This is a genomic window from Bacteroides nordii, assembly GCF_019930665.1.
In the GTDB taxonomy this organism is placed as follows: domain Bacteria; phylum Bacteroidota; class Bacteroidia; order Bacteroidales; family Bacteroidaceae; genus Bacteroides; species Bacteroides nordii.
In genome coordinates this window covers 4,383,030-4,613,715 of sequence record NZ_CP082886.1, presented here as the reverse complement: position 1 = coordinate 4,613,715, position 230,686 = coordinate 4,383,030, and the positions used below count along the sequence as shown (strand labels likewise).

Sequence of the window (230,686 nt, the reverse complement as noted above, 5' to 3'; positions counted from 1 at the left end):
TGATCATCTGTTAGATGCCAATGAAATACATTCATTTTGAGCAAGGCCATTTCGTCAAGCAGTTTTTTTACTTCATTCTTTCCCTGAAAGTTACGGGCTTCATCCAGTAGAAAACCTCTCCAGCCAAAGGCTGGTGAATCGGTTATTTCAACATAAGGACACTGCAGGTTTTTCCCGTCTTTTTTAATGAGTTGCCTCAATGTCTGAATAGCATAAAATACTCCTGTAGTAGTTGCTGCCTCAATGTGGATGCCCTGAGCATTTATCAGAATTGAATATCCTTCTCGGGGCAGGTCTTCTTTTATATCTATTTTCAGATTGGCTTTTTCCTTATTAGTGAATTTACAAAGCAGGTCTGATTCCTTTTTCAGAACCGGTATAATTCTCTTTATTTCACTACTAAACAGGTCATTCGAATAGATGTATAACTGTTTTCCGATGTCGAATGTACCCTCTTTCCAACAGATATGATTGGGATAAGGCAGTATGGCAGTTACTTCATTAGCTAATGCAGGTACACCTGTCAATAATGACATAAAGATAATCAGGTATATTTTATATAATCTCTTCATGGAATTACTTTTTAAATTTGAATGTTGAAATCATAGCTGCATGATCTGACGGAAAGCGTACCGGGTGTTGATCGATCATCTTTGATTCAGTGACCTTCACGTTCTTACCCATATAGTAAATGAAGTCTATCCGATACTGAATATCCAGTTTTGACATGGGTGACCAGGTTAAGCAAGGGTATTTTACCGGATCGGGATATAACTCTCTATAAGAATCTTTAAATCCTTTTTCAAGCATAAGAATGCTGGTCGGCCATTTCACAGCATATCCCTCAAAGAGATGTTTGGCTTTTTCTGTCCAGTCAAGATGAGACCCACTGTTGAAGTCACCTGAAACGAATAAGGGAACATCTTTCTGGTCAAAGAAAGGTTGCATGTCTTTCAAAATTGTTGTCAGTTCTTTATATCGTGTAGGTAATTCTTCTGCTTCGACCTCAGAGGCAGGAATCCGGGCCTTTACCTGATCATCGGTAATAGGGCGATAATCCAGCCATAGATTAACGTAATTGATGGTTTGTGTTTTACTGATTCGTATTGTAGCTGCACATGTGTTGAATGGCTGAAACATGTCCCAGGTTTGTTCGATGGGATATTTGCTCATAATGGATAGATTAGAGCTTCTCAGATAAAAGTGATACCCCAGTGCATCGGCAATTTCCGGTCCTGCACCATATGTCTCGATCATGCCTATGATGTCTGCTCCGGATGCTTTGATAACATCTACGACCCGGTTTACTCCTACCTGTTCGCCAAGTTCATGACCTCCGTGAAAGATATTGAATCCCATAAGATTAATATTCGGAGTAAATTCCGGTAATATCTCTTCTTGCCGGATACCTGTATACCTGAAATATTCCTCTGCTATCTCTGCATCACTTTTTATACGGTCTGCGAATGAAAAATTATCCAGCATTCCATTAAAACTGTGCCATTGTTCGTCTGCTTTATTGCCTAAAAGTAACGGATTGGAAGTGGCCAGATTTACATTACCGTTCGTGCAATAAGTAGCTACATTTTTACCGTCATAGTACATTTTCATTTCCTGTTTTTCTGCAAAGTGGGTAATAGCCAGGAAATGCCATTTCGCATCGTTGATCGGTTGACGTTTTACGGTCGGTTTATAATCCCATTGCCAGTTTTTGCCATCGGTGAAGTATGCTGCCCATGAGCCATTTTCTTGAGTAGCAATCATAAATCCCGGATCTTTCATTTCAAGGGATTTTTTGTTGGTGACCAGTGGTTTCAATCCATTGTATGTATCGGCTGATTTCACCCATATCCCAATAGAGAATGAACCTGACATGTCGATAGAATCTATCTGATTTATAGGTAGAGGTGCACGATAATAGGCAGCTGTACTAATGTCCAATGCTTTGCCTTCTATCCCGTTGGAAAATAGATATCCTTCGTAGAAATTTGCCGGATCATTGAAGTCAATGATGACTTCTTTGGCACTTAGTTTTAAGGTAATAATTACGGATAAAACAATTAAAAGATATTTCATTTTAAGCGGCTTTTAGGGGTAATACTCCCCCTTTGCATGCTATTTAATGGCATGCAAAAAGAGAATGTTTACCTGATTATTAGTTATTTATCCCAGAAAATAGTTTGGCGTAAATTGGGGTTATATGTAAATTGGGTCTTTGGAATCGGATAATAGTAATATTGGGGTTCAATGAATTTCTTCGGGTTCGTAATATCATTGGTCAATATGATATAACCATGATCTCCTTCCGAAAGTGAAATACTGGTTTTCTCCCCCTGTTCTTCCAGGTAATAAAGAACTTTCTTTTTATAGATTGGTTTTACAGATTCTTTATTCAGGAAGACACCTACATCGGTTACTCCATCCCCTGTTACATCAAATACGGTATTCAATTCGGCAATGTATACTCCCTGTGGCATTTCGAGCAATTTCCCGACTTTCCAACGGAGTATGTCATCTTTACGGAAACCTTCGCAAGCCAGCTCTACGCGCCTTTCTCTCCTGATTTCGAGGATGGCGTTCTTGAGGTTGCCGTTTACATTCGGATACTGTTGTTCCAGAGTCGGGTCAATGGTTAACTCGGACAATACCATATGTGGCATACCTACACGGTCACGAAGCTGATTGATACTTTTATCTAAGTCTGCTTGTGTCAGTGTGCCTAATTCGGCCTTTGCTTCTGCATAGATAAGTAGTATTTCGCCTAGTCTCATTAATGGCAGGTCGTTGTAAGAACATCCCCATTGGTTTTGCTGAGGGTCTTGCGGTACAAATTTGATTTGCGTATATCCCCCCAGATTCAGGTTTGGTATAAATGGTTTTGCATCACCCGGACGGATATATCCCGGATACATAAATGTCTGGCGGTAACGAGGATCTCTGTCTTCAAATGTCTCCATGAATGTTTTGGTTTTATAGTTGTCTATCGATGAGAATGGTACTGCTTTTCCATCTTTCTTGATCAGATAACTTTCCATTAGAGAACGGCTCAAATCGGTGTTGTAGGAAAATACATTCATGGCTACATCATGCTTAATATTGAGGTCATAACTGAAATCTTTAAATAAAAGTATCTCTTTGCATTTGCTCAGATTATTGCTGATGAACATATTGCCATATGCATCAATGCCTCCATCGGTATAAATCCCGAAATCGGTGGTATTTGCCATAATCTTTTCACAGGCATTTACTGCTTTTTCGAGGAATTGATCGGCAGAACTCTGTAGTTCCAGTTCATCATGATATTTTCTGAATGTACCTTCGTGTAAGGCAATTCGGGCAAGTAGACCATATGCATACCATTTGTTATAGACTGTTCTGTCTTTTATATCTGGCAGTATGTTTTGAACACCGAATTCCAAATCTTCCATTATTTTGTCTACTATGAATGTCCGGGGATCCTGTGTTTTCATCAACAACTCTGTATCGGTATCCTTTAGTACATGCTCATACCAGGGGCCATCGCTATAGCGCTTTACTATTCTCTCATAATACTCCAATCCGCGTAGCATGCGTACGATACCGATATAGTGGTTAATCAGTTCCTGGCTCCCTTGGGCTTTGTCGGCATTATCAAGGAAATAATTTAGTTCACGTATTTGTCCCCAATACCATCCTCCGACTGTTTCTGGTGTGATGTTACCTCGAATAAGGTCTAATATTTCATCTTTCTCGGATGCAACTACATTATCTGTTCCCGGGTCCCAGTATTTAGGAGATTCACTTAGGTAGAGCTTATTGACGAATAATGCCAGATCTGAAGGGGATCTGAAGAAATTTTCTGTAACTAGTGACGTTTCAGGCAATCTGTCCAGAAAAGAATCATTGCAACTACTCAGACTTATCAATGCTAAAGCTATATATAATATTTTCTTTTTCATACTTATTCGATTTTTAGAAATTCAGGTTTAAACCAAATGAGAATACCCGTTGCATAGGATGTACAAGGTTTTCTCCTCCGTTTCCAAGAGCTTCCGGGTCAACATTCTTTGTCAGTTTGGTGAATTCGGCAATATTTTCTCCGCTGAAATAGAATCGTACCTGATCAATTTTTAATTTGCGGGTGAGGCTTTGAGGAAGTGTATATCCAAATGTAATATTCTTAATTCGCATATAAGCTGCATTCTGCAGGTATTTGGTTTGCGGAGTACTAAGATCTCCGGCTCCTTCTGCCGTATACGATTTCAGGCGTGGGAAATATCCGTTCGGGTTTTCCGGTGTCCAGTGGTCAAGGTTATTGACATATACATCCGACCAGGGAGCACGGTAAATTCCGAAGAAGGTGAATACATTGGGATACCAGTCTTGTTTGCCTACTCCTTGCAATAATATGCGTAAATCAAATCCGTTCCAGGCTGCATTAATGTCAGCACCGTAGCAGTATCTGGGTGTTGAGTTACCGATTACGGAAAAGTCTCCGGGATTATCTTTTGTCCAATCGCCTTTGTTAACATAGCCATCCTCGTTTAAGTCTTTGAATTTCAAATCACCGGGTGCTAAAGGACGATCGCCTGGATAGGACGTTACCGCCCATTGATCAGCGTGATTTTTAATATCTTCTTCACTTAAGAAGAATCCTTCTGTGGTTAATCCCCAGATCTCACCAAGGCGTTGTCCGACATAGTAGTCATCTAATTGTTTCTTTTTATTGTCGAATTTTGTGATTTCGGCGCGTGAGTCAGATAAATTGAATTTTACCGAATAGCGGAAAGGCTTCGAAGCCAGACTGAAATTATCCTGCCATCCGATAGAGAACTCCCAGCCTTCTGTTTTCAGGTCGGCAGCGTTCTGACGCGGAGGATCAACTCCGAAGACGCCTGGTAATGTTTTGCCTTTTGTCAACATGTCTTTGGTGTTTCGGCGATAAATATCTCCGGAAATTGTTAAACGGTTTTTAAAGAATGCAAGGTCAAGACCCAGATTCATTGTATTTACTTTCTCCCAGGTAAGGTCATCTGAAATCGGACTGGGAGAACCTACACCTGTAGTTTTTTTACCTTCCAACAAGTAAGTACACTCATAGAATGACATGTTGGAAATATACTCGTAATAACCCACATTTTGATTACCGAGCCATCCGTACGAAGCACGAAATTTGGCTATGTTCATGACCTCTTTGACGGGTTGATAAAATTTCTCATTTGATATCACCCATGCACCGGAGAAAGACGGAAAGAAGCCGAATCGATGCTTCTTGGTAAAACGGGAGGTCCCGTCATAACGTCCGTTGGCCTCAAAAATATATTTATCATCGAACATGTAATTTACCCGGTAGAATCCGCTTCGGGTGGCCCAGGTATGACGTCCGTCGTATAAACTCTTTTCACCGGTGGCTATTTGGATGCTTGGAGCAGAATCGCTGAGCATTCCGTTTCTTTCGCCTATAAAGTATTGGGCAGATTCCACTTGTTGTTCGAAACCAATGGTAGTACCTACTTCGTGCTTGCCAAATTTCTTATTGAAATTGGTATAGATATTGAATAATGAGTATCTTGAGTTATCATGTTCACTTTTTGCAAAGTCTTGCCATCCTAATTCTTTAGGGGTACTGTCAGGGCCATCCTTGTATTCAAATGACTGATCGGATTCCCAATAGTTTTTATGTTTATTCCAGAATTTGACAGCAAAGTCTCCTTTTACCGACCATATGTTTTTGATAAGTTGCAGATCGAAAGAGATTTGAGTTTGTGCCAATAATTCAGTATAATCGCTATTGCCACCTTGCTCGGTTCCGGCAATATATTTGGCTCCGGCTTCTGTCCAGCTCCCATCGGGATTTTTGGGAATTTCCAAGGCATTAGCATTATGAATTCGTTTATAAAGCCAGCCGTTATCCAGAGATGCGGGTGCTGTATACGTATAATACGTCATGGAAGTATTATTTGAGATATTCAACCAATCGGTAACCTGATAGCTGACATTACTTCTCAGATTATATCGGTTGTACATATCCGTATTATACTTGACCATACCTTTTTCACTGAAATATTCGCCGCCCAGATAGTATGAAGTCTTTTTCGTTGCTCCGGACATACTGATACTATGTGAATGTGCAGTACCTGTGTTGTTATAGATTTCATGGAACCAGTCTGTTGCCCCCAGATAAGTGTAGCGGTTCGGGTCTCTCGGATTGATCATAGCAGCCGGAAGTGACGGATCGAGTGAGCGTTGTTTAGCATATTCCAGTTCCTCTTCTGAGTAAAGGTCATACCAGGGGGCTCCCATGATTTTTTTATATGAGGCCTGTATATAAGGGTCTTTTACTATCTCAGGTATGCGCCCCAGAGTCCGGATGCTCATTGTATTGTTGAATGTAAAATTGATCTTTTCACTTTTTCCTTTCTTAGTTGTTACCAGAATCACTCCAAATGCAGCACGAGCTCCGTAGATGGCTGCTGAAGAGGCATCTTTCAAGATAGATATATTTTCTATGTCGTTGCTGTTCATACGTGAAAATTCGGCTTCTTCCATCGGAACTCCATCCACGAGAATTAGAGGTGCCCCCCCTCCGTTAATGGAAGTTGCACCACGAATATTGAAACCTGGTGTTTGACTGATCTGACCACCGTTGGTACTGATGTTCAGGTTAGGTACAAGTCCTTGAAGCATAGTTCCTACATTGTTGGCTGTACGGTTTTTCAATGTTTCGCCGGCAAGAGCTTCTACTGCGCCACTCAGGTTTATCTTTTTTTGTGTACCGTAACCCACTACTACCACTTCATCCAGTTGTTCGGAGTCATCATACAGCGTAATATCAAATTTATTTTTATTTCCGATTGTGATTTCCTGGCCCTGCATGCCGATATAGGTGATTGAGAGTATGGTTTTGTCGGTATAGTCGCCCTGGAGACGAAAATAACCATTGACATCGGTTACTGTCCCTTGTGAAGCTCCTTTTACGAGGATACTGGCACCTATCAATGGCTCCCCATTGTTATCTCTGACATAACCGGTCAGTACCCGTTTGGTTTCCTGTTCTGTTTTTTGTGTTTCCTGGGAAAGTACAATATGGTTTCCACGCATTTTATACCGGATATTTTCCCCTTTGAACATATTGTCCAATACAGTAAATACAGGTTCGGATTTGGCATTTATAGAATACTTTTTCTTCGTATCGACTTTAGAATTAATGACAATGAATAGATAGTCAGTTTGTGACTCTATATCATTTAGAATGATCTGTAAAGGTTCGTTGGAATAACGTATGCTTACACGTGCATTTTGAGAATGCGTATTGATTGCGTAAACATTTAATATTCCCACAATGAGCAGGAAGAGTGTGATTTTCATAAATCTAAATAATATTGTTGAATTAGAAGCGTAATTATCCTCTAACATCAATTTCTTTTTCATATATTTGCTATGTTTTAAGATTAATACAAAATACTGTGTTAATTTTTCCAAGGGGATATCGATATGTTTGGCGACGGCTCGATATTCCCTTTCCTTTTAATAATTACTATGCCTTTCTCATACGCTGATTTTCTTTTTTAGTTAATATAAATGATATGTTTCTCAAAATCTCTTTGATAAGTGAACGGTATATCCACTTGCAATACTTTTAATGCATATTCCAGTCCGTCAATTCTACGGAATTTACCCAGACATAAGTTGTTCTTGATAGCACTATTATTAATCACAATCTCAATTCCATATACCTTCTCGAACTCTTTCATCAGAGCTTCAAAAGTGATATTGTTGAAATTAATAATTCCACTGGTCCAGCTATAATAACTATCATCTTCTATTTTGCTTCTTATAAGTTTGCCGTCCGACAATGTGGCTCTTTCGTTTGGTTTCAGTATTATTTGCTGGTTGTTTGCACTTACTTTTACAGTTCCTTCCAATAGAGAAGTTATGAATTTATTTCTGTTCTTATAAGCTTCCACATTAAACTTTGTACCTAAGACTTCTACTGTTCCTTTAAATGTACGGACAATAAATGGTGCATCATTTTTTTTATGAGTTATCTGAAAGAATGCTTCTCCATCTATTTCTACCGTACGATAATCATCGGTAAATTTGGTAGGATACTTTAGTGTGGTACCTGAATTGAGGTACACATTACTGCCATCTGCTAATGTCATACTCATATATTGTCCCAGTGGTACGGTGATTTGTTGTATAGGTAGCGTTTCGTCTTTCAGGTTTGCTATAAACCACGATAACAGTATGGCTCCGATAAAAACGGCTGCATAACGATAAAACTGGGTGATTTTTATTTTCTTGTATCTTGTTTTCTGATTTATGAAGGATTCCTTTTTTCCGACTAAAACGATAGCTGTATAAAGTTTTCTCTCCCTAAGTAATTCTTTCATATTCTCCGGGGAAGCATCTGCCCAATTCCGTATCTGAATTCTTTCCGCTTCGGAAGCAGTGCCGTTAAAAAAACGATATAGTGATTCTTTATCCATAAATTTTATCCTTTACGTCTATATAACTAATAAGGGTAAAGATACCCTAACAAAAAATTGAATTAATTTAGAAAAAGATAGAAAAAAGCAGGTAAATAGTCTTTTAGAGCAATACGCATTACTTTTAATGCTTTGGTGATGTGAAATTCGACGGCTTTAATTGATACTCCCAGACGTTCTGAGATCTCACGGTTTGTCAGGTATTCCATCCGGCTTAACAGAAAAACTTCTTTTGTCTTTGTCGGCAAAGACTCGATCGCTTTATTCACAAGTTGCTGTACTTCTTCAGAGAAAATTTCTTGTGGATTACAGGCCTCCAGCGAGCTAATCTGGAAATCCAGTTCCCATTCTTGTTGACTTCTTAGATGATCAACAATTTCTTGCTCCTTGCGAAGTCGGTTCAGGTAAGTTAAGCATTCATTTTTAAGAGAAACAAGAATATAAGCGGGTATATTAGCTCCTTCTGGAAGTTTGTGCCGGTTCTCCCAATATGAGACAAAAGAATCAGTTACAAAATCTTCTGCGATACTTTCCTCTTTCACATAAGAAATTGCTAATCTTAAAAAGCGTTCTTTGTAAGTTTGATAAAGTTCGCCAAAGGTTAATAGATTCTGATTGTTTTCCATAGTGTGTGTATATTAGATATAATTAATGATCGGATATGGAAAAAACGAATGTAACTTATCTCTTATGCGGTGCCGCATATTCTTTTGCCGTTACACTACTGATAGGGATCTCCCATATTTTTACATTTCTTACAGCCGGGTCTGAATAAACAAATTCTCGGCTGCTATAATGTTTCATGATGATATTCAGTGCTTCGCGTTTGCTGTCCATATCTTCAATGAAGCCTACTTTTCCACGGCAGATCACACTTTTGGCTTTCATCCGGTAACTGCAGGCTACTTTGGGATGCTGAAATACCAGCTCATGGTCTGTGCTGAAAGTGATGCATACGTTATTGTTACGTTCCAGCATATCAATGCTGCTTCCTGTTGGTCCGGAATGCAGATAAATCACCCCTTCCTGATAACCAAAGTTCATGGGTATTACATATGGATTTCCCTCCTGATCGGTGATACCGACAAAGCAGATATCACAGCGGGAGATAATTTCTTCTACCCGCTGTTGGTCTTCTATGATGACTGTTTTCATACGTATAAAGTTATAATGTGATAGGGCTATAAGGTGGTAAAGTTATCACTTTACCGCCTCCTTTATTACATTAATGCAAAGTCAAGTTGTTTTTTCTCCAGATTGGCACGGGCTACTTTAATGGTGATTGCATCACCCAAGCTGAATGTCTTATTCTTACGTCGTCCGCGCAGACAGTAGTTCTTTTCGTCGAACTCATAGTAGTCATCGTCCAAATCACGCATAGGTATCATACCTTCACACTTATTTTCGTTAAGCTCCACATAAAGTCCCCATTCTGTGACACCGGAAATTACTCCATCATATGTTTGTCCCAACCGTTCGCTCATAAATTCTACTTGCTTGTACTTGACAGAAGCACGTTCGGCATTTGCTGCAATCTGCTCCATGTTAGAACTATGATCGCAGAGATCTTCATATTTGCTTTCCGAAACACTTCTTCCTCCGTCCAGATATTTGGTCACGAGGCGATGTACCATCATATCCGGGAAACGACGAATGGGGGATGTGAAGTGCGTATAGTAATCGAACGCCAATCCATAATGTCCGATGTTGTGTGTTGAATAACGCGCTTTTTGCATGGCACGGATAGAAACTGTTTCAATCAGATTTTCTTCTTTCTTTCCCTGAATATCGTCCAACAGGTGGTTGATGGACTTTGATATGTCTGTCTTTGTGCCACTGGTACGCAACTTATATCCGAAACGGGCAATGAATTGTGAAAGATTATCCAGCTTCTCCGGATCGGGTAGATCATGGATACGATAAGGCAATACTTTGGCTTTCTTTCCTTTGGGTACGCGTCCTATCTTCTCGGCTACGGTTCTGTTGGCAAGTAGCATAAACTCTTCTACGAGTTTGTTGGCATCTTTGGATTCTTTGAAATAAACACTGACCGGTTTTCCTTTCTCGTCTATCTCGAATTTCACTTCGTAACGGTCAAAGTTAATAGCTCCGGCAGCAAAACGTCTTTCGCGTAACGCTTTGGCAATTGTATCCATCATCAAAACCTCCTCTTTGAAATCTCCCTCCCGGGTTTCGATAATTTGCTGTGCTTCTTCGTAAGTGAAGCGGCGGTCGGAATAGATGATTGTATGTACGATACGTGAGTTCTTTACCTCTCCTTTCTCGGTGATGTCAAAAATAACAGAGAAAGCGAGCTTTTCTTCGTGAGGGCGTAGTGAACAAAGGAAATTACACAGACGCTCGGGCAGCATCGGGATAGTACGATCTACCAGATAGACAGAGGTAGCACGTTTCTCGGCTTCTTTATCAATGATACTTCCTTCTTTTACATAGTGCGTTACGTCTGCTATATGTACTCCTACTTCCCATAAATTGTCTTTTAGTTTACGGATAGAGAGTGCATCGTCAAAGTCTTTGGCATCCTTTGGGTCGATGGTGAAAGTAGTGACCTTACGGAAATCTTCCCGTTTGGCTATCTCTTCTTCAGAGATTTCAGCCGGAATCTTATCAGCAGCCTTTTCTACTGCCTGAGGATAGACATAGGGTAAACCAAATTCTGCCAGAATAGCGTGCATCTCAGTGGTATTGTCTCCGGCTTTACCCAGAATATCAAGTACCTGTCCGATTGGATTTTTAGCTTTGTCCGGCCATTCGATTACTTTCACAACAGCCTTGTCTCCGGTTTTTCCACCTTTCAGTTTATCTCTTGGGATGAAGATATCATTTGCCAGCGTCCGGTTTTCTGTTACCAGGAAAGCATAAGATTTTTCTACTTGTAGCGTACCCACAAATGTGTCGTTGGCACGTTCCAGTATTTCAATAACTTCCCCTTCAGCGTCATGGTTCTTGCGTTTGGCAAAGAATGCTATTTTTACTTTGTCATTGTTCATTGCATGGGCAGAGTTACGTTCGGCCACGAATATCGGGTCGCCTCCACCTTCGGGGATGAATGAGTTCTTTCCGTTGCTTTTACGCTGGAAGGTTCCTGTCATCTCGATGCCGTGGTTGTTGAGTTTGTATTTATTCTTATCAACTTCCGTTATGTAGTCGTCAGTCAGCATATCCGCGAGAATATCCATGCACAGCATTTTCAGGGGATGTGTGGTGAGGTGTAGTTCCGCGAAAAGATATTTAAGGCTGATAACTTCTTCCTGTCTGGTGTGGAAGAAATCCATTAATGTGGTTGCCAGTTCTTTTTTCTTCATTCGTTTACCGGCTTTTTTTTCTTTCTTTTTCGCCATGATGTTTTTATTATTATAAGTTACGAGCTAATAAGTTACGGATTTTGAAGCGAATACAGGTGAGACCTGTTACTTAGAGACGTAACTTATTTCTATTGTTATTAACTACAAAGTAAATGATTAAATATCAATAATTCAAGAATTTCATGTACATTTGCCCAATAGTTGATTTATATTATAACAAAATGGAATCCAAAACTCCTTCCCGGGAAAAAGAAATTTATAAAGTGACTGTTGTGGGAAGTGTGGTAAACTTCTTACTTCTTGTCTTTAAGTTCTTCGCCGGAATAGCAGGACATAGTGCTGCTATGCTGGCTGATGCGGTTCATTCTTTATCCGATTTTGTTACTGATATTATTGTGATTATCTTTGTGCGTATCTCTAACAAGCCAGAAGATAAAGATCATGACTACGGACATGGAAAATATGAAACGCTGGCTACAGCTATTATCGGGATATTACTTTTGTGTGTCGGCTTTGGTATCCTTTGGAACGGTGCTTCCTCTATCTATGATTTTTTTCATGGAGAACAGCTTGGGGAGCCGGGAATGCTGGCATTGATAGCGGCGTTGGTTTCGATTGTACTAAAGGAAATATTGTATCAATATACCGTTATAAAAGGACGAAAACTGAATTCACAGGCGGTGATAGCTAATGCATGGCATCATCGGAGTGATGCCCTTTCTTCTATCGGAACGGCTGTTGGTATTGGCGGGGCCATTTTACTTGGTGACAAATGGAGAGTACTTGACCCGATAGCTGCTGTAGTAGTCAGTATTTTTATAATGAAAGTAGCTATTCAGTTGTTGATACCTTGTGTAGATGAGCTTTTGGAAAAGTCATTGCCTGATGAGGTAGAACGTGAAATAGAGCAGGCTGCGCTTTCATTTCCCGGAGTAAGTCAGCCACATCATTTAAGAACCCGTAGGATAGGGAATCAGTACGCCATTGAGTTGCATGTACGTATGGATGGAAAAATCTCATTGGAAGAAGCTCATCGTACTGCTACGGGAATTGAGCGAAAATTGAAGGAAATGTTTGGAGAAGGAACGCATGTGGGTATACATGTAGAACCGATTAAATAATGTGCTAATGTGTTAATATGCCAATTAAAAGAATGTACTAATATACCAATTGGTTTTCGGCATGTTTTTATAGCGCAGCACATTGGCATATTAACACATTAGCACATTATTTATTGGTACATTGAATAATTATTAATTATGGCAAGTATTTTAGTTACAGGAGCGAGTGGGTTTATTGGCAGTTTCATCGTCGAGGAGGCTTTGAAACGCAAATTTGCTGTGTGGGCAGGAATTCGTTCTACCAGTAGCAGGAAGTATTTATCTGACCGGAAAATTCATTTTCTGGAACTTGATTTTGCCCATCCCAATGAGTTGAAAGCGCAGTTATCCGGTCATAAAGGTACATATAATAAGTTTGACTATATTGTTCATTGTGCCGGATTGACTAAATGTGTAGATAAAAAGGAGTTCGACCGTGTCAATTATTTGCAAACCAAATATTTTGTTGATACATTGATACAACTTAATATGGTGCCCAAACAGTTTATTTATATCAGTACGCTGAGTGTTTTTGGTCCGATACACGAAGAGGATTACAATCCGATACACGAAAATGATCTGCCGGCTCCGAACACTGCTTATGGACTGAGTAAACTTAAAGCGGAGTTGTATATACAAAGTATTCCTGGGTTTCCTTATGTGTTTTATCGTCCTACAGGGGTATATGGCCCTCGTGAGATGGACTATTTTCTTATGGCTAAGTCGATACTCAATCATATGGACTTTTCTGTTGGTTTCAAACGTCAGGATCTTACATTTGTATATGTAAAAGATATTGTTCAGGCTGTTTTCCTTGGAATTGAGAAGCAGGTATCCCGGAGAGCCTATTTTCTGGCTGATGGGAAGGTCTATAAAAGTCGTACTTTTTCGGATCTGATACAAAAAGAATTGGGAAATCCATTCGTTATTCGATTGAAATGCCCGTTAATTCTCCTTAAAGTCGTATCTTTGCTCGCTGAATTCATAGCTACCCGCTCAGGAAAGAGTAGTACGCTGAATTCAGATAAATATAAGATAATGAAACAAAGAAACTGGCAATGTGATATTACTCCGGCCATGAAAGAACTGGGATATGTTCCTGAATATGACTTGGAAAAAGGAGTGAAAGAGGCCATTGCCTGGTATAAGAATGAAGGATGGCTCTAGATTTATTTAAACGTGTAGAGACCCGCAAGGGACTGTTCGCTGTTGAGAAGGTAACACTGATATACAACTTGTTGACTTCTATATTGATTCTGTTCCTTTTTCAGCGGATGGATCATCCCTGGCACATGTTGCTGGACAGGGCTATGATTGCCGGAATGACATTCTTATTAATGTATCTCTACAGGTTGGCACCTTGTAAGTTTTCTGCTTTTGTGCGGATTGCCATTCAAATGAGTCTGCTTTCTTATTGGTATCCGGATACGTATGAGTTCAACCGCTTTTTCCCCAACCTGGATCATATCTTTGCTTCTGCCGAACAGTGGATGTTTGGTTGCCAGCCTGCATTGCATTTTTGCTATTTGCTGCCGCATCAATGGATAAGTGAGGCTTTTAATATGGGCTATTTTGCCTATTATCCGATGATTCTGGTGGTGACTTTGTACTATTTCATCTATAGATTTGAGTTGTTTGAGAAACTCTCCTTTGTACTGGTTACTTCCTTTTTTATTTATTATCTGATCTATATATTTATCCCGGTTGCCGGTCCGCAATATTATTTCCCGGCCATCGGATTAGAGAATGCAGAACATGGTACATTCTATGCTGTCGGTGATTATTTCAATCATCATCAGGAATTGCTGCCCGGTCCGGGATATGAACATGGCTTTTTTTATAATCTTGTGGAGGGTTCACAGCAAGTTGGAGAACGTCCTACGGCAGCCTTTCCCAGTTCGCATGTAGGTATTTCTACAATTCTTATGATTATGGCATGGCGTGGGAGCAAATGGCTGTTTGCTGTTTTGATGCCGTTCTATATCTTACTCTGTTGTGCCACTGTTTACATTCAAGCTCATTATCTTATTGATGCCATTGTAGGATTTTTCTCTGCATTTGTGATGTATGTACTTGTAACGAAGATGTTTAAGAAGTGGTTTGCGGTACCAATGTTTAAATGAGTTCGTATTATTGGCCCGAAAAGAATTAAACTCACCACAGAGTTGCACGGAGTTTCACAGAGTTTTAAATCTTTGATGAAACGCAGGACGCAGATTAAAAGACTGTAGCTCTTTATCATACATTTGTTTTCTTTTGCGAAAATCTGCGTTCATCTGCGTTTTAATGAACCATCGCCTGGCGTACCTCCCCGTGCGGGAAGCACTTTTAGCGGGAGGGCTTATTTATTATAATAGATAGTATTCCTAAATAGAGTAAACAGGGACATAATAAAGCCAATCCGGCAGTTACTCCCCAATAATCGGATGTTATTCCGATAAGAGGAGTAATTAAGGCGCCACCCGATACTCCTATTATCATTAATGCCGAAACTTCGTTACTCTGGTCCGGTTTATGTTGCAAAGCGTAGGAGAACAGAATCGAAAAAATGCAGGAGCAACCTAAGCCTACGATGCAGATTAATGCAAACATTTCCCAAGGTACACGAACCAATAATAAAGAGATAAATGCTATAATGGCAATCAATATACAGCTTTGCAAATAAATATGAGGTTTTATACGCGCTAATAATAAAGTACCTAAAAATGTACCCGCCATACGAGATATGAAATACAGGCTATTTCCCAAGCCGCTTACACTTAACGGCATATTGGCTTGTGCCGTTAAGAAATTGGGAATGGTTGTATTTAAACCGACATCGACTCCGACAATGAATAATATTCCTAAGAAAATCAGGAAGATTTTTCTATCTTTAAGTAGTGACAGCGTAGACAATAAATTAGAATGTGTATCCTCTTCTTGCTGGTTATCGGGGATGCTGCGATACATCCAAATAGTGGAAAACAATGAAATTACCGCATATAGACCAAATGTTATTTTCCAGTCTCCCCATAATATGGCAGTACCTCCTGCGACAATAGGTCCTAAAAATGAAGATATTGCTTTGACGAATTGGCCGAGAGTTAACGTACTGGCTATTTTATTGGCAGAAACAACATTTGCAATCATCGGGTTTAATGATACTTGCAGTATAGTATTGCTGATACCTAATATTGTAAAAGCGAGTAACATACTTGCGAAAGTATAGGAAATAAAGGGGACTATCATTGCTACTGTTGTAGTAGCTAAAGCCATTATGACAGTCAGTTTTTTCCCTATTTTTCCCATTAGAATGCCGGTAGGAATGGAAAAGATTGCAAACCAGGCAAATACCATCATTGGGAGCAGGTTTGCGTATGTGTCGGAGAGTTCAAAATCTTTTTTCACATAGTTTGTTGCAATGCCTACGATATCTACGAATCCCATTACGAAGAAACCGAATAGAATCGGATAGAATGTTTTGGCTTTAAATTGTGTATTCATGGTGCGATTATTGGTTGTCTAATTGATTAAGGGCATAAGTATAGGCACCTAATGAAATGGAACGGCTGGTGCCTTGATGGGTAACGGCTATTCCTGTCCGTTTATATAAATCGTAAGATATAAAGCGAGTGGTATCGGGAACCTTTATCTGTTTGGGCTGATAACCGGCAAATGATGCAAATTCTGTCTCATCTTCCAGATTGAATACTTTCATTTGTAAGCGGTTGAAGATACTTCCATCCATCATACGTATAGTACCGTTTAGCTCTTTTATCATTGCAGGTAGTATGTATTTAGAAGCTCCTGCTAATCCGCCGCCTATAACTACTAATCCGTCTACTAATGTTAAGGCGCAAGATAATGCTTCTGCAGCCACTTCACCCAGTTCGGCAAAGGAGGCCCTGGCTGCCTCCTGTTCTCCTTGAAGGTTACCTTCCGCAATCTCATAGATATCTTTAGGGGTTAAATCTTCTTTGCAACCGGAACGTTCTGCGTACATACGTTTTATAGCCCGGATGCTGACACTTTCTTCTACAATAAATTGCGGATGATTTTTGTTACGTAGACACCATAAATCACCACCGGCAGCATTGTCTCCCAACAAGAGTTGACCATTTGTTACTACTCCGGCTCCAAAACCTGTACCTAACGTTATACCAATGATATTTTGGTAACGTTTGGTACTACCGGCTTCTTTTAACCGGTTGTTTATTTCCGGCAAAATGCCGGTCATTGCTTCTCCGTATGCGAACAGATTACCATCGTTGTTAATAAAAACAGGTAATCCGAATTGATCTTGTAAATAGGGGCCTAAAGCAACTCCGCCTCGAAAGGCCGGAAAGTTGGGTAAATCGCCAATAATTCCTGCCTCATAATCGGCCGGCCCCGGAAATGCAAAACTTATTGCTACCGGAGTTTCCGGTAATAATTTTAGTATATGGTGGAACCCGGTCACTATATTTTTCAGACAATGGTCGATATGAGTTGGAACAGAAGGTAAAACAAAAGGTTCTACAATCTCTTTTCCTCCGGCTATTGCCGAAAATACAAAATTGGTTCCACCCGCATCCAAAGTCATTATGATGCGTTGTTCTTCTTTATAATTCATAATTTATTATTGTTTAAATCGAACATAAGCTTTGATTGTACCACATCGCTTCTCTTTTGATGCTGCACCTGGAGATATGGTATATTGGTTGATTGAAGCCGGGATAATAAATGTCTCTGCATAATGAACAGTAAACGGTTCGAATGCTCCGTCGGGGCTTTCCACTATTAATTCGTCTCCTTCAATTACATTTAAAACATTAACGCTATTCCCGGTATGGTGCAAAACCTTGCCGGTGAACCAGTGGCGGCGTGTCTCTATAAATTCATTTTCGTGTAATCCGGTACGTTCTTCATACCAACCTTCTCCTTCTGCAATCTTTTCCACGTGATTAACCAGATACCGGCGTGTATAATCAGTCTGTCGTTCCCATTGAATTACATTAGCACCATGTCGGATGTTTATGGGACGAGGACGACCGTCTAACCCTAAACGTCCCCAATCCCAAAGTTTAAATGTGAAGATACTTGGCGTTGCGCTAATTTCGAGCACCATTGCACCCGCTCCGGAACAATGGATTGTTCCGGCCGGAATCAGGAAATGATCATGTTTTTTTGCCGGCCATTGGTTTACATACTTTTCTGTATCGAACTTCTTCCCTGTCTTTTGCGATTCGTGCAGGGCTGCAATCATTTCTTCGGGATCTATGCCTGTCTTTATTCCTAAAAAGACAGTTGCACCCTTTTGTGCATCTAGCAGATAATAGCTTTCATCCTGTGTATAGGCCATGCCGAATGTATCCCGGATATATTGGGTTGTAGGATGTACCTGCAGGCTGAGATTGCCTCCTCCCATCGTATCCAGAAAATCAAAACGAATCGGAAAGTTTTCTCCGAAACGGGCTTCTACCGGTTCTCCCAAAACTTCACGAGGTTGATAGAAAATGAGATTATTGGATGGCATTTCAAAGAGTGTTCCGGAAATATTCAAATATAAGCTGTTTTCTTCGGGGACACAGTCAAAGCACCAACCGAAATTGGCTTGCGTCTTGTCTAAATCGCAGACTTCTTTCATCCATTGGCCACCCCATGGAGCCGGGTCGAAAAACGGGACTACACGAAAAGGAGAAGAAGCTGTTTTTTTAAGACCGGCTTTCCAGGTCTCTCCTTCGATCATTTTAGGGAGATCACTGATATGGGTATCCAGCCAATAATCAACTTTATTTAATAGCCTCTTTTTAAGGTTATCGCATACTATCCAATCTATAAAATAACCTCGTTTGTAGTGAAGGGAGGGGGCAACCTCTTTGTCTCTAACTCCTAATCCGTTCACTTCTTTTCTCCGGAAGCGTTGCTGTATTTCCCAACGTGCCATATCAATGTACATAAGTAGGTCCGGGTGAGGATAAACCTCTGCTGCTCCATGTCCGCATAAAACAATGAGTCCGTTCGTATGTGTTATTTGTTCACGGCAGGCTGCCACCTTTTCCGTATCCAGGAAGTTTTTGTAAGAAAAGTGTGAAGTATACCCGAATAAGCTGTCTTCCGTCATATAGGGTGCTGTCATACGCTCAATATCTTCTGGTGACTTAAACAAGTTTTCCGTATCAATCAATAGTGTCGGAGATAGTTCTTTAAAATAAGAAAGAAGTTCTTGTTTATTTACTCCCTGATAACACTCTACTACAAAAACCTTTCGGAAATCACCAGTTACTCCTGTTTTCTTTAATTTATTCAGGATTTCACTCCATCCTATCCATATCTTTCCTTCTATACGAGTTGAAGGGGTCTTGTCATAATTACTTTTTCTCATTTTGCCGAATTGTTTTTCTGCAAATATACTTTACTTATTGCTTTTTTTGAGGTATATTTGTTCTGATCTTCTTATACAATCTTATGATTTTGTACTATGGTAAGAATAAAGGAAGGGTTTAAAGGAGAGCGATTTGTATCCCTGCCCGAAAATTTGTTAAGAGAATATAGTAAAGATCCTCTGATAGAGAATCTCTATGTACGTAAAATCGGTTTTTTCCCGAAGGTGAAATATCATTATGTGCAAAAAGAATCGGGTACAGATTATGCAATGCTGATATATTGTGTCGACGGAAAAGGTAAGTATCATATTAATGGGAAGACGTATCAGATACGGCAGAAGCAGTATATATTTATCCCTCCCCATGTCCCTTATTCGTTTGAGGCCGATATAGATGAGCCGTGGACCATCTACTGGCTTCATTTTAGCGGTAAATTAGTGCATTCGATTTTTACTGTTCATATATCTCCGGGGATTATTCTTTCGGATGAACACTCGCGTCAGCAAGTTCGTATTGAGCTGTTTGAAGAAATCTATAATAGCTTTTCCATGGGATATATCAAAGAATATTTTGCTTATTCAGCGATGTACCTGTACTCTTTCTTATCTACGTTCATTTTTCAAGAGCAATTTCGGGATATCGGTGTTCCCAGACATAAGCCGCTTTCATTTTCTATGCGGGTGATTTACTATCTGCAGGAAAACATAGATCGTAATTTGACATTACAGGACTTGGCCGGATATTTTAAATATTCGGAGTCTCATTTTTCGGCACTGTTTTTGAAAGAGACCGGTACTTCTCCTATCAACTATTTTATTCGACTGAAAATTCAGAAGGCTTGTCAATATATTGAGCTTACCGATATGAAATTGAATGAGATAGCTCTACGGCTTGGATTTGAAGAACAGGCTTATTTCTCCCGGGTCTTTACCAAAGTTATGGGAGTATCGCCTACTGCTTACCGAAAAAAAGAGATCAGTGAATAAACAAAGTGCCCCGCGAAAGTTGGACAAAGAACTTTTCCGGGGCACTTTATTACTTTTTACATACCTTCAACAGACAGACTTCCTCTGACCCTTTGAACAGAACGTTATATCATTATTTTACGGGTGCGGAATTGCTTAGCCAGAGTTCTAAGATTCCTCCTTTTGCGTATTCTTTGTGCGGGAGCAGGCATTCTGACAGTTCTTTACCATTGAGGGCTATTCTCTCAATGTAGCAATTCTCTTTGCTGTTGTTATGGCATTTAATGATAAACTTATCTCCATTGGGGTAATACTTTTTATCCAACCGGATGGTGATTTCATCAAATACGGGAGACGTAATATCATAAACGGGTTGGATGGAACAAGTTCCGTCTACACTGAACATTCCTATTGACATGAGGGCACTTACTCCTCCCATTTGACCCTGATCTTCGTCGTGTCCGCCGTAACCTTTATCAGGGGTAGTTGCTCCGTATGCTTGTTCGTTGACACGTCTTACCCAGTATTGTGCCAGGTCTGGTCGGCCTGCTCTGTTGAATACATGGGCATTCGAACACCCTGGTTGATTGGCGTAACTCACATATCCATCGCGATACCCATATACGAAATCATCTTCTTTGGATCGCTCGAAAGCCTCATTCAGTTTGGTACACAGAGCATCTTTTCCTCCCATTAATTCTGCCAGTCTACTTAATCCATGAGATATTCCCCATGTAGCCTGCCAGGCATTGGCTTCTATCCAACCCTCTCCGCTTAAAGGATCTTGATGTAACCATTCTCCTTTATTGCTTTTGGGCATCAACAGGTTGATTTTATCGCAGAAAAGGTTTTCCCAGCCTTGGGACCGTTTCAGGTAGAATGCCGCATCCTTCTTTTTCCGGAGTTTTCCAGCCATTTGAGATAGTGCCCAATCCTGAAAGGCAGCTTCTATCGTCCATCCGGCATTACCCGGAAAATAACCGTTCTGTTCATAGAAGTCAATTTGCTCTTTAGAACCTAACATTCCTCCGCCTTTATGGTTGTTGACCATTGCTTTATAAGCAGCTGTCGGAGTTGTTTTGGTTAGCATGTCTTTTTGATAAGCAGCGGTCAGTAAGTTGGTAGCCGGGCAAGATGACATGATGTACGAATATCCACCAAGGTTGGGTCCCCGAGGCAACAGTCCGCCGTTTTCGGCATATTGCACCAGACAGGCGGAAAAGTCATCTAAAACTTCTGGCCATGCCAATCCCCAGAGTACATTCAAATTCCATTGTGAGAGCCAAAATGCATCTGAATTATACATATGGAATTTTACTTTTCCATTTGCGTCCTTAGGTAAGGTTCTTTTTTTGAACACGGCATTTACTGTATGTTTACCTTGTTGTTCTCCTTGTGTATAATCCGGATAGTCACCGGAATAATCGTCTATTTTATGACGTCCCAGCAACACATGCCAGAGATCCGTATAAAATTTGATTTGTTGGTCTTTTGTACCACCTTTCACTGCTATTTTTCCCAGATAATCATTCCATTCTTTTTGTGATTGCTGATGCACTGCATCAAAGTCCCAATGATTACAATCCATTTCCATATTGAGCCGTGCATTGGCTATGCTGGTATAGGAAATAGCCACCTTTACACAGATTTGTTCACCTGTTTTAGCTGTAAAGCGTGCTTTGATACCTGAAGAAGGTGCATCCCAATACGTCATGCCGGTGGCATTGCGCCGTGTCGGTTTTTCATGGCTTGTCAGAGATTCTATGTTCCGGTATTCTGTTTGGTTATCCCAACCATCTATGGCTTTCATTGGTTTGCTAAATTGCATAACGTAATATACTTTTACATTGTCGGGACCTCCCCATAGTCTTCCCATGGTATTGACGGAGCCTTCTATTTGCTGATCGCTGACCTTTTGGATATTTGCTTCGGTCATGGTTATTGTACCTACATATCCTCCCAGATTGAGCAGTATATCTGCAAGGGGAGCATCGTTGCAATAGGTAAAGCGATAAAAACTTACCCTGTCTGTGGCGGTTTGCTCTACCCATAGGTTATATCTGTCTAAAAATAGTTTGTGATAACCCGGGCGTACTGTTTCTCCTTCATGTGAGAAGGATGATTTCCATCCCTCTTCTCCCTGCTTGGTGGACACTTCGCCTGTGGTAGGCATCAGTACAATGCCGCCATTCATCCAATCGTGCAGCTGCGGAAACCCTAATATTTCTTTAGAATTATAATTGTATCCGCCGCCGTACTGGTTTTTGTTTCGTGTCATAGGAGCTGCGCTAATCATGCCAAAGGGCAGGCTTCCCGTAACAAAGAAGAAATATCTTCCTCGTGCAGTCTCGATATAAGGGTCTACCTTTTCTACAAAATCATGATATCCCTCGATGGATGGGTAGACTTCCACTTCGGAGAGCCCTACATTGGTGCCCATTGCGTCCGTACTTTCAATACGAATAAAAGAGCTGAGTTTCGTAGGGAAATCAATCACCTTTGGAGCACCGTCGTTGGGAATTGAATTTACGTAGATTTTAGAATGATCGCTGAAGTGGATAGTAACTCCCGCTATCTGACTCTGGGGATTGGGGCGGTCGTACAAAATAATTCTTTCTATCGGCTGTGCTTCGTCCCATTTTAATTCTATCCATGGATAATCAATATACCCCCAAAATGTCTCTTTACTCTGAGAACGCCATTCTCCCTGATCGTACAGGCGGATTGCTCCGTCGATAATCTTTTCCGGTTCGAATCCGGGCATGAAAGAAGAGGCTTTTACCTGTGCGCGAGTTGCAATATTATAAGGGGTAGCATATGCGCTGACAAGTGGGAGTAACCATACAAAAACAAGTAGAGTTATCCGGCATGATTTGCAATGGATAAAGAGTGGCTTTTCTTTCTTTTTCATTTTTAGATTCTGTTAGTTATTAATAGGCAGCGTTGTTTTCGACAACTGTTTGCAAAAATAGTGTGTATTCAGTCTATTTCAAAGTCTATTTGTTCTGAATCTCTTATACTATCTTATGATTTCCGGTTGCTTGTCATTCTAATGCCTTTTTATCTCCTGTTCTGTTGTGGTACTGTCTATATTCAGGTTCATTATTCAATTGGTGTCTTTGTGGAATTTGTTTCAGCATTTGTTTGGTATCTACTTGTGGCAAAGATGTTTAAGAAGTAGTTTGCAGTGTCTGTATTTAGTGAATAAAGAAGAAAAACACCTAATTCGTCCGAAAAAAGTGTGCTGATTTACATTATTTCGTCCGAAAAAGTGTAAGTTTACTCATTATTTCGTCCGAAAAAGTGTAGTATATGGAAAGGAAAGCAATTAAGCAATTAGAAGATTGGAAGCGTAGGGAAGATCGTAAGCCTTTAATCATAACAGGAGCAAGGCAAGTGGGGAAGACTTGGCTGATGAAAGAATTTGGTGCAGCGAACTATAAACAAGTTGCATATGTGAATTTTGAAAGTAATCAGCAGATGCGTTCTTTATTTGAAGCTGATTTCTCTATTGACCGTATTTTGCTTGCGATAGAAGCAGTAACGGGCGTGAAACCTCAGGCCGAGGATACGCTGATTATTTTTGATGAAATACAAGAAGCGCCCAAAGGGCTTACTGTATTGAAGTACTTCTGTGAGAATGCTCCCCAATATCATTTGATGGCAGCCGGCTCATTGTTAGGTATTGCTCTTCATCAAGGAACCTCTTTTCCTGTTGGTAAAGTCGATTTTGTAGATATGTATCCCATGACTTTCCGGGAATTTCTGCAGGCATTGAACGAAGAGAAGCTTCTAAAGTTGTTGGATAATAAAGACTGGCAACTGATCAGTATGTTTAAGGCACAATTGATCAATTTGCTCCGCCAATATTATTATGTGGGAGGGATGCCGGAAGTGGTACTTTCTTATATAAATACACATGATTTGAATCGTGTACGTGTCTTGCAAAAGGCGATCTTGAATGCTTATGAACAGGATTTCTCAAAGCATGCTCCTGCGTCTGAAGTGCCGCGTATCCGTATGGTGTGGAATTCCATTCCGTCACAATTGGCTAAAGAGAATAAGAAGTTTATATACGGTTTGATGAAAGAAGGAGCTCGTGCCCGTGAGTTTGAACAGGCTATAAGCTGGCTGGTAGACTGTGGATTGGTATATAAAATACATCGTATTAAGAAGGCGGCGATGCCCTTGAAGATATATGAAGACTTATCGGTGTTCAAACTTTACATGTTAGATTGTGGTCTGTTAGGTGCATTGGTTGAAGCTCCTGCTGCTGATATGTTGGTAGAGAATAGTATTTTTTCAGAATTTAAGGGGATGTTTACAGAACAGTATGTATTACAGCAATTGATTGTTTGTCCGGAAGTGTCTGTTTATTATTGGAGTAGTGAACGTTCGGATGGGGAGTTGGACTTTGTGTGTCAGCTGCCTGACAAAATATCGCCAATAGAAGTAAAGGCAGAGGAAAACCTGCATGCAAAAAGTTTGCGTTCATTTATTTCCCGATATCCGGATCTTAAGGGAATACGTTTCTCTATGTCTGATTATCGGGAGGAAAGTTGGATGACAAATGTGCCGTTATATGCTTTGCCTTAAAAAAGAACTCCCCCAACATCATCCATTTAGGATCGTGTCGGGGGAGCCTCACCTTATGTTTGAGAGAATATAAAAAGGAGTTTTACTTTCTTACCGTTCGTGCTTTTGGGGCAGATTGGGGTTCGGGCAATGGGTTATCATCCGGACCGGGAGTAGTAGTCAGCGTTGTAAAGCTACTGTAACCACTACTGTATGAGATACCATTCTTGTTTTTTGCATAAGCTCTTACATAATAATAGGTTGCTGCTTTTAATCCGGAAATCTTAGTAGAGAAGTTAGTAGCTACCTGTGCTTTTGCATAGTTCTTTTTCGCTTCATCTATTACCGGTTCCGAACTGTTTTCACTCCAGCAGAAACCTACTTCAGTGACACCGGCTCCTCCGTCATTCGAAATGTTAGCTGACATATCAGCTGTATTTGCAGTGATGTTCTCTGCCGAAGGATATCCTACGGCAGGGGTATAGGTAGCAATTGTAACGAAACGGACGGGAATACTGTAAGTGATCCCTTTTTCATTCTCTGCATATGCGCAAATATAATAAGGAGTAGCCATGGTAAGATTTACTATTTGAGTCTCAAAACGCCCGCCAGCATCAGAACCGGTACCCAATTCTTTCTTATCAAGACAGTTTTCCAGAGTTGGAGTAGCATTACTGGAATCCGACCATACAAAACCTTTTTTAAGGATACTCAATCCTCCGGTATTGGTGATGGTAGCCTGCACAGTAACATTATCATCATTAATAATACTCATTGTCAGGTCTTCCACTTCCGGTGCACTGTTTAGTTGAGTGGTAAACTCTGTCACGGGACTATATGCCACTCCGTTTACGTTTTTGGCATAGGCTCGTACGTAGTACTTGATACCTTTATTCAGATTAGAGATCTGCTTGGTGTAGGTGGTCAGTTTGCCAACTTCAGTGATGTGATCGTTATCGTTTATGTTAGGTGCAGATACTTCGCTACTCCAACAAAAGCCGATTTCCTCTATATCTCTGCCTCCATCGGTAGTGACTTCTACTTTCACGGTGGCTACTGTTTCACCAATATTATTTATAACCGGTACAGCGAGAGTAGGAACGTGGGTTTGTACGGTATGGAATGATGTTGGATTACTGTAGAAATAGCCGTCGACTGTTCGGGCATAGGCAGTTACATAATAATTGGTACCTTCTTGTAATCCGTTTATGGCTATGTGGATGTTATTTCCGCTACTCGTATCTTTTTTAGGCCCACCTTCCATATCTACACCCGGCTTGGTGGAGAAGATGTCATAACAAATCCCTTTTTCCAGAATCTCCGTACCTTCGGGCACGGTAATAACGGCGGTTACTTCAGCTGATGATACAGTGATATTACTGATCTGTGGTACTGTTTCAAAACCCACTACCTGCAGATTTTGTGTGGTAAACTCTACCACCGGACTGTATCCTATGCCTTTATCATTTTCTGCATAAGCCCGGAGATAATATTTCGTACCGGTATTCAAACCTTCCAGTAGTTTAGAAAAGTCGGCTGCTCCTAAAGCAACTTCTTCTTTCAGATTGTCTATGGTAGGAACCTGATTCTCGGCACTCCAACAGAAGCCACGTTTCAGTATCGGATAGGCTGCATCCGGCGTTACAGCGCGAGCAGTAGCCAGTGCTGTATAGGCTGAAATATCACCAACCGGATTGCAGGTAACTGTTGGTACTTTCAATGCATCTGTAGTAATTTCGATACTTTCGGCACTGTATCCGGTTTTACCCGTTTTGTTTTTAGCATAAGACCGTATCAGATAAGTGGTATTTGCCTTTAGATTGGTTAGTTCTACAGTGAAGGCTTCGGATGTAAAGCCTGATGACGCGTTCTTTACGATATCATATTCAGTGGGATCCACATTGTCCTCTTCTGTTTTTACCTTGTAAACTACTCCAAAATCTGTCAAGTCGCTACCACCATCATCGGTTACACCACTGGTCAGGATAGCTCCCGTTTCGCTTTTGCTTTCGGCTACAGGTACATTGAGAGTAGGTGCTTCACTGGCGAGTGTACTAAAGCTTATCACATTTCCTTTCACTTTGCTGTATCCGGTACTGGCATAAATGCAGTAGTAATAAGTTTTTCCGATAGACAGGCCTTCCAGTGTTACAGTGTACTGGTTTTTGTCTTCGGCCTGGGCTTCTACCTCCTTTGCATTGTTCATCGAACTCGATTCGGCATAGAGAAATCCTATCTTGCATTTTCCCACGCTCTTTGGGTTTTCAATGGCCGAACCTGTCAGTACCGCATCATATCGCGTCAGTCCGGTAGCATTGTTTGTCACCAGTGTAGGCGCATATATCATCGGTTCCTCGTCCTTATCACATCCTGCCGGTAAAAGCAGGATGAGGGTAAGGAGCAGGTACCTGATTATTTGTATCTGATGTTTTTGAATCATGTTGATACTTCGTTATTTTTTTACCATTACTTTTTGTCCTTCAAGGAAGTAGATGCCCTCTGCCAGTCCGTTCACTTCGTTGCGGCCTTCCTGAGCTTCGATCACTCGTATGGTACGTCCGCTGGCATCATAAATAGGAATGGTGCGGACAGCATTACTTTCGATATAGAGAATGCCGTTTGTGCTGTATGTCCGGGTGGCTTGGTCCGGGGTCAGGATCATGCTTCCGATACCGGTGATGCTGCCTCCATCGCCACCAATGCTGTATAGCCGTGGAGCGGATGCAGGAGCGGCTTTGGTCTGTACATAGGCCTGGAAGGGGGCTACGTCGGCATAATTACGGATAAATACACTACCGGCGGGATAGTCTTTGTTACCATCAAAGTATGAACTTGTTTCATTTAAAGAATATACCTGTTCGCTTTTTTCAACTGTAGCATAAGTTGGTACAAGACTGTAGTTGGCACCCTCTGACGATTGTAGGGCACTTTCGGTAGGAGCAAGTAGAACACCTGCGCCATTTTCTGCAGAGAAACGAACATTACCGGTAATATTATTGGCTTCCGGATAGGCCCGGTTGTTAGGCATACAAATGAGGTAAGGTTTATTGGCCTGTATTGAAGTGGCTGAGACATATCCGGTTGGAGTAAGTTCGTATAACCAGAATGGCAGGGCTGTGTCATCCGTTTCTAAAAGGGTATTGCCGAAAGGTGCCAGTGGGGTTCCGGTAGCGTCGGGTTCGGTAGAGTACCGCGTATACGTAAATTGATCAACATCAAACGGTAATACGATGGTTTTCCAGCCAGCTGGTGAATTGTACCCACTCTCTGTATTGAAGTTTTTGTAGTAATACACTTTCTTTGCTTTTAACTCTTTGGCAATGCTGAATTGGTTTCCATCTGTTTTGATCTCCATTTGGTCGGTAACACCTCCCCGGAAGATGTAGGTGAAATTGTATTCTGCATTGGATGCTACACTTCCATTTTCAGGAATGTAGAGGTAGGTCGCTGCAGAGAATACATTATAAGGAACTTCCCAACTGGGGTTCCATACTACGGTATTTAAGTAGGATTTGTAGGATCCTTCAGATGAATTATAACACCGGAAAGCTCTTTCTCCAATCTCTGTTACGGTAGCCGGTATTTCAATATTATTGATAGAGGTACTTTCAAAAGCTCGTTCTCCTATCTTTTCCAGATGAGGAGGAAGAGTAATACTTTTCAGTTGAGTACATCCGTTAAAGGCCCAGTATTCTATTACTTTTAAGTTCTGTGGGAGTTGCATTGCATTGATTCCACTGTCACGAAATGCATGGCTCCCTATTTTTTCCAATTTAGATGGTAATTGAATTGTTTTTAGTTTGGAACAGCTCCAAAACATGCTATTTGGTAATTCGGTCATATTGGTAGGGAGAGTAACTTTGGTAAGTTCGTTACAGTTATTAAAGCAACGATCTTCTATGGTAGTTACTGTTTCGGGGATTGTGATTTCCTGAATACTACTGTATTGAAAAGCTCCCTCTTTTATGGTTGTTACACTTGCAGGGATATTAAAAGTGGCAATTTTACATCCATAAAATGCATTTTCCGCAATTTCTGTAGGTTCTGCACCTTCTGCAAAATGAATGTTAGTGATATTACTGTTTCCAAGTCCACTGATACGTGTAATGGTTTTAGGAAATGTAATACTGGTGAGGGGGGTATTTTCAAAAGCATTTTCCCCAATTTCTCGTATACCATTGTTAATTGTTACTTCTGTGAGTCCAGAATTGGCGAATACGGAACTGTAAAATGAAGTAATGGTTCCGGGAATCGTTATTTTAGTGAGTTGTGTACATCCTTTAAAAGCTTGATGTCCAAGTTCTGTAAGTGCTCCCGGGAGAGTGACTTCTTTTAATGATGTACAATTACTAAAGGCATCTTGAGGGATAGAGGTTAAAGAAGTAGGCAGATTGATGTTTTCCAGAGCAGAACAACCTGTAAATACAAAATTTTCCATTTGGAAAGCAGTGTTATTTTTAGGGAGAGTTACATGTGTCAGTTGTGTACAGTATGCGAAAGCATAACGTCCTAACTTTTTAACAGATTCCGGTAAATGAATTTCAGTAATAGAGGACCCTTGAAAAGCTTCCTCTTTAATTTCTTCAAGTTTTGATGAGGCGGAGATATTGACTGTTTTTAACGAGTTACATCCGATGAAATTTCGTCTATCAATTCCAATTACATTATCCGGTATAGTAATACTTTTTAGGTTGCTACAGCCATTGAAGTCGGGCAACCATCCTGTTAATCCAGAGGGGAGTGTAATTGATTCCAATTGTGTACAGCTCCCCAAAGAACCTACTTCAGTTACACTTTCGGGGATAACCAATGATTTCAATGAGCTACAACCGTACATATTTCCTAATTGAGTTAATCCATTTGGAAGTTCTAATTCTAAAAGACCACTACATCCATTGAAAGCGCTGTTTATTACTTTTAGTGTAGTGGGCAATGTAATATGCTTAATAGAAGTTGCACCGGAAAACATATATGAATACAATAAGGTAAGACCTTCCGGCAAGATGACTTCTTCCAGATTAGTACAGTCAGCAAAGTTGCTACCACTATTATATTGACTGGCGAAAGTACATCCATCATAGGTGAAACTATCTGTTAGTGTACTTGGTAAGGAGGCTTTTTTTAATGATTGACAGCCCTTGAAAGTATATTGCCCCATTATTTTGACTCCTTCCGGAATAATGATTTCTTTCAAACGACTGCATGCATCGAATGAGTATTCTCCGATCCATAGCAATGTACTTGGAAGTGTAACGGTTTCCAATGACGGACAGTTGGATACGCTATATCCGCTCCATGTAGAATAAGATCCGTCTTTAGTATAACTTCCTAACCCTACAACGTTCTTAGGAAATTTTAAATCTATCAGATTGACCATTCCCCGAAACATATAGCTGCCAACTATATTATTCTGAGTCATATAATCCTGTCCATTATATGAGGTATATGGAGTACCTCCTTCTACAATGGTTGCATTGGTCAGATCGAGTCTTTCCAGATTTCCTGCGGTAGTACGTATTAATGCAATGTCTGTACCGTTCAGTGGGCCGCTGATAATAAGTTCTGTAACGGTTTGTGTCTCTTCAGAAGACAGATACGATGAGAGCGTTCCTGCTGTTGTTACTGTTATTGTTTTGGCTTGTACGCCTATGCTGAGGCTGAATGCAGCTACAAGCATGATAAAATAGATACTGATTCGTTTCATATCTGGATATTTTTATTTGTTATCAATTGGTTCCGGTGTGGGATTATCTCCTTCTCCGGGTTCTACTTTGTCTCCCGGTTCGGTAGTCAGCCAGGCTGTGTTACTATATCCTGTACCTACATCGTTGGTGGCATAGGAGCGTATATAGTAAGTAGTGCCCGGTGTCAGTCCGGTGAGAACAGTTTTCAGTTCTCCTCCTGGAGTGATGGATACATTGGTACATCCTGCTTTCCCTATTTCAGGATTTTGTTCGGTAGCACTCCAAATAAAGCCTTGGGCTGTAACTGCTGCACTCCCTTTGTCACTAATACCGGAAGTAATAACTAATTTTGTAGGGAATGTTCCCGAATTATACACACCGTTCATTGATGGTTTTTTACCAAGAATTGGATCATCTGGTGTAGGGTTATCGCCCGGTTGGGGAGGTAATGCAGTAGTCGTTATATCACCAAAGGGAATATAACTAACTCCATTCCGGTCTTTATTCTTGGCATACGCAGCTACGCTGTAAGAGGTACTATGTGTAAGTCCTGTAGCTGTTGCGGTGAAGGTATTTCCTGTCATTATCCCTTTAACATGATTCCCTTTAATGTTCGGAGTTTCACCGGCAGGTGCCCAGCAGATACCATAATCGGTAACGGTAGCTCCTCCGTCATTGGCAATAACAGCACTAATGGTGATCCGATCGAATTTGACTAATTCTCTTTTTCCTTCTGTCAAAGTAGGTGCATAGGTTTGTCCTGTCATAAAGTTGATGGGCTGACTATATCCGGCTTCCTGCACTTTATTGTTTTTGGCATATGCACGTACTATATAGGAGGTGCTGGGATTCAGTTCGTTTAATAATGCTTCAAAACTATCTGCACTTCCTGATGCGACGGCTTTACCTGTATTGTTTTCCAGGGTAGGTGTTATTCCATTATTACTCCATACAAACCCTCGCTCGGTAATGGTTAAACCGCTTCCTCCCGCATCGGAAACGAATGCTTTGGCTTTGGCATTATCGTCCTGAATGTTCATTACTGTCAAACTACTCACTTTGGGTGCCGTATTTGCTGCAGTCAGTAGAGTGGCAGGTGCGCTGCAATATCCGATTCCTTTACTGTTACGCGCAAAGGCTTTCACATAATATCTCTGCCCGCCGGTCAGTCCGGTAAGATTAACCGTTATTTTACCAAGATCTGCACTCTCGGATAAAGCCGTTTGTACATTTGCCCCTCCTTGTTCCGGGTTTTGATTGGTCAGACTATAGTAGATTCCCCGTTCCTGCACTTCACTTCCCCCATTAGAAATGATAACGGCAGTGATGGTTGCCGAAGTTTCCGTGACATTCTTGAAGACAGGATTACCAATCTCGGGCACAAGTAATGCACTGGTAGTGAATTCTACTTCATTACTGTAGAATGTGTCATCGCGTGTAGTGGCATAAGCACGGGCATAGTAAGTGACGCCTTCTTCCAATGCGGTAAGTCTGGTTTGCATTTGGTTACTTTCTCCGTTGAAAGGTTGCGGATTATCTGCCTTGGTAGGGTTATGTTCCTTACTATAGCAGAATCCTTTTTCTCTGATTTCTGCACCTATTCCCGTTGCTACCAGAGCCGAGAGTACCGCCGATTCGGAAGTAATATCCGATACAATCATTTTCGTCAGTGAAGCAGTCTGCTCTTCGACAGTGGTAAATTCTATCGGAGAACTGTAACCGGTTCCTTTTTCATTGGTAGCATAGGCGCGGAGGTAGTATTTCGTTTTGGAATTCAATCCGGTCACTACCTTGGTAAAGGTACTGGTTGCATCAGCTGTTACCTGATTTTGCCCGTTTTCAATCACTACAGGCAGACGATTTTCCGCACTCCAGCAAAAGCCGCGTTCTTGAACCGGATACCCCCGTTCGTCAGTGACGGTTCCTGTTACCTCCAGTGTATAGGAAGTCAGTTTATCCGGATTGGGCGAAGCGATTGTAACAATAGGGGTCATTAGTTCATCCGTTTTCAATGTAATGACCTGACTATATCCGGTTCCGGTTTTATTGGTGGCATATGCCCGTATGGCATAGGTTGTATTGGATTGCAGATTGATAGCAGTACCAGTGAAAGGATCCTCTTTTCCACGTGTTGCCGTGAGGGAACCCAATACTACGTTATCGCTCTTGGTCGGGTCGGGGTCGCCTTCAATATATATTTTATAAGCAAACCCACGAATGGTCGGAGTATCGTCACCGTCATCGGTCACCTGGCTACTAAGTGTCAGGGTAGTCTCATCTTTACTGATAACGGTTGGTACGCTTACAATAGGAGCAATGCTTTCTTCTGTAGTGAATGACTGTACCGGGCCTTTTACCAGTGTATTGCCGCTTTTAGCATAAATACAAAAGTAATACTGGGTACCCGGTTTTAATCCTGTAGCTGTTGCCCGGTATTGATTACTGCCGTCAGATTCTTCTGTGCCAACAAAGGATTCTGCATCGGCCATGTTGTCTGAGGTGGCAACCATAAAGCCGATATCGCATTTCACGATGCTGGACGGATGGGGGATGGCTGCTCCTGAAAGAACGGCTTGCACCCTTGTCATTTCCGTCACGCTACCACTGGCAAGCGTAGGCGGATATGCCAACGGCTCGTTGTCTTCTTCGCAGCCTGACAAGAGTAGCACCCCACACATTATTATATATAGGAATTTCTTCATCTCATTTTACGTTTTGGGGTTAGAATATCATACCGATACCGGCACTTATTTCGTGATATTTGGCATTTACTGTGTGATACCCCGCAGAGATCAGGAATTTGTTGAAACGCAGAATACCACCTAACTCGAAGGCTACTCCGGTGGGAGATTTACTTGTATCCTTTACCTGTATCCCCTCAAGGCTTTTTCCACTTTCATCCTCAGCCCGTTCATCCAGTTCATAAGATAGAGTACGGCTGCCGTATCCGGCTCCTGCATAAAGGTAGATCGTCTTGTTGAGGCGACGGAAATATCCGGCGGTAACTGACATACGCGATTGGTGGGTGACTCCTTCTTTATAGAACGGAGGTATACTTCCGTCACCTATTGTGCCATTTTCGTTGCATTCCAAGTCGCTCCCTGCCGAACTAAAGTCGCTACGGAAACCGATGTAGAAGCCGTTCTTGTTTTTACCAAATCCTAACATAGCGCCAAAGGTAGTAGAGTTCGGGTTGTATCCGGCCTGCAGCAAGACAAGTGTATTCATTGGGATTTTTGGCTTGATAGTAGATATCATCCGGAAAGTGGGACGTACCGTTTCGCCCGCAGCTACAGTCAGTACAGTGTCTATAGGGAAATAAGTTTCCTTTTCGATGCGTACTTTATACTCTTTGATAGCCATGCGATCACTGCGGTAAGGGGTTGTACCTACGAGAACTGTGTCTATGTAAACTTTGGCATCCTGTTCGGGCAGGGAGAATATCTCCATATAGCCGAACTTGGGTTTCAGCACTACACTTTTGGTTACCGGGCTGCTCCCTAAGGAAATAACACCTGCTTCGGGTTGGTACATCGGAGCTTCTACACGATACGTATGATCTCCTTTGGGCATGGTAGCGTTGAACAGACCATTCTCAACCGGCACCTGTTCATCGTCAATATAAATATTGGCGGTAGCAGGTTCGGGGCGTACTACGATGAGCTGCATGTTGTTTTCAACTACAGGCTTATCTTCCCGATCACCGGTGTTGAGCACCATTTCGTATACGGTGGCTTTTTCGATGATGTCCGGATAGAAGTAGTTTCGCATAATACCGAGTTCGTCATGTAAAATGGAGATACGGCGGGCACCTCGTGGGACGTACAACCAGATTTCTCCTGTTTTGTTTTCACGTGCCGTGATTCCCAGGGCGTCCGGTTCAAACATAAGGTCTTTTACATTGGTCACGATACGGATAAGTGCACAGACTTCACCGTTTTGGTCCCGTTTGGGAGCTGTGACGCGGGCAGTAATGTCGCTTTCCATACGTTGGAAAGATGCTACGTTGATTTTTCCTTGTTGCGCAAGCACAGGGATGGCCGGGCAAATAAATAGAAGAATGGTAAATAGTAGCAACAGACGTTTAGTAGTGCTATTTGACATGTTTGTTTCTGTAATTTAGGATTAATGTATTTTTCGAACAAATATAATTAATGTTTATAAATGAACCTCTTTTTATCAAATAAAATGATCGGATAAGTTTGATTTTTAACTTATATGTAGTCGTTTTGTAACGGTTTTCCGTGACAAAACTTTTCTAGTGCGATGGCTATCGGTGAAATTGATTTCTTGCTGTACGGTTTTGAATGTATTTCACCACAGAGGACACAGAGGGCACAGAGTTTTAAATCTTTTAAAATCAATTAGACAATTACTCTGTGCCCTCTATGTCCTCTGTGGTGAAAATCAGAAGTGACTTAAATCTATCAGCCCGAAATCCGGATCTTTCTCCGGTTGCCAGGTACGTACATGAATAACAGGTTCTTTGGGGTTATTGAGGTCCACCATTAGAAAGAGATAACCTGTATCGCCATAACTGGACGAGAAGTAGTCCTGCTTGATCTGAATGCCATAGATTTCGCCTCCTACTCCCGATTTGCGTACCTGATTGTCAGCAAAGCGAAGATTGATATATTCGTTTCCGGCAAAGATGTGTTTCAGTCTTTTCATGAATTCACTCTTTGTCTGACGGGTATATTTTACAGCCTCTTTGCTCATCGGTTGCCCCTCATTTACTACTTTGTGTTTCAGCACCGAACCGGTGATAATCAGAGCATCATCCGAGAATATACTGTTGATGTAGTCATAGCGTTTTAATGCATAGGCTGTTTTATAACTTTCAAGGAAGTTGATCAATACTTTACGTACATCGTCTCCCCAGGAAGTCTGATTCATAATATCATCAACAGCCGGTTTGTTCAGTCCGAAGGAGATAGCGTCTATTTTACCTTCTTGGGTCATGGTAAATACGATATCTTCAACGAATGTGCGGCGATTACCATTGAAGCTGAAGCTCATAGGGAGACTACGGCAGGTTATCTCACCATTGCATTCCAGATATTTTAGATCCGGTTCCTTCACTATTTTGGCATTGCCGTATTTAATCAGTTGGTTGAACATAGTGAAACCTTCCGGGGTACAAATAGATTGTATATTGGCGTAGTTTTTGGAGCGGATGGCGTTTTCTACCTCTTTCATTGTGCTCTGATAGACAGTAACTTCTTCGTTAGCCAGATAATGCATGGCGGATTCTGTTTGTTTGGCGCTATCGCCGGAAGCTGCCAGCAATGTTGTTGCTGCCGGAGTTTCTCCTGGTTTAGGCTCCTCACCTGTTAGTTTCAGATAGCAGTTGCGCATGGGGATCGGATTGACTGACTGCATGACTTCGGCCAGTTCATTGTCGATATTAGACTCGCCTTCAAACATATACTCCGTTTTTATCTGCATTCCTTTGGCATTGGCAACGGCAGGCATTTCGATAATTCCCAGTCCGTCTTTTGCTGAGAAGATATTCGACCAGTCTCGTCCGTCAAAGTAGGTATAATCGTAGTTGCGGGCAGGTTGACCTTTGTAGAGCACTTTCAGATCGATTGTTTTCAGGTCACCATCGATGTGGACGTCGTTTATGGAAACCTCCAGATGAGAGAAGATAGCATTCATCTGTTTGGGAATCCAATTACACAATAGCTGATCTTTCCCTTCTTCGTCTTTCATTGTGAGAAAATTCCCGTCAGGATAGCTTTGCAGTAGGGTCAGTGCCCAGTAATAATAGCGTAAGGCATCAGCTACCTGTGCTTTTTTCTCAGCTTTTATCGCTTCTTGAGTAAAGTCGAGCAATTTTGTTTTACGCCCCTCGAAGATACGTTGTATCTCGCTGACTTTAATGTAGCGCATTACCGCAGCTTCCGGTTCGTTCTGTATTACGATACGCCGGGTATTGTTCAGTGTTGCACGTGAATAGGTGTTGATGACCGATTTGAATGTTTCGTCTACGGTTGCTTTGTCTCCGTCTGTACCTCCTTCCGTCAGTTGGCTGAACTGGCTGGATACATTGGTAGATATCTGGCTTATTAATGCCGCCAACGCTTCGTTATCGGCTTTTTTGAGCGTAGAGGCATTGCCGGTTCCCCAAATATATTCCTTGCTATTCTGTATTTCTTCTACAGATTGCGCACGGAGCAACGGAGAGGTGAACAGTAATAAAATAAAAAAGAGTAGCGGTTTTCTCATATTGTTTGTTACTTTATAAATAGAATCTATATTTCCGCAAAAGTAATAACTTTTTTATGATAAATCCACTAAAGCCAATCTCTTTTTTATTCACCGTCCGGTTTTATTTTGTCGAATATTCGGAATAATTCTTCTACCGACTCTGTTCTTAGCATAGCAATGCGGGTTTCCCGGAAATTAGGAATACCTTTGAACAGGGGAGTTGCAGCCAGGTGACGGCGTATGTGAATGATTCCCCGGCGTTCGTCCAGGCGGGCTACGCTGTTGAGCACTTCTTCGCGAAGCACATTCAGATACCATTCAAAGGTTTCGGGAGGAAGTTCGGTTCCTGTTTCCAGATAGTGTTTCACCTCGCGGAAGATCCAGGGGCGCCCGATACTGCCCCGGCCAATCATGATGGCATCTACTCCGTAACGGTCGAAACATGCTTTGGCAGTTGCTGCCGAGGTTACGTCTCCGTTACCGATGATCGGAATATGCATGCGGGGATTGTTTTTCACTTCGCCAATAAGAGTCCAGTCTGCCTCACCGGTATACATTTGTGCCCGGGTACGTCCGTGAATGGCGAGTGCGGCAATACCACAGTCCTGTAGTTGTTCTGCCAGATCTACAATGATTTTGTGGTCGGCATCCCAACCCAGGCGGGTTTTTACTGTAACAGGTATCTTTACGGCATCTACTACGGCGCGGGTGATCTCCAGCATCTTTGGGATATTCTGCAACATTCCTGCTCCGGCGCCCTTACCGGCCACCTTTTTTACGGGACACCCGAAATTGATATCCAGTATATCAGGTTGTGCCTCTTCTACAATCCGTGCTGCTCCTACCATAGCTTCGGTATCTTTTCCGTATATCTGTATGGCAACAGGACGCTCTTCGTCGCAGATAGAAAGTTTCTGCGTAGTCTTGTTGACGGAGCGTATCAGTGCATCGCTCGAAACAAACTCCGTATACACCATATCGGCTCCGAACTTTTTACACATCAAACGGAAGGCAGGATCTGTCACATCCTCCATCGGGGCAAGGAATACAGGGCGTTCGCCCAAATCTATGTGGCCTATTTTCATTTACGGTTTACTTAATTTTACGATTTGTGATTGAAGTAACTTTCATTATCGCTACAAAAATACGGAAAAAAGCCTACCTTTGTACTTCTTGATTTATTTAACTGATTGAATTATGAGAAAAAACTCGGGGAAGACCGGGGAGATAATAAGCTTTCTATATAATAAAAAGTGTATGAGTTTTAGTTTGAATGATTTCGAGATAATGGCTCCTGTTGGTTCCCGTGAATCACTTGCAGCAGCCATTCAGGGAGGTGCCGACTCTATTTATTTTGGTATTGCAAATTTGAATATGCGTGCCCGTTCGGCCAATACGTTTACCATTGACGATCTGCGCGAAATAGCCCGGACCTGTGATGAACATGGGATGAAGAGTTATCTGACGGTAAATACAATTATTTATGATAACGATCTGGAGTTGATGCGCACTATCGTTGACGCGGCGAAAGAAGCCGGTATTTCGGCTGTGATCGCTGCCGATGTGGCGGTGATGAGTTATGCCCGCCGGATCGGGCAGGAGGTACATCTTTCTACCCAGCTGAATATATCCAATATAGAGGCTTTGAGATTCTATGCCCAGTTTGCCGATGTGGTAGTGCTTGCCCGCGAATTGAATTTGGAGCAGGTGGCGGAGATCTATCGTCATATCGTAGAAGAGAATATATGTGGCCCTTCGGGCGAACAGATTCGTATTGAAATGTTCTGTCACGGTGCTTTGTGCATGGCTGTCTCCGGTAAGTGTTATCTTTCGTTGCATGAGATGAACAGTTCTGCCAATCGTGGTGCCTGTATGCAGGTGTGTCGCCGTTCTTATACGGTGCGGGATAAAGAGACGGATGTGGAGCTGGACGTCGACAATCAGTATATAATGTCACCCAAAGACCTGAAGACGATTCATTTTATGAATAAGATGATGGATGCCGGTGTACGGGTGTTCAAGATAGAAGGCCGTGCCCGCGGTCCTGAGTATGTGCGTACCGTGGTGGAGTGTTATAAAGAGGCTATCAAGGCTTATCTGGACGATACTTTCACTGACGAGAAAGTGGCTGCCTGGGACGAACGCCTGAAGAGTGTGTTCAATCGTGGCTTCTGGGATGGATACTATTTGGGACAGCGTTTGGGAGAGTGGACTAAGAACTATGGTTCGGCAGCTACAGAACGTAAGATCTACGTAGGCAAAGGAGTCCGTTATTTTAGTAATATCGGTGTTGCCGAGTTTCTTGTAGAAGCAGCCGAATTGAATGTGGGCGATAAGTTATTGGTAACCGGACCGACTACCGGAGCTTTGTTTGCTACCCTCGAAGAGGCACGTGTTGATCTTGAACCGGTACAAAACGTAAAGAAGGGAGAACGTTTCTCCATGAAACTCGATAAGATACGTCCGAGTGACAAGCTCTACAAACTGGTTTCTGTGGATGAACTGAAAAAGTTTAAAGGCGGGTTGTAAGGAGAGTTATCACTTTACAACCCTATCACTTTATAACATTACAACCATGAATTATATTTACGAGCTGGAGATGAAGGTACGCGATTATGAATGCGACCTGCAGGGCATTGTCAACAATGCCAATTATCAACACTATCTGGAGCATACGCGTCATGAGTTCCTTTCTTCTGTGGGTGTCAGCTTTGCTGCATTGCATGAGCAGGGAGTTGATCCGGTTGTTGCCCGTATCAATATGGCTTTTAAAACTCCATTGAAGAGTGGAGATGAATTTGTTTCCAAACTCTATATGAAAAAAGAAGGTATCAAGTATGTGTTCTATCAGGATATCTTCCGGAAGAGTGATGGCAAAGTGGTAGTGAAGTCAACCGTTGAAACCGTATGTGTCGTTAACGGGCGTTTGAGTGATAGTGAACTGTTTGACAGCGTCTTTGCGCCCTATTTGCAATGAGTAGTCGCGAAGAGTGCATTTGTAGCATTGCCCTGACGCAGGTTCCGGGCATTGGACATATCTGGGCAAAGAAGTTGGTGGATGGCATTGGAAGTGCTGCTGATGTTTTTCGTTTCCGGCAGGAACTTCCCGAACGTCTGCCGGGAGTGAACAACCGTGTGGTGGAGGCATTGGATTGCCCACAAGCATTGGTACGTGCCGGAGAAGAGTATGAATTTGCGGAGAAGAACCATATTCAATGTCTTACTTTGGCCGATGAACGTTACCCTTCCCGTCTTCGCGAATGTGATGATGCCCCTATTGTTCTTTTTTTCAAAGGAAATGCCGATTTGAATGCGCTTCGCATTATTAATATGGTAGGTACCCGCAACGCTACTGAGTATGGTAAACAGCTTTGTGCTTCTTTTCTCCGCGATTTGAAAATCCTCTGTCCGGAGGTACTTGTTGTAAGTGGGCTGGCTTATGGTATTGATATTCATGCACACCGTGCGGCCCTTGCCAACAGCCTTCCTACCATTGGCGTATTGGCGCATGGGCTTGATCGTATTTATCCTTCCGTCCATCGGAAAACTGCTGTTGACATGTTGCAGCAAGGTGGTTTACTGACCGAATTTCTCACCGGGACCAATCCCGATAAACATAACTTTATAAGCCGTAACCGTATTGTAGCAGGTATGGCAGATGCTACGATCGTCGTGGAGTCTGCTGCTAAAGGCGGTTCACTGATCACTGCCGATATTGCCGAAAGTTATCATCGCGACTGTTTTGCTTTTCCCGGACGTACGATGGATGCTTCTTCTATCGGCTGTAATCAACTGATTCGTGACAATAAAGCAGCTCTTCTTTTGTCTGCCGAAGATTTTGTGAAAGCCATGTGCTGGGATGCTTCTTCACAGTCCCGGAAAGCGGAGAATGTTCAGCGGAATCTCTTCCCGGAATTATCAGAAGAAGAGCAGCGGATTGTCTCTCTTCTGCAAGCACAGGGGGCTTTACAGATCAATACATTGGTAGTTGAAGCCGATATTGCTGTACATAAAATGAATGCTATCTTGTTTGAACTTGAAATGAAAGGGGTGATACGGATATTGGCAGGCGGAATGTATCAGTTACTTTAATGATAGGCATAAAAAAAGGAGCAACGCCTTGCTCCAACCTTTGTTAACCTTAAATCTAATACTATGAAAAAAATCACAGTACAAATGTAAGGCTTCCACTCTATTCCTCCAAATATTTCTTTCAATATTGGTTCTCTTTTAAATTCTTTCACGGTTTTTCACTGTTATCGTACACAACCCTATTTAAAAGGGGGTGTCAGAGATCGTCCGGTATATAAAATTGTACGATTCTGATATAACATCCGGTATACTTTTTCGCGCAGGAAGTGCTTAGGAGTAGCCTCGTTACTATTCCCCGGTATGGCTCGTTGTTTGAGTCAGGAAGCAACAAGCCGTTGGTCAGTATGCAACTGTGTTTTACATGTACATGTAAAGCAGTACGACATGCACATGTGGAGCAGTACGACATGTGCATGTCGAGCAGTGAAACATGTACATGTAAAACAACGTTGCATACCGGAGAACCATACGTTACTCTACGAGATAAGGTTTTATCCATACCGGGGAAGGCAGAGGCAGTAATGACAAATGCTGTTATCATCAGATGAAACACGGGCTTATGCGGATTTTCGCAGAATGGACGACGATTGTTGCTGCCATCCCTCTGCCTGCTGTGAAAATGAGTGCTGACCTGCATTGCAATAATCAGCATCGCCTGTCATATCTCCCCGTGTGGGAAGTACTCCGGAGTTGCAAATATCTGTCAATCATTTCACTGTATGAGACATTCTTTCTCAGATTTAGTATTGATTCTGCTTTATTCTGGAATCTCTTTTCTATATTTGCTACCTGTTTAATGTGTTGTTATGAAAAGCCGTATCTGCATCATATCTATTTTAGGATTACTTCTTATGATACCCGGGGCAAACTATGCTCAGGGCACTCGTCCTATTGTAAAGAAGGATACGGTAAGAAGTAGTTATATTTATTTCTCTTTCAATCAAGATGAGATAGATCCGGATTATCTGGATAATAGTGAAACGATTGCTACCCTTGATGCTCTTTTGGCTGATTCTTTGGAAACGGCACATCCCGATTCTTTGATAATAACTTCATTGATAGTGCCGGAAGGCAGTCTGAAATTCAATGCCTGGTTGGCTGCACGGCGTGCCGAGGCAGTGAGAGATTATATAAACGAACGTTATCCCCGTCTGCATACTAAGTTTGTACTCTGTCGTAAAGAGACAGATTGGATGGATTGGCGTACTTTGATAGCGTCCGATCCGGGAGTTCCTGATCAGGAAGATGTGTTGCGTCTGATAGATTATCATCATTATGATCCGGCAAAGTGTGAAAAGCTTTTGCAATATCTTAACGGCCAGAAACCCTATACGTATATTCAGGAATCGCTTTTACCTCGCTTACACCGGACGGAGATACAGGTGAGCTGGAATTATGCCGATTTGGTAGCTCCGTTGAACGGGGTAGAACCTGTATCCGGCTTTGCATCGACTGTCGGACAACAGTCTCCGGCTCTTCTGACAGAATCTATAGAACCGGAGGACGCCGGATCGGTTTTAATTACTCCGAAGCGGCGAAAGACGATTCTCGCATTCAAAAACAATCTGCTTTATGACATTGCTTTAGCCCCGAATCTTGAGTTGGAGATACCCTTGGGACGTCGTTGGTCAGTGAATGCCGAATACAAATGCCCTTGGTGGTTGAATAATGAGCGTAATTTCTGCTATCAGTTAGTATCCGGTGGCATTGAAGGACGTTGTTGGTTAGGCAATCGTCGCACGCGTGATCCCTTGATCGGCCATTTCTTCGGATTGTACGCCGAAGGCGGTAATTATGACTTTCAGTTTGGCGAAACAACAGGTTATCGGGGAAAGTATTATGCTGCCGGTGGTCTTAGTTATGGATATACCCGGCGCATAGGCCGCCATTTTTCGTTGGAGTTCAGCTTGGGGGTAGGCTGTCTGACTACTGACTTTCACACCTACCTTTCGGACCAGGGAGAACTAACTTGGAAAGACACGCGCCGTATTGTTTACATCGGACCTACAAAAGTAAAATGTTCTTTAGTGTGGCTTATTAGTGTAAAACGATAGAAGTCTCGCGAATAGAGAACCCCCAAACTTGCAAAAAACTTCCAATCGTTTCACGAACCCTTCCAGTGCCCTAAAATAGTTATCTAAGTATTGTTTTAGTTTATTTTCATCTTCTATATTTGTTGCATCAAAAGAAACAGAAGATGGAAAAAGTAAGAAAATCTTCTTCATGGAAAGTGCTGTGTTTTGTACTGTGTGAAGGAATAATCCTGTTGCTTTCATCTTGTTCTTTTCGTCCTATTGAGGATGACGTTGAGAGAGTACCCGATGGTACGGTTCATGTCAAAGTCAATTGGGGGAAATATAGTAAGCCGGAAGGAGAATGGTTGGTGTTTTATCCGGAAAGTCGTTCTTTGAAACCTTTTTCAAGAGAAGTTGGCGATGATGTTTATATCAATGATTTGTTGTCTGGTAAATATAAACTGCTGTTGCTTAGTATGGACAAAGCAGATCCCAATGTGAAGTTCAGTAATATGGATGTGGCGGAAGATGCAGCGATAGAGTTATTAGAGCCGGGAGTGAACGGTGATGTAATGCATCCGGAAATGATGTTTTCTTCTGTGGCAGAATTTAATGTCACCGAGACGAACGGGCCGTTAGTAGTGCTCTCACCTCATCCTTTGGTATTGAAAGCCTGTTTTGAGATGCCAACAAGTAAGAAAGTGAAACAGGCTGAGGCACATCTTATCGGGATGATCAATTCGTTGAAGTTGTTCACTATGGAAACTGCTGCTTACTCTACTTCCGAGTACTACCATGATTTGATACCGGTATACAAGGAAGACAGAGTCTGTTTTGAAGGAAAAATGTTATTGCCTCTCCTGCATGAAATCAGTACTACAAGAGCTGGTGTAGAAGGAAAGACTATCTTGGAAATGAGTTTTACATATGAGAATGAAGAAAAAGAAACAATAACGACAGATATCACTCAGGTTATAAAAGAAGTACAAACCGAAGCACCTGCAGAGGTGACATTCAACTTATTGAAAATAGGTATGACTGCTACAGTAATTAGCTGGGTGATAGAAACAGGAAATGGAAGTGTGATATAAGAAACAAATAAAACAATAATATAAACTTTTAAAGACAAAAAGTATGAAGACATTTATCTTTTCAGCATTGGCATTAGGAATGATGGCAAGTTGTTCAAACACAGAAGTAGAGGGCATAGATGCAGTTGATAATGGGGAACCGGTAGCGATTCAATTGAGCGCAGGAGTGGAAACAACAACTGGGGTAACGCGGGCTGCTATAGAAGATGGTAACAAATTTAAAGCTATTGTATTAGGCTGGGAAAGTAATACTGAAATGACTGAATTCGCAACAGAACCCTCATGGAATGCAACGTCCAGTGATATAAACACTTCTGGTAATACACCTTCTATAACTGTACCAGGAAAGTACTATAGTACAGAAGATGGCTATAAAACTTATATGAAAGCTTTCTATGTAGATGGAGCAACTGCTACTCAAGAAGCTCAAACTTCTACTTATGCTTTAGATAAAAAAGATGGTTCAGTCGATATTTTGATGACTACTGCTGCCGTATATGGTGATAAAACGACACCTGCTGGTGCTTTGACCTTTGCCCATCCATTAACGAAATTGATTTTTAAAGTAAAGGCCGGAGTTGGATTAGCAAATGATGTAAAATTGACCTCTATTCATTTATTGGGTATGAGTGTTCCGGAAAAGATAAATCTTGGTACTAATGAAGTTCTTTTTGGGACAGCACAAGAGGTGGAGGTACCTATTATTTTCACCGATGCTATTACTACTACTGAAGAAACAGCTAGTACTGCTGTAATGGTAAAACCTATTAGTGGAAAATTTAATATTAAGGTGGTAACAAATAAGAAAACATATTCCAGTGTTGAGGTAACTCTATCTTCAGTAGCGGAACATGCTGATGGTAAAGGCGTTGCATATACTGTAACTCTTACATTTAGAGATGAGATTTCTACTAGTGCTTCTGTTACTGAATGGGCTACCGGTTCTGGTTCTGGTACTGTTGGATAATTATCGAATGATTAAGACCCCCTTCTTAATATCCATCATAGCACTATTAGCAAGCTGTACAATCATAGATACAGAGACTGATAGTGCTATGTCTCATTCCTACCCTAAAGAAATTCATCTTAGCGCAGAAGTGCAAAGAACGATAACCCAGTCACGTGCAGCAATTGGTGAGAACGCCCCCTTTTCTGCAACTATTTTAGGTTGGGAAACTACTTCAGATGCTACCACCTATAGCGATGCCTCTCCTTCCTGGTCTACCGATACCAAGGAATCTATCATTGCTTCTCCGACAAAAGGTTCCGCTGTTGTTCTCAAAAACGAACAGTATTACCTTGCCGATGGTGGTAAAACCTTTATGAAGGCATTCTCTCCCATTGGAAAAGTAACCGGACAGCTTTATACCTTTGGTAAGATTGAGGCAGACGGAAGTACAGATGTACTGGTTTCTAACGAAATTTTCGGTACCAAAAGTAGTGCTGCTCCTTCGCTGGCATTCAGCCATGCACTTACGCAGCTTACTTTTTATATACAAAAAGGCGAAAGCATACCCGAAGATGATATGGATGATGTCCGTGTGATTCAATTGAACGGTATTCAACTACCTGTAGGATTCGATTTGAAGAGTAGAACATTAACAGTAAGCGAAACTCAGAATCTTTATGCTTTAAATGCAACTGCCGGGAATGGAGTACCCATCCCTAAGGATAAGGCGGTAAGGGCAGGAGGGTCTGTAATGATTGCTCCAATTACAGGTGATGCTGAATTAAGCCTTACAGTTGTCACTAATCATGGAGAGTTGAATGTATCTAAAGTAACTTCAACCACTGGTAATGAATTTCGGGCAGGCATATCTTATGATATTACATTGACTTTCATGCGGAAAGAAATTTCTTCCAGTGCCACAGTCACCAACTGGATAAAAGGTGAAGGTGGTGCTACCGTAGAATAGTCAGATTCCAATAAGTGTATAGCTTAAAAATTCATCAAAAACTTCTGCAAGTCTTCCGTTTGGGAGATTTGCAGTTTTTTACGTAGGCGGTTGCGTGCAGACTCTACACTTCGTACCTCTTTGAAAGTAATATCGGCAATTTCCTTTGTAGACAAGCCTAATCGTAGCAAGGCACACAAGCGCATTTCTTTCATTGTAATAGTAGGATATTCTTCGTTTAAGTTCTCATAGAAATGATGATGAATACTTTCAAATGAATCCCGGAAATCTTGCAATATATTGTTACTGTCAATCTGGTTTAGTTGCGAAATAATATCACGTATCTGTTTTTTTACTTGTGTTTCTTTAGGATTCATGTCCAATAACAATTGCTTCAGGCGATCGGTTAGTTGTGCGATGAACTCTTTGTTCTTAGTGTCTTGTAATGAGTAGGACATCTGTTTGCGTTCATTTTGTTCCAATTCTAACTTCAGCTGTTCCAGGTTATTCAGCAAAGAGATTATTTTTCCCTCTTGCCGTTCCATCTGATCGCGTTTCTGCCGGGCGTAATCACACAATGCTCTTCTCGTCTTTTTCTTCTGCTTTTTGAGCCAATAAATCGTACATACGGCTATAACAACCAAAAGTATTACTCCGGAAAACACCATTATATATACCTTCTGCATCACAACTGCGTGGTTGTTCTCTATCCGAATCAACTTTTCCTGTAGCATGCGTTCCTCATCATAAGCACCCGATAAGTTTCTCGTTCTTTCTTCCTCTTCCGAGTTATATAGGGAGTCTTTTAATGCCATAGACTGTTTTAACATTTCAAAAGCCGTTCGATGTTGTCCTATATTTGCATAATACTTAGAAAGTTCGGCAAGCAATACCTTTTTATCATATACATTATTATATTCATCAGACAGGGCGAGCGCTTTCTTCAAATAGCTACCAACCATCTCTTTTTGTTCCAATAAATTATATACATTGGTCATTATCAGATAAGTTCCTGTCAAATAGTATTCCTGATGATGCTTCAACTGATAATCCTCTACCTGCTTCAACAACTGCAATGCCATCCGGGGCTCTTTCTGTTTCAAATAGATAGAGCCAATGTTTCGTTGCATCAGTATGATCATATCGGAATCTCTGGCAGCATCCAGCTGATGTACAGCTAAGAAAGCATATTCAAGTGCTTTATTATAATCTTTTTTATGGGCATAGTTCACAGAGAGGTTATTGTAATTAACAAACAGTCTTTGAGGAACTTTTAGTTCTTCGTTGATAATAATAGCTCTTTTGAATAAAGAATCCGATTCGTCATATTTCTTTTGAGTCTGAAATATAGAAGCAATATTATTACAAAGTATTGCCTCCTCTTCATTCAGGTTATTTTTTTGGGCGATGTCCAATGCTTTCGTGTAGTAGTTCATTGCCAGATCGGTCAATCTCATATAATTATAAGAAAGTCCTGTCTGATTCATAATATGGATGTAAGTAGGAAGTGAATTACGGGGTATCTCAGGAAATACGTCTTTTATCACCGATAAACAATAGCTCAGATACTTTACAGCTTCTTCTTTGCGGTTTATATTGCACAATGACAATCCTACCTGAAATACCGTTTTAAAAGTTTCCTCTCCCGAGTATGTACTATGCATTAAAGAATCGATTCTTTTTACCAGTATCGTATCGGTGAAATAAGGCTGTGAAACATACTCTCTCGATTGGTTTAATATATTCTCAATTCCTTTAGCAGGAATAGGTGATTGTGAAAAAACCTTTTCAACGATACATAGTATGGATAAAGCGATTATAAGAATCTTATGCATTATGCTAATTGATTTTATATCCATTACAAAGATAATAATATGCTATATATTAACCAATTTTGACGTGCTCTTTTTAAAGTTATAGTTGCTTTTTCTCACAAAAAGCAAAAAAAGAAGGTTTTACAAAGGAAATGCAAGAGTCTGTTTATCAATTAAATAATAGAGTATGCAGTAGTACATTATTTTTGATTTGAAATAGTAAAGTAGTCAATGCAGGGAATTATATTATGATAATAAATCAAAAATCTTCTTTTTTGTTATCGTGAAAGTTAGATGGCGCTCCTGTGTGTCAAATAACAATTATTAATCTCCAAATACAATTCAAATGAAAAAAGTATTACTATTTGTGCATCTCCTTTTGATTGTTGTCGCCACGACGTACGCACAATCGTTGAACGAGGATTTTGAGGGTGATCAATTTCCACCGAAAGGTTGGGAAACACGTTGTATTGAATATTCCCTGCTCAGCTACCCTAAATGGGAACAGGTGAATAACAAGGACATTAATACCTTTGTGACCGGTTATAAAGGTGGAAAAGCTGCTCAGTCTACAAGTTCAGGTGCAGGTCTCTCTGCATTATGGACAAGCAATTGGCTAATTACACCGCAAATCACAGTAGGAAACAATGAATACTTGAGTTTCATGTTGGGAGCCAACGGTGCGTATAACGGCCTTAAAGACGTTAACCCCTACGAACTAAAGGTACTGGTCTCCACCGCCGGTAATGATTCGGTCAGTTTCAAAGAGACCGTTTTCAGCATTATTCCTAAAGGAGTTTTGCCATGGGGCAATTATACGATTGATATGAGTAAATATGCAGGCCAGAAAGTATATATTGCATTTTGGGATTTCGGACATGCTCTGAATGCGACAGGTAGTTTCTTAGCCAACAAGCTTTATCTGGATAATATTAAGATGACTCAAACTCCATCTCCTGATGTAGCTCTCTCTTCTATTGATGGAATCGAGAATGGCTGCAGGCTGGAACAAGCATTGAAGGTGACGGTAAAAAATACGGGAGCAGCTTCACCTGCTTATAAACTATGCTATCAAGTTGATAAGAATCCGATTGTCATACAAAATATAAATGAAGCATTGAGCAGTGGTGAAGAAAAGCAATGCTCATTCACAGAAAAGATAAAATTTACAGAGCCACGTCAAAATATAGACAGTGTTTATACTATTAAAACGTGGGTAGAAGCTTCTAACGATGCCAATCTATTTAATGATACATTGTCTGCTACTGTTGTTATTACTACCTCTATGGAGTATCCATATAAGATGACAATAGAAAATGCACAGGAAAATCTCCGCAGTTCAGCAACCGAAGGTAGACGGAACGCTTATTGGAAATGGCTTGGGGCTGATGAGGAAAATGTACAAAACTGCTGGTTATACTCTCCATACATGGGGCAATCTGCTATTTTGGCAAGTAATTGTATTACGTTACCCCAAGGAAAGGTACGTATCAATTTTGAATACCAGTGTGGGGAAAGTTTCACGGTAACTGCTTCTCTTGGTAATTTCGATTACAGTAAGTATGAACCGACAGGTACATCAGCGCGACTGCTGGCTTCGCCGTATGAATGGGCAAAAGGAGGTTTTACGATTGATGTAAATGAACTGGGTAAATATTCTCTTGGACTCACAGCAAGCGTTGCCGGTTCACAACTATTGATGCGCAATATAGAAATCTGTGATCCCTATAATGATGTAGTTGCGCAGAAAATCGTTTCTCCTTATGCCAATGCCATGATGAAAAACAATTCGGTTACCGTTACGGCTACGTTTATGAACATCGGTAAAGATGATTTGCAAAATATTCCTGTTCATTACCGGTTGAATGATGGGGTGGTAATAGACGGCGTGATTGCGGCACTATCCGTAGGTCAGAAAATAGATTATACCTTTGAAACGAAAGCTGACTTTAGTCAACTGGGAGCTAATGAACTAAAAGTATGGAGTGCACTGGCAGAAGACGGTGACAAGGGTAATGACGAAACAGCTGCCACAGTACAAGTGTATGAAGCAGCAGGATTCCCGTACAAAATGGGCTTTGAACCGGAAGAAAATTGGAAAAACTGGATCTGTTACAATCCCGAAAAGGATAATGTGTATTGGGAGGTAACACAGGTTACCAGCGGAGGAGCTACTTTTGCCAAAGAAGGACAGTATGCAGCATATATCAACTCTTTCAGTGGAATCACTCATAACGATTGGTTGATTTCACCAGCCGTCACGATGCCTAAAGGTAAAGTACGCCTCTCTTTCTATTATGCTACATTATATGCCAGCGGTGTTTCCAATCTGAAAGTATACTTAGGTAAGACCGATTCTTATAGCGACTTCAAGGAAGGAGCGCCTTTGGCTACACTTCCTATTGATAATGTTAAATACTATAAGCAAGGATATGTGTTGCTCGATATAGAGGAAGCTGGTAATTATTATCTGGCATTTTATAACGATGGTAGCGGACGTGATATTATCCTGGATGATGTACGCTTGGATCAAGACAACGATATGGCCATCAACGCGGTTGGTTCTTCTGCGAAAGACGGGTTCTATCTGACAAATGCTGACATCATTGTGTCGTTTATGAATCATGGTGCCAAAGCAATATCGAATGTTCCTTTAAGTTATGTTGTCTATAAAGACGGAAGCGAGGCGGATAAAGCTGTTCAGACAGTTTCCGAAACCTACACAGGAACCATAGAACCGGGAGCTACGATAGAATATACTTTCCAGAAAAAAGCCGATATTTCGACTCCGGGTACTTACTTCTTCTTGGGAGAAGTAAAGGAAACATCTGATTGTGATGCCTTTAACAACAAAATGTTCTCCTCAAACAGTGTAATCCATTATGAGGCGGCAACCATTCCTTATGTTGGGGATTTGGAAACAGACTTGGAACGTTCTCAATGGATATTCAATGGTGGTTGGGCAACAGGCAACAACTTTACAGCAGCCAATTCGGCCTATTCCGGAACAGGAGGAATCCGCCATGCCGGTACTGCATCCGGTGATGGCGACTGGGTATTCTCCGGCTGTATCGAAATTCCTGCCGGAACGTATGACTTCGGGTTCTTCTATCGTACTTACTTAAACATTAGCGGAACATCTACTCCTGAAAAGAACGGACAAGATTTTGAAGTATTTTTAGGTGAAGCTCCTACAACAGAAGCTATGACAATGTCCATATACAAAGCCGAAAAGGCATTAGTCCAGGGAAGAGAGTATCAAAAAGTAGTGAAGCAAATCACTATTCCTGCCAATGGGCATTACTATATCGGGGTGAAATGTACATCAACTGCTACATTAAGCAGCTCTCTCTTTATGGATTACTTCACAATCAAAAATCCTGTTACTACCGGATTAAGCATAGAAACAGAGCCGTATATTGCAGATTTTGCCAACAAGGAAAGTGAATGGTATCATTATTATCCTTCAGTGAGCCATTTTGAACAATGGACAGTTGCAAAGGTAAATAATGAAACATTTATGAAAACCCAGGTCACCAGAGATGATGCTCATACTGGTTTGACATATAAACCATGTCCGGGTGCTTATGTTGCTCCGGTAATAAGCCTGAAGAAAGGTGACATTGTCAAAGCTACTTTTGATTATAGTATTATCATTAAATCAACTGCTCCTGAAAGCACGGAACAGTATGTAAGACTTTATATGGCTGATAAAGACATGCCGGATGCTTTCACCACATTAGTAGCAAGCGGTGATGACAATTCCGGTGACAGGGCCACAGCAAGCGGTAGTATAACTGTTCCGGCCGATGGGCTTTATTATTTCGGTTATATGGTTGAATCTCCCGTTAGTACACAAGCTTTCAACCTCTACTCTACAAAGATTGAGAAGACAGGAAACGATCCGAACGTAGGTGTACAAAACGTAGAGACAGAGGACAACGGATATTACATAAGTGGCCGTACTCTTTGTCTGATTGGAGACTACCAAATTATTCGTATCTATAACGGAAACGGGCAATTAATACTCAACACCGGGAATACAAGTAAAATAGAACTGGATTCCTATGAAAAAGGTATATATATTCTCTCTCTAACTTCCAGGTTGGCTACGAAGACCAGTAAATTTCTGGTTAAATAACTAATGTTATGTTTCTACAAAAAGGGATGTGTTTACATCAAATACATCCCTTTTTTAAATTTCCACTAAAGAAAAAGTTATTATATGAGTAAAAAATCATTGTTGCTGTTTTATTTATGTATGTTTTTGGCATGTACAGAATGGATACAGGCACAAAACACTGATGTGAGTGGAATTGTCGTCTATGCAGAAGATGGTGAGCCTGTCATAGGAGCTAATGTACAGGTAAAGGGTACCCAACAAGGCACTATCACAGATATTGACGGGAAATTCCTGTTGAAAGGAATATCGTTGTCTGCCAAACTTCACATTACCTACGTCGGGTTAAAGCCCCAAGAAGTGAAAGCAAAGCCCAATCTGAGAATTGCAATGGAATCGGACGCTCAAATGCTTGAAGGAGTAGTAGTAACCGGTATGTCAAAAGTAGATAAACGTTTGTTTACCGGAGCTGCCGATAAGGTGGATGCATCCAAAGCCCGTATAGACGGTATGCCGGATATAAGCCGTTCGTTGGAAGGACGCTCGGCAGGGGTATCTGTACAGAATGTTTCAGGAACTTTTGGTACGGCTCCCAAAATTCGGGTACGTGGTGCAACTTCCATATATGGTAATTCCAAACCATTGTGGGTAGTAGACGGAGTAATCATGGAGGATGCGGTTGATGTCAGCACTGACGACCTTTCATCGGGAGATGCAGTGACATTAATCAGTTCGGCCATATCGGGTCTGAGTGCAGACGACATAGAGAGTTTCCAAATTCTTAAAGACGGCTCGGCAACTTCCATATATGGTGCCAGAGCAATGGCCGGTGTAGTGGTTATCACAACCAAACGCGGACAGGCAGGTCTTAGCAGTATTAATTACACCGGAGAACTCACGTATCGTATGGTTCCACATTATTCAGAGTTCAATATCATGAATTCTCAGGAACAAATGGATGTATACAAAGAGATGGAAGATAAAGGCTGGCTACTGTTTTCAGAGACAGCACGTGCTGCTAATAGCGGCGTTTACGGTAAGATGTATCAGATGATAAATACATATGATCCCAATACGGATTCTTATCAGCTGGACAATACACTCGAAGCGCGTTATGCATATCTGGAAAAAGCTGAAATGCGGAATACAGATTGGTTTAATATTCTTTTCAATCAGAATATTGTCCAAACACATTCCGTCAGTATCTCAACGGGGTCGGAGAAAGCGCGTATGTATGCTTCATTAAGCCTTTACAATGATCCCGGTTGGACGAAAGCCAGTTCTGTAAACCGGTATACAGCCAATATGAATGCCTCTTTTAATCTTTCAGACAAATTGAGTGCTCTGATTTTAGGAAGTGGTTCGTATCGTAAGCAAGTTGCCCCCGGTACATTAAGCCAACAACTGGATGTGGTAAACGGACAAGTAAAACGCGACTTTGATATAAACCCGTACAGCTATGCGCTGAACACCTCACGTACTTTGCAATGTACAGATGAAAATGGCAAAGAGGTGTACTACACCCGTAACTATGCCGATTTCAATATACTGCATGAATTGGATAATAACTATATCGATTTGAATGTAGCAGATCTTAAATTTCAGGGAGAACTCAAATGGAGACCTGTCAAGGGATTGGAATTAAGCGGATTGGCTGCTATTAAGTATTCTACTACCGGACAGGAACATAATATCAAAGACCATTCCAATCAGGCGGAATCATATCGTGCTATGGGAGATGCCACTATCCGAGATAGTAATCCGTTATTGTACACTGATCCCGATCTGATAAACTCTTTGCCCATTACTATTCTCCCGGAAGGTGGTATCTACACTCGTACTGATTATAGTATGAGGGGAATCGATATCCGTGCAACGGCTACTTACAATACGAGTATTAATAACACACATATTCTGAACTTTTTCGGTGGTTTTGAAAACAGTTCTATTGACCGTACCCGGAGCTGGTTCCGGGGTTGGGGTTATCAGTATGATAAAGGCGGTACGCCTTTCTATGATTACAATGTTTTCAAACAGGGTAAAGAAGAAAATACCAATTATTATACTAATGAGGCTGCCAATACTCGCAGTGTAGCTTTCTTCGTTATGGGTACCTACTCTTATGAAGGTAAATACACATTAACCGGAACCGGACGTTACGAAGGTACCAATCGTTTAGGTAAATCACGTTCGGCACGTTGGTTACCGACATGGAATATTGCCGGTGCGTGGAACGTACACGAAGAAAAATTCTATTCTAATTTCTCACATCCGGTTCTGTCGCATGCAACACTTAAAGCGTCTTATAGTTTGACAGCCGACCGTGGTCCTGCTTTCGTGACTAATTCGCAAACGATCCTTAACAGTTATTCGCCTTGGCGTCCTTCAGCCAGTGTCACAGAGTCGGGAATGCGCATTACGGAACTTGAGAACAGTGAACTGACCTACGAAAAGAAACACGAATTCAACGTGGGCGTCGATTTAGGCTTCCTTCATAATCGTATCAATCTTGCGGCAGATTATTACCGGCGTAATAATTTTGACTTGATTGGAGTAATCAATACCCAGGGAGCCGGTGGAACAATTGCCAAATATGCCAATATAGCTTCCATGAGATCGTCCGGTATAGAACTGACTCTCTCCACTCAGAATATAAAGAAGAAAGGTTTCAGTTGGAATACCGATTTTATTTTCTCCAAGACAAAGAATGAAATAACGGATCTGAAATCACATGCGAACGTACTCGATCTAATCTCAGGAAATGGATTCGGACGGGAAGGTTATCCTGTAAGGGCGCTTTTCTCCATACCTTTTGCCGGATTGACAGAAGACGGTCTTCCTACTTTTATCAATCAGGATGGTCAAAGAACAATTTCCACTCTGAATTTTCAAGAGTATGAGAAGTTGGGTTTCTTAAAATATGAAGGTCCTACTGATCCCACTATTACCGGAAGTTTTGGTAATATCCTTACTTATAAAAACTTTAAACTGAATGTATTTCTTACCTACTCTTTTGGAAATGTAATCCGTTTGGATCCGGTTTTCAGCAGTGCTTATTCTGATCTTGATGCCATGCCTAAAGAGTTTAAGAATCGTTGGATGAAAGCCGGTGATGAAAATACCACTAATATACCTACTATTGTAAGTTACCGCATGAACCAGCAGTATGCTTATTTAAATATGGCCTATAATGCTTACAACTATTCGGATGTACGCATTGCTGATGGCGGTTTTATCCGGTTAAAGGAAATTTCTTTGTCCTATGATCTCCCGGCCAAGGTTTTGAACTTTTTCCGATTGAACAAATTACAGTTCAAAATACAGGCAACCAATCTCTTCCTGCTATATGCCGATTCAAAGCTAAACGGGCAAGATCCTGAATTTTTCCGTTCCGGTGGTGTATCTACTCCTGTTCCCAGGCAATTCACATTTACTATCAGATTAGGATTATAAAAACAAGATTAAAAATAGAATATGAAACTAAGACATATCATCAATGTATTTATCGGATTAATCTTTGTATGGATAAGTACTTCATGCGAAAGCTATCTTGATAAATTACCCGACAACAGGGCCAATCTGAATTCGGAAGATAATATTACCGATTTATTGGTATCGGCTTATCCTACTGTTGCTATCTGTATGTTAGGAGAAGCCTCGTCGGATAATATTAAAGACAATGGAATAAACTACGGTACTTTGAACCAAGTAGTGGAAGAGTATTACAGGTGGCAACCTTCTACACAGAAAAATGCGGATTCTCCGACGCATTTATGGGAAGGATATTACGGAGCGATTGCTGTTGCCAACCAGGCGCTGGAGGCAATTGATCTATCGGATAATCCCGATGAACTGAATGCGCAACGTGGAGAAGCTCTTCTTTGCCGGGCATACAGCCATTTCATGCTGGTTAACGTTTTCTGTCAGGCTTATAATGAACAAACAAGTGATAAAGATTTAGGAATACCTTACGTAAAAGAAAGAGAGACAATTGTTAGCAAGAATTACGACCGGGGGACGGTAAAATTAGTTTATGAGGATATTGCACAAGATATTGAAGAAGGTATAGGACTCATTAACGATGAACTTTATTCCATTCCAAAATATCATTTCAACATCAAAGCCGCCAATGCCTTTGCCGCCCGTTTTTATCTCTATTACAGAAAGTATGACAAAGTAATAGAATATGCAAGTAAGGTATTGGGGAATTCTCCGGCAAATATGCTACGGGATTACTCTCCATATCCTTCGCTTTCATCTTACTTTGAAATAGGGAATCAATATATTAAGGCAGAAGAGAACAGTAACCTGCTTTTGCAAACGGCTGTATCGGCTTATGCTCGTATGACAGGGGTTTATAAGACGTATCGACGTTATGGGCATCCTATTGCAAAAATGCTGGAAACCTTACTTAGTGCAGGTATCTGGGGAAATGAGCGTTCGCTTAAATATTTCGACAAACTGTTCGGTACGCAAGAATATGGATTGGTATTTCCCAAACAGATTGAATTCTTTGAATATACTGATAAGGTGGCGGGTATCGGACAAGCGCATATCGTAACTACGGCTTTTACGACGGATGAGTTATTGCTCTGCCGTGCCGAAGCTTATGTGTATCAAAAAGAATATACCCAGGCTGTAGCTGATATACAGGCTTGGTTTGACACACATGCCTCCGGAGTAACGGTTTCACGTTCGGCTGTCAATCAATATTATGGTAGTCAAGCTACAGAAAGAACAAAGAAGGAACTACATCCGAAGTTCACTATCGAAAATGGCGAACAACTCAACTTTGTGAACTGTATCCTCCATTTGCGTCGGATAGAAACCATTCATGAAGGTCTACGCTGGTTTGACATCAAACGCTATGGTATTGAAGTTACTCACAATATAAGTGGCAGTAGTGATGATATATTGACTGTAGATGATCCGAGAAGAGCGATTCAGATACCAACAGATGTGATTGGCGCGGGACTAACTCCAAATCCCAGATAAAAACAGCTATAATACATGATAAAAAGAAATAAAAATATGATGCGAAGTTTTAAATATATAATTCTATATTCATTCTTGTTTTTCATCAGTATATCTACTTTCACTTCTTGTGGAGAAGATGATTTGGATGAAAGCACATTCGGTAAGATAAAGGTCGAACGGAATGAATTTGATAGCTGGTTGTTGGATAACTATATAAAGCCATACAATATTGACTTGAAGTACCGGTTTGAAGACATTGAAAGCGATATGAGTTACAATCTGGTTCCTGCAGAACTGGAGAAATCCAAAGAAATGGCTAAACTCATCAAACATCTTTGGTTGGGGGCTTATGACGAGGTATGCGGAGAAATATTTATGAAACAATATGGTCCGCGTATCATCAATTTGATTGGATCGTCGGCCGTTAATCCGGATTCTAAGACAGAAGTGCTGGGCACTGCCGATAAAGGAATAAAAGTTACTCTCTATAAAATTAATTCTCTCGATAAAACCAATATCGAGCTATTAAATTTATACTACTTTCGAACGATGCACCACGAGTTTGCACACATTCTGCATCAGACAAAAAATTATCCGACTGAATTTAATGAAATATCTGTTAATAACTATTCTCCTACGGGCTGGATGAATCGCACAAACGAACAGGCTCACCGTATGGGCTTTGTAAGCAATTATGCCAGTAGTGAAGCCCGGGAGGACTTTGTAGAAGTTATTGCCAATTTTTTAACCCGTACGGATGCAGCTTGGAACGAAATTCTTCGGCAAGCCACATTCACAGATGAAGAGGCCAAAGAAGAATTGCCGGACAAACAAGCAACCGGTACCGGCAATGGAAAAACAATTATTCTCTCTAAACTGAAAATAGCTCGTGAATGGTTGAAAAGTGCCTGGAATATCGATATAGATAAATTGAGAACAGTGATTGCAAAACGTTCTGCAGAAATTGATTCACTTTGAAAATCATACCGAATATGAAAAAGATATTATTTATTTTGATTAGTATACCTTTTCTCTTTTTAGTTGCATGTACAGGAGAGGAAAAGGAGATCTATAGTGGAAATTCAAATGAACGCCTTACGGAGGAGGAAGAAGCATGCCGTAAAGATCTCCAGGGAGCAGAAAATGGATGGATAATGGAATATTTTCCGAATACCTCTTTATATGGAGGATATCAGTTGATTGTGTCGTTTGACGAGGACGGCATGGCCACGTTTTCAGCAGAGAAAGCAGTAAGTGGAGATAATACCCGGAAAGAATCCGGCATGTATACGTTAAAACACGAAAACGGGATATTATTGGCATTTGACACATATAATAAGATATTCCATAAATTCTCCGATCCGCAATTGGATGGAGTCGGATTCGGAGGTGATTATGAATTTTATATCATGGAGCATAATTCCAACCAGATCATGCTTAAAGGTAAGAAAACAAATCAAAGGATAGAGATGCGCAAACTGTCGTCGGACATTTCCTGGAGCGAATATTTGTCAGGCATAGATAAAATGGCATCGTTGGTGGATACCAAGTATCTGGACATGTTACTCAATGGAGAGTCGATAAGCATGTTAGCCAAAAGTTCATCTGCGCGCTGTTTTAATCTGTCTTATACGGTAAATGACAAGGTTGAAACGAAGCTGATGTCATTTATTCTCACAGCGGATGGAGCGAAGTGTGCCAATCCTGTAACTATTGGAGGTACAACCATAGAAAGTCTCAAATGGGATGATGCAGAGAGAAAACTTGTTTTCAAAGATGATAAAAATACAATTGAGATAGGCACTTTGCCTATCAATCGTATTTTTAATCAGACAACGGATACATGGTATTTTGCAAATAAGCGTAGTAGTACCCGCTTCCGTCAGTTGTGGAATAGTATGGTTTATATCATGAATAATGACTTTGCAACTACCTTTAATGACTTCTATCTTGGTTTATATACCAATCCATTTGAGCCGGAAACAAGTCTTCAGGCTATTCTGGCTGTTTGTAAGGAGAACATAGGAAGCGTGTATACTACTCAATATGAAGTAGTAGAAGGGACTGATGATCGAATTCGTATTCTTTGGAAGGGTTATGCCATGAGCGCGCAGTATTATTATAAATCATATGAACCGATAATAAGTTTCTTAACTAAAGAGAGTGAAAATGAGTTCATTATTGAGGCTGATAATAATATTTATCCTCAGGAAATAAAATTCACGAAGGTGTCTAATCCCAATCATTGGTTTATTATTTCAACGAAACAAGAAGCACATTAGCTATTATTCCGGTCACAAGTATGTGAAAGGATATCGGAAAGAGATTCAAAATAGACAAACTGACCTGTATCCGATGGCATATAATGATTAATAAAATCCTCAAGTGAAACTTTTACTGCTTTCCTTGGGGATTTTTCTTGTAGGATGCTTTGTCTATTAAAATATTCTTGTACATTTGCGGGAAACATAAACAAATAATATATACTACTATGTCCGGTACCCCCACTTGTGGAGTAACGATGAACTGTTTGGAATGTCCTAAGGCAGTGAACAATGCTATTATTCATGCTTCTCATCCGAGAGGGTTTCATAAGCCTGCTCAGAAGTGTGAGGAGAATCTCATCATTTTTTTACTCAAAGGTGAAATACTTGTTAATAGTCAGGAGTACGCCGGTACGATGATACATGCTGGTGAGTTTATTCTTCAGGCCATTGGTTCAAAACTGGAAATACTTGTCATGGCAGATGCCGAATGTGTGTGTTATAGTTTTAATAAACCTGAACTATTTTGTGAAGAACGATATAACCATGTCATGCATAAGGTAACTCCGCCTCTGATTTTCTCCCCATTAAAGATCGTACCCGAGTTGCTGCATTTTCTTGAGGGGTCTGCTACTTATTTGTCTAAAGAAAAAATTTGTCGTGAGCTATTGTCATTAAAGCGAAAAGAACTGGCCTTTATTCTTAGTTCTTATTATTCCGATTATGAGTTATCTACATTGGTACATCCGTTGTCTAAGTATACTACCAGTTTTCAATATTTTGTTCTCGAAAACCATGCTAAAGTAAAAACAGTGGAAGACTTCGCTCAGTTAGGAGGATATACTGTAACCACTTTCCGACGTATTTTTAATTCTGTATTTCATGAACCCGTCTATGAGTGGATGATGAAGCGTCGTAAAGAGGGAATCATCTATGATCTTCGTTATACGCAGGCTACTATATCTGAAATATGTTACCAATATGGTTTTGAGTCTCTACCTCATTTTTCCAATTTTTGCAAGAAGAACTTTGGTGCATCTCCCCGTAGCATACGTTCCGGACAAGAATGATAGCATTTCCTTATAGGGAATATACCCAAAAAGGGCATCGCTTCACAGCGACGCCCTGCCTAAATAGATGCCTGACAGTTTGCACACACGCTCGTGTGCTTTTCATAAAGATTTATCAGCTGCCGGCATCCTCTCTTACATAAGGGATGATAAAATTCTATTAACTATTAAATCAGAGTTATTTTTTGTGGCAATGGGCTTTATATTAATAGCTTTCATGCCTGTATTTTGTTTTCTTGTAACTGTTCACTGTTCCTCTTCTTGTGTACATTAATTCTTTTTAATACTCTCTATAATAACAATGGATGCAAATATTTCGGAAGGCGCTTGTTTTGTAAAACGAGAGCGTGTGACCGAAACATTATTCTAGACTGCGGTCCGACCAAGAACCTTCCTTCGAATAATGAGTCAGCCCACGCTCCCTTTATTTGTATATATACGAAAAAATCTATTTGCGCATAAAAAGCACAAATATAACATATATATGCAATAAAGGTTGCGGGACTTTCTCTGTGCCGAAGTTTGAGATGAAAATTGGTCGGTTTCAGTCTGGCACAAATATTTGTTCGCGCAACTAAAAAGATGCACTGTAATTTAGCTGTTTATGCATTGAATACGTGATACATCTTCTTTTCTTTTTGCAAATATAATGTATTAATAATTATTAAGCTTGTGATATTCTATTTATTTTCTTAATTCCTAAGAAAATTGGTTAAGTTTTTGTCTGAAACAGCCTCTAATAGGTGAAATGAAATGTTTTTTCGTTTTCTATTTCTTTGTAGAAAGAGGCGTTTCTTTGTGATTGTATTTTGCAGAAATTCTTCTATTATGTAATAACGAAAGTATATTACTTCTATTCTCAGTTCAAATTCTTTTAGATTATCAATCTTTTCGGATTAAGAAATAAAAATCCCCCACCTATTATTGGTGAGGGATTCTTCTGCTATTAATCAAATACTAAGTATTTAGTCTTTCAGTTTTGCAAGGATGAAATCACGATTCAGACGAGCAATGTTACTGATAGAGATGTTTTTCGGACATTCAGCCTCACAAGCACGAGTGTTTGTACAGTTACCGAATCCGAGCTCATCCATCTTAGACAACATAGCCTTCGCACGGCGTGCAGCCTCTACCTTACCTTGTGGAAGCAGATTCAACTGGCTAACCTTTGCTGAAACGAACAACATAGCCGAACCATTCTTACAAGCAGCTACACAAGCACCACAACCGATACATGCAGCAGCATCCATAGCTTCGTCAGCGATGTCCTTAGAGATAAGGATAGCGTTGGCATCCTGAGGAGCACCTGTGTTTATGCTTACGTAACCACCGGCCTGCATGATCTTGTCATAAGCGGAACGGTCTACCATAAGGTCGCGGATTACCGGGAAACCGGCAGAACGCCATGGTTCAACAGTGATTGTGTCACCGTCTTTGAAACGACGCATGTACATCTGGCAGGTAGTAGCACCTGTTGCAGGTCCGTGTGGGTGTCCATTAATGTACAGAGAGCACATACCACAGATACCTTCGCGGCAGTCATGGTCGAATACGATTGGTTCGCCACCGTCGTTAATAATTTGTTCGTTCAGAATATCCAGCATTTCGAGGAACGATGTGTCACCCGGGATATCTTTCATTTGGTATGTTTCAAAAGCACCTTTAGCTTTAGGGCTTTTCTGACGCCATACTTTTAGCGTGAATGATATATTTTTATCCATTTTTTGTTTTCCTTTAATTGATTAACCGAATTATGACTTGTAGTTACGAGTCTGAACTTTCACAAACTGATAGTTCAAATCTTCTTTGATCAATTCCGGTTCCGAATCTTCACCGGTGTATTTCCAGCAGGATACGTAAGAGAAGTTCTTATCGTCACGCAGTGCTTCGCCTTCCGGAGTCTGGTATTCTGTACGGAAGTGGCCACCGCAAGATTCTTCACGGTTCAAAGCGTCACGGGCCATTAACATACCTACTTCGATAAAGTCAATCAGACGAAGTGCTTTTTCAAGTTCTACGTTCAGTTCGTTTACATCACCCGGGATACGTACATTTGTCCAAAAGTCTTTCTTCACTTCCTGGATACCATTCAATGCTTTTTGCAGTGATTCTTTGGTACGAGCCATACCTACAAAATCCCACATAATGTGACCCAGTTTTTTGTGGATAGAGTCAACGGAGTGTTTACCGTTAACGGCTTTAATCTTTTGGATCTTCTCCTTAATAGCTTTCTCTGCTGCTGCAAACTCAGGCAGATCTGTAGAGAAGCGTGGAACCTGAATCTGATCGGCCAGGTAATTCTGGATTGTGTAAGGCAGTACGAAGTATCCGTCAGCCAGACCCTGCATCAAAGCAGATGCTCCCAGACGGTTGGCTCCGTGATCAGAGAAGTTAGCTTCGCCGATAGCAAACAGACCCGGGATAGAGGTCATCAATTCATAATCAACCCAGATACCACCCATTGTATAGTGAATAGCGGGGAATATCATCATCGGAGTTTTGTATGGGTTCTCGTCGGTGATTTCTTCGTACATGTCGAAGAGGTTACCATAACGGGCGCGAACCACATCTTCACCTAGACGGTCGATAGCATATTTGAAATCAAGGAATACAGCCAGACCGGTATTGTTTACACCGAAGCCGGCATCGCAACGTTCTTTGGCAGCACGTGATGCTACGTCACGAGGTACGAGGTTACCAAATGCAGGGTAACGACGTTCCAGGTAGAAGTCACGGTCTTCGTCAGGAATATCAGTTGGTTTCTTTGTTCCGGCTTGCAATGCTTTGGCATCTTCAATTTTCTTCGGAACCCAGATACGTCCGTCGTTACGGAGAGACTCAGACATCAGCGTCAGTTTAGACTGCTTGTCACCGTGTACGGGGATACAAGTCGGGTGAATCTGTGCGAAACATGGGTTAGCAAAATAAGCGCCTTTCTTGTAGCATTGGATAGCTACAGAGCCGTTGGAACCCATAGCGTTGGTAGAAAGGAAAAAAGCATTTCCGTAACCACCAGTACCGATTACTACGGCATGAGCTGCGAAGCGTTCGATTTCACCGGTTACAAGGTTACGGGCAATGATACCACGTGCACGTCCGTCGATGATGACGAGGTCAAGCATTTCATAACGAGTAAACAACTTGACAGTACCTTTTTGTACCTGACGGCTCAATGCTGAATAAGCACCTAACAACAACTGCTGTCCGGTCTGACCGCGGGCATAGAATGTACGTGATACCTGTGCACCACCGAATGAACGGTTGTCAAGTGTGCCACCGTAATCGCGGGCGAAAGGAACGCCTTGGGCTACACACTGGTCGATGATGGCATTAGACACTTCTGCCAGACGATAAACGTTGGCTTCGCGTGCACGATAGTCACCACCTTTGATTGTATCGTAGAAAAGACGGTATACGGAGTCACCGTCATTTTGATAGTTCTTAGCTGCATTGATACCACCCTGTGCAGCAATAGAGTGAGCACGACGGGGAGAATCCTGGATACAGAAGTTGAATACTCTGAATCCCATTTCGCCCAGAGAAGCGGCTGCAGATGCGCCGGCAAGTCCGGTACCTACAACGATAATGTCAAGACGACGTTTGTTGGCAGGATTTACAAGTTTTTGGTGAGCTTTATAGTTACTCCATTTTTCGGCTAACTGGCCTTCAGGAATTTTAGAATCTATTTGAGTCATAATGCTATTTACGATTTAATCAGTTACAATTATAAAATTTAGCAAGCGCCGCATGCCAACGATTTAACGAAGAATACGACTACTACCAGGGCAAAGCAGATGACAACGATAGTTGAATAAATGTTGGAGATACATTTCCAGCGATTGATCCATACTTTGTTGTTCCAGCCCAGTGACTGCATAGAACTCCAGAATCCGTGAGTAAGGTGGAACCAGAGAGCAGCAAGCCAAATGAGGTAAAGCACTACGTATACAGGATTAGAGAAGGTGTTGATAATGTGATAAACACCGTCAGCAGCATAAGTAGTGTCTACTACTGACCCCATGTTGTGCATCAATTCGGGGAGCTGCATCTTAGCCCAGAAGTTAAACAGATGAAGACCCAATCCAAGGATTACGATAAAGCCCAACACAAGCATGTTTTGTGAAGCCCATTCTACAGTTTTGGGTTTGTCTACTACGGCATAACGTTCATTACCGCGTGCTGCACGATTCTGCATTGTCAGCCAGAAAGCATAGATAATGTGAATCACGAAGAGGGCAGCCAGTCCTAAAGTCGCCACTAACGCGTACCAGTTTGCTCCCAGGAACTCACAAACCATGTTGTAACCCTCAGCCGAGATGATCGCAACAAGGTTCATCGCCATGTGAAACGTTAGAAACAGGACAAGGGCGATACCTGTAACGCTCATCACCACTTTCCTTCCTACAGATGAATTACTTAACCACATAAATGATTGATTTTAAATTATTTAATTGTTAGAACTATGATTTTTATTTTACGTGTCTACGTCTCTTCGTGCAAAAGTACAGGAAATACATTGATTAACCAAAGAATTAAAGAAATAATTCTTTAATGTATCCACGTGTCAATGTACTGGTTAGCTTGTGTTGTTATGGTGAAATTAACCGATATGTCAACTATTCTTTCTTGCTGATCTTCTCGCCTTGGGCGGCACGTGATCGAAGAGCACGGGGAGAATCACCAAAAGAGGCTTTACAGAAGTGAGCAAAATGTGATAAAGAATCGAAGCCATAACGAGTGCTGATGTCGGTGATTCGTTCTTTGGTGTGTTGCAGATCGTCAAGAATCCCTTCACGTTTTTTATCGAGTATCCATTCGTATACCGGTACACCATACAGGTTTCTGAAAAGGCGGCGAAAAGTTGTGACAGTATATCCACCCAGATGGGCAAACTCTTCTACATTTTTGACTTTCCCATAGTTTTGCATAACGAAATATTGGAAACTTTCAGTATAGGTACTGATAGGATAGAAGAAACTGGCGAGTTGTGGCTGGGGATAATAACAAGTGAGAAGGAATACGAGTTCCTGGCACTTCAAATCAATAAAAGGACCACAGGAGATACCTTCCGTCAGGTATTCACTAAGGCTGGTTATAAGGTCGTTAAGGCGGGAATTCATCATTAAAGGAGTATAAGTCAACGGAGCTTCGGCGCCATTCAGAATTTCGCGATAATGGTCTTCGCATATTTGTGGAAGTTCGTTGAACCAATAAACAATGTATTCCACCTCTGTCAATGCTAATATTTCAATTTTAGAACCAATGGCCTGAAGAATAAATTGTCCGGAGTGCAAGCTGGTACCGGGATATTCCTGGCTATTTACGAGTAGTTCGCCTTTTATCATGAATATCATACAGTTCTGTGTACATTTATCGGCAGGGAAGTGTTGTCCTCTGGGAAAACTCCGGTAGACAAGTGTACTTTCAGCTGCTTTGGGACACTGTGCACAGTTGGTGAATCTTTTACAAGAACTGTTTTTTATCATGAATTAAATAAGGACATGTTATTGGTTAAGGGAACAAAGATATTATTTTTTTTATGAATACTCAATGTTTTTGCTATATCTTTGTCCAATCTAATAAGTAAGAATACGATGAGAAAATTTGTGATTATCTGTGTTTCGATGTTCTGTATAATAGGCGCTCAGGCACAAAATTGGGATATAAACACGTTGCATAAAATAAACAGTATGGATGGGAAGTTTGTGCGAAATTATAGCAAGGTATTTTCTCGTTCGGCACCTTATATTTCGGTAGGTGTACCTGTGGCTATGGCTATTTATGCAGGTATAGGAAAGGATAAAGAACTATTGAAAGATGCTGTATATATTGGGACAAGTGTTGCTGAAGCAGTAGTATTAACCTATGGTATAAAACATTTGGTGGGGCGTGAACGGCCTTATGACCGTTACCCGGGACGGGTACATCCGTACAGTACGGAGAGTAGTCCTTCTTTTCCGTCCAGTCATACGTCGGCAGCTTTTTCATTGGCTACATCGTTGAGTATCAAGTATCCTAAATGGTATGTGATTGCTCCATCGGCCCTTTGGGCTTGTTCGGTGGGATTTTCACGAATGAATGAGGGTGTGCATTATCCTTCGGATGTAATAGCAGGTGCGGTGATCGGTACTGGTTGTGCGGTGGTCAATGTATATGTAAATCGTTGGCTGAACACCTGGTTGTTTGGTGAGAAGAAGAAAACTCCCGGATTGGTATATTAAAAAAAACTGCTAATTTATTGATAATCAGTGTTTATAAGAGTGTGCGTTTTTGATATGCAAGAGTGTACACCTTTATATAATAAGAATGTACACTCTTGTTTTATAAAAGTGTACATTCTTGCAAACGTCTCTTCACGTTCTTATTTATTTCAGCATTTGCTCGTATTCCTTCGATTTCAATATTTCCAGTGCCCGTTCTACACTTTTGTTTGTTTTATTCATCACTTGGAAATATTCATTCATATCCCATAAATCACGGGCTATCAATGCTTTTAATTGTGTTTTGATCAACGGCAGAGCTTTGTTATATTGTTCTTCATTGAACTCAATCTTCTCCTGTTCTGCCATGTCACGCATCATTTTCAACAATTCATCATCTACCTCAAACTTTTCATTGAAGGTTTCAAATTTCTTGTATTGGTTTGTGAGCTCTTTGCGATACTTCTCGATATACTTCATGGTTAATTTAATGATAACTCCTTTGGCTACAAGATTACGATGGTAATCTGTATAAAGAGTGGTGTCAATCGGAACAAAGTAATCGGGCATGATACCACCACCACCGTAAACGGTACGTCCCAGTTTCTTGGTCTGGCATTTTAGTGAATCGGGGAAGTGGATGCTGTCTGCATTCATTAATTCGCCGCGGTTGAAGCGGTCTATTAAATCCTGATTGTACCGTTTTTGGTTACTTTCATCGCTGTTATTTCTGCCTGAGAGTTTAGTATCTACTGTACTTTCATAGGGTTTTTGAATGCAACGACCGGCGGGTGTATAATATCGGGCGATAGTCAGACGGATCATAGAACCGTCCGGTAGGTCGATGGGGCGTTGCACCAGTCCTTTACCGAAAGAACGACGGCCTACAACTACTCCTCTGTCCCAGTCCTGAATAGCTCCGGTCACGATTTCACTGGCCGATGCAGAATATTCATCTACTAATACCACCAAGCGTCCTTTGCGGAAATTTCCTGTACCCTTAGCAAAGAATTCACTACGCTGTGCAGTACGTCCCTCTGTATATACAATCAGTTCCTTCTCTCCCAGGAATTCATTTGCCAAGTCAATGGCTGCATTCAGATAACCGCCTCCGTTGCCTTGCAGGTCGAGGATAAGGTCTTTCATTCCTTTCTTTTGCAGTTCCTTCATTGCCGTAAGGAACTCCTCGGCTGTGGTAGCTCCAAAACGGTTGATACGGATGTAACCTGTTTTGGGTTCAATCATATAAGCAGCATCCAGACTGAGAATAGGGATTTTATCCCGCTTTACGGTGAAAAGTAATGGGTCTTTCACACCCCGGCGGATGATGGTCAGGTTTACTTCTGAATCTTTTGGCCCACGGAGGCGGGCCATGATATCTTCCGTACTCATTTTTACACCTGCAATCGCTGTGTCGTTCACAGCTACAATACGGTCACCGGCAAGAATGCCTACTTTCTCAGAAGGACCATTGCTGACGGGTTGTACAACCAGCAATGTGTCTTCAATCATCTGGAATTGGACCCCGATACCTTCAAAATTACCTTGTAGAGGCTCGTTCATTTTCTTCACCTCTTCGGCATCCGAGTAGGTGGAGTGAGGATCGAGTTGTGCGAGCATCTTAACGATGGCTTCTTCTACGAGCTTATCTTCGTCTACTTTGTCTACATAAAGGTTGGCGATAGCAAATTCGGCCATTTGAAGCTTGCGCATGGCAGGCGTACCAAAGTTTTGTGCCTGTGCTGTAATAGCCCACAGGCAGGCTAAAAGGATATATAGTTTCTTCATCATCTTAATTTACTTAATCACTCATCATTAATCAATTTCCATTCCTTCAGGAATGAACATGCTGATGTCTTTATTATAGCTAAGAAGTTCGCGTACAATTGTAGAACTGATACAGGTAAGTTCCGGTTCGGTGAAAAGCAAAATAGTTTCTATGCCTGCTAACTTTCGGTTGATGTCCGCGATGGTCTCTTCGTATTCAAAGTCTTTTACCGTACGTATGCCACGGACTATAAACTGAGCGTCTACTTGCTGCGCAAAGTCAATGGTCAGGCAATCATAAGACATCACTTTAATTCGCGGCTCGTTCTTGTAAAGCTTCTGAATCATCTCTACACGTTTCTCAATCGGGAAATAAGTGTTTTTATTTTCATTGATACCTATTCCTATAGTTACTTCGTCCATAAAAGTCAATGCACGTGTAACTATCGAATAATGTCCGATAGTAAACGGGTCGAACGTGCCCGGAAAAATAGCTCTTCTCATGTGTTGTTTTATGCTATATCTTCTTCTATAACCAGATTGTCTATAATAAAGTTTTGTCGTTCCATTGTATTTTTACCCATGTAGAACTCAAGCAGTTCTTTTACCAAGTCGGTCTTACGCAGTGAAACCTGCTCCAGGCGCATGTCTTTGCCAATGAAGTGTTTGAATTCATCCGGAGAGATTTCTCCTAAACCTTTGAATCGGGTGATTTCCGGATTAGGATTCAACTCTTTGATGGCTCTTTGGCGTTCCTCATCACTGTAGCAATACAACGTTTTTTTCTTGTTGCGTACACGGAACAGAGGTGTTTGCAAGATGTAAACATGTCCTTTCTTTATCAGATCCGGGAAGAACTGAAGGAAAAAAGTGATAAGCAACAAGCGGATGTGCATACCGTCCACATCGGCATCTGTAGCTACAATTACTTTGTTGTAGCGTAATCCCTCTATGCCATCCTCAATGTTGAGGGCAGCTTGCAATAGGTTGAACTCTTCGTTTTCGTATACCACTTTCTTGGTTAACCCGAATGAATTAAGAGGTTTACCACGAAGACTAAATACGGCTTGTGTATTCACGTCACGGCTTTTAGTGATAGAGCCACTTGCCGAATCTCCCTCGGTAATGAAGATACAAGAGTCTTCTTCCAGGCCTTTGCCTTTCGGATCATTTAGGTGGATGCGGCAGTCACGTAATTTACGATTGTGTAAGTTTGCTTTTTTAGCACGTTCGCGAGCCAGTTTGGTTACACCGGCTATGGCTTTACGCTCTTTTTCAGAGTCCTGTATTTTTTGAAGCATGATTTCTGCCACATCTCCGTGTTTATGCAGAAAGTTGTCTACTTCTTGTTTAACGAAGTCACCAACAAACTTATTTACTGTTACGCCACCAGGTGACATATTGGTAGAACCCAGTTTGATTTTAGTCTGACTCTCGAACATCGGTTCTTCAACGTTGACCGCGATAGCAGCTACCAGCCCATTGCGTATATCCGTATAGTCCTGATTTTTATTGTAAAATTCTTTAATGGTTCGTGCTATATGTTCCTTAAAAGCACTTTGGTGCGTACCACCTTGTGTGGTATGCTGGCCGTTGACGAATGAATAATACTCTTCACCGTACTGGCCTGTATGTGTAAAGGCTATTTCAATGTCTTCTCCTTTGAGGTGTATAATCGGGTAAAGTCCGTTGGCAGTCATATTATCGTTCAGAAGATCTACAAGACCATTTCGTGACACGATGCGCTGTCCGTTATAGATAATTGCAAGTCCGGTGTTGAGGTAGGTATAGTTGCGCAACATCGTTTCGATGAATTCGGGGCGGAAACTATAGCCTAAGAATAGGGTAGCATCCGGTTCGAAGAAAATATAAGTTCCATTTTCCTCTTCCGTATCCTGTGTTTCGTCTGTCAGCAGATCACCTTTGGAGAAAGTGGCAATACGCACTTTTCCTTCTCGATAACTGCGTACTTCAAAACGTGAGCTTAGTGCATTGACTGCTTTTACACCGACACCGTTCAGTCCGACACTCTTTTTGAAAGCCTTACTGTCATATTTTCCACCGGTATTCAGCATACTGACTGCTTCAATCAGCTTTCCTTGTGGAATACCTCGTCCATAGTCGCGTACGCTAACACGGAGATTCTCTTCGACAATAATTTCTATCTTTTTGCCGGCTTGCATCTTGAACTCGTCGATACTGTTGTCTAACACTTCTTTCAAAAGGACATAGATTCCGTCCTCGGCATGTGCGCCGTCGCCCAACTTCCCGATGTACATACCGGGACGCGTGCGGACATGCTCCATGTCGCTCAGATGACGGATGTTGTCGTCTGTGTATTCTACTGGATTGTTGTCTACAGGTATCAGCTCGTTCTCTTCCATAAATAATAATTTTTTAATATGCTATTATATCAATGTACCATTGACATAGTAGTACATTGACACATTATTCTATCTTTTTTGTAAACGCGCGACGACGTTTATGTTGTTCCGTTTTGAAGTATTCCCACTGAGCTTGTACTTTCCCGTTCATCTCCAACTCAGGGTTGCTTTCTGCAAAGATAAAACCTAATTTTTGATAAACCGGAATTAAATCGGAAAATAACAATGCGTTAACACCTTTATTTTGATACTCCGGTTTCACGGCTACAAGCAACAAATCAAGCATTTTTGCCCGGCGTTTCATAAACAAGGCCTTTAATAAATAGTACCAGCCAAAGGGTAACAAACGGCCATGAGATTTTTGCAAAGCCTCTGAAAGTGAGGGCATTGAAATACCTACCGCAATTAACTGATCATCGGCATCTGTGATAAGCGTTACCATACGCAAGTCAACAATCGGGAGATACATCTTCACATATTGGTCTATCTGACGTTGTGATAAAGGTGAGTAACCGTACAACGGACTATAAGCTTCGTTCATTAATTCAAAAATGGCTTGTCCGTACTCGGCAGCGATTTTTTTGGATGAACTGTATTTTTTTATTTTGAGATTATATTTTCTTTGGATAAGTTCAGAGATACGTTTGTGTTTGTCCGGTATGGCATCCGGAATGTAGATTTTATATTCCACCCAATCGGCATCTTTCTCATATCCCAGTTTTTCCATGTGTTGCGGATAGTAGGGATAGTTGTAAATAGTTGCCATCGTACTGAGCTGGTCATATCCTTCTATGAGCATCCCTTCTGCATCGAAGTCAGTAAATCCTAAAGGTCCCTGGATATGCGTCATGCCTTTGGCTTTTCCCCACTCTTCTACCGTTTTCAGTAGAGCAGAAGAAACCTCAGGATCGTCAATAAAGTCAATCCAACCAAAGCGCACGTCTTTCTTATTCCATTTCTCGTTGGCTTTGTGGTTGATGATAGCGGCAACACGTCCTACCAGTTTATTATCTTTGTAGGCCAGAAAATATTCAGCTTCACAAAATTCAAATGCCGCGTTTTTCTTTTTATTGAATGTGTTGAGCATATCGTCGAAAAGATCGGGAACAGAATAAGGATTGCCCTTGTACATTTCATAATTGAAACGAATAAACTTTTTTAGCTCTTTCTTTCCGGATACTCTTTTAATTGTAATAGCCATAATTTGTATTTATTTGAGTTGCAAAGATACGTGATAATCTTTAAATTACAACGTGTGAGCTGCAAACTCTTTCTCTGTCAGTATTACTTTTTTGAGTGCTTTCCACCCGGGGAGGTACGTAAGGTGATGGTTCTATCGAACTGATGTTGTATTTAGCGGTATTGTGTTGATTTGTAGACATGGTGTCCTGGTTTGTGACTTGTCTCCAATAGTGCAAAAAGTGTCTCCAATAATGCGTCTGTTATCAGAGGACATTTTTGGCATAGGATGGAGCTTGGGTGTCTGCAACTTGCTTTATATTTGTGACGGTTAAAACTAAAAAATGTGCTATGAAAGACAATTCCAGTTAGCTTCCGGATGCTATCATATTATTATTTTTTTGAGTTCTTATTTTATATAAATAACTCGTGTGAATAATATTAACACCTTACAATATAACTTTAAATTTATGGATATCAAATTAAAATTGAAGCATCTGCTTCTTATGTTGTTTCTATTGAACATGGGAATATTGAATGCACAACAGAAAATCAAGGTGACAGGTCAGATTGTCGACAATAATCAAGAGGCGATTATTGGTGCAAATGTTCTTATTAAAGGGACTACCATTGGTACTATTACTGACTTTAATGGTAATTTCACACTGGATGCCAATATCGGTTCCGTATTAAATGTAACTTATTTGGGATATGTTCCGCAAGAGGTCACTGTCACTGCACAGCAGCCTATGGTTATTACTCTGAAAGAAAATGCCCAGGAGTTGAATGAAGTTGTTGTGGTAGGTTATGGTACGCAGAAAAAGATCTCTACGATTGGGGCACAGTCGGGTATTAAAGTTGTGTCCGAATTGAAACAGCCCGTAGCCAATCTTTCTACTGTTTTGGCTGGCCGTGTTTCAGGTATTGTAGGATTACAACAGACCGGTGAACCGGGAAATGATGCTGCGAATATTTGGGTACGTGGTATTGCTACTTTAGGAGGTACGTCTCCTTTGATTCTGGTAGACGGTGTAGAGCGTTCCATGGATGACTTGAATCCGGAAGATATCGAATCCTTCTCTATTTTGAAAGATGCTTCTGCTACGGCTGTATATGGTGTACGTGGTGCAAACGGTGTTATCATTATTACAACGAAAAATGGTGAAATCGGTAAACCTCGTATTCGTGCGGAATATACTTATGGTTTCACCCGTTTTACTAAGTTACCGGAATTGGCCGATGGTATTACTTATATGCAATGCGCCAATGAAGCTGCTACAACCCGTGGTAAAGATCCTCTGTTTTCTGCAGAAAAGATCGGAATGACTGCTTCTGGTCTGGATCCTTATTTATATCCGAATGTAGATTGGTATGATCAGATTTTTAATGATTGGGGGCATAACCAACGTGTTTCTGTCAATGTAAATGGCGGTTCTGAAAATGTTCAGTACTATGTATCTCTGTCTTATTATGACGAAGCAGGTTTGTTTAAGGTAGACAATATGCAGGATTATAAGTCGGAGATAAAATACTCCCGTTATAACTTTAACTCCAGTTTGAATATGAAGGTGACCCCTACTACAAACCTCAAACTTAACATTAAAGGAAATATGGCGGATAAGAACTCACCTTATGTGAAGTCTGACGATATCTTTTCTGCTGTATTCCGGATTCCGGCTATTCAGATGCCTGTAATTTATCCGGGTGATAGAGTTCCGTTTCTTTCTACCGGTGGTGGTTTGATGAATCCACTTGCTGAATTGACTAAGAAAGGATATAGAAGTACGACTCACAGTAAGGTAATGGCTGATTTGAGTCTGGAACAAAAATTGGATTTCATCACAAAAGGATTATCTTTCAAGGGTATGTTTGCTTATGATATTGAGAACAAAACATACCTGAACAGAACGCGTAGTTATAATACATACTGGGCTGATTCTCGTGATGAGAATGGGGAATTAATTATTGTACAGCAAGGTAACTCTGTTGATGAGTATTTAAAGCTGGAACGGGGTACGGATAAAAACCAGCGTAAATATTATATGGAAGCGGCTCTGAATTATAATAGAACCTTTGCTGATGCCCACACTGTTACCGGTATGCTTCTTTTCAATAGAAGTGATCGTTCGGATTTGAACTCGAATTCTTTGACTTACTCACTGCCTTATCGTTCACAGGGTTTGGCCGGGCGTGCTACTTATTCGTTCAAAGATCGCTATATGGCAGAAGTGAACTTTGGTTATAATGGTTCTGAGAACTTTACTCCGGGTAAACGTTATGGTTTCTTTCCTTCATTTGGTGCCGGTTGGGTTGCTTCCAATGAGCCTTGGTTTGAACCGGTTTCAGATGTTATCAGTTTGTTGAAAATACGTGCTTCTTATGGTCAGGTAGGTAGTGACCAGATTAAAATAGGTGATACCACTTATCGTTTTGGTTTTTTGTCCGAAATGAGTTCTTCCAGTAATGTATATCAGTTTGGACTTCCTAATAATACGTATGGTGTGACGGGAGGAAAAGATGTTTCCAAGTATGCCGTAAATGTGGGATGGGAAGTTTCTACAAAAGCCAACCTCGGATTGGACTTGGAGTTGTTCCGGGGGGATCTTACTTTAAACTTTGATGTGTTTAAAGAAAGACGTGAAGATATCTTTATACAGCGTCAGTCTATACCTGCAACAGCCGGAATTAATGTAGTTGTTACCGGTAATCTGGGTATTGTAGAGAATAAAGGTTTTGAGGTGAATGCCGATTTTAATAAGAGATTCGGTGACTTTATCTGGGGAGTAAAAGGAAATCTGAGTTATAACAAGAATAAGATCATTGAAGACGATACTCCTTCCAAACCTTATCCATGGATGGAGAGTCGTGGAACTTCTGTTGGTCAGCGTTTAGGATATATCTGTGATGGCTTCTATACAGACGATGATATCAATAATCCGGATGTAGCGAAAACGGTAGAACCTGTAATGGCTGGTGATTTGAAATATCGTGATTTGAATGGCGATAATGTTATTGATGATTATGACAAAACTTATATTGGCAAAGGTACCGTTCCGAATATCGTATATGGTTTTGGTACTACTGCCGAATGGAAAGGATTCTCTTTAGGTGCGTTCTTCCAGGGTGTAGGTAGCTGTGATATTTTTATGAATGGTACAGACTTTGTTCCTTTTGAGAATGCTACCGCCAGAGGTAATCTTTTCTCTAACATCACTGACCGTTGGACGGAAAATAATCCAAGACAAGATGCCCTTTATCCCCGTTTGGCGATAAGCGGAACAAATCAGAACTATGCAACAAGCGATCACTGGATTAAAAATGGTGCATTCCTTCGTTTGAAAACATTAGACTTCGGCTATACGATTCCTAAAACAATAACCAGTAAGTGGCATATTTCTAATTTACGTTTTTATGTACTCGCTACCAATGTTTTCACTATCTCTGGCTTTGATATGTGGGATCCGGAACTTGGTAACGGTACCGGTACTAAATATCCTAATATCAGTACCTATAGTTTAGGTTTGTCATTCCAATTTTAAATAAAACAAAAGATATGAAGATGAAAAGATATATTATAGCTTGTTTATTAGCAGGTTCAGGGGCATTGATGACTTCTTGTGGCGATTACCTGGATATTGTGCCCGATAATGTGATATCTCTGGAAGAAATATTCAAAACACGTAAAGGAGCAGAAGAGTTTCTAAATACAGCCTATGCCACTCTTCCACGGGAGTGGGACCCAACCGACGGTTGTGCTGCTATTTGTGATGAGATGGATTTTCCCTGGGCTGAATATGAGGAGAACTCTATCAATGAGGGAGGTATGAGTCCTTCAAAAGGATGGAGACAGAAATGGGGTGGTTATTATAAGGCCATTCGTACGGCTGCTACTTTTATCTCTCATATAGATATGTGTCAGGATGTTAACATTACCGACAAACTGAAAGCACAATATAAGGCAGAAGCCCGTTTCTTGCGTGCTTACTATTACTTTTGCATTTTCCGTTGGTATGGCCCGTTTGTAATTATGCCTGAAGTAGAGGTAGACGTAGATGGTTCTATTGATGAAATGAGTATTCCGCGTAGTAGTGTGGATGAGTGTGTACAGTATATTTATAATGAACTGGAGAAAGCATGTAATGAAGGTTTGCCTGATTGGTATGAAGAATCTACAGACTATGGTCGTGCTACTATAACTGCGGCACGGGCTATTCAGTCTCGTCTGTTGCTTTATGCTGCCAGCCCTCTGTATAATGGTAACACTGATTATGCTAATTTCAAAGATCAGGATGGCAACCAGTTGGTAAATCAGACGTATAGTGATAAAAAATGGCAAGATGCAGCTAAAGCGTCGAAAGCCTTTATTGACCGTTATACAGATCGTTTTGCTCTGTATACGGAAAATAAAGAAGACGGTAGTATTGACCCATATGCCTCGTATCAACAGCTTTTCCTGACAGGATGGAATAATGAGATAATCTGGGCACGTAACAACTGTTCTTTCTGGTCTTTTGAGGCAAATGCTCCCCGGTTCTGTAACGGATGGTCTGGCTGGGACCCTACCCAGAATATTGTGGATGACTATTTTACGTCTAAAGGCTTGCCTATCTCAGATGAACCTTATGCAGACAAGGATCCTGACTACACTACTGAAGGAACTTGTGCCACAACAATAGGTTATGCTCCTAAAGGAACTTCCAATATGTATGTGAATCGTGAATCGCGTTTTTATGTATCTATCTGTTTTGACAACAGTAAATGGGTAGCTACAAAGAATGCAGCAACCTGCGAACTTTATTTTGGAGGAAATACAGGACATACAGGTAAAACTCGTAACTATTCTACAACCGGATATATTCTTCGAAAATACAGTAATCCTTCGGTAGACTGGAAAAATAGTCAGAATGTGTCCAATCGGCAACAGGCTCTTTTCCGTTTGGCAGAGATTTATCTGAATTATGCCGAAGCTCTCAATGAATGTGAAGCGAGAGATGTGGATGAGGTTTTGAAGTATGTGAATAAAGTTCGTGAACGTGCGGGCCTTCCGGGGTATGGTGATGGTCCTGAATTTATCATGCTGAAATCAAAAGAGAAAGAAGCCATCAGAGAGTTGATTCGTCGGGAACGTCGCATCGAATTGGCTTTTGAAAATCATCGCTTCTATGATGTACGTCGCTGGAAGATAATGGAAGAAACGGACAAATGTATTTATGGGCTGAATATTTCCGCCACCCGTCCTTTGTTCTATCAGGTGATAAAGACAGAAGATCGTCCTCATGATTTCAAATACTATTTATGGCCTATTCCACAGAGCGAGATTTATAAGAATAAGCGTCTGGTACAAAATCCGGGATGGCAGGCTATTGACTAATAAATTCCAAAGAGTACAGTTATGAAAAATATATTTAGTTTTAAAAATTTAGGATTGTTCTTGTGCAGCTGTCTGGCTGTGAGTTGTTCGGAGGATGAAACAACACCTGTTACTATTGGCGATTTTCAGGTATTAACTCCTGATTTGGAAGTTACTATTTCTTACACGGATACTGATCCGGGAGAATATGTAGATTTGTCTTGGGATCGCGCAAAAGCTTCGGATGGTACAACGGTCTTTTATGAAGTACAATTTGCCGGCAAGGATAAGAATTTTGATACTCCTTCAATGACTATAACGCCGGATAAACTGGGTTATGCCAATGTTGTTCAGCTGTCGCAACAACAAATGAATATAGTTGCAGAGCGGACAGGGATACGTCCTTTACAAACTGGTGAGATCTATTGGCGTGTACGTGCCATCACCGGATTGGTGGAACATGTCAATTCTACAGTACGTACAATAAAAGTAACCCGTCAGGGAGGATTTGCCGAAACTCCCAAAGCGATATTTGTATATGGTGAAGCTACAGGGCAGAGCGATATTGCCGGTGCAATTCCTCTGAAACAGACTACAGATAGTGAGTACGAAGGTTTTATGAAACTGGGCAATGGTACATATTCTTTTGTAAATGCCAAAGAGGGAGATATACGTAGCTTCAGAGCTGATGGCACTGACCTGGTAGAAGATGATAATGGAACGATTGAAGGTAACAATAAGATTTACCATGTTGTACTGAACTTTACCAAAGCAACCTGTACTATAAATGAGGTTAAGTCTTTCAACCTTTGGTGGGTAGACAATACTTTGGTACCGCTTACATTTGTTGGTAACTCTACCTGGGAATTGACAAACTACGAATTGCAATGGGTAAAATTCGGTAGAGGGAAAAGTCAGATGTACAAATTCCAGATGATAGAAACGGATAAAGATGGAAACGAAATAGTTGTGCCATTCGGTAGTTATAATAAAACTCCGCCGGCAGAAAACCCTACAGAAACTACAGCGCTGGATTACTGGACGATGGACATGGTAGATCCGACAGCTACTATCGGAGAATATACCTTTAAGTTCAATCTCTCTTATGAGGCTCAGTTGGTTGATATCCGGGTAATGCTTCAACCCGAATCGGAGTCTTATTTCCACTCTGTAAAACTGAGTGTAACTGAATAAATAAAGAAGTAACGGAGCCTCTTTCCTGTAAGGAGGAGGCTCTTTATATATTGACTTATAAAATTTGCTATTATGAAGAAAAACTATCTTGATTTTTGGAGGAAAGGATTAACATTAGGCAGTATGCTGATGTTTACAGCTTTTAGTACATTTGCTTACGAAGTGAAAGTAGAAGCAGAAGATGCATTTGATTTTTATCATTCGGGAACGGCTGTTAAAGTTGATACTCCGGCGGAAGAGACAACGGCTTCAGGTGGTTCTATTGTGGCTAATATGGCAAGTAATAACGCTATTGCTTTTGAGTTGACTGATGTACCGGCTGATGGTACTTATGACCTGTCAATTGTTTATTTTGGTACGGATACGAATAGAAAATGCTATATTAAAGTAAACAAACAGAAAAAGAGTATTGTCCAGTTCTCTGAAAAATCTGAAGATACAAGTTGGAACGGAACAAAAGGGAATCCGGCAACTATTGTTACCCAGGTTTATCTGAAGGCAGGTACCAACCGTATCGAAGTCGGAGCTTATGGTGGTTATGCTGCTAATTTGGATTATTTTACAGCCACTGAGTCAGAGTTATCTATTCCCGAACCTAAAGATGAAACGTTCTGTTTGGAGTGGGACTATACCGATGAGGCTGCAGTAACAATTGATGGTGTTTCTAAAGAAGAAGTTTATAAAGCAATTGACAATAATGAAAATACTTCATTAAAGGTAAATGCTGATGATTTGGAGATGATTATAAAGATTGTTGATACCGCTTCTCCCAATATTGCTGTTACGGGTGCTTTAGTGACTCCCGGTGATGAAAATACAGGTGATGTGACAAGCTGGAGTGTACAGGCTTCTTATGACGACGGAGCTACCTGGGAGTCTACAGGCATTGGTTTTGTCGCTGCAGAGAATGGAAGTGTTTATCGTGCAACTTTGAATGCCTTAGCTGCTACCGGAACTAATCTCTTTAAATTAGTAGCCAGTGGAGAAGGGGTTATTGACATTAAGGAGTTTCAACTTTTTGGTGTACCTACCGGTAAAGATACTGATACGGCAAAAAGCTCGGGATATCCGAAGGATTATACCGAAGCTGTTCCGGAAGAGGGTGCATTGATTTGGACAAGCTCAGTAAACGGTATTAAAAATGAGGAAGTTAAGAATCTGTTTGATGATAACTGGGCAACAAAATTCTGTCAGACAGGTACCAAGACAATGTCTTTGGAATTTACTACAGCAGAATCATATTCAGAACCTTTGGATATTAAGTCATTTACAATGACTACCGGTTATGGAAACTTTGAACGTATCCCGACAGAATTTACCTTGTATGGTCGTCAATATGATGACAATGGTAACCCGTTGGCTTGGGAACAAATTAATAAATATTCATTTGCTCCGCTTCCAAGTGCCCGCTATACTTGTTATCGTTTTTATGTTGATATTGCTGAAGGTAAACAATATTGGGATTTCAAGTTAGATATTACTGCCATTAACGGTGGAGGTGATATTCAGTTTGTGCAGTTACAGTTCTTAAACTCAGAGCAGACACCTGAAAGATTCCCGAATTCCGGTCCTGGTGTTGGAATCACAACTCCTGTTGCCAACGAGAATAATACAGTAGTGTCTGCTCAGGATGGAGCTATTACTATCTCTGCCCAGGAAACTACGGTATATAAAGTCTATACAACTACCGGTACAATGGTAGCTCAGGGCACTGTTGCCACTTCTGGCAATGTTCCTGTACAAGCTGGTTTATATGTTGTTGTAACTACTAATGACAGTGGAAGTCAGACAAACAAAGTCTTGATCAGAAAATAATGCGGAAAGCTTAGAGCCTGTTTAAATTTTCCTCAGCATTCTTTTGAGAGGAAAATTTAAACAAGCTCTTATTTTCTCAGACTCTAAAAAGTAAAGTACCGTTCCACAGCCATTAAGTGAGGACTTTTCTGTGATTATAACCGCAGAAACCATTCTTTGGTTGTGGAACGATATTTTTATTTTTAAATCTATTTATAACAACATCTATATGTATATAAAATCGATTATTACACGAACGGTATGCGGTCTTGCCTGCTGTGTGTTTCCTTGCTTGAACTTACAGGCACAGGAAGTGGTTGCCTATAATGACCTGACAGATTTGAATCTGAATATAACGGTCAATTATGGAGATCAGAACCTGATAAGCCATCTGATTGATAATTCACTGACTACGGTTTATACACTTGATAAGTTTGACGGAGCCTGGTCTATTGATTTTTATTCTCCGGTTCCTTTGGTTGTTACGGGAGTTAATCTTGTGAATGCTAATACAGGGAGAGAAAATGACCCGAAGTCCTGGAACTTAAAATGTTCGGAGGACGGACAAAATTGGGGGAGGGCGGTACAAGGAGTGAATGCTGAGACTTTTGCAGATGCTTATACCGCTAAATACTTTTCTGTTGGAAGAGAACTTGCCCGCCAGTGGTGGCGTATCAGTATAACTGAAGTGAATGGCGGAGAGTCTTTAGCACTATCGGAACTACAGCTTTTGGGTTTTCAGGTTAGTAATGATCAGCTGGTAGATCTCAGCGAAGCTACTATTAGTTCTTCATATTCGCCGTCAGAAGGAAAACTGGAAAATCTGGTTTCGGATGATATGAATCAGGGAGTTGTTTTTCGTTCTGTCAATGGTGGGTATATTCAGTATGAATTACCGTCTGCTATCCAGTTAAAGAGTTATCGTATCTGTACGGGAACCAATGGAAATGCTCCGCGTAGCTGGGTCTTGAAAGCTTCTAACGATGGTGAGCAGTGGGATGTTTTAGACAGGCAGACTAACCGGAACTTCTTTAATGTTCCACATTCCTCAATGGAGTTTTCATTGACCGATCTTAATCGAAAAGTACTTGACTGGTATGACCTTGCTAAATTGTCTCATGAGGCTTTGAATACCCGTTACTGGGATAACACCAAACAATATTATTTGCAAAAGAATAGTATTCCGCCTCATACCGGGTTTAATTACTGGTGGATGGCCCATGCTCTGGATGCCTTGGTAGATGGTTATCAACGTAGGGTGGAAGTTGGCGGTTCACGTGGTGAATTACAAGCTTATCAGTTGAAGATGAATCAACTCTATATTGGTGTTCCTCGAAATAATACTTCAAAAAAAGATGCCTGGTGGAATAGTTTCTACGATGATATGGAATGGATGGCCATTGCTGCATTAAGAGCTTATCAGACTACGAAGGAACAGAAGTGGATGGATGTAACGACCGAACTTTATGACTACATAAAAGGGGGATGGACCGATGTGCATGGTGGAGGTGTGATGTGGGAGAAAAATAGCCCGAATTCTAAGAATGCCTGCTCCAATGGCCCTGCTATGATTCTGGCTGCTCGTCTTTACAGAGAAACCGGTAAACAGGAATATCTGGACTTCGCTACAAAAATTTATGATTGGATGTCAGTATCGCTGGTCAACGAATATGGGGGTGTTTGGGATGGTTATGGTAACTATAACGAGGGAATGCTCCTGACTTATAATCAAGGTACTTGGTTAGGAGGCTGTTTGGAATTGTATAACATTACTCAGGATAAAAAGTACTATTATTCTGCACTGACTACCGCTAAATATGTAGTAAATGATCGGAAACGCTTCTCTGCTTTTGGTGTTTTGAAAGGAGAAAACTCTGGTGACGGTGGGTTATTCAAAGGTATCTTTATGCGTTATCTGGCTCAGATGATTACAGACAATGTACTGGATGAAGAGACAGAAGAAGAGTTTACCAGCTTCTTTCTTGAAAATGGTCTGTCTTGTTATCACGCTGCTATGTTGAAAGGAGATAATTTAACTTTCGGACATAATTGGGCCGAACTTCCGGAGAATACTATCACCGACTCATCCATCCATCTTAGTGGTATTATGCTTTATGAAATGATAAGCAATCTGGAACGTAGCGGGAAGCTGGCAAAGCTTTTTGATAAGTATGCCGCAAACCGGATGAAATCCTACAAATACTTCCGCCTGGAAGAATTGGGACGCCGGGATAATTATAATCTGGAGCTATCTAAATTCCAGTTACTTTCGGATACTTCGGTTGGCTTGGAAAATGTACTTTCCGATCTGAAGCCATATTCTGTAACCATAGAAGATAAAAGATTAAAAGTTGTAGTGAAAAATGGGAGTGGCGGGAGTATTTGTATCTATGATTCCGTAGGAAGATCAGTATGGAAAGATCAATATTTTAGTGGAGTTTATGAGAAGCAACTTTCTTTGTCGGGATTGCATGTGATACACATACAGACAGATAATGATTTTTATTCAGCGAAATTACTTTTTTGATCGGAAATGAGCAAAACTCACCACAGAGTAGCACAGAGTTCCACAGAGTACTATTTATCTGATAAAACGCGAATTAACACAAATGAACGCAGATTAAAAGACTGTAGTTCTATATCATACATTTGTTTCCCTTTGCGAAAATCTGCGATCATCTGCGTTTCAATAAAGATTTAAACTCTGTGGAACTCCGTGTTACTCTGTGGTGAAATACATTCAAAACCGATCAGTGACGAAGCTTATGGCCCAATCTTTTCGGTAGCGGAAGTATCCATAGACGGTATCGATCCCCTTGTTCGGTGTTGTACTTTGTTTTTCTTAGAAAGGAACGTCCCTTTCCCCGGTGAGTAGTCTTGTTTTAGATGTACATGTAAAGCAGCATGAGATGCACATGTCGTGCTGTCCCACATGCACATGTCGTACTGCTTTACATGTACATCTAAAACAATGTTACCCACCGAGGCTTCCTATGTTACTCTACGGGATAGAGCTTTATCAATACCGGAGAAAGAGACTGATGGCAATGACAAACGCCATTAAGCTCAAAACCGTACAGATATGAACTCACCACAGAGTAACACAAAGTTTCACAGAGTACTATTTATCTGATCAGCTACTGATTCTTATGAGTAATAGCTCTCTAAAGATATCATTTCATACTCTTTTCTTTTTGTCAATCCCTGCTTTTTTGTTTTCTTTGTAATGTAAAAGAGCCTTTTGTATAGGTGATAAAGTATTAATGTATATTAGATGATTACTGCTTGAAGAAAATTGTGTTTTACTATGAATTGAATTTAACCTTATGTAGGATAATATGGAAACAAGAATCAGGAGTTTTTTGATAGGAATATTCTCTTTAGTTGCACTCTTTTCCTATTCTCATAATCTTAAACAGATAACCAATCGGGATGGTCTTTCCAATAGTTCTGTTATCTGTCTGTTTCAAGATAGCGAGCGTTTTCTGTGGGTGGGTACTTATGATGGGTTGAATATGTATGATGGCCGGGATATTTATGTCTATAAACCACATGTCAATAGCCAAAAGAGTCTTTCGAGCAATGTAATAAGAGAAATAATTGAAACAAAAGACCAGTGTTTATGGGTAAATACAAAGTGGGGACTGAATAAACTCTCCCGTAAGAAAAACAGCATAGAAGAATCTTATGATGAGTTTCGTGATAGTTATTTTATAGCAAAGGACAGCAAAGATCATCTTTTTGTATTAGGTAAACAGGGATTCATCTCGTTTTATGATGAGGTGAATAAAAGGTTCATAGATATCTCTGTTGGCGAGGACATAACGAACTTATATGCTCACAATTTTACCATTGATGACAATGATACTATCTGGATTACATTACAAGGCAAAGTCAGGAAGTTTACTGTCGATTTCAAAAATGAAAAGACGCCGCGGATTGTGAGACATCCCGGTCTCACTCATTCGGCAGAGATAATAAACTTCTGTTATAATGGGGGGCGTTTCGCTTTTGTTGATCTCAAGCGTGATTTATATACAGTGAATAGGGGGAAGGCAGAGTATATCGCGAATATCTCTGAACTTGTCAACCAGAACGGCATAATCTCTACCATCATTTTTGATGATGATGATATTCTGATTGGTTTTAAGACCAACGGTTTGTTCCGGCTTATTGCAAAGGAAGGTTATAGAAGTGAAAAGATTGATATAAATTGTGGCGTTTTTTCGTTGTGGAAAGACGAATTACAGAATATAATCTGGATTGGTACTGATGGGCAAGGTGTGTTTGCTTATACAAAAGATGCTTATACTTTCTGTAACATAACTTTGAATCAGCTTCCTATCAAGAAAAAACGCCCGGTTCGTGCTATTCAGACAGATAAAGACGAAAACCTCTGGCTTGGAACAAAAGATAATGGAGTAATCTGCATCAAGAACTATCGCATGGCAAAAGAATATTCTTCTTCCAATGTCATTCAGTATACGATGCAGGATGGACTGGCTAATAATTCTGTTTTCGCTTTTTCACTGAGCCGGAAAAATATTCTTTGGATTTGTTCCGATGGACCTGGAATCAGTTATTATTCTTATGATGATCAGAAGATACATCGTATTTCCGATGCCCGGTATGTACATACCATTTATGAAGCCAGTGATTCTGTTTTATGGGTAGGAGCAGACAAAGGATTGTTAAAACTGTCGGTGGAGTGGAAGGGCAATAAACCTATTGTCAAGGATAGCAAGGCTTTTCTCTCAGAGGTAAGAGGTAAGCGTTTTGATATACAGATTTATTCGATGTATGCCGAGAATGATTCTATTCTTTGGCTCGGTACACGTGGTTCCGGAGCGTTTCGTTTCAATATGTATACAGGTAGTTATCAGAATATCCGGTTTAACAAAGTGGGTATTCCGCCTATTGATGATATTCTTTGTATTCTGAAGGATAGTAAACAACGTTTGTGGTTCGGCTCCAGCTATGGTTTGACCCGTTTGGACAGTTATCAGAAAGATAGTGTATCTTTTACCAGTTACAGTGAAAATAAAGGTTTGCCTAATAATACGATACATGGGATGAAAGAAGATAGCCGTGGCAATTTGTGGCTCAGTAGCAATACCGGTATTATTCAGTTCAATCCCGATAGCGAAGTCTTTCGTCAATATAACTACAAAACAGGTTTGGATGTTTTTGAGTTTAGTGATAATGCCTATTATCAGAGTCCGTTCACCGGTTCTATCTTTTTTGGTGGGATCAATGGAGTGGTATGGCTTCAAGAGGATTCCATAACAGAAAATAAAATGGTGCCCGAGATCTATTTTACCCGTTTACGTATTTTCAATGAAGACTATAATATCAACGATTTGATGAAAGGAGAGGGCGAGAATCGATATCTGGAATTGAAACACAATCAAAATTTCTTCTCTATATCTTTTGTTGCTATGGACTTTATCAATGGGGCAAATAGCAGTTACTCATACCTGTTGGAAAACTTCAGTAATGTCTGGATGAATACCGAACAGACAAACGAGGCACATTTCACAAGTATTCCTCCTGGGAAATATGTGTTGAAAGTACGCTATAATAGTGGTACCGATGGTTCTAAAGATCAATATGAAAGTATTACCATTGTTATTCTTCCTCCCTGGTATTTTAGTATTTATGCCAAGATCGGTTATTTTTTATTGATTATTGGTATTGGTTTCTATGTTTTCCGCTGGATAGGGCAACGAAATGAGCGAAAAAGAAAAATCATTGCCGAGAAGCTTGAGGAGCGCCATAAAGAAGAGGTATATGAAGAAAAATTACGATTCTTTACTAACATCACCCATGAGTTCTGTACACCATTGACTTTGATTTACGGACCCTGTGAACGAATTCTGACACATCCGAATACAGATTCATTTACCCGGAAGTATGTCCGGCTTATCAAATCGAATACAGAACGTTTGAATGCGCTGATACAGGAAGTTATCGAATTTCGAAGGATGGAGACAGGACATAAAACATGTAATATCCAGCAGGTGAATATCAACGAAGTGCTGAATGATCTTTCAGTTTCCTTCTCCGAATTGGCGGAACAAAACAAAGTCACGTTTGAGATGGAGGTCGATAAATCCATTTACTGGAATACGGATTTCAGATGTTTGTCTAAGATACTGAATAACTTGATTTCCAATGCTTTTAAATATACCCCGGAGGGAGGTATTATTCGTATCAGAGTATTGACTGAAAATAGTCACCTCTTGTTGCGGGTGTACAATACCGGAAAAGGTATTCGCGAAGAAAACAGGGAGCTGATCTTCAATCGGTATAGCATATTGGATAATATAGAAGAGAATGCAGTGAAAGGGCTTTCTTCCCGTAACGGTTTGGGAATGGCTATTTGCCACAGTATGGTTGAGTTATTAAAGGGGGAAATTCATATTGAAAGTGAGGTTGATAAATATGCAGAGTTCATTGTGAGTCTGCCCGAACTGGAGTTAACTCCGTTGACAGATGGAAAACAGATTTCCTCTGTTTCTTCCCATCAGCCGGATAAGGCAGAAATGTCTGAAACAACTGAGAATGAAACGATACCTGTACCGCTTGTTTCGTTAGAGCAACTTCCAAATGACATGAAAGCGAAGATATTGGTTATTGATGACAATAAAGAGATATTGGGATTAGTTCAGGAGATTCTTTCTGACAAATATCGGATAGTAACAGCTGATGACGGCGAGAAGGGAATGGCTATCCTGAAAGCCGAGATGCCCGATCTTGTTATTACTGATATCATGATGCCGGGAACGGACGGCTTTGAACTCACCCGTCAGATCAAACAGAATAAGCATACGATGTACATTCCATTGATCATTCTTTCGGCAAAGAATACGAATGAAGAAAAAATAGAGGGTATCGAAGCGGGAGCGGATGCCTATATACCGAAACCGTTTAATGCGACTTATCTGTGTGCGGTGGTAGACCGTTTGCTTGATAATCGCAATAAATTAAAAGAGTACTATAATTCTTCTGCCAGTGCGTATGAGTTTACAAACGGGCAACTTATGCAGAAAGAAGATAAGGACTTCATGCAGAATGTGATTGCCTTTATTAATGAGAATATGGATAATGCCGAACTTTCTCCGGAAGATATGGCGAGTTATCTGCAGCTCAGTATTCGTAATTTGTATCGCAAGTTTAAAGAGCTTGATCAGCTACCTCCAAAAGACTTTATCAAAGATTACAGGGTTCATCATGCGGCTAAGTTACTGAAAACTACAAAGCTCACGATTCAGGAGATTATCTATAAGTCGGGATTCAATAATCGTTCTCATTTTTATAAAGAGTTTGATAAGAGATTCAATACCACTCCGAGAGAGTTCCGCGAGGCTCATAATCATAAGGATGAGACTTTATCATAAAAATCGCATCTATAAGTGTCCTTTTTCGTGACAAAAGTGACTTCAATAGTGTAAAGACATTATTGGAGACATTTTTGTCACAAAAAAGAAGTTTGATTTGTATTTCGGCACATATTTTTGTAGAGTCAAGCACTTTGGTGTAGCTGATTCTTAATAGTATGAAAACAAATCCGCTGATTTATGAAGAAAATTCTTTTACCTTTGTTATTATTGTGGCCCTTTATTTCTATTGCTGCCGAAGACAAAGCCAGCATTACTCCTTCAACCCGGGAAGGAACTTCGGTGTGGCTTATTGAAAATGAAACCTTGTCAGCTCAAATAGAACTGAATTCTTCAGGGCAATTACTTTTTACTCATTTGTATAATAAAACTTCTCAGTCGGAATGCCTGACCGGACACGGAAGTTCCTCTTTATTCCATTATAAAGGAAGGGCGGTGGCTCATAAAAAAACAGAAGAAGGAGAACTTGTATCCTATCCGTTTGAATATTCTGCCGGAATGAAAGGATGGAGCCTGGCCGGTTCTTCTGTAGAAGACATTCTGATGACAACTTTTTCCGGGAAAGAGTCTTTGGGAAAACGACTTTCTGTTGTTGTTCAAAACGAAGATTTGGAAGTAACTATATGTGCCGAAATCTATGATGGCAAGTCAGGGCTACGTATACAGAACTATTTAAAGAACCTCACCGGTAATTATCGTTTTGTTATTGAAGAATCAACCGTTTTGCGTTTAAATCTTCCTAACAATCCTCATCATTTGCATTTTTCCTGCAATACGAAGTGGGAAAGTACTACTGGAGGTGTGGAAGAAGCTCCTTTGTATAATAAAGGAAAAAGAGTGGCTAAAGTTCTTTTAAACAGATACGAAGATGGGACAGGATGGTATCTGGCACCGGAAGTGAATTGGCGGACTCAGTATGGCCCGGAAGTTCCTTCATCCGCTTATGAATATATGCACCGCTCTTTTGCCGGTGCAACAGCCTGGTCTTCATCCGCTTCCGATTATGTACAGGTGATTACCCATCCGGAATCGTTCCAGTTGGTACTCTTTCCACAAGAGAAATTTGAATATATAGCGGTTAACCTCACTTTATTTACCGGAGATATGGTAGACGGTAAAATGGCAGTAGAAGAGCATTTGCGTAAACGCTATAAATATCACGATACGCAAACTTTATTTAATACAAATGACTGGGACTGGTTTACTACCGGAAAGCGTACTGACCGTTTTTACCGTGAAGTTGTCATACCTAAAGCAAAGGAGGCAGGAATGGATATGGTGATGTGGGATGATGGATGGAATAACCCTAACAGTACGAATACCGGTCTTGATAATAGTGGCACACACCGGGATGAAATAGTTCCCTCTCCTATGGTAACGACCGATTTTAAAGGATTAACCGATTTTATCCATGACAACGGGCTTATGTTTGGTCTGTGGTACAGTATGAGTGGAGGCAATCATAACATGGGGTTTGACTTGTCTGATCCGGCTTTTATTTCAGCAAAAAGAGAGAAAGTAAGAACATTGTTGGAGGATCATCATATGTCTCATCAGATGGTTGATCTTACAGAGATGTGGCAAGTGCTTGATGAAACTTCGCATAGTTATCCCAGTGACAATGTCTACAGGAAGGTAGTCAGAACAAAGAACCTGATGAATGAGCTGGCTGATAAGTATCCGCAATACATCGTAAAAGTAACCAGTGAACTGGACATCCATCCTACTCAGGGAGACAGGGCGGTGGAACTGCTTCATATTCCCTATAACGGATTTATGACTTCTGTAGGAGATGCCGGAGGAGGTGTTATTGGGATGGTAAGTTATTGTTTTGGGCATTACCCTCTCAATTCTGTTTACTTTGGAGGTACACATAGTGCCCTGATGGAGGATTATTATAAATTTATGGTAGCCCGTGATATCAAATTCGGTGTTTGTCCCGATCAGTGGAGTCAGAAAGGGATAGAGCTGATGGCTAAGTTCAATAAATGGCGTAGAAGTAAACGTATTGCTGATATGTCTACACAAATTATTCGCCCGGTTTATCTGGGGAAGGGTTGGGATAGCAATGAAGTGGCAAACTGGGATTTTGGTTCGGGGCCCCTATCCTGGATGTATACTACTGAACAGAAAGATAAGGCTCTACTAATCAGTAGTAATTGTGGCGAAGTAGGACATATTGGTAAGATGCCTCTTCCGATTCGTTGGTTGGATGATCGGAAGTACTATCTGATTGAAGATATAACACTTGATGATACCCGGCAGTTTACCTATCATTTTGAGGGCGTTTTTACGGGAGCTGATTTAAAGAAAGGGGCATTTGCTATCAATATGTACCAGAACAGTTCTCGTGGAAAAGCATTCTGGATACAGGAAATGAAAGCCGGTCAGCCGGTGCAGGTGCTTTATATGGACGAGAATGTAGATGACTACCAGGAAAACTATATGGATGATGTACTGACTGTTACTCTTAAAGGAAAGGCGAACGAAGAGGCTTTGGCTATTTTATATTATCAGACAGAAAATAAAGTAAATCACTATCGGATCCTGTTAGACGAAAATGGGCAGGGAGAATTACGTTGCACTTCTGTTCCCGAGGGTGAAGAAGAGGTGGATGGTTATCCTGGCTTTAGTGGTGGTTTGCGCTATGATCTGGAAAACCTGCACGACAATCTTATTCTTTCTGATGATAAGATAAAAATGTCTTCTGTTTTTAATGGTAATCCCGATTCGGAAGGGGGGTACAGTTCATTTGCCGGTATGAATGCGGTAGGAGACTATGTTGTCTATAAATTAGAGATTCCTTCAGCGGGGACTTATAACATATCATTAAATTATAAATTGTCTAAAAGTAGCCGTGGGGAGTGTGGATGGGCAGTATCTGAGGATAATATAAATTATACGGATATCGGAAAACCATTCTCTCAGGCAACAACGGGTGCTGAGAAAATGGAAACACTGAATATGGGAGATTATACATTTCATACCTCCGGCACCAAATATTTTAAGATGTCTTTAACGGCTGTTTCCTCGAATGGAGGGAAAAATTTGTCTACTAACTATCTAAAACTAACTCTTCAATGATCATGATAAAGAAACGAAACCTGTTAGTAATTTTATTCTCTCTTATTGCTGTATCTTTTTTGTCGGCAAAGAGTTATTATGTGAAGCCGGTAAGTTCCGGTCAGGGGTCTGGTATCTCTTGGGCTCATGCTTCAAACAATTTGCAGGATATGATAAATAATGCATCTGCCGGTGATACAATTTGTGTTGCCGCAGGTACTTATTATGGCGGATTTACTCTGAAAGACGGCGTTTGTATGGGGGGAGGTTTTGATGGAACGGAAAGATCCTTTATAGACCGTCAGTTCCCCGGAAGCGGACAGAATCTGACTATTTTGGATGGAGGGAATAAGCAGAGAGTACTTACTCAGGAGAAAGACTTCTCATCCCGTACTGTTATATCGGGATTTGTTATTCAGAATGGATATGCCCTGTCCGGAGCAGGGGCTTGTCTTTTCAACAATACTGTGTTGGAGGCTTGTATTATACGCCATAATATAGGTGGTAATGCTAATATAGGTGATTATATAGAGTCATTGGGTGGAGTTGTTTTTTATGCAAGTGAAGGTAAAGCTCATATTTTGGCAGTTGAAGAATACGGGAAAAATTTCCAGTCTTCTGTTGTTGGGTTGAAAAGCTACTATAAACTGGAGAATGCTTTGCAAGATTGGGACGGTAAAAAGAATACGGAGGCACTGGTGCAATCCCGGGCTGCAAAAGCTCTTTCGGAGTATAAACCGGTTACTTCAGCCGGAACAATCTCTGATTGGTACATACCTTCTATCGGCGAATGGAGCACTCTCCTGTCACCGGACACTTTATCCGGAACTCTGTCTGAAACCGGAGTCCTGGTTAATGAAACTCTGAAAAAAAATAATAAAACTCCCATTGAAGGCAATCGGTACTGGTCGTCAACAGCAGCGTCGACTACTGGGCTGGGAGAGTTGTGGTATGTGAATTTTGCAAGTAACTCTATTAATAAGATACACTCTTTGCAGTACAATAAGCTGCGTGGAGTAAGGAGAGTGGATGCGAATACTATCAAAGGAATGGGAGGAGGTTTGTATCTGAACGAGGGGTCATATGTTATCTCTTGCCTTGTATATGATAATCAAGCTCCCGAAGCATCGGCTATATATATGAGCGAAAGAGCTTACATTTATAATTCTACAATTGTGAATAATGTTGCGATGAAAAAAGGAGAGTATGCAGTAGAAATGGCTTTAGGTGCTGCTTTGTCAGCTATCAAAAATTCTTTGTTTTGGAATAACTATGACGTAGATAATTCCCCTTTGGATTTTGTGGATATACCCGCCTATAATTGTGCTGTCCGACAAGCGACTACCACAGTAGATCAGCCAGTCATTGTATTGCACGAAAAGAATGAGAATATATCCGGTCCTAATTTTGTAAATCCTCTGAATGGTGATTTTCATCTGCTTGCCAGTTCACCGTGTGCTAAAGCGGGGACAAAATCAAATATTCCCGGACGATATGTCTTTAGAGATATGGATGGTAATAATTATAGAGATATGATAGATATTCCTGTCGGAGCGTATGCAGTCGCTACAACAACCGGAGTTGTTAATCCGTCTGTAAATGGAAATCAGTTTGTGGTTCATCCGTCATCTCCGGTGAAAGGAGAGGCGATGGAAATTCATTTTCATACGGCTGAAACAGGTTTATATCAGATTGAGATACTCTCTATTGATGGTTTAAGTATATCTCGTTCAGACTTTTATTCGAATAGCCCGTTGCTGTTGTCGGCACCTTCCACTCCGGGAGTATATCTTCTGAATATAAATCAGGATGGAGTAAAGAAACAGTCTGCGAAGATTATTGTTCGTTGATGTTGAGAATGATTATTTATATAAATGATAACCTATGTTGTTTTATTTACGTAGAGGATGATTGATATGGAGGCATTGATTGTTTTCTTCTAAACATATACTTTCTTATACTTAATCATAACGTACTTTATCTCTATAGATCGTTTGCTTTCTTCATCTATTATCTACAAAGATGAGAATTAAAAACATCCCCATGTTTTGGAGCACAACATGGGGATGTTCTTTTGCTGAACATCCGGATGTTATCACTAAAATCATCCGGGTGTTTTATAATCAGAAATCAAATAATAATCATGCAATATAGTATGTTTCAATTGTTTAATTCTAATATGCTTTGTTGTTGCTAATATATACATTTCAACAGTGTTTTTTTCAATTAGACAACTATAAAATCAGATTAAGAGGTTGGAATTATCATTTTATTGTGAGAAAAATATTGGATAATTTAATAGAAGGTGTTAATTGTTTGAATTAATTCGGATAAAACTGTTGTAGTTTATGCTTTCTTACAGAATCAGACAGTTTTGGCACTGTTGTATACATCTTTTGAATATACTTTATGTTTCTTTGTAGCATCAACTCTTTTGGGAGAGAGTAGACTTATTAAATATTGGTTGTGCGAATTATTTTGCTCTATATTGTGATTAAGAGGGTGTATTCTCTTAATCATTAAAAAATAAATAAAATATGAGAATTTTGATCAAGGTTGTTATAGTAATACTGGGTGTGCTGGTAACTGTATCCTGTAAGGATAGAAATAATGAGAAAGATATTTTTCCTGTTGTTGAGGTGGATTTATTTAATCCAGTTGAAGAAGTGCCGGTATCGTCATTTATTGACACTTTAATTTCGGTTAGATTAGAGTTGCCAAAACCTTTGTTTTTTGGTGTTACTGCAGATGTCTTGTTTGCCGATACAAATATCTATGTTCATGATAGTAAACAAGAAATAATATTCCGTTTTAATAGTCAAGGAAATTTTCTAAATATGATAGGAAAACTTGGAAATGGGCCGGGAGAATTTTCTTCGTGTAGTTCTTGTTTCTTGAATGGAGATACTGTGTTTGTAAGTGATCTTGATACTCGGAGGATATTTAGTTATACTCAGGAGGGAAATTTTATAAATGTGATTTCATTTCCGTTTAGCTTTGTATATGAGGATATTGTATATTTGCCGAATGGGGAGTTTTTATGTCATCGGTTAGCGCCTGCAAAAAATAACCGTGGAATTTGGATTATGAATAAAAAAGGTGAAAAGTCAGAGGTAGTGTATGCAAATGAAGATGTTTATCCTTATATTCATAGTAGTTGGAACACCTTATCTGTGCTTGGAGGCGGACTAATTGGTATCTACGAACCTCCTACCGGAAACTATTACTCTTTTAATACGAAAGATCATTCATTAAAAAAAGTGATACAGTTGAGAGCAAATGCGAAAATGCTGGGTGATTTTAAAGGTATTGATAGTACGATTGGTCTCAAAGAAGAGTATTCAAACTGTTCTATAATACTTAATACTGACAATTATATTTTCTCGTTGTGGGTTTTGCCCGGTTACACTTCCGGAGTATTTTCTCTATATTCTAAAGAGGCAAAAAAGATGACAATCTTTAAGAAACCTTTAGTGGATTTTCCCGGTTATTTTTCTTTAGGAACGATGAAGTCTTCTAATCTACCTAATACATTAGTAACCATATTAACAGATGAATATCAATTTGATGATTGTCCGAAGCAATACAAGAATCTGGAGTTTAATGAGCGGGTTATGATTGTCAACAAATGGGTGTTTAAGTAATTCTATTCTATTTTTATCACTTATTGTGAAAATTCGCGATATTATGTTACCCAGTTTTGCTTAAAAAATAAGATATATAAACTTTTTTATCAATATCCTGTCGTTTGTAACCGATTTAAAGAAGTTGATATTGTAGCTCCCAAAATATTAGATGAGTCGTTTGCATATTCTATTGTTTCTTCGGAGGCTTTAGATCGATTTATAAATCCGGATTTATTAGATGAAGACAACGAGAAAAGATATAATTCTGTAAATCAGGATAGTAATCCGATTATCATTCGATATACATTCAAAAAGTAGAGCCTGCTTTAGGCTTTATTCAATTATCCATTACTGATGATCTAAACTATATTTATTGAAAGATTATTTTAAGGGTGTTTATATCTCCATCCGGTTTCCTTTTTCGTTACAACAAAGCGAGGCTGTTTTCTTCACCCTTTATGCCTGTTGTTAAATATGCAAACTTTCATTTCGTTTCTCTACGAAGATCGCCTCGATGCTCTACGAGAAACGACCCGATCTCCGTAGAGAAACGACTCGATCTTCGTAGAGAAAAAATAGATTTTGTAATACATTGATTATTAGCATGCTGGTTAAGGACGCGTATGTAGCATATTTTCAATCTATAAGACTCTCCTTTACCTCTCCTTTCACCCTATTTGTATTTCTGAAATAACTACAATTTCAGGATTCTGCTAAATGTAATCCCTATCATATCGTTATTGCTGAGCTACCGAACTGTAAATAGCATACAATGGTTTGTTAGCGATATTATTTAGTAAGTAATTGTTCTAAATTATATGATATTATTATTGAAACGCAAATGATTGTAGATTAAATAGCTGCGCTATACTTGAGTGATGATATGCTTTGCGTGAATCTGCGAGTTTCTGCGTTTTAATAATAGTATCCTATAATTTTGAACAGTTACTTATGCATTTGTTTATCGATACATTGAATTATATTTGTGATATGATTTTGCCTCCAGAACTGATTACTGGAGGCATATCTTATTTTGCGTATTTTATTTATCTCCGGAGGAGTCAGAATAATCCGGTTCTTTCCGATTGTAACTTGTATATGTCTGTCAGTACTTTCAGTCGGGTTGTTTGTCCGGGAGTCGCTTTTAGCTGTGTACCGCACAAATTGCTCCAGTTGCGTAAGGTGCTCTCATCTATCGGCTGTTGTAATGAAGCATTCCAGTCCGGAAGATATCCGCGCAGGCCCAGATATTGTACCAGTGGGAAAGCATCATCCGTTGGTTTTACATCTCGAAAATAGATAAGGGTGGCTTTTTGTTTTATCAGAATATCCTGTAGTGAAGGTATATCCACATTTCGTACTTTCACTCCTTTGTCTATGGCAAGTGCTGCTGTGATACCGGCAGCTTGTCCCAGAGCCATCCAACAAGGTTCCATGCGTAAGGTGGAGAAACCGATGTGAGAACCGGATACAGGTACCGGCAATAGCAGGTTGTCTACGTCTTTAGGTAGAATTACTCCTAAAGGTACGGTGTAAACGGCTGTGGGATAACTGATGAATCCATCCAGATGTACTCTTCCTGTTTCTCTTTTGCGGGCAGCATGAGAGTCGAGGGCATAATGACTGGCGGTCACACTACTTGAATGTAAAGGAGGACGTTTACCCGGACTGACCGGAAGTGCATCGGCTGCTGTGAAGAAGTAAACTCCCTCAAAACGACGGCCTTCGCGTACGTATACTTGCCGGGGAAAGGATTCATTATCGGGATATTCGTCTTTTGCCAGTCCCCATTTCAGCATTTCCTTGCGGAAGTGGGACGGGAGTTCTTTATCATGCTGGGCAAACCAGAAAAGCCCTAAAGTATAGTCTTTTAAGCGTTTGGCAAATTTATCCCGCCATTCCCACGAGGAGGTGGGCCATGGCCAGTTTTCTTCGGGCAGATCGGTAGAAAGGAAAGCAGCGTGCTGATTGTTACCGTCAGTCTTTTGGTTCGGCAGGTTGACGAGACTACTTAGTTTCCAGATCCCCCAGCTGTCTCCGGGAAGTTTGGTTCTGTTGCCTTTTGCGATATGCCGGCGATTTTCTTCCAACATCTCATTTGTCACTTTCAGCATGGCCCGTTGTGTGTTACGTCCGGTCCATACATCCTCTATGAGAGAGACGTATTCGTCTCGGTTGTAGTTATCCGGTCGGGTGAAAGGAACCATGTTCTTTGGATCGTTTGTGAGACACAAACGATAGTTATAAGCTTGCACAGCGTTATCTGCCTGCCCGGTACTTCCATCGGCAGGGAGGCTTTTCCAGTATTCATAGGTCCTTCCGGCTCCCGGTTCATTAAATTCTTCCCGGCTTTCACGACCGACACGGAACGGCACACCTGCTGCGGCTCCTAAATCGCCCTCATAAGTGGCATCTATAAAGATTTTCCCCTGATAGGTTTCTTTTTGTCCGTTTTCCCTGTTCAGGATACAGATACTCTCGATACGGTCGTTTCTGATGCAGATGTTTTTGTTCTCTGCATCAAACTGACGCATCAGGCGCACGGTGATCTTCTCTTTCTGCTCATTCAGCATCTCTTCAAAAATACGGGCGGCTACGGATGGTTCGAAGTGAAAACCGTTACTGCAAGTTTTCACTTGGGGTGAATCGGCTCCGTAATGACTGATGTAATACTGTCTGATACGAGAGGTGAATTCAGAGAATAGTCCCGTAGTAGCTTCGCGGGTTGCAATGTCGGTAGCTCCAAGTCCATTGGCCGGAAGTCCGCCAATGTGGTTGGTTCGTTCCAGTATGACGGAAGTTTTGCCTTGCCGTGCTGCAGCGATGGCTGCCATGATACCTCCCGGATTTCCTCCGACAATGACGAGGTCGAAGGAATTCTGTGCGGGTAGGTTACTGCTTAGAAACAACAATAGAATGAGTAGGCCGTTTCGTTTCATGATATATGTTTTTGTTCTTATTTCTTCTCCGGTAGTCTGTTGAATATGGATTTGATAATCTCCATATCAAACTTCGGGGTACGGTCGTAATTATAAATACCGTTCTGTTCCTGTTCTACATCTGTTAGCTGGGTGTAGCAATATCCGGCCACAAAATCAAATTCGAGAACAGTAAATGTAATGTCCTTCAGTCGGGCATAAAACTCGTCAAGTGTTTTGGGACCTTGTCCGTAGCCCCAGCTGTTTTTGGCAAACTGCTTTCCATGCACCCATTTGATACCACCATATTCGTCGAGGAAGTAAGGCTGTCCTTCATAGGGAACTTCTTTCTTCACATCTTTCTGGGGGAGCTTACCGTCCTTTATTTCCAACCGTTTTTTCATCTCTTCACCGCTCTGTGCATAATGATGTACACTCCAGATGTCTGTCATCACATGGTAATTTCCACTGGCATCATTTACCGGACGATAATCCAGATTGTGTGAGAGTTTATAAACGTCTGAAATGAAACGGTCGTGTTGGCGTGCCTGTTCGTTGTCATTCGGGCGGTCCCAGGTTTCATTGAATGGGGTCCATACAATGATTGAAGGGTGATTGCGGTCGCGAACTACTACTTCCTCCCATTCGGTGAGGAAGTTCCGGGCGGCTTCCGGGCTACTGGTATTAAGACCCCAGCTTGCCGACTCTCCCCAGGTAAGGTATCCCAACTTATCGGCCCAGTAATGGAAACGTTCTTCAAATACTTTCTGGTGAAGGCGTGCTCCGTTGAAACCTGCGGCCAGACTAAGTTCGATATCACGTTTCAGATCTGCATCTGTGGGAGCAGTCCATACACCTGTGGGATAGAATCCCTGATCGAGTACAAAGCGCAGATAACAGGGCTCATTATTGAGAAAGAATTTATTTCCTTCGATATGTACCTTGCGCATACCGGCATAAGAATTGACATGATCAATCACTTTTCCTTTGGCATCCAATACTTCCAGTTCGATGTCGTATAAGAAGGGCGAACCGGGTGACCAGGTTTTTACAGTTTTCAATGGTAACATCAGTGTCAGAGGAGTGGCAGCAGTTTGTGTCTGTTTGCTGACTACGCGATCACCATCCTTTACACTGACACGGAGCTTTTGTCCGGCTTGTAATCCGTAGAACTCCGGTTGAACGGTGAAACATTTCTGGTCCAGTTCCGGTGTGATACGAACAGACTTTAATCCACAGGCATCTACTGCTTCCATCCATACGGTCTGCCAGATGCCGGTAGTACGGGTATAGTCGCATCCCTGTGAATAGAAGTTACCCGATTGTTTTCCTCTTCCCTGGGTTCCACTACGCTGGTCGTCTTCTACGTATACCACAAGTTGTTGTTCTTCTCCGTATTTAACAAACCGTGTAATGTCTATTCCGAATGAGGAACTACCTCCCCAATGTCTGCCTGCCACTTGCCCGTTGATATAGATTACTGAGTAATAATCTACTCCGCCAAAGTGAAGGATAACCTTTTTATCTTGCCAGTCTGCCGGAACTTGTAACTTACGGTGATACCACATGGCTGGGATGAAATCTTTGTATTCTACTCCCGATAATTTACTTTCCGGACAGAATGGGACGGTGATAAACTCGTTAAATCCTGTACTGTTGTATAACTTACGGTCTCTGCCCGATTTGCCAAAGTCGAATGTATAGCTCCATTGGCCGTTCAGGTTTTTCCATTCTGCGCGTTCAAACTGTGGACGTGGATATTCCGGACGTGGTATCGAGTTATTTTGTGCGTTGGCAGTCCAACCGGTCAATAATAGGAAAGAAGATAAAATGTAAATAATAAGGTGTTTCATATTGTGTCAGAATTAGAGTTTGGTTGAATCGAGAATCAGTTTCTCCGATCCTTTTTTGATTTCAATTTTACGTGAATTGAACAAGGCTTTGCAGTAAGGATTGTCGTAACGGTATTTCCATCTGAGTTCCTGTTCTTTTCCTTTTATAGTAAACGGAGATTGCCAGCCAAATGTTACATTTCCGATAGACGGAGAAGTATAATTAACATTTAGTTCCTGGCAAGACACTTTAGCCGATGAGATCGCATTTACAAATTTAGTAAAGTCGCCCCATTCTGTTTTTGTTCCGGTCTCGCAGATCCAGATGTTTTGCCGGCCCGATGCAAGTAAATCGCATATATCTCCTCTTTCACCCGCCTGATATGTAGTGGCATTTTGTGAATAGAGCGCTACGTAGCCGTCTTTTTTGCGTCCGAAAGTCCAGTTACCTTTTATCAGTACTTCATCAAAATCATTTTTGGGGAAGTAGGCATGTGTATAATCGTTTTTTTGGTTTTCGGGGATGTTGTAGATACATACTACTACATTTTTGTGCTGTGCCGCCCGTGGTAGGATTTCATTACCTGCCCAGTAGTTTGGCGAATATTTCAGGTTTTTGCCTCCGGGGTGATTGGTGTAGACGATAGCACGGTTGCCCAGAGTGGCCTGCCAGATGTGTTGTTGATAACCCGGAGCTCCCGGACGGTAATCCTGTACACTACTGAGCATATATTCCGGGGTACGATAAGTTTCCACGTTGGCTTCGGATAAAGCAAAACGGTCGAGGTGTGAATTTACCAGTTTACCGTAGGTTTTAATCTGTTCTTCGTACTTACGGATATATTGGTCGTAGTTACGATAGGGCCAGGTGTCGTACTTTTCTGAGATCTGTTTGGACATTTTGATTGCCAATGGGTGAATAAATTCCTGCATACCCCAAAAGAGGTGACAGTCCAGTTCATTGTCATAAGAGAGTCCGTAAGAGGGTGCATCTTCCACATTGATACTTATACGCTGACGGTTGAGCATGGGGCGCTGATAATCGATAGCGATTTCCTGTATGACTTTGGGACATTGATATTTACTGGTGGACAGGGCAATGGGAGCCATTACTTCATCACGGTCGAAAGTGCCGACTCCGAACATCAGCTTTGTCAGCGGAGAGGTATTGTGTGAGCCATTGATAAGAGAATGAGCATACATACGTCCGCTGGTAGAACCCATCATGCCTTCGAAATTATTCAGAGCCATGTCGAACATCAACAGATCCAGCACCATACCTGCTTTTTTGCGTATAGCTTCGTCTTCGGCATAATCATACAGATTGGCGAGTAGCATTGCTTCTACCTCGTAATAGGTAGACAGCCATTCGCTGAATCCGAATCGGAACCGGAAATCCAGCCACCGTTCCAGGCGTTCTTTGGCATGTTGCACGTGCTGTACACCATTCATGCCATTGGTAAATATCCTGTCTTTGTAGAGCTGTCCGGCAAGCAGTTCGGCTGTGTGGTAGAGTGCCTGATGGTTTTCCGTATGATAACACCGGTAGGTCGTATCACGGCGTCCGTCGTCCCACCAGTATTTAAAGTCGAGTACGCAAGCCTCTATCTCTTTTTTAAGATGTGCAGGAATCACTGTTTTTTCCCGGTCCATATAGAGGAGCCGTAGCATACCGTTGATTGAGAAGTCATTACAGTCGCGGTTAGAACGTACCAAAGCAACTGCTTTATAGGTTGGTTCATCTTCCATTGGCTGGCCAATGGCAACACGGGCTATCTGGTTGAAGATTCCCGTTAGGAAATCTTTTCGCCCGTGTTCGGCATAATATTTCAGGAAGCTTTCTTTCCGTTCTTCCGGACTTGCTTTAGGTGTATACCAGTATTCATCTTTTCCCTTGGCTTGTATGGTTTGTAAAAGGGAGAGTATAAAAAGGATACTTACTGTGATTATGTGTTTCATGATTCTGTCTGATTATTTATTCATACTTTCCTTCCCAGTTGTAGGGGAAAGGGATTCTTTTGTAATATTCAAGTGTGTGTTGTGGGTGTTCGTATTGTGACGGTATCGGTCTTTTAGAAAATGTCTGGAAATAAAGAACACAGCCGTCTCTCCACCAGATAGCTTCGTCCTCCTGTACTTTTAGTAGTTGTTTGACGTGATTGAATCGTTCGGCATCGATTTTACCTTCCATAGAGTCCCAGAGTTTACGCATCCCGCGTACCTCATCTACTCCTTTATAATAGTATGCTACCAATTCGTCCCATAAGATTTTTCCGGACGGCATCTTGTAATCCCAGGGCAGGTGATGGAACCATAACAGATCTTTTTGCGGGCAGGTATTCAGATTTTCAAGTATCTCTGCCAAAGGTTTGGCATATTGATTGACAACATTGCTCCCTTTGGAAGTACGATCTACGCCAATACCGGTTTCGTCCGCTTTATGATAATCTTTGGCATCCCAGTGAGGGTCTTTGTACCAGGGGCCGGGACCGTAGTGAGTCGCAAAATTCATGATATGATTCAATCCCAGCGGATTGCGATAGTTTACTACCGTTTCGCGTGATTGCTGCATCATTTCTTTGATCGGATTCACAAAGCTTGTATTGTTATTGAACGTCATACGCAGCCATTCATCTGCCACTTCTTCTGACGAAAGTTCCGGATTCCACGCCATGCGCCCGAAAGCATACCAGTTGGACTGTCCGAACAGATGTCCGCACCAGTTGATATCCGTACCGATATTGGCAACTCCCGCAATGCCGGAGATGCCGTGTGAACGGTTGTAATCTTCCAATACATTGGCAACGGTTGTCCCTTTTCCTTTGGTGTATGTATCGGCGTCCAGACACTCTTCGAATAACGGACCCAGATAGGCGAGGTTGGTAGCATATCCGAGGTACTCTTGCGTTATTTGGAATTCGAGCATCAGTGGTGTCTGAGGCATTGCTCCGAAGAGCGGATGGAAAGGTTCGCGTGGCTGGAAGTCAATCGGACCGTTTTTGGGCTGTACAAATACGTTCTTATTGAATTTTCCGTCCAATGGCTTGAACTCTTCATAGCCATTGCCCGCACGGTCTACGTTCCGGGAGTTTTCGTATACGAAGGCACGCCACATCACGATACCGCCATAGGGCTCCAGTGCTTCTGCCATCATGTTTGCTCCGTCGGCATGCGTGCGTTTATAGTCCTGAGGACCCGGTTGCCCTTCGGAATTGGCTTTTACGAGGAATCCTCCGAAATCAGGGATATACTTATAGATCTCTTTCACTTTATCTTTCCACCATTGGCGTACTTCCGGGTCCAGCGGATCGGCTGTATTCAAAGCTCGCAGTTCTTTCGGGGCACTGAAACGGGCTGTCAGATATACCCGGATGCCGTAAGGACGAAAAACATCTGCAAGGGCGGCTGCCTTTATCAGATATTCGGTGGTCAGGCTGCGTGCGTTGGCATTTACATTGTTCAGAACGGTGCCATTGATACCGATAGAAGCGTTGGCACGGGCATAATCGCGATAACGCGGATCGATGTATCCCGGTAAGCGCTGCCAGTCCCAAAGTGTGTAGCCTGCATAACCGCGTTCGATCGTTCCATTCAGGTTGTCCCAGTGGTTCAGCATACGCCTTTGCAGTTTGGGCATCTGCGTGATGTTTAACTCTTTGATATCCGATTGGGTCTGCAAAAGCCGGAGGAAATGAAAAACACCATACATTACGCCCATGTCCTTCCGGGCTGCAATAACGGTACAGGGCGTTCCGTTTACCTTCAGGGTTTTGATGAGGAATCCTTCATCGCCCAAGCCGGATATTTCGTTGGTTATCGCATGGATACCGGATAGTACTTTTGAGGAAGCCGGAGTACCTACCAGCAGTGTACCTTTGGAGATACCGTCTGTTTCCGGCAAATTAGTATCCAACAGGCCATCCAGTCCTTGTTGCAGTTCCTTTTTTGCTTCTGTCAGTGTGGCGGAGTTTACAGGGAAGTTCAGTTTAGCTAACGTTTTTGAATAACTGTTCAATAGTTGGCTGTTGTCTACTTTCTGATAACGGAGCCACAAGTCGTAGCCATTCTCTGCATGCAACATTGGCATACAGAGAATCAGGGCGGCTATATAGACGAGTTTTAGTTTCATATTCCGGGATGTTATTTGATGACACCGGCCCATCCGCCGTTGCGTACCATTTTGATGGTAAGCTGTGTCGCATTGTTTACTTTACTCTCCCTTTGCTTATAGTCCATGGCCTGGCGGTCGGCATTGATACCATCTTCAAACGAGGTGAGGGTGAATGATTGACCGGCAGGCAGGAAACTCAAGTCGAGATTGATTGTACGCCCTTCGTTGTTGGTAATACCACCAATGAACCATTTGTCACCTTTTCGTCTGGCTACCACTACGGCTTCACCTACTTTGGCATAAAGTACTTTTGTTTCGTCCCAGGTGACGGGAACGCTGGATATGAACTCTGTACACGGGCGTTCACGGTAGTAGTAAACCGGATTGTCTGCCAACATCTGCAAACCGCTTTCGAAGACTACGAACAATGCCATCTGGTAGGCACGTGTACCCGAACCCATGGCGTTGGCACGTGTGGAACGATTGTCTTCCGGTTGAGCGGAAAGCATTGAACCGGGCGTAAAGTCCATCGGGCCTACTGCATTGCGCATGAATGGCAGATAGATACTGTTGGCCGGGCGGCAGTTGCCTCCTTGTTCCATGCCCAATACCCCTTCGTATGAAAGTACATTTGGATATTTACGTTCCAGTCCGGCAGGTTTGAACGAGCCGTGAAAGTCAACGAATAATTTATGCTTGGCTGCTTCTTTGGCTACGCGTTCGTAGTAATTTACCATCCACTGGTCACTACGATCCATGAAGTCAATCTTTACTCCGGCTACTCCCCAGTCGGCAAATGTCTTGAAGAGGTCGAAGTTGTTCTCTACGGCCAGCCATGTCAGCCAAAGCACGATTTTCACATTGCGTTCTTTGCCGTATTGAATGAGTTCGGCTAAGTTGATGGTCGGGTTGGGAGTATACGGATCACGGGTACTTTTGGCCCATCCTTCATCCATAATGATATAAGGTATGCCGAATTTAGAGGCGAAGTCAATGTAATATTTGTAAGAGTCCATGTTATACCCCGAACGGAAATCTACTCCATACAGGCGGGCATCGTGCCACCATTCCCAACTTACCTGTCCGGGCTTGATCCAGCTGTAATCTTCGAGTACACAAGGAGTAGACAAGTTGTAAACCATTTCGTTCTCCAACAGTTGTTTGTCTTCTTTGGTAATCACCATGAATCTCCAGGGGAAACTACGTTTACCGGCTGTTTTGGCTATATAATCCGCTTCTTTCAGAATCTTGAGACTGCGGTCACCATCTTCTCCGAATTCCAATGGTACTTTTGGGAAAAGAGATTGCATTCCATTCCGTCCGGTGCTCTTCAGAAACATACAAGGATAGTCGTGCAGGTCTGCTTCAGAAATCAGAATCTTGTAAGGCTTGTCCGTTTCTAACAATATCGGCAGGTAGCTCATACGGTCGGTAGCTTTGTATTCTTCCGAATTTACGTGCGTATAAGGATATTCGTAGGAAGTTTTGAATCCGTTGGGTTGTGACAAATGGGCCTTATAGTTAGCCGGAAAGTTTAGTACGAAATCTTCTCCCATGACAATGTTGTCACCTTTCTTATCGGTGATGAAACGGTAGGCCACTCCATTATCGAATACGCGGAACTCTACAGCGTAGTTGCCGGCAAAGTTCATTCGTAGTGTGTTGCAATGGTTCTTTACAACAGCGTTCTTGAGTGGAATTTCACGTTTTACACTTTCGTCAATGACTCCTTTTTTGGTACTGCGGAGCTTGGGATTATTACCGAGTGTTTCATTCTCCAGTTGGAGGTTGAGATAACAGTCTTTCAATAAAAGATCATTCCCGTAAGATACGGAATAGTAGATTTTGTCTTTTACATCGACAGAGATGTTCAGTTCTCCATTGGGCGATTTTACGTCTATCACCTTGGCAGAGAGGTGGCTGCCCCACGCAGTGGCGAAGGTTAGCAGCAGTGCAAAGAGTTTGTATACTTTCATGGCTATTGAGTTTTTGTTTTATTTTTCAAGGAAGGCATTTACGCACCACAGTACAGGTGCTTGTCCGTGCATATTGCCCGGAAGGGTTTTCCGGTTCAGGTAGAATTGGCGGTCGTTGGTTTTATTGGTACCTTCACATACGCCATCGATGTCTCCGTTTTCATCAATGTGCCCGATCAGAGCAATCCATGCTTTGCGTACCAGTGGAGCATAGGTTGCTTCGTCCAGCCAGCCCTTCTTTACGCCTTTTACCATGGCATATACGAACATGGCCGAACCGGAGGTTTCCGTCCAGGTAGTTTTGTCGTCTACCAATTGTCCCCATAAGCCATCCTCCTTCTGATAATCGCGCAGGCTGTTCATCATCCTCCGATAAGATTCCAGTATTCTTTCCCGGTTCGGATTGTCTTCCGGAAGCATGCCTAAAAGTTCCGTCATTCCGGCAGCCATCCAGCCATTGCCACGTCCCCAGAAGAAGGGAACATCTTCAGCGTGGTAGAATAAACCATTCGGACGTTGTATCTTGTCGAGGTACTTCACCATTTCGGCAGCAGCACGGTCTATGTATTTACGGTCTTTGGTAACGAAATAGGCTTGCGACTGAATGGCCGAAATCATAAACATATCGTCAATCCAGTAGCGGGTTTGCCAGGACAACCCCTGATCCAGCAAAGCCTGGTACGCTTCACGGTGTTTGGTGTTACGCGGCATTTTCCATTGTTCGTCTGCATACCACATTCCCATGTGGTAGTAAATCTCCTTACCGGTTTGTGCATATAGCTGGAGCGGGATAGTACCGAATACGGTATGATCTACATGATCCGGTAGGGGTTGTAGTCTGCGTTCCGGACCAAAGATCGGCAGGAAACGTTCTTCCAGTTGGCGGAGGAGTTTCTTGTTTTTGGTGATATGCGCGTAACGCAAAGCACCAAACCATGCACATGTTTCCGGATAGGTGATTTCATTAGGAGGTGCCGGATTACCGTTGAAATTGGGATGTGGGACGGCTACAAACCGTTGGCTTACTAACTCACCTACTTCTTGCGGCGAACAACCCTTGGGCCATTTCCTAAACTCTTTTTGTGCCATCAGTAGTGAAGGCAGACAGGCAACCATTAGCGCGAGCATCCCTGCCTTAACGAATTTTTTACGTGTTTCCATGTTCTATATTTGTTTTATTTCAGATTCATGTTTCCCAGATTTGCGTACATTTCCACCATTGCCGCCTGATTAAGCAGCCATTGCTGTTTTTCTTTCTTTTCTCCGCTCCAGTCACTGTTGATGAGTCCATTGTCATAGCGGGCACTTTCCCATGCCAGTTCCAGATTGTCGGCAAAGATTTGCAGATATTCCGGATTGTTATCTTGCAGATAGAGTTCTATATATCCTCTCATCATGATAGCCACGAACCATGTTCCCCGGTTGCGGAAGAACCTGATATCTGTACCGTCCTGTGTCTTGAATGGTACTGTGAAGTAGTTTATTCCTGCACGGGCCACGTTTTGTGCTTCTGTCAGAAATTGACGGTTGCCGGTTAGTTTGTATAGCAGACTGGCTGCTTGCAGCATTTGTCCCGTATTATATGCATATTTCTCTGTGCCGGTGCGTCCGTCTGTTTTGAGGTTGTCGAAGTAAATGTAATCCGAATCCTGTAAGTTTACTTTTGTCCATGTATATAGCTCCAGTCCTTTCTGATAATAGGCACTGTCCCGGGTGGTCTCAAAAAGTTGAAGTGCCAGTACGGATGCGGGTGCATTGGAGCAGGTATTCTTTGATTCCTTTTTTTGCTCACACCAATAGATACCTCCGTTTAGTACATCGTCATTACCACTCAAGAGGAATTTCCATATTTCTTCCGATTGTTTCAGGTATTTCTTATTTCCTGTCAGGCGGTAAGTTTCGAGGAAGTCAATGCCTAACCAGATATTATCATCATAGAAACGGTCGGAATGCCCGGCCTCACTGATGTAGGATTGAAAACAGGCAGGAGTACGGGTTGTGTCATAATAACATTCTAATCCGGGAATGATTTTCTCCTGTAGAAGTGCCTGATATTTGTTGTCTCTGGTTGTTTTGAGTAGTGCATTTACTCCTGAAAACAACCCGGAGGTAGGCCATAAATAGGCTACTTTGTCTTTGGTAACCGTATCTGTAGAAGCCAGGTAGGTTACTTTATCATTGGAACTTTTAGGATAATTCTCATTAAATAAATTGCCCCCTTCTGCCTGATAGTATTTGAAGATACTGTCGAGCAACATTTCAGAGCGGGCAATGGAAGTGTTGTTCTCCTGGGTTACGGACGTTTGGCATGCCAGCAAAGAGATTGCCAGAAAAAGTGCACTGATTGCTTTGGGTAAGAATGATTTCATACGTCTGCTATTCTATTGAAATTTACCTAAAGGGAAATTTGGTTTTTAGAAAAGAAGAGAGTCTGTGGCTCCCTCCTTTTTTTCCTGAACTAAATCCTACCTTCTTTTTACTTTAAAAAAACTATATTCGTTCTCAAAAATCACTTCACAAATATAGGCAGTTGTTTCTCAGTAAATATTCACAGTTTTGACAATAGTGTATAGGGGACAACTTTAGCAGAAATGGAGACAAAGGCGATATGGGGGTAACTGTATGCATTTATGCCATATTTGTATTCATATAGGCACATATGAGGGTTTTCCGTACAGGGAAGTACGGTGGACGATGGATTATCGTTAAAATGCAGATGAATACAGGTTTGTGCAGACAAATAGATAGATGAGAAAGAGTGTCCGTCTTTTCATCTGTGCTGATTCGCGATTATCTGCGTTTCGCCAGGTAACGAAACTCTGTGAAACTCCTGTGGAATTTCAAATTTAGTTCATACTATGACAGCGTTTTATTGAAACGCAAATGATCGCAGATTTTCGCAGATTAAATAGCTGCGCTATACTTGAGCGATGATATTCTTTGCGTGAATCTGCGAGTTTCTGCGTTTCAATAATAATATCATATAATTTAGAACGATTACTTATAGATAAGAATTGTAGTATATGCTATGTAGCAAAGTATCAGGATGCTTCCTTCTATCCGCGTTATAGTACGTTTGGCGAAAAAGAGCCCGAATAACCATAGCAGTACTCCTGAGCCTACCAATACCAACAAATCGAAATTCGTAATGCCGCTTAGGCTGAGCGGAGTGATGGATGCACTACATCCAAGTACAAAGAAAATGTTGAACAGGTTGCTGCCGATAGCATTTCCGATAGCTATTTCCGGATTCTTTTTCAATGCGGCAACCACCGAAGTTGCTAATTCGGGTAGCGAAGTACCTCCTGCTACCAACGTCAGTCCGATGACTGATTCACTGACTCCCAAGCTGCGGGCAATATTACCGGCTCCTTCTACAAACCATTGTCCACCGAAAATGAGCCCCGCAAGTCCACCTATGATATAGAGCACCGAGCGCCATATGGGTAACTGGCGTATCTCCTCATCTGCTCCTTCACTCTTACCGTTGGATGCGATGGCAAAGGTATATCCTAAAAAAATAGCGAAGAAACACAGAAGCAGTAGCCCGTCGGTGATGCTGAGCACGTTTTGGGCAGCATGGTCCAATAGAACATCATTGGCGCATATCAGTAATACGATGGAAGAGAGAATACAGAGAGGGATCTCTTTCTTTAGTGTGTTCTGAGTGATGACGATAGGAGCAAACAATGCAGTGCAACCCACTATCATCAGTGTATTGAAAATATTGCTTCCCACTACATTTCCGATAGCAATATCTGCACTTCCTTTTAATGCGGAAGATACACTGACTGTCAGTTCCGGGGCTGAAGTGCCGAATGCAACGATTGTTAATCCGATGACAATGGATGGGATACGAAATCGTTTGGCAACAGATGCGGCTCCGTCCGTCAGGCCATTAGCGCCTATTAGAATGAGGAGAAGTCCTCCGATGAGAAGTAATATATCCATTTGGGTCCTGATTTTTGCTACAAAGATAACGGAATTAATTAAAACTGGAACCGTGTTGAGAATTATCGGACGTATCTTTTTGAGCAAATAATATATTCATTCCCACTGAAATATCAAAAACATTCCGTATGTTTGGCACGTTTATTTGTCTATAGCAAGGTTAATAAGTGTTTTTTGTATGAGGAAGAATCGTTTATTTTGTCTTTTCATCTCTTTGGTATTTACTATCGGAGCGTCTGCTCAGCTGGTCGAGAAAGTTCGTGAATTTCTTGGTGACGATACGTTGAAAACTCATTCTGTCATAAGGAGTGATTCTGATTCGGCGAACATTGCCGACATGAAAAGGGAACTTGAAACTGCCAGGCTGAACGAAGCCAATATGCGGATGGAGATGGAACAACTGAAATTGCAGGCATATGCTGCTGATTCTGTAAAATTGGTTCAGCAAAAGTTGCGTATAGACTCATTGCGTAAGTTCACTCAAGGTGTTCCCGTGGTTGTGGAAGGGGATACGCTTTTTTATATATATGCCAAACGGGGCGGACATACCCCCCAACAACGGGCGGTGATGAATGCCACTGCTATCACAGAGTTGGGCAAGCGATTCAATCTCAAGCCGGATTCCCTGTATTTGGAGAGTAGCGACATTGTGACCGATTTAATGTATGGCGATAAAGTATTGGCTTCATTTACTGATCAGGACGGGTTGTGGGAAGGTCGCACACGTGACCAGCTTGCTGCCGATAAACGACACATAGTGGTAGACAAGCTGAAGGATATGAAAAAAGAACACAGCTTGTGGCAGTTGGGTAAGAGGATTATATTTTTTGTGTTGGTATTGCTCGGGCAGTATCTGCTGTTTTGGGCTACTACTTGGCTATTTAAGAAACTAAAGATACGTATTCAACGATTGAAGGACACAAAGCTAAAGCCTATTTCGATTCAGGATTATGAATTACTGGATACTCAGAAACAGGTTAATCTGCTTATATTCCTGGCCAATATATTGCGTTATGCCTTCATGTTGCTTCAGTTAGTTCTTACGGTCCCCTTGCTATTTTCCATTTTCCCGCAGACCGAAAAGCTGGCCTATCAGATATTCTCATATATCTGGAATCCGGTGAAAAGTATATTTGGTGGGGTGATAGATTATATTCCGAACCTGTTCACTATTTTCGTAATATGCCTTGCTGTGAAATACTTGGTGCGGTTGGTTCATTACCTGGCTACAGAAGTACAGTCTGACAGATTGAAACTGAATGGCTTTTACCCGGATTGGGCGATGCCTACTTTCCATATTATACGTTTCCTGTTATACGCTTTCATGATTGCGATGATCTACCCCTATCTGCCGGGTTCCGATTCGGGAGTCTTTCAGGGAATTTCAGTCTTTGTCGGACTGATTGTTTCATTGGGGTCAAGTACGGTGATTGGGAATATTATTGCCGGGCTGGTTATTACCTATATGCGTCCGTTTAAGTTGGGAGATCGTATCAAGCTGAATGATACCACCGGGAATGTCATAGAGAAAACCCCGCTTGTGACACGTATTCGTACGCCAAAGAATGAGCTGGTCACTATTCCCAACTCCTTCATCATGTCTTCTCATACAGTGAATTATAGTGCATCGGCACGAACCTACGGATTGATTATTCATGCAGAAGTGAGCATCGGATATGATGTACCCTGGCGTAAAGTGCATTCGTTGCTCCTGAAAGCAGCACAAGCAACGCAGGGAGTCGCGGCGGATCCCGAACCGTTTGTACTTGAAACGGAATTGCAGGATTGGTATCCGGTGTATCAGATTAATGCGTATATAACAGAGGCGGACCAGTTAGCACAGATTTATTCCAATCTGTATCAGAGTATTCAGGATGTATTTGCTGAGGCGGATGTTGAGATTATGTCTCCGCATTATATGGCAGTACGCGATGGAAATGAGACGACTATTCCTAAAAGCGGATTGAAACCGGAGGAGACTAAAGAAGGGTAAAACCGAGATCATATCGTTTCTCATTCAGAAAGTTGGCAGCCTACTGTATATGGGCTTTATTAGGTAATGCTTGGAGCTATGTAAAGTAATATTGTCATTCATGCATATCCCGAAACGATAAAATGCGCTTCTGTAACCTCTTGATTATCAATGTCTGTTTGGCCTCTTTTTCTCCCCGGAGCCGAGCAGCCTCCTCCTCGAAGCCGAAGCACCTCTTCCCCGGAGCCGAGGAACGTCCTCCCCGGAGCCGAGCGGGGCGTGCAGCTCCGGAGAAACATCCTATGTAAAATAATAGAACTTTGTTTGGCAAGAACTTATTATTTATGCGAATCAGTGGTTATTTATAAAGAGTCAGTTAATCCTGTATCGGATCTCTTATTCATTCTATACTTTACTGCATTTTATAAATACCTTCTGCTCGTTGGATAGAGTGGTTGCAAAAAGATAAACCTCCCCTCCATCCGACAACTTGGTTCGCTTTCGTATTTCTGCTACCGTAGCCGGGAAATTACGAACGGTGATATTGGCTTTCTTTAGCTCCCCGATGGTTTCTTTTATTTCTTTCTTATTGAAGGAACATTGTCCGGTTATCAGGAAAGATCTTCCCGGAAAGTTCTCTATCCACAGATCCGAAGTGTAGAGATGGCTGTTCGGATGCAGCTTCTTTACTTCATACCGGGAGGCAATATTGCGAAATGCACCCGCTTTAAGGATGGAAGCATTCGGCTCATACAGATACTTACCAAGCTCTTTGGTATAGAGACATTCGGAAGTAAGTTCCCCTTCCCGGGTGAAAGTGAAGGTTTGTTTCTCTTTGGAGGTGAGATTGATGCAATGGATAGGAATCAACCGGGAGGGTTCGTTTCCTATTATCAGCAATAGCTCTTTGCACTCATTGTTTACCGAGATGACATGCACCTCCCGGGCGTGCTTCATACTTTTTAGTGCAAGGGTAAGGTCCAGCATGGGTGATAACTTGATTATGATCTGTTTGCCTTTGCTCAACAATAACTCTTCTAACTCTTCTACATCAGGTTCACAGTCTGATATGGCGATTGTCTTTCCTCCATGTTCATTCCGGCGTGCCGGATCAATAAAAATACAATCCACCGGTTCCATCTTTTGTAAATGAGCTACTCCGTCTTCATTATATACCGTAATATGTTTCAGCCCGAGTAGGGGGAAGTTATGTTTTGCGATTTCACAGAGCTCTTCTTGCCGTTCCACATAGGACACTTTACGAAACCTGCTTGCCATAAAAGCACAGTCTATCCCGAAACCTCCGGTCAGGTCGGTTAATGTCTCTCCGTCTGCCAGCGTCGATTTGTATTGTGCTGTTATTTCAGAGGAGCATTGTTCCATCGATAGATGACGCGGATACCATAGCTCCTCAATAGATTGCCACGAAGGTATTTTATTGGCAGCAGCCTGTCTTCCGGCTATTTGTACAATAGCGGCAGGCATATCCACGTCCGGATATCTGGGAGCCTGTAATGCTAGTAGCCGGACGTCATCCCGACTATGGGCACGAATAAACTCGATAGTAGGTTGTGATAGTTGTTCCATAAATTACATGAGATCTTCTTCCTGATCTTTATAATGAACATCGAAGCGGCCGTTAGTGATCCGGCCTCCACTGAATGTTCCGCTGATGATATTTCGTTCCGTATCAAAACGGGTGATGGTAACTGTTCCGTTTTTTAATTTCTCTTCTCCAAAGCGTGCGTTAGTAAACTCCGATTCTTGTCCTTCCTGAGGAGATACTATGGTAAACCGGATGTATCTGTCTTGCTTTACCATGACAGATACGTCTACTTCTGCCTGCTTCTCATTGTATAAGAATTTGATTGACGGACTGTCTACGGAAGGGCCGAACCAATAACCGTAATCCCGGTATCTGCCTCCGACATATAACCAGCCGTCTATCAGGCAGCCAAACGTCTCTGCACCAATAGTAGTAGCAGGTGGCATCACTGTAATGTCTACTGTTTCATCTTCTCTGTCACAACCGATACAGCAAAGAACGGAAAGAAGAATGAGGATATATTTCTTCATCATATTGTATATATTTCAGGTTAAAAATTGAAAGAGACTCCTGCTGAAAGATTAAGTCGGCTTACCGATAACGGGTCGTTGCGGAATTTAACGGTAGTCGTTTCATTATGATAACGTGGGTATATTTTGTGAATATTGGAGGCTACGTATTGTATATCGGCTTCTATATTCCATTGCCGGGTTATTTTCAAGGTAGCGTTGAGCCCTGCATTAGTGGCAAAGGAAGTTGCAGTTACGCGTCTGCTTTTATCGAATACTTTACTGTAGTTCCTATATGACAATATACCTATACCTGCATCCAAGCGAATGAAAAAGCATTTTGTCCGAAGGCAATAGATCCCTGCCTGGGGAGCAAAATAGTGTGTGTATAGATGATCGCTTCCTTCTTCGTGGCTTCCCTGGGAAGAGAATCCTGAATACAGGAATCCTATTCCGACTATATCTGCCGGACGGTAATAATATTGAGCATCCCAGCTAACCCCTTCTGAAAGGCTACGCTCGTAACTTTTTGAACTGTTGGTTAGTCCGGCAGTTCCTTTCAGCATATTCCCGTATCCGGTATGGAAGGAGAATGTGTGCTGTTGCTTTGTGGTTTCTTGTGCCGGTAAGGCGATACACCACATTGTTAGAAAAACCAACAACAGGTTTTGTTTTCTTTTAAGCATAATAGATGGTATTATTCGATTCGTTTATATCTTTGTTTAGCTACTTCTCTGCTGCACAGGTTAAAGTGCCACCACTCACTGTTGAGTGCACGAAAACCTGCTTCTCTCATAATGAGTCGGAGTAGTTGCCGGTTTCTTACAGCTTCCTCGCTGATTTTTCTGCTTTTTACTAATTCAGCTTCGTGGGTGATATGAGCTTCGACACCCAAATGGTCTACTTCCGTTCCCATAGGAAGAGGAACTCCATTATTATCGAGAATGCTGATGTCTACTGCCAGTCCGTAGTTATGGAGTCCTCCACCGCGGGAAGGATTGGATACATAGATGCTTTTTGAAGTACCTTTCACTACATTCCACATCTTTTTCTGTACGGACATGGGACGGGCAGCATCGTAAACAATCAGGCTGTATCCGGGGTGTTTCTCTTTCAATAACTGTTGGGCACGAAGCAGTGATTTTAAAGCATCCGGATGCAGATAGGCGTCCTTTAAATCTTCGTAGAGTAGTTCTCCTGTAAAGTTTTCCGGGGTTGCATACAGTAACTTTACAGCAATACTACTGTCTGCGCTTTGGATATTTATAAGTCCGAGCGAGTCAAGATAGAGTGCTATACGGCTCTTCTCTATAACGGGCGATTGGGTTTCTTCTGTTGTAGCAATAGTTTCTACAGGAGAAATGACTGTTGTCTTTTCTCCCGTCGGTTTTCTTCCGGTATGACATGCTGTGAGTAGCAGACAGAATGCCAGGAGTCCCCATTTTCTGTATTTCATCGTTGGAGCGTCCATTCCATGAGTTCAATATCCATTTCTGTTTCTGCTTTCATGAGGTAATGATTCCGTTTCCGGCATACACTATTATATATTTCTTCCGCAGCTTTCCGATCTTTCTTCCATAAGAGTGCGAGTGCACATTGCAACCTCTGTTTGCCGGTTGAGGTTTCTCCGAACCGGCTGATATATTGTTGCAAGGAAGTACTGTATAATTCCTCTATTACTTCTGAACGACATTGTCCAATCAATTCCAGAAAAAGTAATTCACACTCGGCTTCCAATACGAAGATAGGAATAATCTCTTCCCGATGTGCAAGTATCTCTTGCAATAGTTTTTCAGCCTGTGCAAACTCTTTCTGATCTATAAGCCGGGATACACAAAATCCCTTAACACCGGTCAGCAACGGATTACTGTACTCTGTGTCTTCTCCTGTAAACCATTCGGCAGGCATATCCCTCAACCGGGTACCTTCCTGAAACAAAGCATTTACCTTAAGCTGGAGTATTAAGGCATGGCGGCTTTCCAACGACTTTTGCATCAGCCTGAGGTTATAGCCGTCATTGACAATACCACTTCTTTTCATTGGAATTCCGTTGAGTAGTGCGAATAGAATTCCGATAAGGGCGGTAAATAGAAGGAATAGTTTGAAGGGAGTAAAAATAGAAGGAATTGTAGTCAATAATAAGATTGCTACTATTGCCGAGAACAGATTCATTAATACACCTCCCAGATTGTAGAGAATGAACGGGAGTTGTTGCGGACTTACATCCGGTGGGAGAAGCAGACATTGGCCAGCCGTTCCGGGTATCTTAAAGTACTTTATCTTGAATCTTCCTTTTTCTTTGATTAATGTTAGTTTCCCGATACGGAAAGAGATAAATTTGTAACCGGTGGCTAATCCAAAAAGCAAATGTCCTGCTTCATGTAGGATAATTTGCAGGTAACCGGCAATAAAAAGACTTATGAGCGATATAAACATACTACTTAGTAGTGTCTCGATTTTCAGATGTTCGAGAAATGCAGTCAGTGAGGTCCCGGTAAACCAGCTGATTCCCAGTATTACACCGGCAGCACCCATACACATACCAATAATCAGGCTACCTGCGAACTTGAGGACTTTTTTCATAACAGTTTGTTTCTGATTAGTTTTTGTACCTGTTCTTATAAAAAAAAGACTATAAATCATCGATCTATAGTCTTCTTTTAAGTGGGCCATCTTGGGCTTGAACCAAGGACCTCCAGATTATGAGTCTGTTGCTCTAACCAACTGAGCTAAAAGCCCGTGTATCCTTTTATCTTGGATGCGGGGACAAAATTAGTATTTTCTCCCGAAATATGCAAACTTTTTAGAGCAAAATCAAAACAGTTTCTTATATTCTTTCAATGTTTCAGAATTTATAAGTACGCTTGGGGTTTTTCGGGAACCATCCTTTTCTAACCCGGTCTTCTTGTTCAAAGACCTCTTTGATAGTCCAGAACGAAGAAAAAGCAAAAACGCCTAACAGGGAAGAAACGAGAATATTGTCTACACTTAATGAAGCTAATACGCCGGCTATTCCCAATACCAGAAAAATCCACCAACATTTAGTACCCCAATAATATTCGGCTTTTACCACGACCGGGTGAAAGAGTCCGATGATTAAAAAAGTACAGATGCCAATTAGAAGTCCTGCCAGATGATATTCGTTCAAGAACTCCATTGGTTTACTTATCTATGCGAATAGGAATTTCTTTCTTGATACTTTGTTCCAGGGAGATCAGGGTCTCAGTAGCTACAACGCCTGGTATCTCCTGCATCTTATTATTCAACAAGTCCATCAGGTGTTCGTTGTCGCATGCATAGAGTTTAGTCAGCATGGTGTATGGACCGGTAGTGAAGTGACACTCTACAATCTCCGGTATTTTTTGTAACTCGGCTACCACCGATTTGTACATAGAACCCTTTTCAAGCTTAATACCAACGTATGTACAAGTTCTGTATCCAAGTGATTTGGGGTTTACGTGATAACCCGATCCTACAATAACTCCCAGATCTATAAGGCGTTGCACACGCTGATGGATGGCTGCACGTGAGACACCACATTCTGCTGCTACATCTTTAAAAGGTATGCGGGCATTCTGAGAAATGATCTCAAGAATCTGCCTGTCAAGGTTGTCTATTTTTTCCATAATTAATGAGTATATTTTCCAATTGTTATCAAATAGTAAGCAAATATAGAGATTTATTTTAATTTCTCTCTATAAAACAGATAAAAAATAGGAAATAGCAAAAAAGAGGCGCAAATTTCTTTGCACCTCTTTTTATTTATAGGGATAATTTGCTTACTTTTCGATGCTAAGCAATTCAACTTCGAATACCAAAGTTGAGAACGGTTTGATCTGGCCCTGATCTCTTGAGCCATAAGCCAAGTCTTGTGGGATGTAAAGTTCCCATTTAGAACCAACAGGCATCATAGTTAATGCTTCTGTCCAACCTTTGATAACCTGGTTAGCACGGAAAGTAGTTGGCTCGTTACGTTTGTATGAACTATCAAATTCAGTACCGTCAATCAAAGTACCTTTATAGTTTACTTTCACTTTGCAAGTATCAGCAGGAATTTCACCCTTACCTTCAGTGATTACTTTATACTGCAATCCGCTCGGAGTTGTTTTTACACCTTCTTTAGTCTTATTTTCAGCAAGGAATTTTTCACCGGCAGCTTTGTTGTCAGCGTATTTTTCTTCCATAGCTTTTGCTTTGATAGCTTCCATAGCTGTCTGAGTATATGACTGAGCTTTTTCCATAGTCATCAAGCCACCTTTTTCCAGTGTACCTGCGATGAAACCTGCAAGGAAGTTTTCTTTGCTGATAGTTTTTACTGAATCTTCACCAAATAGTTCGTGGTTAATACCCTTCATCATCTGGTTACTGATCTGCTGACCAATCTGAAGACCTGCCATGTAAGCGGCTTCTTTCTTTCCGGTTTTGTTGGCACCTTCGGTTACACCTTTGATGAACTCAGCCATGTAAGCTGTGTCAACATCCATACGTCCTACTAGATAGCCTTTCAGACCTTGAGTCTGAGCCATACCGATTGAATAAGACAGTGAATCGAGTTCTGTTTTTAGATTTGCTTTAGGAGCCTGGGCTGTACATGATGCAAGACCAGTTACGGCAGCGATTGCTGCCAGGATTGTAATCTTTTTCATTTTGCTTTTAAAAAATTATTTGTTTAAAACTTCAAGTAATTCTACTTCGAATACCAGTGTGCTGTGCGGTGGAATCATCTCTCCGGCACCTTGTGCGCCGTAAGCCAGATCTGACGGAATATACAGTTTCCATTTAGAACCTTCCGGCATCAACTGCAATGCTTCTACCCATCCCGGGATCACTTGGTTTACACCGAATACGGCAGGCTGTCCGCGCTTGATAGAGCTGTCAAATAGTGTTCCGTCAAGAAGTGTACCTTCATAGTGACATTTCACCTGATCGGTGGCTTTGGCCAGTTTGCCTTTTCCTTCGGTGATTATTTCGTACTGCAGTCCGCTTGGAAGGGTTACAACACCCGCTTTTTTCTTGTTTTCTTCCAGGAATGCTTTTCCTTGTTCAATGCTGGCAGCACTCATCTTCTGTTCCAGTTCTTCGAAATATTTATTTACTATTTCGCGGGCTTCCTGGTGGCTGATAGCTGTCTGATTACCTTCCAGTACATCTTTAATTGCCTGAGCAAAATCTTCTACCGAGATGCCTTTGGCACCCATACCTAACAAGTTCTGGCCGATTCCAAGGCCGATTGCATAACTAAATTTATCCATATATATTTTTGTTGGAGATTGGAGGAAGAAACTTGAATCTTTCACTCTCAATCAATTGCAAATTAACAATTGGCAAAAATACATGTTTTATTTGAATGATCGGGCTTTTTGGATTTAAAATTTCTTATCACTGTATAAGTTATCTGTTTTTATTCGCTTTATTATTCAATTATTCTGTTTACTTTTGCTATATATCTGAATCAATGTAAAAAAGGAAGCATGAAGAATTTAGTCATTTTGTCAGGTGCGGGGATGAGCGCGGAGAGTGGGATCAGTACATTTCGTGATGCTGGTGGGTTATGGGATAAGTATCCGGTGGAGCAGGTAGCAACTCCGGAGGGGTATGCACGTGATCCGGAACTGGTGATTCATTTTTATAATGAGCGGCGTAAACAACTGTTGGATGTGAAGCCTAATCGCGGGCATGAATTGTTGGCAGAGTTGGAGAAACACTTTAATGTGACTGTAATTACCCAAAATGTTGATAACCTGCACGAACGGGCAGGGAGTACACATGTGATTCATCTACACGGTGAATTGACAAAAGTATGTTCCAGCCGTGATCCGAATAATCCTCATTATATAAAGGAATTGAAACCGGAGGAATATGAAGTACGTATGGGGGATTGTGCCCGAGACGGTTCTCAGCTGCGTCCTTTCATAGTCTGGTTTGGTGAGGCTGTACCAATGATAGAGGCAGCCATTGATATTGTGGAGAAGGCGGATGTATTTGTTATTATCGGAACTTCCATGAATGTCTATCCGGCTGCCGGGTTGTTGAATTATGTGCCACGTACAGCAGAGGTTTATCTGATCGATCCTAAACCGGTGGATACTCATACTTCCCGTTCCATACATATTATTCAAAAAGGAGCTTCGGAAGGCGTTGTCGAACTTAAACACCTTCTTGGCCTATGATTGCAAATATTCGTCAGATAAGTCAGCAATTGCTGAATCCGTGTTTTAATTCTCCCAAAGAGGTTGTGTCATGGATGGGAGCTATCCAGGGACAGGATTATGCTATGGCTAAGTGGGCTGTAGGTATCCGCTTAAAATCACCCACTCTTAGAGCTGTGGAGGACGCCCTTGCACGGGGAGAGATAATACGTACACATGTGATGCGCCCTACTTGGCATTTAGTGGCAGCAGAAGATATACGCTGGATGCTGAAACTGTCTGCACAGCGTATAAAGTCGGCCAATGACTCCTTCGCGAAGGGACATGGAGTAGATATTTCAGAAGCACTTTTTTCTCGTTGTAACCGCTTAATAGAGAAACTGCTGGAAGGAAATAAAAGTCTGACTAAGCAAGAGATAGAAGCCGGACTGGCAAATGAAGGGATGACTGTTGATAATCGATTGATGACACGGTTTATGGCACGTGCTGAGGTGGAAGGTATTGTTTGTAGCGGTGTTGATAAAGGGAAGAAAGCAACGTATGCTTTGCTTGAAGAACGTGTTCCTCCGGTAAAAGAACTGACAAAGGATGAAGCTTTGGCTACATTGGCATTGCGTTATTTTCGTAGTCATTCTCCGGCAAGTCTGACAGATTTTGTATGGTGGTCGGGCTTATCAGTTACCGAAGCAAGAACTGCTATGGGGCTGATTGATTCACAATTGGTGAAGGAACGTTTTGACTCTTATGAATTGTTCGTGCACGAGTCTTATCAGGGAGAGATTAACTCTGCTGATATACTTCACTTTCTGCCATCTTATGATGAATATCTTATTAGTTATAAAGAACGTAAAGCTGTGCTTGCCGAGGAACATCATCCTAAAGCGTTCAATACGTACGGGATATTTTATCCGGTGATCTTGTATAATGGTAAGGTAGTGGGTAACTGGAAAAAAACTGTTGGCAAAAACAAGAAGATTGAAATAGTAACTTCTTTTTTCGAAGGTTGTCCCCGTATTCATAAAGAAATGATAGAACAGGCAGAAAGCAGATTACGGGTATTTTATTCAGAGTCCGACTGAACTGATAAGGAAAACGCTTCCTTCCTCCGGGTAGCTTTTTATTTTTTGGAGATAGCCCGTATGATAAACCAGGCGTGATGTGCTACGGTGCTCATCACTCCATAATGCTGGCACATAATACGAAAACGCTCTTTGAGAGATGCTTTCTGATTCCGGGTAGTCATTCCTTCGTCCAGATAATCAATGACGGTGAGATGGGTATTGTGTAGGGTACGTGCCTTTTTCATAATCCGGATACACCAGTCAAAATCGGCAGAAAAACGATAATTCAGATCATATGGTTCTATAAGGGTATGTTTGGCAAAAAAAGCCTGATGGCATACCAGCATTCCTTGTTTGAAGCTTTTCCAGGTTAATACGTTAGGAGCCGAAAGGCGGCGCATACGTAAAAAATGTCCGTTTTTATCTACAATTGCCGTCTCACCGTACAGTACATCGGGAAGTTCGTTTCCACTGATCGAGTGTACCATTTGTTGCAGTGTATCATCTTCATGAAAACTGTCGCCGGCATTGAGAAAGCAGAGATAATCACCTGTCGCCAATGATATTCCCTTATTCATAGCATCATACAAACCTTTATCCGGTTCACTGACCACTTTATGAATCCGTTCGCGGTATTTGTTTATAATCGTCTGCGTATTATCTTTTGAGGCTCCATCCACAATAATGTACTCTACATGTCGATAGGTTTGTGAAATGACGCTTTGTATCGTGTCTTCCAACACCTGTCCGGCATTGTAAGTTACGGTGATAATTGAGAATTTAGGGGTAGGATGGTTATGCATGCTTTCCCGTGATTTTGTTATAAACTTCGATGTATTTCTTGGCAATGATACTTTCCGAATAGTTAGCTATGGCCTTTCGTGAGGCCTGTTCCGCCAATATAGGGTTTTCCGATTCTGTCAATGCCCAGTAAATTCCGTTGGCAAAGTCCTCAGACGATTTGTATTGTGCCACATAGCCATTATGTAGGTGGTCTATCATCTCCGGGATACCTCCGACATTGAATCCTACACAAGGTACTCCGCATGCCATTGCTTCCATGATAGTATTGGGAAGATTCTCTTCCAGTGAGGGAGTTACAAACAGATTGACAGCATTGTATATATTCACTAATTCATGCTCATTGCTGACGTAATCGAGTGCGTAGACCGGAAAAGGCAACAAATTAGTCAGTTGTTGTGATTGGTTGCCAAATACCACAACTCCGAGTGAGGATTTCAACTCAGGATGTTTCTCTGCCAATAGCTTACATGATTCTATCAGATAGTCGATTCCTTTACGTTTGTCTGTGATTTTGACAGAGCCGAACAGTAACAATTTTCCTTCCTGGGGTAACCGGAAATGTGTACGGGCCTCCTGTTTATTACGGGGTCTGAACAGATTGGTATTGATAGGATTCGGAATGCTTGTTACGGTGTGTCCGGTGAGCAATGCACTGCTTTTGGCTTTCTCTTCAAGCCAATGGCTACAGGTTACAAATGTGATAGGAGCAGCTTTATAAAGTTCTTTTTTCTTTCTGAATATGCGGGCGGACAAGTCTTTTTTATTGCCTCCGCCATAAAGGAAGGGACAATGGTGACATTCATGCTGGTAATTGGTACATTCGCGTGCATGGTGACAAATACCGGTAGAAGGCCACATATCATGCATAGTCCATACAATAGGTTTCCCCGATTCCAGTATTTTGCTGAGATTTTTGAGTGAGAGCATTCCCTGATTGATCCAATGCAGGTGGATAATGTCTGCTTGCCGGAATTCCGGGAGGGAGGTAACATCTGTACCTGTATTGGCTATGTCCACTGCAAAAAGATTGTTTTTCTTGAAATGGTTTGCTTTCCAAATGACAATGCGTTCCCAAACGAATTTCCATAAAGTCAGCCAGCTACGGTCGAGTCCGACAACACTTATCTGGTCGGTTTGTTTGTCACGTACCAGCATTTTGGCTTTGATTCCATTGTTTTTCAGTGCTTCCATCAGACGGCTGGCAGCTACGGCCGCACCACCTATTCGTTCGGATGTATTTATGATCAGTACTCTCATGCGCCAGAATGTTTTGGCAAAAATAGCGGTTTTCTGTGAGAATCCGTACAAAGTCATGGATTATTTGTACTTTTGCAGCACTATATATAAATAGGTTTAACATATGAAAAAGGTTCTGTTTTTGGGCTTGGGATATATTGGTCTTCCTACGGCGGCAGTTGCTGCAACTCATGGTTATCAGGTGATTGGAGTAGATGTGAATCCAGTGGTAGTGGACACTATCAATCAAGGGAAAATACATATTGTAGAGCCGGATTTGGATAAGATAGTAAAGGAAGCTGTTCAAAAAGGAAATCTTCGGGCTGTGTCGAAACCCGAAACAGCGGATGCTTTCTTTGTAGTGGTACCTACTCCGTTCAAACAGAACCATAGGGCAGACATTATGTATGTGGAATCTGCTACACGTTCGGTAATTCCTTACCTGAAGGCGGGAGATTTATTTGTTATTGAATCTACATCTCCTGTTTTTACCACCGAGCGGATGTCAGAAATTATATATAAAGAACGACCGGAGCTGAAAGGTAAATTGTACATTGCATACTGTCCGGAACGTGTATTACCGGGAAATACACTTTATGAACTGGTTCATAATGACCGTGTGATTGGTGGTATCAATCCGGAATCTACGGAGAAAGCGATTGAGTTTTATTCTGCTTTTGTAAAAGGTACTTTGCACCGTACCAATGCCCGTACGGCTGAAATGTGTAAACTTACTGAAAATTCGTCACGTGATTCTCAAATTGCTTTTGCCAATGAACTTTCGATGATTTGTGATAAGGCAGGAGTAAATGTATGGGAGTTGATAGAGTTGGCCAATAAACATCCGCGTGTTAACATTCTCCAACCGGGATGTGGTGTAGGAGGGCATTGTATTGCTGTAGACCCTTGGTTTATTGTCTCTGATTATCCGGAACAGGCACAGCTTATCAAGCGTGCCCGTGAGACGAACGATTATAAAGCCGACTGGTGTGCTAACAAAGTGATGGAAACTTGCCAGCGGTTTGTAGAGAAGAATGACCGGGAGCCGGTTGTTGCCTGTATGGGATTGGCCTTCAAACCCAATATTGATGATTTGCGGGAGTCTCCTGCCAAATATATTGCTTCCCGTATTATTTCAGAGTCAAGAGCGGATGTACTGATTGTGGAACCGAATATATGTTCACATCCTAGTTTTCATTTGACGGATTATAAAGAGGCTTATGCGAAGGCAGATATCGTAGTCTGGCTGGTCCGTCATACCCCTTTTGTAGAGATGGTGCGTGAGGAAGGCAAACTGGAACTGGATTTTTGCGGAGTGAGAAAGTAATGAAGAAGATATTACTGGTATTCGGAACACGACCGGAAGCCATCAAGATGGCTCCTTTGGTAAAAGCTTTGCAACGAGATACAGAACACTTTGAAACGAAGGTTTGTGTCACGGCACAGCATCGTCAGATGCTGGATCAGGTATTGGAAGTATTTGGTATCGTACCTGAGTATGATCTGAATATCATGGCCCCCGGGCAGGATTTATATGATATAACCTCCAAGGTATTGTTAGGTTTACGTGATGTATTCAAAGAGTTTGCTCCCGATGTGGTACTTGTACACGGTGATACAACCACCTCAATGGCTGCCGGCCTGGCTGCTTTTTATCAGCAGATCAAGGTAGGGCATGTAGAAGCCGGTTTACGTACTTATGATATGCTTTCTCCCTGGCCCGAAGAGATGAATCGTCAGGTAACCGATCGTCTCTGTCATTACTATTTTGCTCCTACCCATCAATCTGAAGAGAACCTGCTTCGTGAGAATATTGATGGTAATCGTATTTTTGTAACGGGAAATACCGTGATTGATGCCCTGTTGATGGCGGTGGATATTATATCTGCCAGTCCGGAGAAACAGCAGGAGCTACATGAGATTCTGAAAGCCAAAGGTTATATCTTGACAGACCGTGAATATATTCTTGTCACCGGACATCGCCGTGAAAACTTTGGCGAAGGCTTTTTGCATATTTGCAAAGCCATTAAAGAGATAGCAGCAGAACATCCTGATATAGATATTGTCTATCCGGTGCATTTGAATCCGAATGTGCAGAAGCCTGTTTACGAGTTGCTTTCGGGTTTGAGTAATGTCTATCTGATTGATCCGTTGGATTATCTGCCATTTATTTATGCCATGCAGCACAGTCTTTTGTTGCTGACGGATAGTGGTGGTGTGCAGGAAGAGGCTCCGTCATTAGGGAAACCTGTTCTTGTGATGCGCGATACAACGGAACGTCCGGAAGCTGTAGCTGCCGGGACGGTAAAGCTTGTTGGTACGGATTACAATGCAATTGTCAGCAATGTAAATACATTATTGCGTGATAAAGCACTTTATCAGAAGATGTCCGAGACACACAATCCTTATGGAGACGGACATGCCTGCGAACGTATCATAGCAGCTTTGCGATAGAGTATACATCTCGGAAGTCTACCTCATGAATGCTTTGAAAGCGTCCAGATATCGTTGACTGACTGTATCGATATTGATCTCTTCAAGAATAATTCTTTGCGACTCTTTTCGCATCTTCTCACAAAGTTCGGGAGATGAGAAAAGAGTTGTAATTTTTTCGGCCAGGCTGTTGGCATCCCCTGCTTTAAAGAAAAAGCCGTTCTTCCCATCGGTTACCAGATCCCGTTCGGTACTGTCACATACAGAGCAGATGACCGGCATACCATAAGTCATAGCATCGTTGATAGAAAGCCCTCCCATACCAGCAAGTACATATACAGCAGATTCATTCATATAAGCTCCCAGCACTTCTGGTTTATAAACACTACCTGCAAAACGGATGTAGCTGCTCAGGTTCAGTTGCTCTGCCTGTTGCTTTAGGTTTTCCAGCTCCGGTCCGTCACCCACTATCACCAATTCTGTGTCCGGGAACTGTGCTATTACTTTGGGTAAAGCTTCTATCAGCAGGTCCACCCGTTTCCATTTCACCAGCCGTCCGATGTGGAGAATACGTCTTGGATTGGGAGGAAGGATAGAAGGGGCTGTCTGTACGTTTTCCTTTTCACGAAGCAACGCTTCTGTGTCGGTAGAATTATAAGTAACATGTATTTTTTCTTTTTCTACTCCATAGGAAGGGAGGATGTCGTATGCAGCCGTTGAATAATTAAGCGTTCCCGTCACTTTTGAATAACAATATTTGCGGATATGTGCTGTAAGCCATTGTTTGATGTAAAATGACATTCCGGTACTCTGCAACCGCATGTTTTCGTCATACATAGGCTGAGCCTTGAAAAACGCTCTTATCTTTCCATAGGGTGGAGTCTGGAATGGTATCTCACGGATGACGATTTTTGTTCCACAGCTCTTTACCGCTTTTCTTAGTTCCGGCTGAAAGAACAGTTGCAGGAAGTAAGGCCATCCCATTACAAGAATATCCGGTTGTTCCTTCCGGATAATTTCCGGCAGTTGGGGATAAGCTGTTTTCCCGTAAAACATCTTTTTTTCCGGGCTGGTAAGACGCTTATAAGAGCCACTCTCTACCATTTTTACTCCTTTGCCGATGCTGGCATTTCCTTTTTGTGGAGTAACAACTACGATATCAACACCTTTCGCCTGTAGCTTATTGAGCATGGCATTCAGGTAATGGGGCATTCCGCCAAAGGTATAGAGTACTTTCATAAATGTAAATAATTAGCTTTTCTTTGACAACTTTGTTTTCGGAACCGGTTCACTTTGGAACTCTGTTTCAACAACCGGCAGGAGATAGCCAGGTAGGACAGTGCATCTTTGGGTTTTCCTTGTACGAGCATTTGCAATGCTTTTTGGATGCCTGCCAATATGCCGTATCCGAAGGCTTGTACAGACGAGTAGTTGATGTTGGCATATTCAGTAAGCAGGTATATTTGTTCCGAACGCATCCATACTTCGTGGCTGACTTTCCGGTTTTCCCGGTCATGACAACCGAATACTATGGGAGAGTATCCTACGAAATATCCGTGGTGTTTGAGGCGGTTGACGTAATCTTTGTCTTCTCCGTAGTGATAAAAAAGAGGTGAGAATCCTCCCACTGTATGGAGTACGGCAACGGGGATCATCCAGAAAGCGGCGTTGATGAAACTTGTTTGCACTATGGGAACTTCCTTGTTCAGATCACTCAGTTGCCGGATACCGGTGTAAGCACTGAATCCTTGTTCGGGCTTATCTCCATTACCGGTCAGATGTACCGGAGAGAGGATACCATAAGCCGGATATTCCTGGCAAAGGTCTGCAAGTGTACCAATGGTTTGTGGGTCTATCCATGCATCCTGATTGAGTAGAAATACAGCATCATATCCTTCGCTGATGGCTATTTCCATTCCAATATTGTTGGCACGTCCAAAGCCGAGGTTCTCTTTGTTTTTGATGAGGCGTACTTCGGGATAACGCTGTTCAATGAGTTGGATAGTAGAATCAGACGAGCAGTTATCTATCACTACTGTGTCAACCGGATGTACCGATTCACGCAGGCTGCCAAGACAGCGATCTATCCAGCGCTCAAAGTTGTAACTCACAATGATAACAAGTATTCTCATGGCTTTTTCTTTAATAGTTCACACGCAGAGTTAATCATGAAACGCTCTGTCATTAAAGCATTTATTCTTGTATGCATAGAAGCAGGGATAGAAGAATGCTCTCAGGTGATTGATCTTTTTTCTCGCTGCAATTTTGTCTTTATGTATCGTGCAGAACAGGCATAGTTTCAGGAAAGAAAAGAAACTCTTCCCCAACATAGCGTCCACAATGCGGTGTGCAGTATTTAGTTCTTTCTGTCCATTGCTTTCTCTATAGATATGGCGGTAGAATTTCTGCCAACTCTCTTTTTTTCTTAATGCCCGGTACGATTGATAACCTTTCAGATAGGGAAGGTAAGGTTTCGCTTTTTTATAGTTTTTCTGGTAAAAAAGGCTCATGGCTGATTCCTGATGTACCCGGTGGTTGGTCAGTATCTTATTACACCGGGCTACTCCTCCATAGAGCTGGGCATTGACAGCCAGCCACCAGTCATAGAGCACATTGTCGTCCCAGAAAGGAATCTGCTCTATCATACTGCGACGTAGCAGCATGCTATGTCCCGGTACGCAGTTGGAGAACAGCAGTCGTTCCAGGCTTTCGTTATTGTTGAGGCGGCGCTCTATATCATCTATAGAGTGATCTTGTGGTGTAGCGGAAAAAGAAAAACACATAGCTTTGTCTCCGATACAAGCCATCATCTCTTTAAGTTTGTCGGGATGCCAGACATCGTCCTGATCGGAGATAGAGATGAAATCACCTGTTGCGCTACAGAGTGCAGTATGGAAATTAGCATTGAATCCCAGGTTCTTCTCATTGATATGCAATCGGATAAAAGGATAGCGGGCTTGATACTCCTTTATGATTTCTGTTGTCCGGTCTGTGCTCTGGTCATCCTGAATCAGCAACTCGTGGATAGGATAGGACTGTTGTACAATAGAGTCCAGTTGTTCGCGCAGAAATTTCTCTCCGTTATAAGTGCACATTACAACGGATACAAGAGAGAAAGAGGGACTGGTAGGAGAGGCTGTCATGTTCTTTTCTTTTTGTTTAAAATCCGGTTGATGGAGTATAAATCTTTTCCCGTACACCGGGAGAAGAAACTGAGTAGCAGAGAGGTGTATAATTTCCTTTGCAAAGGGTAAAGGCGAAAAGCGATGAAGAATTCTCTGCACATCAACAGGTAATTACCTGCATAGATAGCACCTACCATTCTTCGCTTGTGCCATGATGAAACGAAACGGCGTACACCTTTGCGGTGTGATGCCTCTTTAAACAGTCTGTCGAACGCTTCGTCCAACGGATTATTCATGAGTACTGGACGGATGTTTTTGCCTTCGTATATCAGATAGTAGATTGAAGTCGGTAGTTTGGAATAGGCAATGTCACAAACGGCATGGAGTCTGGCAAGCGTGATAACATCTTCGCCCGATGGAATGCCCACAGGGAATCCGCCTATTTTTTGTATTTCTCTTTTACGGACTGCATATGAACTCATATGGATAGGGAAGTCGGTTCCCGAAGCCATTTCGTAATAGTTGTCTATGATTCCTTCTTCTCCGCTGAAGGTGAATGGTACGGGTAGAATCGGAGTGGCGGGAGAGGTGTTTTCCCGGGTATAATAATAGGAAGTACCGAATACACCGCATTCCGGAAATTTTCTTATCAGTCCTGCTATTACTTCCAGATGATTTTCTTTCCATTCGTCATCGGCATCCAGAAATGCAATATACTCAAAACGTGCTTCTTCAATCCCCCGGTTTCTTGCAGCAGATACACCTCCGTTCTTTTGGTGGATGAGGCGGATGAGTGGATTGTTCATTCGTTCGATGACAGAAACACTCCCGTCGGTAGAACCATCGTTGACAATAACTATCTCAAACTGCTGAAACGTTTGGGAGAGAACCGAATAGACTGCTCTTTCTATGTATCGTTCTTTATTATATAAAGGTATAACTACGCTTATCATCTTTCCTTCTCCCTACTTCTTCTTTTTCAAAAACTGTATGCTTTCTTTGAACACAACAGAATTGCTTCCCCACATCAGCAAGGTATACAGTATAGCGGCTACCACTACCTTAGCGGTGAACAGCAGATATATGTTGCCGATACTGCGCGTTGCATAATAGGTGATAACCATTGTGATTCCTGCCAGGGCGGCAAAGGGGATAACGTCTTTCAGTGCATTCCAGAGACTGAGGCGGATTTGTTGCCATACAAAATAGTGCCATACCAGCATCCAGACAATATTGACAGTCACAAAGGCAACGATCATGGTATGTATGCCGTAAGGATAAGCCAGTAAAATGACTATAACCTGAAGAATCCCCAAGGCAATTGTATTCCACATATAAATGTCGGACTTTCCTTTACTGATGATAAGATTGGAGTAGAGAGACAATATCGGCAGGAAGGCTCCCCAGATACACAATAATTGCAGGATAGGCACACTGTCCAGCCATTTATCAGTTACCGAAATGACAATAAGTTCATGAGCGATAAGTGCCAGTCCGAACATAGCCGGGAAAGAGATAAAGGCAGTGAAGCGCAACATTTTCCGAAATACATTTCGTTGGCGTCCCGCGTCATTGGCTACCTCAGTAAGCACAGGCTGTGCTACTCCGCTAACCATACCTGTGATGAGCGAGTGCCCCATTGTGTTCCATTTGTTGGCTTGCGTGTAATAGCCCACTTCTGCTTCTGAGAAGAATTTACCTAACAGAACTGAGAATATATTATTATTGATTTGCGTGAAGATATTCGTAACCAGTATCTTGCTGCTGAATCCGAACATACTTTTCAATGGTCTGAAATCTATATTGAGTGTGGGACGCCAGGGAGAAAAGTGCCAGAAGCAGATGGTTACCACCAGAATATAAACCACACTTTGTGTAGCTATTCCCCAGTATGTCATTCCATTGAACGCCATAATTACGCCTATAATCCCGGAGAGGGTTAAAGCTATAATTTGTGACATTGCCTTTTGCTTTACCATCAGATTCTTGAATAAGACGGCATTGTGTGCGGTAGCAGAACTTGAGATCAGAAATCCGATGAACAGATAGCGTGCCAGTGGAACAAGTTCCGGCTTGTCGTAGAAATCGGCAATCAGCGGAGCACTTAAGAAAAGTAAAATGTACATGGTTATCCCTGTCAGGGTACTAAACCAAAATACTGCGTTGTAATCCTTATGGGTTACTTCCCGTTTGTTGGTCAGCGCATTGGTGAAACCACTTTCCTGCAAGGTACCGGCTACGGCTATAAAAATGGTAAGCATTCCTACCATACCATAGTCATCGGCATTGAGCAACCGGGCCAGAAATATCCCAAAGAACAGATTCAACAATTGCTGTATGCCATTGCTGAATCCGCCCCAGAATAATCCTTTAGCTGTCTTTTCTTTAAGTGATTCGCTCATGAATTATTTGGAATTATGAGAGCTATTTCACCTCACTGCCCGGCTTCACTTCGCGGCCCGGCATTACTACAGCCAGACTACCGTCATTATTTTCGGCAGAGAGAATCATACCTTCGCTAACGATACCTTTCAGCTTGCGTGGAGCAAGGTTGGCAATGAAGCAAACTTGTTTGCCAACAAGCTCTTCCGGTTTGTAGTGCTGGGCAATGCCACTGACAATAGTACGTGTTTCCAGTCCGTCGTCTATTTTGAATTGCAGTAACTTGTCTGCCTTGGGCACCTTCTGGCATTCAAGAACAGTACCTACGCGAATATCCAGTTTCATAAAATCGTCGAACTCGATGTTTTCGCGGATCGGTTTGGCTTTATAGTTGGCTTCTTCGTTGGCTTTCTTGGTGTCGAGCAGTCTCTGTACCTGAGCTTCAATGACGCTGTCTTCAATCTTCTCAAACAGCAATTCCGGTTTATTGAGTTGGTGTCCGGCGGCGAGGAGGTCGTCACGTCCCAGTTCTGACCAGTCGAAACTGTTCATGTTCAGCATCTGGCGAAGGCGTTCGGAACTGAAAGGCAGGAACGGTTCAAAAGCAATAGCCAGGTTGGCTACCAGTTGCAGAGATATATTGAGTATCGTTGCTACACGTTCCATGTCTGTTTTAGCCAGCTTCCACGGTTCGGTGTCTGCCAGATATTTGTTTCCGATACGTGCCAGGTTCATAGCCTCTTTCTGCGCATCACGGAATTTGAATACGTTGAGCAGCTTTTCTACTTCGGCCTTTACGTCGGCGAATTCTTTCAGCGTTTCTTTATCGTAATCGGTCAAATTGCCCTGTGCGGGAACGCATCCATCAAAGTATTTCTGAGTGAGCACCATTGCGCGGTTTACGAAATTACCATAAACAGCTACCAACTCATTGTTATTACGTGCCTGAAAATCTTTCCAGGTGAAGTCATTATCTTTGGTTTCCGGTGCATTGGCGGTCAGCACATAGCGCAGTACGTCTTGCTTGCCCGGGAAGTCTTCCAGATATTCGTGCAACCATACTGCCCAGTTGCGTGAAGTTGAAATTTTATCACCTTCCAGGTTCAGGAACTCATTGCTCGGTACATTATCCGGTAGGATATAGCTACCTTCGGCTTTCAGCATGGCCGGGAATACGATACAATGGAATACGATATTATCTTTTCCGATAAAGTGGATCAGGCGTGTTTCCGGATCTTTCCACCAGGTTTCCCAAGAGTCCGGAAGCAGCTCTTTTGTATTGGAAATATAGCCGATGGGGGCATCGAACCACACGTAGAGCACCTTTCCTTCGGCTCCTTCTACCGGAACGGGAATTCCCCAGTCCAGGTCACGGCTCACTGCACGAGGCTGCAAGCCCATGTCGAGCCAGCTTTTACATTGGCCGTATACATTGGGGCGCCATTCTTTGTGATCTTCCAAAATCCATTGACGCAGCCATGCTTCGTGTTTGTCCAGTGGGAGATACCAGTGTTTGGTTTCTTTCATCACCGGTTTGCTGCCACTGATAGCACTCTTGGGGTTGATAAGATCTGTTGGAGAAAGAGAAGTACCACACTTCTCGCATTGATCGCCATAAGCACCTTCGGAGTGACAGTGAGGACATTCGCCTGTGATATAACGGTCGGCAAGAAACTGATGTGCCTCCTCGTCGTAGTATTGTTCGGATGTTTTTTCAATGAACTCCCCTTTGTTATATAATTCTTTGAAGAAGTCTGAGGCCAACTCATGATGTGTTTTCGATGACGTGCGGCTATATACATCAAATGAGATACCGAACTCCTCGAAGGATTTCTTAATAAGGAAATGATAACGGTCTACCACATCCTGCGGAGTGATTCCTTCTTTCTTGGCACGAATCGTGATGGGCACACCGTGTTCGTCTGACCCGCCAATAAAAAGTACATCTTCTTTTTTCAGTCTCAGGTAGCGGACATAGATGTCTGCTGGTACGTATACGCCGGCCAGGTGCCCGATGTGAACGGGACCGTTGGCATAAGGCAAAGCCGAAGTCACTGTGGTTCTTTTGAAGTTCTTTTCCATATTGTTATAGTGTCTTTTTGTTATAATCGGTTCAGTGAGTGTGCAAAGATAGTGACTTTTCTGCTCAATCTGCATAAAATCCTCTTTCAACTTTATTTCATAACACTGTAGGGGAGTGAAATAGATTTTCTGCCTGAACTTACATCTATTTAAGTATATGCTTTAAGCGTTACTTAATGTACCTTTTAAGTAAATAACCAGATACGTTTAAAGCAAACATTATCCATGTTTAAAGAATGGAAAACATCCGGGTGTTTTTTCTTAAAACATCCCCATGTTGTTATAGATAACATCCGGATGTTTTGATCAACAACATCCGGGTGTTGTTTGTCCTTACTCCGTGTTTGCTATCACTAATATATTGATATACTGTATTCCTATAAGTATATATCTTACCTGTCTTAAAAGGTATAATGAAAAGAATCTCTTTTATGTACTTTTTGTTCTGAAGAAACATTATATTTGTGCATTAATAACCGAATAATATACAGCCGTATGATTACAACTCAGTTGCTCCGCCCAGAGAGTATTGTCGTAGTGGGCGCATCAAACAATGTACATAAGCCCGGAGGCGCTATTCTGAAAAATCTTATCAGCGGAGGATACCGTGGTGAACTTCGTGCTATAAATCCCAAAGAAGCAGAAGTGCAGGGAATTCCTTCTTTTGCCGATGCAAAAGATGTACCCGATACCGATCTTGCCATTCTTGCCATTCCGGCCGCCCTGTGTCCGGATGTGGTTGAGACTTTGGCACGTGAAAAACAGACCCGTGCATTTGTTATTCTTTCTGCAGGTTTTGGTGAAGAAACGCATGAAGGTGCCTTGCTTGAGGAGCGAATTCTTGAAACGGTAAATAAATATGGCGCATCGCTTATCGGTCCCAACTGTATCGGAGTGATGAATACCTGGCATCACAGTGTGTTCAGTCAGCCTATACCACAACTCAGTCCGAAGGGAGTGGATTTGATTTCCAGTTCCGGTGCTACGGCGGTATTTATTCTCGAGAGTGCGGTGACGAAAGGGTTGCAGTTCAATTCCGTATGGTCTGTAGGAAATGCCAAACAGATTGGCGTGGAAGATGTACTGGGATATATGGATGAAACATTTGATCCGGAGAAAGATTCCAGAATTAAACTGCTCTATATAGAGAGTATCAGTGATCCCGACCGACTGTTGTTCCATGCTTCATCGCTGATAAAAAAGGGATGTAAAATTGCAGCGATCAAGGCTGGAAGCTCCGAAAGTGGCAGTCGTGCAGCTTCCTCACATACAGGGGCTATTGCAAGTCCCGATTCTGCCGTAGAGGCATTGTTCCGTAAGGCAGGTATCGTGCGTTGCTATTCACGCGAGGAGCTTACTACGGTAGGCTGTGTCTTTACTTTGCCGGAGCTGAGAGGTAAGAACTTTGCTATTATCACCCATGCCGGTGGTCCGGGAGTGATGCTGACCGATGCCCTAAGTAAAGGCGGATTGAATGTCCCTCGGCTGGAAGGTGAGGCGGCAGATGAACTGAAAGCCGGATTATTTCCCGGTGCTGCTGTAGGAAATCCGATTGATATCCTTGCTACCGGTACACCGGAGCACCTCCGTCTCTGTATTGATTATTGTGAAGAGAAGTTTGAAAATATAGATGCCATGATGGCCATTTTCGGTACACCGGGATTAGTGACTATGTTTGAAATGTACGATGTATTGCACGAAAAGATGCAGACTTGCCGTAAGCCTATTTTCCCTATTCTTCCGTCTATTAATACGGCAGGGGCAGAAGTGGCAGCTTTTCTTGCCAAAGGGCATGTGAACTTTGCAGATGAAGTGACACTTGGTACGGCTTTGTCGCGCATTGTAAATGCACCGCGGCCGGCAACGAATGAGATTGAACTTTTTGGTGTGGATGTTCCCCGTATTCGTCGCATCATTGACTCTATTCCGGCAAATGGATATATCGAGCCGCATTATGTGCAGGCATTGCTCCACTCGGCAGGTATTCCGATTGTTGACGAGTTTGTTTCGGGAAATAAAGAAGAGGTGATTGCTTTTGCCCGTCGTTGTGGATTTCCTGTGGTGGCGAAGGTCGTAGGACCTGTGCATAAATCGGACGTAGGTGGTGTAGTGCTGAATATAAAAGGAGAGCAGCATCTGGCGTTAGAGTTCGATAGGATGATGCAGATACCGGAAGCGCATGCTATCATGGTACAGCCTATGCTGAAAGGTACAGAGTTGTTCATTGGTGCCAAATACGAAGAGAAGTTCGGGCATGTGGTGTTGTGTGGATTGGGAGGAATTTTTGTGGAGGTATTGAAAGATGTTTCTTCCGGTCTTGCCCCGTTGTCTTATGAGGAAGCCTATTCTATGATTCACTCGCTCCGGGCTTATAAAATAATTCAGGGTACCCGTGGACAGAAAGGAGTGAATGAAGATAAATTTGCCGAAATAATAGTTCGTCTCTCTACTTTGTTACGGTTTGCGACTGAGATAAAGGAGATGGATATCAATCCACTATTGGCCACAGAAAAAGAGGTGATAGCAGTGGATGCACGTATAAGAATTGAGAAGGGAGAATGATATAGAAGGGAGAGGGGAGAATTGAGAAGGGAGAAGTACTATGCAGCGTGATAGCGTAGCTTACTTCTCCCTTCTCAATTCTCCCCTCTCCCTTCTATTTATAGCTATATGGTGTGGATTTAAATATTACAGATGAAAATATTTTTTCAATTGTCCGGGTCTTTTTTTGCTTTTATATTGTATTGTTCTGAAAATTAGGTGTTTATTCTGCTTGTTTAGTGTCTGATTTGTCCGGGTGCTTTTTTAGGTTTTTATGACATATTTCTTTATTTTTGTACAAAACATTTTTTGTTTGAGACATAGGCTGGCCATGTTTTACTGAGATAATTCTTCCAGGTGTTAACATTTAAATTTTTAGTATGAAAAAGATTATTTATTCATTAGTTGTATTTGCCATTCCTTTATTATCTATGAGTACCCATGCACAAACAGCAATGTCATTAGGCGTTAATGATACAAGGAACATAAGTGAGCCACCTCGTGATTATGGAGAGAGAGAAGTTAAGGCTGATTTGAAATTTTTAACGACTTCAGGTATTAGTACTGCATATGGATTTACTACGAATCTTACGATTTCTCCTGGGTTTAATGGAACCGCAGGTTATATAAGTCAGTTGAGTTTTAACAATAATGGTGTTTTTTATAGAAATGGTGATTATTTCTCCTCTTCTTGGAATGGGTGGAATAAGATATTAATGAGTGATTTATCTGGGAATGTGAATTTGGAGAATTTAAAAGTCAATGGTTCATCTGAATTTGGCAACGAACTGGATAATACATATTCTACATTTATAATTCAAGGACCTAATTCTCCTACCGGTGAAGCAGGGAAGCGAGATATTATTTTTAATTTTAAGTATGCAGGTCAAAGTGGTATAAGAGCATTTAGAGGGGATGAATGGGGGACGTTTTTACAATTAATGACTAGCCAGCCAGGAGATGTTACAGGAACTGCAAGAGTGAGAATGCATATTGATCAATATGGGAAAATAGGTATTGGTACAGTTAACCCATCTAATGAGCTGGATGTTAATGGTACGATACGCGCCAAAGAGATTAAAGTCGTTTCTGACTGGGCTGATTTTGTATTTAAAAAAGGATATAATCTTCCTACTCTAAAAGAAGTAAAACGACATATTGATGAAAATGGGACCTTGCCTGGTGTTCCTTCGGAAAAAGAAGTCAAAGCTAATGGAGTCAATTTGGCAGAGACGGATGTTTTGTTACTTCAGAAGATAGAAGAACTGACTTTATACATAATAGATTTGAAGCAGGAAATAGAGGACTTGAAATCACAAATAAAAAAATGATAATATGAGAAGGCTATTATGAACTATAAAATGTAAAATGATATGAAACGAGTATATTTATCTTTCTTAGTATTGTTGTTTGCCATATTTCAACTTTCTGCCCAAACTTATAAAGTTGTTTATGAATATGATCATGCAGGTAACCGCGTAAGCAGAGTTGTAATTTCTATAAATACACGTGCTAAATCTGTTGATGATGAAATCTCTCCTTTGGAACAAGAATTGATGCAATGTAAAATAAGGGTATTTCCGAATCCAACAAAAGGTTTTTTAAATATGGAAATCTCTTCAGGTGAAGAAAATTGTTGTTATGATTTTACACTTTACTCTTCTTCCGGGCAAAAACTATTAAATGAAAAGCAGATTGGAAATGGGAATGTCTCTTTAGATTTATCCACATACAGTACTGGTATTTATATTCTTATTTTGAAATATGGAGAGGAAGTTGTACAATATAAGATAGTCAAACAATAAAACTCTACTACTATGAAAAAGATATATTTTGTTTTTATTTTAATGATATGTTTTATCACTAATAGTAAGGCGCAAAATACACAGCCTAATTGGGAACTTCAAACACCTCAATCGGGGAATAATTCTTATGTAGCTCGTGATTATATACTGTTAAAACCGGGTTTTTCCTATACCGCCACTCCGGGAGAGAGTTTTCATGCTTATACAAATCCTTGCCTTTTATTCCCTTCAACAGACAATACTTATGCCAGGCCCGACGGAACGATAGTGGGAGATGCCACCCAGGGAGCTGTTGTTGGGAAAATACCAGGAGAATTAAATGTCGGTGCCAGTGGGAATGCAGCATATACAATTCCTATATCTTGTCCTCCGGGAGTTAATGGCGTGCAGCCCAACATATCTTTGGTGTATAATAGTCAGTCCGGTAATGGTATTGCGGGTTGGGGATGGAACTTAGGTGGATTGTCCATGATTTCCCGTGTTCCTAAGAATTATTATTATGATAATGAAAAGAGTGGAATCATTTGGGACAAATATTCGCCTTTGGCATTGGATGGACAGCGTCTGGTTGTAAATGGTCCGTTAGTATCTTCTTCTGATACGATTGAATACCGGACAGAGAATGACGAATCTAATAAAATAGTCGGTTACAATATCACTGCCTGGGGACCTAAATATTTCAAAATATTCCAGAAAGATGGAAATGTTTTGGAATATGGAAACCGATCTTCTTTAGCTTCTTATTTTCCTGTTAAATCATCTTCATTGAATTTACCGGATACAGAATTTTACAATTTGGGTTGGGCTCTTCATAAAATAACCGATCCGAACCACAATTTTGTAGAATATGTTTATGCTACAAATAATTCTTTGTCGGGCTCTTATAGCTTTAGTGATACCCGCCTGTCATCAATTATATACGGACACGAAGAAAATGGCAGCAAACAAATTGTGGCAACTATCTACTTTGAATATGATGTTATAGCTAATATGGGGCCTATGTACATTGACGGAATGGAGACAAGAAACCGTAATTGTTTAAAAAAAATAGTTGTCAAAGGACTCAATTCTCAAACGCTTGAAACGTATGATTTGAAATATGAGCCGGAGAGAGATATTTATCATTTAGTGAGTATAAAAAAGACAAATGCCAATGGTGAATCATTTTTACCGATAGAGTTTACATGGGGAGCCCATAGTTATAGTCAAGAATATTCCTCTGTGAAGGAGATTTATCAATCTCCAAAAATGGAAACTTTAGCGGCAGAAGGTTATAGAATTTCATCTATAGTGAAATACTGGGGTGATATCAATGGAGACGGTATTTCGGACCCATTGCTTAAATTCCAATTGAAGCATATAAATAATGGCGATGTAAAATACTTATGGACTATGTATCGTAATGGCGGTAATGGTTATTTTTATTCAGTAGCTGATGCTGAATTTGATTGGAAAACTCACCATACATTTGTATTTGCTGACAATGATAATGATGGTAAAGATGAACTTTATATAGGAGAAGCAGCTACCAGTCCTTATTATTCTTTATATTGCTATAAATATCAGAATGGTGTATTTGGTGCTTATTCCGGTGGAGATGTGAATATAAGGTTGTCTGAATATGATTTTAATAGAAAGGAAGAGTTGTATGCTATTCCTGGTGACTTTTTAGGAGATGGCAGTACTCAATTTATGGTGATAGTGGGTAATAATTATATATGTAAATTTTCTGTTGATGGCGTTTCTTCTGATATAGGCTATTGTAAAAGGATATATCTTACCGATATAAATGGAAATGGAAAGCAGGAATTGATGTGCATGACGGACAATACTACCAATTTTTATGAATATAGTAAACTGTCTAATTCTTTTGTTAATATCTATTCTACAAATTCTTTCCATTATAAGGATAAAATATATGTAGGTGATTTTAATGGAGATGGTAATACTGATATATTGAGGCAAGAATATATACGTTCATATGGATATTGGAGTATTTGGAATTCAACCGGTAAGAGTCTGTTTGATAGTGGTGTGGATAAAAACATTTTTCATGGAAAAATGAATGTGGAGCCCTTATTGATGGATGTCAATCAAGATGGTAAAACGGATATTTTAATAAAATATCCTAATTATGTTAGTGGAGCTGCGAGCGAAGGGACTATGGAATTATTATTAAATATCGGAGGCCGTTTTGTTACTGTATTACAATCTACGAAAAAATTGGATGATCTTGAATTCACAACTTATGGCAAGTTCGATTCCGAGCTAAATAAGAATGTTTTTGTAGAGAATATTCACGTTGTAGCTACGACTACGATTCCTCATTATTACACCTTCTGCCGGGGAGTAAAGTTCAATAAGATACTCAAAATAAAAAATGCTTATGAGGATGAATATGTTATCAACTATAAGAGCGTAAAAAGTCCTTTTAACGGTGGTATAAATATTACTGCTGATGCCAATATCCTGACATCTTTACCTCCTGAGTTTGAAGTTGCCAGCCAGATCACCGGAAAATTGTTTAATCAGCAATATACCTTCGGTACTCCATTGATTCACAAGCAAGGTAAAGGGTTCTTTGGATTTAAGAATATACAAATTCGTGACAATATTAATGGCCGGATAACCGTTAATGAGAATGATATGAATACTGAGTATTATGTTACTTACCCTAAAAGTACACTGACGAAGACTACAAGTGGGAGTCTCATTAGTGAGAGTAAGAATGTGTACAGTTTTGTGAAACAGCAGAAGGCTTTTCATCTTCAGCTTCAATCTCAAACACAGAAAGATTATTTGAGCAATGTTACTGTGACTAAAGAATATAGTCGCTATGATGACAGTAATAATCCTCAAAGTATTGTAACGAAATATGGCACTTCCTTTACTGAGACTCAGGAATTAAAATATATAAAGAAAGGTTCCTGGTGTGCCAATAAGATAGAAAAAATAACAACTACAAAATCCAGGGCAGGTGTTCCCGATGATATTCGTACACAAGAATACACTTATGATGGCAAAGGTAATCTGCTGACTAAAACAGAGGACCCGAATACCTCTTTTGCTGTCTCTACAGTTTATAGCAATTATGATAAATATGGGAATCCGGGATTAATAACCCTTAAGGCTGGTAATGAATCGCGTTCTACTTCTTTGGCTTATTCGTCTACCGGACGTTTCATTGCCAGGAAAACGAATAACCTGTTGAATGAAACCGTCACTTATAACTATGATGAAGGCCGGAGTCTGCTTTTAAGCGAGACATCCAGGCTGGGTACTACAATTTATGAATATGATGGATTCGGTCGTCAGATTAAAACAGTTTCACCGGATAAGGTGGAATCCGTAAAACTCCTGAAATGGGCTAGTACCGGTAGTATGGCCGGAAGCAGATTTTACGAATATACAGAAACTTCCGGTCAGTCTCCTGTTACCGTCTGGTATGATAATATGGAGCGTGAACTTGGTCAGAAGTACTATGGCCTGGGTGGAAAGGAAATTATTTCAAGTAAGGAATATAACTCCAAAGGACAGTTGTATCGTATTTCCGAACCTTACTTTTCTGGAGAATCTGTCACTTGGGCTTCCACTAATTATTATGATAGCTATGGGCGTTTGCAGAGTTCTGTTACGCCTTTGGGCACTACTTCTTATTCTTATAGCGGACTGACTACTCAAGTGACCTCGCCTAACACCACTACTACCACTGTGAAGAATGCTTTGGGTGAAACCGTTTCACAAACGACTAATGGCAAAACGGTTTCTTACTCCTATTATGCTTCGGGAGCAGTGAAGACTGCTACTCCCGAAGGTGGGACACCTATTAGCATGGAATATGACTTGGTAGGAAACCGTACAAAACTGACAGATCCGGATGCTGGTGTCATTACGACTGTTTATGATGCCTGGAGGCAACTGAAAAGTGAGACACAAAGCATACATATAGGAAAATCTCCTGTGGTCACAAATTATACTTATTCAAAAGGTTTATTATCGAAAGTGAATCGTCAGGGTGAGGTTACAAACTATGATTATGACAGTAATAACAGGCTAAGCGAAATCCGTATTGACGGTAAGCATACCCAGCAGTTTACCTATGATCATCTGGACAGGATTGTGAAGCTCGTCGAAAACATAAAAAATGAAAAGTCATATACTGCTGAAACTTCTTACGATGTCTTTGGCAGAATAAAGAAGGAGACTTATCCGGACGGATATGTCATCAACAATTCGTATGATTCTTATGGCAATCTGATATCCGTAACCGATTCTTATGACAATAGGATCTGGCAAGGCTTGTCGGCTAATGCCCGTGGACAGCTTACTAAGACTAAACAGGGAAATGTAGAGAAAACTCAGTCTTATGACAGTCGTGGACTGCCCTCATCCATTTCTGCCGCCGCCATAATGAATATGGCTTATACTTTTAATAATAAGGGCAACCTAATCTCCCGAAGCGACTTGCTCACCGGTCACAAGGAGGACTTTACTTATGATACCATGAATCGTCTGACAGCCTGGAATATAAGTAAAGATAATATTTCACAAGCGAGTAACAGTATAGATTATAATCCGACCACCGGAACAATCACTACTAAAAGTGATGTCGGTTTTACTTTCGATTATGGAGAAGAAAATGGCAAGCCTCATGCCTTGACTTCATTAAGTGGTAAGCCCGATAAAATACCTAATTCAACTCAGACTGTCACCTATACCGACTTCAAGAAAGTAAAGAATATCAGTTTGGGAAGTAAATCTCTGGCTTTGGATTATGGAGTAGATGAGCAACGGCGTAAGGGTATCTTTAAAGATGGCAATGCCACTTTTACCCGTTATTATTCCGGTAATTATGAAGAAGAGATCTATTCATCGGGTAAAGTTAAAAAGATTCATTATATTAGTGGTGGAGATGGTTTGGCCGGAATTTACATAAATGATGACGGCAATAATCGTTTCTATTCTACTTATTGTGATTATCAAGGTTCTCTGTTGGCTTTAACAGATATGAATGGCGTAGTAAAAGAGAGGTACGCCTATGGCCCGTGGGGGAATCGTCGTAACCCCGTTTTATGGAAAGACCCGGACGTGCGTACTAAGTTTATTGTTGATAGAGGGTATACCCTGCATGAACATTTGGATGGTTTTGGGCTGATAAACATGAATGGTCGTGTATACGATCCTTTGCTGGGTATGTTTTTAAGTCCTGATCCTTATGTGCAGGCACCGGGTAATTGGTTGAATTACAATCGGTATGGGTATTGCTATGGAAATCCGTTGCTGTATACGGATCCGAGTGGGGAACTCCTTTTAGAGTTAATAGCAGGTGCTATTATCGGCACTTATATTGGAGGAAGTATTGCAAATCATAGTTATAATCCAGGTAAATGGGATTATAGTTCTGGTAGGACATGGGGGTATATGGTTGGTGGTGCCATTATTGGTGCGGCATCTGGAGTTTTGGGCTCTTATGTAGCTGCTTCGGGAATGCCTATGGCTAATACTGCATCCATGTTAACCGGTTCATATGTTAATTCTATTGGAATGCATATGATGACAGGAGGTAAAGTTCCTGTTTCTTTAAATTTAGGAGGAGTATCTTATGATATGACTAATAATATATTTGGCTATCTTGGAAAAAAAGGAAATAAAAAAATAGATAATTGGATGTATGGATTAGGAGGATTAGGAAATTTGCAAGATATTTTGGCAGGAATGAAACCTGGAAGCGCTGTTCTTAGGACAGAAAATGATCCAGAACTGAAAATGGATTTAATTGGACATACTCAATTATCTGATAATGATAATAAAATTTTAATAGATTGGGGGCCTGTAGAAACTACGAAGTTCAAATGGGTAAAAGCTACAAATTTTTATGAGGGCGGAATCCCTATTTCCACAGAAAAAATGAAATGGAAACCGTTAAGTGTTAAAAATGTAAATATAGGTAGGCTGACTAAGATTTCAGAGCATTTGAATAAAGGAGGGAGATATAATTTGTTTTTTAATAGTTGTGTTTCTAAGGTTTCCCGAGCTTTAAATAGGAGTGGCGCTTTTAACATTGGTATTCATCCCTATTTGTTACATGCTCAAATGTATATGCGTTCCATAGGATTTAGACCATTCATCAATTCGTATTATTTTGAATACTTTAATTAATTATGAAAACAATGTTATTAGTATTATTGACGTGTTTGCCTATCATCTCTTTAGATAGTCAAACTATTCATACTCAAAAAATGTATCTTTATGAGTTTTTTCCAAATCGAGGATATACGACTATGGGAGCTGTTGGTCAGTTTCTTGACTTGGAGAAATCTAATGTAAAAAAGATTGAATTATCTCAGAATGAGGTAGTACAGTTTGAAGTTATATTAAGTAGAATTGAGGCAAAACGGCATTACCAAACGAAACTAAACGGATGTTTTTTTTCAACCTACATTAAAGACGGCTTGAAAAATAATATTTTGCTTAGTAAAAATTATATTATTAATTTGAGTAACCGAAAACAATATAAAATTGAAAATACTAAATATCAAAAATGGATTAATGATTTATTGATAAAGTATAATTTGAGAGAGAAAACGGGAGTTGATAATTCACTATTGCTGAACAATTATGAAAGTACATACTTAAATGCAATTTTCAAGGACAGTTTAAATGGTTTTGATTTTCATGGAAAGAAAATAGGATTTATCAGAAATGGGGGAAACAGTAAAGTTCATTATTTTAATATGTAGAAAAGGCATATTATTGATAAAAATCATGCTTGTGATAATGGTACTTTATACATCTTCAATACTATGCAAAAAGAGGGAAGCGGGGGCTATGATGCTGCAATTGTGTATTGGAGTAAATTTTTAGTACCGATAGAAAAAATAGTTAAAAGATTGGAAGAGTAAAATTAGGAAATATTGCTGAATAGGAACGTGTTCTCATCTTTTTTTACTATATATGGGTATGTATTTTGAAACAGTTATGAATTGGTATGTAGTCGGTCATTTAATAAAGGAACTTTGTAGGGATATTCCTTTAAATAGTCTTTCGGCTTGAAATTTATTAAATCAATATAGTATGGAAAAATTAGTAGCGAAAATCGTAATTGGATATGATATTGCATACATGTACAATAACGAAAACAGACCCGGTACATGCCCGATTTGTCATAACATAATAGAGCAGATACCAGATCCTTTGTATAAAGTCCCTAAAAAGAAAGGAGATCTGTTCTATACTTATGATCACTTTTGTATTGTTTCTGAGAAATTTAAAAGGTTTTGTGACGAAAGAGCATACCCGTATTTAACCTTTGTTGCGTTAACTAAATCTGTAGGATATTATTTTTTCATGCCACAAGATATTTATAAGTTAGATTATATTCGTCGGAATGTACAATTTATTGATAAACGAGCTTGTTGTGGTTGTTATGATGAAGTTATTGGGATGTCACCTAGCTATAAAAAAATGAATTTTTCAATGTCTACAAATGATTTTATTTGTCGTTCTGAGTATAACTTTGGATCATACGGATGCAAATCTCCATTAATAATCGTCGGGTTGGATACAGCGACAGCAATGAAATCCTATGGTTTAATGGGCATTTATTATGATAAAGTCTTTTTATAGCATTAAAAAAGCAAACAAATGTGAAATACTATCCCCATGTAAAATATAGGAGAAAAAATATGTTTTTAAGTAATTTCTTTTCTAAGCTATTCCAACATGAAGAAAAGATGGAATACATAACAGGAAAGGCTGCATCTTTTGAAGATGTTTGCCTGTCCGATTTAGAGAAATATCCAATATGGGTATTTGCGATAGACCATGAAGAAGATTATGAAGAAGGTCAGGATGAGTCTTGGATAGAGCCAATCACGAACTCAACAGATGTAACTGAAGAGCTTCGTGTGGCTTATATTTTTCTCAAAGTGAAAGAGAACGATTGTCCTGTTTTCGGTTGTTTGGACATTCGAAACATGTTGCTTGATGGTCTTTCGTACTGGGACTTTGCAGATGAAAATTGGAAAGAATTTCAATCGCTTGACATTCCATCACCCATTTATCTTATTTCGGTTCCCTCTATTCTGGGGCAGGCGGCAGTTGAGTTTGTAGTCAATGAAAATAAGGAAAGTGCCAGAATATATAAACATACTATTCCTTAATTTCGGAATAATTAGCGATGTGATAAATTGCATTCGATTGCCGTTGAGTTGCTAAGTATAAATATGCTGTGAGATTTTTTAGATTTGAAATTGTTAGTGTCCGGAATCGTTTAGAAAGTGGATTATCTTATTAGTATGAGAAGTCGTGTAGAGAAAACTCAGTTTTATAATAGCTGTAGATTGCTTTTATTCATTACGGCGAGTGTTGTCTAAATATGGCTTATACTTTTAATATAAGGCCAACTTGATTTCCCGAAGTGACTTGCTTACGAGGTACAAGGAGGACTTTATGTATGGTACTATGAACCGTCTGACAGCTCGGAATATAAGTAAAGATAATATAGATTTGGTTATAGAATATTCATAGTTAAGTAGTTGTGTTACTCGTACATCAATGGCTCTTAATATGTCTGCGATTTTTAATATTGGTATTCATCTTTTTTGCTACATGCAAGTATGTAGCTACCATACTGATACAGATCTTTATAATATAATGGTGAGATTAATGATGCATAATTATGAATATTGAATTTATCAAATAGTATGAGATTTTTATTATTCTTTTTATTTCACGTTATTATCATGAATAATACTGTGATGTCAGTTCTTAGAATATCAGATAATGGGGTTTTAATAGCGTCTGTCTATAAAGAAATCGAGAATGGATATATTATTTTCTTGATACCTATTGGTAATGAAACAAAAGAAATAACATATAGCTATTCGATAGATACTTTGAATAGAAAAGTTACTTGTTCAAGATTAGGAGAAAAAGTGTACAGTAGTTCAGAACGGAAAAAGTATTTGAATAGTTTTCGATTTAAAACAGCTGATGAATTTAATAAAAAGCAGAAAAAAAGTTGGAGAGAGAAATACTATAAATATTTTGCGGATGATTTTTTGGATATGACTAACGATAAAAAGATAAATTTATTAGATGAAATGTGTGCAATAAAAATATAAGATTCTTATGCTGCTACTTTGGGAATGCTTTTTAAATGCTTTAATTATTTATAAAGTATAATTTGGAAAAGAAAACGGAGTTGTATAAAATAGGAGTTGATAATTCACCACTACTAAACGATTATGAAACAATTTATTTTTGTATTTTATTTACTATTCCCATTGTCTGGTTATGCCCAAATAATGTTCTATTCAGATATGTTCACGAATAGTCAACTGTGTTTGACACTCAATTCTGACAACAAATTTGACCTTAAGATGTATTTTGATTATCCGGTAGATTATGATAGTCAAACGATCTGTTGGGCTGAAGGAAGTGTGGCATATAAAAACGATACAATTATTTGTTTGGATTCGAAAACAGACAAAAAAATCATTTTTATTAGAAAATTGCATAATGATATTATTAAAGCGATATACTGGAATGATTATAAGGCTGATAGTTATAGATGTCTGAATAATGAGAAGAAGATTCATTTTTCTGATTTAATAACTACAAATCCAGAGTTCCTTATAAGGATTAAGAAAAGTCGATTGAATATAGATACTGATTCTATATTTGTTAGTCTCTATTCATGGGAAAAGGGAAAGAAGAAAATACTTTTTGAAGGTGTTCAAAAGGAATCTTTGAAAGAGAACAAAAAAAGTTGGTTTGAGTGATATTTTAATTGATAGTTGGAATGGAAAAGTTTTATATTATATGTTTTTTGTACAGGCGGATATTTAAGTCTTGCGCGTTTTTATGTAGTGTAGGAGAAGGTTTAGCGTCCGGTTATTGGGGAGTAGCCCCTTTACGGTATCAGTTACCTCCATTTATGAAATCTGTATTGTATTAAATTTGAATAAAACGTTATTATGTAAATACTGTATTAATGCTTAATGTTAGACATTATGAAATTAGAAGTAAATAAGAAGATAATCTTTTTTAGTTTTATTATATGGGCTGTATCTATCCATTCGCAGAAACAAGAGTCGTACTGTTACATTCCTTCAGATAAAGATGTGGATAAAGAAACAACTTTTAATGTTGATGAGATTTTTTATTATGGTATTGATGTTGATTTGAAAAAACAGAGGTATCTCCTTTCCATAGGGTTGTATCCCGATTCAGATTCGCACTTTATTAAATTGATATCATATGGTAAATGCTCTATAAAAGACAGTATATTAACAATGCATGATCATGTTCACGATATACAGATGAGTGCTCGATTAGAAAAGAAGGGGCTGTCTTTTATACATTGTTTCCCTTTTTTGAAAAATAAGTTTTTTATGTCTGTATATTTTGAAGACGATTTTGATTATCATATTGAAACGACGTGGAACTTATCTTCGGCAGAAGGAAGACGGATAAACTTTTCTTATCCATTGGATAAGTTGTTTCTTGATGGATATTATAAAATGACAGATGACGACTACTCGATGTATATAAAAGAAAATAATTATGTGTTATTTTATAAAGGGTTACTTTTATCTAAAGGTAAGTTGGCGAAAGGAGGGATAAATGAAATTATATTAGTTGATATGTCGTTAAGTTCGACTTTTTCGGTCTGGTTGGATGGTAATTCATTGAGAAGTATATGTTTACCTGGGATTTATAAGAATGTAACTTTTAGAAAGGTGGAATAATCTATCATATGAAATGAACATGATTGCTTTCCTTTTGCCAAAAGATACGAAGAGGTGTCTCCCTGTTTTAGGTTTGCAGAAATTTAATAATTACAATCCTTTTGAAACGAACAATTATGAGCCACAAGAAGATAGTAGAGTTTGAGCCTTATTCAAAAGGTTTATTATCGAAAGTGAATCGTCAGGGTGAGGTTACGAATTATGATTATGACAGTAATAACAGGCTAAGCGAAATCCGTATTGACGGTAAGCATACCCAGCAGTTTACCTATGATCATCTGGACAGGATTGTGAAGCTCGTCGAAAACATAAAAAATGAAAAGTCATATACTGCTGAAACTTCTTACGATGTCTTTGGCAGAATAAAGAAGGAGACTTATCCGGACGGATATGTCATCAACAATTCGTATGATTCTTATGGCAATCTGATATCCGTAACCGATTCTTATGACAATAAGATCTGGCAAGGCTTGTCGGCTAATGCCCGTGGACAGCTTACTAAGACTAAACAGGGAAATGTAGAGAAAACTCAGTTTTATGACAGTCGTGGACTGCCCTTATCCATTTCTGCCGCCGCCATAATGAATATGGCTTATACTTTTAATAATAAGGGCAACCTAATCTCCCGAAGCGACTTACTCACCGGTCACAAGGAAGACTTTACGTATGATGGCATGAACCGTCTGACAGCCTGGAATATAAGTAAAGATAATATTTCACAAGCGAGTAACAGTATAGATTATAATCCGACCACCGGAACAATCACTACTAAAAGTGATGTCGGTTTTACTTTCGGCTATGGAGAAGAAAATGGCAAGCCTCATGCCTTGACCTCATTAAGTGGTAAGCCCGATAGAATACCTAATTCAGCTCAGACTGTCACCTATACCGATTTCAAGAAAGTAAAGAATATCAGTTTGGGAAGTAAATCTTTGGTTCTGGATTACGAGGTAGATGAGCAGCGGCGCAAGGGTGTCTTTAAAGATGGTAGTGCCACTTTTACCCGTTATTATTCCGGTAATTATGAAGAAGAGGTCGATTCATCGGGTAAAGTTAAAAAGATTCATTATGTTAGTGGTGGAGATGGTTTGGCCGGAATTTACATAAATGATGACGGCAATAATCGTTTCTATTCTACTTATTGTGATTATCAAGGTTCTCTGTTGGCTTTAACAGATATGAATGGCGTAGTAAAAGAGAGGTACGCCTATGACCCGTGGGGGAATCGTCGTAACCCTGCTTTATGGAAAGATACTGAAACGCGTACTAAGTTTATTGTTGACAGAGGGTATACTCTGCATGAACATTTGGATGGTTTTGGGTTGATAAACATGAATGGTCGTGTATACGATCCTTTGCTGGGTATGTTTTTAAGTCCTGATCCTTATGTGCAGGCACCTGGTAATTGGTTGAATTATAATCGGTATGGGTATTGCTATGGAAATCCGCTATTATATACGGACCCGAGTGGGGAACTCCTTTTAGAGTTAATAGCAGGTGCTATTATTGGCACTTATATTGGAGGAAGTATTGCAAATCATAGTTATAATCCAGGCAAATGGGATTATAGTTCTGGTAGGACATGGGGATATATGGTTGGTGGTGCTATTATTGGTGCGGCATCTGGAGTTTTGGGCTCTTATGTAGCTGCTTCGGGAATGCCTATGGCTAATACAGCATCCATGTTAACTGGATCATATGTAAATTCAGTTGGGATGCATATAATGTCGGGAGAGCAAGTTCCTGTTTCTTTAAGTTTAGGAGCAGCATCTTACGATATGACTAATAATAAATTTAAATATTTTATGAAAAAAGGAAATGGGAGATTTGATAATTGGATGTATGCATTAGGGGGATTGGGAAATCTAAAAGATATAAATGATATTGTTGATGTAACTGTAGCTAATTTGTATACGCAAAATAGATATGAAGACGGTCGTTTCGATTTTATATCCCATACAGGAATAGAAGGAGTAGAAAAAAAAGATATATTGATGTCTTATGGGCCAGCTTCTGATGCAAAAATAAAAGGGTATTTAGGATTTGCCTTAGAACCTAAACTAAGTACTTCATATTATCCAATAGAGAAGGCATTATCATTAAAAAGTAATGAGTTTACTGTAAATAAGTATTTATTTACTGCTCTTAGAGCTACTAGTAAGGTAAGCTTTTATCAGGGTCTTACTTCTAATTGTGTTAATTGGGCTTCTCTGGGGTTGTGGTTGAATGGAATTCCCAATATTGGTATTCATCCTTTTTTGCTGCATGCAAGTATGTATCTACATACTGATACAAATCTTTATAATACAATGGTGGGATTAATGATGCATAATTATGAATATTGAATTTATTAAATAGTATGAGATTTTTATTGTTCTTTTTATTTCACGTTATTATCATGAATAATACTGTGATGTCAGCTCTTAGAATATCAGATAATGAGGTTTTAATAGCGTCTGTCTATAAAGAAATCGAGAATGGATATATTATTTTCTTGATACCTATTGGTGATGAAACAAAAGAAATAACATATAGTTATTCGATAGATACTTTGAATAGAAAAGTTACTTGTTCAAGATTAGGAGAAAAAGTGTACAGTAGTTCAGAACGGAAAAAGTGTTTGAATAGTTTTCGATTTAAAACAGCTGATGAGTTTAATAAAAAGCAGAAAAAAAGTTGGAGAGAGAAATACTATAAATATTTTGCGGATGATTTTTTGGATATGACTAACGATAAAAAGATAAATTTATTAGATGAAATGTGTGCAATAAAAATATAAGATTCTTATGCTGCTACCTTGGGAATGCTTTTTAAATGCTTTAATTATTTATAAAGTATAATTTGGAAAAGAAAACGGAGTTGTATAAAATAGGAGTTGATAATTCACCACTACTAAACGATTATGAAAGAATTTATTTTTGTATTTTATTTACTATTCCCATTGTCTGGTTATGCCCAAATAATGTTCTATTCAGATATGTTCACGAATAGTCAACTGTGTTTGACACTCAATTCTGACAACGAATTTGACCTTAAGATGTAATTTTGATTATCCGGTAGATTATGATAGTCAAACGATCTGTTGGGCTGAAGGAAGTGTGGCATACAAAAACGATACAATTATTTGTTTGGATTCGAAAACAGACAAAAAAATCATTTTTATTAGAAAATTGCATAATGATATTATTAAAGCGATATACTGGAATGATTATAAGGCTGATAGTTATAGATGTCCGAATAATGGGAAGAAGATTCGTTTTTCTGATTTAATAGCTACAAATCCGGAGTTCCTTATAAGGATTAAGAAAAGTCGATTGAATATAGATACTGATTCTATATTTGTTAGTCTCTATTCATAGGAAAAGGGAAGGAAGAAAATACTATTTGAAGGATTTCAAAGAGAGCCTTCAAAGAAAAATAAAAGATTTTGGTTTGATTAAGAAGTATTCTAAATGGGGTTTAATGATAACTAATTCGGCTATTTTTTATTAGGTCCGAATGGTTAATCATATGCGATCTTAATCAAATAATCCAGGCCCTGATATTCGACAACATTTCCTTATATCACAGAGGTTTGTTGTATTAAAAGGATTCTATGATAGTTATCCGCATAAATATTAGGATGCAAGGCTGATTTTTATCGTAATAATCATATCATGAGATAGTGGGGACATCAGTGATTAAAAAAGTGAAACTTTGAAAATTTAGAATTAAAAGATGAGTTTCCTTCTCTTACCCCGCCCAATTCTCCCTGTCCAGATTGCGGTAGCTGATAGCTTCCGCCAGATGGGCTGGGAGTATTTGTTCGCTTCCTTCCAGATCGGCAATGGTACGTGATACTTTCAATATACGGTCATAGGCACGGGCGGACAAGTTGAAGCGTTCCATGGCGGTTTTTAGTAAAGTAAGTCCTTTGTTGTCGGGTTGTGCATAGGTAGAGATCAGTTTGCTCGTCATTTGAGCATTACAGTAGATGCCGGGATGATTGGAAAAGCGTTGTTCCTGTATCTGTCGGGCTTTTATCACACGTTTGCGAATTTCGCAGCTTGGTTCTGCCGGTCGTTTACTGGCCATTTCTTCAAAAGGAACGGGGACTATCTCTATCTGTATGTCAATTCGGTCAAGTAGGGGACCGGATATTTTATTCAGATACTTCTGTACCTGTCCGGGAGAACAAACACAAGCCTTTGTAGGATGATTGTAATATCCGCAGGGGCAAGGATTCATGGAGGCGATTAAGGTAAAGCTGGCAGGATAATCAATACTGCATTTTACCCGCGAAATGGTGATGCGGCGATCTTCCAATGGCTGGCGTAGTACTTCTAATACCCCTCTTTGAAACTCTGGTAACTCATCCAGAAAGAGTACACCATTATGTGCCAGGCTAATTTCGCCCGGCTGAGGGAAACTACCTCCTCCTACCATTGCTGTTTGTGAGATGGTATGATGTGGATCGCGGAAAGGACGTTTGGATATGAGTGAGGCATTACGTCCCAATTTTCCGGCAACAGAGTGTATCTTGGTGGTTTCCAGACTTTCGCCCAGGGAAAGAGGGGGGAGTATAGAAGGTAAGCGCTTAGCCATCATTGATTTACCGCAACCAGGGGCGCCAACGAGAATCAGATTGTGTCCGCCGGCTGCTGCTACTTCAAGAGCGCGTTTTACATTTTCCTGCCCTTTTACATCAGAGAAGTCGCATTCAAAGTTTTCCTGCTGGGCATAGAATTCTTCCCGGGTATTGACTATGGTAGGCTGTAGTTCCTGCTTCGCATTGAAGAATTCAATTACTTCCCGGATATTGGTTACACCATACACGTTCAGGTTATTAACAACTGCTGCTTCGCGTGCATTTTGCTGCGGTACGATCAGACCTTCAAAGCCTTCTTCACGTGCTTTAATAGCGATGGGCAATGCACCGGTGATGGGTTGTATACTTCCATCAAGGCTTAGCTCACCCATCATCAGATAGTGAGGGAGTTTCTCGCAGGAAATGGTTTCATTGGCAGCAAGAATACCTATTGCGAGGGGGAGATCATAGGCTGATCCTTCCTTGCGAATGTCTGCCGGAGCCATATTGATAACAATATTGCTGGTAGGCATCTTGTATCCGGTCACTTGTAAGGCAGAAATGATGCGTTGATGACTTTCTTTCACAGCAGAGTCGGGCAAACCAACCAGGTAGAACATACAGCCTCTTGAGCTGTTTACTTCGATGGTAATGATCGTTGCGTCAATACCTTGTATGGCAGCGCCACAAACCTTTATTAACATATTCTTTGTTTATGTTTGTTGTACGAATTTGATAATATTCCGGTAAAGGTAATTAAATAAACCGGAAATAATAATGATATGTTGTTGAATAATTTCTTTTATTTGAAAAATAACACTTTATTGTGTGATATCTTGTGTGAAATCTTTTGGAAATTTACCAAATTGTTCATAAAAGCATTTAGCGAAATAAGATGCTGAATTAAATCCAACCAAAAAGCGAACTTCATTTATTCTATATTTGCCTGTGGCCAACAACTCTGCACTTTTATTTAAACGAATAAGTTTAATATAATTATTAGGAGTTACTCCAGTAATACTTTTAATTTTGTTATGTAAGCTAGTACGACTAATGGCAAAATCAGAAGCTATATTATCTATAGAAAATTCCTCTGATGACATATTTTCCAGGATGAGCTCATTTAACTTCTTGATAAATAGTGCATTCTCGCTATCTGTTTCATTGTTTAGTTTATAATACTCTAAAGGTGATTCGATGAACTTCTTATGTATATTATGTCTGTTTTCAAGAACACTATTGATTTGTGCCTTTAATTGTTCTATAGAAAATGGTTTCTCCATATATACATCTGCGCCTTTTTTTAAGCCGTTAATTTTGGTTCCTGTATCAGTCTTTGCCGACAGCAAAATAAGAGGAAGATGGGAGAATGAAATATTACTTTTTATTTGATTGCATAATTCCAATCCATCCATTTCAGGCATTAGTATGTCCGAAACTATGATATCGATCATATTGCCACTATTCAGAATACTCATTGCTTCTACTCCGTTTTTTGCTTCTAAAACAGTATAGCTATCGGATAAACAGTCGTTTATAAAGGTCCGAAGTTCTGCATTGTCTTCTACAATCAAAATGACCTGTTTTGATTTCTGGTGGACTGATTTGGGGGATTCTGTAGGAGGTATCTCTGTTTCGATAATCTCATGTTTCATTATTAGTTTTTCTTTTAACGGGTTGGCCGGCAGTACTAATGTGAAGATACTTCCTTTACCATATTCGGACTGAACTTGAATATCTCCTCCTAACTTACGTGCCAGTGCTTTTGAGAAAGAAAGACCAATTCCTGTCCCTCCAAGATTTTGAAAATGCTGTTTTGTTTCTTGTATTTGATAAAAAGGAAGAAATATTTTCTGTTGTTCGCTACTTCTGATACCATTTCCGTCATCAATGATGGAAATAAGAATTTTAGAATCATTCTCTTTTTGTAGTTTTATGTTGATTTGTGTTTTAGTGAATTTTACAGCATTAGAAACAAGGTTACTCACTATTTTATAGAGAGCCTCAGGGTCTACATCTTCAATAATTGGTTCATTTTCTGCTTCGAATGATATTTTTATTTGTTGCTGGTAAGAACTTTGCTTATACTGATTGTAAACTTGTTGTACGATTTGGGTTATATTTTGTTGACTGATGTTCAGAATAAACATATCGTTTTCTATTTTTCTGAAGTCAAGTAATTGATTAATAAGTATTAGTAGACGGTCCGTATTTCGTTTAATAACTGACAAATATTTTTGTGTTTGCATATTACCATCTTTGGTGGCAATAATCATTTCTAGTGGTCCGGTAATAAGTGAGAGTGGGGTTTTTATTTCGTGAGCTATATTAGTAAAGAAATTAATTTTTGCTTCATATGTCTCTTTCTCTTTAGCTACCTGATATCTGTATTGTTTCTTTTCGTTTTCAATTATTAAATGCTTTTTGTATCGATTGATAACATAGCTTACGATGATGGTACATAGGATGATATAGAGTATAATCATGTAATACTCTTGCCAAAAAGGAGGTCTGATTCGGAGCGCTATACTATAACCATTATTATTCCAGATTCCATTATTATTACTTCCTTTTACAGTAAATGTATATTTTCCTGGAGGTATATTCATGTAATATGCTGTATTATTTAATGTGTAATTCCAGTTTTTATCAAATCCTTTTAGCATGTATGCATATTTGTTAGTTTCCGGAAAAATATAACTTAATGCAATAAAATCAAAACTGAAGGTTGATTGTTTGGAAGAGAGCACAATTTCTTTTGTATTGCTTATTGATTTTTTTAAAGGGGAACTTTGACCTATAGGTAATTCTTCATTGAAAACTTTGAAACTGGTGATATGTATAGGAGGAGTGATGTTATTTTCTGTAAATTCCGATGGGTTAATTGAAATAAATCCATTCGTGCCTCCGAAATAGAGCAGGCCGGCAGATCCACGTAGGGAGCATCTAAAGTTGTATTGTATCTCTTGTCCAATATAGCCAAATGTTTTGATATACTCAGTTGTACTGTTTTGAACAATCTGTGCTAATCCTTTTGGAGTACTAATCCATATATTCCCATATTTGTCATCTATGATTGAGTAAATGATGTCTGAAGGCATTCCATTCTCAAGATTGAATATGTTTTTGATTTTCTTCTGAGCTATATTAAAAACAATTACTCCTTTTTCTTTAGTTCCTATCCATAAATCATTTTTTTCTCTGTTATATAATAAACAGCTGAGGTTATTTATATCAATTTTATTGGAAATGTCGGAGAAATGTTGCCATTCTCCATTGGGATATAAGCAGTAAAGCCCATAAGCATGTGTAGCAAACCAAATTGTTCCTGATGCACTTTCTGTCATATCTGCAATAGGACGACCAGATAAAGCTTCTGGCCTTTTTAATTTTTGTCCGGGGCACATGATGGCACATCCGCCTTCTTCCAGGGCAAATATTAGAGTACCGTTTTGGGTTTTAAATATTGATTTTCCTTCAATCGTATTGAGTGGGATTGTTGCAATTACCTTACCATTTGTAGCAGAAATGATTCTCACTCCTCTTCCGTAAATACTTACGTACAATGTGTCATTGGATAAATAAAGGTTTTGTATATTGTGATAATCCAACATAAAGGTATTACCTAATTGTTTAGTTTGGGGATTGTAACGGTATACAATGTTATTATTATGGGTAGATAACAATATATTCTGTTTGTTATCTTCCACCATACTGCTGGTGATGGAATGTTTTTGAGCAGTTGCTTCTTCTATATCGTAGAAGGATATAAATTTATTGACGTTTGGAGCGAAATAAGTGACTCCGTTGAAATAGGTTCCAACCCAGAATGCCCCTTCTTTGTCACGAGAAATACAGAATGTAGAGTTATCGACTATGCTCCTATCGGAATATTCTTCTTTTACTATTTGAAAGCTTTCTGTCGATTTATTCAGGAGTATGAGGCCTTTGTCTGATCCCATGATGAGTTCCTTGTCTGAGTAGGGGGTTATCGATTTTATATTACCAATATTGGAAAGATAATGGCTACATTCATTTTTTGTAGGATTATATTTAAAAAGACCGTTTGTGAAAGTACCTATCCACAAATTATTATCTTCATCACAATAGATGGAATATATTGATTGTTTGTTTACGTCGAGTTTAGGATGTTTTATTGGAGTAAATGTGTCATTTGATGAACTGAAAAGCACAAGACCATACCCTGCTGTTCCTAGCCAAATATTATTTTGTTGATCGTTTACTATTGTCCAAATAAAATTTGATGGAATACTTTGGGGCGTTTTTGAGGCTACAAAGTGTTTTTGAACACGAAGATTATTGTCTAATTGGAATAATCCTTCACCATGAGTTGCGATCAAAATGTTGCCATGGGAATCTTCCATTATGTCATTCACAGTGATATCATTTTGTTTTTCTTTCTTTAAAGCAATATGATGAAAGTGATCGTATTCCCGGTCATAATAATATAGTCCTCTGCGTGTTCCTATTAACATTCGATGCTTTGAATCTTCTTTTATACAATGTATAAAATTGTGCCCAATTGATAAGGAGTCTTGAAGACGATTTTTGTATATTTTGAAATTTTTCCCGTCAAAACGATTAAGCCCGTCATTCGTTCCAACCCAGATAAACCCTTGGCTATCTTGCATGATTGCCCACACACAGTTGTTAGATAAGCCGTTTTCTTTTTGATAGTTTCGGAAGCAGGAACCTTGCACGTCGAATTGTATTAGACAACAAAGTATTGCCAGGACAAGCGTATGTTTCATAGTTTTATTTTGATTGAAAAACGTAAGCAAAATTAAACATTTTATTTAGAACCTGTTTAATTTTAAAAGTTTGAGATAAAAATAGTGTTTCTTTTTACCTTGAATTTAGTTACCGATTTGAAATAGCATTTATTCAATGGATTAAAAAAACACAGTGGCAAGTTATTAAGAAAATCCTGAATTTGCAAGAAGAAAACAAAAATATGATTTACGTATGAAATGGAATACCATATTTTATTAAAAAAATGGAATGTGAAAGGCGCATATTTCTTTCACTGGTGTAGAATCTATTTTTTTATGGGGCTACCTTCTATTGGGTAGAGAAAATGATAAGATTGATTTATTTCTTTGTTACATTACTTTATTAGTTGTAATATGTTTGTCTTTTCTTGTTATATTTTGTTCTTTTTGGTTACTCTTTAATTCCTTTTGTGGCTGCTATCTCGTTGATATATAGATTGTTATATTGATATTGTACTTATGCAGTATATCTTGGGGAATATAAATCGTGAGTTTGTTATCAATTGTTTTTTTTCTGTCGGATATTGTCCTCTGATGAATAAAAAGCCTAATATATTTGTTGCCGGTATTAATTATTAAAAAGTAATATTATGAAAAAAGGAATATTTACTAAAATTCTTTATTTGGTAGCTATCTTATTGCTAGCTACGCAAGATATTTTCGCAGACGTTAGTAATCCACCCCAAACAATCCCTGTTCCCCCAACTCAGGAAGCAGCTTCTGTCAAATCGATTTTTTGTGATGAATATACTGATATTACATCTATTAAAGGCTTTAGTGGGCGAGGAAGCGCTACTGCAACTGTAAAGTCTGTGATGGGGAATGATATGATTTATTTTGATCAGGGTCTTGGCGGATGGTCTTTTGTCGAATTAGGCACTACGATAAATCTTGATGATTGCGAAGCACTTTGCTTTGACATTTATGTAGTTAAAACCGGATTTACTTTAAAAGTTTATTTTGGACAGGGTGCTTCTGTCACAATACCAACACCTTTAGTAGAAGGATGGAATAAAATCGAGATTAAACTGGATGATTACCGAATTTTGCCTGCTGGAAAAATACCTGATCTTACCCAGATAAGTAAAATAGGTTTTATAAATGGCGGTGGATATGATAGGACTGTCTATATTGATAACATTTACGCTTATGGGGATTTAGGCGGCGATAATCCCTCAGTGGATCCGAATGCACCTACGGTGGCTGCTCCTACACCTAAGCATAAAGATACGGATGTAAAATCGATTTTTAGTGATGCCTATGACAACATTACTAATTTAATTTTAAACAATCCCGGCAGCCCGGCAGCGGAAATGGCAGTAGTAACACCTTTTGAAGGCGATAATATGCTTAGGTTCAATTCATTAAACTGGGCCTTGGTTAAATTTGACCCGACTCTAAATCTTGATGGCATGGATTATCTCCATTTTGATGTTTGGGCAGAAAGTACACGTACTATTAAACTCGGTCTTGGTAATTGGTCGTCACAAGCAAACACAGATGCTCTAACCTTAAATGCCGGATGGACAAGTTTTGACATACCGATGAGTGTGTTTAAGAGTGCTGACTTAACTAACATTATTGTTTCTAAAATATTCAGCGGCAATGGCTTTGCTATTACAAGGTTGTATTTTGATAATATATATACGTATAAAGGTGATCCGGTTGGGACACCCATAATATATATAGAACCTGCGCCGGAGCCGATATTAGCCCCTAAAACTGTTAAGTCTGTTTTTACGGACAAATACAACAATATAGCCAATCTTGAAGAAGGTGGTACTGTTGGCCTCACGGATTTTGATCTTGTATACCGTCTTACGGAGGCTGATAAAGTCTTGAGAATATGCTCTCTTGAAGAGATGACACTCCATACAACTGCTACACTTGACTTTAGTGATATGGAGAATATACATTTCAGTATGTATTGTGATGGCGAAGGAGGGAGTGGTACACTTGAAATTGGATTCCAGGCCCAAGGATCGGAAACGGCTTATTATTCCTCGTTATTTCCTGTTCTCAAAACAGACGAATGGAATTATGTGAATATTCCGGTTCACGAGTTGAAAGAAGCCGGACTGGATTGTTCTAAGATAGATAAAATACTTTTCCGTGGCTCGGGTAATATCTATATTGATAATATTTTTGCTTTTAAAGGTGACTATGCTATGGGATTAGGAGAAGAAGGGACTATTTCTGTTGACTGGAATTTGGCATCGGCAGATGATGTTCTTCCTGATAAGGAGAAGGCTTATTTAGGTGTAAATCTGGCGCAAGGTTCAGGGGGAACAGTTCATGGTGTATTTAATACAAACTATTCTTATCCAACATTTAAGGATCTTCACTATTTTAAATCAAAAGGTGTACGGCTTATTCGTTTTCCTTTTCGTTGGGAACGTGTACAACATGAAGTAAATGGACCGTTGGATATGGAACTTGATATGAAAAAGATCAAGGAGGTAATTGCTGAGGCCGAACGTATCGGTATGTATGTGATGCTTGATATGCATGATTATTGTCGTAGGAATGTTGATGGTGTAACTTGTAAGATCAGTGATTCTGGAAAATTGACAAAAGAACATTTAGCTGATGTGTGGAAGAAAATAGCTGTTGAGTGTCAGATGTACAAGAATATTTGGGGATATGATATAATGAATGAACCTTATGGTTTAGATAAGGGCGTATGGTATTCGACAGCACAAGCTGTTATTGATGCTATTAGAACTGTAGATATGCAAACGCCTATAGTAATAGAGGGTGAAAGTTATGCGTCTTCATCTACGTGGCCTTCAACCGGTGGAGGATTAATTGGATTGAATGATCCGGCTAATAATTTGATTTTTCAGGCACATTGTTATTTTGATAAAGATAAAAGTGGGCATTATAATTTGGGAGATTTTGATAAGGAAGTTTCTGATCCACAACAACATATTAAACGTTTGCAACCATTTGTAGAATGGCTGAAAGAACATAATCAACGTGGAATTTTAGGTGAATTTGGGGTACCAGGAAATGATGTTCGCTGGTTGAATTTGCTGGATGAAGTTATTGCTTATCTCAAAGAAAATCGTGTTGCTGCTACATATTGGGTAGCAGGTGGATGGTCATCTAATGATAAGGTAAGTATTCATCCGCTGAAAAACTATACTGTGGAAAGAGCTCAAATGAGAATTTTTGAGAAATACACAAAAGATTATGATAACACTTCGTCAGGAACAGGATGCATTTTACATAATGAATCTGGAGATTTGGAAATTTATTCTGATGTAACAGCTGATCATGTGTACGTTAAAGCGGATAAGGCTATGAAAAGTATTGCCCTGTTTACTATGTCCGGGCAGTGTATAAAGAAGGAAAGTATTGGCTCATCTGAAGCAAGAATTGTAACTGACGGATTAGTTCCGGGTGTATATCTGATCCGGATTCTTATAGAAAACGGAAGTGTTAGGAATTTTAAATTTGTAAAATATTAAAAGATGAAAGTTTCTCATATAATAGGTATTGTTTTATTTTTTTTTATGGCAGGAATGGTTTCTTGTAAGGAAACAGTTAAGCAATCCTTTAAAGAACCATCTGCCTTAAAAGTAAAAAAGAATGTTTTTATTAATGATTCAGGAAAGATTGTTAGATTGTGTGGCGTGAGTTTCTCAGATCCGGATAAGTTGAAAAAAGAGAATCAATGGAATTTACGTTATTTTGAAGAAGCGCGGCGTTGGGGATGTAATGTGATACGTTTACCAATACATCCTTACACATGGCGCTATCGCGGAGTAGAAGATTATCTAAAAATACTGGATCAGGGAGTGGAATGGGCCAGGCAAACCAATATGTATGTTATTATTGATTGGCATGCTATCGGTAATCTGCCGGAAAATGTTTATCCTCATTTTAATTATGCTACCAATTGGGCAGAAACTATAAACTTTTGGAAAATTATAGCTGAACATTATAAGGGTAATTCTACTGTGGCTTTTTATGAGTTGTTTAATGAACCATGTGATCAAGGAAAACCATTGAGTTGGGATGCGTGGCAGCCCCTGATGGAACAGTTGATAGATAGTATCAATATGATTGATGATCAGAAAGTATATTTGGTGGCTGGAATGAATTGGGCTTATTTACTTGATGAAGTCGTGCAAAAACCGGTAGATCGTAATAATGTTGCTTATGTGACACATCCTTATCCTCAAAAGGTAGATGCACCTTGGGAGGATAAATGGGAAAGAAACTGGGGGCATGTCGCTGACCATTATCCGGTGGTGGCTACCGAAATGGGATATGTGGTGAAAGGACAACGTGGTGAACACATTCCATGTATAGGTGATGAAAAATATGGTGAAGCTATTATTAATTATCTTGATAAAAAGGGAATTTCATACACAGTGTGGTGTTTTGATCCTTCTTGGGCACCTGCGCTTTTGGACGATTTTGACTTCAATCTCACACGACAAGGAGAATTCTTTAAAAGAAAGTTACAAATGAAATAGTTGTTTTTACTTACATTAAAATTTATTATTATGAAAAAGTTTTTATTCGTGTTGTTGGCCGTATGGGTTGCTACCACTAATCTTACGGCGCAAGTGGCTTCAGATGTCGTGATTTATAAAGGAACAGATATTGATCCGAATGGAAAGGCGGATGATAATATTTGGAAGGATATTACACCGGTTGATATAACCAACGTTTTTAATTATGAGGAGCCTACGGTAACCTCTTTCTTTAAGATGTTTTACACCGATGAATATATTTATGTCTTGGTTGATGTCACTGATGATGTTCATTATCCGGCTTGGTTGGCCAACGATGTAAAAAATCAATGGAAATATGATAAAGTAGAAATTTATTTTGATATTAACGATAATCTGAAAGATGGGCAAGGGCCTGCTTACATTGATGGTGTAATGGCACCTGGACATTACCAAATAGCACCTGCATTGACAGAAGAAGGTTATGGAGAACCATTTGTAACAGAGGGAGTATTATATGGGACTATGAGTGATATGGCTACAGTTTGTTATGATATGAAGCCCGACGGAAAAGGATATGTTGTAGAGTGCCAGATCCCTATTTATGCATTTGTTAATGATAAAGGCGAAGAGCTGGATGTAGATAAACTTACTTCTTTACCTCAAGGTATGGGCTTCGATGTAATAATTGTTGATAATGACAATGATGGCAAAGGACGTAAAAGAGCTGTTTGGAAGAATATCGGACCTACTGAACCTTATAATAATATGGATGCCTGCGGTGTAATAACTTTTAGTACAGCTACTCCTTCCGGGTTATCTCAAACAGATACATCCTCTGTTTATGTTCACTATGATAAACGAGCGGAAACAGTTGCTGTTAAAGGTGATTGTAGTAGAGTTGTATTTATCGCTGCCTCTGGTTCAGAAGTGAAAACTGCTGAAACAAATATTTCGGAAATAGATGTGACTGATTTACAATCTGGTTTGTACCTTCTTAAATTATATTATGGTGACCATTTGCTGAAAGTGGTTAAGATCGTTAAATAATCTAATACTAAAGTTTATGAGAGAAAGTAGTTTAATACAGAAAGTTTGTTATAGTGCTTCTCGTAAAACATTTTTTTATTGTAAAATTACATTGTTGATATTATTGGGTGGGTTAATTCAATTGAATAATACATATGTGTATGCGCAAAAAAATGTAAGTGAGGAGAAGGATAAAGGCGGGACAATTACAGGTAATGTAAGGGATGTAAACGGTGAACCGATTATTGGTGCTTCAATATTAGTAAAGGGCACAACGGCAGGTACTACAACTAACTTAGATGGATATTATACATTAAGTAATGTTGCTTCAAATGCAGTATTGATTATAAGCTATATTGGCATGAATACTCAGGAGGTGCATATTAAAGGAAAAGATCTGATAAATGTGACATTGGAAGATGCCTCCATTGGTATAGATGAAGTAGTTGTTGTAGGATATGGTACGCAAAAGAAGGTAAATCTAACAGGCGCTGTGTCAGCTGTAAAAGTGGATGAACAATTGGCAAGTCGTTCATTAACAAGTACATCATTGGCTTTGCAAGGGAAAGTGCCAGGATTATCAATAACGCAGAATTCTGGTATGGCTGGTCGTAATGATGTTAAAATGCTTGTTCGAGGAATGGGAACGGTGAATAATGCTGATCCGTTAGTTGTCGTTGACGGTATGCCTGATGTTGATATCGATCGTATTAATATAGATGATATTGAAAGTGTTTCTGTGCTGAAAGATGCTTCATCCTCTGCTATTTATGGTTCGCGTGCGGCCAATGGTGTTATTTTGATTACTACTAAATCCGGGCATGAATCAGCCCCCAAAATAAATGCTTCGGCTTCTTATACTATAGGTACTCCTACCCATGCATGGGAGTTTATGGCAGATTATCCACGGTCACTGACTTTGTTGCAACGTGATGCTGCTGTTTCTACTTTACCTGGTAATATAAGGTTCAAGGATGGTACTATCGATCAGTGGATGGCATTAGGAATGATCGATCCAGTTCGTTATCCGAATACTGACTGGTATGATGTTATTTTAAGAAATTCACAAGTTCAGAAATATAATCTTTCTGCGTCAGGGGGAAATAAAGTTTCTAACTTTTATATTTCTCTCGGAGTTATTGACGAGAAAGGTCTTCTTATTAATAATGATTATACTCGTTATAATTTGCGTGTGAATTATGATGCTAAAATTCGTTCGAATATGCATGTAGGAGTAAAAATTGCAGGTAATTGGTCGGATCTGCAGTATGCATTAACCAGTAATTTTGATGGTACTATCGATGCCAATGAAATGAGATATGCTATTGCGGGAGTAACACCTTATGATCCTATTACAGGATATTACGGAGGAGTGATGGCTTATGGTGAAGACCCTCAGATTTTTAATCCTTATAGTGCTTATAATACGCAGCTTACACAGAAAGAGAGACAGGAATTGAATGGTAATGTCTATTGGGATTGGAGTCCGGTAAAAGGATTGACTGCACGTTTGGACTATTCTTTGAATTATGGTAATGATTTTAGGTATCAGGCAGATACTCCTAATCGTGCTTATAACTTTCAAACGAATGATTTTGGTGCTCGCTATTTCGTAGAAGATAATGCTCCGATTTATAATTATACCAATAATAGCTATAAAACTCAGTTTAGTGCACGGTTAAATTATGATATTACCTTTTGTAAACATCATACGCTGAATGCTATGTTTGCTTTTAGTGAAGAGTATTGGCATACTCGTTATCAGATGTCAGGACGCAATGATCGTTTGCATTCATCTCTTCATGAAATTGATGCAGCTCTTACAGAGAAACAGTACACGGGAGGGAATTCAAGTGCTGAAGGATTGGTTTCTTATATCGGGCGTATCAATTATGCGGCGTATCAACGCTATTTATTTGAATTCAACTTGCGTTGTGACGGTTCATCTAAATTTCTTGACGGTTCTAAATATGGATATTTCCCATCAGCTTCAGTGGGATGGATTTTTTCAGAAGAGCCATTCATTAATAAATATGTGAAAGGATGGCTAAATCATGCTAAGTTGCGTGTATCTTATGGTGTGTTAGGAAATAATAGTGGTGTGGGACGCTACGAACAACAGGAGACTTTGACTACCAATAATTATATGATTGATGGCAAGATATTGAAAGGGTATGTCAATAAGAAAATGGTAAATCGTGATTTGAGTTGGGAAGAAACATCAGTTACCAATATCGGGTTGGATATGAAGTTTTTTAATAATCGTTTATCGGTTGAACTTGATTACTATGACCGGCTAACTAGTGGTATGATTCGGCCTTCAGATATGTCTGTTCATCTGACAGGTGCGTATTCTGCTCCTCGTAAAAATATTGGTGAGCTGCGAAATAAAGGAGTAGAGGCCAACATTGTCTGGCGTGGAAGGGTTAATGAGTTTAATTATACTGTGAATGCTAATGCTTCTTATAATGCTACAGTACTGGAAAAGTGGAATGAGTATTTAGGGCGTAATCAGAAAAACAGCAATGATTATGTATTTATCAACATGCCATATAACTATGTATATGCCTATGAAGCTATTGGTATTGCACAAAGTTGGAATGATGTGTATAATGCTACTCCACAAGGTGCTCAACCGGGAGATTTATTATATAAAGACTTGAATGGTGATGGGAAGATTGATGATAATGATATGAAGGCTTTTCCACGCATTCAACGTGATCGTCCCACTACAAACTTTGCATTAAGTGGTAATTTTGAGTGGAAGGGATTTGATCTTTCTATAATGTTCCAGGGAGCTGCTGGCCGTAAAACATTTTGGTTAACTGCCAATAATAATCCCGATTTGCAAGAAGCGCGGCAAGCTACTACTTGGGATCATTGGACTAAACCTTGGTCGTTGGAGAACAGAGGAGGGGAATGGACTCGTTTAGGGGGAGCAAATAATCGAAAAGAATCTACCTTTTGGTTGGATAATCTGGCTTATTTGCGTCTGAAAAATCTGCAATTAGGATATACTATTCCTCAAAACCGGTTAAAAAAAATCGGACTTAGTTCTATCAGAATGTATGTATCTGCAGATAATCTGGCTACAATTACTAAATTTCGTGGATTAGATCCTGAAAAAGAAGGTAATATAAATGATGGTTATCCTCTGGTGAAATCGTTCACTTTTGGTATTAATGTAGGTATTTAAATTTAATATCATGAAAAATAGAAGAAATTATATATTGGGTATATTACTGGGTGGAGCATCAATACTTTTAATGGGGTGTGTAAATAGTCTTTTGGACCAAATTCCTACAACTGAATTAGGTAATACGGAATTTTGGCAAACAGAAGAGGATGCAACGAATGGCTTAATGGGGGCGTATGCTGATGTACGTGGTCTTTTTAGTAGAGATTATTATTTTGATGGGCAAGGTGAATATGTCCGTGTCAGAGATGGTAGCGGTAGTTTGAGTAATACTACTACTAATATAACACAGGGGGCTGCTTATAAAGGAGGATGTTATTTTCCTGATCCGTCTTACCGTTTTGGAGCAAAGTTCGATACGTATTATAAGTTCTGTTATGGTGGCATACATCGGGTCAATTATGTGATAGAGAATACACTGAAAATGATTCCGAATGCCAAAACAGAAGAATCGAAGAAGAAGCTTGAAACCGTTATTGGTGAAGCCAGGTTGTTAAGAGGAATGATTTATTTTCGATTGATTTCTATGTGGGGTGATGTACCGTATATAGATCATGTGGTGTACAATCAAACGGAGATGGATAAAATAGTACGTACTTCCATTGCGAAAATCAAAGATTATATTATTGAAGATTTTAATTATGCTTTTGAGAAACTTCCAGTAAAATCAGAGCAGATAGGGCGGGCATCTAAGCCTGCAGCTTTAGCGTTTAAAGGTAAACTCGAACTTTATTGGGCTTGTTGGAATCATTTCGGATGGCCGGAACTTGATACTTTTACTCCAAGCGAAGAGGAGGCGAGAAAGGCGTATAAGGCTGCTGCTGATGATTTCCATGCAGTAATTAATGACTATGGATTAAATTTGTTTAGGAATGGTGAACCTGGTGAATGGGGAGAACTGGGTGATGCAAATGTACTACCTAATTACTTCTATTTGTTTCTTCCTACTACAGGTAACGTCAATACTGATGGTGAAATTATTTTTGCATTCACTCATGGAGGACCAGGAACTGGACAAGGGGAATCATTGATGCGTGATTTCGCAGGGCGTAACATTCAGAATTCTCAGTGTTGGGTGACACCTACATTTCGTTTAGCAGATCGTTATCAATCTACTGTAACAGGTGATTTCACAGATCCGTTGATTCCAATGAACCCGAATGCGCCAAATGCAAGAACTACTAAAAATTCAGCAGTGAATCCGGAAAGTTATTTGAATCGTGATTATCGTATGAAAGCATCAATGTTGTGGGATTATGAAATGATCCAAGGATTAGCATCTTTAAAGAAAACAGATTGGGTACCATTTATATATAAATCATGGAATGCAAAAGTTACAATTGACGGGAAACAGTATACATCGTATAATACCGATGGTACAAACTCTGGATACGTTTTCCGTAAATTTGTTCGTAACTACGAAGGTGCAGATCGTGGTGAAGGTGACTATAACTGGCCGGTAGTTCGTTTGGCTGATGTCTATCTGATGTATGCGGAAGCGACAAATGAATTGTACGGACCACAGCAGGATGCTATTGCTTTGGTTAACAGAATCCGGCATAGGGGGAATTTACCTCCTTTGGCCTCTGACAAGATTTCTGACAAAAAAGCCTTCTTCGACGCTATCGAGCAGGAACGTATTATAGAACTGATAGCTGAAGGACATCGCGCTTTTGACTTGCGTAGATGGAGAGCTATTGAAAGAGTGTGGGGGGAACCGGGATCAGAAGAGGTTTGGATGGGTGATACACACAGTGATAAAGTATATAGCTGGTATAAGAATTTGAATGAGAGATTGTATCAACAAGCTTATATTTTTCAGATTCCACCTAAAGAACGTGATCGTAATCCGAACTTAACTCAAAATACTCCTTGGCTATAATAGCCAGAAGGCCTATAAAGAATGTTGAATTCAAATTAATATTGAAAGTAATGAAAAAATATATAGCTATTTTTTTTATAGTATTAACCTGGATCGGATGTACAAATTTTCCGATTGATGAAGATGGATTGTTAATTACCGAACGTTCAGAATGTTATGTAAGTAGTTTCGAACTTTTGGGCGTTGATTATCAGACTGTGAGACATGGAGCAGCCGTTATTGATACGATGAAGCAAACCATTCATGTGGAAGTACTGTATGGTACTGATCTGAAGAATCTTTATCCTCAGTTTTCTTTGGTAACAGATGCTAAATTGGAACCTAAGATAGAAGGGAAAGTTGACTTTTCGGATTTGGCAAATCCTAAGCAATATACGGTTATTTCGGGTAATAGAAAAGTTCGGAAAATATATACAGTTTATGTTAGTGTACAACAGAAATAAAATGAATACGATGAAGTCTATTGAATATTATTTTTTAATGGTTATCGTTGGTTTATGTTTCGTTTTTACATCTTGTGAGAATGAATACGAGGTACCTGCGGCTGGAACAACTTTACAAAATGATTGTATAAAGCGTTCATTGGGACCTAATCTGGTGGGGGCGAAAATAGAATTTGCTTATGCTATGGCACTTCCTCCTTCTCAAGGAAAGCTGATTTCTGCAAAGGTCAAGGCTTCTATTGCCGGAGCAGACGGTACTTATCTGGAACACAGATCGTTTTATACGGATCAGGGAGGAGATGATAAAGGAGTTGAGATCGGTAGCCCGTCAGTAACAGAAGGAATGATGACGGAAGTTACATTTACGAAAGATACATGTGCAGCAACGTTACGTTACTATTATGTGATTCCTGAAGAAGCTCGTGGTAAGAATATCTCTTTTAGTTTTTATGCGACAGACAGTAATGGTAGAAGTGTCTCATACGACATGGGGACATATTTTATATCTAATATGGATATAAAACTTGATATGATAATTCCTACGGATAGTTATCTTTCTATCTCGGATATGGCAGTGTATACCAATGAGAATATGCCAACTAAAGCGGACAAGATTGATTTGGTATATCTATATCGTAGGATTTCCGGGATTGATTTTTTGCATGCATTAGTTTCACCAGGAGTCGGCTCGGATTATTTACCAGAGATTGTTTTGCCGGAAGGAGTGAATCGGATGACATCATTACAAAGAACTTTTGGAGCTATTGACCAACAACTTGCTCGTGATCAATATGGAACATTTATTGATGATTTGGATTTCTATCAGATGAATTTTAGTAATGCTTCCAATTTTATTGTTAACATAAAGAAAGATGCAGGAACATGGGTTGAAACTGCTGATGGAATATATCGTGCTTTTATTTATGTCAATAAAGTGGATAATGCAAAAAAAACAATGACAATTAGCGTTAAACGATTGCGAGTGAAATAATCGTTTTTTTCAAAATTTATATGTGAGACACTAAGGTGAAGTATACTTGCTATGGAACCTTAGTTGTCTCATGTAACCCCTTTTTCTATTCTCATTTTTAATAGGTTTGTAATTTAATATAAATAATATGGCATTGAAAAGTGTTCGTTTATTCTCTCTGTTTATTCTATTGGGTATTACTTTATATTCTAAAGCTCAGAATCTCCGGATCGATGGATATAAGGGGATTTGGTATACAATTGGCCAAAAGTCGGAGTATGGAGACAAATATTCTGGTGGATTGGCTACTTATACAGCTAATCATACTCCTGTGGCTATCTATGCCTCAAAAGTTGATAAAACCTTTTTTGTTTATGGAGGGACCACCAGTGAAAAAGATAAGCATTTACTGATTATGATTTCTTGTTATGATCATAAAAGTGGAACATTGGCCCGCCCAGTTGTTGTGTGTGATAAGATGGGAGTGGATGATCCTCATGATAATGCTTCTCTTACTATAGATAGCGATGGATTTATTTGGGTATTTGTAAGTGGGAGGAATGTTAGTCGTCTGGGACAAGTATACAAAAGTACAATGCCATATTGTATTGATCATTTTGAGAAAAAGTATCAATCGGTAATAACTTATCCTCAGCCTTGGTATATAGAAGGTAAGGGATTTATTCATCTTTTTACGAAGTATACTGCTGAACGTACGTTTGGTAGAGAACTTTATTGGTCGACGAGTCCTGATGGAATAAACTGGGCTCCGGATAAGAAATTAGCTGGTATGGGAGGACATTATCAGCTTAGTAATGTATGGAAGAACAAAGTTGTTACTGTTTTTAATTATCATCCTGACGGAGGAGCAGATTCTCGGACTAATGTTTATTTGGTTCAGACAGAAGATATGGGACAAACCTGGCAAACAGTGGATGGTGTGACATTAACTACTCCATTGACTTCTCCGCAAAGTGCAGCTTTGGTATATGATTATCAAAAAGAGAATAAATTAGTGTACTTGAATGATTTGAATTTTGATAAAGATGGTAATCCTATTATTCTGGCAGTTATAAGTAAACATTATCAACCGGGCCCCAAAGGAGATCCCCGAGAATGGGTTGTACTTCACAGAAAAAACGGACAGTGGTACTCACATGTGTTATGCTCTTCTTCTCATAATTATGATATGGGGTCTATTTATGTAGATAATGATGTCTGGACAGTGATTGGACCGACAGAGGATGGACCGCAAAAATTTGGTACCGGAGGAGAAATTGCTTTGTGGAAAAGTTGGGATGAAGGCCAACACTGGACTAAAGTAGCAAATGTTACTAAGAATAGCCCACGAAACCATTCGTATGTTCGTCGTCCTTTATATGCTCATAATGATTTTTATGCATTCTGGGCAGACGGGAATGCTGATAGTATGTCTGTGTCAAAACTTTATTTTACAGACAAAAATGGGAGTCAGGTATACGAAATGCCCTATCGGATGAAAACTGATTATGAAAAACCAATTGCAGTATATAATCAGAATTCGTATCAACCATTTGGTGTGAATTTGGCATGTGCAGAATTTGATGAAGCAAATTTACCAGGTAAATATGATAAGCATTATACTTATCCGAAAGTAGAAGAATTGGATTATTTTAAAGATAAAGGATTGAAACTGATTCGTTTTCCTTTTAAGTGGGAAAGGATACAGCATGAGTTGAATGGTGAACTTAATTCTGTAGAGCTGAAACGGATTAAAGATTTTGTAGGTGAGGCAGAGAAAAGAAGTATAAGCGTGATTCTTGATTTACATAATTATGCACGACGTTATCACCAAGGAGTGAAATGTATTATTGGTACTAATGGGGTAACCTTAGATCACTTTGCAGATTTTTGGCGGCGTTTTGCCATGGAAATGAGTTCATTCTCCAATATCTATGGCTACGGATTAATGAATGAGCCTCATGATTTAGGGAGTTCGGTTTCCTGGTTTCAAATGGCACAGAAAGGTATTGAGGCAATAAGAAAAAGTGATCAAGAACGACCAATAATTATTGGGGGGGACGATTGGAGTTCTGCGGAGAGATGGGTAGAGAAGAGTGATACATTGAAATATTTAAAGGATCCTGTGAATAATTTGATTTATGAGGCGCATGTTTATTTTGATGCGGATGCTTCGGGAAGTTATAATGGATCATATGATACGGAGAAAGGATCTCCTACACGAGGGATAGAAAGGGTTCGGCCATTTGTTAATTGGCTTAAAAATAATCAGTTAAAAGGGTTTGTTGGTGAATATGGTGTTCCGGATGACGATGAGCGTTGGTTGGTCACTATGGATAACTTTTTAAATTATCTACAGAGCGAAGGTGTGAATGCTACCTATTGGGCAGCAGGTCCATGGTGGGGTAAATATCCTCTTAGCCTTACACCAAAAGGTGGGAAAGATGCTCCGCAAATGAAGATAGTAGAAAAATATCTTACTACCAGTTATCGGCATTGGGTAGATGGAGCACTTGCTAAAGCCGAAAAACAGGCTTTATTGATGGCCAGACATCTGAAAGATAAAGAAGGTAAATTACCGCGCTCTTTGAACTCTAATGGAGAACTAGTGACCTCTTCTTCTGATTGGTGGTGTAGTGGCTTTTTCCCTGGTGTATTGTGGTATTTGTATGAAAATAATAAGGGTAGTGAAGAACTGTTTGATTATGCTAATTTATATACTAAACGTATTGAAAAGGAACAGTTCAACACGAGTACTCATGATTTGGGGTTTATGCTGTATTGTAGTTATGGGAATGGATTTAGATTGAATCCGACATCTGAATCAGAGGGAGTTCTTATTAACGGTGCACACGCTTTATCTGCAAGGTATAATCCGGTTGTGAAGTGTATCCGTTCCTGGAATAAATGGCGTGATTATTCTTATCCTGTAATTATAGATAATATGATGAATCTGGAGATGTTAATGTGGGCTTATAAGAGAACGGGAGACGATACTTTTAAGAATATAGCCATTTCTCATGCGAATACGACGAAATTGCATCATTTTCGAGAGGATTATAGCTCCTTTCATGTGGTTGCTTATGATTTGAAAAGTGGTAAAGTGTTGCAGCGAGGGACTGATCAGGGATATGGTGACGATAGTTCTTGGGCACGTGGACAAGCATGGGCACTTTATGGGTATACGATGATGTATCGTGAGACAGGAAATGAAGATTATTTGAATTTAGCATGGCATATCGCAGATTTTATACTGAATCACCCACATCTGCCGAAAGATAAAATTCCATATTGGGATTTTGATTCTCCTGGTATACCTGATGATTATAGAGATTCTTCGTCTGCTGCTATTATCGCTTCCGCTTTGTTGGAATTGAGTAAATATTCGGAGGGTCATCGTTGTGAAAGGTACTACACAGTAGCGGAACAGCAACTTCGTATGCTTGCTTCGGATGAGTATATGGCTGAAGTAGGAACAAATGGTTTTTTTATATTAAAACATGGAGTAGGAAATATTCCTCAGAATTCAGAATTGGATGCTCCTTTGAGTTATGGTGATTATTATTTCATAGAGGCTCTTTTGCGGTATCGAAATTATTAAAAACAGAGAACATATGAGAACTATTTTTCTTTTGATATTCTTTTTACTTTTTCAGGGGGAATTAAATATGTATGCACAAGTATTACCTTCACATCCCCGTATATTAATGTCTGGTGGAGAGGAAATAGAAATTAAAGAAGCTTTATCTATGGATACTCTTTGGACTGGTTTACATCGAAATTTCCTCAAAGAATGTAATAATCTGCTTAATCGGCCATTGTTGGAAAGGAAAAAGGTGGGTATGCGGTTATTAGCTACTTCTCGAGAAGCTCTTCGAAGAATATTATTTTTGTCTTATGCGTATCGTATTACTGGAGATGAAATATATTTTCAACGTGCAGAGGAAGAATTACTTACTGTTTGTCGTTTTTCTGATTGGAATCCATCTCATTTTCTGGATGTGGCTGAAATGGTCTTAGGAGTTGCCATTGGTTTTGATTGGTTGTATACTAAGTTATCGGCTGATTCACGCAGAATCATTAGTGAAGCTATCATGACGAAAGGGCTCTTACCTGCACAGGATGAGAGATATAATTGGTATTTGAAAGCAAATCATAATTGGAATCAAGTATGTAATGCAGGTATAGCAATTGCTGCTTTGGCGGTTTATGAACAAAATCCGGAAATGTGTAGATCTCTTATTCGGCAGGCAGTAGAATCTGTAAAGCTCCCTATGGCTGAATATGCACCTGACGGGGCATATCCTGAAGGGTATTCATATTGGAGGTATGGAACAACTTTTAATGTTCTTTTATTGGGAACCCTGGAGAAAGTTGGTGATTGGGATTTGTTGCCAGCTTTGTCGTCAGGTTTTATGAATACCCCTTATTATTATGAGCAGATGGTTGGTCCAACCGGGTATAGTTTTAATTATGCAGATTGTGGTGATGAGCATGGGTTAGCACCTGTTATGTTTTGGTTTGCAAAGAAAACTGGGGATCTTTCTTTATTATGGACAGAAAAAAGCTTCATGCAAAAAGATAAATGTTCTGGCTATTTGGCAAATAGACTGTTTCCGCTAATATTTTTATGGGGTAGAAATATAGAAATAGACAAAATTGTTCCTCCTGAAAAGATGATGTGGATAGGAGGGGGCATTACACCAGTTGCATTGATGCGTACTTCTTGGACTGATAAAAATGCTTTGTATGTGGGCATTAAAGGAGGAACTTCCAGTAGTAATCATTCACATATGGATGCTGGATCCTTTGTGATGGATGCTATGGGGATACGATGGGCTATGGATTTGGGAATGCAAGACTATGAATCTTTGGAATCGAAAAAAATGCAAATCTGGAGTAATGATCAACATTCAGAGCGTTGGAAGGTTTTTCGTTATAATAATTATGCTCATAATACCCTTACTATTAATAATAAACTACATGATGTAAAAGGGTATGCGTACTGGAAATCGTTTGTTGATAGTGAGGGTTTGAAATCTGCAACGATTGACTTGACTACTATTTTTAAGGATGAACTGCTCTTTTGTCAAAGAGAAATTACAATGGTAAACGGCGCTTATGTAGTGGTGAAAGATAGTGTGAAAACAGATACTACAAAGCAAGCTCTTTTACGTTGGACAATGTTGACAAGAACTCAGATAAGAGGGATACAGAAGGATGGCTTTATACTGGAGCAAGATGGGAAAAGGATGAATGTGAAAATTAAAAGTCAGAATCAGGTTCAAATAAAAAAATGGTCTGCACAATCCGGTAATAGTTATGACGCTCCAAACCCTAATGTTGTTTTGATAGGATTTGAAACTATTATTCCGGCTGGAGAGGAAGCGGTTTTTGAAACAGTTCTATGCCCGGAACAATTGGTTAATTAGTATAGGTTTAAAAAATATCATAGAATAATATGAAAATACGATTTTTTTTCTTGTTAATATGTTTTCTATCTGTTGGCTATTCTTGGCGCCTGCATGCAAAAATTGTATTACCCGCTATGTTTACGGACAATATGGTATTACAACGACAAACTGAAGTAGCTTTTTGGGGAACGGCTACTCCGAGGTGTACTGTAACAATTAAAACTTCTTGGAACAATAAAGAGTATTTGGTTAATTCATCAGATAAAGGTGAGTGGCGGACAAGAATATCTACTCCTCAAGCAGGTGGTCCATATTATATTATTGTCTCAGATGAAACGAGCATTCGTTTGGATAATGTATTAATTGGTGAAGTTTGGCTTTGTGCTGGACAGTCTAATATGGAGATGCCAATCGGAAGTTGGGGGAAAATAAATAATTATGAAGCAGAAATTCGTTTGGCTCAATGTCCCGAAATACGTGTTTTGCATGTTGAACGTGCTGCAAGTTTGTCACCACTCAGTGATTTGAAGAAGGTACGTAAGGGGACTTGGCAGGTTTGTTTGCCGGAGTTTGCAGCAAACTTTTCTGCCGTTGCGTATTTTTTCGCTAAGAATCTTCATCGCCATTTAAATGTTCCTATTGGAGTAATTACGGCCTCGTGGGGAGGGACTATTGCAGAATCGTGGATTAGTAAAGAAGCAATAACCCGGATAACTGATTTAGATAGTTGTGAAAAGGATACTCTCAAAGAATATTCCGTTGATAGAGATGGTCCTAATATCCATTCTGTACTTTTTAATGCAATGATTCATCCTATCATTCCTTATACTTTAAAGGGAATCATTTGGTATCAAGGTGAATATAATTGTGCCCGTGCAGAACAGTATAAAGATATATTTCCGCTCTTGATTACTGATTGGCGTAAACAATGGAAACAAACGCTGCCCTTTTATTTTGTACAGTTACCTAATTTTGGAGAAAGAAATGAGGAGCCGACTGGTGCACAATGGGCTGAATTAAGAGAAGCTCAATTTGAAACATTGTGTATGGCCAATACTGGGATGGCAGTAACCATAGAACTGGGAGAAGCCAAGAATGTACATCCCAAAAGAAAGAAAGAGGTCGGTGACAGGTTGGCATTAATAGCAAGGGCTAAGACTTATGGAGAAGATATTGTTTATTCCGGGCCTCTGTATAATTCATATATCATTGAAAATAATCAGGTGAGGATTAAGTTTGATCACGTTGGTGGCGGGCTAAAGATTAAAGGAGGGGATTTGATAAAAGGTTTCTCAATAGCTGGTCCGGATCACAAGTTTTATTGGGCAGAAGCTGAAATAGATGGAGAAGAAGTAGTGGTTAGTTCTCCTAATGTTCCTTATCCACTTGCAGTGAGGTATGCTTGGGCTGCTAATCCAGAATGTAATTTGTATAACGGGGCTGATTTACCAGCCTCACCGTTTAGGACAGATCATTGGAAATAAAGTATAGTGTTGTTTTAAATTTTAATAGTATGAAAAATGTATTATTAGGGTCTGATAATAAAGAAGTTGGTTATCAGTGTAATGATTCGTATGTACATCTTGAATTACCGTCGCTGAATATAAATAAGCTTCTGTGTTTAAATACCTGGGTATTGAGACTGAACAATGCTTTGAAATAAATGATAGAGGGTTTTGTACAACTATTATAAATATTGAAAGTAAAAATAAATTTAATGGATTATCATTCTTTTCTTTCTTGTATTGATTTTACTATTGTTGCCGTTTACTTGGGGGTATTGGTCTTTATAGGATTTCATTTGAAGCGTCGTGCATCTCAGAATCTGGAATCATATTTGTTGGGGGGTAAACATATCCCATGGTATTTGCTGGGATTATCTAATGCCTCTGGTATGTTTGATATTTCTGGTACTGTATGGCTGGTTGGTATAACTATTGTATATGGACTTAAGAGTATTTATATACCTTGGCTTTGGCCTGTTTTTAACCAAATATTTCTGATGGTTTATTTATCGGCTTGGTTACGTCGTTCCAATTGTACGACAGGAGCAGAGTGGATTCGCTTTCGTTTCGGAACGGATAATGGTGCTGTGACTTCTCATTGGATTATTGTTGTGTTTGCTATTTTGGTTGGACTGGGCATGTTGGCTTACGGTTTTATTGGTATGGGTAAATTTGTGGAGATATTTATGCCATTAAAAAGCGTCTTTCCTTTTTTGTCTTTTCTTCCTGATACATATATTCCTCATGTCTGGGGTGTTATTTTTACTCTGTTTGCAGTATTCTATGCTTTGATGGGTGGAATGATGAGTATTGTTTGGGCAGATGTGGCACAATACATCATTATGGGTTTAGCTTCCGTGGCTGTAGCTATTATTGCGATATTGCATTTAGATATCATTGAGTTTTCTTCTTGGTTACCAAATAGTTGGTTTTCTCCGTGGTTTGGGCAAGAGTTAAATATGACTTGGACAGGTAAGTTTGTTGAGTTTAACAATAAAATAGGTAGTGATGGTTACCAGCTTTTCAGCCTTTTCTTTGGATTAGTTCTTTTGAAAGGTGTGTTAGCTAGTGTTGCTGGCCCGGCTCCTACTTATGATATGCAAAAAATACTGTCAACTCGTTCTCCTCGTGAAGCAGCTTTGATGAGTGGCTCGGTCACATTGGTATTGATGCCGGTTCGTTATATAATGATTACAGGCTTTGCTATATTAGGGCTTATTTTGTTTAATCAGATACAGGGGCAAATTACTACTCCTGCCGGTGTGATTGATTTTGAGTTAGTTCTTCCGGCAGTAATTAATCACCCTTGGATTCCAGCTGGAATAACTGGGTTGATTCTTGCAGGATTACTGGCTGCATTTATGTCTACTTTTGCAGGAACTTTAAATGCAGTTCAGGCATATATTGTTAATGATATTTATATAAAGTATTTTAAGAAAGATGCGACACCCAGACAAGCCAATCGTGCAAATATTGTTGTGGGTTTAATTGTTGTTGTTGTCAGTATTTGTTTTGGAGTATTAGCACAAGATGTGAATAGTGTGTTACAATGGGTTACTAGTGCATTGTATGGTAGCTATATTGCGGCGAATATCTTAAAATGGCATTGGTGGAGATTTAATGGACGTGGTTTTGCCTTAGGTATGGCTGCAGGCATGATTCCGGCATTGATTCTTCCGATAGTTCCTTACTTTGACGGAGTGTTACCTTTATACTATTTTCCGATTATTTTTATTTGCTCTATTGTTGGATGTGTATGGGGAACTTATTCAGTACCTCCTACCGATTTAGAGGTTTTGAAGGAGTTTTATAAAACAACTCGTCCATGGGGAATTTGGAAGCCTATTGATGTACTTGTTAAAGCTGAAACTCCTGATTTTAAGGAAAATTCTGATTGCTGTAGAGATCTTATTAATGTTGGAGTTGGGATTATCTGGCAGACAGCTCTGGTGGCGGCGTCGATTTATCTCGTTTTACAGCAATTCATTTATTTTATTGTAGCAGTTATTATTGTTATAATTACTTCAGTAATATTAAAAAGGAATTGGTTTAATAAACTGGAAAATTGAATTTAATAAATAATATTACAGATTATGAAATTTGGATTTTTTGATGACGATAAGCGTGAATATGTGATTACAAACCCACGAACTCCATGGCCATGGATTAACTATTTAGGAACAGAAGATTTCTTTAGCTTGATTTCTAATACAGGAGGCGGATATACGTTTTGTAAGGATGCAAGATATAGGCGTATTACACGATATCGTTATAATAATGTACCAATAGACGACGGAGGGAAATATTTTTATATCAATGATGGGGAAAATATATGGAGTCCGGGTTGGAAACCTTGTAAAACAGAGTTGGATAAATATATTTGCAGGCATGGGTTGAATTATACGGTTATTACCGGGGCTAAAAATGGTCTCGAGGTAGAGATCTTGTATATGGTACCATTGCATACATGGGCAGAAGTTCAGAAAGTTACGTTGAAGAATACAACAAATCAAATAAAACGATTTAAAGTATTTTCGTTTGTTGAATGGTGTCTGTGGAATGCTCAAAGTGATATGGAAAATTTCCAGCGTAATCTTTCATTAGGTGAGGTGGAGGTAGAAAACTCAATTCTATTTCATAAAACAGAGTATAGAGAACGACGGAATCATTATTCTTATTATTCGGTGAATGTACCTATAAATGGTTTTGAAACGGATCGTGAATCATTTTTAGGAATGTACAATGGTTTTGATCAACCTCAGGCGGTAACTCAAGGAAGGGCATGTAACAGCATAGCACATGGTTGGTTGCCAATAGCGTCTCATTATATTGAAATTGAGTTGGGACCGGGAGAGTTAAAAGATTTGATCTTTGTTTTAGGATACGTTGAAAATGGTGAAAGTGAGAAGTGGGACGAGGAACAGAAACTAAATAAAAAGTGTGCATATGAAGTAATTGATAGATTTAATACTGTTGATTCTGTAGACCGAGCTTTTAATGAATTAAAAGAGTATTGGGACTATTTGTTGAGTGCATATGTACTGGAATCACTGGATCCGAAACTTAACCGAATGGTGAATATCTGGAATCAGTACCAGTGCATGATAACTTTCTGCTTTTCTCGTTCTGCCTCATATTTTGAGAGTGGTATAGGGCGTGGCATGGGGTTTAGAGATTCTAATCAAGACTTGATTGGCTTTGTTCATCAGATACCAGAACGAGCTCGTCAGCGTATTATTGATATTGCATCGACACAATTTTCTGATGGTGGTTGTTATCACCAGTATCAACCTCTGACGAAGAAAGGAAATAATGAGATAGGACAAGGGTTTAATGATGATCCTATGTGGCTGATTTTTGGCACTATACATTACTTAAAGGAAACGGGTGATTTTTCCATCTTACATGAACAGGTTCCTTTTGATAATCAGAAAGGATCGGAAGCTTCACTCTTCTTCCATCTTCAAGTTTCTTTTGAGCATATTGTGAATAATTTAGGGCCTCATGGTTTGCCTTTAATAGGGCGGGCGGACTGGAATGATTGTTTAAATTTGAATTGTTTCTCAAGTAATCCGGATGAGAGTTTTCAAACTACGGAAAATAAATCGGAGGGTACAAAAGCTGAGAGTTTAATGATAGCTGGATTGTTTGTAATGTATGGACGAGAATATGCAAGACTGTGTAAGATATTAAATAAGAATATTGAGGCAGAAAAGGCATACAAACATGTGGATGAGATGGTAAAGGCGGTGATGAAATATGGATGGGATGGCAATTGGTTTTTACGGGCCTATGATTATTGGGGGCGGAAGATCGGTTCGGAGGAGAATGAAGAAGGGAAAATCTTTATAGAATCGAATGGTTGGTGTACAATGGCTCAGATCGGATTGGAAGAGGGAATGGTGGAAAAGGCTTTGGATGCGGTGAAAGAAAGATTGGATTGCCAGTATGGTATAGTATTGAACAACCCGGCTTTTTCAAAGTACTATAAAGAGTATGGGGAAATATCGACTTATCCTGAAGGATACAAGGAAAATGCTGGAATATTTTGTCATAACAATCCATGGATTATGATAGGTGAAACCATTCGTGGACGCGGAGATAACGCTTGGGAATATTATAAAAAAATATGCCCAGCTTATCTTGAGAGTATCAGTGAACTTCATAAAATGGAACCTTATGTTTACTCTCAAATGATAGCAGGAAAAGATGCTTATAAACCTGGTGAGGCGAAAAACTCATGGTTAACAGGAACAGCTTCTTGGAATTATTTTGCCATAACGCAATATATTTTAGGTATTCGGCCAGAGTATGACGGTCTGTTGATTGATCCGTGCATACCTTCTTCATGGCGTAAATTTAGGGTGAAACGCAGATTTAGGGGAGCTATTTATGATATCGTAATAAATAATCCAAAAGGAAAAATGAAAGGAGTTAAGCAAATTATAGTGGACGGTGAAAAACTTGAAGGTTCTTTCATTCCAGCGATGTTAGCCGGTAGTACTTATAAAGTTGAGGTAATAATGTAGTATTTATAAAATGAATAAACATGAGAAAGAAAATGGATGTTCGGAGAAGGGGGGATGAATTCGGGAGGAAAGGGAGGTAGTCATTGTTAATAGTATTGTGTCTGCTAGAATCTATGTTAGCGATGTAAAAAGAAGGGGATTTTTATTGTTATATGTATAGGTGTAGCATTCCCCTTTTTTATAAATTGTTGATGTTACTAATTTGATGTTGAATTAAAAAAAGTGAATCTGATGAAAATCTTGAAACTGCTATTTTGGGTTTCTCTGTTGCCCTTTGTATCTGTACAAGGTAGAATAATAAAGGTTTTGGCTATTGGGAATAGCTTTTCTGAAGATGCTGTTGAGCAGAATCTGTATGAATTGGCTGTTGGTGGTGGGGATACATTGATTATTGGAAATATTTATCGTCCTGGGCAAAGTCTACAGTCACATTGGAAAATGGCTATTTCAGAAGAAGCTTTCGAGTATAGAAAAATTGAGAATGGAAAGAAAACGAATGTTCATAAGAAAATGCATGAGTGTATTACAGATGAAAACTGGGATTATATTACATTCCAGCAAGCCAGTTATGATTCAGGATTACTGGAATCTTATGAACCCTGGTTATCTAATTTGTTGGAATATGTAAGGAGATATATTACTAATTCTACTGTAAAAATAGGGTTACATCAAACTTGGGCTTACGCTCAGAACTCGACTCATTCTGGATTCTCTGTATATGGTAACAGTCAAATAGACATGTGCCAAGCTATCGTAACGGCTGTTTCCATAGTAGCTCAACGCCATGCTAATGAGATAGCGTTTGTGGTACCTTCAGGAACTGCTATTCAGAATTTGCGTAACACTTTTGTTGGAGATACTCTTTGTCGTGATGGTTATCATTTGAGTTTGGGATTAGGACGTTATACTGCGGCATGTACTTGGCTTGAGATAATAACCGGACAGAATCCCGAAACGAGCTCTTATAGTCCTTCTTCATTGACAGAGCAAGAGGTTTTGTTAGCAAGAAAAGCAGCGCATACAGCTGTCCTTTATCCCTATGCTTCTGTTAGGATTGATGAATAGGGACTTTAATATGGTACTGTTCACTATTTTGTGTAGATAGAAGGCACTCTCCATAATATTGTGGACAATGCCTTGGAAAACGTTATTTCTTTTCCTTCTTTAGTACTTTCTCAATTGCATGGCTCAGACTGTCTGTTGGGATATCTCTTGCAAGTATCCTGCCGCCTGGAGATACGAGTATATTGGTTGGTAATTTCAGTATGGTATATTGTTTGGCAGTCTCCAGATTCCACCCAGTAAAGGTACATACCTGTTCCCAGGTTAGTGTATCCTGCTTTATCTTATTTTTCCAGTCTTCTTTATTTATGTCGAGTGAAATACCTAATATGCCAAATTCTTTGTTCTTTTTATACTTGTTGTTTATCTTGCGCAGTTCCACATTTGTAGAATCACACTCTTCGCACCAGGATGCCCAGAAATTGATGAGCATATATTTGTCCTTGAACTTATCTAAGCGTGTTACTTTTTCTCCTTTTTGATTGGGAAGGCTGAAGAAAGGAGCTGTCTTGCCTTCATTCACTTTTTCTATTTGGGTGATATTTTCGGTCAACTGTCCAATGGAAGGTTTATCTTGAAGTACTCCTGCCATCACATCAATCAGCTCTTTTATCTTTTTAAAGTCAGGAGTTTCCTTTTGTACAAAATACTTGTCCAGCAGATAAATGCTGACGAAAGAATTGTTGTGCTGGCGGATAAATTCTTCTGCTTTTGCTTCGAGCATTTTTTCGGAGGGTATGCCCGGCCCTTGCAGCGTTGCTTGGAAGGCTGAGAACTCTTCATTATAAATATTTCCCTCAATATTCAGGTGGTCCAGGTTGTTTGCATTCCCTTGTACCTTGATTTTCTCTTTTTTATCAAGAAAAATCGGATACTCTGTTTCCCCTTTCAAGAGTAGCATGGCTGTGGTGATGGTGTCTACTTTTAATGAATGAGAGAACTTGCCTCCCTTCACATATATAGTATCTATATGCTGGTAGAGTCCGTCGATGCCATATAAATAGATTGTATCGTCTCCCAGTCCTTTAATTTCTCCGGTTATGCTTGTTGTATCTGCATTTTTCTTGCAGCCTGTCAGGCAGATTATCAGGATGAGCAAGATATTTATTTTCTTCATTTTTGCATCTTTTCTGCGAAAGTACGGGTTTTATGGATAAAAAAAAAGAATTGCTCACCATAAATGATGAGCAACTCCTTTTTTTCAAATAAAATACGAAGGATTCGTTTATTTGATAATATTCATAAAGTCTGAGTTAACGAAGTATTTTGCGAACTCAAGATCAGTTGCAGCTTTCTTAGCTAATGAAGAGTCTTTAGCAACTGCGCTTTTCAGACTGCTTGTTAACATAGAAAGATTGTTAGTTCTTGCACCTAATACAGCCATCAGATAGTCTGTGTAAGCATCCGGTTTTTCTACACCAGCCAATGTGTTTTTAGCTTTGTTGTAGTCCTTAGCCAGGATCTGAGCAAGAGCAGCACTATTTGTCTTAGCGTCACCGAATGAGTTTACAGCTCTTTCATACTGACCTTGTGCAATGTACAGGTTACCCATTGTTTCGCCCAGTTCTTTAGCGCCAGAAGCCTTACCTAAGTAAGATTCAGCAGCGCTCTTATCACCTTTAGCCAGAGCTACAAGACCTAAGTTCATGTTAACTTCAGGAGCAGCCTGAATGTTAGCAGCTTTCTTCAGGTATGATTCAGCTTTGTCAATGTTACCAGCCTGATAAGCCAATTTACCAAGGTTGTTGAATGCACGGTAGTCATTCGGGAACAACTCAGTAGCTTTTGTATAGATTACTTCTTTCTTACCGTTGTCATTAGTCAGTGTTGCAGCATACAGCAATTCTTCCAAAGTCAGTTCTTTAGGATTAGAAGAAGCCAAAGAAGCGATTTCGTCGTCAGACTTACCAATGATCTCATAGTTCAAAGTCAAACGAGAACGACGCAATTGCGGCAGGATTTCGTCAGCCAAAGTTTTGTAAACAGAAGAGATGTTTTTGATTTCTTGTTCTCTTTGTTCAGGATCCTGATACATAGAGAGTACGCGAAGGATCAATTCTTTGTCCTGGATGTTTGATTTAGAAACCAGTTCCTGGAAACCTTCCCAGTCCTGAGCTGTGTATTTAGCATCGATAGCTGCATCGATCTTAGCTTTCTTAAGGTCTTTGCTCAACATCTTAGTAGTGTTGTCCTCACGGTTTTCGGCCAGCTTAGTGTTCAAACCTACACCACCATCAGGAGATGCATAAGCAGAAATTTCAATGTTGCTGATTTTTTTGTTAGCAGCATCGTTTACGTTAGCTACTTCCTTGTTGAATTCTTTAGCAGTCTTCAATTCGCTTGCACGAATGTTAGCCTGTTGGATAAGGAACATAATGTTAGCATTGTGTTTCTCTTTGATGATACGTTGGAAAGCGTCGTCACCGTTAGCAGGGTTAGCACTTTGCAGCGTGTTTTCAATCAATTCTGAAGTAGAAATCACACCATCAGCAATTTTCACAGCAGGGATAGCTACTGTCTTGTTGCCGATTTTAGCATTGAATTCAAGGTACAATTCAGACTTAGCCATTTCAGGAACATAGTCAAATGAAGTTTTCATCGTGTAGTTACCACCCATCTTGTAAGAGATAGTCTGGTCGTTACCTTCAACTTTTTCACCTTGGAATACTGCAGGTTGGCCTTTAACTTCGCCACCATTCCATCTTAAAACCGGAGTTACTTCTACAACGGCTTTCTTTTTGAAATACTTTTCAGGAAACTTTCCGTTGATAGTTACAGGAACTTTACCACCCACTGCTTCCAACACCTGCGGAGTTGTAGTAAAGTAGTCAGATGATAATTCACCCATTTTGCTGCAAGACGAAAATGCAACAATCAATGCCATAAGGAAAGGCAAATAAAGCTTCTTAATCATTTTAGGTATAAATTAAATGTTTGTAATTGAAATATTCGTCCATTCATGCCTTTTCCATTTAACCCGGAAAAAGTAACGCAAAGATATTAAATATTAAGATATATATATAGCTAAAGTATTGTTTTTATTATAATTTAATGAAATCAGCCTTTCTTTTCTTGACGATATTTAATATTACGCGGGTGATGCTCTATTATTTCACTCCGTAACATGTTCCGATCGATGTGAGTATATATCTCCGTAGTGGCAATGGATTCATGCCCAAGCATACATTGAATTGCTCGTAAATTGGCTCCTCCTTCCAGCAAATGAGTGGCAAATGAATGACGAAATGTATGTGGACTGATATTCTTGGTGATACCGCTTATCTGTGCGAGTTCTTTGATGAGGTGGAAGACCATAATGCGGGATATGTTTTTACCCCATCGGGCCAGAAAAACAAAATCCTCATATTCTTTTTTTATTTTTCCCCGGTTCCGGTCAATAAAGTATAGTTGTATCTCTTTAATAGCTCGTGGAGAAATCGGTACCAGACGTTGTTTGCTGCCTTTACCTTCTACTTTGATAAAACCTTCGTCAAAATAAAGATCGGAAAGCTTTAAATTGGTCAGTTCGGATACGCGTAAACCGCAGCTATACAAGGTTTCCAGCATGGCACGATTGCGCTGGCCTTCGTTTTTACTAAGGTCTATGGCTGAGATGATGGTATCAATTTCTTCAACTGTCAGTACCTCTGGTATTTTAAAGCCAATTTTGGGGCCTTCAAGCAGTTCGCTGGGATCGGCTTCTATATAGTCGGCCATAATGAGAAAGTGGAAGAAAGATTTGATACCTGAAATAATTCGTGCCTGCGAACGTGGGTGAATACCAATATCATGCAGTCCGGCAGAGAAGCGTTCCAGATCGTTCAGACAAACATCCAGAACTCCGGTATTCTCTGCTTGCAGGAAGTTGAGTAGCTTACTCAGATCGGTCATGTAAGCATCCAGCGTATTTTTAGACAGAGACTTCTCCAACTTTAGATATTGTTGGTACTTTTTAATTATCTGCTCTTGTGTATCCTTCTTCTCGGTTTTTTCGTTTATTTTCATTTCTTTTTTCTACCTTTGCTCCGCGAAGATAGGTTGCACCTCAGCAAAATACAAATAAATTTGCTTCTACATTCGGTTTGCGCTATCTTTGCACCCTGAAATAATGTTCCCGAGACAAAGGTATTAAAATTAGTAGGATTGTGTTATGAGGATACAAATTATTAATGGCCCCAATATTAATCTGCTGGGCAAGCGTGAACCTTCCATATATGGTAGTGTTACATTTGAAGACTATCTGGCAGAACTCCGCAAAGCGTATAAGGATATAGAAATTAACTATTTTCAATCGAATATTGAGGGAGAAATGATTGACTGCATTCAGCAGACGGGTTTTGAAGCAGATGGTATTATTTTAAATGCGGGGGCATATACACATACGTCTATTGCTTTACAAGATGCTATTCGTGCGGTGACTGCCCCGGTAATCGAAGTACATATTTCTAATGTACACAGTCGTGAAGATTTTCGTCATGTGTCTATGATTGCTTGTGCCTGTAAAGGAGTCATTTGTGGTTTTGGGCTCAATTCATACCGTCTGGCCCTTGAGGCTTTAAGATAATAATGTGAGAATAAAATAGATTCATATAATTAATGTGTAAATAAGCCGGAGGACGATTGGCATATGGGCACATTATCAAAATTAAATAATTATTTAAGATGTTGCTGAAACAGACTAAAATCGTAGCTTCCATCTCAGACAGACGCTGCGACGTAGACTTTATAAAACAGTTGTTTGATGCCGGGATGAACGTTGTTCGTATGAATACCGCGCATGCCAGCCGTGAAGGTTTTGAAGCTTTGATAGCTAATGTACGTGCCGTTTCCAACCGTATTGCCATCCTGATGGATACCAAAGGGCCGGAAGTACGAACTACTGCTAATGCCGAACCTATTCCTTTTCAGATTGGAGAGAAAGTGAAGATTGTTGGTAATCCTGACCTGGAAACAACCCGCGAATGTATTGCTGTTTCATATCCCAATTTTGTACATGATCTGAATATCGGTGGAACGATTCTTATTGATGATGGTGATCTTGAACTTCGTGTGATTGATAAAACAACTGACCATTTGCTTTGTGAAGTGCAAAATGAGGCTGTCCTGGGTAGTCGTAAAAGTGTGAATGTTCCGGGGGTGCGAATCAACCTGCCTTCGTTGACAGAGAAAGACCGTAATAATATATTGTATGCTATAGAGAAGGATATCGATTTTATAGCACATTCGTTTGTACGTAACAAGCAGGATGTGCTTGATATTCGTACTATTCTTGACGAGCATAATAGTGATATTAAAATTATTGCCAAGATTGAAAATCAGGAAGGTGTTGATAATATCGATGAAATCCTTGAAGTGGCTGATGGTGTGATGGTAGCGCGTGGTGATCTGGGTATTGAAGTACCACAAGAACGTATTCCGGGTATCCAGCGTACACTGATTCGTAAATGCGTGTTGGCAAAGAAGCCGGTTATTGTAGCTACACAGATGCTTCACACTATGATTAATAATCCGCGTCCGACTCGTGCGGAGGTAACTGATATTGCTAATGCTATCTATTATCGTACTGATGCTTTGATGCTGAGCGGTGAAACGGCTTATGGTAAATATCCGGTAGAAGCCGTGAAAACGATGACTGCTATTGCCGCACAAGCTGAAAAAGATAAACTGGAAGAGAACGATATCCGCATTCCGTTGGATGAAAATAGTAATGATGTGACTGCATTCCTTGCCAAGCAAGCTGTGAAAGCTACAGCCAAGCTGAAGATGCGTGCTATTATTACTGATAGTTATAGTGGACGTACTGCCCGTAACCTTGCTGCTTTCCGTGGTAAATATCCTGTGCTGGCCATTTGTTACAAGGAGAAAACCATGCGTCATCTGGCTCTTTCTTATGGGGTGGAAGCGATCTATATGCCCGAATTGGCTAACGGACAGGAGTATTACTTTGCTGCACTACGCCGTCTGTTGAAAGAAGGACGTTTGTGTCCTTCGGATATGGTAGGTTATTTGAGTAGTGGTAAAGCGGGAACCCAAACTTCTTTCCTTGAAATCAACGTTGTGGAAGATGCTTTGAAACACGCTGAAGAAACGGTACTGCCTAATAAGAACAGATATTTATAATTTATAATTGGACGATTTACAATTTACGATTGAAATTACTTCTGATAAACAAGAGTTATTTCAATCGTAAATTGTAAATCGTCCAATCGTAAATCCTTTTTCTCTTTCCATGGATACTATAGACGATTACATCCTGAGCCATATAGATGATGAAGGCGATTATCTGAAAGCCTTGTATCGTGACACACATGTTAAACTACTTCGTCCTCGTATGGCTTCCGGCCATTTGCAGGGAAGAATGTTGAAGATGTTTGTCGAGATGATTCGCCCCCGGCAGATACTTGAAATAGGTACGTATAGTGGTTATTCTGCTCTTTGCCTGGCCGAGGGACTTCCGGAAGGAGGAATGCTTCACACATTTGAGATTAATGATGAACAAGAGGATTTTACACGTCCCTGGCTGGAAGGATCGGCTTATGCTGATAAAATAAAGTTCTATATCGGTGATGCCCTTGAACTTGTTCCCGGATTGGGTATTGTGTTTGATCTTGCCTTTATAGATGGGGATAAGCGTAAATATATCGAATATTACGAAATGACGCTTGTACATCTTTCCGCCGGAGGTTATATTATAGCTGATAATACTTTATGGGATGGCCATGTTCTGGAAGAGCATCCGCATAGTAACGATTATCAAACAATTGGTATTAAAGCGTTCAATGATCTTGTGGCAAAAGATACAAGGGTAGAGAAGGTGATACTTCCTTTGCGGGATGGGCTGACGATTATCCGTAAAAAATAGTGCTAACTTAGTGGGTATGCTATTTCGATAATGAAAACTAAAAATATCATATAAATAGCCTGTCAAGCGATATATTTCTGTAACTTTGTGTTTTATATGAGTAGGTGAAGGTCGCCTGCTCAATATGAATAATTACATTTAATAAACCTGATAAATAACTTTATGGAAACAACCAGACAGAATAAGATATCCCGTTTGTTGCAAAAAGAATTGAGTGAAATCTTCTTGTTACAAACTAAGGCGATGCCCGGTATACTGGTGTCAGTAAGTGCAGTTCGTATTAGTCCTGATATGAGTATAGCGCGTGTATACCTTAGTATTTTTCCTTCTGAAAAGGGAGAAGAGATGGTAAAAAATATCAATAACAACATGAAATCTATCCGGTATGAGCTCGGAACGCGGGTTCGTCACCAGTTGCGTATCATTCCCGAACTGAAATTCTTTGTGGATGATTCATTGGATTATATAGAAAAGATAGATTCTCTTTTGAAGTGAACCTGCCCTTTTATATAGCCCGGCGCTATCTCTTTTCAAAGAAGAAGCACAATGCCATTAATATTATTTCCGGCATATCAGTATGTGGGGTAGCACTTGCTACGCTGGCGCTTGTCTGTACACTTTCTGTATTTAACGGTTTCCAGGATATGGTGGCCAGCTTTTTTACAGCGTTCGATCCGGAACTGAAGATTAGTATCCGGGAAGGTAAGGTTTTCGATGGACAAGACGAACGCATACAAGCGATTCGTGCCTTGCCGGAAGTCGCTGTATTCACCGAAACGTTGGAAGAAAATGCGATGGTACAGTATAAAGACCGTCAGACAATGGCTGTAATAAAAGGGGTGGAAGATAACTTTGAGGATCTTACGTCTATTGACAGCATTCTTTATGGGGCAGGGGATTTTCTACTTCATGATTCCATAGTAGATTATGCTGTGATGGGTATCGAATTGGTTTCGACGCTGGGTACAGGTATACAGTTTGTTGATCCGTTGCAGATTTATACCCCTAAGCGGAATGCTAAGGTGAATATGGCAAATCCTTCTGCTTCTTTTAATATGGAGTATCTTTTTTCTCCGGGTACTGTCTTTGTGGTCAATCAGCAAAAGTATGATAGCCGTTATATTCTTACTTCCCTTGATTTTGTGCGTCGGATGCTTGATTATACAACCGAAGTTTCTGCTATTGAATTGAAATTAAATCCTGGTGTGAGCACCTCTTCCGCCAAATCAAAGATTGCATCGATATTGGGTGATGACTTTGTTGTGCAGGATCGCTATGAGCAACAAGAAGACGTATTTCGGATTATGGAGATAGAGAAATTGATTTCATATCTTTTTCTCACGTTTATTTTGATGATTGCCTGTTTTAATGTAATAGGTTCTCTTTCTATGTTGATTCTTGATAAGAAAGAGGATGTTGTGACTTTGCGCAATTTGGGAGCGGATGATCGTTTGATTTCCAGAATATTTCTTTTTGAAGGGCGTCTGATTTCTCTTTTTGGTGCTATATCCGGTATTGTATTGGGATTAATTCTTTGTTTGATACAACAAAAATTTGGTATTATCTCTTTAGGTGGTGGAGGAAACTTTCTGGTGGATGCCTATCCGGTCAGTGTGCACTTTTGGGATGTAGTGTTGGTGTTTGTAACGGTATTTGCCGTTGGCTTTCTTTCGGTGTGGTATCCGGTGCGTTATCTTAGTAAACGATTGCTCTCTTCAGGAGGGAAATAATAAATAACGATGTCTGTCAAATGACTTCTACATAAAAAATAGCGCCCCATATAATTTAGTACTAAATTATATGGGGTGCCTAAAAAGGATTCTTTCTTTTCTGTTACTGAATAGCTATCTTATAAGTACTAATTGTATTGTCTTTTGTTCGGATACATACAATGTATATACCTGTTGAGCCTACAGCTACTTCAATGCTCTGATTAGCTTCACCATTTGCTATGACTTGTCCGGTAGAAGTGAGTACGGAGTAAGTACAATCTTCTGTAGGGATAATTGTAATATTGGTATCAGTAGCATAAATTCGGGCTATATTCTCATTCGTTTTTTCCAGTCCTGTTCCTTGTGTTATTACACAGGAAGTTGTCTGATAGGGTTCATTGTAATCTGTATAATCAGGATATGCTTTGGAAGAGATAACACAGTAGATTGCACCATCTGGTATGGTATTGAAACGGAATTTACATCCTTCTGTTACCGTGTAGTCTTTTCCTGCACTAAGTTTTTCACCCGTACTGGCAAGATACCATTCAAAAGTAGGATAGACCCCATTTGGGAAGTATGAATCGGCCAATCCTTTCTTTTTCACATACCAGTCCGAAAAATCAATTGTTTCATCAGTCTTATAACTGCTTGCCAATTCATATTTCATCACTTTATCTTTCTGATATATATATGACATTTTTATCTTCTCACCTTCGGGAAAGTTTGGCATGATCATATAATTGTATGAGCAGTCGATTTCCAGAATCTGATTCAGACTTTCGGGAACCAGTATCTTTGTCAACTCGTTATATGAGCAATCCAGATACGTCAGGTTGATATAAGAACTTATATCCAGTGTTTTTAAGCCATTTTCTTTACATGTCAGAGAGGTCATGGTAGCTGCATTTTCCGGAAGAGTCGCTTCTTTTATTCCACTACAATTCAACATCTGTAGATTGGTGTATTCTTTCAGATTAATGCTGGCTAATGCTGTATATTCACAATTTAATTCTGTTAAAGCTGTTTTTACAGTCGGAAGAGTAAGGGTTGCGAGTTTGGTATTGCTCTTACAGATTAATTTACTCAGCTTACTACATGTATTAACATCCAATTCTTCTAATGAAGAATTATTGGTGGCTTCTAATGAAGTTAAATTGGTATACTTACTCAAATCTATTGTCTTTGAGGATAGTTTTTTCAGGATGACAGTTTCTAAATTCTCTGTTTCGTCCGGCAGAACAATTGTGGCGGCACCGGATGGAGCATAATTCAGATTTTTCAGTCCTGACCAATCATGTATGTCCAGATTTCTTATATTACTGTTTTCAATAGTCAGACTGGTTATAGTTGCTATATTTTCAGGGTATGTTATTGTTGCGATTTTAGAACTTTCTTTTATAGAAAGTATTTCCAGTGCTGTACATCTGCTTAGATCAACTCCAGTGAGATAATCGCAGTAGGCTAAAGAGATTTCCTTTATTTTGGCTGCATCTGTATAAATCTTAATTATCTTTGTATCTGTAGGTGTACCTTGTATAGATGTTTTTGTTGAATTTATAACTTTATCAACCAGATTTCCATCTCCCCAGTCTATTTGAATGGTTGTATTATCTTCTGTTGCCCCAATAGAAAAGCCAATGCTCCTTTCATTGGATGTAGTGAGGCTGATAACCGGATCGGCTGCTTTCTCGATAATTACATCCGTAGTACGATAAGGAGAGTTATAATCCTGATAATCAGGATATGCCTTAGAAGCAATAACACAATAGGTATTGCCTTCAGGGACTGTATTGAACCGGAATTTTGCAGGTTCTGTCACAGAGTAATCTTTTCCTTCTTCCAGTGGTTCTTTGCTTCCATTTACATACCAGGTGAAGGTAGGATAAACTCCTTCCGGGAAATAAGAGCCTTTGATACCTTGTTTAAGAACATAAAGCTCGGATAGGTCTATTATATCATTTGTGGTATATCTTTCACTTAGAGTGTATTGTGAAACTTTCTCTCTCTGGTCCATATAGGTCAAATCGATCTTCTCACCTTCCGGGAAATTGGGTAAAAACAGATAGTTGTAAGAACAGTCGATATTGATATCCTGGTTCGGATTCCCGGGAACTTTTATCTCTGTCAGTTCGTTATATGAACAATCCAGATACGTCAGGTTGGTACATGAACTTATATCCAGTACTTTCAGGCCATTTTCTTTGCAAGTCAATGAAGTCAAAGTAGACGGATCTTCGGGGAGGATTGTCTCTTTGATCCCGCTACAATTTAATACCTGCAATTTGCTATATTCTTTTAAGTCTATGGCTGTTAGTGCAGTATATTCACAATCCAGTTCTGTTAAAGTTGTTTTGATTTCCGGTAGAATAAGAGTCGCCAGTTTGGTATCTCTTTTGCAAATTAGTTTTGTTAACTTGTTGCATTTACCCACATCCAGTGTTTCCAATGCAGAGTGAGAGGTTACTTCAAGAGAAGCCAGATTGACATATTTGTTTAAATCTATAGCTTTTAATGATAACTTACTAAGAACGATATTTTCCAGATTTCCGGCTTCGTCGGGCAACACAATGGTACTGGCACCGTAAGGACTATATTTTAGATTTTTGAGGCCAGACCAATTATGTAAGTCTATATTTTTTATACTGCTATTGTCAATGGTGAGATTCTCCAGTGTGGTTATATCTTCCGGATAGACAATGGAAGTAATTTTAGAGCTTTCCTTTATTGATAAGGTTTGCAAAGCTGTACATTTACTTAAATCGACGCCTGTGAGGTAATCACAATAAGCTAAAGAAACTTCCTTTATCTTAGCTGCATCTGCATAAATTTTAATATTTTTTGTTCCTGCAGGAGTACCCTGTATAGAAGTCTTTGCGGAGTTTATAACTTTATCAACGAGGTTTCCATCTCCCCAGTCTATCTGTATAGAAGTATTGTCTTCAGTAGCTCCTAAGGAGAAACCAATAGTTCTTTCATTGGATGTAGTTAAAATGATAGTTGGTTCAGCTGCTTTTTCAATAGTAGTATCGGCAGTCCGGTACGGAGAATTGTAATTCTGATAAGCCGGATAGGCTTTGGAGGCAATGATACAATAAACGCTGTTTTCGGGAACTATATTGAATTTGAATTTTCCAGGTTCAGTTGTTGTGTAATCCTTTCCTTCTTCCAAGGGATCGCTGTTTCCGTTTGTATACCAAGTGAAGGTGGGATAAACTCCATCTGTAAAATAGGAACCGCTAATTCCTTTTTTAGAAACGTAAAATTCAGACAGGTCAATAATATCATTTGTTGTATAACTTTCATTCAAAGTGTATTGTGATACTTTTTCCCGCTGGTCCATATAGTATAAAGTGATGTTTTCACCTTCGGGAAAATTAGGCATGATCATGTAATTGTATGAACAGTCTACAGACAGATTTTTATCCGAATTGGGAGTTTGGATAGAGGTAAGAAAGTTATAAGTACAATCCAGATTTGTCAGATTGGTATATTTACTGATATCCAATGTCGTCAGACCACATTGTTGTAACGTTAAGTCATTCAGAATATCTGTATTTTCCGGAAGTATCAATGTTTCTAATGTTGCATCTGCATTGAATAAGGCAAGTGTCTTAAGCTTTGTACATTTACTTGCGTCAAAAGAAGCCAGATTGAGATATCTACAGTTGATCTTTGTCAATTGATTCTCTGTAGAGGAAGGGAGAATAATTTCAGTTACACCTTGGCAACTTGAACAGGACAGTTCTGTCAATGCCAAACATTTACTGAAATCAAGCACTTTTAGAAGTTTATTGGAAGAGATTTCAATCTTTTTCAGCTTATTGGCATCTCCGTATACGTTGACTGAAGTACCCGAAGCGGAACCATTGACTGCTGTTCCGGTTGTTTTAACCGTTTGTTCTATTGCTCCCTCACCAAAGTCTACCTGGAAAACTGTTTCTTCAGTTGCATACAGTTTAAAACTGATTTTACCGGCAGTACAAGTCATGTTGATAATAGGTTCATCTTCATTTTTCTCCGCCCATACGCCAATGACTATCAGTGACATAAGACAGGTAATAAGTAGTCGTTTTTTCATATCTTCCGATGTGTATTAGTGAATAAATATTGTCCGGGACGTCAAATACGGGATTTTACGCCCGGACAATTGTTAAGAATAAAGTAAAGAGAGAGAGTTTTATTTTTTGATGACTTTTATAGAAGCATTGATAGAGTCGCCTCCAACTCTTATCAGGTAAATGCCTTCGGCCCAGTTTGCCCCCGTAACAGTTATATTAGCTTCATTTGTAGTCTTCTCATAAACGGTTTGTCCGTTAGCATTGAATACACGAATTAATTTCGATGTATTATCTCCGGTTTTTATGTTGAAGTCAGAGTGGAATACCGTTGGATAAACGCTGATCTTATTGTCTTCTACCTTGTTGATAGAAGTTCCTTTTACCTGATGGAAAGTCATTTCCGGTGATAGATAGAAAGAGAATCCGGTTTTATCAATCTCGTTAAACGGCCAGGGAAGATCAGGTACACAATACCATCCTCCGTTAAGATTCAACTCTGCGGCTCCTGCTGCATGAATCCGGACATAAGCAGAAGCAACTTTATCTGCTCTGTACGCATCACAAGCCAAAGCTAATTTGGTAGTTGCGTCCGGTACGATAGATTCGTCCAGTTCTATAGATAAATAGAATGTTCCTTTGACTTTTATAGGAGTTGCAAATTTAATTTTTCTGATGACATTTTCGTAGTCTACAGAGGTAGTACCGAAAGCACCGCTCATTGTTGTAACATATTCTCCAAATACATTATCCGGATCCGGTGCTCCCCATTTCTCTCCATATAATCTGACTTTTACAGGTTTACCTTTGTTAATGGTAGCTGCTTTATATACATACAATCTGAAATGAACGGCACTGACGGTTGCTTCAGCGTCAGCAGGCAGTTCAAATCTTTCAGCAAAGGTGGTATAATATCTGTTTATGCCACTAACGTAGTCATTCGAACCGGGAACATCTGTTTCCGGCAGGAACAGTTCGTCATACATGTCCGATATGTTAGCGACAATGTCTGTAACATCCTCTTTTCCTAAAATACCTACATTTACAATGTCTGAGAATGAATCAGTGGATTTAGAGTTTTTTACAGTCAACAGAGGTTTGTAATCTCCACTCTCCGAATAGGTTACAACCGGACTTTCTTCGGTAGTAGTAGCCGGATTCCCGAATGTGTTCCATTGGTAATCAGTTGCATATTTTGATTGATTAATGAATGAAATGGGTTGTTCCGGATATACATAGCGCAGACGCTCTTTTATGTGATTAGCATGAGTTGACCAAAGACCACCGTACGCAACGTATTTAGCTACAGCCGGAAAAGGATTTTCATTATCATAGACTTCAAAATTGTCTATTCCTACACCATTTGCAACGATCGTAGTAAAACCGATTCCAAAGTAATAGATACCATCGGTTTCAGGTATGAAATCAGCCTCTACTTTTTTCCATTCTTTGTACTTTATATTTTTTAAATCTACCAATGTGATACAATCAGCTTCTTTTGATTGTCCTTTACCAACAGTAAAGCGTAAGCTTTCGCTCTTATTGGCCGATTCAGAAAGCCCGGGAGCCAATAGCCAGAAACTGGCATGATAGATTCTTCCGGCTTTCATTTCAAATCCGGGAGTATATGCCCAGTTATTTTCTGTTGCAGAAGAATAGACACCCAGACAATTGGGTTCGGAATATATATTTTTCCAACCGTTGAAAGTTGTGATGGCAAAAGCATCTTTGTCACCTGTACAAACCCATCCTTCGGGGACAGTCCGAATCTCATAACTGTCAAAATCATTAGAATAGGGTAAAGTGCCTAATGTAGTGGCCCGCGTTGTTACTGTCCGGGAGTTTGTTACTTCCGGTGTACCTACTTTCTCCGTTTTATTTCTTTGTGGCTTGATTTGTTGGGCATTCACCTGTGAACAAGCAAAAGAGATGAATAAAACCATCTGAATAAAAATGTAAAAACTCTTTCTTTTCATATTCGTAATTTTTATGTGGTTATTTAATGTATCTGATTGTTTTGAACCAAACGACGTCGGGATTATCGTTTCTTCTGAATGTGATTTCACTTGGACTTTTCAGGTTGTTATAAGTCATGTTGTATGGTTCGTCATCACTCATGTATCCTAGAATCATTTTGAAATATTCCATATAGAAGTATCTGGCGAAATCATCTCCTCCTCCAGCGAAAATTATTTTCACCTGGTCGGCATCTTTTATCGGAACGAAGTCCATATAAAAATTAGCACTATACAATTTTCTGTCATTAATTGAATAACTGTATATAGTAAATACCTGATAAGGACTTTGTAAAGAGGCCTGTTGTAACTCTTCCGGACCTTGTCCATAAAGGTCTTTTTTCATGTTTTCGGCAGCAGTATTCCACATGGTAGTAAATCGGGGCCCCATCTGTTTCGTGTCAAAGAACCAGTTACCTTTTTTTGTTACAAATGCTTCTCCTAAAGGCATCTGTGTGATTTGTACATTGTCTGCTCCTTCGTCTGTACAAGTCAGGTGAGTTTTATCTTCCGAAGCAGTGAAATTCTGTATTGTTTTTCCTGCAATGGTTATAGGCTCTTTGAATTTGATGCCATCTGTAGTATAGATATAGGCCATCCCTTCGGCTGATGAGCTGACTCCTTCCGGCAGGTTGAAAGTCTGGTAACGTCCTATCTCTTCAGATTCTTCCATTTCAATAGTAGTACCATTTACATTCAAACGCATGGTGAATCCCGGGAAAGCTTCTATCATCTTATCCAGCTTACTACTGTAACTTTCCCATGTCATATCATTGGGCAGAGGGATCATTTGCATTTTAGTCCCATTCTTTTTTCCCTTTAACTCGATTTTGTCTTTGGCTACATTAAGAATGATGAATTCATAGTCACCCTCGTAACCAAGTCCATCCGGATTGGGATCGGAGAACTGGTGCAGTATGTGATTGTATGTATCAAAACTTAATATAGGGCCCATGTCTCCCTTTATCTGATACATACTTGTGGCTTGGTCACCCGGTGATTCCAGTATGGGCGACTCTGCAGTAATACTTACTTCTCCCTGTTTAGAGAAGACCATGTAGAAACGGAACCCTCCGTATTTGTTATCTTCGGGGTAATATTCAAAAATCCATCCGTTTTCCGATCCAGTCAGTATTTCTTTACACTGTTGCAACATTGCATTCATCCTGTTGGCAGAAGAACTGTCAAATATGTTTTTTTCATCTGAGCATGAAGTAATGCACAATGTAAACAAAGCAATGATAGTATAAGCTAATTTATTCATTGTATGCTATTTTTTCATTTAAAATTGAATCAATATCTCCGGAACGTCTGATGATAATGGTTCTTAATTCATCAATGTCAATATTCCACGCAGTCATTAGCCATTCTTTTACCATATCGAACTTGGTTTGTATTTTGGTAGCTCCCTCTGTTCCTGCATTTGCCAGCATGTTCTCCCAGAAACCATCCGGTTTAACAAGATAGTTGGCTATTACTTCTACGAAGTCTTCTTGTGGTTCCATACCTGCATAGGGGGTGACGAAACCAAGTTTCCAGGCTTGTTGTTCCGTTCTGTTTTGCCAGCCGGTAGAGGAGTAGTCGGCTGCAGATATTTGATTATATTCGGTAGGATAGTTTTTTTTCTGGTGCAGGATGTGAGCAAATTCATGATGCATTGTTTCAAAATAGTATTCATTCAACATCTCTACGTCTGTAGGATCTATGGCATTCACCTTATATAATATGACTTTGATGCCAGCTTCTGCCGAACCTAATACTTCTGTAGAAGAAGAGGCATTGATGGCTGATGAACCAACCAGCAGAATGACTTTGGGTGCATAAGTTCTCATGAAGTCCTTGTTTTTTCCGGTTTTGTCGAATATCTCATCGTAAGATTCAAGCCACAGATACTTGATAATTTTTGCTAGTTTTTTTGACTTCTCCACTTCAGCCGGAATAAGATTGTATGACATGTCTGCTTCTATGTCTTCCATCCGGTATTTGAAATCAATATTATATTCTTTCACATAGTTTTGAAGCAACCAATTGTCAAACTCTGTGCGCTCACGAGGAGTTGTATTAAAAATACTTTCTCCAAATTCATCATCAGAGCAGGAAGATATCATCACTCCGGTTAAAAAGATTGCTAATGTGTATAATAAAATCTTCTTCATATATTTTTGTACATTTATTTATTATTATCTGGGATTAGGTTGCATACCGGCTCCGATTGCATCTGCAGGTAACTGCAATACTCTTCTGGGATCGTCTTTTGTCAGGATATCGTCAGCTTGCCCGGATATGTTGTGTTTGATTTCGATACCGAATCGTTTAATGTCAAACCACCTGAGGCCTTCATGTGCGGTTTCTATACGTCGGAAGTGCAAAAGACAGTACATAAAGTTTAGCTGTTTGTCACTCTCAATCTCAAACATTGGGTTTAACTCCGGACGCAATGCTTTATCTGCTGTTTTGTAATAGGCATTGATGTAATCTTCAGTCAGCGGTTTTACCCCTTTTATAGTGTGTGAATCATACCAGGAGATCAGATCTTTTGCTGCATTGGCATAATCTTTCATATGTATATATGCTTCTGCGCGGCAAAGAAGCGTTTCATCAGTAGTGAAAACCGTATTTACAATGTTCAGATATCCTATGCCGGATATGACATCCGTATACTCAATAAATCCATAGAGTTTGGGATAGTAGGATGTCTGATCGCCTCCATATATCTTATTGGCATGATAAAGATATTCCGGAGTTACCCAGGGTCCTAAGCTCCAGTAGGTTTCCTGCAGTTTGGCTGTATTCATTGCATATCTGCAATATTTAGAGCTCCAGTGGTTGTAATTCCACATAGATGTAGCGGGCATTAACAGGAGATTACATGGTAATTCAGCTTTTACATAGGCAATACCACAATCTTTTGCAGCGGCAATGCTCTGGTATTGCGTAAGGTTACGGAGCACTTTTGCCGGATTGTCTCCAATGGCCTTTGTTGCATATTGGGCAGCTTTATCATAATTGCCATAATACAGGTTGAATCGTGCGGCAAAAGCATAAGCTGCTTTCTGATTAAAATGGTATTTGATAACAGTACTTTTGTACTTTGTGTCGTCAATAAGTGGCAGGCCTTCTTCTATATCACGATTTATCTTTTCATATACTTCCGCAACAGTCCCCCTTTCGTATTTTCCGGATACTATTTTTTCCGGTTTTTCTACGTAAGGTATTCCCAGGTCTGCACTGCTTGTTTGTGCATTATATGCTTTACAAAAGACATTGGCCAGAATGAAGTGCGAGTATGCGCGACAGATAAGAGCTTCTCCTTTGGCAGCCACTTCTGTTTCGTCGTCTCCTTCGGAAGTACTGAGGTATTCCAATGCATGATTGGCGGCGGCTATTGCCTTATAGTACTCATTCCAGATAAATTGTGGAGTATCCTGCTGGTTATCTGTAAAATCCTGCCATTTGTAGCTTTCTTCCACACTTTTATTGTAAGAGATATAGAGCGGACCGTTATCTGCAACATTATCAGACATTAATTCTGTAACTTGTACGTAAGTTCCGGTAGAATAGGCTGAGACGAGCAGTTGCAGTACTTTCTCGTTATTGTCGAGCTCGGTTCTGTTATCCGGCATTTTATCCAGAAAACCGTCACAAGAGGATATCATCAGGAGCATTACTGTGACTCCAAACCATGTTGAGTATTTATTTTTATGTTTCATATTCATTGCAGTCTTTTTATAATCCAAGTCTTAAAGTTAAAGTGAACTGTTTGGGTACGGGAGAAGCAACTCCTCCGGAGCGGAAGAATTCCGGATCCTGTCCGTTTAATTTGGAATCCGAATAAATCAGAAATAGGTTTGTAGCTTGTAATTTAAGTTGTAGATTGTTCAGCTTGAACTGTTTGATCCAGGCTGGATTGAAATCATATGACAAAGAGATTTCTTTCATTCGGATGAAGTCACCTTTTGCTACACGAACATCCGAATAGTTATATGCATTATAGGCATATTTCAGGTTTGGAATATCTTTCACCTGACGGGTATGAGCTATAACGGGTATGTTGGTATAGGCTTCATCTCCCGGTACGGTCCATCTGTTCCTGAATTCCTTAGGCATAGCGTCCAGATCGGAGTACTCGCTTTTGAATACAGGGTCAAGACGAACTACATTTCCAAAAGAATAAGTCATGAAAACATTCAATTTAAAACTCTTGTACGAAAAGATATTGCCGAAACTTCCGGTAATAGTCGGGTCGGTAGGACCTTCGTATTTCAGAAAATCTTTCTTTAGGGCTTCCTGGAAGTTGATATCTGTAATTGTAACCTCTCCGTCTTCGTTGATAAAAGTAGGGAGTCCATCTTCATTCAGACCCTGGAACGGAATGGAAAATAATGCACGTACAGGATACCCTTTTTCTGCAAATCCCATACCGGAGATAAGGCTCATTACACGTGCTTTCGAATCCAGTTCGGTTATTTCATTCTTTGATTTTGAGAAGATGAAATCCGTGGTCCACTGAAAATCTTTAGTACGTATATTTTTTGTTGATAAGGTAAATTCCACTCCGCTTGATTTCATGGAAGCTACATTGGCATACTTAGTACCCTGTCCGCCACCGCCTTGAGTGTTGATAAGCCCTATTAAGTCGTAGTTATTACGGGTATAATAATCCAGGCTCAGATTAATTCTGTTGTCAATGAAGCCAAAGTCGGCACCCACATTAAACTCATGTTTCTTCTCGTAAGTCAATTCACTGTTTTCCAGATCTTCTATTTGCAAACCTGATTCTTTCACACCTGCAAAAGGACGAAAAGGGGAGTAGTTACGATATACAACACGAGAATTGGTGACAAAAGCAGGTCCTCTGTCGGCTGTAAGACTATAGGATGCTTTCAAGGTAAAATGAGACAGAGCCGGAGTTAGCTTCTCAAAGAATTCTTCTTCGTGCATATTCCACGCAGCAGCTACATTCCATGTGGGTAGCCAGCGGGCCGAACGGGCTTTACCCAGTCTGTTGGAACCCTCATAGCGGATTGTTCCGGTAGCTGTATATTTCCCCATATATGAATAGGTTCCCATCCCGAAAAAGGCGAGGTTGCGTGAATAGGTCAAATCGTTGTAGTAATACTGGTTATTTTGTTCTATTCCTTGCTTAAATATCAGATAATCATAAAAAGGTATACCTCCTTTTTCGTATTGATATCCCCATCCTCTTGACCAGTATTGGGTCCGGTCGGCTGAGTTGGCTTCTGTTCCGGCAAACAGATTCATGATATGTTTGTCTTTGAAACTTGTATTGTAGCTTAAACTGGCTCTGAAATCATAGCCTAATAATTTATATTCGTTTTTATCGAATATACCTCCTTCCGGCAAAACGACAACAGGCAAAGAATTGGGGACATCCGGATTTTTATATAATAGAGGATTCCTGTCGCGTATAGTAGCGTCCCCTGCTGCACGATATGCTTCCGGTTGGTTTGAATTCTCTTTTATCAGATGGTCCTGTGAAGTCATCTGATATTTTACGGCTCCTACTACATTAGCTTCGAGTCCTTTGATAATTTTCCAGTTTAGTTCACCCTGAAATTTAAGGTCTACTACATCCAGGTCAATATAGTTTTTATCTAATTCATTCAGGATGTTGAAAGGGGCATAATTTCTTGTATAATATACAAGTCCGTCAGCATCTTTCAATGCTAATGTTCTTGAAGTATTCAATGCGTAGCTATACGGGTTGATGTCAAAATCCCGTCTGACTTCTCCGCTTACCACATCTATCTCCTGGCTTAAAGTTCCGGGAGCCTTCTGCTTTCTGTATGAACCATTGGATAATAATGTCAACGTCAGGTTATTAGAAAGATTGAAAGAAGCGTTTGCATTGGCTGTATATCTCTTAACCGAGCTGGCCTTTGTCCATCCCGGATCATTGTAAATACTGATTGAACCGTAGTATTTAGCTTTCTCCGTACCAGAACTGATACTTATTGAGTGGTTCATGGTAATGTTATTGTTGAACAATTCATCAAACCAGTTTGTATTTCTCATTTCGGCCATTTGAAGGTAGGCAGCCTGTGCTTCCGGAGTATTCACTAATCCCCACGATTGATTTTTGGGGTTATAGGAATTAATGAGTTGATACATTTTTCCATATACTCCACTGTTGGAAGCTCTGTAAGTGTCGGAGAAAATCAACCAGCCTTTTTCTGCCATTTCATTGTAAACACCCATCTGTTCCTGAGAACCCATTATGTTGAAATTGTCATAATTAGGCTTTAATCGGGATGTAAATTCTCCCGTATAGTTAATGCGGCTGACACCGGCTTGCCCCCTTTTGGTAGTAATAACCACAACACCTGCCATTGCTCTGGCACCATATATTGAAGTAGCCGATCCGTCTTTCAAAATCTGAAAGCTTTCAATATCATCGGCACTTAGTCCGGCTATCGCCGAACTTATCAGGGTTACAGCATCACCGGAAGATAAGTCGTCGGCATCAATTTCTACCGCATCTTCCATAACCACTCCGTCAACGACCCATAAAGGTTTCGAACTACCATAAATAGAAGTGGCACCGCGGACACGTATTTTCGGGGCTGTACCAAACGTTCCGGATACATTTTGTACAGATACTCCGGCGGAACGTCCTTCCAAAGCACGGCTTACGTCCGGTATACCGTCCAAACGTGCATCTTCTGCTTTAAGCCTGTCAGTTGCACCGGTAAACAAACGTTTATCCACTTTAGTCATACCTGTTACAACGACCTCTTCCAGCATTTGGGAATCTGAACTAAGCGTAATTTTTATGTTACCCTCTTTGATAGGTAACTCTTTAGTCTCCATTCCGATGTAAGAAACAATCAGGGTCTTTGCTTTTTCAGGAATACTTATCTGAAAATGTCCGTCGAGGTCGGTTACCGTACCTACCGTAGCATCTTCTTTAAACCTGACGCTTACCCCCGGCAGACTCTCTCCCATATCATCTACTACTGTACCTGATATTTGTTTGTTTTTCCCTTTCTCAGAGTTTTGCCGGGGCTTGAATATCTGAATGTATTTATCTTTTATTTCATAATTCAAAGCTTGCCCTTTCAGGATAATGTCTAACGCTTCGTTAATGGACTTATCCTGGAAATTGATCGTTATTTTTCGTCCCAGGTCCACTTCACTTACATTAAACCACAACGAATAAGTAGTTTTTGCTTTTAGCTGTTCTAAAGCTTCTTTGACTGTTACATTTTTCAGTTCAAGAGATATATTTTTCTCCTGAGCAGAAACGATTTGTGCACAGACCAGAAAACAGGTGATTAAAGCCATCTTCATGAGGGCTTTCCATTCTTTTACATACATCGGCGCTATTGTTAAAGTTGTAATTAATTATTTCTTGATATGATTATCTCATCTCCATTGATTGTGTAGTGCAGGTTGTTGTTAGCTGCCATAATATCGAGTATCTTCGTTATTGTTTCATCGTTTCGGAAATCACCATAGAAGCGCTCCGTACATAGTTGTTTGTCTTTTATTTCTATTTTGACGTTGAATGCACGTTCAAGATCGCGTACAATCTGGCTTAAAGGTTCTTCATTAAAGAATAGTGTGTTTCTTAATGTTACGCTGGGAACCCGGATTGCTGCGGTAGGTTGTCCGGTTACATTGCTCGAAATGGCATCCAGTATTTCCTGTTTGGGCTGTGTCCACATTGCGTAACTTTGAGCATCTACGCTTTTTACAGTTACACGATTCTCTTTTTTATTAATTACAGCCTGTTGGTTGGGGATAAGTAATATGTTTTTTGCCTGTCCTTCTATGCTGCCTACATTCAAGCTACCTTCAACCAAAGTAACCCGGGCACTTTCATCTTCTGCATATGATTTGAAGTTGAATTTGGTACCGAGTACTTTAATTTTCACTTTTCCGGAAAGAACACTGAATGGGAGAAGTTTATTTTTAGTAACTTCAAAATAGGCTTCGCCATCCAAAGAAACATTTCTATCAGATTGTCCGAAGCTCTCCTGATATGAGAGGCGGCTACCCGAATTTAACCAGACAGAAGTTCCGTCCGGCAAAGTCACTTTAGACTTGGAGCCATAAGGTATCTCGATGGTTTGTGCCAGATAAGAAGAAAAGGGGGATGGAGAAAATACATAATAAGAGCCCACTCCTAATCCGAATGCGATAACAAATACAGCGGCATATTTCATCCATGGGTGAAGAGTGATAAAGTGTAGTTTGCTTTTCCGGGGCTTTTTCAATCCGGTCTTCTTTACAAAATGCATATATGCAGATTCTATATCCGATTTGAAGAAAAATCTGTTTCTGGATATACGCATGCTTTTGATTAAGAAATAGTATTCTTTGTATAGTTGCCTGTTTTCGGCACTACTTTCATACCATGCTCTCAAAACAGCTTCTTCTTCTTTTGAAATTCGTTTGGAGAACTGCTTGTCTATAAGATTAAAAACATCAATATTACTATTCATACTTGTCGCCTTTTATAAGTAGGACGACCGAAGAATTCAGTAGGGTAGTGAGAAATGATATATTTTCGATAAAAAGTTTATTTTTTATCGAAAAAGATATCACGAAGTCTGTCCGAATCGGATTTTATTGATTAAAGAGATAGAAATATAGGGCTGTAATAGCAAGAATGTAATCTTTCAACTCTTCTCTAAGCAAGCTGAGTGCTTTTTTTATGTGGTATTTTACGGTATTGACAGAAATATTTAGTTCGTCGGCAATCTCAGCATAACTTTTGTCACCGTACCGGCTGAGTAAAAACACTTTTCTACATTCTTCCGGCATTTCCCGGATGATGTCTTCTATTTTATCTTCCAGCTCCGACAAAATAATTTGTTCAAACATCTCTTGGTCCGGAATATAGCAACTCGATGAGCCAATTTCGCTTTCAAAGCTGACTACTTCTGCTTCCCGGGAATAACTGCGTAGATAGTCAATACTTTTATTGTGTACAGAAGTTAGCAGATACGACTTTACGGATGTTGAAATATTCAGTAGTTCTCTTTTCTCCCAAATGGAGAGCATGACATCTTCCGCTATATTTTGGCTAAGGTGATAATCTTCTACATATTCATATGCAATGGAGCACATCAAGGCATAGTAATGGTCAAAGATGAATCTGAATGTATCATGGTCCCCTTTTCTTATTCCATTAATGAGCTGTGCATCGTGCATGAAAATGTCTTTTTTATTATTCATCCGATCCGGTATTCGTATTATGCTATGAAATCTGCGATTACTTTGCTGATAGTATGCCAGTTATGTATTCTAATTTTTGTTTTTTTTAAAGTATTTATTATAGCAGATCAATAAGTATGAGTAGTTAATATGGGAAATAAAAAACGAAAACAATAACAAATGTATTGTTCTTACTCTTCCAACAGAGTCAAACCCACTCCTTTTACTGTTTTGATACTCACTGTTTCGTCTTCTGCGAATAGTTTTCTTAATTTAGTGACAAATACGTCCAGGCTACGTGAAGCAAAGTAATCATCTTCTGTACCCCATAGTTTTTCAAGAATAGTTTCCCGTTTTACCACTTCACCTTTCTTTTCACAAAGCATCTGTAAAAGTGCAGCTTCGCGTACTGTCAGCGTTCTGCTACTTCCTGATGCGTACTTTAGCGTAGCATGTTCCGCATCCAGTGTATAATTCTTACCTATCCGGTAGATAGCTTCATCTACTGTTGCTGTATTTGTGGGTGCTACAGGCTTTTCCGGTGCTTTTTGGCTCATCTTCATCAATGCCTGCACATGTGCATTCAGTTCTTCCGGGAGAAATGGTTTTTTCAGATAGTTGTTTACTCCCAACTCGTAGCCTTTTACTACGTCTTTGGGCGATACCCGTCCCGAACTGAATAGAATAGGTGTATCTGTATCGGTTTCGCGGATGCGTTTCACCATTTCATATCCATCCATTACAGGCATTTCAATGTCCGAAACGATCACGTCCGGTTTCCATTCCTGCCATATTTTTAATCCTTCCACACCGTTGGCGGCATCTTTTATTTCATATCCGCCAATCATGTCTTCAAGCCCGCCCTGGATAATATACCTTAGGTTGGCATCGTCTTCAACTAATAATAACCTTATCATACTATCTCTTTATTTTGTTGTGGAATATTTATAGTAAATTCGCTATATTCTCCCTCTATACTTTCAAGTTTTACGCTTCCGTGATGTGCCCGTACAACATGGAATACATAGTTTAATCCAAGTCCAAAACCCGGAGCTCCTCCTTTTCGATTTCGCTGTACTGCTGAGGCACGTTCAAATTTCTCGAATATTTTTCCTTGCTCTTTCAGTGGAATACCCATACCGTTATCTTTCACACTGATGTGTGTATATCCATTGGATGAGGCCGAAGAAGATATTTTTATTTGTACACTCTCTTCCGAGTATTTGATGGCATTATCAATCAGATTGCTGATAGCTTCTTTCAGAAACTCTTCATCTGCATATACTTTTTCTTCCTGTAGATCAAGAATGAATTCAACAGGCTTTTCTGCTTTGGCAGTAAACTTTTCGGTGAGATCTTCTATAATAGGACGCAGGCTTACCTCCTTTTTCTCGAGCAGCAGTTTGCCCTCTTCCAGCTTTGACAATGTCAGTACCTTATTGACCAATGCCAGCAAATGTTCTTCTTCGTCCTCCATGATGTCGAAATACTTCTCTTTCCGTTCCGGTTTATCATCCAGCTTTCCACTGCGCAGGATACGTGTACCCATGAGGATAGAACTGAGTGGGGTTTTCATATCATGTATCATGGCATAGGAGAAGTCCTCGCGTATCTTGGCTATTTTGTTTTGTTTCACAATCACTTTGATTTGTTGTACAAGGCAATAGATCACGATGAACAGAAGCAATACCGTTCCGATGAGGAACATTCGCATCTGAAGGATAATCAATTTATAAGGATTGTCGATGGTAGCCTGTATACCTTTGGAGAAGTCCTCCCGAATGGGGAATATTTGGGTTTGCATTTCGTTGTGAAGCCGGACAAGGCTACTGTCTTCTGCAAAGTCTTCTACATATTTATAGCGTGTAGAATCGATGTCAACGGAATCTATACGGAAATGGAGTTTTCCGAGATTTACTTTGTCCAGCTCTTCCCTGTAACAAGAGTCAAGAGATTGATAGTTGAGAGGGATGTTATATTCGTGATGAATGCTGTGCAGGGCAGTTATCAAAATCAATCTGTCGGCCATATCATTTTTCGCACGTATTTTGGTAGAATCCAGTTGGAGTACGGTACCATTGGGGATATTCCCTTCAAATTGCTTACTTGATTTTGAGGACTCCTGTAATTGTGCTTCCAGAAAAGCATTATTGATTTTGTCGTACAATTCATTCTCCAACAAATGATAGGAGTTGGAAAACCACATTCCTTGCAGTGCTACTACCGCCAGGATAGCAATGACAGTAATATATCGAAATAGCGGTTTATTCATGCTTTTTTCTTTTAATTCGTTGGCAAAGATAGAAAAATAGTTTGTGATTATTCACTTTTTTAAGTATTTGGTAACGTCGAATGTTCTGTACGTATGGAAATTTCCCCGTATAGGAAGTGCTTAACGTAGCGTTAACGTAATGATAACATTGTAATAACATACTCTTAATTTACTCTGTTTTATCTTTGCAATGCCGGGAGTAGAGAAAAATAGAAATCCTTCTTCCTTTATTTATATGGAATGAGATGACGACCGATACAGAAAATAAAAAACCTCTGTTAGCCATTAGCTGTGGAGCGGGTGGGACGCAGATTATCCTGAGGACAGTTCCGTATGCTTATTCGTTTATTGCATACGAACTTATTCGTGCATTTTTCTTTCTGCTTTTTGTGAAGCGGGGTTTCCGGTCTGTTTCCTTGACAATGAAGGGGAGGCTATTGTTTGCCAACTGTGCGTGTAGTGAACCTTTATATGTATGGCAGTTTGTCATAGTATCTTTGATGCCTGCTCTTCTTTTAGGAGTTCTTCCTCTGTGTTACACTTTGTTTTCCGGACGGTTCATTTTTCTTTTAATCAGCATTCCGTTTCTGCTGATGGGTATCAATGATTATAAAACAATTTGGCTGCTCAGATATTTCGAGGAGAATAATCTGGTAATTAATTATTTAGAGCGAAAGGAGAGGAGGATACATTAAACCGGGAAAGATAATGTGAACTCGCTGAACTTATTTTCTACACTTTCTACCCTGACTCTGCCATTATGTGCAACCATCACCTGCTGAACATAATTTAGTCCGAGTCCGAAGCCGTTGGCTTTACTTCGACTATTGGCTGAAGCACGCTCGAACTTATTGAATATTTTACTTTGTTCTTTCAGTGGGATGCCCAACCCGTTGTCGTGTACTTTAATTTTAATGAAGCCATTTTCTTCTTCACACATAATACTGATTTTTACTTCTTCGTGAGAGTATTTGATGGCATTGTCTATCAGGTTACTGAGAATTTCACGCAGGCAGAATGCATCTGCATAAACAGACTGACAACGGTGGAATACTTTCGAAAACTCTACCGGCTTATGAGCTTTTAAACGGAATTTTTCTATAAGATCATCTATCAAAGGTTCTAAATCCACATTCTCTTTATGTAACTGTAACTTGTCTTCTTCTATTTGTGTGAGCAGTATTACCCGGTTTGACAGGGTAAGCAGATGCTCGCATTCGTCGGACATAGTACGAAGATACCTTTCTTTTTTTACCGGATTGTCGTTAATTCTTCCTGTACCCAATATATGTGCTCCCATAAGAATAGAGTTCAGGGGTGATTTCATATCATGAATCATGGCATAAGTAAGATCTTTCTGGAACTGTGCAAGGCGGCGTTGCAGGAAGGTAATTTTCACCTGATAGAATACGCAACTAACAATGAGGATAAACATTAATCCCAGTGAAAGCAGTAATGGCCACAACGGTTTTAGTATTAATAGTTGTGGAGAAGATATTGCTGCCTGTACTACTTTGCTGCTATCATTGTTCAGAGGGATAAACCGGGTTATCAGATCCGGTGCCCCGGTTGTATATCCGGGGCGTGTGCTTTCTTCTGTTTCTAAGGTGGGATATTTCAGTATATTGATACTGACCGGGTTTGTGATTCCTGCTTCCTGTAGATAGGTGATAAATACAGAATCCATGTGGTGCAAAGAAAATGGAGCAGGGGTGGAACAGGAGTTTATTGCTTCAAGCATTTTAAGAGCCGAGCGTAGCGTGTAGTTTGCATCGATTGAGTTGTAGACGTGATAAACATATACCCTTGTTACAGGCGCTTTTGTTCGTATGGCCTCCTCTTTTTGCTTTTGTGCAAAAGGGGTAAGGCCGGTTTCCGGGAAGTTGAGTATTACTTTTTTCTCTTTACTGGCCATATAATGAGGAAACTGATGATAACTTACTTCGTTGAAAAATGCTTCTTCAAAATACGTATTTATTTTGTGTGCAAATGCTTCTTGTCCGGTATTGTATAAAAAAACAATCCAGATTATTAATAGCAGAAATGTACCTGCCAGACTGAGTATAGAAAGTGCTTTGGAAGAACGTTGTTTTTTCCCCTGATTCCGTTGTGTTGCCTCCCGGGCGGCTGTCAGAGTTTCTTCGGTCATCGTAAGCAATGTATTGCTTTCATTCTCAATTTCCTGCCATTGTTCTTGCGCCATTTTAGCCGGAATGGCAGAAACCGGAGCAGCCATGTTTCCGGCTAATGCATAAAAAGAGTTTTCCTGTACTTTTATGGTTTGCTGTTGGCGAATGATGAGCTTTATCTGTGAAATGATACTGCATATTACTACGGTCATCAGGCCGAAAGTAAACAGATAGAGTAATGATACTTTCTTTAAAATCAAGACGTAGGGAGAAACAATAACGGCTTGTACGGCTATATCGTTTTCACGGTCTATAAAGAAAGGTTCGGAGGCTAATACACCTATACTTCGGTTGAATGCCGGGTTTGTGCTGGCCAATGTCCGGTGAGTTTTCGTATCTATTTTGTTGATTACAACTTCGCTGTCAATATGATCTTGTTTCAGCTTCTTTTTCAGTACGGTTGCCAATTCATCAATAGGAAATTCTACACCGTATTCAGTTTTTAATATCCGGGCCAGATACTCATTACCTCGCAGATTCTGCTCGTCTGTCGGGAGGTCTGCATATGGTTCAATAGGTATATAGGTGACGGTTGTTCCGTCAGGATAGGGAAGCTGGTTGACCAGATTGTCGATGGTTTCGTAAAAGGCAATGGAAAAACTCTTTTTTACTGTGAGTTTCATCATTTCCATGTTACTGCGATAGGCATAAAATAGCCCTCCGATTTGGAGTATCAGAGTTAATGTAAGTCCTACAAGAGTGATAATCGTTACTTTACGCGTACGCATCTCTTACAATTTTGTCGCAAAGATAGCACATTTTGGGAGAAGCATTGTGCGGCTTATCGGTTTTTAGATAGTTATTAGCTACTATGGAAGTATTACTCTGGACAGATGGCAAAGTGACTGGATATAAAAACAAGTGTATAAGAACTGTTTTGTATATAATTATGGACTATGAACAATCGATATTGGCAAAGAAAAGATGAATCTTGAAAGTAAATAGATATGACATTCTTTGGATTTGTAAATCGTTGTTTATCAATACGTTATAGAATGATGTTTTTCTCTACGAGAAACGCATCGAAACTCTACGAGGAACGACTCGTTTGTCGTAGAGAAACAGGGCTTTTCTCTACGACAAACGAATTGGATATTTATAAGATTTGACAGAAACAACTGGAAAAGAAAAGATCGCTTCCTGTCAATGTAATAAAATACGATTTCTTTTTCGGGTTGTTTCCATACATGGCTAATTTTTATTGTAGTACACAAACTTTGTGAGTGGTATTGGCTACTTTTACCAGATAGATACCCTGGTTTACTTTTTCGGTTGCTTTATTGTCACATATACCGTTAACGATCTGTTTGCCGTCAATTGTGTTAATGGCATAAGCCGTACTACTGTCGCTTTCAATAATAATGGTATCATTGTTTACATATACGTTGGCAGTTGCCATCTGAGTATTTCCGATACCACTGCCACCTGCTATATTCGCTACGATAAATTTACCACCGAGGTTGCCATTATCCACAGGTTGTACGGCGAATTCATAATCAGTCGTATTGAACCCTTTCATACGAATCTGATGGCTATTAATCAGACGAGCTGCAACTTTAGAATCATAAGTTGTAGTCCCGAACATTTTATTTGCCTGGAGGCTTGCCGGGGCATAGGTATAGGTGTAAGTTACTCCGAAGTCATCTGCTTTTTTAGCTTTAATGTATATATTGTAACGGATGGCTTCTGCCGGAGTTGTATCGTCTGTTGCGTTTCCCCAGAAAATAATAACATCTGAACCGTCTTGTTTAACCTGTACATCTGAATTGCTTGCAAATCCGGGAGCTTCATTCATAGCAAGATCACTGGTTAAATTATTGGGTACTAACCGGTTGAACCAGTTAGGCTCTTTAGGTCCCCATCCACTGATGGAATAGTCGAGCGCACCATCATGGTTGAAATCAATAAAGTTCACATCGGATTCGTGAGAGTTGGTGTTATCATTCAGGAATTCACGGGTGAAGCTGTTGTCTCCATTGTTATAATATAAGTTAGCGAGGGAATAGTCTGTTTCGGTTTGTCCGTCTGTTGATGACCATCCACATTGAATCATAATATCAATCTTACCATCATTGTTGATGTCACCTATGGCGGGCATAGCTCTGGCTGCCAGCAGGTTGGTAGCTTCAGTTTTCAATGGATCAGCAAAAGTGCCGTCGCCATTATTGATGTATATATTTCCTACAGCATTGTAAGTTTCCACATCATTGTTCTTGAGATCTCCAAACTCTAATATGTCGGGATAACCGTCATTGTTCACGTCTGCAGTAAAGGTCGTACCGCTCTTTTGACCTTCGAAAAAGCCCTGCTGAGTTGTTTCACGGAAAGTGCCGTCACCATTGTTAAAGTAAATAGTGGTAGTGGCAACCCAGCCGTTAGTCTGGTCATTACCGGATACGATGAGATCCAGATATCCGTCTTTATTTAAATCACTCAGATAAACGGAACCGGTTGTGATTGTTTTGAAGGGTTCAATTCCTTCTCCGTCTTCTCCCACGGGATTTTGTACTTCTTCGAAAACACCTTGGTTATTTCTGTATAGAATCACGTGCCAACTCTCATCTTTACGTGCCCATCCTGTCATAAACAGATCTGTCCAACCATCATTGTCATAGTCGCCGGCTGCGCAGAAGTACCCCCGGTGCTGTCCTTCGGATTCTCCGATGCCCAGTTCGTCTATCTCTTGCTGAACAGCATGCTCAAAAGGATTGTCCGGATCTCCTGTTCCTCTCCAGATAGCAGTATAGTTTTCTCTGTTTTGTCCGCCCTCTCCGTTGTCAGTCACTTTTTTCCCCTGTACATAAAGATCCATGATACCATCATTGTCGAAATCCAATACAACTGCACCGGCAATTTCGAGCTTAGGAATATTAACGGGTATGTTGGTAAATTCGCTTCCTTCTTCATTTCTGAACAGATATGCATGACCCATATCCTGGTGTTTACCACCAATGAGGAAACGGTCCGGATAACCATCGTTGTTGTAGTCGAACCATAAGTCCTGTCCCCATTGAAACCAGGAACAGACATTGGCACCTTCAGGATCGCTGGGATCTCCCCATGGTTGTCTGATCACATCTCCCCATTCTACTTTTACAGGTTCGGTAGCGAATGCATTCGAAGCTACTAAAGCACTTAATGCCATTGTTGAAAGTAATTTTCTAATTTTCATAATGTAACTATTTAATGGTTAATATTAAAGTCGTTTATCGGAGATGAAATTCATTCTCTCAATAATTTAGTTTTTGTAAATGAGTTTACTCTGACTGAGGTCTGGAGTAGTACACTTCACACAGTAATAGCCTCTTGACAGTTGCGCTATTGATATGCAGAGCGGATTATCTTTCTTTGTATAATCCGGATAGAACGGACGTCCTGTAATATCGTAGAGATGAATGTCGGCTGTTAGTTCGTGTTCCGGGAGTTGTACATAGATACTTTCATTATTTTGCTCGTACCATATTTGCACCTTTTCCCGGAGTGCTGTGTTTTTGACGCTTGTATAGTTGGGATCGGGATAAATGCGCATAACAAAACCACCTCCTTCTGCCAGTTTGAAGCTCATCCGGGTTTGGCTGGTAACATCAATCGTATGGCATTTGCAAGCTGTTGCATCTCCTGTTGTACTTGATGTATCATTATTTTTTTCCGGTACGTCTTCTATGATGTAAGCTTTATAAGGTATTCCGGGAGTAAGAAATGAAAAATCGACATCCAGTGTCCGTTCCGTCCAGTTGCTTAGTCCGCCTACATACCATTCCTTATCTGATCTACGGGCCATGACAGCAAATTCACCTATTTTGCCTTGCAGCGGTTTGGTTTCGTTCCAGATAGTAGGCACATGTTTTAGAAATTCCATTATTTCGGGGAATTTACGGTATTCTGTTGGTGCATCGCTTACGAATCCTAATGTCTGATGATATACTACGTACTGGGCCATTTGGTGTGCACGTGTACCCAGACTCCAAGGAGCACCTGTCCCTTTCCAGGTCCATCCTTTCCGGGTCTTGTTACGTAAAGATCCCGGAGTCATATCCATTGCTCCTCCAAGCATGCGTAAGAAAGGAATAACGGTGTGATACAATGGATTACAATTGTCGTTCCATTTGTTACTTTCTTCGCCTGTCACAGCTTCGTAACTGATGATATTCGGATAAGTACGGTGCCAGGCTACCGGTTTCGGGCAACCGTGAAGTAATAACATCAACTGGTATTTGGCGCAGCGTTCCGCCATTGTAGGTATCCAGCCGGACGCCACCTGGTCATCTCTTGACATAAAATCGGCTTTCACCCCCGATATACCCCATTCTTTGAAACGGGCAAGCATCGGTGCATCAACCAGCAGGAAGTTAAAGTAGCTCCATACCATGATTTTGATATTTTTTGATTTGGCGTATGTACATAACTCTTTGATGTATTCTTCTCCCCAGCCGGCATCACAAGTCATCCATTCGAATCCCATTTCCGCGGCAAAGTCTACATAATATTTATAAAATTCAAGTGTATGCGGACGTCCGTCTCCAAAAGGACCGTAGATAAATCCAAGGTCTCCTTCAAGTTCTCCGTCGTGTAACCATTCAAAAGCTGTCCGGCCGGCCGATATCCAGGAGAAATCCCTTTCTACCTGGGGCTTTGCCAGTTTGTAGATCAGGTCATTGTTCATTAATTCCGAATCATCGCGGCTGATAATGAATCCACGCCAGGGATAAGTACGTACGCCCGGTGTCAGGGCAATGTAATCATAACGCTCCAATACTGCCTGTGAATCATATTTACTATCGTTCTTTATTTTTTTAGGATATTCGGCCCATTTGCCTACCAATTTATTACCGGCTTCTTTTTTAAGCAGATACATGCCCGGGTAGTTTTCTAAATCGGACTCAATAACGGTGATACCTATATTTTTCTTATTATTTCGGAAGAAACAGGGATTGATACCATAATCTCCTGTTTTAACAGATTTGACACTCAACTCACGTTTGTAAGGAAGTTCCCATTGACTCATCGTACGTTTGTCTTCATCGTACGCAATCCATACTTGCGGGTTATCCTTAAAGTTGAATTCTGCTATTTCATTCCGAATGGTGATACTTCCGCTTATTTTACTTTCTATCCGGTATGCCACCCCTTCATCATAGGCACGGCAGTGCAAGGAATAGAGAGAACCCAGATCAAGGATCATTTCATTATAAGTATCATCAATCTGGTCATTTTCGCCTAAATGCATGGGAATTTTCTGACTGATGGAGTTTCGGGAACACTTTTCTACTGCCGGATTCTCTCCCAGTGTGATCCGACGTCCGTTTCTCTCTACTATCATTGCGATCGGAGAGATTTCCGAAAGGGCTTCGCCGTCAGCGAATATCTGATAAGAGAGAGTGTCCCGCATGCTGATTTTGAGTTCCAGACTTCCGTTAGGAGAACTGACTGTATATTCTTCTTGCGCTTTTATTGGCAAGGTCGCGGTGAGGTATAAAGCGATGGTTAAAATAAGGTGTTTCTTCATTTTCAGTATTGTTATTACAAATTCTATTAGCTTCTTTTATTGGTTGCTACAAAGAAACGGCACATTTGGCACATTTGAAATGGAGAATTCTATTCTGGATATGGATAATTTTACCTTTGCAGAAATAACGATATTGGAAAGTAAGATTATCCATATCGATGGTAAGATTATCTATTTCTTTTTTGCTATCTATCTGCTTATTTTGCACTCAGCTAATAGAATATAAAAATGGATAGTTTTTATAATATAAAGGTAATGTTGTTTTCAGGATTTTTTTGGAGGATATTATTTATAAATACGATAAAATGGAAATGAAAAGAAAGATGAGTAACACATTAGGAGCCGGACTTTTGCTGCTGGCATCCACTTTGGGGTTTTCTGCTCAGGCACAACAGGTTTTTCTACATAGTGGTGAGCCCGTTGTTGATTGGAAACTGAAGCCGCAGGCTGAAGTAAAGGGGGATGCAAACACTTTGTGCAATGCAGGCTATAATGTATCTTCATGGGTAGATGCAGTAGTTCCCGGTACGGCTTTTACGGCTTATGTAAATGCAGGACTGGAAAAAGATCCTAATTTTGGTGATAATATTCATAAGGTGGACCGGGCTAAGTATGATCGTAGCTTTTGGTATCGTACTGAATTTAAAGTCCCTGCTGATTTTGACAAGGAACTGATCTGGCTTAACTTTAATGGTGTGAACCGTAAAGCTGAAGTTTATCTGAACGGACACAGCTTGGGCATTTTGGATGGTTTTATGCATCGGGGACGTTTTAATGTAACTGATATTGTAAATAAAACAGGAGAGAATGTACTGGCTGTACTGGTACACATGCCTCAAACTCCGTTGGCCAATTGTGGTAGTCCTACTTATCTGTCGAGTGGAGGTTGGGACTGGATGCCATATGTTCCGGGATTGAATATGGGTATTACCGATAAAGTATTTCTGAGTAATACCGGCGGCGTAACCCTGATTGATCCGTGGATACGTACAGATCTTCCAACTCGTGCCCGTGCAGATTTATCTGTTCAGCTGGAAGTGAAAAACAATGAAAGCAAACCGGTTAAAGCTATTGTTACAGGGACCATCAAGCCGGGTAACGTTACCTTTACGAAAGAGGTAGATCTGTCTGCAAATACTACTTCTACTGTTAGCTTCGATAAGCGTTATTATCCGCAGTTGATGATTAATAGTCCGAAATTGTGGTGGCCTAACGGATACGGAGAGCCTAATTTGTATACTTGTACCTTTGAAGTGAAAGTAGACGGAAAAGTATCTGAAGTAAAAGATGTCACTTTCGGTATTAAAAAATATACATATGATAAGGAGAATAACACTTTTCATGTTTATATAAATGACGTTCCTGTATTTGTAAAAGGGGCTAACTGGGGTATGTCGGAGTATATGCTTCGCTGTCGTGGTGCAGAGTATGATACAAAGATTCGTTTGCACAAAGAGATGAACTTTAATATGATTCGCAACTGGCTCGGCTCTGTAACCGATGATGAATTCTATGAAGCCTGTGACAAATACGGAATTATGTTGTGGGATGATTTTTGGATTAATTCGAATCCGAACCTGCCTTATGATCTCAATGTGTTCAATAATAACATGATGGAGAAGATTAAGCGTGTACGCAATCACCCGAGTATTGCCGTATGGTGTGGTGACAACGAATCTAATCCGCAACCGCCGTTAGAAGGTTGGATGGCCGAGAATATTAAGACTTTCGATGGTGGTGACCGTTATTTCCAGGCAAATTCTCATGCACAGGGCTTGACGGGTAGTGGCCCGTGGGGAGCTTTTGAACCACGTTTCTACTTTACCAAGTATCCTGATGGTCTGGAAGGCGATCCGGCACGTGGCTGGGGATTCCGTACAGAGATCGGTACTGCTGCCATGACTACTTTTGAAAGCTTTAAGAAGTTTATGCCGGAAGAAAACTGGTGGCCACGTGATGAGATGTGGAACAAGCACTATTTTGGTCAGAATGCTTTCAATGCAGCTCCCGAACGTTATGATGCTTCTATCGAGAAAGGTTTTGGCAAACCCGATGGCATTGAGGATTACTGCCGTAAAGCACAGCTTATAAACCTTGAATCCAATAAAGCTATGTATGAGGGCTGGCTGGATCGTATGTGGGAAGATGCATCAGGTATCATGACCTGGATGGGACAGTCGGCTTATCCTTCGATGGTGTGGCAGACGTATGATTACTATTATGATCCGACAGGTGTTTATTGGGGTACAAAATCTGCTTGCGAACCGATACATATTCTTTGGAATCCTGTAACGGATGGTGTAAAGGTTGCCAATACTACGGCACGTGATCTGGAAGGACTGACTGCCGAAGTGAAAGTATACAATCTGGATGGTAAACCTGTGGTAGCATATACAAAGTCGGCTACGGTGAATTCGCCAAGCAACACCACTGTACAGTGCTTTACGATTGATTTCAATAAAGAACGGAAGAACCTTTCTTTAGGTAAACCGACCTATGCATCAAGCGTGACTCACGGACAGCCTTCGGATGCTACGGATGGTAAGAAAGATACCCGTTGGGCAGCAGCTAAAGCCGATAATGAATGGATTTATGTGGATCTGGGCAGTGTACAACCCGTAGGTGGTGTACGTCTGGATTGGGAAGCTTCCTTTGGAAAAGCTTATAAGATACAGGTTTCCAGTGACGCACAAAATTGGAAAGAAGTGTATAAAACGGATGAAGGCCGTGGTGGTGTAGACGAAATTACATTCCCTGAGGTAGATGCCCGCTATGTACGTATGTTCGGTATCGAATTGGGCTGGTGGTTCGGTTATTCGTTATGGAGCTTTGATGTATTGAGTGGTACGCAGCCAAGTGAAGGCCTGAGTGATGTTCATTTTATCCGCTTGACTTTGAAGGATAAATCCGGGAATGTACTCTCCGAAAATAATTATTGGCGCGGCAATGACCGTTTAGATTTCACTGCTGTGAATTCTTTACCCAAAGCCGACCTGAAAGTTTCTTCTAAAATGGTGAAGAAAGACGGAGTTGCCGAGATTCAGGCTACAATTACAAATCCGGCTTCAGCCAAGGGTGTGGCTTTTGCCGTACATGTACAGGCATATCGCACTTCGGATGGTGAACGTATTTTGCCCGCTATTATGAATGATAACTATTTTATATTAATGGCAGGTGAGAAAAAGAATGTAACAATTTCATTTGATGAGAAACTGTTGCAAGGTGGTTCTTATAAATTGGCGGTAACTCCTTATAATAAATAAGGATAGGGTAATTCACCACAGGGTATACACAGGGCACAGAGTTCTAATTATTTAAAATCAATTATATAATAACTCTGTGCCCTTAGTGTACTCTGTGGTGAAATTTATTCTCTATCAACGAATTCTATATTATATTTAAACACTGAAAATATCTACATTAGTTATAATTATTGATACATTTAGACCCTTATTCAATAATCAATAATACTACATTTGTCCGCAAATCTTTTTAACTATTAACCAAATTTCAACTTTAAAAATTATGAAGAACATTTTCTCTTTAAAGAAAAGCAGGTCTGCTCTGTCACTTGTTCTTTGCTGCTTACCTTTTATCACTATTACTGCGCAGCAAATGACGGCATTTGAAAGAGTAGGAACAGATGATGAATCTATTCAGGAGTTTTTTCCGGGTGAACACCGGGCTCGCCCGGTACTAGGGGCATATACCAATAGCGGTTATATGGGATTGTTTTGTGGCGGGCAGGATCTGGGAGGTTCCAGTGGCTGGTATATAGATCCGCGTTGGGGAGATTTGGGAGACGGAACGTTTGCCAATCCTATTCTGAATGGTGACTATTCCGATCCGGACGTTATCCGGGTGGGGAATAAATACTATATGATTTGTTCCGAATTCCACTTTATGGGTATACCAGTTCTGGAATCGGATGATATGGTAAACTGGACCATTGTTGGTCAGATATACAATCATATCGATCTTCCCGGTTTTTCGGAAATGAAGCGCTATGGCGATGGCAGTTGGGCACCTGCGCTACGCTATCATGACGGAAAGTTCTGGATGTTTGTATGTATGCCAAACGATGGATTGTTTATGTCTACAGCTACAAACGCTGCCAGCCCTTGGACACCTTTACATTGTGTGAAGAGTGCCGGTGGTTGGGAAGACCCTTGTCCGCTTTGGGATGATGACGGACAGGCTTATGTGGGGCGCAGCCAATTGGGTGGCGGTCCGATTTATATTCATAAGATGAGTGCAGACGGTACCCGGCTTCTTGACGATGGCAAGAAAGTATACGAAGGTCCTGTTGCCGAAGGGACGAAACTCTTTAAGAAGGATGGTTATTATTACATCAGTATTCCCGAAGGCGGTGTAAGTTCGGGTTGGCAAACGGTGATGCGTTCTAAAAATATTTATGGACCTTATGAATCAAAACGTGTATTGGAAATGGGAGTGACGAAGGTCAATGGTCCTCATCAGGGGGCTTTGGTAGATACACCCGAGGGAGAATGGTGGTTCTATCATTTCCAGTCGGCTGATCCACAAGGGCGGGTGGTGCATCTGCAACCGGTGGTATGGGAGGATGGTTTCCCGGTTATCGGCACGGACTATGACAAGAATGGAATTGGTGAACCGGTGAAAGTCTGCAAAAAGCCTGCTGTTAAATGTGATGTAACTCCGCATGCACCGCAGGCCAGTGATGATTTTTCTTCTGACAAGCTGGCTGTACAATGGCAATTCAATCATAATCCGGCAAATGAGAACTGGTCGCTTACTTCCCGTCCGGGATGGTTGGAGATCAAAGCATTGAAAGCAGAAAGTGTGCGTGATTCCCGTAATCAGTTTACTCAAAAGACGATGGGGTATAAGGGAGAAGCCGTTATCCGGATGGATTATTCTGCTATGACCGAAGGACAACGTGCGGGGCTGGAGTGCATTGGTAATAAATTCTGTGGAGCAGGTGTTCTGGTGCAGAAGGATGCCGGAACATTAACCCCGGTTGTTTATTACGAGAACGAAGGACAGATAAAGCTGATTAAAACAGTAGAAAAGGGCGGTGATCCAGTGATTTATGTAAAATTGGCGATCGATGCCTTGAATAATAAGCATCAATTCTCTTATAGTCTGGATGGTCAAAACTATCTGGAGTGTGGTGATTCCTTCCAGGAAGGTTCCCGTGACTGGAAAGGTTCTCGTGTAGGGCTTTATTCATATAATACAAAGGAAGAGGGTGGAAGCGCCTGGTTCGATTCGTTCGAATATAAATTTGACGGCCCTGGCGGTCTGGTAACAGAAGAATAAAAGGAGTGGTTTATGAAAAAGAGATTAATTGCTTGTTTGCTTGCAACGTTACCGTACATCGGAGCTGTTGCTCATGTCTGGGATGAACTGGCTATCCTCGCCCGGCGTAATGGTGATGGTACTTTCACCCTTGAGAAAGACTCTTATCTGGCTGTAAGTACCTATACGAATGCTGTCTTTTTTGATTATAACAATGACGGAAATCTTGATTTGCTGATCATGGGGCAGGGAGGAGACTGGAATGTCAGTAGTGATATTAAGATAGTTGCTTTGTACCGGAATCTGGGAGAAGAGAATGGGTATCGTTTTGAGAAAGTTGCTGCTCCGGGTTTTTTGCCATACAAGGATGAAGGATTCTTCAATCCTGTATCCGTAGGCGATTATAACCATGACGGATATACGGATGTAGTTGTGATGAGTTATCACAACGGACGCCGCATTGATCTGTATCTTAATGATCGTGGAAGTGGTACCTTTATTCGTCAGGAACAACAGGGGTTTGAGGCAGCTACCAATGGATCGGTCATGTTTGGTGACCTGAATAATGACGGTTGGCTCGATATTGAGTTTACCGGATATAGTGACAAAACTTCTACTGCGCTTAAAACGTATATTAATAAACGTGACGGTGCGTTTGTGGATGAAACACCTTCAAATATTCGCGGAGCTTTTCAGGGACAGTCTACACTCGCAGATATTAATGGCGACGGTACATTGGATATCATCAGTACCGGAAACGGAGACGGTTGGGTCTGTCTCTCTTCTTTGTATTACAACACTGTAGATAAAGATGGTAAATGTATCTATCGGTATGTATCCGAAAAAGAAAGTAATATTCTGGGAGTGAGCCGTGCCAATCCGTTGGTTGCCGATTTTAATGGCGATGGGCTGATGGATATGGTGATCAATGGAGAGCCCAGTGATGGCTCCGGTTTTAGAAACCGTATTTATTATCAGACGCGGGAGGGTAAGTTTGTTATGGATAAATCCTATCCGGTGGTTCCTGTCAATCAGGATGGTGGTATTAACATGGGTGACGTCAATGGAGATGGTAATATGGACTTAATTGTTGGCGGCTATGTGGGTACTTACGAGAAGGCTCCTGCCTCCTATTATACGGCTCCGTTACGTGTTTATGAGAATAATCCGCAAAAGGTGGGACTTTCCGGAAATACTTTTCCCGAACCGCCATCCAAAGTTACGGCTGTGATGGAAGGTGACGAACTTGTTATCTCCTGGCTACCCGGTTCTGATAAGGAAACGTCGGAAGTTGCTTTGCGTTACAATATTTATGTTCGTAACGAAACGACCGGAGAATTATATACAATGATCCCGGTAGATATTGAAACCGGTAGGCTGAAAGTAGGTACCGACTTGCAAACTTCTCTTTCTTCCGCCCTCAACTCCTATCGGATGCGTGTGTTCGGCGATGGTAGATATACTGTAGGTGTTCAGACGTTGGATCAGTCATACGCCGGTAGTAAGTTTGCAACCACCGGTTTATCTGTTGCGACCGGCATTCGGTCAATCGTATCATCCGATCATTTCAGGGTTGTTCCGGTAGATACCGGAGTAATGGTTCGTGGTATGGATAATCACAAAGTAGTTGTGTATACTATGGACGGTAGAACTGTGAATACCGGTTTTTCTAATACGGTTATTCCTTTGTCGGAAAGAGGAGTATATCTTGTTTCTGTGAGTGGAGAAAGAGCACCGCTGAAGTGTATGTATTAGTAATGATTGGGTGTATTCAAAAATGAGAAGCATAATCGTTGGGTTACTGTGAAGATATTGCAGGTTCCAGAAGAGAACCTGCAATATCGTTTGTGTTTACAATATGAATCCATTCTGTTTGTCATGCCGGTATTTTATATCGGAGTATTTCTTACGTTTTATTGGTTTAAACTAAATTTCGCCCAAGGGGAATTGGTTTTGTTTATGTTGCTTTGTAGTATTAATATTTCATATTTATAATAAGAAAATCTGTGTATTGTTACCTTCCTGTTACTTCTTGAGTAATATTGTTACTTTACTGTTACCAAGATAGTTTGTTTTTTTTCTGGAAATGGGTTTGATTTGCATCCGGAACTCAGATACTAAAAAAATAATGAACTATGGAGAGGCTGATAAAAGACTATTTCTTGGTCACTGTACTTTTACTATTAAATTATATTGATGAAGTTGTTGACTCTGGTTTTAATGTAATGGGATTTGTTCCTATTCTATTATTAGGTATTTATAATTATAGTATCTACAAAACCACCACTCATCGATCAGCAAGGTCAGAGATTGAAATATCGGATGATTATTCGTATGATGTAGTTAAGAAAGCATTTAAGTGGGATCCCGGATCTTTGATAAGTAGTCCTGTTTTTATTTATACTTTATTGTTAGGAGTAGAACTTTTACAGGAAGGACGACAAAGGAATCTTGCGATATTTTGTTTTATTCTATCTGCTGTCTATTATTCGATGGGAGTATATTTGCATGTGCGAAGATGGAGAATCGGAAGAGCTAAAGTTGATAAATAAAAGAGTTTGATTTTCATTGATATTATTGAGTAGAGGTGAACTCAATTGGAATCTATATTTTTCTCTATGTTTTTTCTTCATTATATTTATTAGTTGTATATTTGTTATACATATTGACAGCTAATACAATATATCGCTTTGGAAATTTTGTTGATCTTCATTTTCACTTCTTGCTCTTCGACACATATCGCAGGCACACAAGGAAAAGAAAACATTGAATGGTTAATGGTTTTAATCTTTCTTTGTATGGTATTCATTGTTTTGTTTTGGCTGATTTGGATAGAACAGAATCGCAAAAATAAATATATTACTTTGCAGAGGGAATTGATGCAAAAACGTTCGGATACATTTCTAACGGCTGGAGATGAAGCTGAGAATGAGCAGAACCTTGATAAATTGAGAAAGGAAAAGCTTTCCTTATGTGTAAGGTTGTTTCAGACAACGGGTACTTGCAAGCGTTTACGGGTAATAGACTGTTCAAAAGATGAGAGACTCTGTAAAATGACCGCCTTAGAACGTGCCGATACCTGTAAGGTTATTAATGAAACATTTGTTGATGTGATGCTTGATTTAAAAAGTACATGCAATGAATTGAATCATGATGATTTGTTATTTTGTATTTTTTCTTTGTTGGGATATTCCAAGGCAACCATTATACTTTGCATGAATATCGTTTCTGATGGAGCTTTTAAGATGCGCAAAAGTCGTATAAAGGATAAGGTGAGCGCAGAATTGTTTGATTGGATTTTTAGTAAGGAAGTAAGATTAGCATTTTGAATAGTAGAAACATACCGATATGGGAGAGATTCGTTTCACATCTGAATTCTTTATTGTTGTTGTATTGTATACCCAATCCTTTTGTAGGAAGAACGGATTAGATATTTTTGTATTTATTCCTTCCGTATTACTTATATTTTGTATCGTGATGGATATTTATAGTAAAAGGGGATGTAACTATAAGTTCTATTCTTTTCTCAATTCGTTTAAAGATGAACATTGGCTAAAGGGGGTGTTGATGGAAGTCGGCAGTCCTTTTGTGCTTTATGTACTTTTGCTGGGTTTAAGTTCTATGGAGGAAAATGTTTTTCTTTCTTTTCTGCTTATTTTCTTTTCTATTCTTTATTATGTGGTAATGATTGTTTTTTTTATTATCGTGAGAAGTAAGTCCCGGAAACATTCAAAGTTGTTATAATTTGTCTCACCAATCGGATCTTCTGTTTTTTCTTTCTCTAATACCAACTTTTGAATGATACACAAAAGAACTTTCATGGTTCTTTTGTGAGTGGAGAAATAGCTCCGCTAAAGTGTACATATTAGCAATGATTAAGTGTATAGTATTTAAATGTTTATTACATAATGTGTTGTGCGCTTGTTGTATGATTCCTTATTATAAAACATCCGGGTGTTATTGTTGAAAACATCCGGGTGTTTTACTCAAGAACATCCCCATGTTTTATTGCAAAACATGGGGATGTTCTTGAGTCTTACCTTTGGAGATGAAAGATGGAGAAAGCAGGTTTTTTGTAGAGAGAAAGTATACTGTGATAGGGTATAAGAAAGTATCATGATGTATACCAAAATCCTTATCTGGATATTTCTAATTTACCATTATCTCTTTCTTGTACTTTTATTCAAAAGTAAAATGAAGTTATCATGCATGGAATAGAAGAATATGAATATAGATGAATTACAATAAATTGCATTAACGAGTGAAAGAATGTTAAAACCAAGCTTTCGAAGATCTAAAATGTGTATATATGTTTTAATTTTGAAGCTATTGATTAAATATATTTCATTGTTCTCTAAGTAAAGTAGCTGAATAGTGAATAATTGAAGTACATACATTCAAAACAAATGGAGCATTAATTAAAAATTGAAATTATGAAAAAGAATTATCTATTGGGACTTATCGTCCTTGTGAGTATGCAATGTGTTTTTATATCTTGCGAAAAAGTAAATATTGAACCCATAACGGAAAAATACAATACTGAATTATACTCATTTGGTGAAAATGCAATTTCTTATATAGAATTGCAGCAACAAATTGATAGTTTGAGACAGAAATATAATTTACAACACAACACAATACAAACAAGAGGTATTAAGAACTTTTGGACGCATCTGTTTTTAACAGCTTGGATTGATGCTAAAGGATTTCTTTATGGAAAGAGCCATTGGGGAGGAAATACCGGTGGCATAATATGTTCTGCACTGTCATCTATTAGCTACGTATCAAAAGGTTATAAAACTATTGATTTAATAATCGACAAAGTAGGAAAATTTGAAATAAAATCATCTCCGGATGTAAATTATGGTTCTTCCGGGCTACTTGATGAAGATCAATATGGAGTTTTGCATAATAAAATAGCAAAAGAATTTTTTAATGATTCCTATGTCAGAGAAGGACGGTATTTGGAGTCTGATCTCGTAAGAAGAATGAGTATTAGAATGGTGCAGTTAGGGTATCAGGGGTTAAATGCAAAACAACAAGAAGAACTAACTCTTTACATAAAGAATCAAAGAAAGCTTTCCACTATGGAAGCATTTGTTGCAAACGCCCAACAGGCTATGCCCTATTACAAACAAGAGTTGGATATGCTTGAGGACTATGTAACGGACATAATTGACATGGAAAAATCATCTGATGTAAGAGCATATACTATTGATTTCCAAAATACAATAAAACGCTCTTCTATTCCAGCTGATAACAAGTCTGTATTATGTATATCGATTTCTATTGCAGAAAATAGTAATGCATTATGGGAGCCCAAAAAATAAAAACAAGAGTTGTATGTGTTATCGGCCTTCTTTTCTATATAGGTACTTTGTCAGCACAGGCAACCTTTGGGGATAAAAAGGGAAAGAGCCATGTCATTTCTTTATCGGCAGGTATCGCTTCTCCCTATAAAGCTATTTCACGATGGGATGAACGAGATAAAAACTCTTATCCGGCTGCTTGGGAAATACAAGGTAAAGGTCTGGAGTATGTGGCCGAATGGGGATATGGAATTCTGTTTTCCGGTTATCGGTATAAGGATAAGTATCATGTAGAAAATGTGTATGAGCAAAATATACATGAAGACATACTACTGATTTACTTGGCTCCACAAATTTCCTATCGACAAGAAGAAACACTTTTCAGCGGAGTTAATGCACATTATGAAGCAGGGATAGGATATACCTTATATAGTAATAAAAGCAGATATATTAATAGCGTCGAGCGTGCAAATTTGTCAGGTGCGGGAGGTAATGTTACGGTTGGACTGGATTATTATTTCACCCCTCAATGGGGAATAGGACTGGATGCCGGTATATTGGGAGTTGTTCTAAAGAATAAAAACAGTCAATGGATGTTGCAAAGCAAAAAGAACATAAAAATTCTGCAAATAAATGCTGTTATTGGATTAAAATATTGTTTCAGATAACTGCAAAAAAGTAGGTTAAGGTGATAGAACCACAATAAATGGGTTGTTCAAATTTATATTATTTGATGGAAATCTCTAAAACACCCAAAGAGGATAGTTTGTATGACTCCTCTTTGGGTACTGTTATTAATAACCTTAGTAGCTAAAAACTGTAAGTATCCGATAAACTACCCATTGTTTATCGGATACTTACTATATATTAATGAAGCTTTTTATTAATAACAACATATATATCCTATTTGTATGACTTTGAAAATCATCGTAAATAGTAGAACCATTACTATTGACACAATCGTCTTAGTACCTCTTCGTGCTCCGGAAAAAGCTTAGATAATTCATCAAATGTACCTAACTCGAAATTATCGAAAGTAAAGGCAGGAGCAACCGCACAACTAACCAATGCATATCCGAAATGTGAAGGCAGTTCAGCGGCAAACCAACATCCGGGCTCGATGGCTACTTGCTGTTCACCTGAAATATCGGTATTCATCAAATGAGTGACTAATCTTCCGTCAGGGTGGATTACATATAACATTAATGGGTAACCGGCATGATAGTACCATACTTCCGGCGAAGAAAGTCTATGAAATGCTGATATTTCATTATTCTCTAATAAATAATATATGGAAGTCATAGCGGGTTTGTTGCCATCTACCATTTTTCCGGTTCGGAAAATTTCTCTGTAATACCCTCCCTCCGGGTGGCGACGTAAATTAAGATGTTCTATCCAATCTGCTGCTTTCATAAAATTACTGATTTATTGATATAGCCCAGGATGAGGACTATTATTATAGTATCCAGATTACAAATGTATATGAATGTATGGACAGTAACAAGTAAAGTAACTAATATATTAGCTATATTAACTCTTTATTTATTCTGGTGGATTCCAGTGAGATTGAATGATATGTCTTAGAATAAAGATTCTGGTAACGTGGATGGTCAAACCGGATTACACATTTTATAAAGATCCGCGTAACCCGGTACTCGAAATATCTATACCGCCATAATATGATGGGATGTTTGTACTGTAGTTCTGAAATATATGGTTCTATTCTTATTCTCTCTATACTGCGTGGGAGATAATTTCAGATAATTAGTAAATAGTCTTGAAAAATAAAGCGGGTCATCAAATCCTACTAATGGGCTGATTTGATTGACTTTCATTTCTGTCTCTTCCAGATAATGGCAGGCTTTCTCCATACGGAGTTGTGCCAGATACTTGGAAGGAGAAGTACCGATCTGGGCTATGAATATTCTGGAGAAATAGGATACGGAGAGGTTTACATGCTCTGCCATATTTTTTAGGGAAAGATGTTTATGCAGATTTTCCCGCATAAATTTTAAGGAAGTATCAATGATATTACTTTCTCTAATGGTTTCTGATTCCTTTTTATTCTGATTGGAACATCTGATGATGCCCAGAAAATGGAAAAATACACTGGTTGCATATGACATCTGTTCGGTGCTGCTTTCTTGTTGTAATGTATCGAATATTTCTTCAAACATGTCTATCTTATTTTTAAATCTCGACTGTGAATTATAAGGCATGTCTTGAGGTATATCGAATCCTTTGCTGAAATACCCTGCTTTTTTACCGTTGAAGTGAATCCAGTAAATAGACCATGGTTTCCCTTTACTGCTTCCATAAGCGTGCGGAGTTCCCTGAGGGATAATAAAGAATTGATCTTCTGTCACTTTTGACTTTTTGCCATTGTATTCGAGCCATCCTTCGCCTTTTACACAATATATCAGAATGTAATCGGTAGAGTTTCCCGACTCTCTACGACAGTAATGATATTCGGCATTTGGAAAATAACCCATATTGGAGAAATACAACTCCTTACCTAATTCGTCGTTCTTGAACTCTTCAATTACGAATGAGGGAAGACTTATCAGTCGTTCACCTTTGAATCCTTCTTTGATCTTCAGCATAGTATTAAAATAATTAAAGGTTATTGCTCATGGTACAAATATAAGGGAGCGGTTTTGCAATGGATATGCGATAAAAATGAAAAAGTATCAGATTTTGATTTTGTGGGATGTAAGTGCCTTTTTTAGTGAATATATTATATTTTAGTATCGAAATTTTATATTTTTCGGTGTTTATATCAGGAAAAAGACATTTTCTGATACTTAATAGCTATTTTTGCATTCATATACATGTAACTATGAAAGCAACTTTGTGTCTGATCCTTTTTCTTAATCTATCAGTTTGGTCATTATTGGGACAGGTTCATTTTACCCGTTTGAATAATGAAGACGGTTTGTCACATAGTGAAGTAAAGGCTATATTGCAGGATAGCTACGGATATATGTGGATCAGTACGCGTAATAAACTGAACCGCTATGACGGGTGTGAGTTTAAGGTATTGGATTGTTATGACTCGATAGCGAATAAGCGCAATAACAATACGGCTGCTTTGTGTGAAGACATGAACCGGCTATTGTGGGTAGGCACGGATGAAGGTGTTTTTATCTATGATCCGGTGGTGGAGACTTTTACTTATCTGGAACGTTGGCTGAATCTTCAGGACGCAGGTTTTCTATATAACTGGGTTTCAAATATCGTAGCTGACAAGGAGGGGAATATGTGGATTGTTCTACCTTCTTGTGGCATACTGAAAGTGAATGTACAGACAAAAGCATATAAACTTTATTCAAATTTAGGGCACACTGTGTTTGAAAAAGGAGGACCATTGTCATTGACAGTGGACGGACAGGGTGCTGTCTGGGTTGGATGTATTGACCAGGGAATTTGCCGGTATGACAAAACGAAAGATGATTTTGTACAAGTACTGGAAGAAACCGGGGTATTCCGGGGGAAAGGAGTGTATGCAATGCTGTCCTGCAAAGAATCTTTATTTGTTGCTTTACACGAGGGGAGATTACTGAGGTATAATAAGGAGACAGGGACTCTGGCTCTGCATGACTTTCCGGAAGTAGACAATGTGATGATCCGCTGTTTGATGATGCCAAAGGATGAAGAACTATGGGTCGGTACAAATAATGGGGTGTATATCTATAATTTGTTGACTGAAAATTGTACTGTATTTAGGAACGATTCTTTTGATTCACACTCGCTTAGCTGTAATACAGTTACTGATATGTATATTGATAAAGAGAAAGGTATCTGGGTTGGTACCCTGTACGGAGGGCTGAATTATCAGAGTCGTAGTGCCGGGAACTTTACGGTTTATATACCGAATGATCATCCGCAGAGCGTACAAAGCCAGTGGATTCATGGTTTGTATTGGGATGCCGATATGCAGAAACTTTGGGTGGGAACAGAAGATGAAGGCTGTTCGGTTTTTGATAAGAAGACATCGGAGTTTAGCAGGATTAGTGCACGTCATACAGCTCCCATCACTTATATACGAAAAATCAACGGGAATATCTGGATTGGTTATTTTAAGAATGGGTTGGATATTATATCTCCTTCCATGAAGATAACACACTATTCAAGTTTTGAACTGGGCTTGAGAGAAGAAAGTATCTATGCCTTTTGTGAAGATCACACGGGTACCATCTGGATCAGTGATGGAGGAGGAGTATACAGGGCGCAGAAAGGGACGATGCGTTTTGAGAGAGTAACAGAATTCGGAAACGGCTACATACAAGATATTATGGAGGATAGCCAGGGGAATATCTGGATTGCGGCGATGGGTAATGGATTATACAAATATAATATCCATTCCCGTAAATCGAAGCAATATCTTGCTGACGGTAAACCTGGGTCTATCAGTTCGAATTCGGTCAGCAGTATTTTGGAAGATAGTAAAGGACGTATCTGGGTCAGTACGGATCGTGGTGGCATTTGCTGTTTTCAGAACGGGGCTTTTCAAGCTTATTCGCTTGCTGAGGGACTTCCGGATGATATTGTTTACAGAGCAGTGGAAGATGCCCATGGAAATATCTGGTTTGGAACAAATCACGGACTTGTGCGGTTGGAACCGGATACTAAGGATGTACAGGTTTTTGATAAGAAAGACGGTTTGAGTGTCTCCAGATTCAACTATAACTCAGTGGCGATGACAGATAAAGGTACCATTTTTATGGGAACGATGCATGGATTGGTTTCGTTTAATCCGGGGCAGTTTGTGAGAAATGATTTAATCCCTTCTGTCTATTTTACCGATTTTCTGGTGAATGGCAAGAATCTTCTTCCCAATGTTATTAACCAGTATGAAAAGGACTATAAGATCACACTTAACTATGATGAACGAAATATCAGTATCCGTTTTGTTGCATTGAGTTTTGCTTCTCCTGGGGCAAATCGCTATGCTTATCGTATGAGTAATGTAGACAATGATTGGATTTATACGGATAAGAATGTGATTTCTTATGCTGGACTTACTACCGGAAAATATGTGCTTCATGTGAAGGGAGCCAATAACATGGGGGTATGGGATGAAACTGAAAAGGTGTTGATCATTGATGTATTGCCACCGTGGTGGGCATCTCCTATGGCTTATGTAATCTATGTGCTGGTAGTACTTTCATTACTTTTCTATTGGATTCGTACATATCTGAAAAGGATAGCCCGTAGAAATGAGGAAAAGAATCTCATCTATACAATCGAAAAAGAGAAGGAGCTTTACGAGTCGAAAGTAGCG

The 230,686-nt window shown here is 40.0% G+C and carries 146 protein-coding genes and 1 tRNA gene (2 of these 147 only partly in view); 73 read left to right on the top strand and 74 right to left on the bottom strand.

Features of this window, described 5'->3' with window-relative positions:
* The 8 genes from K8P02_RS17985 to rnr all read right to left on the bottom strand — a co-directional run.
* On the bottom strand, nucleotides 1-572 hold the 5' end (the start) of the coding sequence (locus tag K8P02_RS17985; RefSeq protein ID WP_025866842.1) for a beta-N-acetylhexosaminidase. The gene continues 1,033 nt to the left of window position 1, outside the view; the window shows 572 of its 1,605 coding nt (coding positions 1-572); it begins with the start codon at nucleotides 570-572; the stop codon falls past the left edge of the window.
* A 4-nt stretch (nucleotides 573-576) separates the two neighbouring features.
* A complete protein-coding gene (locus K8P02_RS17980; protein WP_025866843.1) occupies nucleotides 577-2,076 on the bottom strand; it encodes a LamG-like jellyroll fold domain-containing protein in 1,500 nt (499 codons plus the stop codon).
* Between the two features lie 83 nt (nucleotides 2,077-2,159).
* Entirely contained in the window at nucleotides 2,160-3,938 is a 1,779-nt protein-coding gene (locus K8P02_RS17975; RefSeq protein ID WP_044158028.1) for a RagB/SusD family nutrient uptake outer membrane protein, read from the bottom strand.
* Nucleotides 3,939-3,951: 13 nt separating this feature from the next.
* Nucleotides 3,952-7,410, bottom strand: coding sequence for a TonB-dependent receptor (locus K8P02_RS17970; protein ID WP_223381608.1), 3,459 nt, complete (start codon nucleotides 7,408-7,410; stop codon nucleotides 3,952-3,954).
* A gap of 137 nt (nucleotides 7,411-7,547) precedes the next feature.
* Complete coding sequence (locus K8P02_RS17965; protein ID WP_025866845.1) at nucleotides 7,548-8,471, bottom strand: FecR family protein; 924 nt, start codon at nucleotides 8,469-8,471, stop codon at nucleotides 7,548-7,550.
* Between the two features lie 62 nt (nucleotides 8,472-8,533).
* Nucleotides 8,534-9,097 carry an RNA polymerase sigma-70 factor gene (locus tag K8P02_RS17960; protein ID WP_025866846.1) on the bottom strand — a complete coding sequence of 188 codons (564 nt, stop codon included), beginning with the start codon at nucleotides 9,095-9,097 and terminating at the stop codon, nucleotides 8,534-8,536.
* 55 nt (nucleotides 9,098-9,152) lie between these two features.
* Nucleotides 9,153-9,626, bottom strand: a complete 474-nt coding sequence (locus tag K8P02_RS17955; RefSeq protein ID WP_025866847.1) for a pyridoxamine 5'-phosphate oxidase family protein — start codon at nucleotides 9,624-9,626, stop codon at nucleotides 9,153-9,155.
* A 65-nt stretch (nucleotides 9,627-9,691) separates the two neighbouring features.
* Nucleotides 9,692-11,833 (bottom strand): ribonuclease R, encoded by a 2,142-nt coding sequence (gene rnr / locus K8P02_RS17950; RefSeq protein ID WP_025866848.1) that lies wholly within the window; start codon nucleotides 11,831-11,833, stop codon nucleotides 9,692-9,694.
* 185 nt (nucleotides 11,834-12,018) lie between these two features.
* Here rnr and K8P02_RS17945 point away from each other — a divergent pair, with 185 nt between their 5' ends.
* The 3 genes from K8P02_RS17945 to K8P02_RS17935 all read left to right on the top strand — a co-directional run bounded on the left by K8P02_RS17945 (nucleotide 12,019) and on the right by K8P02_RS17935 (nucleotide 15,020).
* Nucleotides 12,019-12,918, top strand: a complete 900-nt coding sequence (locus K8P02_RS17945) for a cation diffusion facilitator family transporter (RefSeq protein WP_122201447.1) — start codon at nucleotides 12,019-12,021, stop codon at nucleotides 12,916-12,918.
* A 138-nt stretch (nucleotides 12,919-13,056) separates the two neighbouring features.
* Nucleotides 13,057-14,064 (top strand): NAD-dependent epimerase/dehydratase family protein, encoded by a 1,008-nt coding sequence (locus K8P02_RS17940; RefSeq protein ID WP_002558410.1) that lies wholly within the window; start codon nucleotides 13,057-13,059, stop codon nucleotides 14,062-14,064.
* A complete protein-coding gene (locus K8P02_RS17935) occupies nucleotides 14,055-15,020 on the top strand; it encodes a phosphatase PAP2 family protein (protein WP_007482993.1) in 966 nt (321 codons plus the stop codon). Before K8P02_RS17940 ends, K8P02_RS17935 begins: the two co-directional genes overlap by 10 nt.
* A 205-nt stretch (nucleotides 15,021-15,225) precedes the next feature.
* On the opposite strand, the gene K8P02_RS17930 is transcribed toward K8P02_RS17935, so the two are convergent.
* From K8P02_RS17930 to K8P02_RS17920, 3 genes are read right to left on the bottom strand one after another with little or no spacing between them, the layout of a single operon-like run.
* Nucleotides 15,226-16,380, bottom strand: a complete 1,155-nt coding sequence (locus K8P02_RS17930) for an MFS transporter (protein WP_002558408.1) — start codon at nucleotides 16,378-16,380, stop codon at nucleotides 15,226-15,228.
* 7 nt (nucleotides 16,381-16,387) lie between these two features.
* Nucleotides 16,388-17,488, bottom strand: coding sequence for an ROK family protein (locus K8P02_RS17925; protein ID WP_002558407.1), 1,101 nt, complete (start codon nucleotides 17,486-17,488; stop codon nucleotides 16,388-16,390).
* A 6-nt stretch (nucleotides 17,489-17,494) separates the two neighbouring features.
* A complete protein-coding gene (locus K8P02_RS17920; RefSeq protein WP_002558406.1) occupies nucleotides 17,495-19,240 on the bottom strand; it encodes a class I mannose-6-phosphate isomerase in 1,746 nt (581 codons plus the stop codon).
* A gap of 96 nt (nucleotides 19,241-19,336) precedes the next feature.
* Between K8P02_RS17920 and K8P02_RS17915 the strand changes: the two genes are divergently transcribed.
* Nucleotides 19,337-20,227, top strand: a complete 891-nt coding sequence (locus K8P02_RS17915; RefSeq protein WP_002558405.1) for an AraC family transcriptional regulator — start codon at nucleotides 19,337-19,339, stop codon at nucleotides 20,225-20,227.
* A gap of 112 nt (nucleotides 20,228-20,339) precedes the next feature.
* Here K8P02_RS17915 and K8P02_RS17910 read toward each other — a convergent pair whose 3' ends face one another.
* Complete coding sequence (locus K8P02_RS17910) at nucleotides 20,340-23,117, bottom strand: GH92 family glycosyl hydrolase (RefSeq protein WP_002558404.1); 2,778 nt, start codon at nucleotides 23,115-23,117, stop codon at nucleotides 20,340-20,342.
* Nucleotides 23,118-23,518: 401 nt separating this feature from the next.
* Between K8P02_RS17910 and K8P02_RS17905 the strand changes: the two genes are divergently transcribed.
* Nucleotides 23,519-24,802, top strand: coding sequence for an ATP-binding protein (locus tag K8P02_RS17905; protein WP_002558403.1), 1,284 nt, complete (start codon nucleotides 23,519-23,521; stop codon nucleotides 24,800-24,802).
* An 82-nt stretch (nucleotides 24,803-24,884) separates the two neighbouring features.
* Here the strand turns inward: K8P02_RS17905 and K8P02_RS17900 are convergent, their stop codons facing one another.
* The 6 genes from K8P02_RS17900 to dusB all read right to left on the bottom strand — a co-directional run bounded on the left by K8P02_RS17900 (nucleotide 24,885) and on the right by dusB (nucleotide 37,763).
* Nucleotides 24,885-27,221: a fibronectin type III domain-containing protein gene (locus K8P02_RS17900; protein ID WP_195349268.1), complete on the bottom strand. Its 2,337-nt coding sequence runs from the start codon at nucleotides 27,219-27,221 to the stop codon at nucleotides 24,885-24,887.
* A 12-nt stretch (nucleotides 27,222-27,233) separates the two neighbouring features.
* The gene (locus tag K8P02_RS17895; RefSeq protein ID WP_025866849.1) at nucleotides 27,234-30,485 is read right to left on the bottom strand and encodes a leucine-rich repeat domain-containing protein; all 3,252 of its coding nucleotides are present in this window, start codon (nucleotides 30,483-30,485) and stop codon (nucleotides 27,234-27,236) included.
* A gap of 12 nt (nucleotides 30,486-30,497) precedes the next feature.
* Complete coding sequence (locus K8P02_RS17890) at nucleotides 30,498-33,167, bottom strand: hypothetical protein (protein WP_044158031.1); 2,670 nt, start codon at nucleotides 33,165-33,167, stop codon at nucleotides 30,498-30,500.
* A 19-nt stretch (nucleotides 33,168-33,186) separates the two neighbouring features.
* On the bottom strand, nucleotides 33,187-34,569 hold the full coding sequence (locus K8P02_RS17885; protein WP_025866851.1) for a PEGA domain-containing protein: 1,383 nt from the start codon (nucleotides 34,567-34,569) through the stop codon (nucleotides 33,187-33,189).
* Nucleotides 34,570-34,872: 303 nt separating this feature from the next.
* On the bottom strand, nucleotides 34,873-36,696 hold the full coding sequence (locus K8P02_RS17880; protein WP_002558398.1) for an LPP20 family lipoprotein: 1,824 nt from the start codon (nucleotides 36,694-36,696) through the stop codon (nucleotides 34,873-34,875).
* Nucleotides 36,697-36,782: 86 nt separating this feature from the next.
* The gene (dusB, locus tag K8P02_RS17875) at nucleotides 36,783-37,763 is read right to left on the bottom strand and encodes a tRNA dihydrouridine synthase DusB (RefSeq protein ID WP_025866852.1); all 981 of its coding nucleotides are present in this window, start codon (nucleotides 37,761-37,763) and stop codon (nucleotides 36,783-36,785) included.
* Nucleotides 37,764-37,935: 172 nt separating this feature from the next.
* On the opposite strand from dusB, the gene K8P02_RS17870 reads away from it, so the two are divergent.
* The 3 genes from K8P02_RS17870 to dprA are packed head-to-tail and all read left to right on the top strand — an operon-like array spanning nucleotide 37,936 to nucleotide 40,770.
* The gene (locus tag K8P02_RS17870; protein WP_025866853.1) at nucleotides 37,936-39,207 is read left to right on the top strand and encodes a peptidase U32 family protein; all 1,272 of its coding nucleotides are present in this window, start codon (nucleotides 37,936-37,938) and stop codon (nucleotides 39,205-39,207) included.
* 46 nt (nucleotides 39,208-39,253) lie between these two features.
* On the top strand, nucleotides 39,254-39,655 hold the full coding sequence (locus tag K8P02_RS17865) for an acyl-CoA thioesterase (RefSeq protein ID WP_025866854.1): 402 nt from the start codon (nucleotides 39,254-39,256) through the stop codon (nucleotides 39,653-39,655).
* On the top strand, nucleotides 39,652-40,770 hold the full coding sequence (gene dprA / locus K8P02_RS17860; RefSeq protein WP_002558394.1) for a DNA-processing protein DprA: 1,119 nt from the start codon (nucleotides 39,652-39,654) through the stop codon (nucleotides 40,768-40,770). Before K8P02_RS17865 ends, dprA begins: the two co-directional genes overlap by 4 nt.
* Before the next feature lie 557 nt (nucleotides 40,771-41,327).
* Here the strand turns inward: dprA and K8P02_RS17855 are convergent.
* Nucleotides 41,328-41,477, bottom strand: coding sequence for a hypothetical protein (locus K8P02_RS17855; RefSeq protein ID WP_155896524.1), 150 nt, complete (start codon nucleotides 41,475-41,477; stop codon nucleotides 41,328-41,330).
* A gap of 99 nt (nucleotides 41,478-41,576) precedes the next feature.
* On the opposite strand from K8P02_RS17855, the gene K8P02_RS17850 reads away from it, so the two are divergent.
* From K8P02_RS17850 to K8P02_RS17835, 4 genes are all read left to right on the top strand, one after another.
* Entirely contained in the window at nucleotides 41,577-42,824 is a 1,248-nt protein-coding gene (locus K8P02_RS17850; RefSeq protein WP_195349264.1) for a DUF3575 domain-containing protein, read from the top strand.
* A gap of 143 nt (nucleotides 42,825-42,967) precedes the next feature.
* Nucleotides 42,968-43,876: a DUF5119 domain-containing protein gene (locus K8P02_RS17845; protein WP_002558392.1), complete on the top strand. Its 909-nt coding sequence runs from the start codon at nucleotides 42,968-42,970 to the stop codon at nucleotides 43,874-43,876.
* 43 nt (nucleotides 43,877-43,919) lie between these two features.
* Nucleotides 43,920-44,843 (top strand): fimbrillin family protein, encoded by a 924-nt coding sequence (locus K8P02_RS17840; protein ID WP_025866855.1) that lies wholly within the window; start codon nucleotides 43,920-43,922, stop codon nucleotides 44,841-44,843.
* Nucleotides 44,776-45,792 (top strand): fimbrillin family protein, encoded by a 1,017-nt coding sequence (locus K8P02_RS17835; protein ID WP_223381606.1) that lies wholly within the window; start codon nucleotides 44,776-44,778, stop codon nucleotides 45,790-45,792. The genes K8P02_RS17840 and K8P02_RS17835 overlap by 68 nt, the downstream gene beginning before the upstream one ends.
* Before the next feature lie 23 nt (nucleotides 45,793-45,815).
* Here K8P02_RS17835 and K8P02_RS17830 read toward each other — a convergent pair whose 3' ends face one another.
* Complete coding sequence (locus K8P02_RS17830; protein WP_007482962.1) at nucleotides 45,816-47,606, bottom strand: tetratricopeptide repeat protein; 1,791 nt, start codon at nucleotides 47,604-47,606, stop codon at nucleotides 45,816-45,818.
* Nucleotides 47,607-47,931: 325 nt separating this feature from the next.
* Between K8P02_RS17830 and K8P02_RS17825 the strand changes: the two genes are divergently transcribed.
* The 6 genes from K8P02_RS17825 to K8P02_RS17800 all read left to right on the top strand — a co-directional run bounded on the left by K8P02_RS17825 (nucleotide 47,932) and on the right by K8P02_RS17800 (nucleotide 60,016).
* Nucleotides 47,932-51,726 carry a T9SS-dependent choice-of-anchor J family protein gene (locus tag K8P02_RS17825; protein WP_025866856.1) on the top strand — a complete coding sequence of 1,265 codons (3,795 nt, stop codon included), beginning with the start codon at nucleotides 47,932-47,934 and terminating at the stop codon, nucleotides 51,724-51,726.
* 84 nt (nucleotides 51,727-51,810) lie between these two features.
* Nucleotides 51,811-55,158 (top strand): SusC/RagA family TonB-linked outer membrane protein, encoded by a 3,348-nt coding sequence (locus K8P02_RS17820; RefSeq protein ID WP_025866857.1) that lies wholly within the window; start codon nucleotides 51,811-51,813, stop codon nucleotides 55,156-55,158.
* Between the two features lie 21 nt (nucleotides 55,159-55,179).
* Nucleotides 55,180-56,700, top strand: coding sequence for a RagB/SusD family nutrient uptake outer membrane protein (locus K8P02_RS17815; RefSeq protein WP_025866858.1), 1,521 nt, complete (start codon nucleotides 55,180-55,182; stop codon nucleotides 56,698-56,700).
* A 36-nt stretch (nucleotides 56,701-56,736) separates the two neighbouring features.
* Nucleotides 56,737-57,660 (top strand): zinc-binding metallopeptidase, encoded by a 924-nt coding sequence (locus K8P02_RS17810; protein ID WP_025866859.1) that lies wholly within the window; start codon nucleotides 56,737-56,739, stop codon nucleotides 57,658-57,660.
* A gap of 14 nt (nucleotides 57,661-57,674) precedes the next feature.
* Nucleotides 57,675-58,964, top strand: coding sequence for a DUF4302 domain-containing protein (locus K8P02_RS17805; RefSeq protein WP_025866860.1), 1,290 nt, complete (start codon nucleotides 57,675-57,677; stop codon nucleotides 58,962-58,964).
* A gap of 209 nt (nucleotides 58,965-59,173) precedes the next feature.
* Nucleotides 59,174-60,016: a helix-turn-helix transcriptional regulator gene (locus tag K8P02_RS17800; RefSeq protein WP_007482950.1), complete on the top strand. Its 843-nt coding sequence runs from the start codon at nucleotides 59,174-59,176 to the stop codon at nucleotides 60,014-60,016.
* A 965-nt stretch (nucleotides 60,017-60,981) separates the two neighbouring features.
* Here the strand turns inward: K8P02_RS17800 and K8P02_RS17795 are convergent.
* The 4 genes from K8P02_RS17795 to K8P02_RS17780 all read right to left on the bottom strand — a co-directional run bounded on the left by K8P02_RS17795 (nucleotide 60,982) and on the right by K8P02_RS17780 (nucleotide 65,502).
* Nucleotides 60,982-61,737: a succinate dehydrogenase/fumarate reductase iron-sulfur subunit gene (locus K8P02_RS17795; RefSeq protein WP_025866861.1), complete on the bottom strand. Its 756-nt coding sequence runs from the start codon at nucleotides 61,735-61,737 to the stop codon at nucleotides 60,982-60,984.
* A gap of 30 nt (nucleotides 61,738-61,767) precedes the next feature.
* Entirely contained in the window at nucleotides 61,768-63,711 is a 1,944-nt protein-coding gene (locus K8P02_RS17790; protein WP_007482946.1) for a fumarate reductase/succinate dehydrogenase flavoprotein subunit, read from the bottom strand.
* Nucleotides 63,712-63,749: 38 nt separating this feature from the next.
* Nucleotides 63,750-64,442, bottom strand: coding sequence for a fumarate reductase (locus K8P02_RS17785; RefSeq protein WP_025866862.1), 693 nt, complete (start codon nucleotides 64,440-64,442; stop codon nucleotides 63,750-63,752).
* 190 nt (nucleotides 64,443-64,632) lie between these two features.
* A complete protein-coding gene (locus tag K8P02_RS17780) occupies nucleotides 64,633-65,502 on the bottom strand; it encodes a helix-turn-helix transcriptional regulator (protein ID WP_002558381.1) in 870 nt (289 codons plus the stop codon).
* A 108-nt stretch (nucleotides 65,503-65,610) separates the two neighbouring features.
* Between K8P02_RS17780 and K8P02_RS17775 the strand changes: the two genes are divergently transcribed.
* On the top strand, nucleotides 65,611-66,237 hold the full coding sequence (locus tag K8P02_RS17775) for a phosphatase PAP2 family protein (protein ID WP_122201431.1): 627 nt from the start codon (nucleotides 65,611-65,613) through the stop codon (nucleotides 66,235-66,237).
* 144 nt (nucleotides 66,238-66,381) lie between these two features.
* On the opposite strand, the gene K8P02_RS17770 is transcribed toward K8P02_RS17775, so the two are convergent.
* The 4 genes from K8P02_RS17770 to K8P02_RS17755 form a co-directional block, all read right to left on the bottom strand.
* The gene (locus K8P02_RS17770; protein WP_182416623.1) at nucleotides 66,382-68,007 is read right to left on the bottom strand and encodes a S41 family peptidase; all 1,626 of its coding nucleotides are present in this window, start codon (nucleotides 68,005-68,007) and stop codon (nucleotides 66,382-66,384) included.
* Between the two features lie 24 nt (nucleotides 68,008-68,031).
* Nucleotides 68,032-68,487, bottom strand: coding sequence for a pantetheine-phosphate adenylyltransferase (gene coaD, locus K8P02_RS17765; protein ID WP_002558377.1), 456 nt, complete (start codon nucleotides 68,485-68,487; stop codon nucleotides 68,032-68,034).
* 8 nt (nucleotides 68,488-68,495) lie between these two features.
* Nucleotides 68,496-70,367, bottom strand: a complete 1,872-nt coding sequence (locus tag K8P02_RS17760) for a DNA topoisomerase IV subunit B (RefSeq protein ID WP_002558376.1) — start codon at nucleotides 70,365-70,367, stop codon at nucleotides 68,496-68,498.
* Between the two features lie 64 nt (nucleotides 70,368-70,431).
* Nucleotides 70,432-71,568 carry a hypothetical protein gene (locus K8P02_RS17755; RefSeq protein WP_002558375.1) on the bottom strand — a complete coding sequence of 379 codons (1,137 nt, stop codon included), beginning with the start codon at nucleotides 71,566-71,568 and terminating at the stop codon, nucleotides 70,432-70,434.
* Nucleotides 71,569-72,016: 448 nt separating this feature from the next.
* Between K8P02_RS17755 and K8P02_RS17750 the strand changes: the two genes are divergently transcribed.
* The 9 genes from K8P02_RS17750 (at nucleotide 72,017) to K8P02_RS17710 (ending at nucleotide 93,991) form a co-directional block, all read left to right on the top strand.
* Nucleotides 72,017-75,085 carry a SusC/RagA family TonB-linked outer membrane protein gene (locus K8P02_RS17750; RefSeq protein WP_223381604.1) on the top strand — a complete coding sequence of 1,023 codons (3,069 nt, stop codon included), beginning with the start codon at nucleotides 72,017-72,019 and terminating at the stop codon, nucleotides 75,083-75,085.
* 20 nt (nucleotides 75,086-75,105) lie between these two features.
* A complete protein-coding gene (locus tag K8P02_RS17745) occupies nucleotides 75,106-76,917 on the top strand; it encodes a RagB/SusD family nutrient uptake outer membrane protein (RefSeq protein ID WP_223381602.1) in 1,812 nt (603 codons plus the stop codon).
* A gap of 21 nt (nucleotides 76,918-76,938) precedes the next feature.
* Nucleotides 76,939-78,090: a SusE domain-containing protein gene (locus K8P02_RS17740; protein ID WP_007482934.1), complete on the top strand. Its 1,152-nt coding sequence runs from the start codon at nucleotides 76,939-76,941 to the stop codon at nucleotides 78,088-78,090.
* A gap of 72 nt (nucleotides 78,091-78,162) precedes the next feature.
* Nucleotides 78,163-79,905 (top strand): carbohydrate-binding protein, encoded by a 1,743-nt coding sequence (locus K8P02_RS17735; protein ID WP_007482933.1) that lies wholly within the window; start codon nucleotides 78,163-78,165, stop codon nucleotides 79,903-79,905.
* Between the two features lie 208 nt (nucleotides 79,906-80,113).
* Nucleotides 80,114-82,411, top strand: a complete 2,298-nt coding sequence (locus K8P02_RS17730; RefSeq protein WP_122201514.1) for a glycoside hydrolase family 76 protein — start codon at nucleotides 80,114-80,116, stop codon at nucleotides 82,409-82,411.
* 811 nt (nucleotides 82,412-83,222) lie between these two features.
* Nucleotides 83,223-87,284, top strand: coding sequence for a hybrid sensor histidine kinase/response regulator transcription factor (locus K8P02_RS17725; protein ID WP_044094795.1), 4,062 nt, complete (start codon nucleotides 83,223-83,225; stop codon nucleotides 87,282-87,284).
* Between the two features lie 180 nt (nucleotides 87,285-87,464).
* Nucleotides 87,465-90,368 carry an alpha-galactosidase gene (locus K8P02_RS17720; RefSeq protein ID WP_122201426.1) on the top strand — a complete coding sequence of 968 codons (2,904 nt, stop codon included), beginning with the start codon at nucleotides 87,465-87,467 and terminating at the stop codon, nucleotides 90,366-90,368.
* A 2-nt stretch (nucleotides 90,369-90,370) separates the two neighbouring features.
* Nucleotides 90,371-92,197, top strand: coding sequence for a DUF1566 domain-containing protein (locus K8P02_RS17715; RefSeq protein WP_223381600.1), 1,827 nt, complete (start codon nucleotides 90,371-90,373; stop codon nucleotides 92,195-92,197).
* A 687-nt stretch (nucleotides 92,198-92,884) separates the two neighbouring features.
* On the top strand, nucleotides 92,885-93,991 hold the full coding sequence (locus K8P02_RS17710) for a 6-bladed beta-propeller (protein ID WP_002558364.1): 1,107 nt from the start codon (nucleotides 92,885-92,887) through the stop codon (nucleotides 93,989-93,991).
* A 1,043-nt stretch (nucleotides 93,992-95,034) separates the two neighbouring features.
* Here the strand turns inward: K8P02_RS17710 and K8P02_RS17705 are convergent.
* From K8P02_RS17705 to K8P02_RS17670, 8 genes are all read right to left on the bottom strand, one after another.
* Nucleotides 95,035-96,912 (bottom strand): FAD-dependent oxidoreductase, encoded by a 1,878-nt coding sequence (locus K8P02_RS17705; RefSeq protein WP_007482926.1) that lies wholly within the window; start codon nucleotides 96,910-96,912, stop codon nucleotides 95,035-95,037.
* Nucleotides 96,913-96,929: 17 nt separating this feature from the next.
* Complete coding sequence (locus tag K8P02_RS17700) at nucleotides 96,930-98,744, bottom strand: glycoside hydrolase family 2 protein (protein WP_025866863.1); 1,815 nt, start codon at nucleotides 98,742-98,744, stop codon at nucleotides 96,930-96,932.
* A gap of 12 nt (nucleotides 98,745-98,756) precedes the next feature.
* A complete protein-coding gene (locus K8P02_RS17695) occupies nucleotides 98,757-100,682 on the bottom strand; it encodes a hypothetical protein (protein WP_002558361.1) in 1,926 nt (641 codons plus the stop codon).
* A gap of 16 nt (nucleotides 100,683-100,698) precedes the next feature.
* Nucleotides 100,699-102,852, bottom strand: coding sequence for an alpha-glucuronidase family glycosyl hydrolase (locus tag K8P02_RS17690; RefSeq protein ID WP_195349121.1), 2,154 nt, complete (start codon nucleotides 102,850-102,852; stop codon nucleotides 100,699-100,701).
* 11 nt (nucleotides 102,853-102,863) lie between these two features.
* Nucleotides 102,864-104,810 carry a glycoside hydrolase family 97 protein gene (locus K8P02_RS17685; protein ID WP_007482918.1) on the bottom strand — a complete coding sequence of 649 codons (1,947 nt, stop codon included), beginning with the start codon at nucleotides 104,808-104,810 and terminating at the stop codon, nucleotides 102,864-102,866.
* An 18-nt stretch (nucleotides 104,811-104,828) separates the two neighbouring features.
* A complete protein-coding gene (locus K8P02_RS17680) occupies nucleotides 104,829-105,971 on the bottom strand; it encodes a glycoside hydrolase family 88/105 protein (protein ID WP_002558358.1) in 1,143 nt (380 codons plus the stop codon).
* A gap of 14 nt (nucleotides 105,972-105,985) precedes the next feature.
* Nucleotides 105,986-107,179, bottom strand: a complete 1,194-nt coding sequence (locus tag K8P02_RS17675) for a glycoside hydrolase family 76 protein (RefSeq protein WP_002558357.1) — start codon at nucleotides 107,177-107,179, stop codon at nucleotides 105,986-105,988.
* 628 nt (nucleotides 107,180-107,807) lie between these two features.
* Complete coding sequence (locus K8P02_RS17670; protein ID WP_025866864.1) at nucleotides 107,808-108,761, bottom strand: calcium/sodium antiporter; 954 nt, start codon at nucleotides 108,759-108,761, stop codon at nucleotides 107,808-107,810.
* A 178-nt stretch (nucleotides 108,762-108,939) separates the two neighbouring features.
* Here K8P02_RS17670 and K8P02_RS17665 point away from each other — a divergent pair, with 178 nt between their 5' ends.
* A complete protein-coding gene (locus tag K8P02_RS17665; RefSeq protein ID WP_002558355.1) occupies nucleotides 108,940-110,754 on the top strand; it encodes a mechanosensitive ion channel family protein in 1,815 nt (604 codons plus the stop codon).
* Nucleotides 110,755-111,138: 384 nt separating this feature from the next.
* On the opposite strand, the gene K8P02_RS17660 is transcribed toward K8P02_RS17665, so the two are convergent.
* The 10 genes from K8P02_RS17660 to K8P02_RS17615 form a co-directional block, all read right to left on the bottom strand.
* The gene (locus K8P02_RS17660; RefSeq protein WP_195449059.1) at nucleotides 111,139-112,320 is read right to left on the bottom strand and encodes a THUMP-like domain-containing protein; all 1,182 of its coding nucleotides are present in this window, start codon (nucleotides 112,318-112,320) and stop codon (nucleotides 111,139-111,141) included.
* Nucleotides 112,321-112,323: 3 nt separating this feature from the next.
* Nucleotides 112,324-112,812, bottom strand: coding sequence for a hypothetical protein (locus K8P02_RS17655; RefSeq protein ID WP_002558353.1), 489 nt, complete (start codon nucleotides 112,810-112,812; stop codon nucleotides 112,324-112,326).
* A 17-nt stretch (nucleotides 112,813-112,829) separates the two neighbouring features.
* Nucleotides 112,830-113,474 carry an outer membrane beta-barrel protein gene (locus K8P02_RS17650; protein WP_007482910.1) on the bottom strand — a complete coding sequence of 215 codons (645 nt, stop codon included), beginning with the start codon at nucleotides 113,472-113,474 and terminating at the stop codon, nucleotides 112,830-112,832.
* An 11-nt stretch (nucleotides 113,475-113,485) separates the two neighbouring features.
* Nucleotides 113,486-114,244, bottom strand: coding sequence for a M15 family metallopeptidase (locus K8P02_RS17645; protein ID WP_007482907.1), 759 nt, complete (start codon nucleotides 114,242-114,244; stop codon nucleotides 113,486-113,488).
* Nucleotides 114,241-115,371 (bottom strand): M50 family metallopeptidase, encoded by a 1,131-nt coding sequence (locus K8P02_RS17640; RefSeq protein ID WP_025866866.1) that lies wholly within the window; start codon nucleotides 115,369-115,371, stop codon nucleotides 114,241-114,243. The genes K8P02_RS17645 and K8P02_RS17640 overlap by 4 nt, the downstream gene beginning before the upstream one ends.
* A gap of 82 nt (nucleotides 115,372-115,453) precedes the next feature.
* Nucleotides 115,454-115,527: transfer RNA gene (locus K8P02_RS17635), tRNA-Ile, on the bottom strand.
* 106 nt (nucleotides 115,528-115,633) lie between these two features.
* The gene (locus K8P02_RS17630) at nucleotides 115,634-115,945 is read right to left on the bottom strand and encodes a DUF4491 family protein (RefSeq protein ID WP_002558349.1); all 312 of its coding nucleotides are present in this window, start codon (nucleotides 115,943-115,945) and stop codon (nucleotides 115,634-115,636) included.
* A 4-nt stretch (nucleotides 115,946-115,949) separates the two neighbouring features.
* Nucleotides 115,950-116,414, bottom strand: coding sequence for an Lrp/AsnC family transcriptional regulator (locus K8P02_RS17625; RefSeq protein WP_002558348.1), 465 nt, complete (start codon nucleotides 116,412-116,414; stop codon nucleotides 115,950-115,952).
* A 153-nt stretch (nucleotides 116,415-116,567) separates the two neighbouring features.
* Nucleotides 116,568-117,434 carry an FKBP-type peptidyl-prolyl cis-trans isomerase gene (locus tag K8P02_RS17620; protein WP_002558347.1) on the bottom strand — a complete coding sequence of 289 codons (867 nt, stop codon included), beginning with the start codon at nucleotides 117,432-117,434 and terminating at the stop codon, nucleotides 116,568-116,570.
* A 15-nt stretch (nucleotides 117,435-117,449) separates the two neighbouring features.
* Complete coding sequence (locus tag K8P02_RS17615; RefSeq protein WP_002558346.1) at nucleotides 117,450-118,040, bottom strand: FKBP-type peptidyl-prolyl cis-trans isomerase; 591 nt, start codon at nucleotides 118,038-118,040, stop codon at nucleotides 117,450-117,452.
* A 219-nt stretch (nucleotides 118,041-118,259) separates the two neighbouring features.
* Between K8P02_RS17615 and K8P02_RS17610 the strand changes: the two genes are divergently transcribed.
* Both K8P02_RS17610 and K8P02_RS17605 read left to right on the top strand, forming a co-directional pair.
* On the top strand, nucleotides 118,260-118,958 hold the full coding sequence (locus K8P02_RS17610; protein ID WP_002558345.1) for an SIR2 family NAD-dependent protein deacylase: 699 nt from the start codon (nucleotides 118,260-118,262) through the stop codon (nucleotides 118,956-118,958).
* A complete protein-coding gene (locus K8P02_RS17605; RefSeq protein WP_223381598.1) occupies nucleotides 118,955-120,016 on the top strand; it encodes a winged helix DNA-binding domain-containing protein in 1,062 nt (353 codons plus the stop codon). Before K8P02_RS17610 ends, K8P02_RS17605 begins: the two co-directional genes overlap by 4 nt.
* A 38-nt stretch (nucleotides 120,017-120,054) precedes the next feature.
* On the opposite strand, the gene K8P02_RS17600 is transcribed toward K8P02_RS17605, so the two are convergent.
* On the bottom strand, nucleotides 120,055-120,801 hold the full coding sequence (locus tag K8P02_RS17600; RefSeq protein WP_002558343.1) for a glycosyltransferase family 2 protein: 747 nt from the start codon (nucleotides 120,799-120,801) through the stop codon (nucleotides 120,055-120,057).
* Entirely contained in the window at nucleotides 120,794-122,059 is a 1,266-nt protein-coding gene (locus tag K8P02_RS17595; RefSeq protein WP_025866867.1) for a glycosyltransferase family 4 protein, read from the bottom strand. The genes K8P02_RS17600 and K8P02_RS17595 overlap by 8 nt, the downstream gene beginning before the upstream one ends.
* A 103-nt stretch (nucleotides 122,060-122,162) precedes the next feature.
* Between K8P02_RS17595 and wecC the strand changes: the two genes are divergently transcribed.
* Together wecC and wecB are read left to right on the top strand one after the other, a co-directional pair.
* A complete protein-coding gene (wecC, locus tag K8P02_RS17590; protein WP_002558341.1) occupies nucleotides 122,163-123,365 on the top strand; it encodes a UDP-N-acetyl-D-mannosamine dehydrogenase in 1,203 nt (400 codons plus the stop codon).
* A complete protein-coding gene (gene wecB / locus K8P02_RS17585) occupies nucleotides 123,365-124,492 on the top strand; it encodes a non-hydrolyzing UDP-N-acetylglucosamine 2-epimerase (protein WP_025866868.1) in 1,128 nt (375 codons plus the stop codon). Before wecC ends, wecB begins: the two co-directional genes overlap by 1 nt.
* An 18-nt stretch (nucleotides 124,493-124,510) precedes the next feature.
* Here wecB and K8P02_RS17580 read toward each other — a convergent pair whose 3' ends face one another.
* Genes K8P02_RS17580 through metG form a run of 6 tightly spaced genes read right to left on the bottom strand, consistent with a single transcriptional unit; the run spans nucleotide 124,511 to nucleotide 132,060 of the window.
* Nucleotides 124,511-125,710, bottom strand: a complete 1,200-nt coding sequence (locus tag K8P02_RS17580; RefSeq protein ID WP_025866869.1) for a glycosyltransferase family 4 protein — start codon at nucleotides 125,708-125,710, stop codon at nucleotides 124,511-124,513.
* Nucleotides 125,707-126,603, bottom strand: a complete 897-nt coding sequence (locus K8P02_RS17575; protein ID WP_195350359.1) for a glycosyltransferase family 2 protein — start codon at nucleotides 126,601-126,603, stop codon at nucleotides 125,707-125,709. Before K8P02_RS17575 ends, K8P02_RS17580 begins: the two co-directional genes overlap by 4 nt.
* 30 nt (nucleotides 126,604-126,633) lie before the next feature.
* Nucleotides 126,634-127,614, bottom strand: a complete 981-nt coding sequence (locus K8P02_RS17570) for a glycosyltransferase (RefSeq protein ID WP_025866870.1) — start codon at nucleotides 127,612-127,614, stop codon at nucleotides 126,634-126,636.
* Nucleotides 127,611-128,549 (bottom strand): glycosyltransferase family 2 protein, encoded by a 939-nt coding sequence (locus K8P02_RS17565; protein WP_025866871.1) that lies wholly within the window; start codon nucleotides 128,547-128,549, stop codon nucleotides 127,611-127,613. Before K8P02_RS17565 ends, K8P02_RS17570 begins: the two co-directional genes overlap by 4 nt.
* 12 nt (nucleotides 128,550-128,561) lie before the next feature.
* A complete protein-coding gene (locus K8P02_RS17560; protein ID WP_025866872.1) occupies nucleotides 128,562-129,998 on the bottom strand; it encodes a lipopolysaccharide biosynthesis protein in 1,437 nt (478 codons plus the stop codon).
* 22 nt (nucleotides 129,999-130,020) lie between these two features.
* A complete protein-coding gene (metG, locus tag K8P02_RS17555) occupies nucleotides 130,021-132,060 on the bottom strand; it encodes a methionine--tRNA ligase (RefSeq protein ID WP_025866873.1) in 2,040 nt (679 codons plus the stop codon).
* A gap of 495 nt (nucleotides 132,061-132,555) precedes the next feature.
* Between metG and K8P02_RS17550 the strand changes: the two genes are divergently transcribed.
* The 12 genes from K8P02_RS17550 (at nucleotide 132,556) to K8P02_RS17495 (ending at nucleotide 149,939) form a co-directional block, all read left to right on the top strand.
* Nucleotides 132,556-134,622 carry an acetate--CoA ligase family protein gene (locus K8P02_RS17550; RefSeq protein WP_025866874.1) on the top strand — a complete coding sequence of 689 codons (2,067 nt, stop codon included), beginning with the start codon at nucleotides 132,556-132,558 and terminating at the stop codon, nucleotides 134,620-134,622.
* A 359-nt stretch (nucleotides 134,623-134,981) separates the two neighbouring features.
* Nucleotides 134,982-135,932, top strand: coding sequence for a pyocin knob domain-containing protein (locus tag K8P02_RS17545; RefSeq protein ID WP_052353088.1), 951 nt, complete (start codon nucleotides 134,982-134,984; stop codon nucleotides 135,930-135,932).
* Nucleotides 135,933-135,974: 42 nt separating this feature from the next.
* Nucleotides 135,975-136,406: a T9SS type A sorting domain-containing protein gene (locus tag K8P02_RS17540; protein ID WP_025866875.1), complete on the top strand. Its 432-nt coding sequence runs from the start codon at nucleotides 135,975-135,977 to the stop codon at nucleotides 136,404-136,406.
* A 12-nt stretch (nucleotides 136,407-136,418) separates the two neighbouring features.
* Nucleotides 136,419-142,565, top strand: a complete 6,147-nt coding sequence (locus tag K8P02_RS17535) for an RHS repeat-associated core domain-containing protein (protein ID WP_223381596.1) — start codon at nucleotides 136,419-136,421, stop codon at nucleotides 142,563-142,565.
* 2 nt (nucleotides 142,566-142,567) lie between these two features.
* Nucleotides 142,568-143,146, top strand: coding sequence for a hypothetical protein (locus K8P02_RS17530; protein WP_155921499.1), 579 nt, complete (start codon nucleotides 142,568-142,570; stop codon nucleotides 143,144-143,146).
* A gap of 334 nt (nucleotides 143,147-143,480) precedes the next feature.
* A complete protein-coding gene (locus K8P02_RS17525; protein ID WP_025868324.1) occupies nucleotides 143,481-144,032 on the top strand; it encodes a hypothetical protein in 552 nt (183 codons plus the stop codon).
* Between the two features lie 107 nt (nucleotides 144,033-144,139).
* Entirely contained in the window at nucleotides 144,140-144,568 is a 429-nt protein-coding gene (locus K8P02_RS17520; RefSeq protein ID WP_223381594.1) for a hypothetical protein, read from the top strand.
* Between the two features lie 543 nt (nucleotides 144,569-145,111).
* Nucleotides 145,112-145,531: a hypothetical protein gene (locus K8P02_RS17515; RefSeq protein ID WP_223381592.1), complete on the top strand. Its 420-nt coding sequence runs from the start codon at nucleotides 145,112-145,114 to the stop codon at nucleotides 145,529-145,531.
* Between the two features lie 123 nt (nucleotides 145,532-145,654).
* Nucleotides 145,655-146,191 (top strand): hypothetical protein, encoded by a 537-nt coding sequence (locus tag K8P02_RS17510; protein WP_223381590.1) that lies wholly within the window; start codon nucleotides 145,655-145,657, stop codon nucleotides 146,189-146,191.
* A gap of 231 nt (nucleotides 146,192-146,422) precedes the next feature.
* On the top strand, nucleotides 146,423-147,160 hold the full coding sequence (locus tag K8P02_RS17505; protein WP_155921507.1) for a hypothetical protein: 738 nt from the start codon (nucleotides 146,423-146,425) through the stop codon (nucleotides 147,158-147,160).
* Nucleotides 147,161-147,261: 101 nt separating this feature from the next.
* Complete coding sequence (locus tag K8P02_RS17500; RefSeq protein ID WP_223381588.1) at nucleotides 147,262-149,505, top strand: RHS repeat domain-containing protein; 2,244 nt, start codon at nucleotides 147,262-147,264, stop codon at nucleotides 149,503-149,505.
* Between the two features lie 14 nt (nucleotides 149,506-149,519).
* Nucleotides 149,520-149,939, top strand: a complete 420-nt coding sequence (locus K8P02_RS17495; protein ID WP_195349133.1) for a hypothetical protein — start codon at nucleotides 149,520-149,522, stop codon at nucleotides 149,937-149,939.
* Nucleotides 149,940-150,892: 953 nt separating this feature from the next.
* Here K8P02_RS17495 and K8P02_RS17490 read toward each other — a convergent pair.
* Together K8P02_RS17490 and K8P02_RS17485 are read right to left on the bottom strand one after the other, a co-directional pair.
* On the bottom strand, nucleotides 150,893-152,431 hold the full coding sequence (locus tag K8P02_RS17490) for a YifB family Mg chelatase-like AAA ATPase (RefSeq protein ID WP_025867527.1): 1,539 nt from the start codon (nucleotides 152,429-152,431) through the stop codon (nucleotides 150,893-150,895).
* A 117-nt stretch (nucleotides 152,432-152,548) separates the two neighbouring features.
* Complete coding sequence (locus K8P02_RS17485; RefSeq protein ID WP_223381586.1) at nucleotides 152,549-156,499, bottom strand: two-component regulator propeller domain-containing protein; 3,951 nt, start codon at nucleotides 156,497-156,499, stop codon at nucleotides 152,549-152,551.
* Between the two features lie 611 nt (nucleotides 156,500-157,110).
* Between K8P02_RS17485 and K8P02_RS17480 the strand changes: the two genes are divergently transcribed.
* The 14 genes from K8P02_RS17480 (at nucleotide 157,111) to K8P02_RS17415 (ending at nucleotide 181,019) form a co-directional block, all read left to right on the top strand.
* Nucleotides 157,111-159,993 carry a cellulase family glycosylhydrolase gene (locus K8P02_RS17480; RefSeq protein WP_223381583.1) on the top strand — a complete coding sequence of 961 codons (2,883 nt, stop codon included), beginning with the start codon at nucleotides 157,111-157,113 and terminating at the stop codon, nucleotides 159,991-159,993.
* A 3-nt stretch (nucleotides 159,994-159,996) separates the two neighbouring features.
* On the top strand, nucleotides 159,997-161,007 hold the full coding sequence (locus tag K8P02_RS17475) for a glycoside hydrolase family 5 protein (RefSeq protein ID WP_007482869.1): 1,011 nt from the start codon (nucleotides 159,997-159,999) through the stop codon (nucleotides 161,005-161,007).
* A 30-nt stretch (nucleotides 161,008-161,037) separates the two neighbouring features.
* Nucleotides 161,038-162,036 carry a sugar-binding protein gene (locus K8P02_RS17470; RefSeq protein WP_147351260.1) on the top strand — a complete coding sequence of 333 codons (999 nt, stop codon included), beginning with the start codon at nucleotides 161,038-161,040 and terminating at the stop codon, nucleotides 162,034-162,036.
* 16 nt (nucleotides 162,037-162,052) lie between these two features.
* Entirely contained in the window at nucleotides 162,053-165,211 is a 3,159-nt protein-coding gene (locus tag K8P02_RS17465; RefSeq protein WP_122201409.1) for a SusC/RagA family TonB-linked outer membrane protein, read from the top strand.
* A gap of 10 nt (nucleotides 165,212-165,221) precedes the next feature.
* Nucleotides 165,222-167,093 (top strand): RagB/SusD family nutrient uptake outer membrane protein, encoded by a 1,872-nt coding sequence (locus tag K8P02_RS17460; RefSeq protein ID WP_195349543.1) that lies wholly within the window; start codon nucleotides 165,222-165,224, stop codon nucleotides 167,091-167,093.
* Nucleotides 167,094-167,143: 50 nt separating this feature from the next.
* A complete protein-coding gene (locus K8P02_RS17455) occupies nucleotides 167,144-167,536 on the top strand; it encodes a DUF5018 domain-containing protein (protein ID WP_025867525.1) in 393 nt (130 codons plus the stop codon).
* Between the two features lies 1 nt (nucleotide 167,537).
* Nucleotides 167,538-168,527 (top strand): DUF4466 family protein, encoded by a 990-nt coding sequence (locus tag K8P02_RS17450; protein WP_223381581.1) that lies wholly within the window; start codon nucleotides 167,538-167,540, stop codon nucleotides 168,525-168,527.
* Between the two features lie 127 nt (nucleotides 168,528-168,654).
* Nucleotides 168,655-172,107 carry a cellulase family glycosylhydrolase gene (locus K8P02_RS17445; RefSeq protein WP_195349545.1) on the top strand — a complete coding sequence of 1,151 codons (3,453 nt, stop codon included), beginning with the start codon at nucleotides 168,655-168,657 and terminating at the stop codon, nucleotides 172,105-172,107.
* 13 nt (nucleotides 172,108-172,120) lie between these two features.
* Nucleotides 172,121-173,938, top strand: a complete 1,818-nt coding sequence (locus K8P02_RS17440) for a heparinase II/III domain-containing protein (RefSeq protein ID WP_025867523.1) — start codon at nucleotides 172,121-172,123, stop codon at nucleotides 173,936-173,938.
* Between the two features lie 29 nt (nucleotides 173,939-173,967).
* Entirely contained in the window at nucleotides 173,968-175,404 is a 1,437-nt protein-coding gene (locus K8P02_RS17435; protein ID WP_223381579.1) for a sialate O-acetylesterase, read from the top strand.
* Between the two features lie 29 nt (nucleotides 175,405-175,433).
* The gene (locus K8P02_RS17430; protein WP_007482850.1) at nucleotides 175,434-175,583 is read left to right on the top strand and encodes a hypothetical protein; all 150 of its coding nucleotides are present in this window, start codon (nucleotides 175,434-175,436) and stop codon (nucleotides 175,581-175,583) included.
* A gap of 54 nt (nucleotides 175,584-175,637) precedes the next feature.
* Nucleotides 175,638-177,494: a sodium:solute symporter family protein gene (locus K8P02_RS17425; RefSeq protein WP_007482848.1), complete on the top strand. Its 1,857-nt coding sequence runs from the start codon at nucleotides 175,638-175,640 to the stop codon at nucleotides 177,492-177,494.
* A gap of 24 nt (nucleotides 177,495-177,518) precedes the next feature.
* The gene (locus K8P02_RS17420) at nucleotides 177,519-179,954 is read left to right on the top strand and encodes a GH36-type glycosyl hydrolase domain-containing protein (protein ID WP_025867522.1); all 2,436 of its coding nucleotides are present in this window, start codon (nucleotides 177,519-177,521) and stop codon (nucleotides 179,952-179,954) included.
* 231 nt (nucleotides 179,955-180,185) lie between these two features.
* Entirely contained in the window at nucleotides 180,186-181,019 is an 834-nt protein-coding gene (locus K8P02_RS17415) for a DUF4886 domain-containing protein (protein ID WP_025867521.1), read from the top strand.
* 82 nt (nucleotides 181,020-181,101) lie between these two features.
* Here K8P02_RS17415 and K8P02_RS17410 read toward each other — a convergent pair whose 3' ends face one another.
* From K8P02_RS17410 to xerD, 3 genes are all read right to left on the bottom strand, one after another.
* Nucleotides 181,102-182,133, bottom strand: a complete 1,032-nt coding sequence (locus tag K8P02_RS17410; protein ID WP_025867520.1) for a TlpA disulfide reductase family protein — start codon at nucleotides 182,131-182,133, stop codon at nucleotides 181,102-181,104.
* 108 nt (nucleotides 182,134-182,241) lie between these two features.
* Nucleotides 182,242-183,930 carry a tetratricopeptide repeat protein gene (locus tag K8P02_RS17405; RefSeq protein WP_195350187.1) on the bottom strand — a complete coding sequence of 563 codons (1,689 nt, stop codon included), beginning with the start codon at nucleotides 183,928-183,930 and terminating at the stop codon, nucleotides 182,242-182,244.
* Nucleotides 183,931-184,073: 143 nt separating this feature from the next.
* Nucleotides 184,074-185,021 carry a site-specific tyrosine recombinase XerD gene (xerD, locus tag K8P02_RS17400; protein ID WP_002558314.1) on the bottom strand — a complete coding sequence of 316 codons (948 nt, stop codon included), beginning with the start codon at nucleotides 185,019-185,021 and terminating at the stop codon, nucleotides 184,074-184,076.
* 145 nt (nucleotides 185,022-185,166) lie between these two features.
* Here xerD and aroQ point away from each other — a divergent pair, with 145 nt between their 5' ends.
* The 5 genes from aroQ (at nucleotide 185,167) to K8P02_RS17375 (ending at nucleotide 189,608) form a co-directional block, all read left to right on the top strand.
* Complete coding sequence (gene aroQ, locus K8P02_RS17395) at nucleotides 185,167-185,580, top strand: type II 3-dehydroquinate dehydratase (RefSeq protein WP_002558313.1); 414 nt, start codon at nucleotides 185,167-185,169, stop codon at nucleotides 185,578-185,580.
* Nucleotides 185,581-185,678: 98 nt separating this feature from the next.
* Nucleotides 185,679-187,136, top strand: a complete 1,458-nt coding sequence (gene pyk / locus K8P02_RS17390; protein WP_002558312.1) for a pyruvate kinase — start codon at nucleotides 185,679-185,681, stop codon at nucleotides 187,134-187,136.
* A 109-nt stretch (nucleotides 187,137-187,245) separates the two neighbouring features.
* Nucleotides 187,246-187,878, top strand: a complete 633-nt coding sequence (locus tag K8P02_RS17385; RefSeq protein ID WP_002558311.1) for an O-methyltransferase — start codon at nucleotides 187,246-187,248, stop codon at nucleotides 187,876-187,878.
* Between the two features lie 162 nt (nucleotides 187,879-188,040).
* The gene (gene rbfA / locus K8P02_RS17380) at nucleotides 188,041-188,373 is read left to right on the top strand and encodes a 30S ribosome-binding factor RbfA (protein ID WP_002558310.1); all 333 of its coding nucleotides are present in this window, start codon (nucleotides 188,041-188,043) and stop codon (nucleotides 188,371-188,373) included.
* The gene (locus tag K8P02_RS17375) at nucleotides 188,370-189,608 is read left to right on the top strand and encodes an FtsX-like permease family protein (RefSeq protein ID WP_025867519.1); all 1,239 of its coding nucleotides are present in this window, start codon (nucleotides 188,370-188,372) and stop codon (nucleotides 189,606-189,608) included. Before rbfA ends, K8P02_RS17375 begins: the two co-directional genes overlap by 4 nt.
* Before the next feature lie 103 nt (nucleotides 189,609-189,711).
* On the opposite strand, the gene K8P02_RS17370 is transcribed toward K8P02_RS17375, so the two are convergent.
* The 10 genes from K8P02_RS17370 to K8P02_RS17325 all read right to left on the bottom strand — a co-directional run bounded on the left by K8P02_RS17370 (nucleotide 189,712) and on the right by K8P02_RS17325 (nucleotide 207,118).
* A complete protein-coding gene (locus K8P02_RS17370) occupies nucleotides 189,712-193,671 on the bottom strand; it encodes a leucine-rich repeat domain-containing protein (RefSeq protein ID WP_223381572.1) in 3,960 nt (1,319 codons plus the stop codon).
* Between the two features lie 99 nt (nucleotides 193,672-193,770).
* On the bottom strand, nucleotides 193,771-195,624 hold the full coding sequence (locus tag K8P02_RS17365; RefSeq protein WP_025867517.1) for a T9SS type A sorting domain-containing protein: 1,854 nt from the start codon (nucleotides 195,622-195,624) through the stop codon (nucleotides 193,771-193,773).
* A gap of 19 nt (nucleotides 195,625-195,643) precedes the next feature.
* Nucleotides 195,644-196,927, bottom strand: coding sequence for a DUF4302 domain-containing protein (locus K8P02_RS17360; protein WP_002558303.1), 1,284 nt, complete (start codon nucleotides 196,925-196,927; stop codon nucleotides 195,644-195,646).
* Entirely contained in the window at nucleotides 196,920-197,819 is a 900-nt protein-coding gene (locus tag K8P02_RS17355) for a zinc-binding metallopeptidase (protein ID WP_025867516.1), read from the bottom strand. The genes K8P02_RS17360 and K8P02_RS17355 overlap by 8 nt, the downstream gene beginning before the upstream one ends.
* Nucleotides 197,820-197,843: 24 nt before the next feature.
* Entirely contained in the window at nucleotides 197,844-199,373 is a 1,530-nt protein-coding gene (locus tag K8P02_RS17350) for a RagB/SusD family nutrient uptake outer membrane protein (protein ID WP_025867515.1), read from the bottom strand.
* A 16-nt stretch (nucleotides 199,374-199,389) separates the two neighbouring features.
* A complete protein-coding gene (locus K8P02_RS17345; protein WP_195570136.1) occupies nucleotides 199,390-203,001 on the bottom strand; it encodes a SusC/RagA family TonB-linked outer membrane protein in 3,612 nt (1,203 codons plus the stop codon).
* Between the two features lie 23 nt (nucleotides 203,002-203,024).
* Nucleotides 203,025-204,131 (bottom strand): FecR family protein, encoded by a 1,107-nt coding sequence (locus tag K8P02_RS17340; RefSeq protein WP_025867514.1) that lies wholly within the window; start codon nucleotides 204,129-204,131, stop codon nucleotides 203,025-203,027.
* 124 nt (nucleotides 204,132-204,255) lie between these two features.
* Nucleotides 204,256-204,867, bottom strand: a complete 612-nt coding sequence (locus K8P02_RS17335) for an RNA polymerase sigma-70 factor (protein ID WP_223381569.1) — start codon at nucleotides 204,865-204,867, stop codon at nucleotides 204,256-204,258.
* A gap of 170 nt (nucleotides 204,868-205,037) precedes the next feature.
* Nucleotides 205,038-205,763 carry a response regulator transcription factor gene (locus K8P02_RS17330; protein WP_025867513.1) on the bottom strand — a complete coding sequence of 242 codons (726 nt, stop codon included), beginning with the start codon at nucleotides 205,761-205,763 and terminating at the stop codon, nucleotides 205,038-205,040.
* Nucleotides 205,760-207,118 carry a sensor histidine kinase gene (locus K8P02_RS17325; RefSeq protein ID WP_025867512.1) on the bottom strand — a complete coding sequence of 453 codons (1,359 nt, stop codon included), beginning with the start codon at nucleotides 207,116-207,118 and terminating at the stop codon, nucleotides 205,760-205,762. The genes K8P02_RS17330 and K8P02_RS17325 overlap by 4 nt, the downstream gene beginning before the upstream one ends.
* Nucleotides 207,119-207,363: 245 nt before the next feature.
* Here K8P02_RS17325 and K8P02_RS17320 point away from each other — a divergent pair, with 245 nt between their 5' ends.
* Nucleotides 207,364-207,813, top strand: coding sequence for a DUF3267 domain-containing protein (locus K8P02_RS17320; protein WP_025867511.1), 450 nt, complete (start codon nucleotides 207,364-207,366; stop codon nucleotides 207,811-207,813).
* On the opposite strand, the gene K8P02_RS17315 is transcribed toward K8P02_RS17320, so the two are convergent.
* The 3 genes from K8P02_RS17315 to K8P02_RS17305 form a co-directional block, all read right to left on the bottom strand.
* Nucleotides 207,810-210,035 carry a sensor histidine kinase gene (locus tag K8P02_RS17315; protein ID WP_025867510.1) on the bottom strand — a complete coding sequence of 742 codons (2,226 nt, stop codon included), beginning with the start codon at nucleotides 210,033-210,035 and terminating at the stop codon, nucleotides 207,810-207,812. The genes K8P02_RS17320 and K8P02_RS17315 overlap by 4 nt on opposite strands.
* A 470-nt stretch (nucleotides 210,036-210,505) precedes the next feature.
* A complete protein-coding gene (locus K8P02_RS17310) occupies nucleotides 210,506-212,479 on the bottom strand; it encodes an FG-GAP repeat domain-containing protein (protein ID WP_025867509.1) in 1,974 nt (657 codons plus the stop codon).
* A 66-nt stretch (nucleotides 212,480-212,545) separates the two neighbouring features.
* On the bottom strand, nucleotides 212,546-214,813 hold the full coding sequence (locus K8P02_RS17305; RefSeq protein WP_025867508.1) for a glycoside hydrolase family 97 protein: 2,268 nt from the start codon (nucleotides 214,811-214,813) through the stop codon (nucleotides 212,546-212,548).
* A 311-nt stretch (nucleotides 214,814-215,124) separates the two neighbouring features.
* On the opposite strand from K8P02_RS17305, the gene K8P02_RS17300 reads away from it, so the two are divergent.
* From K8P02_RS17300 to K8P02_RS17270, 7 genes are all read left to right on the top strand, one after another.
* The gene (locus tag K8P02_RS17300; RefSeq protein WP_044158272.1) at nucleotides 215,125-218,076 is read left to right on the top strand and encodes a galactose-binding domain-containing protein; all 2,952 of its coding nucleotides are present in this window, start codon (nucleotides 215,125-215,127) and stop codon (nucleotides 218,074-218,076) included.
* A gap of 262 nt (nucleotides 218,077-218,338) precedes the next feature.
* Nucleotides 218,339-220,114, top strand: coding sequence for a glycoside hydrolase family 43 protein (locus tag K8P02_RS17295; protein ID WP_223381567.1), 1,776 nt, complete (start codon nucleotides 218,339-218,341; stop codon nucleotides 220,112-220,114).
* A 12-nt stretch (nucleotides 220,115-220,126) separates the two neighbouring features.
* A complete protein-coding gene (locus tag K8P02_RS17290) occupies nucleotides 220,127-221,848 on the top strand; it encodes an FG-GAP-like repeat-containing protein (RefSeq protein WP_007482803.1) in 1,722 nt (573 codons plus the stop codon).
* A gap of 380 nt (nucleotides 221,849-222,228) precedes the next feature.
* Nucleotides 222,229-222,645: a hypothetical protein gene (locus tag K8P02_RS17285; protein WP_007482801.1), complete on the top strand. Its 417-nt coding sequence runs from the start codon at nucleotides 222,229-222,231 to the stop codon at nucleotides 222,643-222,645.
* 246 nt (nucleotides 222,646-222,891) lie between these two features.
* Entirely contained in the window at nucleotides 222,892-223,422 is a 531-nt protein-coding gene (locus K8P02_RS17280; RefSeq protein WP_007487598.1) for a hypothetical protein, read from the top strand.
* Nucleotides 223,423-224,526: 1,104 nt separating this feature from the next.
* Entirely contained in the window at nucleotides 224,527-225,423 is an 897-nt protein-coding gene (locus K8P02_RS17275) for a hypothetical protein (RefSeq protein ID WP_007487596.1), read from the top strand.
* Complete coding sequence (locus K8P02_RS17270; RefSeq protein ID WP_002558282.1) at nucleotides 225,405-226,070, top strand: hypothetical protein; 666 nt, start codon at nucleotides 225,405-225,407, stop codon at nucleotides 226,068-226,070. The genes K8P02_RS17275 and K8P02_RS17270 overlap by 19 nt, the downstream gene beginning before the upstream one ends.
* A 280-nt stretch (nucleotides 226,071-226,350) precedes the next feature.
* Here the strand turns inward: K8P02_RS17270 and K8P02_RS17265 are convergent, their stop codons facing one another.
* Together K8P02_RS17265 and K8P02_RS17260 are read right to left on the bottom strand one after the other, a co-directional pair.
* Nucleotides 226,351-226,815: a cupin domain-containing protein gene (locus K8P02_RS17265; protein WP_002558281.1), complete on the bottom strand. Its 465-nt coding sequence runs from the start codon at nucleotides 226,813-226,815 to the stop codon at nucleotides 226,351-226,353.
* Between the two features lie 251 nt (nucleotides 226,816-227,066).
* Nucleotides 227,067-228,005 carry an AraC family transcriptional regulator gene (locus K8P02_RS17260; RefSeq protein ID WP_007487593.1) on the bottom strand — a complete coding sequence of 313 codons (939 nt, stop codon included), beginning with the start codon at nucleotides 228,003-228,005 and terminating at the stop codon, nucleotides 227,067-227,069.
* Between the two features lie 236 nt (nucleotides 228,006-228,241).
* Here K8P02_RS17260 and K8P02_RS17255 point away from each other — a divergent pair, with 236 nt between their 5' ends.
* On the top strand, nucleotides 228,242-230,686 hold the 5' portion of the coding sequence (locus tag K8P02_RS17255; RefSeq protein ID WP_044166824.1) for a hybrid sensor histidine kinase/response regulator transcription factor. It continues 1,494 nt past the right edge of the window; the window shows 2,445 of its 3,939 coding nt (coding positions 1-2,445); it begins with the start codon at nucleotides 228,242-228,244; the stop codon falls past the right edge of the window.

What these genes read in the sequence shown, in the direction of transcription:
- K8P02_RS17980 (WP_025866843.1), bottom strand. Translation starts at nt 2,076, where the DNA reads ATGAAATATCTTTTAATTGTTTTATCCGTAATTATTACCTTAAAACTA.
- K8P02_RS17975 (WP_044158028.1), bottom strand. Translation starts at nt 3,938, where the DNA reads ATGAAAAAGAAAATATTATATATAGCTTTAGCATTGATAAGTCTGAGT.
- K8P02_RS17970 (WP_223381608.1), bottom strand. Translation starts at nt 7,410, where the DNA reads ATGAAAAAGAAATTGATGTTAGAGGATAATTACGCTTCTAATTCAACA.
- K8P02_RS17965 (WP_025866845.1), bottom strand. Translation starts at nt 8,471, where the DNA reads ATGGATAAAGAATCACTATATCGTTTTTTTAACGGCACTGCTTCCGAA.
- K8P02_RS17960 (WP_025866846.1), bottom strand. Translation starts at nt 9,097, where the DNA reads ATGGAAAACAATCAGAATCTATTAACCTTTGGCGAACTTTATCAAACT.
- K8P02_RS17955 (WP_025866847.1), bottom strand. Translation starts at nt 9,626, where the DNA reads ATGAAAACAGTCATCATAGAAGACCAACAGCGGGTAGAAGAAATTATC.
- rnr (WP_025866848.1), bottom strand. Translation starts at nt 11,833, where the DNA reads ATGGCGAAAAAGAAAGAAAAAAAAGCCGGTAAACGAATGAAGAAAAAA.
- K8P02_RS17945 (WP_122201447.1), top strand. Translation starts at nt 12,019, where the DNA reads ATGGAATCCAAAACTCCTTCCCGGGAAAAAGAAATTTATAAAGTGACT.
- K8P02_RS17940 (WP_002558410.1), top strand. Translation starts at nt 13,057, where the DNA reads ATGGCAAGTATTTTAGTTACAGGAGCGAGTGGGTTTATTGGCAGTTTC.
- K8P02_RS17935 (WP_007482993.1), top strand. Translation starts at nt 14,055, where the DNA reads ATGGCTCTAGATTTATTTAAACGTGTAGAGACCCGCAAGGGACTGTTC.
- K8P02_RS17930 (WP_002558408.1), bottom strand. Translation starts at nt 16,380, where the DNA reads ATGAATACACAATTTAAAGCCAAAACATTCTATCCGATTCTATTCGGT.
- K8P02_RS17925 (WP_002558407.1), bottom strand. Translation starts at nt 17,488, where the DNA reads ATGAATTATAAAGAAGAACAACGCATCATAATGACTTTGGATGCGGGT.
- K8P02_RS17920 (WP_002558406.1), bottom strand. Translation starts at nt 19,240, where the DNA reads ATGAGAAAAAGTAATTATGACAAGACCCCTTCAACTCGTATAGAAGGA.
- K8P02_RS17915 (WP_002558405.1), top strand. Translation starts at nt 19,337, where the DNA reads ATGGTAAGAATAAAGGAAGGGTTTAAAGGAGAGCGATTTGTATCCCTG.
- K8P02_RS17910 (WP_002558404.1), bottom strand. Translation starts at nt 23,117, where the DNA reads ATGAAAAAGAAAGAAAAGCCACTCTTTATCCATTGCAAATCATGCCGG.
- K8P02_RS17905 (WP_002558403.1), top strand. Translation starts at nt 23,519, where the DNA reads ATGGAAAGGAAAGCAATTAAGCAATTAGAAGATTGGAAGCGTAGGGAA.
- K8P02_RS17900 (WP_195349268.1), bottom strand. Translation starts at nt 27,221, where the DNA reads ATGATTCAAAAACATCAGATACAAATAATCAGGTACCTGCTCCTTACC.
- K8P02_RS17895 (WP_025866849.1), bottom strand. Translation starts at nt 30,485, where the DNA reads ATGAAACGAATCAGTATCTATTTTATCATGCTTGTAGCTGCATTCAGC.
- K8P02_RS17890 (WP_044158031.1), bottom strand. Translation starts at nt 33,167, where the DNA reads ATGAAGAAATTCCTATATATAATAATGTGTGGGGTGCTACTCTTGTCA.
- K8P02_RS17885 (WP_025866851.1), bottom strand. Translation starts at nt 34,569, where the DNA reads ATGTCAAATAGCACTACTAAACGTCTGTTGCTACTATTTACCATTCTT.
- K8P02_RS17880 (WP_002558398.1), bottom strand. Translation starts at nt 36,696, where the DNA reads ATGAGAAAACCGCTACTCTTTTTTATTTTATTACTGTTCACCTCTCCG.
- dusB (WP_025866852.1), bottom strand. Translation starts at nt 37,763, where the DNA reads ATGAAAATAGGCCACATAGATTTGGGCGAACGCCCTGTATTCCTTGCC.
- K8P02_RS17870 (WP_025866853.1), top strand. Translation starts at nt 37,936, where the DNA reads ATGAGTTTTAGTTTGAATGATTTCGAGATAATGGCTCCTGTTGGTTCC.
- K8P02_RS17865 (WP_025866854.1), top strand. Translation starts at nt 39,254, where the DNA reads ATGAATTATATTTACGAGCTGGAGATGAAGGTACGCGATTATGAATGC.
- dprA (WP_002558394.1), top strand. Translation starts at nt 39,652, where the DNA reads ATGAGTAGTCGCGAAGAGTGCATTTGTAGCATTGCCCTGACGCAGGTT.
- K8P02_RS17850 (WP_195349264.1), top strand. Translation starts at nt 41,577, where the DNA reads ATGAAAAGCCGTATCTGCATCATATCTATTTTAGGATTACTTCTTATG.
- K8P02_RS17845 (WP_002558392.1), top strand. Translation starts at nt 42,968, where the DNA reads ATGGAAAAAGTAAGAAAATCTTCTTCATGGAAAGTGCTGTGTTTTGTA.
- K8P02_RS17840 (WP_025866855.1), top strand. Translation starts at nt 43,920, where the DNA reads ATGAAGACATTTATCTTTTCAGCATTGGCATTAGGAATGATGGCAAGT.
- K8P02_RS17835 (WP_223381606.1), top strand. Translation starts at nt 44,776, where the DNA reads ATGAGATTTCTACTAGTGCTTCTGTTACTGAATGGGCTACCGGTTCTG.
- K8P02_RS17830 (WP_007482962.1), bottom strand. Translation starts at nt 47,606, where the DNA reads ATGCATAAGATTCTTATAATCGCTTTATCCATACTATGTATCGTTGAA.
- K8P02_RS17825 (WP_025866856.1), top strand. Translation starts at nt 47,932, where the DNA reads ATGAAAAAAGTATTACTATTTGTGCATCTCCTTTTGATTGTTGTCGCC.
- K8P02_RS17820 (WP_025866857.1), top strand. Translation starts at nt 51,811, where the DNA reads ATGAGTAAAAAATCATTGTTGCTGTTTTATTTATGTATGTTTTTGGCA.
- K8P02_RS17815 (WP_025866858.1), top strand. Translation starts at nt 55,180, where the DNA reads ATGAAACTAAGACATATCATCAATGTATTTATCGGATTAATCTTTGTA.
- K8P02_RS17810 (WP_025866859.1), top strand. Translation starts at nt 56,737, where the DNA reads ATGATGCGAAGTTTTAAATATATAATTCTATATTCATTCTTGTTTTTC.
- K8P02_RS17805 (WP_025866860.1), top strand. Translation starts at nt 57,675, where the DNA reads ATGAAAAAGATATTATTTATTTTGATTAGTATACCTTTTCTCTTTTTA.
- K8P02_RS17800 (WP_007482950.1), top strand. Translation starts at nt 59,174, where the DNA reads ATGTCCGGTACCCCCACTTGTGGAGTAACGATGAACTGTTTGGAATGT.
- K8P02_RS17795 (WP_025866861.1), bottom strand. Translation starts at nt 61,737, where the DNA reads ATGGATAAAAATATATCATTCACGCTAAAAGTATGGCGTCAGAAAAGC.
- K8P02_RS17790 (WP_007482946.1), bottom strand. Translation starts at nt 63,711, where the DNA reads ATGACTCAAATAGATTCTAAAATTCCTGAAGGCCAGTTAGCCGAAAAA.
- K8P02_RS17785 (WP_025866862.1), bottom strand. Translation starts at nt 64,442, where the DNA reads ATGTGGTTAAGTAATTCATCTGTAGGAAGGAAAGTGGTGATGAGCGTT.
- K8P02_RS17780 (WP_002558381.1), bottom strand. Translation starts at nt 65,502, where the DNA reads ATGATAAAAAACAGTTCTTGTAAAAGATTCACCAACTGTGCACAGTGT.
- K8P02_RS17775 (WP_122201431.1), top strand. Translation starts at nt 65,611, where the DNA reads ATGAGAAAATTTGTGATTATCTGTGTTTCGATGTTCTGTATAATAGGC.
- K8P02_RS17770 (WP_182416623.1), bottom strand. Translation starts at nt 68,007, where the DNA reads ATGATGAAGAAACTATATATCCTTTTAGCCTGCCTGTGGGCTATTACA.
- coaD (WP_002558377.1), bottom strand. Translation starts at nt 68,487, where the DNA reads ATGAGAAGAGCTATTTTTCCGGGCACGTTCGACCCGTTTACTATCGGA.
- K8P02_RS17760 (WP_002558376.1), bottom strand. Translation starts at nt 70,367, where the DNA reads ATGGAAGAGAACGAGCTGATACCTGTAGACAACAATCCAGTAGAATAC.
- K8P02_RS17755 (WP_002558375.1), bottom strand. Translation starts at nt 71,568, where the DNA reads ATGGCTATTACAATTAAAAGAGTATCCGGAAAGAAAGAGCTAAAAAAG.
- K8P02_RS17750 (WP_223381604.1), top strand. Translation starts at nt 72,017, where the DNA reads ATGGATATCAAATTAAAATTGAAGCATCTGCTTCTTATGTTGTTTCTA.
- K8P02_RS17745 (WP_223381602.1), top strand. Translation starts at nt 75,106, where the DNA reads ATGAAAAGATATATTATAGCTTGTTTATTAGCAGGTTCAGGGGCATTG.
- K8P02_RS17740 (WP_007482934.1), top strand. Translation starts at nt 76,939, where the DNA reads ATGAAAAATATATTTAGTTTTAAAAATTTAGGATTGTTCTTGTGCAGC.
- K8P02_RS17735 (WP_007482933.1), top strand. Translation starts at nt 78,163, where the DNA reads ATGAAGAAAAACTATCTTGATTTTTGGAGGAAAGGATTAACATTAGGC.
- K8P02_RS17730 (WP_122201514.1), top strand. Translation starts at nt 80,114, where the DNA reads ATGTATATAAAATCGATTATTACACGAACGGTATGCGGTCTTGCCTGC.
- K8P02_RS17725 (WP_044094795.1), top strand. Translation starts at nt 83,223, where the DNA reads ATGGAAACAAGAATCAGGAGTTTTTTGATAGGAATATTCTCTTTAGTT.
- K8P02_RS17720 (WP_122201426.1), top strand. Translation starts at nt 87,465, where the DNA reads ATGAAGAAAATTCTTTTACCTTTGTTATTATTGTGGCCCTTTATTTCT.
- K8P02_RS17715 (WP_223381600.1), top strand. Translation starts at nt 90,371, where the DNA reads ATGATAAAGAAACGAAACCTGTTAGTAATTTTATTCTCTCTTATTGCT.
- K8P02_RS17710 (WP_002558364.1), top strand. Translation starts at nt 92,885, where the DNA reads ATGAGAATTTTGATCAAGGTTGTTATAGTAATACTGGGTGTGCTGGTA.
- K8P02_RS17705 (WP_007482926.1), bottom strand. Translation starts at nt 96,912, where the DNA reads ATGAAACGAAACGGCCTACTCATTCTATTGTTGTTTCTAAGCAGTAAC.
- K8P02_RS17700 (WP_025866863.1), bottom strand. Translation starts at nt 98,744, where the DNA reads ATGAAACACCTTATTATTTACATTTTATCTTCTTTCCTATTATTGACC.
- K8P02_RS17695 (WP_002558361.1), bottom strand. Translation starts at nt 100,682, where the DNA reads ATGAAACACATAATCACAGTAAGTATCCTTTTTATACTCTCCCTTTTA.
- K8P02_RS17690 (WP_195349121.1), bottom strand. Translation starts at nt 102,852, where the DNA reads ATGAAACTAAAACTCGTCTATATAGCCGCCCTGATTCTCTGTATGCCA.
- K8P02_RS17685 (WP_007482918.1), bottom strand. Translation starts at nt 104,810, where the DNA reads ATGAAAGTATACAAACTCTTTGCACTGCTGCTAACCTTCGCCACTGCG.
- K8P02_RS17680 (WP_002558358.1), bottom strand. Translation starts at nt 105,971, where the DNA reads ATGGAAACACGTAAAAAATTCGTTAAGGCAGGGATGCTCGCGCTAATG.
- K8P02_RS17675 (WP_002558357.1), bottom strand. Translation starts at nt 107,179, where the DNA reads ATGAAATCATTCTTACCCAAAGCAATCAGTGCACTTTTTCTGGCAATC.
- K8P02_RS17670 (WP_025866864.1), bottom strand. Translation starts at nt 108,761, where the DNA reads ATGGATATATTACTTCTCATCGGAGGACTTCTCCTCATTCTAATAGGC.
- K8P02_RS17665 (WP_002558355.1), top strand. Translation starts at nt 108,940, where the DNA reads ATGAGGAAGAATCGTTTATTTTGTCTTTTCATCTCTTTGGTATTTACT.
- K8P02_RS17660 (WP_195449059.1), bottom strand. Translation starts at nt 112,320, where the DNA reads ATGGAACAACTATCACAACCTACTATCGAGTTTATTCGTGCCCATAGT.
- K8P02_RS17655 (WP_002558353.1), bottom strand. Translation starts at nt 112,812, where the DNA reads ATGATGAAGAAATATATCCTCATTCTTCTTTCCGTTCTTTGCTGTATC.
- K8P02_RS17650 (WP_007482910.1), bottom strand. Translation starts at nt 113,474, where the DNA reads ATGCTTAAAAGAAAACAAAACCTGTTGTTGGTTTTTCTAACAATGTGG.
- K8P02_RS17645 (WP_007482907.1), bottom strand. Translation starts at nt 114,244, where the DNA reads ATGAAATACAGAAAATGGGGACTCCTGGCATTCTGTCTGCTACTCACA.
- K8P02_RS17640 (WP_025866866.1), bottom strand. Translation starts at nt 115,371, where the DNA reads ATGAAAAAAGTCCTCAAGTTCGCAGGTAGCCTGATTATTGGTATGTGT.
- K8P02_RS17630 (WP_002558349.1), bottom strand. Translation starts at nt 115,945, where the DNA reads ATGGAGTTCTTGAACGAATATCATCTGGCAGGACTTCTAATTGGCATC.
- K8P02_RS17625 (WP_002558348.1), bottom strand. Translation starts at nt 116,414, where the DNA reads ATGGAAAAAATAGACAACCTTGACAGGCAGATTCTTGAGATCATTTCT.
- K8P02_RS17620 (WP_002558347.1), bottom strand. Translation starts at nt 117,434, where the DNA reads ATGAAAAAGATTACAATCCTGGCAGCAATCGCTGCCGTAACTGGTCTT.
- K8P02_RS17615 (WP_002558346.1), bottom strand. Translation starts at nt 118,040, where the DNA reads ATGGATAAATTTAGTTATGCAATCGGCCTTGGAATCGGCCAGAACTTG.
- K8P02_RS17610 (WP_002558345.1), top strand. Translation starts at nt 118,260, where the DNA reads ATGAAGAATTTAGTCATTTTGTCAGGTGCGGGGATGAGCGCGGAGAGT.
- K8P02_RS17605 (WP_223381598.1), top strand. Translation starts at nt 118,955, where the DNA reads ATGATTGCAAATATTCGTCAGATAAGTCAGCAATTGCTGAATCCGTGT.
- K8P02_RS17600 (WP_002558343.1), bottom strand. Translation starts at nt 120,801, where the DNA reads ATGCATAACCATCCTACCCCTAAATTCTCAATTATCACCGTAACTTAC.
- K8P02_RS17595 (WP_025866867.1), bottom strand. Translation starts at nt 122,059, where the DNA reads ATGAGAGTACTGATCATAAATACATCCGAACGAATAGGTGGTGCGGCC.
- wecC (WP_002558341.1), top strand. Translation starts at nt 122,163, where the DNA reads ATGAAAAAGGTTCTGTTTTTGGGCTTGGGATATATTGGTCTTCCTACG.
- wecB (WP_025866868.1), top strand. Translation starts at nt 123,365, where the DNA reads ATGAAGAAGATATTACTGGTATTCGGAACACGACCGGAAGCCATCAAG.
- K8P02_RS17580 (WP_025866869.1), bottom strand. Translation starts at nt 125,710, where the DNA reads ATGAAAGTACTCTATACCTTTGGCGGAATGCCCCATTACCTGAATGCC.
- K8P02_RS17575 (WP_195350359.1), bottom strand. Translation starts at nt 126,603, where the DNA reads ATGAGAATACTTGTTATCATTGTGAGTTACAACTTTGAGCGCTGGATA.
- K8P02_RS17570 (WP_025866870.1), bottom strand. Translation starts at nt 127,614, where the DNA reads ATGACAGCCTCTCCTACCAGTCCCTCTTTCTCTCTTGTATCCGTTGTA.
- K8P02_RS17565 (WP_025866871.1), bottom strand. Translation starts at nt 128,549, where the DNA reads ATGATAAGCGTAGTTATACCTTTATATAATAAAGAACGATACATAGAA.
- K8P02_RS17560 (WP_025866872.1), bottom strand. Translation starts at nt 129,998, where the DNA reads ATGAGCGAATCACTTAAAGAAAAGACAGCTAAAGGATTATTCTGGGGC.
- metG (WP_025866873.1), bottom strand. Translation starts at nt 132,060, where the DNA reads ATGGAAAAGAACTTCAAAAGAACCACAGTGACTTCGGCTTTGCCTTAT.
- K8P02_RS17550 (WP_025866874.1), top strand. Translation starts at nt 132,556, where the DNA reads ATGATTACAACTCAGTTGCTCCGCCCAGAGAGTATTGTCGTAGTGGGC.
- K8P02_RS17545 (WP_052353088.1), top strand. Translation starts at nt 134,982, where the DNA reads ATGAAAAAGATTATTTATTCATTAGTTGTATTTGCCATTCCTTTATTA.
- K8P02_RS17540 (WP_025866875.1), top strand. Translation starts at nt 135,975, where the DNA reads ATGAAACGAGTATATTTATCTTTCTTAGTATTGTTGTTTGCCATATTT.
- K8P02_RS17535 (WP_223381596.1), top strand. Translation starts at nt 136,419, where the DNA reads ATGAAAAAGATATATTTTGTTTTTATTTTAATGATATGTTTTATCACT.
- K8P02_RS17530 (WP_155921499.1), top strand. Translation starts at nt 142,568, where the DNA reads ATGAAAACAATGTTATTAGTATTATTGACGTGTTTGCCTATCATCTCT.
- K8P02_RS17525 (WP_025868324.1), top strand. Translation starts at nt 143,481, where the DNA reads ATGGAAAAATTAGTAGCGAAAATCGTAATTGGATATGATATTGCATAC.
- K8P02_RS17520 (WP_223381594.1), top strand. Translation starts at nt 144,140, where the DNA reads ATGGAATACATAACAGGAAAGGCTGCATCTTTTGAAGATGTTTGCCTG.
- K8P02_RS17515 (WP_223381592.1), top strand. Translation starts at nt 145,112, where the DNA reads ATGAGATTTTTATTATTCTTTTTATTTCACGTTATTATCATGAATAAT.
- K8P02_RS17510 (WP_223381590.1), top strand. Translation starts at nt 145,655, where the DNA reads ATGAAACAATTTATTTTTGTATTTTATTTACTATTCCCATTGTCTGGT.
- K8P02_RS17505 (WP_155921507.1), top strand. Translation starts at nt 146,423, where the DNA reads ATGAAATTAGAAGTAAATAAGAAGATAATCTTTTTTAGTTTTATTATA.
- K8P02_RS17495 (WP_195349133.1), top strand. Translation starts at nt 149,520, where the DNA reads ATGAGATTTTTATTGTTCTTTTTATTTCACGTTATTATCATGAATAAT.
- K8P02_RS17490 (WP_025867527.1), bottom strand. Translation starts at nt 152,431, where the DNA reads ATGTTAATAAAGGTTTGTGGCGCTGCCATACAAGGTATTGACGCAACG.
- K8P02_RS17485 (WP_223381586.1), bottom strand. Translation starts at nt 156,499, where the DNA reads ATGAAACATACGCTTGTCCTGGCAATACTTTGTTGTCTAATACAATTC.
- K8P02_RS17480 (WP_223381583.1), top strand. Translation starts at nt 157,111, where the DNA reads ATGAAAAAAGGAATATTTACTAAAATTCTTTATTTGGTAGCTATCTTA.
- K8P02_RS17475 (WP_007482869.1), top strand. Translation starts at nt 159,997, where the DNA reads ATGAAAGTTTCTCATATAATAGGTATTGTTTTATTTTTTTTTATGGCA.
- K8P02_RS17470 (WP_147351260.1), top strand. Translation starts at nt 161,038, where the DNA reads ATGAAAAAGTTTTTATTCGTGTTGTTGGCCGTATGGGTTGCTACCACT.
- K8P02_RS17465 (WP_122201409.1), top strand. Translation starts at nt 162,053, where the DNA reads ATGAGAGAAAGTAGTTTAATACAGAAAGTTTGTTATAGTGCTTCTCGT.
- K8P02_RS17460 (WP_195349543.1), top strand. Translation starts at nt 165,222, where the DNA reads ATGAAAAATAGAAGAAATTATATATTGGGTATATTACTGGGTGGAGCA.
- K8P02_RS17455 (WP_025867525.1), top strand. Translation starts at nt 167,144, where the DNA reads ATGAAAAAATATATAGCTATTTTTTTTATAGTATTAACCTGGATCGGA.
- K8P02_RS17450 (WP_223381581.1), top strand. Translation starts at nt 167,538, where the DNA reads ATGAATACGATGAAGTCTATTGAATATTATTTTTTAATGGTTATCGTT.
- K8P02_RS17445 (WP_195349545.1), top strand. Translation starts at nt 168,655, where the DNA reads ATGGCATTGAAAAGTGTTCGTTTATTCTCTCTGTTTATTCTATTGGGT.
- K8P02_RS17440 (WP_025867523.1), top strand. Translation starts at nt 172,121, where the DNA reads ATGAGAACTATTTTTCTTTTGATATTCTTTTTACTTTTTCAGGGGGAA.
- K8P02_RS17435 (WP_223381579.1), top strand. Translation starts at nt 173,968, where the DNA reads ATGAAAATACGATTTTTTTTCTTGTTAATATGTTTTCTATCTGTTGGC.
- K8P02_RS17430 (WP_007482850.1), top strand. Translation starts at nt 175,434, where the DNA reads ATGAAAAATGTATTATTAGGGTCTGATAATAAAGAAGTTGGTTATCAG.
- K8P02_RS17425 (WP_007482848.1), top strand. Translation starts at nt 175,638, where the DNA reads ATGGATTATCATTCTTTTCTTTCTTGTATTGATTTTACTATTGTTGCC.
- K8P02_RS17420 (WP_025867522.1), top strand. Translation starts at nt 177,519, where the DNA reads ATGAAATTTGGATTTTTTGATGACGATAAGCGTGAATATGTGATTACA.
- K8P02_RS17415 (WP_025867521.1), top strand. Translation starts at nt 180,186, where the DNA reads ATGAAAATCTTGAAACTGCTATTTTGGGTTTCTCTGTTGCCCTTTGTA.
- K8P02_RS17410 (WP_025867520.1), bottom strand. Translation starts at nt 182,133, where the DNA reads ATGAAGAAAATAAATATCTTGCTCATCCTGATAATCTGCCTGACAGGC.
- K8P02_RS17405 (WP_195350187.1), bottom strand. Translation starts at nt 183,930, where the DNA reads ATGATTAAGAAGCTTTATTTGCCTTTCCTTATGGCATTGATTGTTGCA.
- xerD (WP_002558314.1), bottom strand. Translation starts at nt 185,021, where the DNA reads ATGAAAATAAACGAAAAAACCGAGAAGAAGGATACACAAGAGCAGATA.
- aroQ (WP_002558313.1), top strand. Translation starts at nt 185,167, where the DNA reads ATGAGGATACAAATTATTAATGGCCCCAATATTAATCTGCTGGGCAAG.
- pyk (WP_002558312.1), top strand. Translation starts at nt 185,679, where the DNA reads ATGTTGCTGAAACAGACTAAAATCGTAGCTTCCATCTCAGACAGACGC.
- K8P02_RS17385 (WP_002558311.1), top strand. Translation starts at nt 187,246, where the DNA reads ATGGATACTATAGACGATTACATCCTGAGCCATATAGATGATGAAGGC.
- rbfA (WP_002558310.1), top strand. Translation starts at nt 188,041, where the DNA reads ATGGAAACAACCAGACAGAATAAGATATCCCGTTTGTTGCAAAAAGAA.
- K8P02_RS17370 (WP_223381572.1), bottom strand. Translation starts at nt 193,671, where the DNA reads ATGAAAAAACGACTACTTATTACCTGTCTTATGTCACTGATAGTCATT.
- K8P02_RS17365 (WP_025867517.1), bottom strand. Translation starts at nt 195,624, where the DNA reads ATGAAAAGAAAGAGTTTTTACATTTTTATTCAGATGGTTTTATTCATC.
- K8P02_RS17360 (WP_002558303.1), bottom strand. Translation starts at nt 196,927, where the DNA reads ATGAATAAATTAGCTTATACTATCATTGCTTTGTTTACATTGTGCATT.
- K8P02_RS17355 (WP_025867516.1), bottom strand. Translation starts at nt 197,819, where the DNA reads ATGAAGAAGATTTTATTATACACATTAGCAATCTTTTTAACCGGAGTG.
- K8P02_RS17350 (WP_025867515.1), bottom strand. Translation starts at nt 199,373, where the DNA reads ATGAAACATAAAAATAAATACTCAACATGGTTTGGAGTCACAGTAATG.
- K8P02_RS17345 (WP_195570136.1), bottom strand. Translation starts at nt 203,001, where the DNA reads ATGTATGTAAAAGAATGGAAAGCCCTCATGAAGATGGCTTTAATCACC.
- K8P02_RS17340 (WP_025867514.1), bottom strand. Translation starts at nt 204,131, where the DNA reads ATGAATAGTAATATTGATGTTTTTAATCTTATAGACAAGCAGTTCTCC.
- K8P02_RS17335 (WP_223381569.1), bottom strand. Translation starts at nt 204,867, where the DNA reads ATGAATAATAAAAAAGACATTTTCATGCACGATGCACAGCTCATTAAT.
- K8P02_RS17330 (WP_025867513.1), bottom strand. Translation starts at nt 205,763, where the DNA reads ATGATAAGGTTATTATTAGTTGAAGACGATGCCAACCTAAGGTATATT.
- K8P02_RS17325 (WP_025867512.1), bottom strand. Translation starts at nt 207,118, where the DNA reads ATGAATAAACCGCTATTTCGATATATTACTGTCATTGCTATCCTGGCG.
- K8P02_RS17320 (WP_025867511.1), top strand. Translation starts at nt 207,364, where the DNA reads ATGACGACCGATACAGAAAATAAAAAACCTCTGTTAGCCATTAGCTGT.
- K8P02_RS17315 (WP_025867510.1), bottom strand. Translation starts at nt 210,035, where the DNA reads ATGCGTACGCGTAAAGTAACGATTATCACTCTTGTAGGACTTACATTA.
- K8P02_RS17310 (WP_025867509.1), bottom strand. Translation starts at nt 212,479, where the DNA reads ATGAAAATTAGAAAATTACTTTCAACAATGGCATTAAGTGCTTTAGTA.
- K8P02_RS17305 (WP_025867508.1), bottom strand. Translation starts at nt 214,813, where the DNA reads ATGAAGAAACACCTTATTTTAACCATCGCTTTATACCTCACCGCGACC.
- K8P02_RS17300 (WP_044158272.1), top strand. Translation starts at nt 215,125, where the DNA reads ATGAAAAGAAAGATGAGTAACACATTAGGAGCCGGACTTTTGCTGCTG.
- K8P02_RS17295 (WP_223381567.1), top strand. Translation starts at nt 218,339, where the DNA reads ATGAAGAACATTTTCTCTTTAAAGAAAAGCAGGTCTGCTCTGTCACTT.
- K8P02_RS17290 (WP_007482803.1), top strand. Translation starts at nt 220,127, where the DNA reads ATGAAAAAGAGATTAATTGCTTGTTTGCTTGCAACGTTACCGTACATC.
- K8P02_RS17285 (WP_007482801.1), top strand. Translation starts at nt 222,229, where the DNA reads ATGGAGAGGCTGATAAAAGACTATTTCTTGGTCACTGTACTTTTACTA.
- K8P02_RS17280 (WP_007487598.1), top strand. Translation starts at nt 222,892, where the DNA reads ATGGTATTCATTGTTTTGTTTTGGCTGATTTGGATAGAACAGAATCGC.
- K8P02_RS17275 (WP_007487596.1), top strand. Translation starts at nt 224,527, where the DNA reads ATGAAAAAGAATTATCTATTGGGACTTATCGTCCTTGTGAGTATGCAA.
- K8P02_RS17270 (WP_002558282.1), top strand. Translation starts at nt 225,405, where the DNA reads ATGGGAGCCCAAAAAATAAAAACAAGAGTTGTATGTGTTATCGGCCTT.
- K8P02_RS17265 (WP_002558281.1), bottom strand. Translation starts at nt 226,815, where the DNA reads ATGAAAGCAGCAGATTGGATAGAACATCTTAATTTACGTCGCCACCCG.
- K8P02_RS17260 (WP_007487593.1), bottom strand. Translation starts at nt 228,005, where the DNA reads ATGCTGAAGATCAAAGAAGGATTCAAAGGTGAACGACTGATAAGTCTT.